This is a genomic window from Pseudomonas tehranensis (assembly GCF_014268615.1).
In the GTDB taxonomy this organism is placed as follows: domain Bacteria; phylum Pseudomonadota; class Gammaproteobacteria; order Pseudomonadales; family Pseudomonadaceae; genus Aquipseudomonas; species Aquipseudomonas tehranensis.
This window is the reverse complement of the sequence record NZ_JABWQV010000001.1, coordinates 1-230,686: the sequence shown is the minus strand read 5'-3', so window position 1 is coordinate 230,686 and position 230,686 is coordinate 1. Positions and strand designations below refer to the sequence as shown.

The 230,686-nt window shown below is 60.3% G+C and carries 205 protein-coding genes and 3 pseudogenes (1 of these 208 cut by a window edge); 81 read left to right on the top strand and 127 right to left on the bottom strand.

The features are described from left to right. Positions 1-1,146, top strand: the 3' portion of a protein-coding gene (locus tag HU811_RS01030) for a S8/S53 family peptidase (RefSeq protein WP_186653336.1). 621 nt of this gene lie to the left of the window's left edge; the window shows 1,146 of its 1,767 coding nt (coding positions 622-1,767); its start codon lies off the left edge, out of view; the stop codon is at positions 1,144-1,146. 119 nt (positions 1,147-1,265) lie between these two features. Next, positions 1,266-2,516: an MFS transporter gene (locus tag HU811_RS01025; protein ID WP_186653334.1), complete on the top strand. Its 1,251-nt coding sequence runs from the start codon at positions 1,266-1,268 to the stop codon at positions 2,514-2,516. A 30-nt stretch (positions 2,517-2,546) separates the two neighbouring features. Here HU811_RS01025 and HU811_RS01020 read toward each other — a convergent pair whose 3' ends face one another. Both HU811_RS01020 and HU811_RS01015 read right to left on the bottom strand, forming a co-directional pair. Beyond that, positions 2,547-2,990, bottom strand: a complete 444-nt coding sequence (locus HU811_RS01020) for an HIT family protein (RefSeq protein ID WP_186653332.1) — start codon at positions 2,988-2,990, stop codon at positions 2,547-2,549. Between the two features lie 151 nt (positions 2,991-3,141). After that, the gene (locus tag HU811_RS01015; protein ID WP_092396741.1) at positions 3,142-3,489 is read right to left on the bottom strand and encodes a carboxymuconolactone decarboxylase family protein; all 348 of its coding nucleotides are present in this window, start codon (positions 3,487-3,489) and stop codon (positions 3,142-3,144) included. Between the two features lie 110 nt (positions 3,490-3,599). Between HU811_RS01015 and HU811_RS01010 the strand changes: the two genes are divergently transcribed. Continuing rightward, on the top strand, positions 3,600-4,505 hold the full coding sequence (locus tag HU811_RS01010; RefSeq protein ID WP_186653331.1) for an AraC family transcriptional regulator: 906 nt from the start codon (positions 3,600-3,602) through the stop codon (positions 4,503-4,505). A gap of 167 nt (positions 4,506-4,672) precedes the next feature. On the opposite strand, the gene HU811_RS01005 is transcribed toward HU811_RS01010, so the two are convergent. The 3 genes from HU811_RS01005 to HU811_RS00995 all read right to left on the bottom strand — a co-directional run bounded on the left by HU811_RS01005 (position 4,673) and on the right by HU811_RS00995 (position 9,124). Next, a complete protein-coding gene (locus HU811_RS01005) occupies positions 4,673-6,724 on the bottom strand; it encodes a 2Fe-2S iron-sulfur cluster-binding protein (RefSeq protein WP_186653330.1) in 2,052 nt (683 codons plus the stop codon). Positions 6,725-6,962: 238 nt separating this feature from the next. After that, on the bottom strand, positions 6,963-7,325 hold the full coding sequence (locus HU811_RS01000) for a response regulator (RefSeq protein WP_186653329.1): 363 nt from the start codon (positions 7,323-7,325) through the stop codon (positions 6,963-6,965). Continuing rightward, positions 7,322-9,124, bottom strand: coding sequence for a sensor histidine kinase (locus HU811_RS00995; protein ID WP_186653328.1), 1,803 nt, complete (start codon positions 9,122-9,124; stop codon positions 7,322-7,324). Before HU811_RS00995 ends, HU811_RS01000 begins: the two co-directional genes overlap by 4 nt. 411 nt (positions 9,125-9,535) lie before the next feature. On the opposite strand from HU811_RS00995, the gene fnr reads away from it, so the two are divergent. The 3 genes from fnr (at position 9,536) to HU811_RS00980 (ending at position 11,404) form a co-directional block, all read left to right on the top strand. Next, positions 9,536-10,279 carry a fumarate/nitrate reduction transcriptional regulator Fnr gene (fnr, locus tag HU811_RS00990; protein WP_186653326.1) on the top strand — a complete coding sequence of 248 codons (744 nt, stop codon included), beginning with the start codon at positions 9,536-9,538 and terminating at the stop codon, positions 10,277-10,279. 235 nt (positions 10,280-10,514) lie between these two features. Continuing rightward, positions 10,515-11,162, top strand: a complete 648-nt coding sequence (locus tag HU811_RS00985) for a BON domain-containing protein (RefSeq protein WP_092396729.1) — start codon at positions 10,515-10,517, stop codon at positions 11,160-11,162. An 80-nt stretch (positions 11,163-11,242) separates the two neighbouring features. Beyond that, positions 11,243-11,404, top strand: coding sequence for a hypothetical protein (locus HU811_RS00980; RefSeq protein ID WP_186653325.1), 162 nt, complete (start codon positions 11,243-11,245; stop codon positions 11,402-11,404). Positions 11,405-11,426: 22 nt separating this feature from the next. On the opposite strand, the gene HU811_RS00975 is transcribed toward HU811_RS00980, so the two are convergent. After that, complete coding sequence (locus HU811_RS00975; RefSeq protein ID WP_186653323.1) at positions 11,427-12,116, bottom strand: phosphoribosyltransferase; 690 nt, start codon at positions 12,114-12,116, stop codon at positions 11,427-11,429. Positions 12,117-12,381: 265 nt separating this feature from the next. Between HU811_RS00975 and arcD the strand changes: the two genes are divergently transcribed. Together arcD and HU811_RS00965 are read left to right on the top strand one after the other, a co-directional pair. Next, positions 12,382-13,875, top strand: a complete 1,494-nt coding sequence (arcD, locus tag HU811_RS00970; RefSeq protein WP_092396725.1) for an arginine-ornithine antiporter — start codon at positions 12,382-12,384, stop codon at positions 13,873-13,875. A gap of 88 nt (positions 13,876-13,963) precedes the next feature. Then, entirely contained in the window at positions 13,964-14,500 is a 537-nt protein-coding gene (locus HU811_RS00965; protein WP_186653374.1) for an Hsp20/alpha crystallin family protein, read from the top strand. A gap of 191 nt (positions 14,501-14,691) precedes the next feature. On the opposite strand, the gene HU811_RS00960 is transcribed toward HU811_RS00965, so the two are convergent. The 4 genes from HU811_RS00960 to HU811_RS00945 form a co-directional block, all read right to left on the bottom strand. Next, entirely contained in the window at positions 14,692-16,047 is a 1,356-nt protein-coding gene (locus HU811_RS00960) for an MBL fold metallo-hydrolase RNA specificity domain-containing protein (protein ID WP_186653320.1), read from the bottom strand. Positions 16,048-16,148: 101 nt separating this feature from the next. Beyond that, a complete protein-coding gene (locus HU811_RS00955) occupies positions 16,149-17,039 on the bottom strand; it encodes a universal stress protein (RefSeq protein WP_186653317.1) in 891 nt (296 codons plus the stop codon). 58 nt (positions 17,040-17,097) lie between these two features. Then, entirely contained in the window at positions 17,098-19,470 is a 2,373-nt protein-coding gene (locus HU811_RS00950; protein WP_186653314.1) for a phosphoketolase family protein, read from the bottom strand. A 132-nt stretch (positions 19,471-19,602) separates the two neighbouring features. After that, positions 19,603-20,496: a universal stress protein gene (locus tag HU811_RS00945; RefSeq protein WP_186653311.1), complete on the bottom strand. Its 894-nt coding sequence runs from the start codon at positions 20,494-20,496 to the stop codon at positions 19,603-19,605. 358 nt (positions 20,497-20,854) lie between these two features. Here HU811_RS00945 and HU811_RS00940 point away from each other — a divergent pair, with 358 nt between their 5' ends. Then, on the top strand, positions 20,855-21,418 hold the full coding sequence (locus HU811_RS00940; protein WP_186653310.1) for a GNAT family N-acetyltransferase: 564 nt from the start codon (positions 20,855-20,857) through the stop codon (positions 21,416-21,418). A 55-nt stretch (positions 21,419-21,473) separates the two neighbouring features. Here HU811_RS00940 and HU811_RS00935 read toward each other — a convergent pair whose 3' ends face one another. Further along, entirely contained in the window at positions 21,474-22,385 is a 912-nt protein-coding gene (locus HU811_RS00935) for a universal stress protein (RefSeq protein WP_186653309.1), read from the bottom strand. Between the two features lie 105 nt (positions 22,386-22,490). Continuing rightward, the gene (locus HU811_RS00930; protein ID WP_186653308.1) at positions 22,491-23,735 is read right to left on the bottom strand and encodes an MgtC/SapB family protein; all 1,245 of its coding nucleotides are present in this window, start codon (positions 23,733-23,735) and stop codon (positions 22,491-22,493) included. A gap of 236 nt (positions 23,736-23,971) precedes the next feature. Here HU811_RS00930 and HU811_RS00925 point away from each other — a divergent pair, with 236 nt between their 5' ends. Genes HU811_RS00925 through HU811_RS00915 form a run of 3 tightly spaced genes read left to right on the top strand, consistent with a single transcriptional unit; the run spans position 23,972 to position 28,154 of the window. Beyond that, positions 23,972-24,895 carry a universal stress protein gene (locus HU811_RS00925; protein WP_186653307.1) on the top strand — a complete coding sequence of 308 codons (924 nt, stop codon included), beginning with the start codon at positions 23,972-23,974 and terminating at the stop codon, positions 24,893-24,895. Between the two features lie 28 nt (positions 24,896-24,923). Further along, entirely contained in the window at positions 24,924-27,698 is a 2,775-nt protein-coding gene (locus HU811_RS00920; protein WP_186653306.1) for a cation-transporting P-type ATPase, read from the top strand. 21 nt (positions 27,699-27,719) lie between these two features. Further along, a complete protein-coding gene (locus HU811_RS00915; protein WP_186653305.1) occupies positions 27,720-28,154 on the top strand; it encodes a universal stress protein in 435 nt (144 codons plus the stop codon). Positions 28,155-28,257: 103 nt separating this feature from the next. Here HU811_RS00915 and HU811_RS00910 read toward each other — a convergent pair whose 3' ends face one another. The 6 genes from HU811_RS00910 to HU811_RS00885 form a co-directional block, all read right to left on the bottom strand. Further along, positions 28,258-28,545, bottom strand: coding sequence for a cyd operon YbgE family protein (locus tag HU811_RS00910; RefSeq protein WP_186653304.1), 288 nt, complete (start codon positions 28,543-28,545; stop codon positions 28,258-28,260). Next, on the bottom strand, positions 28,542-28,664 hold the full coding sequence (cydX, locus tag HU811_RS00905; RefSeq protein ID WP_092454552.1) for a cytochrome bd-I oxidase subunit CydX: 123 nt from the start codon (positions 28,662-28,664) through the stop codon (positions 28,542-28,544). The genes HU811_RS00910 and cydX overlap by 4 nt, the downstream gene beginning before the upstream one ends. A 22-nt stretch (positions 28,665-28,686) precedes the next feature. Next, positions 28,687-29,823, bottom strand: a complete 1,137-nt coding sequence (cydB, locus tag HU811_RS00900) for a cytochrome d ubiquinol oxidase subunit II (protein ID WP_186653301.1) — start codon at positions 29,821-29,823, stop codon at positions 28,687-28,689. After that, complete coding sequence (locus HU811_RS00895) at positions 29,816-31,387, bottom strand: cytochrome ubiquinol oxidase subunit I (protein WP_186653299.1); 1,572 nt, start codon at positions 31,385-31,387, stop codon at positions 29,816-29,818. Before HU811_RS00895 ends, cydB begins: the two co-directional genes overlap by 8 nt. Beyond that, complete coding sequence (gene cydP / locus HU811_RS00890) at positions 31,384-31,584, bottom strand: cytochrome oxidase putative small subunit CydP (protein WP_092454559.1); 201 nt, start codon at positions 31,582-31,584, stop codon at positions 31,384-31,386. Before cydP ends, HU811_RS00895 begins: the two co-directional genes overlap by 4 nt. A gap of 144 nt (positions 31,585-31,728) precedes the next feature. Then, positions 31,729-33,054 (bottom strand): sigma-54 interaction domain-containing protein, encoded by a 1,326-nt coding sequence (locus tag HU811_RS00885; protein WP_092454561.1) that lies wholly within the window; start codon positions 33,052-33,054, stop codon positions 31,729-31,731. A gap of 227 nt (positions 33,055-33,281) precedes the next feature. Between HU811_RS00885 and HU811_RS00880 the strand changes: the two genes are divergently transcribed. The 7 genes from HU811_RS00880 to HU811_RS00850 all read left to right on the top strand — a co-directional run bounded on the left by HU811_RS00880 (position 33,282) and on the right by HU811_RS00850 (position 39,001). Continuing rightward, positions 33,282-34,160: an MBL fold metallo-hydrolase gene (locus tag HU811_RS00880; RefSeq protein ID WP_186653298.1), complete on the top strand. Its 879-nt coding sequence runs from the start codon at positions 33,282-33,284 to the stop codon at positions 34,158-34,160. A gap of 42 nt (positions 34,161-34,202) precedes the next feature. Then, positions 34,203-35,873, top strand: coding sequence for a bifunctional protein tyrosine phosphatase family protein/NAD(P)/FAD-dependent oxidoreductase (locus tag HU811_RS00875; protein ID WP_186653297.1), 1,671 nt, complete (start codon positions 34,203-34,205; stop codon positions 35,871-35,873). Between the two features lie 28 nt (positions 35,874-35,901). After that, positions 35,902-36,705: a sulfite exporter TauE/SafE family protein gene (locus tag HU811_RS00870; protein ID WP_186653296.1), complete on the top strand. Its 804-nt coding sequence runs from the start codon at positions 35,902-35,904 to the stop codon at positions 36,703-36,705. Between the two features lie 43 nt (positions 36,706-36,748). Further along, positions 36,749-37,183, top strand: coding sequence for a YeeE/YedE family protein (locus HU811_RS00865; protein WP_186653295.1), 435 nt, complete (start codon positions 36,749-36,751; stop codon positions 37,181-37,183). Between the two features lie 2 nt (positions 37,184-37,185). Further along, entirely contained in the window at positions 37,186-37,605 is a 420-nt protein-coding gene (locus tag HU811_RS00860; protein ID WP_092396677.1) for a DUF6691 family protein, read from the top strand. A gap of 13 nt (positions 37,606-37,618) precedes the next feature. Next, positions 37,619-37,807: a YgaP family membrane protein gene (locus tag HU811_RS00855; RefSeq protein WP_186653294.1), complete on the top strand. Its 189-nt coding sequence runs from the start codon at positions 37,619-37,621 to the stop codon at positions 37,805-37,807. Positions 37,808-37,891: 84 nt separating this feature from the next. Then, on the top strand, positions 37,892-39,001 hold the full coding sequence (locus tag HU811_RS00850; RefSeq protein ID WP_186653293.1) for an ArsO family NAD(P)H-dependent flavin-containing monooxygenase: 1,110 nt from the start codon (positions 37,892-37,894) through the stop codon (positions 38,999-39,001). Here HU811_RS00850 and HU811_RS00845 read toward each other — a convergent pair. From HU811_RS00845 to HU811_RS00785, 13 genes are all read right to left on the bottom strand, one after another. Further along, a complete protein-coding gene (locus tag HU811_RS00845; protein ID WP_186653291.1) occupies positions 38,998-40,365 on the bottom strand; it encodes a sensor histidine kinase in 1,368 nt (455 codons plus the stop codon). The two genes, HU811_RS00850 and HU811_RS00845, sit on opposite strands and share 4 nt — an antisense overlap. Next, positions 40,362-41,024, bottom strand: a complete 663-nt coding sequence (locus HU811_RS00840) for a response regulator (RefSeq protein WP_047225655.1) — start codon at positions 41,022-41,024, stop codon at positions 40,362-40,364. Before HU811_RS00840 ends, HU811_RS00845 begins: the two co-directional genes overlap by 4 nt. A gap of 10 nt (positions 41,025-41,034) precedes the next feature. Continuing rightward, positions 41,035-41,679: a tetratricopeptide repeat protein gene (locus HU811_RS00835; RefSeq protein ID WP_186653289.1), complete on the bottom strand. Its 645-nt coding sequence runs from the start codon at positions 41,677-41,679 to the stop codon at positions 41,035-41,037. Continuing rightward, positions 41,676-42,485, bottom strand: a complete 810-nt coding sequence (locus HU811_RS00830; protein ID WP_186653287.1) for an SDR family oxidoreductase — start codon at positions 42,483-42,485, stop codon at positions 41,676-41,678. Before HU811_RS00830 ends, HU811_RS00835 begins: the two co-directional genes overlap by 4 nt. Next, entirely contained in the window at positions 42,472-43,146 is a 675-nt protein-coding gene (locus tag HU811_RS00825; RefSeq protein WP_186653284.1) for an iron-containing redox enzyme family protein, read from the bottom strand. Before HU811_RS00825 ends, HU811_RS00830 begins: the two co-directional genes overlap by 14 nt. Next, on the bottom strand, positions 43,143-44,624 hold the full coding sequence (locus tag HU811_RS00820; RefSeq protein ID WP_186653282.1) for an AMP-binding protein: 1,482 nt from the start codon (positions 44,622-44,624) through the stop codon (positions 43,143-43,145). Before HU811_RS00820 ends, HU811_RS00825 begins: the two co-directional genes overlap by 4 nt. Further along, positions 44,614-45,291, bottom strand: a complete 678-nt coding sequence (locus tag HU811_RS00815; protein WP_186653279.1) for a thermostable hemolysin — start codon at positions 45,289-45,291, stop codon at positions 44,614-44,616. Before HU811_RS00815 ends, HU811_RS00820 begins: the two co-directional genes overlap by 11 nt. A 69-nt stretch (positions 45,292-45,360) precedes the next feature. Continuing rightward, entirely contained in the window at positions 45,361-46,590 is a 1,230-nt protein-coding gene (gene arsJ, locus HU811_RS00810; RefSeq protein WP_186653277.1) for an organoarsenical effux MFS transporter ArsJ, read from the bottom strand. Positions 46,591-46,599: 9 nt separating this feature from the next. Next, positions 46,600-47,604: an ArsJ-associated glyceraldehyde-3-phosphate dehydrogenase gene (locus HU811_RS00805; RefSeq protein WP_186653276.1), complete on the bottom strand. Its 1,005-nt coding sequence runs from the start codon at positions 47,602-47,604 to the stop codon at positions 46,600-46,602. 66 nt (positions 47,605-47,670) lie between these two features. Beyond that, the gene (arsH, locus tag HU811_RS00800) at positions 47,671-48,387 is read right to left on the bottom strand and encodes an arsenical resistance protein ArsH (protein WP_186653275.1); all 717 of its coding nucleotides are present in this window, start codon (positions 48,385-48,387) and stop codon (positions 47,671-47,673) included. A 67-nt stretch (positions 48,388-48,454) separates the two neighbouring features. Then, positions 48,455-48,925, bottom strand: coding sequence for an arsenate reductase ArsC (locus tag HU811_RS00795; protein WP_186653270.1), 471 nt, complete (start codon positions 48,923-48,925; stop codon positions 48,455-48,457). Between the two features lie 27 nt (positions 48,926-48,952). After that, positions 48,953-49,324 carry a metalloregulator ArsR/SmtB family transcription factor gene (locus HU811_RS00790; protein ID WP_186653268.1) on the bottom strand — a complete coding sequence of 124 codons (372 nt, stop codon included), beginning with the start codon at positions 49,322-49,324 and terminating at the stop codon, positions 48,953-48,955. Between the two features lie 8 nt (positions 49,325-49,332). Continuing rightward, a complete protein-coding gene (locus HU811_RS00785; RefSeq protein ID WP_186653266.1) occupies positions 49,333-49,746 on the bottom strand; it encodes an arsenate reductase ArsC in 414 nt (137 codons plus the stop codon). A 235-nt stretch (positions 49,747-49,981) separates the two neighbouring features. Between HU811_RS00785 and arsB the strand changes: the two genes are divergently transcribed. Genes arsB through HU811_RS00765 form a run of 4 tightly spaced genes read left to right on the top strand, consistent with a single transcriptional unit; the run spans position 49,982 to position 53,849 of the window. Then, the gene (gene arsB, locus HU811_RS00780; RefSeq protein WP_186653263.1) at positions 49,982-51,097 is read left to right on the top strand and encodes an ACR3 family arsenite efflux transporter; all 1,116 of its coding nucleotides are present in this window, start codon (positions 49,982-49,984) and stop codon (positions 51,095-51,097) included. Positions 51,098-51,151: 54 nt separating this feature from the next. Continuing rightward, on the top strand, positions 51,152-51,499 hold the full coding sequence (locus HU811_RS00775; protein WP_186653260.1) for an ArsR/SmtB family transcription factor: 348 nt from the start codon (positions 51,152-51,154) through the stop codon (positions 51,497-51,499). A 36-nt stretch (positions 51,500-51,535) separates the two neighbouring features. Then, on the top strand, positions 51,536-52,639 hold the full coding sequence (locus tag HU811_RS00770) for an NAD(P)-binding domain-containing protein (RefSeq protein WP_186653257.1): 1,104 nt from the start codon (positions 51,536-51,538) through the stop codon (positions 52,637-52,639). Positions 52,640-52,658: 19 nt separating this feature from the next. Then, complete coding sequence (locus tag HU811_RS00765) at positions 52,659-53,849, top strand: MFS transporter (RefSeq protein WP_367616223.1); 1,191 nt, start codon at positions 52,659-52,661, stop codon at positions 53,847-53,849. Between the two features lie 80 nt (positions 53,850-53,929). On the opposite strand, the gene nhaA is transcribed toward HU811_RS00765, so the two are convergent. Further along, positions 53,930-55,123: a Na+/H+ antiporter NhaA gene (nhaA, locus tag HU811_RS00760; protein WP_092396643.1), complete on the bottom strand. Its 1,194-nt coding sequence runs from the start codon at positions 55,121-55,123 to the stop codon at positions 53,930-53,932. Positions 55,124-55,387: 264 nt separating this feature from the next. Here nhaA and HU811_RS00755 point away from each other — a divergent pair, with 264 nt between their 5' ends. Then, a complete protein-coding gene (locus HU811_RS00755) occupies positions 55,388-57,130 on the top strand; it encodes an amidase (protein WP_186653254.1) in 1,743 nt (580 codons plus the stop codon). Here HU811_RS00755 and HU811_RS00750 read toward each other — a convergent pair. After that, positions 57,127-57,981, bottom strand: coding sequence for a LysR family transcriptional regulator (locus HU811_RS00750; protein ID WP_186653251.1), 855 nt, complete (start codon positions 57,979-57,981; stop codon positions 57,127-57,129). The genes HU811_RS00755 and HU811_RS00750 overlap by 4 nt on opposite strands. 74 nt (positions 57,982-58,055) lie before the next feature. On the opposite strand from HU811_RS00750, the gene HU811_RS00745 reads away from it, so the two are divergent. Next, positions 58,056-58,997 carry a DMT family transporter gene (locus HU811_RS00745; protein WP_186653249.1) on the top strand — a complete coding sequence of 314 codons (942 nt, stop codon included), beginning with the start codon at positions 58,056-58,058 and terminating at the stop codon, positions 58,995-58,997. 67 nt (positions 58,998-59,064) lie between these two features. Here HU811_RS00745 and HU811_RS00740 read toward each other — a convergent pair whose 3' ends face one another. Next, positions 59,065-59,973, bottom strand: a complete 909-nt coding sequence (locus tag HU811_RS00740) for a LysR substrate-binding domain-containing protein (protein WP_186653368.1) — start codon at positions 59,971-59,973, stop codon at positions 59,065-59,067. A 92-nt stretch (positions 59,974-60,065) separates the two neighbouring features. On the opposite strand from HU811_RS00740, the gene HU811_RS00735 reads away from it, so the two are divergent. Beyond that, entirely contained in the window at positions 60,066-61,058 is a 993-nt protein-coding gene (locus tag HU811_RS00735) for a DMT family transporter (RefSeq protein ID WP_186653246.1), read from the top strand. 67 nt (positions 61,059-61,125) lie between these two features. Beyond that, on the top strand, positions 61,126-61,548 hold the full coding sequence (locus HU811_RS00730) for a VOC family protein (protein WP_186653243.1): 423 nt from the start codon (positions 61,126-61,128) through the stop codon (positions 61,546-61,548). A gap of 81 nt (positions 61,549-61,629) precedes the next feature. On the opposite strand, the gene HU811_RS00725 is transcribed toward HU811_RS00730, so the two are convergent. Next, positions 61,630-62,523, bottom strand: a complete 894-nt coding sequence (locus HU811_RS00725) for a LysR family transcriptional regulator (RefSeq protein ID WP_186653240.1) — start codon at positions 62,521-62,523, stop codon at positions 61,630-61,632. A 99-nt stretch (positions 62,524-62,622) separates the two neighbouring features. On the opposite strand from HU811_RS00725, the gene HU811_RS00720 reads away from it, so the two are divergent. After that, the gene (locus tag HU811_RS00720; RefSeq protein WP_186653238.1) at positions 62,623-63,792 is read left to right on the top strand and encodes a mandelate racemase/muconate lactonizing enzyme family protein; all 1,170 of its coding nucleotides are present in this window, start codon (positions 62,623-62,625) and stop codon (positions 63,790-63,792) included. A gap of 101 nt (positions 63,793-63,893) precedes the next feature. Further along, positions 63,894-65,201, top strand: a complete 1,308-nt coding sequence (gene dctA / locus HU811_RS00715; protein WP_186653235.1) for a C4-dicarboxylate transporter DctA — start codon at positions 63,894-63,896, stop codon at positions 65,199-65,201. Between the two features lie 238 nt (positions 65,202-65,439). Here dctA and HU811_RS00710 read toward each other — a convergent pair whose 3' ends face one another. Continuing rightward, positions 65,440-66,414, bottom strand: coding sequence for a LysR family transcriptional regulator (locus HU811_RS00710; protein WP_186653234.1), 975 nt, complete (start codon positions 66,412-66,414; stop codon positions 65,440-65,442). 144 nt (positions 66,415-66,558) lie between these two features. Here HU811_RS00710 and HU811_RS00705 point away from each other — a divergent pair, with 144 nt between their 5' ends. Beyond that, positions 66,559-67,761, top strand: coding sequence for an MFS transporter (locus tag HU811_RS00705; RefSeq protein WP_186653232.1), 1,203 nt, complete (start codon positions 66,559-66,561; stop codon positions 67,759-67,761). 71 nt (positions 67,762-67,832) lie between these two features. On the opposite strand, the gene HU811_RS00700 is transcribed toward HU811_RS00705, so the two are convergent. The 10 genes and pseudogenes from HU811_RS00700 to HU811_RS00660 form a co-directional block, all read right to left on the bottom strand. Next, a complete protein-coding gene (locus tag HU811_RS00700) occupies positions 67,833-68,612 on the bottom strand; it encodes an EAL domain-containing protein (RefSeq protein ID WP_186653231.1) in 780 nt (259 codons plus the stop codon). A gap of 142 nt (positions 68,613-68,754) precedes the next feature. Next, a pseudogene (locus HU811_RS27695) lies at positions 68,755-69,231 on the bottom strand (methyl-accepting chemotaxis protein); the annotation flags it as partial. A 111-nt stretch (positions 69,232-69,342) separates the two neighbouring features. Next, positions 69,343-70,020 (bottom strand): annotated as a pseudogene (locus HU811_RS27690) (PAS domain-containing protein); the annotation flags it as partial. Between the two features lie 283 nt (positions 70,021-70,303). Next, complete coding sequence (locus HU811_RS00690; RefSeq protein WP_186653228.1) at positions 70,304-71,596, bottom strand: PQQ-dependent sugar dehydrogenase; 1,293 nt, start codon at positions 71,594-71,596, stop codon at positions 70,304-70,306. After that, positions 71,593-72,021: a DUF2231 domain-containing protein gene (locus tag HU811_RS00685; RefSeq protein ID WP_186653226.1), complete on the bottom strand. Its 429-nt coding sequence runs from the start codon at positions 72,019-72,021 to the stop codon at positions 71,593-71,595. The genes HU811_RS00690 and HU811_RS00685 overlap by 4 nt, the downstream gene beginning before the upstream one ends. Positions 72,022-72,263: 242 nt before the next feature. Continuing rightward, on the bottom strand, positions 72,264-74,699 hold the full coding sequence (locus HU811_RS00680) for an efflux RND transporter permease subunit (RefSeq protein WP_186653225.1): 2,436 nt from the start codon (positions 74,697-74,699) through the stop codon (positions 72,264-72,266). A 42-nt stretch (positions 74,700-74,741) separates the two neighbouring features. Beyond that, on the bottom strand, positions 74,742-75,836 hold the full coding sequence (locus tag HU811_RS00675) for a WD40/YVTN/BNR-like repeat-containing protein (protein WP_437179478.1): 1,095 nt from the start codon (positions 75,834-75,836) through the stop codon (positions 74,742-74,744). A 71-nt stretch (positions 75,837-75,907) separates the two neighbouring features. After that, a complete protein-coding gene (locus HU811_RS00670; RefSeq protein ID WP_186653221.1) occupies positions 75,908-77,269 on the bottom strand; it encodes a DUF1329 domain-containing protein in 1,362 nt (453 codons plus the stop codon). 18 nt (positions 77,270-77,287) lie between these two features. Beyond that, positions 77,288-78,934, bottom strand: coding sequence for a DUF1302 domain-containing protein (locus HU811_RS00665; RefSeq protein ID WP_186653219.1), 1,647 nt, complete (start codon positions 78,932-78,934; stop codon positions 77,288-77,290). A gap of 94 nt (positions 78,935-79,028) precedes the next feature. Continuing rightward, a complete protein-coding gene (locus tag HU811_RS00660) occupies positions 79,029-79,796 on the bottom strand; it encodes a coniferyl-alcohol dehydrogenase (RefSeq protein ID WP_186653217.1) in 768 nt (255 codons plus the stop codon). 277 nt (positions 79,797-80,073) lie between these two features. Here HU811_RS00660 and HU811_RS00655 point away from each other — a divergent pair, with 277 nt between their 5' ends. After that, on the top strand, positions 80,074-81,903 hold the full coding sequence (locus HU811_RS00655; RefSeq protein WP_186653215.1) for a sigma-54-dependent Fis family transcriptional regulator: 1,830 nt from the start codon (positions 80,074-80,076) through the stop codon (positions 81,901-81,903). A gap of 413 nt (positions 81,904-82,316) precedes the next feature. On the opposite strand, the gene HU811_RS00650 is transcribed toward HU811_RS00655, so the two are convergent. From HU811_RS00650 to HU811_RS00640, 3 genes are read right to left on the bottom strand one after another with little or no spacing between them, the layout of a single operon-like run. Beyond that, the gene (locus tag HU811_RS00650; protein ID WP_186653212.1) at positions 82,317-82,976 is read right to left on the bottom strand and encodes a TetR/AcrR family transcriptional regulator; all 660 of its coding nucleotides are present in this window, start codon (positions 82,974-82,976) and stop codon (positions 82,317-82,319) included. After that, positions 82,976-83,947, bottom strand: coding sequence for an alpha/beta hydrolase (locus tag HU811_RS00645; protein ID WP_186653210.1), 972 nt, complete (start codon positions 83,945-83,947; stop codon positions 82,976-82,978). The genes HU811_RS00650 and HU811_RS00645 overlap by 1 nt, the downstream gene beginning before the upstream one ends. Positions 83,948-83,966: 19 nt before the next feature. Beyond that, positions 83,967-85,409 (bottom strand): coniferyl aldehyde dehydrogenase, encoded by a 1,443-nt coding sequence (locus HU811_RS00640; RefSeq protein WP_186653207.1) that lies wholly within the window; start codon positions 85,407-85,409, stop codon positions 83,967-83,969. Between the two features lie 436 nt (positions 85,410-85,845). On the opposite strand from HU811_RS00640, the gene HU811_RS00635 reads away from it, so the two are divergent. Together HU811_RS00635 and HU811_RS00630 are read left to right on the top strand one after the other, a co-directional pair. Next, positions 85,846-86,856 carry a response regulator gene (locus HU811_RS00635; RefSeq protein WP_186653205.1) on the top strand — a complete coding sequence of 337 codons (1,011 nt, stop codon included), beginning with the start codon at positions 85,846-85,848 and terminating at the stop codon, positions 86,854-86,856. Positions 86,857-86,859: 3 nt separating this feature from the next. After that, complete coding sequence (locus tag HU811_RS00630) at positions 86,860-87,816, top strand: sensor domain-containing diguanylate cyclase (protein WP_092396599.1); 957 nt, start codon at positions 86,860-86,862, stop codon at positions 87,814-87,816. A gap of 22 nt (positions 87,817-87,838) precedes the next feature. Here the strand turns inward: HU811_RS00630 and otnI are convergent, their stop codons facing one another. From otnI to HU811_RS00605, 5 genes are read right to left on the bottom strand one after another with little or no spacing between them, the layout of a single operon-like run. Next, positions 87,839-88,615 (bottom strand): 2-oxo-tetronate isomerase, encoded by a 777-nt coding sequence (gene otnI, locus HU811_RS00625; RefSeq protein WP_186653202.1) that lies wholly within the window; start codon positions 88,613-88,615, stop codon positions 87,839-87,841. Between the two features lie 5 nt (positions 88,616-88,620). Further along, positions 88,621-89,259, bottom strand: a complete 639-nt coding sequence (gene otnC, locus HU811_RS00620) for a 3-oxo-tetronate 4-phosphate decarboxylase (RefSeq protein ID WP_186653199.1) — start codon at positions 89,257-89,259, stop codon at positions 88,621-88,623. Then, complete coding sequence (gene otnK / locus HU811_RS00615; RefSeq protein ID WP_092454638.1) at positions 89,256-90,527, bottom strand: 3-oxo-tetronate kinase; 1,272 nt, start codon at positions 90,525-90,527, stop codon at positions 89,256-89,258. The genes otnC and otnK overlap by 4 nt, the downstream gene beginning before the upstream one ends. A gap of 2 nt (positions 90,528-90,529) precedes the next feature. Beyond that, entirely contained in the window at positions 90,530-91,438 is a 909-nt protein-coding gene (gene ltnD, locus HU811_RS00610) for an L-threonate dehydrogenase (protein WP_186653196.1), read from the bottom strand. A gap of 21 nt (positions 91,439-91,459) precedes the next feature. Continuing rightward, on the bottom strand, positions 91,460-92,176 hold the full coding sequence (locus tag HU811_RS00605) for a FadR/GntR family transcriptional regulator (protein WP_256573635.1): 717 nt from the start codon (positions 92,174-92,176) through the stop codon (positions 91,460-91,462). Between the two features lie 191 nt (positions 92,177-92,367). On the opposite strand from HU811_RS00605, the gene denD reads away from it, so the two are divergent. The 8 genes from denD to leuD all read left to right on the top strand — a co-directional run bounded on the left by denD (position 92,368) and on the right by leuD (position 101,274). Further along, positions 92,368-93,324 (top strand): D-erythronate dehydrogenase, encoded by a 957-nt coding sequence (gene denD, locus HU811_RS00600; protein WP_186653193.1) that lies wholly within the window; start codon positions 92,368-92,370, stop codon positions 93,322-93,324. A gap of 59 nt (positions 93,325-93,383) precedes the next feature. Beyond that, positions 93,384-94,790 (top strand): GntP family permease, encoded by a 1,407-nt coding sequence (locus HU811_RS00595; protein ID WP_186653190.1) that lies wholly within the window; start codon positions 93,384-93,386, stop codon positions 94,788-94,790. A gap of 379 nt (positions 94,791-95,169) precedes the next feature. After that, positions 95,170-95,940 (top strand): substrate-binding periplasmic protein, encoded by a 771-nt coding sequence (locus tag HU811_RS00590; RefSeq protein ID WP_186653188.1) that lies wholly within the window; start codon positions 95,170-95,172, stop codon positions 95,938-95,940. A gap of 1 nt (position 95,941) precedes the next feature. Beyond that, positions 95,942-97,285 (top strand): diguanylate cyclase, encoded by a 1,344-nt coding sequence (locus HU811_RS00585; RefSeq protein WP_186653185.1) that lies wholly within the window; start codon positions 95,942-95,944, stop codon positions 97,283-97,285. 106 nt (positions 97,286-97,391) lie between these two features. Further along, positions 97,392-98,045 carry a substrate-binding periplasmic protein gene (locus HU811_RS00580; protein ID WP_256244224.1) on the top strand — a complete coding sequence of 218 codons (654 nt, stop codon included), beginning with the start codon at positions 97,392-97,394 and terminating at the stop codon, positions 98,043-98,045. 129 nt (positions 98,046-98,174) lie between these two features. Next, positions 98,175-99,014 carry a glutathione-dependent disulfide-bond oxidoreductase gene (gene yghU / locus HU811_RS00575; RefSeq protein WP_186653182.1) on the top strand — a complete coding sequence of 280 codons (840 nt, stop codon included), beginning with the start codon at positions 98,175-98,177 and terminating at the stop codon, positions 99,012-99,014. Between the two features lie 228 nt (positions 99,015-99,242). Continuing rightward, a complete protein-coding gene (gene leuC, locus HU811_RS00570) occupies positions 99,243-100,664 on the top strand; it encodes a 3-isopropylmalate dehydratase large subunit (RefSeq protein ID WP_186653180.1) in 1,422 nt (473 codons plus the stop codon). 1 nt (position 100,665) lies between these two features. Beyond that, positions 100,666-101,274 (top strand): 3-isopropylmalate dehydratase small subunit, encoded by a 609-nt coding sequence (gene leuD, locus HU811_RS00565; protein ID WP_186653177.1) that lies wholly within the window; start codon positions 100,666-100,668, stop codon positions 101,272-101,274. A gap of 58 nt (positions 101,275-101,332) precedes the next feature. Here leuD and HU811_RS00560 read toward each other — a convergent pair whose 3' ends face one another. The 3 genes from HU811_RS00560 to HU811_RS00550 form a co-directional block, all read right to left on the bottom strand. Beyond that, positions 101,333-102,274 carry a LysR substrate-binding domain-containing protein gene (locus HU811_RS00560; protein WP_186653173.1) on the bottom strand — a complete coding sequence of 314 codons (942 nt, stop codon included), beginning with the start codon at positions 102,272-102,274 and terminating at the stop codon, positions 101,333-101,335. Between the two features lie 118 nt (positions 102,275-102,392). Continuing rightward, positions 102,393-103,400 carry a DctP family TRAP transporter solute-binding subunit gene (locus HU811_RS00555; RefSeq protein WP_186653171.1) on the bottom strand — a complete coding sequence of 336 codons (1,008 nt, stop codon included), beginning with the start codon at positions 103,398-103,400 and terminating at the stop codon, positions 102,393-102,395. A gap of 119 nt (positions 103,401-103,519) precedes the next feature. Continuing rightward, positions 103,520-104,440, bottom strand: a complete 921-nt coding sequence (locus HU811_RS00550) for a LysR family transcriptional regulator (protein ID WP_092396569.1) — start codon at positions 104,438-104,440, stop codon at positions 103,520-103,522. A gap of 182 nt (positions 104,441-104,622) precedes the next feature. Between HU811_RS00550 and HU811_RS00545 the strand changes: the two genes are divergently transcribed. From HU811_RS00545 to HU811_RS00530, 4 genes are all read left to right on the top strand, one after another. Next, entirely contained in the window at positions 104,623-105,825 is a 1,203-nt protein-coding gene (locus HU811_RS00545; RefSeq protein ID WP_092396567.1) for a CaiB/BaiF CoA transferase family protein, read from the top strand. A gap of 60 nt (positions 105,826-105,885) precedes the next feature. After that, positions 105,886-106,800 carry a hydroxymethylglutaryl-CoA lyase gene (locus HU811_RS00540; RefSeq protein WP_186653169.1) on the top strand — a complete coding sequence of 305 codons (915 nt, stop codon included), beginning with the start codon at positions 105,886-105,888 and terminating at the stop codon, positions 106,798-106,800. 286 nt (positions 106,801-107,086) lie between these two features. After that, positions 107,087-107,542 (top strand): (2Fe-2S)-binding protein, encoded by a 456-nt coding sequence (locus HU811_RS00535; protein WP_186653168.1) that lies wholly within the window; start codon positions 107,087-107,089, stop codon positions 107,540-107,542. A 42-nt stretch (positions 107,543-107,584) separates the two neighbouring features. Continuing rightward, a complete protein-coding gene (locus HU811_RS00530) occupies positions 107,585-109,720 on the top strand; it encodes a xanthine dehydrogenase family protein molybdopterin-binding subunit (RefSeq protein WP_186653166.1) in 2,136 nt (711 codons plus the stop codon). An 11-nt stretch (positions 109,721-109,731) separates the two neighbouring features. Here the strand turns inward: HU811_RS00530 and HU811_RS00525 are convergent, their stop codons facing one another. Further along, complete coding sequence (locus HU811_RS00525; RefSeq protein ID WP_092396559.1) at positions 109,732-110,640, bottom strand: LysR family transcriptional regulator; 909 nt, start codon at positions 110,638-110,640, stop codon at positions 109,732-109,734. 232 nt (positions 110,641-110,872) lie between these two features. Between HU811_RS00525 and HU811_RS00520 the strand changes: the two genes are divergently transcribed. After that, entirely contained in the window at positions 110,873-111,367 is a 495-nt protein-coding gene (locus HU811_RS00520; protein ID WP_186653164.1) for a DoxX family protein, read from the top strand. 86 nt (positions 111,368-111,453) lie between these two features. On the opposite strand, the gene HU811_RS00515 is transcribed toward HU811_RS00520, so the two are convergent. The 7 genes from HU811_RS00515 to HU811_RS00485 form a co-directional block, all read right to left on the bottom strand. Next, a complete protein-coding gene (locus HU811_RS00515; RefSeq protein ID WP_186653162.1) occupies positions 111,454-112,731 on the bottom strand; it encodes an alpha/beta fold hydrolase in 1,278 nt (425 codons plus the stop codon). Between the two features lie 94 nt (positions 112,732-112,825). After that, positions 112,826-113,830: an alpha/beta hydrolase gene (locus HU811_RS00510; RefSeq protein WP_186653160.1), complete on the bottom strand. Its 1,005-nt coding sequence runs from the start codon at positions 113,828-113,830 to the stop codon at positions 112,826-112,828. A gap of 75 nt (positions 113,831-113,905) precedes the next feature. Then, the gene (locus HU811_RS00505) at positions 113,906-114,232 is read right to left on the bottom strand and encodes a DUF4387 family protein (RefSeq protein WP_186653158.1); all 327 of its coding nucleotides are present in this window, start codon (positions 114,230-114,232) and stop codon (positions 113,906-113,908) included. Position 114,233: 1 nt separating this feature from the next. Next, a complete protein-coding gene (locus HU811_RS00500; protein ID WP_186653155.1) occupies positions 114,234-115,601 on the bottom strand; it encodes an acyclic terpene utilization AtuA family protein in 1,368 nt (455 codons plus the stop codon). After that, positions 115,598-116,626, bottom strand: a complete 1,029-nt coding sequence (locus HU811_RS00495) for a phosphoglycerate dehydrogenase (protein WP_186653153.1) — start codon at positions 116,624-116,626, stop codon at positions 115,598-115,600. Before HU811_RS00495 ends, HU811_RS00500 begins: the two co-directional genes overlap by 4 nt. A 53-nt stretch (positions 116,627-116,679) precedes the next feature. After that, complete coding sequence (locus HU811_RS00490) at positions 116,680-118,077, bottom strand: OprD family outer membrane porin (protein WP_186653150.1); 1,398 nt, start codon at positions 118,075-118,077, stop codon at positions 116,680-116,682. Positions 118,078-118,167: 90 nt separating this feature from the next. After that, on the bottom strand, positions 118,168-119,457 hold the full coding sequence (locus HU811_RS00485; protein ID WP_092396543.1) for a CitMHS family transporter: 1,290 nt from the start codon (positions 119,455-119,457) through the stop codon (positions 118,168-118,170). Positions 119,458-119,793: 336 nt separating this feature from the next. Here HU811_RS00485 and HU811_RS00480 point away from each other — a divergent pair, with 336 nt between their 5' ends. Next, a complete protein-coding gene (locus tag HU811_RS00480; RefSeq protein ID WP_186653147.1) occupies positions 119,794-120,993 on the top strand; it encodes a citrate synthase in 1,200 nt (399 codons plus the stop codon). On the opposite strand, the gene HU811_RS00475 is transcribed toward HU811_RS00480, so the two are convergent. From HU811_RS00475 to HU811_RS00430, 10 genes are all read right to left on the bottom strand, one after another. Then, complete coding sequence (locus HU811_RS00475; protein ID WP_186653144.1) at positions 120,990-122,366, bottom strand: MmgE/PrpD family protein; 1,377 nt, start codon at positions 122,364-122,366, stop codon at positions 120,990-120,992. The genes HU811_RS00480 and HU811_RS00475 overlap by 4 nt on opposite strands. An 83-nt stretch (positions 122,367-122,449) precedes the next feature. After that, positions 122,450-122,758: a DUF4387 domain-containing protein gene (locus HU811_RS00470; protein ID WP_092396539.1), complete on the bottom strand. Its 309-nt coding sequence runs from the start codon at positions 122,756-122,758 to the stop codon at positions 122,450-122,452. Continuing rightward, positions 122,758-124,170, bottom strand: a complete 1,413-nt coding sequence (locus tag HU811_RS00465) for an acyclic terpene utilization AtuA family protein (RefSeq protein WP_186653141.1) — start codon at positions 124,168-124,170, stop codon at positions 122,758-122,760. Before HU811_RS00465 ends, HU811_RS00470 begins: the two co-directional genes overlap by 1 nt. A gap of 310 nt (positions 124,171-124,480) precedes the next feature. Continuing rightward, positions 124,481-125,800, bottom strand: a complete 1,320-nt coding sequence (locus HU811_RS00460; protein ID WP_186653139.1) for an NTP/NDP exchange transporter — start codon at positions 125,798-125,800, stop codon at positions 124,481-124,483. A gap of 70 nt (positions 125,801-125,870) precedes the next feature. Continuing rightward, the gene (locus HU811_RS00455) at positions 125,871-126,926 is read right to left on the bottom strand and encodes an oxidoreductase (protein ID WP_186653137.1); all 1,056 of its coding nucleotides are present in this window, start codon (positions 126,924-126,926) and stop codon (positions 125,871-125,873) included. A 45-nt stretch (positions 126,927-126,971) separates the two neighbouring features. Next, positions 126,972-127,232: a DUF2790 domain-containing protein gene (locus tag HU811_RS00450; protein ID WP_186653136.1), complete on the bottom strand. Its 261-nt coding sequence runs from the start codon at positions 127,230-127,232 to the stop codon at positions 126,972-126,974. Positions 127,233-127,365: 133 nt separating this feature from the next. Then, positions 127,366-128,739, bottom strand: coding sequence for a heavy metal sensor histidine kinase (locus HU811_RS00445; protein ID WP_092396529.1), 1,374 nt, complete (start codon positions 128,737-128,739; stop codon positions 127,366-127,368). Beyond that, complete coding sequence (locus HU811_RS00440) at positions 128,739-129,443, bottom strand: heavy metal response regulator transcription factor (RefSeq protein ID WP_092396527.1); 705 nt, start codon at positions 129,441-129,443, stop codon at positions 128,739-128,741. Before HU811_RS00440 ends, HU811_RS00445 begins: the two co-directional genes overlap by 1 nt. A 175-nt stretch (positions 129,444-129,618) precedes the next feature. After that, positions 129,619-132,714 carry an efflux RND transporter permease subunit gene (locus HU811_RS00435; protein ID WP_186653134.1) on the bottom strand — a complete coding sequence of 1,032 codons (3,096 nt, stop codon included), beginning with the start codon at positions 132,712-132,714 and terminating at the stop codon, positions 129,619-129,621. Further along, the gene (locus HU811_RS00430) at positions 132,711-133,889 is read right to left on the bottom strand and encodes an efflux RND transporter periplasmic adaptor subunit (RefSeq protein ID WP_186653133.1); all 1,179 of its coding nucleotides are present in this window, start codon (positions 133,887-133,889) and stop codon (positions 132,711-132,713) included. Before HU811_RS00430 ends, HU811_RS00435 begins: the two co-directional genes overlap by 4 nt. A 337-nt stretch (positions 133,890-134,226) precedes the next feature. Here HU811_RS00430 and HU811_RS00425 point away from each other — a divergent pair, with 337 nt between their 5' ends. From HU811_RS00425 to HU811_RS00415, 3 genes are read left to right on the top strand one after another with little or no spacing between them, the layout of a single operon-like run. Further along, positions 134,227-134,955: a MipA/OmpV family protein gene (locus HU811_RS00425; RefSeq protein WP_225248353.1), complete on the top strand. Its 729-nt coding sequence runs from the start codon at positions 134,227-134,229 to the stop codon at positions 134,953-134,955. Then, on the top strand, positions 134,955-135,641 hold the full coding sequence (locus tag HU811_RS00420; RefSeq protein WP_186653129.1) for a response regulator transcription factor: 687 nt from the start codon (positions 134,955-134,957) through the stop codon (positions 135,639-135,641). The genes HU811_RS00425 and HU811_RS00420 overlap by 1 nt, the downstream gene beginning before the upstream one ends. Then, positions 135,610-137,004, top strand: coding sequence for a HAMP domain-containing sensor histidine kinase (locus tag HU811_RS00415; RefSeq protein ID WP_186653127.1), 1,395 nt, complete (start codon positions 135,610-135,612; stop codon positions 137,002-137,004). Before HU811_RS00420 ends, HU811_RS00415 begins: the two co-directional genes overlap by 32 nt. Before the next feature lie 140 nt (positions 137,005-137,144). On the opposite strand, the gene HU811_RS00410 is transcribed toward HU811_RS00415, so the two are convergent. Together HU811_RS00410 and HU811_RS00405 are read right to left on the bottom strand one after the other, a co-directional pair. Continuing rightward, on the bottom strand, positions 137,145-138,386 hold the full coding sequence (locus HU811_RS00410) for a thiolase family protein (protein ID WP_186653125.1): 1,242 nt from the start codon (positions 138,384-138,386) through the stop codon (positions 137,145-137,147). A 102-nt stretch (positions 138,387-138,488) separates the two neighbouring features. Then, positions 138,489-139,421: a LysR family transcriptional regulator gene (locus tag HU811_RS00405; RefSeq protein ID WP_186653122.1), complete on the bottom strand. Its 933-nt coding sequence runs from the start codon at positions 139,419-139,421 to the stop codon at positions 138,489-138,491. Positions 139,422-139,543: 122 nt separating this feature from the next. On the opposite strand from HU811_RS00405, the gene ilvD reads away from it, so the two are divergent. The 7 genes from ilvD (at position 139,544) to HU811_RS00370 (ending at position 148,634) form a co-directional block, all read left to right on the top strand. Then, positions 139,544-141,256 (top strand): dihydroxy-acid dehydratase, encoded by a 1,713-nt coding sequence (gene ilvD, locus HU811_RS00400; RefSeq protein ID WP_186653120.1) that lies wholly within the window; start codon positions 139,544-139,546, stop codon positions 141,254-141,256. Further along, positions 141,253-142,536 carry an aconitase X gene (locus tag HU811_RS00395; protein ID WP_092454688.1) on the top strand — a complete coding sequence of 428 codons (1,284 nt, stop codon included), beginning with the start codon at positions 141,253-141,255 and terminating at the stop codon, positions 142,534-142,536. The genes ilvD and HU811_RS00395 overlap by 4 nt, the downstream gene beginning before the upstream one ends. Then, positions 142,533-143,009 (top strand): aconitase X swivel domain-containing protein, encoded by a 477-nt coding sequence (locus HU811_RS00390; RefSeq protein ID WP_092396511.1) that lies wholly within the window; start codon positions 142,533-142,535, stop codon positions 143,007-143,009. Before HU811_RS00395 ends, HU811_RS00390 begins: the two co-directional genes overlap by 4 nt. 92 nt (positions 143,010-143,101) lie before the next feature. Next, positions 143,102-144,379 (top strand): FAD-dependent oxidoreductase, encoded by a 1,278-nt coding sequence (locus HU811_RS00385; protein ID WP_092396509.1) that lies wholly within the window; start codon positions 143,102-143,104, stop codon positions 144,377-144,379. Between the two features lie 82 nt (positions 144,380-144,461). Further along, positions 144,462-145,826: an MFS transporter gene (locus tag HU811_RS00380; protein ID WP_177218153.1), complete on the top strand. Its 1,365-nt coding sequence runs from the start codon at positions 144,462-144,464 to the stop codon at positions 145,824-145,826. A gap of 116 nt (positions 145,827-145,942) precedes the next feature. Beyond that, positions 145,943-147,172 (top strand): OprD family porin, encoded by a 1,230-nt coding sequence (locus tag HU811_RS00375; RefSeq protein WP_186653117.1) that lies wholly within the window; start codon positions 145,943-145,945, stop codon positions 147,170-147,172. A 52-nt stretch (positions 147,173-147,224) separates the two neighbouring features. After that, positions 147,225-148,634 carry an MFS transporter gene (locus tag HU811_RS00370; protein WP_186653115.1) on the top strand — a complete coding sequence of 470 codons (1,410 nt, stop codon included), beginning with the start codon at positions 147,225-147,227 and terminating at the stop codon, positions 148,632-148,634. On the opposite strand, the gene HU811_RS00365 is transcribed toward HU811_RS00370, so the two are convergent. Both HU811_RS00365 and HU811_RS00360 read right to left on the bottom strand, forming a co-directional pair. Then, complete coding sequence (locus HU811_RS00365; protein WP_186653112.1) at positions 148,585-150,330, bottom strand: OPT family oligopeptide transporter; 1,746 nt, start codon at positions 150,328-150,330, stop codon at positions 148,585-148,587. The genes HU811_RS00370 and HU811_RS00365 overlap by 50 nt on opposite strands. Positions 150,331-150,481: 151 nt before the next feature. Continuing rightward, positions 150,482-151,177 (bottom strand): tRNA (adenine(22)-N(1))-methyltransferase, encoded by a 696-nt coding sequence (locus tag HU811_RS00360; RefSeq protein WP_186653109.1) that lies wholly within the window; start codon positions 151,175-151,177, stop codon positions 150,482-150,484. Between the two features lie 365 nt (positions 151,178-151,542). Here HU811_RS00360 and HU811_RS00355 point away from each other — a divergent pair, with 365 nt between their 5' ends. Further along, positions 151,543-151,785 carry a hypothetical protein gene (locus HU811_RS00355; protein ID WP_092396497.1) on the top strand — a complete coding sequence of 81 codons (243 nt, stop codon included), beginning with the start codon at positions 151,543-151,545 and terminating at the stop codon, positions 151,783-151,785. 19 nt (positions 151,786-151,804) lie between these two features. Here the strand turns inward: HU811_RS00355 and HU811_RS00350 are convergent, their stop codons facing one another. Then, positions 151,805-153,175: an aminotransferase-like domain-containing protein gene (locus tag HU811_RS00350; RefSeq protein ID WP_186653107.1), complete on the bottom strand. Its 1,371-nt coding sequence runs from the start codon at positions 153,173-153,175 to the stop codon at positions 151,805-151,807. Between the two features lie 137 nt (positions 153,176-153,312). Here HU811_RS00350 and HU811_RS00345 point away from each other — a divergent pair, with 137 nt between their 5' ends. From HU811_RS00345 to HU811_RS00330, 4 genes are all read left to right on the top strand, one after another. Further along, a complete protein-coding gene (locus HU811_RS00345) occupies positions 153,313-154,611 on the top strand; it encodes a hydroxymethylglutaryl-CoA reductase, degradative (protein ID WP_186653104.1) in 1,299 nt (432 codons plus the stop codon). Between the two features lie 69 nt (positions 154,612-154,680). After that, positions 154,681-155,157, top strand: a complete 477-nt coding sequence (locus HU811_RS00340) for a hypothetical protein (RefSeq protein ID WP_186653101.1) — start codon at positions 154,681-154,683, stop codon at positions 155,155-155,157. Beyond that, positions 155,154-156,542, top strand: a complete 1,389-nt coding sequence (locus HU811_RS00335) for a tripartite tricarboxylate transporter permease (RefSeq protein WP_186653099.1) — start codon at positions 155,154-155,156, stop codon at positions 156,540-156,542. Before HU811_RS00340 ends, HU811_RS00335 begins: the two co-directional genes overlap by 4 nt. Before the next feature lie 51 nt (positions 156,543-156,593). Next, positions 156,594-157,094 carry a lipocalin-like domain-containing protein gene (locus tag HU811_RS00330; protein WP_186653096.1) on the top strand — a complete coding sequence of 167 codons (501 nt, stop codon included), beginning with the start codon at positions 156,594-156,596 and terminating at the stop codon, positions 157,092-157,094. Positions 157,095-157,227: 133 nt separating this feature from the next. Here HU811_RS00330 and HU811_RS00325 read toward each other — a convergent pair whose 3' ends face one another. Further along, positions 157,228-158,538: an OprD family porin gene (locus HU811_RS00325; protein ID WP_186653093.1), complete on the bottom strand. Its 1,311-nt coding sequence runs from the start codon at positions 158,536-158,538 to the stop codon at positions 157,228-157,230. Positions 158,539-158,872: 334 nt separating this feature from the next. On the opposite strand from HU811_RS00325, the gene mhpT reads away from it, so the two are divergent. The 3 genes from mhpT (at position 158,873) to HU811_RS00310 (ending at position 161,669) form a co-directional block, all read left to right on the top strand. Continuing rightward, entirely contained in the window at positions 158,873-160,090 is a 1,218-nt protein-coding gene (mhpT, locus tag HU811_RS00320) for a 3-(3-hydroxy-phenyl)propionate transporter MhpT (protein WP_186653090.1), read from the top strand. Between the two features lie 117 nt (positions 160,091-160,207). Continuing rightward, positions 160,208-161,416 carry a chromate efflux transporter gene (gene chrA / locus HU811_RS00315; protein ID WP_186653087.1) on the top strand — a complete coding sequence of 403 codons (1,209 nt, stop codon included), beginning with the start codon at positions 160,208-160,210 and terminating at the stop codon, positions 161,414-161,416. Between the two features lie 70 nt (positions 161,417-161,486). Then, a complete protein-coding gene (locus HU811_RS00310) occupies positions 161,487-161,669 on the top strand; it encodes a hypothetical protein (protein WP_092454721.1) in 183 nt (60 codons plus the stop codon). Between the two features lie 106 nt (positions 161,670-161,775). Here the strand turns inward: HU811_RS00310 and HU811_RS00305 are convergent, their stop codons facing one another. Both HU811_RS00305 and HU811_RS00300 read right to left on the bottom strand, forming a co-directional pair. Continuing rightward, a complete protein-coding gene (locus HU811_RS00305) occupies positions 161,776-163,485 on the bottom strand; it encodes a sensor domain-containing diguanylate cyclase (protein WP_186653084.1) in 1,710 nt (569 codons plus the stop codon). Positions 163,486-163,629: 144 nt separating this feature from the next. After that, positions 163,630-164,622 carry a threonine dehydratase gene (locus HU811_RS00300; RefSeq protein WP_186653083.1) on the bottom strand — a complete coding sequence of 331 codons (993 nt, stop codon included), beginning with the start codon at positions 164,620-164,622 and terminating at the stop codon, positions 163,630-163,632. Between the two features lie 97 nt (positions 164,623-164,719). Between HU811_RS00300 and HU811_RS00295 the strand changes: the two genes are divergently transcribed. Then, positions 164,720-165,523 (top strand): helix-turn-helix transcriptional regulator, encoded by an 804-nt coding sequence (locus HU811_RS00295; RefSeq protein ID WP_186653366.1) that lies wholly within the window; start codon positions 164,720-164,722, stop codon positions 165,521-165,523. Positions 165,524-165,600: 77 nt separating this feature from the next. Here the strand turns inward: HU811_RS00295 and HU811_RS00290 are convergent, their stop codons facing one another. The 3 genes from HU811_RS00290 to HU811_RS00280 form a co-directional block, all read right to left on the bottom strand. Next, complete coding sequence (locus tag HU811_RS00290) at positions 165,601-166,854, bottom strand: OprD family porin (protein WP_186653082.1); 1,254 nt, start codon at positions 166,852-166,854, stop codon at positions 165,601-165,603. An 89-nt stretch (positions 166,855-166,943) separates the two neighbouring features. Next, positions 166,944-168,248, bottom strand: a complete 1,305-nt coding sequence (locus HU811_RS00285; protein WP_186653081.1) for a CitMHS family transporter — start codon at positions 168,246-168,248, stop codon at positions 166,944-166,946. Positions 168,249-168,304: 56 nt separating this feature from the next. After that, on the bottom strand, positions 168,305-169,387 hold the full coding sequence (locus HU811_RS00280; RefSeq protein ID WP_092454731.1) for a 4-oxalomesaconate tautomerase: 1,083 nt from the start codon (positions 169,385-169,387) through the stop codon (positions 168,305-168,307). A 168-nt stretch (positions 169,388-169,555) separates the two neighbouring features. On the opposite strand from HU811_RS00280, the gene HU811_RS00275 reads away from it, so the two are divergent. Next, positions 169,556-170,446: a LysR family transcriptional regulator gene (locus HU811_RS00275; protein ID WP_092396467.1), complete on the top strand. Its 891-nt coding sequence runs from the start codon at positions 169,556-169,558 to the stop codon at positions 170,444-170,446. Between the two features lie 45 nt (positions 170,447-170,491). Here HU811_RS00275 and HU811_RS00270 read toward each other — a convergent pair whose 3' ends face one another. Beyond that, entirely contained in the window at positions 170,492-171,319 is an 828-nt protein-coding gene (locus HU811_RS00270; RefSeq protein WP_186653080.1) for an SDR family oxidoreductase, read from the bottom strand. Between the two features lie 111 nt (positions 171,320-171,430). On the opposite strand from HU811_RS00270, the gene HU811_RS00265 reads away from it, so the two are divergent. After that, positions 171,431-172,327 carry a LysR family transcriptional regulator gene (locus HU811_RS00265; RefSeq protein ID WP_186653079.1) on the top strand — a complete coding sequence of 299 codons (897 nt, stop codon included), beginning with the start codon at positions 171,431-171,433 and terminating at the stop codon, positions 172,325-172,327. Between the two features lie 110 nt (positions 172,328-172,437). Here the strand turns inward: HU811_RS00265 and HU811_RS00260 are convergent, their stop codons facing one another. Further along, entirely contained in the window at positions 172,438-173,130 is a 693-nt protein-coding gene (locus HU811_RS00260; protein WP_186653078.1) for a type 1 glutamine amidotransferase domain-containing protein, read from the bottom strand. Between the two features lie 304 nt (positions 173,131-173,434). Between HU811_RS00260 and HU811_RS00255 the strand changes: the two genes are divergently transcribed. Next, on the top strand, positions 173,435-174,061 hold the full coding sequence (locus tag HU811_RS00255; protein ID WP_047225545.1) for a LysE family translocator: 627 nt from the start codon (positions 173,435-173,437) through the stop codon (positions 174,059-174,061). Positions 174,062-174,174: 113 nt separating this feature from the next. Here HU811_RS00255 and HU811_RS00250 read toward each other — a convergent pair whose 3' ends face one another. The 16 genes from HU811_RS00250 to HU811_RS00175 form a co-directional block, all read right to left on the bottom strand. Then, on the bottom strand, positions 174,175-177,069 hold the full coding sequence (locus HU811_RS00250; protein WP_186653077.1) for a sensor domain-containing phosphodiesterase: 2,895 nt from the start codon (positions 177,067-177,069) through the stop codon (positions 174,175-174,177). Positions 177,070-177,329: 260 nt separating this feature from the next. Beyond that, positions 177,330-178,940: a gamma-glutamyltransferase family protein gene (locus tag HU811_RS00245; protein ID WP_186653076.1), complete on the bottom strand. Its 1,611-nt coding sequence runs from the start codon at positions 178,938-178,940 to the stop codon at positions 177,330-177,332. A 76-nt stretch (positions 178,941-179,016) separates the two neighbouring features. Further along, positions 179,017-179,796 carry an amino acid ABC transporter ATP-binding protein gene (locus tag HU811_RS00240; protein WP_186653073.1) on the bottom strand — a complete coding sequence of 260 codons (780 nt, stop codon included), beginning with the start codon at positions 179,794-179,796 and terminating at the stop codon, positions 179,017-179,019. Between the two features lie 2 nt (positions 179,797-179,798). Next, on the bottom strand, positions 179,799-180,575 hold the full coding sequence (locus HU811_RS00235; protein ID WP_047225541.1) for an amino acid ABC transporter permease: 777 nt from the start codon (positions 180,573-180,575) through the stop codon (positions 179,799-179,801). A gap of 11 nt (positions 180,576-180,586) precedes the next feature. Further along, the gene (locus HU811_RS00230) at positions 180,587-181,393 is read right to left on the bottom strand and encodes an ABC transporter substrate-binding protein (RefSeq protein WP_092396453.1); all 807 of its coding nucleotides are present in this window, start codon (positions 181,391-181,393) and stop codon (positions 180,587-180,589) included. Between the two features lie 76 nt (positions 181,394-181,469). After that, complete coding sequence (locus HU811_RS00225; RefSeq protein ID WP_186653070.1) at positions 181,470-182,138, bottom strand: GntR family transcriptional regulator; 669 nt, start codon at positions 182,136-182,138, stop codon at positions 181,470-181,472. Between the two features lie 302 nt (positions 182,139-182,440). Next, on the bottom strand, positions 182,441-183,889 hold the full coding sequence (locus tag HU811_RS00220; protein ID WP_186653067.1) for an APC family permease: 1,449 nt from the start codon (positions 183,887-183,889) through the stop codon (positions 182,441-182,443). Between the two features lie 205 nt (positions 183,890-184,094). After that, complete coding sequence (locus HU811_RS00215) at positions 184,095-184,592, bottom strand: flavin reductase (protein WP_123417035.1); 498 nt, start codon at positions 184,590-184,592, stop codon at positions 184,095-184,097. Positions 184,593-184,603: 11 nt separating this feature from the next. Next, a complete protein-coding gene (locus tag HU811_RS00210) occupies positions 184,604-185,563 on the bottom strand; it encodes a PDR/VanB family oxidoreductase (protein ID WP_186653064.1) in 960 nt (319 codons plus the stop codon). A 52-nt stretch (positions 185,564-185,615) separates the two neighbouring features. Beyond that, the gene (locus HU811_RS00205) at positions 185,616-186,356 is read right to left on the bottom strand and encodes an SDR family NAD(P)-dependent oxidoreductase (protein WP_186653061.1); all 741 of its coding nucleotides are present in this window, start codon (positions 186,354-186,356) and stop codon (positions 185,616-185,618) included. A 12-nt stretch (positions 186,357-186,368) separates the two neighbouring features. After that, positions 186,369-186,845, bottom strand: a complete 477-nt coding sequence (locus HU811_RS00200) for an aromatic-ring-hydroxylating dioxygenase subunit beta (protein ID WP_092396441.1) — start codon at positions 186,843-186,845, stop codon at positions 186,369-186,371. Between the two features lie 15 nt (positions 186,846-186,860). After that, entirely contained in the window at positions 186,861-188,135 is a 1,275-nt protein-coding gene (locus HU811_RS00195) for an aromatic ring-hydroxylating oxygenase subunit alpha (protein ID WP_186653058.1), read from the bottom strand. A 116-nt stretch (positions 188,136-188,251) separates the two neighbouring features. Next, positions 188,252-188,614, bottom strand: a complete 363-nt coding sequence (locus HU811_RS00190) for an IacB protein (protein ID WP_092396437.1) — start codon at positions 188,612-188,614, stop codon at positions 188,252-188,254. 16 nt (positions 188,615-188,630) lie between these two features. Next, positions 188,631-189,803 (bottom strand): indole-3-acetate monooxygenase, encoded by a 1,173-nt coding sequence (gene iacA, locus HU811_RS00185; protein ID WP_186653055.1) that lies wholly within the window; start codon positions 189,801-189,803, stop codon positions 188,631-188,633. 603 nt (positions 189,804-190,406) lie between these two features. Beyond that, positions 190,407-190,937, bottom strand: coding sequence for a nuclear transport factor 2 family protein (locus HU811_RS00180; protein WP_092396433.1), 531 nt, complete (start codon positions 190,935-190,937; stop codon positions 190,407-190,409). Further along, complete coding sequence (locus HU811_RS00175; RefSeq protein WP_186653052.1) at positions 190,937-192,070, bottom strand: amidase; 1,134 nt, start codon at positions 192,068-192,070, stop codon at positions 190,937-190,939. The genes HU811_RS00180 and HU811_RS00175 overlap by 1 nt, the downstream gene beginning before the upstream one ends. Positions 192,071-192,272: 202 nt before the next feature. Here HU811_RS00175 and HU811_RS00170 point away from each other — a divergent pair, with 202 nt between their 5' ends. From HU811_RS00170 to HU811_RS00155, 4 genes are all read left to right on the top strand, one after another. Continuing rightward, positions 192,273-192,749: a MarR family winged helix-turn-helix transcriptional regulator gene (locus HU811_RS00170; protein WP_186653049.1), complete on the top strand. Its 477-nt coding sequence runs from the start codon at positions 192,273-192,275 to the stop codon at positions 192,747-192,749. Positions 192,750-192,912: 163 nt separating this feature from the next. Then, positions 192,913-194,397: an aldehyde dehydrogenase family protein gene (locus HU811_RS00165; protein ID WP_186653047.1), complete on the top strand. Its 1,485-nt coding sequence runs from the start codon at positions 192,913-192,915 to the stop codon at positions 194,395-194,397. Between the two features lie 106 nt (positions 194,398-194,503). Further along, positions 194,504-195,409 carry a transcriptional regulator FeaR gene (feaR, locus tag HU811_RS00160; RefSeq protein ID WP_186653045.1) on the top strand — a complete coding sequence of 302 codons (906 nt, stop codon included), beginning with the start codon at positions 194,504-194,506 and terminating at the stop codon, positions 195,407-195,409. A 72-nt stretch (positions 195,410-195,481) separates the two neighbouring features. Then, positions 195,482-196,414, top strand: coding sequence for a helix-turn-helix domain-containing protein (locus HU811_RS00155; protein ID WP_092396423.1), 933 nt, complete (start codon positions 195,482-195,484; stop codon positions 196,412-196,414). A 6-nt stretch (positions 196,415-196,420) separates the two neighbouring features. On the opposite strand, the gene HU811_RS00150 is transcribed toward HU811_RS00155, so the two are convergent. From HU811_RS00150 to HU811_RS00130, 5 genes are read right to left on the bottom strand one after another with little or no spacing between them, the layout of a single operon-like run. Beyond that, positions 196,421-197,641 carry a Bcr/CflA family multidrug efflux MFS transporter gene (locus HU811_RS00150; protein ID WP_186653043.1) on the bottom strand — a complete coding sequence of 407 codons (1,221 nt, stop codon included), beginning with the start codon at positions 197,639-197,641 and terminating at the stop codon, positions 196,421-196,423. Beyond that, positions 197,638-198,486 carry an alpha/beta fold hydrolase gene (locus tag HU811_RS00145; RefSeq protein ID WP_186653041.1) on the bottom strand — a complete coding sequence of 283 codons (849 nt, stop codon included), beginning with the start codon at positions 198,484-198,486 and terminating at the stop codon, positions 197,638-197,640. Before HU811_RS00145 ends, HU811_RS00150 begins: the two co-directional genes overlap by 4 nt. A 37-nt stretch (positions 198,487-198,523) precedes the next feature. Further along, positions 198,524-199,816: an NAD(P)/FAD-dependent oxidoreductase gene (locus tag HU811_RS00140; protein WP_186653039.1), complete on the bottom strand. Its 1,293-nt coding sequence runs from the start codon at positions 199,814-199,816 to the stop codon at positions 198,524-198,526. 57 nt (positions 199,817-199,873) lie between these two features. Beyond that, on the bottom strand, positions 199,874-200,296 hold the full coding sequence (locus tag HU811_RS00135; RefSeq protein ID WP_186653037.1) for a RidA family protein: 423 nt from the start codon (positions 200,294-200,296) through the stop codon (positions 199,874-199,876). Between the two features lie 30 nt (positions 200,297-200,326). After that, positions 200,327-201,466, bottom strand: a complete 1,140-nt coding sequence (locus HU811_RS00130) for an ornithine cyclodeaminase family protein (protein WP_186653035.1) — start codon at positions 201,464-201,466, stop codon at positions 200,327-200,329. A 184-nt stretch (positions 201,467-201,650) separates the two neighbouring features. Here HU811_RS00130 and HU811_RS00125 point away from each other — a divergent pair, with 184 nt between their 5' ends. After that, positions 201,651-202,478, top strand: coding sequence for an AraC family transcriptional regulator (locus tag HU811_RS00125; protein ID WP_092396908.1), 828 nt, complete (start codon positions 201,651-201,653; stop codon positions 202,476-202,478). Positions 202,479-202,556: 78 nt separating this feature from the next. On the opposite strand, the gene HU811_RS00120 is transcribed toward HU811_RS00125, so the two are convergent. The 9 genes from HU811_RS00120 to HU811_RS00080 form a co-directional block, all read right to left on the bottom strand. Further along, complete coding sequence (locus tag HU811_RS00120; protein ID WP_123417053.1) at positions 202,557-203,498, bottom strand: helix-turn-helix domain-containing protein; 942 nt, start codon at positions 203,496-203,498, stop codon at positions 202,557-202,559. A 76-nt stretch (positions 203,499-203,574) separates the two neighbouring features. After that, positions 203,575-204,354, bottom strand: a complete 780-nt coding sequence (locus HU811_RS00115; protein ID WP_186653033.1) for a 2-keto-4-pentenoate hydratase — start codon at positions 204,352-204,354, stop codon at positions 203,575-203,577. Further along, positions 204,351-205,958 carry a bifunctional 3-(3-hydroxy-phenyl)propionate/3-hydroxycinnamic acid hydroxylase gene (locus HU811_RS00110; RefSeq protein WP_092396407.1) on the bottom strand — a complete coding sequence of 536 codons (1,608 nt, stop codon included), beginning with the start codon at positions 205,956-205,958 and terminating at the stop codon, positions 204,351-204,353. Before HU811_RS00110 ends, HU811_RS00115 begins: the two co-directional genes overlap by 4 nt. Positions 205,959-206,045: 87 nt before the next feature. Next, a complete protein-coding gene (locus tag HU811_RS00105) occupies positions 206,046-206,648 on the bottom strand; it encodes an amino acid synthesis family protein (protein WP_092396405.1) in 603 nt (200 codons plus the stop codon). Between the two features lie 16 nt (positions 206,649-206,664). Further along, positions 206,665-207,114, bottom strand: coding sequence for a VOC family protein (locus HU811_RS00100; RefSeq protein WP_092396403.1), 450 nt, complete (start codon positions 207,112-207,114; stop codon positions 206,665-206,667). An 11-nt stretch (positions 207,115-207,125) separates the two neighbouring features. Beyond that, entirely contained in the window at positions 207,126-208,166 is a 1,041-nt protein-coding gene (locus tag HU811_RS00095) for a VPS10 domain-containing protein (protein WP_092396401.1), read from the bottom strand. A gap of 12 nt (positions 208,167-208,178) precedes the next feature. Then, positions 208,179-208,973 carry an SDR family NAD(P)-dependent oxidoreductase gene (locus tag HU811_RS00090; RefSeq protein ID WP_186653024.1) on the bottom strand — a complete coding sequence of 265 codons (795 nt, stop codon included), beginning with the start codon at positions 208,971-208,973 and terminating at the stop codon, positions 208,179-208,181. Positions 208,974-208,999: 26 nt separating this feature from the next. Further along, the gene (locus HU811_RS00085; protein ID WP_092396397.1) at positions 209,000-210,490 is read right to left on the bottom strand and encodes an aldehyde dehydrogenase family protein; all 1,491 of its coding nucleotides are present in this window, start codon (positions 210,488-210,490) and stop codon (positions 209,000-209,002) included. A 10-nt stretch (positions 210,491-210,500) separates the two neighbouring features. Then, the gene (locus tag HU811_RS00080) at positions 210,501-212,042 is read right to left on the bottom strand and encodes an acetolactate synthase large subunit (protein WP_092396395.1); all 1,542 of its coding nucleotides are present in this window, start codon (positions 212,040-212,042) and stop codon (positions 210,501-210,503) included. Between the two features lie 271 nt (positions 212,043-212,313). Here HU811_RS00080 and HU811_RS00075 point away from each other — a divergent pair, with 271 nt between their 5' ends. After that, positions 212,314-213,072, top strand: coding sequence for an IclR family transcriptional regulator (locus tag HU811_RS00075; protein ID WP_092396393.1), 759 nt, complete (start codon positions 212,314-212,316; stop codon positions 213,070-213,072). Positions 213,073-213,102: 30 nt separating this feature from the next. Here HU811_RS00075 and HU811_RS00070 read toward each other — a convergent pair whose 3' ends face one another. From HU811_RS00070 to HU811_RS00060, 3 genes are all read right to left on the bottom strand, one after another. Next, on the bottom strand, positions 213,103-214,425 hold the full coding sequence (locus HU811_RS00070) for an alginate export family protein (protein ID WP_186653021.1): 1,323 nt from the start codon (positions 214,423-214,425) through the stop codon (positions 213,103-213,105). Between the two features lie 95 nt (positions 214,426-214,520). Next, positions 214,521-215,942, bottom strand: a complete 1,422-nt coding sequence (locus HU811_RS00065) for an aldehyde dehydrogenase family protein (RefSeq protein ID WP_186653018.1) — start codon at positions 215,940-215,942, stop codon at positions 214,521-214,523. An 87-nt stretch (positions 215,943-216,029) separates the two neighbouring features. Further along, entirely contained in the window at positions 216,030-217,478 is a 1,449-nt protein-coding gene (locus HU811_RS00060) for an APC family permease (RefSeq protein WP_186653015.1), read from the bottom strand. Between the two features lie 323 nt (positions 217,479-217,801). On the opposite strand from HU811_RS00060, the pseudogene HU811_RS27685 reads away from it, so the two are divergent. Together HU811_RS27685 and HU811_RS27680 are read left to right on the top strand one after the other, a co-directional pair. Then, positions 217,802-219,013: pseudogene (locus tag HU811_RS27685) on the top strand (PDC sensor domain-containing protein); the annotation flags it as partial. A gap of 102 nt (positions 219,014-219,115) precedes the next feature. Then, a complete protein-coding gene (locus HU811_RS27680; protein ID WP_371913920.1) occupies positions 219,116-219,871 on the top strand; it encodes a methyl-accepting chemotaxis protein in 756 nt (251 codons plus the stop codon). Between the two features lie 127 nt (positions 219,872-219,998). Here HU811_RS27680 and catA read toward each other — a convergent pair whose 3' ends face one another. From catA to HU811_RS00040, 3 genes are read right to left on the bottom strand one after another with little or no spacing between them, the layout of a single operon-like run. Continuing rightward, a complete protein-coding gene (gene catA, locus HU811_RS00050) occupies positions 219,999-220,928 on the bottom strand; it encodes a catechol 1,2-dioxygenase (protein ID WP_092396383.1) in 930 nt (309 codons plus the stop codon). 54 nt (positions 220,929-220,982) lie between these two features. Then, positions 220,983-221,273 carry a muconolactone Delta-isomerase gene (gene catC, locus HU811_RS00045; RefSeq protein ID WP_186653009.1) on the bottom strand — a complete coding sequence of 97 codons (291 nt, stop codon included), beginning with the start codon at positions 221,271-221,273 and terminating at the stop codon, positions 220,983-220,985. Positions 221,274-221,283: 10 nt separating this feature from the next. Next, entirely contained in the window at positions 221,284-222,432 is a 1,149-nt protein-coding gene (locus tag HU811_RS00040; RefSeq protein WP_186653007.1) for a muconate cycloisomerase family protein, read from the bottom strand. 125 nt (positions 222,433-222,557) lie between these two features. Here HU811_RS00040 and HU811_RS00035 point away from each other — a divergent pair, with 125 nt between their 5' ends. Then, positions 222,558-223,454, top strand: coding sequence for a LysR family transcriptional regulator (locus tag HU811_RS00035; protein ID WP_186653005.1), 897 nt, complete (start codon positions 222,558-222,560; stop codon positions 223,452-223,454). Here the strand turns inward: HU811_RS00035 and HU811_RS00030 are convergent. Both HU811_RS00030 and HU811_RS00025 read right to left on the bottom strand, forming a co-directional pair. Further along, positions 223,451-224,899 (bottom strand): APC family permease, encoded by a 1,449-nt coding sequence (locus tag HU811_RS00030; protein WP_186653003.1) that lies wholly within the window; start codon positions 224,897-224,899, stop codon positions 223,451-223,453. The genes HU811_RS00035 and HU811_RS00030 overlap by 4 nt on opposite strands. 295 nt (positions 224,900-225,194) lie before the next feature. Then, entirely contained in the window at positions 225,195-226,157 is a 963-nt protein-coding gene (locus HU811_RS00025) for a helix-turn-helix domain-containing protein (RefSeq protein WP_186653001.1), read from the bottom strand. A 214-nt stretch (positions 226,158-226,371) separates the two neighbouring features. Here HU811_RS00025 and HU811_RS00020 point away from each other — a divergent pair, with 214 nt between their 5' ends. From HU811_RS00020 to HU811_RS00010, 3 genes are all read left to right on the top strand, one after another. Then, on the top strand, positions 226,372-227,748 hold the full coding sequence (locus HU811_RS00020) for an aspartate aminotransferase family protein (protein WP_186652999.1): 1,377 nt from the start codon (positions 226,372-226,374) through the stop codon (positions 227,746-227,748). A gap of 40 nt (positions 227,749-227,788) precedes the next feature. Continuing rightward, positions 227,789-229,243, top strand: coding sequence for an aldehyde dehydrogenase family protein (locus HU811_RS00015; protein ID WP_186652997.1), 1,455 nt, complete (start codon positions 227,789-227,791; stop codon positions 229,241-229,243). A gap of 99 nt (positions 229,244-229,342) precedes the next feature. Next, the gene (locus HU811_RS00010) at positions 229,343-229,906 is read left to right on the top strand and encodes a cytochrome b (protein WP_186652995.1); all 564 of its coding nucleotides are present in this window, start codon (positions 229,343-229,345) and stop codon (positions 229,904-229,906) included. 93 nt (positions 229,907-229,999) lie between these two features. Here HU811_RS00010 and HU811_RS00005 read toward each other — a convergent pair. Continuing rightward, positions 230,000-230,686 (bottom strand): alginate export family protein (locus HU811_RS00005; RefSeq protein WP_225248352.1); only part of this gene is annotated, 687 nt, incomplete at its 5' end.

Here is a 230,686-nt window from a genome sequence, read left to right as displayed (position 1 = left end):
GCCGAGCAAGCCGCCCCCCGCCCTGAAGAACCGAAGAAGCCGGCCCTGGACTCCGATGAGTGGGCCGCCAATCGTTTTCTCGACGCGGTGAACTACTACCAGCGGCGCATCCCCGCGCGGCAACCGCCCACCCGCCCACAACCGGTGCGCATCGGCCTGATCGAGCGTAACGTGGATTTCGACACCGCCGATTTCGCCGACTACCTCGGCGCCTGCTCGCCACCGCGCACCTGCGTCTATGCGCGCGACGCGAACACACCAGACAACCACGGCACCACCGTCGCCGGCATTCTCGCCGCGCGCTGGGATGACGGTGGCAACACCGGTTTTCTCCGGGGTCTGGACAAAGCCAGTGGGGGCTTCGAAGTCATTGTCGAGCGCAACTCCGATGCTGGGATCACCGCCAACATCGCCGCCTCGGTCAACCTCGTAGAAGACGGGGTGCGGGTGCTCAACTGGAGCTGGGGCATTCACCGCGTTGGCGCGAAAAACGTCAAAGGCGATGAAGTCGACTCGCTGTTGCGCTCAGGCATCGCCATGAGCGGTTACGAGGAACTGCTGGAGGAGTTTTTCCTGTGGCTGCGCAAGGAGCATCCCGACGTGGTGGTGGTGAACTCCGCCGGCAATGGGTCGTCGTTCTCGGGCACCGATGAATACCGCCTGCCCTCTTCGTTCATCACCGAACAACTGCTGGTGGTCGGCGGGCACCAGCGCAGCGAGCGCGCCGGGGTTGCCGTCGATGACTCGGCCTATGCGGTCAAGCGCAGCTCCTCGAATATCGACATGCGCGTGGACATCACCGCCGCCGCTTGCGCCCACGCCTCGACCACCCGCGCCGACGAAAACGGCGCAGTGCATTGCGGCACGTCCTACGCCACACCCATGGTTGCGGGTCTGCTGGCGGCAATGCTGTCCATCAACCCGCAACTTCAGCCCGAGCAACTGCGCATGCTGCTACGGCGCAGCGCCATGACCATCGGTGAAAATCACGACTTCGAGCGGATGGACGGCGAGGACCTTACCGCCCCCATCCTGCCGTCGGAGCGCAGCTATCAGCTTAACGACAAGGACGTGGGGCGTTCGGCGCGACTGGACATGCAAAAAGCGCTGGATCTGGCGGAGCAGAGTCGTACGCGCGTGCGTTGAACCACGCACTGGGTGCGGGATAAAACCTATTGGGAGCGGCAACATCCATAGTTTGACCTTCCTCGAAGTGAGCAATGCACCGGATACCTATCCTGTGCGCCCACATGGAGGATATGCCGATGAAGCCCAGCCGTTTTTTTGGAAAGACCGTACTGACCTGCACATTCATCCTGGCAATGATCGGTTGGGGGGTCGGTTTCTATGGACCGCCGATCTACATGCAGGCCGTAATGGATCGCACCGGCTGGCCGGTGGCCCAGGTGTCGGCGGCCGTTACCCTGCACTTTCTCAGCGGCACGCTGGTCATCGCCAACCTACCCAGGCTCTACGCGCGCTTCGGTGTACCGGCCATTACCCTGTTGGGCAGCATAGTGCTGGGAGTCGGGGTGAATATCTGGGCTCAGGCGAGCCAGTTATGGGTGCTGTATGCCGGGGCCATCTGCTCGGGCATCGGCTGGGTGACATTAGGCGCCGCCGCCGTGAATACTCTGATCGCCCCGTGGTATGTCAAGGAGCGGCCCAAAGCCTTGGGCAAGGCTTACAACGGCGCCAGCATGGGTGGGGTGATTTTCTCGCCGTTGTGGGTGTTGCTGATCGAGCGTTTTGGCTTCGCCACAGCGGCGCTGGTGATCAGCTCTGTAGCCGTGGTGCTGATGACTAGCTTCGCCTTTCTGGTGTTCAACAAAAGTCCGCAAAGCCTCGGCCAGCATGCCGACAATGCCGACCAGCCAGAACCGGTAGCGACTGGCCCGAGCGCCACCCCCTGGACTGCAGCGCAAACGCTGAAGTCGGCCAATTTCCGTTCCCTGGCAGCGGGCATGGCCCTGGGGTTGTTCGCCCAGATTGGCTTGATCGCCCATCTGTATTCGATTCTGGCGGGACGCATGGGCGCCCAGGACGCTTCATTCGCCATGGGCCTGGCCACCGCCAGCGCCATGGGCGGGCGGTACGTGGCCGCACGCTTGATGACCCAAGGCATCAACCGCCGTCAACTGGCCTGCCTGGGCTACGGGATTCAGATGCTTGGAACACTGATGCTCCTGGGCCTGGATATCCACCCGGCGGTCGCCTGGGGGGCGGTGGTGTTGATCGGTTCGGGCATCGGCAACGCCACTTCATTGCCGCCATTGATCGCCCAGACTGAGTTCAGCCGTGAACAAACCGCCAGGGTGATTGCACTGATGGTCGCAATCAGCCAAGCCACCTATGCCTTCGCCCCGGCGTTCTTCGGCCTGGTCCGTTCAGCCTTTGTCGTACCGAGCCAGGCCATCGCCGCTATCGTGGTTGCCGCCGTCGTGGTGCAAGGCCTCGCGATCCTGGCGTTCTACACGGGCGTGGTCACCCGCCCTTTCAAGAAAACCGTGTACTGACTCTCTACTTACGTCTGGATCGGGCCAGCGCTAGCCCCCTGAACGGATGCGCTCGACCAGACGTGCCTGCAGCAATTTGAGCTCCTCGGGATCGGCCTTGCCCCGCCCATGTATGCCCGCCTCTTCGCCCTCCCAGCGAGGGACTATGTGGACATGAATGTGGTAGACCGTTTGCCCCGCCGGGGCGCCATTGAACTGCGCGATCTGCACGCCATCAGGCGCCAGTTCATCCACGATGACCCGCGTGAGCCGCTGCACGACAGCCATCATCGCGCCCAGGACGGCGGGCTCGACCTCAAGAATATTTCGCGCCTGGGACGCTTTGGGAATCACCAGGACGTGGCCGCGGGACTGGGGGAAAACATCCAGAAAAGCCAATACATCGGCATCTTCGTAAATCTTGTAGGACGGCGCTTCGCCGCGAAGAATCAGCGCGAAAATGTTCTGTGGATCGTAATCACCGTGCAGGCTCATGATCATTCCCTTAAGCGGTTGTTGGAACAGTTGACTGCCAGCAAGCCGGCATCGATCGATCGGAAGGTTTAGCACAATCACCTGGCGATTTTCCATAGAACGGGCAAAAGCCCCGGTACTTTGCAGTGCCGGGGCCTGACGTTGCGTGGCGTCACGCGCGGTTGTTCAACGTGTCATAGGCTTCAAGCGAACGCAGCGAGTAAATGTACGCGGCGCCTGCATTCAGCGAGATCGCGGTTGCCAGGGCGGCGGCCACTTCCTCGCGGCTCGCCCCAGCCTTGATCGCCGCGTCGGTGTGCGCGGCGATACAGCCATCGCAGCGGGTGGTGACCGCGATCGCGATTGAAATCAGCTCGCGGGTCTTGGCATCGAGTACGTCGTTTTCGCTGGCGGCCTCCCCAAGGGCCATGTAGGCCTTGACCATTTTCGGGTTGCTCTTGCCCAGCGCGCCAAAGGCTTTTTGAATGGTGGGCAACAATTCAGACCAGTTGTTGAACATGGCATTAACTCCTGAGTGGGTTGGGTGTACTGTTTCGACGCCCTCAGTTTTTCACTCTGGCGCGGGTCGAGTTTGTTCAATCCGCTCAGTTTTTTTGGCGATGCTCTCAAATGAATGCAATCGATAAACTCATGAGCCTGGCCAACGTGCGCGGTAGCCTGGATCTGCGTTGTCAGTTTCAGGGTGACTGGGCGTTGGATCACGAGCAACAAGCCCTGGGCAACGCGCCCTATCACATCGTGTTGGCGGGAGAGTGCCGGGTGGAGTTTCCCGATGGGCAGCGTTTGCCCATGCGCGCCGGCGACATCCTGCTGTTGCCTCGTGGCGCCCGGCATGTCTTGCATAGCCCAGGAAAAATGGTTGTGCCCTCCTCGCCAGAACTTGTCCTGGGTGGCGCGTTGCCGATCCATCGGATTGGCGGCGCCAGCGCGGAACTGGACATGTTGTGCGGTAGCTTTCACTTCAATCGAGCGTCACTGCTGTTTGCAGCCTTGCCCGAATACCTGGTGATTCCCAGCGGCGCCTTGCCCGCTAACGGGCCGCTACCGACCCTGGTCGAGGTCATTCGAGCAGAGGCGGATGAGGATGAGGTCGGCGCTCGTTTTCTGCTCGATGCGCTTTCCCAGGCATTGTTCACGCTTATTCTGCGTGCGCATCTGGCAAGTCATGGCCAGGACAGCGGCACGCTGGCCCTGTTGGGCGATAAACGTCTGGGGCGAGTCTGGCAGGCAATGCTGGCAGATCCGGCCTACGAGTGGACAATTCAAGGCCTGGCGGACCTCGCGAACATGTCCCGCGCGAACTTCATGCGAACCTTCGTTCGCGTGGCCGGGGTATCGCCTTGGGTGTTGTTGACGCAAATACGCATGGAGTTGGCGTTCAGTCTGCTGAGCCATTCACATTTGGGCTTGAGCGATATTGCCGTGCAGGTCGGTTACCAATCCCAGGCCGCGTTCAGCAAGAAATTCAAGGAGGTTTATGGGCAAGCACCAGGAAAAGTGCGACGTACGATCTAGCCTGTGGCAAGGGCGCTGGGGTGCGCAGCAGCCCTAAGATCTGCCATCGCGCTGTGTCAGGGCGATTGTGTTCAGCTCTTTTGGGGCTGCTGCGCAGCCCAGCGGGAGCAAGCTCCCTCGCCACGGGTTCTGTTTGGCTGGGCGATTGGGGCGAGATGAGCACCTGCTCAAACGTCCAGAACCACGGTCTCACTCCCCTGTGCCGGCACTGCGCAACAGATCAGTACCTCATCTTCGGCAACCGGCTCGGCCGGACTGTTCAGATAATGCACCTGCCCCTGGCTCAACCGGGTTTTACAGGTGCCGCAGGAACCGCCGCGGCAACTGAATTCAGGGCTAAGGCCCCGGGCCTCGGCGAGTTCCAGCAAGGTCCCGCTGCCTGGCTCCCAACGGGCCTCCTTGCCGGAGCTGGCGAACAATACCTTTACCGTCTCGCTCGATGCAGGCACTTGCGGGATCGCCGGCACACTGATTTCGGCGTCACGCACCAGCGTGGACGGGCCGAAAGTCTCGGCGTGAATGCGATCATCAGGAATGCGCAATTTACGCAGCCCGTCATACAGCGACTGGGTGAAGCTGCCCGGCCCGCAGAGGTAGTAGTCGTAGTCATCGAGCGTCAGCAGTTGCTTGAGCAGCTCGACATCAATCCTGCCCGTCGCGTCGTAACCTTGCCCGTCTCCGTCGCTCGGCGGTTGGCTGACCACGCGCAGGACCTTGACCTTGCCCCCGGCGCGGTTCGCCAGCTCATCGATTTCCTCGCGAAAGGCCAGGTCGGCAACCGTGCGCGCGCTTTGCACCATCCAGACCGGCCGCATCCGGCTCATGCGCAGGCCCTGATAAACCACCTCGCGCAACATCGACAACAGCGGCGTCACACCCACGCCCGCCGCCAGCAGCACCAAGGGCCGCCGCTCAGTGGCCTGAACGGTGAAGTGCCCTTGGGGCGCTCGCGCCTCAAGCTGCTGCGCCACCTCGAACCGGTCATGCAGGTGCGAGGAGACCAAACCATCGCGCTTGACGCTGATGCGCAGGAAGTCATCCGACGGCGCACTGGACACGCTGTAGGTGCGAATCAATGGCGCTTTCTGCCCCTCCAGCGAAATCCGCACGGGCAAGTGCTGGCCGGCGTCAAACCGGGGCACGCCCGCGCCGTCGGCCGCTTGCAGGTAGAAGGAGCGAATGTTGTGGCTCTCATCCACTACTCGAACCACGCGCAATGGGCGCCAGTGGGTCCGCAGGGCTTCGGCCTGCAAGCGCTCGGCGGCTTGTTCCCAGCTCCCGGTCATCAATGAGTTGGGTGAGTCGCCCGCGCTCTGGTCCTTCCAGCGCAGCGGAACCGCTGCCGGGCGGTAAACAACGCGCTGCGGCTTGAAGCGCAGCAACCGCTCAGCCCCCTGGAACGCCGCTATTTCGGGATCGTCCAGCAATACTTGGGCTGAACCGGTCATTTGCAGAAGGTCGCCGGTCTTGAAATCAATAAAGGTAAGGCCTGCGCGGGGATTGAGCAGGATGTTGCCCAGGGTGTTGAAGAACAGGTTTCCGGAAAAGTCCGGAATGGTCAGTGTGCCGTCCTCGTCCATGCGCACAAAACCTGGCTTGCCGCCACGGTGGGACGCATCGACCTGCCGCTCGCCGTCGCGCTCCACATAGGTGGCGATGTAAAACGAATCAGCCGCTGTGATCAGCCGACGGGCCAGTGGGTCCGTCGCCACCAAGTGCCGAGCGTCGCCGGCCTGTTCCCGGACAAAGGAATATTGGCGCAGGTTGATATAGCGAGGGCAATTGCCATAGGCCTGACGTACGGATATTTCCAGCCCGTGACCGAGCAGACGGCGGATGTTGCCGTTCATGCGGTTGCGCCGGCGGGTGTGCAACTCGATACCCAGCATACCGATGGCATCCCCCTCGCCCATGCCCTCCTGGGCCGGATCGCTGGGTTGCGGCTCGAGATTGATCTGCAGGGTTTGCGGATCAGGTGAGTTCATGAAACCGGGCTTGCCGGTGCGCAGGGTCGCCCACACGTCACCTTGCCGATCCACGGCGCCCAATACCACGAAAGGCAACTGCGCGTAGAAGTCCCGGTGCTGGTCCGGCATCCAGTCGCGTGCCAACTGCCGCTGGCCGACGCTGGTCATCATGTCGACCGCACCGACCGAGCGCTGCAAGGTCAGTTCGCCTTCATGCCAGGGTGAGGGTTGTGCTTTCGAGGCTTCGTCCATCAGCTACTCCTCGCGCCCGCAGCCTTGCACACTGCGTTCAGACGCTACGGTCAGGGGGACTGCGCTACGCCTCTTGCCGAGGGTGCATTGCAGGTGGGGTTATCTTCTTCCCAAAGAGAGAGGGGAGGAATACGCACGAACTGCAATCCACCGTTTCATAAACTGGAATGAACGCGCCCGAAGACGCCTTCGGAGGGAATCACCAGGACCGGACAGTAAGCCAGTTCATCGCTGAAGGTCAGCGCCCCAGGGCAAGGGCGATCTTCAGTTGCAAATCGTTCTCGGAAAATGGCTTGTGCAACACGGGGCGATGGGCAAACTCGCTAGGCAGCCCGCTGGCACCGTATCCGGTGCTGAATAAAAACGGAATCTGCCGAGCCTGGAGAATCTCGGCAACCGGAAAAACCCGCTCGCCGGCCAGGTTGACATCCAGAATGGCCAAATCAATCGCCGCCTGGTTCGCCACTTCACACGCCGTAGCGAGCCGGGCCACGGATGCCACCACCACGCATTCGAGTTCTTCGAGCATTTGCTCGACCAACATGGCGATGGCGCCTTCGTCCTCGACCACCAGCACTCTGACTCCGGGGAACGCACTCATGGGCTGGACGCGCCGAGCAGAAACGAGAAGCGGCAGACAACCCCGTGCGGGTCGAAGGTAAGGTCAAATGTCCCGCCCAAATCGCGCTCGATGCAGCGTTTCATCAAACGAGAACCCAGCCCTTCCCGCTTGGGCTGGGATACCGGTGGTCCGCCTCGCTCGCACCAGTCCAGCGTCAGCAACATACCCTTGGCGTCTGATTGCACAGACCATTTCACTGAAAGCGTGCCGGTCTCGACTGACATCGCTCCGTATTTAAGTGCATTGATCGCCAGTTCATTGAGGGTCATTGTGAGGTTGAGCGCCACTCGGGTGCTGACGTCCACAGGCTCGCCCTCCACCACGATGCGACCGGGTTCCTGGCCAAATATCGGCATCAGCACTTCTTGAGCAAGGGAACCCAGAGGGGTATGCCCCCAATGGCGCCGGGTCAACAGATCATGGGCCCGGGACAACGCCAGCAATCTGGCTTCGAAACGCCTGTAACCATCTTTCGCATCTTCGGCATTGCGCGCCGTTTGTGCCGCCAGCGATTGCACGGTGGCCAGGGTGTTCTTGACCCGATGATTGAGTTCGTCGATCAGGGTCTTCTGCCGGTTCTCCGCCTGCTTTCGCTCGGTGATGTCCACCAGCATGTTGATGGCGCCCACCAGGTTGCCATCGGCGTCATGCAGCGGTGTGGGGTAAGGCGCAAACGGCACACGAGTGCCATCAGGCCGCTCGGCAATGGCCTCGACACCGCGTATCGGGCGGTTTTCCTTCAAGGCCACCGCCATCGGGCATTGGTCGTGGGGAAGCGCGCTCCCGTCAGTATTGAATATTTTCCAGGTCACGCACCACAGGTCACCCAGTTGAGGCGTTCGCCCGGACAACTCGACAGCGGCCCGATTGAAGAAGGTGATGCGCCCTTGCGCGTCGGTGGTATAAACCGCGGCGGGCAAAGCCTCGAGCAGATTGCGCATGTGCCGTTCACTTTCACGAATCTGGCTTTCCATTCGCTGGGCGAGCGTGACGTCGATGGTGAAACAGCGTGTGTGAAAGAGCTTACCGTCCTCGAAACGCCCATTGGAGGTAATCGCTACATGCCTGATCGTGCCGTCTTTGGCCCTCAACCGCGCCGGGTAGCTGTCCAGGCTTTCGCCGCTGCCCAGTTTGTTGAGGATGTCACCAATAACGGACTCATCGACATGAAACTCCGTAATGTGGCGGCCAATATATTCTTCAGCCGTGTAGCCCAGCATGTTCAGCTCGGCCTTGTTGGCACGCTGGATAATGCCCGCGTTGCTGACAATGTGAAGCCCCACCGCGCTGTTTTCAAAAAAATCCTCGAGGTCGGCGCTCTTGCGTCGAAGCTCTTCGGCCATGGCATGGTGCGCCGAGACATCCTGGAAGCAATTGATCGCCCCTTGAATGGCCCCGCTTCGATCTCTAAGGGGCCGGATGTTCACAAGGGCGACGATCCGCGCTCCGTCTGGACGCTCAATGATCACTTCCTGATTGCGTGTGGGTACGCCGCTGTTGAGAGCCGACGCCATTGGGCAGTCCTCAAAAGCCAGCGGCGTACCGTCGGGCAAGAAAAGCCGGTGCGAGCCACAGAAGCGGTCACCGTTCTCGCCTAGTACCGGCACCCTACCCCACAGCTCGGCGGCCTCACTGTTATACCTGACGAGCCAACCTTCGCGATCGCAGAGATAAACCGCCCCCGGAATGGCGTCGAGCGCGCTCGCTCCCATCGTGGCCAGACTTTCGTACTCGCTCGATGTGCGGGTTTCCACGGGTAGCTCTTGAATGTTCAACATCAGTAAATATCCTCAATCCGCCTGGCTGAAGCGCCCCTTGCTGTCCATCGCCCCCCTTTGTAATACCCGGAGTCGGTGATGCCAGCTCGGATAAATGACTTCAAGTGCGGGTACGGATATTTGTCGTAAAGCTGCGGTATTGGAGTCTAGATCCCCATTCTCTTTGCGAGTTCAGGAAAACTCAGCGGCACGTAACCGGTGGCCGGGAAGGGGCTGAATCAAATCAACCGACGTGCGGTGCAGCCCCATGACTTATTGGCCCAATCGGCTCAAATCAGTCACTTACTCGTGCCCCCAGTCTTTTTGCATTCACTGCGGGAGTCGCCTGACCCGATAAAAGTGGCAATGGCCCCGGAAAAACAGGCACAGCGCAGTTATTCCCCTATGCTTGTTGCAAAAGGAAGCCGTCCAATGTCTTCGCAAGTGTTACACGTGCATGCCCTCAAGACTGCCTGTTCCAATTGCAGCGTGCTTGAACTGTGCCTGCCCATTGGGCTGACAGGCGGTGAAGTCGAGCGCCTCGACACGTTGATCGCCCAGCGGGTGAAGGTCAAAAAGGGCGCGGCGCTGTATCGCACCGGCGATCCGCTGCGTTCGCTGTATGCCGTACGACTGGGCTTTTTCAAGACCAGCATCTTGTCCACGGATGGCCGCGAACAAATCACAGGGTTTCAGATGCAAGGCGAAATGCTCGGTCTGGACGCCATCAGCACCGATCATTACGCCTGCACAGCGATTGCCCTGGAAGACAGCGAAGTCTGTCCGCTCCCCTTCACTCTCCTGGAAAAACTCGCCCGCGACCTCCCCTCCCTACAGCACAACCTCAACAAACTCATGAGCCGGGAAATCGTACGTGACCACAGCATGTTGCTGTTGATGGGCAACATGAATGCCGATGAGCGTCTGGCGGCGTTCCTGCTGAATCTGTCGCAACGACTCAACATGCGCGGTTACTCCTCCAGGGAATTCGTCTTGCGCATGAGTCGCGAGGCCATCGGCTCCTATCTGGGCCTGCGGCTGGAAACCATCTGCCGGGGGATCGCCCACCTGCGAGAGGAGGAACTGGTGGACATGCATGGACGCAACGTCACGATCCTGGACTTGTCCGGTCTCAAGCAAAAAGTCGCCGGCTGTCATCGTCACTCAGAGCAGTAAAAAACCAGTCGATGCGTTCACATCACCGGTTATCTGCTTGCCGCCTGACCGACCACCCTGTTCGCTCGGTAGGTCGTCTTTCTGATCCTCACCAACTTACAGACAGTTGCCCGACCGCACGGGGGCTCATTACGCCCTTGTTGATTTAGCTCAATGCGTCGGCCTCACCCAGGGGTAAAAAAGCAGACCGGGCCCTAACAGCTCGCCCGCTTTGCATCATCTGGAGGACGCCTCGATGAGCGACTTGACCCTGCGCAAAACCATTCTGGAAGAACTGGAATTTCAACCCGACCTCAACGCAGCCCATATTGGCGTGGCCGTGGACAACGGCGTTGTCACCCTCTCCGGCCACGTCAGCAGCTATGCAGAAAAAATCAGCGCTGAACGCGCTGTCAAAAACATCGAAGGCGTGCGCGCGGTGGCTGAAGAAATCCAGGTTCGCTTGAATAAAAACGCCGGCACGGCAGACGACACCATTGCCAATCGCGCCCTGAACATCATCAACTGGAGTTCCGACGTTCCCGAGGGCGACATAAAAGTCGTCGTCCAGAACGGCTGGGTCAGTCTGGAAGGTGAAGTAGATTGGCAATACCAGAAAGAAGCCGTGGAGCGAGCCGTGTTCAAGTTGTCCGGCGTCATGGGCGTCAACAATCGGCTGACGCTGCGCCCTCGAGTGGACGCCGACAATATCCAGCACCGTATCGAAGAGGCCCTTAAGCGCAATGCCGAAGTGGACGCCAAGGCCATTCACGTCAAAGTTGATGGGGATGTGGTGAGGCTCGACGGCAAGGTCCATTTATGGCGCCAGCGTAAAATCGCGGAACGGGCGGCCTGGTCGGTGCCGGGGGTTAGAGAGGTGAACGATCATCTGTTGCTGGTCTGAGTCGCTGGCCCGGGGAGCCAACGCTCACTCCGGCGATGAGTGCGCTGCCTGTCATCTGATGCGGTTATTGAGTTGAGGCCATGAAAAAATCCGTGAGGATGCCACCAATGAACACACCCTCGTCACACACGCTTGATGGACTTTCTGGTTCTCCCCACCCGATTGAAGCGGTAACAGCACTGGCTATGCCAAAAAGCCAGAAACTCGAGCAGGAAGACGAAACCTTTCCATTTGGCGTGTGAGCCCGTTCGCAGTCCGGCCGCCCTACCCCTGGGGGCTGGCGGTCGACTCCCGCTGCCAGGCTCGCTGCAGCAAATCGATGACGATTTCATCCGATGTCTGGGGGAAGTCCTTGTACCAATAGCCTATGGAAACCAGCCAGTCAGGAATCAACGGACAAATCACCTCATCCACTTCGCTGCGTAGCGCCTCCAGCGTTTCAAGCGGCGCAACCGGCACAGCGACCACGATGCGCGAGGGCCCTTGCGTGCGAACCGCGTGGATCGCTGCCATCATCGAGGCCCCTGTGGCCAGACCGTCATCAATCAGGATGACCACCTGGTCCTTGAGTTGTACAGGCTCACGCGTGCCTCGATACGCCTGTTCACGATGCAGCAGCTCCCGGGTCTCCCGGGCGACCACGGCGTCGAAATCGGCCTGACCAATCGGATGGGCACGAAGAGCGTCGTCATTGAGGATCTGTATGCCACCACTGGCAATGGCGCCCATCGCGAACTCGGGGTTGGATGGCACACCCAGTTTGCGAACCAGCATCAGGTCAAGGCGCACGTGCAGAGCGGTGACCACTTCATAAGCCACCGGAACTCCGCCGCGCGGCAAGGCCAGGACGATGACATCGGGTCGATGGGCGTATTTGAACAAAGCGTCCACCAGCCCTTGCCCCGCGGCGCTCCGGTCTTTCCATACTGTTTGCATTGAGGGACTCTGACTCATTGGAAAACCTCCACAGGCTGTTGCGCCCCGTCGTTCAGCGTCAAAACTCAGCGTCCTCTGATAGAGCTGCCGGTGCGTTGATTTATGTCAATTTCCCTGCAAGGCAGCTCAGCCCTTCTCCTATGAAATTCACACACTCACACCCTGCATAACCTCTGATCTAAATCAATGCTCCCTACCCTCTTCACGCAGAGATTAATAACCAGCGTTAGGACCTTCGCCTGGGCGAAGGTTGTCGCCCCCCTCGTCTCGTGGAGACTTCATCATGGCAACGCACCTGCAAGGCACCGAGCCGGTCATCCCGACCGTTAAACCTCATCCTTTGGCCGGCAGTTTGCGAAAGGTCGAACCCAAACGTCTGTCATTGAGCCTGCTGGTTGCGCTAGTGGTCGGTTCGATGATCGGCAGCGGCATTTTCAGCCTGCCCCAGAACATGGCCTCCAGCGCGGGAGCCGGGGCTATCCTGATCGGCTGGCTGATTACCGGCGTAGGCATGCTGTCACTGGCCCTGGTCTATCAGACTCTCTCCAACCGCCAACCGGAACTCGATAATGGCGTGTTCGCCTACGCCCGTGCGCTGGGGGGTGAGTTTCTGGGCTTCAATTCGGCGTGGGGCTACTGGATCAGCGCATGGATTGGCAACGTCAGCTACCTGGTGATTCTGTTCGCGGCGCTCAGTTATTTTTTCCCGCTGTTCGGCGAAGGCAATAACAAAGCCGCGATCGCCGGTGCGTCGGTGGTGCTGTGGTCCTTGCACTGGATGATCCTGCGCGGGATGCGCACCGCCGCCAAAGCCAACGCCCTGACCACCGTGGCCAAGGTTGTGCCGCTGTTGCTGTTCATCGGTCTGGTGATCGCCGGGTTCTCCAAAGACACCTTCATGGTCGACTTTTGGGGCACGCCGGCATTGGGTAGCACCCTGGATCAGGTCAAGAGCACCATGCTGGTGACGGTCTGGGTCTTTATTGGCATTGAAGGTGCCAACGTGTTTTCCGCCCGTGCCGCCGACCGGGCGGATGTGGGCAGGGCCACGGTGATCGGTTTCGTCCTGACATTGCTGCTGCTGATTGCCGTGTCGCTCCTGTCTCTGGGGATCCTCAGACAACCTGAACTGGCTGCCCTGAAGAACCCATCCATGGCGGGTGTTCTGGAGGCGGTGGCCGGTCCTTGGGGTGCGGTGTTGATCAGTATCGGCCTGATTGTGTCGGTCGGTGGTGCGCTGCTGGCCTGGACCCTGCTGGCAGCGGAATCGGTGTTCACGCCGGCCAAGGAAAAGGTCATGCCCCGCGCGCTGGCCTCGGAAAACCAGCACGGCGCGCCGGCCAACGCGCTGTGGATCACCAACGGCTGCATTCAGTTGTTCCTGTTGTTGACGCTGTATTCGAGCGCCAGCTACCTGGCCCTGATCTCGCTCGCTACCTCGATGATCTTGCTGCCGTATCTGTTCAGCGGCCTGTACGCGCTGAAGATGACCTGGCAAGGCCAGACCTACGCCGGGCATCGCGCGTTGCAACTGCGTGACATGGCCATCGCCTTGGTCGCCACCACCTATTGCATTTGGCTGCTCTACGCCGCCGGCCCTCGCTACATGCTGCTCAGCGCCCTGCTTTATGCCCCTGGTTCGCTGATTTACCTCAGCGCCCAACGGGCCAGGACCGGACATGCGCTCAATGGTTTCGGTTGGGGGTTGCTGCTGGTGATCTGGGTGGCGGCGATCTTTGCCGGCTGGATGCTCTGGTCCGGACAACTCTCGTTGTAAGGCTTGCAAGCGTGCATTGACCCGTCCGGAACCAGCGCCTGGCAATGATGCCAGGGCCCGCCCGGACATCACCCAAGAGGAAAACCAAATGTCCAATTCAGTGAAAAAAATGCCGGTCGATACCCAAAACAAAGCTCAACATCCGGTCAAGCATGACCTTTGGCATCCACTGGAAAAACTCCGTCAGCAGGTGGATCACCTGTTCGATGATTTCAACCGGGGCACAGGCCTTTCTCCCTTCAGTCGCGGGCTGTTCGACGTCGAGCCCTTCTGGCGCCGGGAGTTCTCCGCAAGCCTGCCCGCCGTGGACATCAGCGAAAAGGAGAAGAGCTTTGAAATCACCGCCGAATTGCCCGGAATGGATCAGAAGGACATCGAAATCCGGCTAGCCAATGGCAATCTGGTTATCAAAGGGGAGAAAAAGGAAACCAAGGAAGAAAAGAAGAAAGGCTATTATTTGTCCGAACGCCATTACGGCTCCTTCGAGCGGGTGTTCAACCTGCCAAAAGGGGTCGACAGCGACAAGATCGAAGCCCAGTTCAGCAAAGGCGTGCTCACCCTGACACTGCCTAAAAAACCGGAAGCGTTGAAAGCGGAAAAGGTCGTGCCGATCAAGGCTGACTGAATGCAGTACACCTTGCCCCTCGCCGGCCAACGACGAGGGGCTTTTTCTTGCCTGTGCATTTCTGCGTGAATGAATTTTCTCAAATGTGCTGGTGCAGCTAACGGCCTGTTCGCGAGCAGGCTCGCTCCCACAGTTTTAGAGTCGTTTGCACAACTTTCGTGGGAGCAAAGCTTGCTCGCGATAGCGGTCGTTCAGAGTTCCACGCTGTCGCGGTATTCCGGCACCGACACCGACCAGCCCAATTCATCGCGAATACGATGACGCAAGACGTCGGAAGCGTTGGGTTCGCCGTGGACGACATAGGTATGCCGGGGCGGTGTCTTGAAGCCACGCAACCATTGCATGATTTCATCGGCATCGGCATGGGCGGACAACGTTTGCATCGGCACCACTTCAGCGTTGATCGGCACGTCCTTGCCATGGATGCGCACCGACGGCTCGCCCGCCACGATTCTTGCGCCGCGCGTACCGCCGGCCTGGAAACCTGGCATCAGCAGGGTATTGATGGGGTTGGGCGCCAGGCTCTTGAGGTGAAACAACACCCGCCCTCCGGTGGCCATGCCACTGGCGGCGATAATCACTGCCGGGGTGCGTCGCAAGTCCAGGTCCATGGAGTCCTTGGCCGAACGCACCGGATGCGCGATATGGCACATGCCTTCGCATTCTTCCTTGGACAACCGGTGCTCATCGCCAAAGCGCTGATACAAACGGGTGACGTCGATGGCCATGGGGCTGTTGAGGTATATCGGGATATCCGGGATCGCCATACGCTGTTTCAGGCGATACAGGTGGTACATCAACAGTTGTGCCCGACCGACCGTGAATGAGGGCACCAACGTGATGCCGCCACGCAATGCGGTGCGGGTGATGACGTCGGCCAGTTGATCTTCCGGCGAATCGTGTGGATGCCGCCGGTCGCCGTAGGTGGACTCCACCAACAGGTAATCCGCACGTTCGATGGTTTGCGGGGCAAACATCAACGGATCCTCGGGGCGTCCCAGGTCACCGGAACACACCAGCGTTACGCCACCGGCCTGAACCTGCACCGTGGCGGCACCCAGAATGTGCCCGGCGCGACGCAGCAACATATTCAGTCCCCGGCCGATGTCCACCGGATGATCGAACGCCACTGGACGTAGCAGCTTCAGCGCCCGCTCGACATGCTCACGGGTGTACAGCGGCAAGGCCGGATCGTGTTTGGAAAACCCTTTGCGGTTGGCGTATTCGGCCTCCTCTTCCTGCAAGCGGGCGCTGTCGAGCAGGAGAATTTTTGCCAACTCGCAGGTGGCCTGCGTGGCATAGACCGGACCGCGATACCCATTGCGCACCAGCACCGGCAGGTACCCGCTGTGATCCAGATGCGCGTGAGTCAGCACGATCGCGTCCAGGTCACGCATCGGCAGTTCGAACGGGTCCCAGTTGTGCAAGCGCAATTGTTTGTAGCCCTGGAACAGCCCGCAGTCGATCAGAATGCGCTGATCGTCGTGCTCCAGCAGGTACTTGCTGCCGGTGACCGTGCCGGCCGCCCCTAGAAACGTCATGCGCATGAGCGTGCTCCTGAACCATCGATGGGAGTTGCATGGGTCGCACTATTCACACACCCGGCCATTGATTTGCATCAAGGACGCCGCGGTGAACGCCGGTGTCCTCACACCGCCAGCACGCTGCACGACACCTGATACAAAATATGCTCTGTGGTGCTGCCTAACAGCCCGTGCGGGCCACTCTTTTGGGAGCGCCCCATGACGACGACATCCACCTCATGCTCCAGGGCAAACTCACTCAAGGCTGAAACCGGATGGCCCAGCACAAAATGCCTGCGTTCGGCCGGAACGCCGAACAGGTTGGCCAGCTCCAGGAACGTTTTTTCCAAGCTCCTGCGCAGTTCATTACTGAGCTGCTTAAGCGTCAGCCCACCGCCACCGACATCGCCCAGGTACACCGACGAAACCTCATACGCGTGAACCAGATGCAGCTCGGCATCGCACTGCAAAGCCAAGCCGATTGCCTCGCGAATGATCCGGTCGTTGAGCCCACTGTTTTGCGCAAAGTCGCTGGAAGGGTCCACCGCCGCAACCACCTTGCGCGGTAAGGCGTGGCCGGTGGCGCCCACCAGGTACATCGGAACCGGGCACTGGCGCAACAGACGCCAGTCCAGCGGGGTAAGAAAGGCCCGTTTGAGCAGGGGCTCGTGTTGCACCTGCTTGATCAGCAGATCAGGCTGGATTTGCGTAACGTGCTGCAGAATCTGCTCCTCCATGCCGTCACCCCAGGCCACCTGGGTGGTGACCCTCAGGCCTCGACGCCGCATCTTGTCGGCCTCCTCCTCCAACCAGTGACGGTGGTCCTGCAGGTAGTTCTGGCGCGCTTCCTCGCGGGGCTCCTGCTCCAACAGCGAGAGTATGTCCAGTGACGGCACCAACGCCGAAACATGCAAGTGCGCCCCGCTGGCCGCCGCCAGGGCCGCTGCGTGATGCAGGGCAGGAGAATGTCGTTGTGCCGGGTTGAGAATCAGCAGCAAGCGCTGGTACTGGCTCATGATGGATCTCCAAAAAGTAGAACGGCGCGACGTCGACGTCATGACCTGCACAGGACAATCAAGCCGGCGCTGGCGTCCAGTGCCAGTTCAAGACCTCGGGCATGTCCTGCCCATGTTCGATCAGGTAGAGCTGGTGCTTCTCCATGGTGGCCCAGTAGCGGTCGCGGGCGCCTTCCACCAGCGGTTGCAAGCGTGGGACCCGCTGGATGACATCCAGGGCCAGTTGGTAGCGATCCAGGTGATTGATGACCGCCATGTCGAACGGTGTGGTTGTGGCCCCCTCCTCCATGAAACCGCGCACATGGAAATTGTCATGGTTGTGGCGTTTGTAGACCAAGCGATGGATCAATGAAGGATAGCCGTGGAAAGCGAAAATCACCGGTTTGTCCACGGTGAACAGCTCATCGAACATGGCCTCCGGCAACCCGTGGGAATGCTGTTGCGGCGGTTGCAACACCATCAGGTCGACCACATTGACCACTCGCACTCGCAGGTCGGGGACGTATTCGCGCAGCAGGGTCACGGCGGCCAGGGTTTCCAGGGTCGGCACGTCACCGGCACAGGCCATTACCACATCAGGGTCTTCATCGTCCTTGCAGGCGAAGGCCCAGCGGCCAGCGCCGGCCATGCAATGGCGGATGGCCGAGTCGATGTCCAGCCACTGCCACTCCGGCTGTTTGCCGGCCACGATCACATTGATGTAATTGCGACTCTTGAGGCAGTGGTCGGCCACGGATAACAGGCAGTTGGCATCCGGCGGCAGGTAGATACGCACCACGTCCGCGCTTTTGTTCGCCACCAGATCAATGAACCCCGGGTCCTGATGGGAAAAGCCGTTGTGGTCCTGACGCCAGACATGGGACGTGAGCAGGTAGTTCAGCGAGGCGATCGGTGCGCGCCAGGGAATCTGGGCGGCGGTCTTGAGCCACTTGGCGTGTTGGTTGAACATCGAGTCGACGATATGGACGAACGCTTCGTAGCAGGAGAACAACCCATGACGACCGGTCAGCAAATACCCTTCAAGCCAGCCTTCACACACCTGCTCGCTGAGAATTTCCATCACCCGGCCGTCGCAGTCCAGATTCGTATCGCCTGTTTCCTGCGCCGCCATCCAGGTCTTGCCACTGACCTCATACACCGCATCAAGGCGATTGGACGCGGTTTCGTCGGGGCCGAACAGGCGAAAGTTGCCAGCCTTGAGGTTTTGCTTCATCACGTCGCGCACAAAACCACCCAGTACCCGAGTGGACTCTGCCTGCACGCTGCCGGGCGCGGAAAACTGCACGGCATAATCGGTAAACCGCGGCAGCTCAAGTGGCTGCAGGAGCAAGCCGCCATTGGCGTGGGGATTGGCGCCCAGACGCCGATGCCCTGTGGGCGCCAGCGCCGCGATATCCGGCAGCAACGCTCCGTTGGCGTCAAACAGTTCCTGTGGCCGGTAACTCTCAAGCCATTGTTGCAGTTGCGTCAGATGCATGGGCTGTTCGAAGTGACTCAACGGCACCTGATGAGAACGCCAGGTGCCCTCGACCTGCTGACCATCGACGAATCGCGGACCGGTCCAGCCCTTGGGCGTGCGCAGCACCAGCATAGGCCACAGTGGCCGCTCCAGTTCACGTCCCGAGGAGTCCGCACGGGCCGTACGCTGGATTTCGCGGATCTTGAGCAGCATGCCGTCCAGGACCATCGCCAGTTGCTGATGAACGGTGTGGGGGTCGTCGCCTTCGACAAAATATGGGTCGTAGCCATAGCCGTACATGAGGGCTGACAGCTCGTCTTCACTGATACGCGAAAGCAGCGTGGGGTTGGCGATCTTGAAACCGTTAAGGTGCAAGATCGGCAACACGGCGCCGTCACGCCTGGGGTTGAGAAACTTGTTGGAATGCCAGCTCGCCGCCAGCGTACCGGTTTCGGCTTCACCGTCACCGATGACGCAGGTCACGATCAGGTCAGGGTTGTCGAACGCCGCTCCGTAGGCATGGGCCAGGCAATAACCCAGCTCTCCCCCTTCATGGATGGAACCTGGAATCTGCGCCGAGACATGACTGGACAACCCGTAGGGCCAGGAAAACTGCCGGAACAAGCGCAGCATCCCGTTTTCGTTCTGTTCCACCGAGGGATAACACTGGGTAAAGCTGCCCTCCAGATAGCTCTGGGCGACGATGGCCGGTCCGCCGTGCCCAGGGCCGGTGATCAGGATCATGTCCAGGTCGTGGGTCTTGATCAGGTGATTGAGATGCACGTAGACCAGGTTCAACCCCGGTGTCGTGCCCCAGTGACCCAACAGGCGCGGCTTGACGTGGCCCAGTTGCAGCGGCTTGCGCAGCAACGGGTTGTCCTTGAGGTAAATCTGGCCCACGGCCAGGTAATTGGAGGCGCGCCAGTAGGCGTCAATGCCTTCCAGTTGATCGGGGCTAAGAAAATCAGTCATCACATTCTCCTAAAGAGGCTCGCTTACCCGCGACCTGCCTGATCGCTTGAACCACTATCGAACCGCCTGCCATCCTGATTCTGGAGCGCTTGAACAAGCCCGACTTGATTTACATCAGAATCAGCGCCCTCCTCATGCCCTGACCGCCAACAGACTGCCCGACACCGAATACAGTGCCCGCTCCGTCGTGCTGCCGATCAGACGGTCCAGACCCAGACGTTGTTCGGTGCCCATCACCACCACATCAACCTCGAACTCATCGAGGAACTCATGAATCACCGGCACCGGCAGGCCAATGACGAAGTGCCGGCGCTCGGGAGGCACGTTCCAGCGCTCGGCCAAATTGATGAATGCAGCGTGCAGCGACTCTCGCAAGGCCTCGGCAAAGTCTTCATCCCCGGCCCCTGCCAGCAACGAGACCTCGCCGTTGAAGGCCGGTGACAGGTCGCAGGCGTGCAGCAGATGCAGCGGGGCATTGCATTGCAGGGCCATTGCCCCGGCGGCCTGGATAATGCGCTCGTTCAAGGCGTTGGCCTGCGGATTGGCGGGGTCCACCGCCGCCACAACCCGGCGCGGCAAGCTGTGGGTGGCGCGATTGACCAGATGCACCGGCACCGGGCAATCGCGCAGCAGATGGCAGTCCAGAGGTGTCACGAAAACACGCTTGAGCAGCGGTTCGAGGGTCACATCCTTGATCAGCAAGTCGGGCTGAAACTGTTCGACGTAACGCAGGATGTCCAGCAATGGATGAGTGGTCCAGACCACGTGTGTCGTCACGTCCAGCCCTTGCTCTTTGAGCAGCGCCGCTTCCTCCACCATCCAGCGACGATAGCGGTGCATATAGCGCTGAAGCGTCGCTTCATCGTCTTTTTCGCCCCACAAATGGGTGTGCGGCGGTGGTTGAACGAATGCGCACAAATGCAAGACCGCGCCGCTGACCCTGGCCAGGGCACAGGCCCGACGCAGCGCGGCAGACGGATGCAGGTCGGCTTCAACGATCAATAGCAAACGTTGGTACTGCTCCATTACACACCTCCACTGATCTGTTCGCCATCAGGTCCCCAGCGGTCCCTCTCTGGCATGTGCAACAGCCTGCGCTTGTCCCCCCTGGGGCGGCTTGATCTTTATCAACTGCATGCACATACCTGTGGGAGCAAAGCTTGCTCGCGATGCAGGCACCCAGGTCTTCAGGTGGACCGCATGAACGTTCATCGCGGGCAAGCCTTGCTCCCACAGGTTTGACTGCTCCCAGGCATTGATCATCGACGAGTGGATTCGCGAGCACTGATCCAGATCAGAATCGATCTGCCACGCCGGCGTAGAACAGTGATGAATGCGCGGCCTTTGCCGCGCCGAAGGTTCACACCCGATGGAGGAACACATCATGCTCAACGTCAAAGACCACAATGAACGCGCCGCAGCCATGTACGCCAGTATCAGCGGCAAGCACTGGATCCAGGCGCTCAGAGATGGCCGGCACGTGCTGATCAGGCCATTGAAGGAAGAAGATCGCCAGCGCGAATATGACTTCATCAAGCGTCTGTCGCCGGAGTCCCGGCACATGCGTTTTCTGGCGCAAATCAATGAACCCGGTGCGGCGATGCTCGACCAATTGATGGACATCGACTGCAAGACGCGCATGGCCTATATCGCCCTGGCCCACGACAACGGTCAGTTGATCGAAATCGGCGTCAGCCGTTATAGCGCCACCCGTGAAGACGAATGTGAATGCGCCGTGACCGTCGCCGATCAATGGCAGCATTTGGGGCTGGGTACGTTGCTGATGGAGCATTTGATAGAGGCGGCCCGCAAGAATGGCTTCCGCCAGCTGTATTCCATCGACGCCGCCGATAACGCCCCGATGCGGGAGCTGGCCCACAGTCTGGGATTTGAAACCCGCACCGATCCCGACGACGCCCGGCAGGTCATCCACCGGCTCTATCTGTAGCCATGGCTGATTGCGCGGGACCCGTTCCAGGGCCCGCGCAGCGTTGCCTCTGCCTTCACTCCCCCGGCTTGATTGCCCATACGCTGCAAGGTGCCCGTTGCAGCACCTGCTCGGCGGTGCTGCCCAGGTGCTTGTCCAGGCCTCGATGCTGTGTCGTACCCATGACAATGACGTCGCATTGATGATCGGTGGCGAAAGTGCAGATGCTGCTCAGCGGCGCACCTTCGATGAAGTGACGCTGCGGCGGCGGGACACCGTGACGCTCGGCCAGGGATTCAAACACTTCATGCTGCGCCTGCCCCAATGCTTCATAGAGCCCGGTGGCCAGCGGCAGCGCGCCCACGCCCATATCGGCGGCGTACACCGCCGTCCAGTCGAAGGCATGCAGCAACTCAACCTGGGCGTTGCATTGTTCAGCCAGTTTCACGGCGGCATCGACGATCCGATCGTTGAACACCAGGTCCTGCTCCTCGCTGCGCAGCACATCGACGATCGCCAGAACCTGCCGCGGCCGCGGATGACGCGCATCAGTGACCAGGTGCACCGGCACCGGGCAGTCCCGCAGCAGGCGCCAGTCCATGGGCGTGAAGAAAATCCGCTTCATCACCGGTTCAGGCTCGGCGTCCTTGATGATCAGAGCCAATGGCATCTCTTTGACGTACTGCTGCAAGGCCTGATAAGCGTCTTTGCCCCAGACCACCTCGCTCGTCGCCTCCACCCCATGGCGGCGCGCCAGCTCAGCCTGTTGCCATAACCAGTGCCGGTGCGTTTCCAGATACCCGTCGCGGGCCTGCTTGACCTGCTCTGGCGCAAAAAGACCAGCCACCGACAGCACCTCCAGATAGTCGATGGCGACGATGTGCAGGGGTAAATCCAACGCCAAGGCCAGTTCGGTGGCGCGGTCGAACGCAGGCGAACGGGTCATGGCATCGGGTGCCAATAACAACAAACGTTGGGTCTGGGACATGGAACACCTCGGCACGGGGCGGCAGCCCCCTTGGGGATTGAGGGTTCCAGAATGAACGCATGCCGCGGGCGGGACTTGATCTTCATCAAACTGCCACCAATAGGCTCACAGGTTCGGGAGTAGCACACCGGCCCACATCGCCAGCGTCACCAGCACTTGGCCAGGAATGACATACCCGGCGAAACGCCGTCCGCCACTGAGCCAGGCCACTGCGCATTTACTCAGGGAGTTGCTGCTCATCGCCACCAGGGCCGGTACGGCGATGCCCTCCAGGGGCAACAACCCGGCCTTCGCCAAGGAGGCAACGGAAGCAATCGAGGCATGCGCGTCAACCAGCCCGCTGAACATCGCGGTGACGGTTACGCCGGCTTGCCCGAACTCGGCAAGCATCGCCGACGACAGGACCGTGATACCGGCCATCGCCAGGACTACCGTCAAGGCCAGTTTGAGGTTGAAGGCCCCGCCGCGCTTGATGGGTTCATCCGCCCGAGCCCTTGGGCGCGGAAACATCAGCACCCCGGCGTAGATCAATGTTGTCAGCAGGCCGCAGAGCAGCGGGCCCCACATCCAAAGCAGCAGGGCCGGTTCTACGGCACCGAGGATCAGCCCCATTTGCGCCACTGTCGCCAGATTGGATAACACGGCTGCGGCGCTCAGCACCTTGAGATTGACCGGCTCTTTCGCGGCGATGTTACCCATGGTCGCAACGGTCAGCGTGGCCGAGGCGAAGCCCGAGGCAACCGCGCTGAGGGCGTAACCGTAGCGAGTGCCGAGGGTCCGCACCGCAACATGCCCCAGCGCGCCCACAGCCATCAACATGACCGTCAACATACAGATAGTGCGCGGGTTGATCGCATCGTAAGGCCCGAGGAAACGATCCGGCACCAGCGGCAGCACCACCAGCGCGGCGATCAACAGCACTAGCCCGTCACGCATTTCGGCTGCGGTCAATTGATTGCGGGCAAAGTGGTGCAGCGCCTGGCGGCTGGCGAGCAGACCGGCCATCACCACCCCAATCGCGATCGCAAGGGTCGGGGCGGTCATGCAGAGCGCCCCCAACGCGAGCGCCGCGAATAACGCCACTTCGCTGGTGATACCGGGGTCCTGGTCGAGGTTTTTCCAATAGGCCACCGTCACCAGGGCTCCTAGCGCAAGCGCCACGAACCCCAGCAACAAGACGCCGCCAGCCTGCGCCGTGACATACCCCAGCAATGAAGTAATGGCAAAGGTCCGCAGACCGGCAAAATCGCGTCTGACGCCCTCGCCTTTGCGTCGCTCGCGCTCTAACCCGATCAACAGGCCGATTCCAAGCGCGGCGGCGGCATTGGCAAAGCCCAGGGTCTCGGTCATGGCAGCGGTTCTATACTGAGGGTTGCGGTTATACCTGGGTCCAGGGTAGTCCCTGGCCGGATTCATGATCAAACATAGCGCTATTGCCCAGCGTCGTGCGCATTGATACCACGCTTCTGGACTGGGTTTGATGCAAATCAACTTGCCGGCGCCCGATGCGATCATGATCAAGGCCTGATACCACGCCGCGCGAACAGTCGCCCGGTGCCAACACGCCAATGCTCGGGAGGTTTGTCATGTCCACGCAATCACGTTTGATGCTGGTCGTCTCGCCGCTGATGGAACACAGCCCGGCCTTCGACCGGGCCGCGGCGCTGGCCAAGGCCGAAGGCGCCGCGCTGCATATCGTGGCCTTCGACTACCTCGAAGGCCTGGCCACCGCCAACCTGGTCAATGAACAGGCACTGGAGCAGATGCGCCTGGGTTACGTTGAACGCCATCGCCACTGGCTGGAAGAGCAGGCCAGGCCACTGCGCAAGCTCGGCATCGAAGTCACGACCGAAGTGACGTGGGTCGAGCGGCCATTGCAGGAAATCCTGATCCACCTCAAAGAGCAGCCGATGGATGCGCTGATCAAGACGGTGGAGCATGAATCCTGGTTCTCGCGCCTGATGTTCACGCCGCTGGATGTACATCTTCTGCGCGAAAGTGACGTACCGCTGCACTTCGTCAACAAAGTCATTCACGCCCGGCCGCACAAGATTCTCGCTGCCATTGACCCGTTTCATCTCGATGGGCGCTACGAAGGCCTCAACGATCGGATCCTGAGCGAAGCCAACAAACTGGCCTCCTCCTGCGACGCGAGCCTGGAAGTCATCTACGCCTATGACCTATCGTCCATCACCGCCTCGGAATACGGGTTCGGCAGTGGCTCGATGTTCTTCTCCTCGACCCTGGCCCGGCAGCTTTACGAATCCCAGGGCGAAGCCTTCGATGCGCTGGCCGAGCGCAACGGCATCGCGCCGGAACAACGGCGCATGATCATGGGCGACCCGGCCAAGGTGCTGGCCAGCTACGCTGCATCCCATGACATTGATGTCATTGTCATGGGGCGCGTGCGTTACACGGGCCTGGACAAGCTGATCGGCAGCACCGTGGAAGGGCTGATGTACAAGATGCCGTGCAGCCTGTGGGTGATTGCACCGCAGAAGATGGATTGACAGGAACGAGCACAGGGAAGATGGACGGATGAACCGACCGAGCAACGCATCGACCGAGCAAAATCCGACTCCCGTGGATGCCGAGGCTTGGTACACGTTACCTGCGCAGCAGGTGCTCAAGCGGCTTGAGGTCAATGAACACACCGGGCTCAACGACGCCGAAGTTCAAGCCCGGCTCGCGCACACAGGCCTCAATCGCTTGCCGGAATCGGCCCGGCGACCGGCGTGGCTGCGGTTTCTGTTGCAGTTTCACAACATCCTGATTTATGTGCTGCTGGGCTCTGCGGCGATCACCGCGCTGCTGCAACACCTTTGGGATACGGTGGTCATTCTGGCGGTGGTGGTGGCCAACGCCGTGATTGGTTATGTCCAGGAAGGCAAAGCGGAAAAAGCCATGGACGCGATCCGGCAGATGCTGGCACCACATGCAGCCGTGATTCGTGCCGGCCAACGTTTAAGTGTTGCAGGTGAGGAGTTGGTACCGGGCGATATTGTGTTACTGGAGGCCGGTGACAAAGTCCCCGCGGACCTGCGTCTGCTGCACGCCAACAGGCTGCAGATCCAGGAAGCCATCCTCACCGGTGAATCCGCCCCCGTCGAAAAACACATTGAACCTGTGCGCCTTGGAGCGGCCCTGGGTGATCGTGCCTGCATGGCCTTCAGTGGCACCCTGGTGACCTGCGGACAGGCCACCGGGGTCGTTGTGGCCACCGCAACGGCGGCCGAGATCGGGCGCATCAGCAATCTGTTGTCAGAAGTCGAGACACTGACCACTCCGCTGGTCCAGCAAATGAACGTCTTCGCGCGCTGGCTGACGATTCTGATTCTGCTCGTTGCGGGGCTGTTACTGGTTTACGGTCATTTTGTCGGCCATTACGCATTCAACGAGATCTTCATGGTGGTGGTGGGCATGTCGGTCGCCGCCATCCCCGAAGGACTGCCCGCCGTACTCACCATTACCCTGGCGGTTGGCGTTCGCGCGATGGCCCGGCGCAACGCTATCGTGCGTCGCCTGCCCGCCATTGAAACGCTGGGCTCGGTTTCGGTCATCTGCACGGACAAGACCGGCACCCTCACCCGCAACGAAATGATGGTCGCCTCGGTCGTCACCAGTGATCTCACCTTCACCGTCGACGGTGCCGGTTATCAACCGTCGGGCAACATGAACCTGGCCGACCAGTTGATTGACACCTCCAACCACCCCACGTTAGCCGAACTGGGACGCGCCGCCTCGCTTTGCAATGACGCGGTGTTGAGACAGCACGAAGCCACCTGGAAGGTCGAGGGCGACCCCATGGAAGGCGCGCTGCTGGCGTTTTCCGTGAAGGCCGGGATCGATGGTGAAGAAGAGCGACACACCTGGCCCCGCACCGACGCGATTCCGTTTGACGCCAAACACCGCTTCATGGCGACGCTGCACCACAACCATGAGCGACAGGCGTCCATCTATGTAAAAGGTGCACCGGAACAGATCCTGGCCATGTGCGCGCAACAGCGTGGCAGCAGCGGCGCCACAGAGCCGCTCAATGCTGACTATTGGCACCAACAGGCAAACGCCATTGCCAGCAAAGGTCAGCGCGTGCTGGCGTTTGCCAGCCGGCCTGTGCCGTCCGAGCACACCGTGCTGGAGTTTGGCGACGTGCAGGGTTCGCTGACCCTGCTTGGCATGACGGGCATGATTGACCCGCCTCGCCCTGAAACGATCCAGGCGGTCCAGCAATGCCAGGCGGCCGGTATCGCAGTCAAGATGATCACCGGCGATCACTTCGGCACCGCCGCCGCCATCGGCGCGCAAATCGGTCTGCAAAATCCCGACAAGGTGCTGACCGGCGTCGACCTGGACGCGATGAACGACGCCACGCTCAAAGAAGCGCTCAAGGACGTGAACATCTTCGCCCGCACCAGCCCCGAACATAAGCTGCGGCTGGTGATGTTGCTGCAATCGAACGGCATGACCGTGGCCATGACCGGCGATGGCGTCAACGATGCGCCCGCGCTCAAACGCGCCGACGCTGGCATCGCCATGGGTGACAAAGGCAGTGAGGCGGCAAAAGAGGCGGCAGACCTGGTGCTGGCCGATGATAACTTTGCCTCTATCGTGGCTGCGGTGCGTGAAGGCCGGACGGTCTACGACAACATCAAGAAGGTGTTGAGCTGGACGTTGCCCACCAACGCGGGCGAAACCATGACCATTATTGTCGCGCTGCTGTTTGGCTTCACCCTGCCGGTAACACCGATCCAGATCTTGTGGATCAACCTGATTACCGCGATCACGCTGGGGATCGCCCTGGCGTTCGAACCGACCGAAGAAAACACCATGCGCCGGCCGCCGCGCTCAAGGCACGAGCCATTGATAAGCGGCGCCTTGATCTGGCACATGGTGCTGGTTTCGATCCTGTTTCTTTGCGGCGTCTACGGCATTTTTACCTACGCACTGGACCGGGGTTACCCGGTGGAGTTGGCCCGCACGATCGCCGTCAACACGCTGGTGGTGATGGAAATATTCCACCTGTTCTTCATACGCAATCTTTACGGCACCTCACTCACCTGGAAGGCCGTCAGAGGTACAAAAGTCGTGTGGCTGACCGTTGCAGTGGTAACCTTCGCCCAGTTCGCCATCACCTACGCGCCTCCCCTGCAAAGGGTGTTTGCCACGCAAGCGATTCCCTTTATGGATGGGCTATTGATTATCGCTGTGGGCGTCGCGCTCTTTGCAATCATCGAAACGGAAAAACAGATTCGGCTACGGTTGACCGACCCCAGGAGCGCTACGCTCCTAGTGGGACAGCGCCCGAAGTCATGACACTGAAAGAGGATACGCAAAATGCATAAAGTATTGGTCGCAGTCGATGGTTCAGAGCACTCCGAACGTGTAGTGCATTACCTCATTGGGCTGATCCAGAACGGCGGACTATTGGGAGGCAGCGTGGAGGTACATCTGGTGAATGTTCAGTCATTTTTACCCACTCGCATCGCGCAAACCATGAGAAAGGATGAACTTGACGATTACTACGACGGCAAGAGTGCCGAAGATGCGCAAAAGGCAATCGCGCTTCTGAAGCAGCAAGGCATCGCCTTCACCTTCCATACGTTGCACGGCGACGCGGCCACCAGAATCGTGGCGTGCTCCAAATCCCTGGGGTGCGACAGCATCATCCTGGGTTCGCACGGCAGTGGTTTTCTCGAAGGCATCTTCCTGGGCTCTGTCGCGGCCAAAGTCATCCAGCTGTCCAGTATCCCGATTACCTTGGTCAAGTAACCTAGGGTGAGTTGCTTTCGATCATCACGGACAAAAAATGAACGGCGCAGGAAAAAACTACTGTCGCCGTTCTATGTGGCTTTATCGAGCGCGCAACTTGCGCTCACCGCACGAACATCAGCCAGCCCACCAACGCCAGGGTCGCACTGCAGGTCCAGCCTGAAAACAGCCAGCGCCAGACCCTCATCCGCGGGATAAAACCCACACCCCTGACGAAAGCCACACTCATCGCTGCGAATAAAGCGACCGCCAATGCGTGATCAGCGTTTCCCTCCGGAGTTGCCATCAGCGGCGGGTACAACGTGCAGGCAAGCATGATCGCGAGGGCAATCATCAGACTCGCCAGGTGAATACGTGAAGACGGCTGGGCATCCGAGCGTTGCTGAGTCATCGCTGTTGCTCGTCATTGTCACTCAAGGCCCGACTCGCTTCGTTCTCACCCCACAGTGCATTCAATATCGCCAGCAACAGCGCAAAGCCGACGCCCAACATCCAGGCGAAATACCACATATCGTTTACTCCTTTGCCGGCACTAGTAGGCTGAATGTTCGTTGGCTTTGATCTGGGCGACGGTGACTTTGCCGCTCATGACGCGATACGCCCAGGAGGTATACATCACGATCAGGGGCATGAAGATCAGCGTGGCCCAGAACATGATGGCCAGGCTGAGGTGGCTGGAGACGCTGTCCCACACAGTCAGGCTGGCTGCGGGCATCGTTGATGAAGGCATGATGAAGGGGAACATTGAGACGCCCGCCGTGCTGATCACGCCAATCACCGCCAGCGATGAGGCGACAAACGCTGACAGTGTGCGGCGCACCATCAACAACAGGGCGGCACCGGCGGCACCGCCCAATCCAAGGGCGGGCAGCAGCCAAAGCAATGGATAGCGCTCGTAGTTGGTCATCCAGGCGCCAGGTTCACGCACCACGGTCTTGCTGAGAATGTCCGGCAGCGCCGCGGTATCAACGAGCGAGGTAATGCGATAACCGTCAATCCATTGCAGCCAGATACCGGCGACGATGAATGAGCACACCAGCACGATTGCCGCCGCCACTGCACCTTTTACGGCCCGGGATTGGATAGCCCCCTCCGTGCGATGGGCCAGATAAGTGCCGCCCTGCAAGGTGATCATTGCACTGCTCACAACGCCGGACAGCAGCGCGAAAGGATTGAGCAGTTGCCAGAAGCTGCCGGTGTAGGTGGACACCAGATAGTCATTGAAGTGAAACGGCACGCCCAGCAGCAAGTTGCCAAACGCAATCCCGAATACCAGCGGAGGCACCGCCCCGCCGACAAAAAGCCCCCAATCCCAGGTGCTGCGCCAGGTGGCGTTGTGGATCTTGCTACGGTAGTCAAACCCCACCGGGCGGAAGAACAACGCCCAGAGCACCAGGATCATCGCCCAGTAGAATCCACTGAAAGCCGTGGCGTAGACCACAGGCCACGCCGCGAACAAGGCGCCGCCGGCGGTGATGAACCAGACCTGATTGCCATCCCAGTGCGGCCCGACGGTATTGATGACAACACGCCGCTCCAGGTCGTTGCGGCCAACGAATGGCAGCAGCGTACCGACGCCCATGTCATGACCATCCATGATCGCAAAGCCGATCAGCAGGACGCCGACCAACGCCCACCAGATTATTTTCAAGGTGAAGTAATCAAGCATGGTGAAGCTCCTTCAGATGGGCGTCGTGAACATAACGGCCTGTACCGAGGCTGCCAGGCCCCTGGCGGGCGAACTTGACCATCAGGAACATCTCCACCACCAGCAACACGGTGTAGAACACGATGAACCCGGCCAGCGAGCCATACAGGTTATTCACGCTGAGCGTGGACACGCTCATGTGGGTCGGCAGTACGCCGTAGATAGTCCAGGGCTGGCGGCCATATTCAGCAACGAACCAACCCAGTTCACAGGCGATCCACGGCGCCGGCAGCATGTAAAGTGCCCAGCGCAGCAAGCCGCGATGGTGGGTGCGGCCCGACTTCAGCGTGCTCCAGAAGGCCAGTGCAAAGAGCATCAACATCGCAAAACCCAGGCCGACCATGATCCGGAACGCCCAGAACATCGGCGTCACGCGTGGAACGGTATCGTTCACTGCAGTTTCGATCATGGCCGGCGTGGCTTGGTTGACGTCCTCGACATAGCGTTTAAGCAGCAGCCCGAACCCCAAGTCAGCCTTGTATTCTTCGAACGTCTTGAACGCCGCCGGATCGCTACGATTGGCTCGCAGTGCTTCCAGCGCATTGACGGCGGTAATACCGCGGATGATGCGAGCGCGGTTTTTTTCCTTGATTTCGTGAATGCCGGGAATCTGCTTGCTGACCGAACGAGTACCAATCAGGCCCATCACCCATGGCACCTCGATCTCCCAGTTATTTCGCGATTGAGCTTCATCGATGCTCGCGATCAACGTCAGGCCTGCCGGCGCCGGCTTTGTTTCCCACATGGCTTCCATGGCCGCCAGTTTGGTCTGCTGTGCTTCTCCCACCGTGTAACCGGACTCATCGCCCAGGACGATCACGCTGAGTACAGATGCCAGACCGAACGCCGCGGCGACCCGAAAGCTCCGTTTGGCAAACTCGACATCACGACGCTTGAGTAAGTACCAACTGGAGATCGACAGCACAAACATAGAGCCGGTGACATAGCCGGCCGAAACCGTATGGACAAACTTGGCCTGCGCCACCGGATTGAACACCACCGTCCAGAAATCGACCATTTCCATGCGCATGGTGATGTAGCTGAACTCTGAACCCACCGGGTTCTGCATCCAGCCATTGGCGATCAGGATCCATAGCGCCGACAGGTTTGTGCCGATGGCCATCAGCAGCGTGACCAGCAGGTGATGCTGTCTCTTGAGACGGTCCCAACCAAAAAAGAACAGCCCGATCATGGTCGATTCGAGGAAGAACGCCATCAAGCCTTCGATTGCCAACGGGGCACCGAAAATGTCACCGACATAGTGCGAGTAGTAGGCCCAGTTGGTACCGAACTGAAATTCCAGGGTAATCCCCGTGGTCACTCCCAGCGCGAAGTTGATGCCAAACAGCTTGCCCCAGAAACGCGTCATGTCTTTCCAGATGACATTCCCGGTCATCACATAGACGCTTTCCATGATGACCAGCAGCCACACCATGCCAACGGTGAGCGGTACGAAAAGGAAGTGATAAAGCGCCGTGGCGGCGAATTGCAGCCGCGACAAATCCGCCAGTTGTTCTGAAATCACTTGCTTGCCCCTTGAGCCGAGGTGGGTACACCGAAACGGTTGCCGACCGCATTGGAATCAACGCTGACGTGGAAATCCTCAATGAATAACCACCACAGCACTGCCAGCACGAGCAGCTTGATGAGCACTGCTGTGAGCAGATGACGGCGCAGTCGTTTGTCTGAAATAGTCATGTCGGTGCAGTTAGCACGCGCCATGCCAAGGCTCAGGAACAGATTTTTATCGTTTAATAACAGATATTTAGGAAGCAACTCTAGCAAGGAGGGAATGGCGTGGCAGACTCAAACGCTGCCAATCTGCCATGACGGCAGTGATTGGCAGTCCGGTGTCATAGCGGGTGATCAGGCCAGACCCTGCTCTTTCAACCGCCGGTACAAGGTACGCTCGCTGATACCCAAGTGCCTGGCCAGCTCACTGCGGGTGCCTTTGAACGCTGCCAGACTGTGGGCCAACGACTGGCCGTCAGAAACAGCTGGGGCAGCCAGTCGTTGGACCATGGCATCGGCGGGCTGGGGTAAATGCACGGAGTGTATGACCCCGTCATCGGCAAACAGACTGGCTCTTTCCAGCACATTGCGAAGCTCGCGGATATTGCCCGGCCAGCAATAGCGCTGCAGTTGCATCAAGGCCTCGGCGTCGATGGTCAGCCGGCGCTTGCTGGTGCCGGAACGTTGCAATAACGAATTCACCAACAACGCGATGTCCTCCACGCGATGGCGCAGAGGCGGTAAATGAATGGGGAATACGCTGATGCGGTAATACAGGTCTTGCCTGAACTCACCCTTGGCCATCATCTGTTCCAAGGGTTTATGGGTGGCGGCCACCAAGCGGAAATTGGCATGCAGGCTTTCCACGCCGCCCACACGACGATAGGTGCCCGACTCAATCAGCCTGAGCAGTTTCACCTGCATGGCCAGGGGAACATCGCCGATTTCATCGAGAAACAGCGTACCGCCCTGGGCTGTTTCGACCAGGCCCTGCTTGCGCAGCGTGGCACCGGTGAACGCGCCTTTCTCGTGGCCGAACAGTTCGCTCTCAAACAGCGTTTCAGTCAACCCGGAACAGTCCACCACCACAAAGGGGCCGTTGGCCCGCTCACTGGTCTCATGGACCGCGCGCGCAAACAGTTCCTTACCCGTGCCGGACTCGCCCAACAGCAGCACAGGCAACATGGACGGCGCAACCCGTTGCAATTCCGACAGCGCGCGATTGAACGCAGGAGAGCTGCCCACCAGCCCCTCATTGCTGGGCCGCGCCGAGGCGCTGCGTACCAGGGTAAGACGCTCCACATAAGCGGTAATGTCGCCATGGTCATTGAGGATCGGGCGCAGTTCCACGTCGACATGCTCAGGCCCGCGGGGGGTGTGGTGAATGTGCAGGACCCGATCCGGGCCGCGCATTTCCCTGGCCTTCTTCATCGGGCAGTTCTCCCCTGCCTGATCGCAAGGCACATCATAATGATGGGAAACCCGATAGCACTTATGACCGATAAAGGGCTTATCGGCACTGCCGAACTGGCGCCGATAAGCGGTGTTCGCCGCCAGGATGTTGTAGTCCGGGTCCAGCACGATCATCGGATGCGGCTCGTGCTCGAGAAACGAAACCAGTGACTGCACCTGATCCGGTGGAGGGATCAAATTGTTCGGGGTCGGCAGGAGAGTGCTCATTGGGGTTCCTGTGGGTTCATCCGCACGCGAGTGACACTGCCACTATGCCAACAAACACTGCCAATGGCAGTTGTTTATTCATCTGCGTGAAAATGCCGCATCCGACCTACAAAATTAAACACAGTAAATTCAATTAGATAGCTGAAAATCCTGACTCAATCGGCCCATGGCAGACTTATTGCTACTTCAGGTTAAACCTGTCGGCAACAAGACCAAGGAGACCGATCATGTCCGCTACATTGCACGTCGAAGGATTTTTCGATCCCGATACCCATACTGTCAGTTATATCGTGCTCGATCAGGCGACCCGTCACTGCGCACTCGTGGACAGCGTACTGGATTACGATCACAAATCCGGCCATACCACGACGCGGTCTGCCGACACGTTGATCGCCCGGGTGGCCGAGCTGGACGCCAAGGTTCAATGGATTCTTGAAACCCATGTCCACGCCGACCACCTCACGGCAGCGCCGTACCTGAAGGAACAGCTGGGAGGCAAGATCGGCATCGGCAGTCGGATCACCACCGTGCAGCAAACCTTTGGCACGTTGTTCAATACCGGTGACGAGATGGCCCAGGATGGCAGTCAGTTCGATCATCTGTTCGTCAATGAATACCCGTTCTCTATCGGCTCGCTGGAGTGCCGCGCGCTGCATACGCCCGGCCATACACCCGCGTGCATGACGTATGTCGTCAGCGACTCCCGGCAAACGGTGGCATTCGTCGGCGACACCCTGTTCATGCCCGACTACGGTACTGCGCGCTGTGATTTTCCAGGCGGCGATGCCCGCACCTTGTTCCGGTCCATCAACAAGGTATTGAGCCTGCCGGCCGATACGGTGCTGTACATGTGCCACGACTACCAGCCCGACGGCCGCGAGGTGCTGTTCGCCAGTACCGTGGCCGAGCAGCGCGCCGACAACATCCACGTGCGTAATGGCATCAGTGAAGAAGCGTTCGTGGCCATGCGCACCCAGCGTGACAGCACGCTGGAAATGCCCACGCTGATCCTGCCCTCGGTTCAGGTCAACATGCGAGCCGGACACTTCCCTGAGCCGGAATCGAACGGCACACGCTATCTGAAGATCCCGCTCAACATGCTCTGACGTCCCCTCCCCCTATAAGAACATCCCATCACGGAGACCACCATGGACATCCGCCACCTTGCGTCAGGCTTAGCGGTATCAGAGCAGATTTTCCCTCATCAATTGACGGAACTGAAAAACACCGGCTTTCGCGCCATCGTGTGTAATCGCCCGGACGGTGAAAGCAGCGATCAACCCTTGTTTGCCGAAATCAAGCGCGCGGCTGAAGCGCTGGGCATTGAGGCTCACTACCTTCCCGCGGAATCGGGCAAGGTCACCGACGAACAAGCCGTTGCCTTCGGCCAGTTATTTGAATCACTGCCAAAACCGGTGTTGGCGTATTGCCGCTCCGGCATGCGCTCGACCACTCTGTGGGCGTTGTCACAAGCGAGCCTGCTGCCGCTGCCGCAGATCGTCGAAGCGGCCAAGGATGCCGGGTTTGACATGAAAGGCGTTATCCGCCGGATTGCGAACAAAGGGCTGACCCCGGTCGAAGTGGCCGAGGCCGAGCATGCGGTGGTCATTATCGGCGGCGGCGCAGCGGGCATTGCGGCGGCGTCGAGTTTATTGGCCAGGGAACCGGGGCTCGACATCGCCATCATTGACCCGGCAGATGTGCATTATTACCAGCCAGGCTGGACGTTGGTCGGTTGCGGTGTCTTCGACGCCCCCCGGACCGCCCACACGATGGGCTCGACCATTCCGCGCGGCGTGCACTGGATCAAAGCCGCCGTGGCCGCTTTTGAACCCGAGAGAAACGCGGTCATTCTCGATGGCTGCAGGGTCGTCAGGTACGCACAGTTGATTGTGTGCCCCGGCCTCAAACTCAACTGGAATGCCATTGAAGGCCTGCCGCAGACATTGGGTCGCAACGGCGTCACATCAAACTACCTGTATCACCTGGCCCCCTATACCTGGGCGTGCGTGCAGCAACTGCGCGGTGGCCGGGCGATCTTCACGCAACCGCCCATGCCGATCAAATGCGCCGGCGCGCCGCAAAAAGCCATGTATCTCTCGGCCGACCACTGGCGACGTGAAGGGGTACTGGGCAACATCAAGATCGATTTCTGCAGTGCCGGTGCCGTGCTGTTCGGGGTGCCCGACTACGTGCCGGCCCTGATGGAGTACATCCGCGCCTATGGCATCGACCTGAACTTCGGCAGCACGCTGACCCGCGTTGACGGGCCCGCGCAAACCGCCACCTTCAGTAGCGTCAAGCCCGATGGCACGCACCAGCTTGTCACCCGTGACTTCGACCTGCTGCATGTGGTGCCCCCACAGATTGCGCCGGACTTTATCCGCGTCAGCCCCCTCGCCGATGCGGCTGGCTGGATTGATGTCGACCCCAGCACGCTGCGCCATAAAACCTGGGCGAATATTCACGCACTGGGCGACGCCACCAACTCCAGCAACGCCAAGACCGCCGCGGCCGCTCGCAAGCAGGCGCCGGTGGTCGCCCATAACGTGCTGGCAGCCATGGGCAAAGCCAAGGGCAACGCCCATTACGACGGTTACGGCTCCTGCCCGCTGACAGTCGAGCGGGGCAAGATCGTCCTGGCGGAGTTCACCTATGGCGGCACCGTCGCCCCCAGCTTCCCATCCTGGCTGATTGACGGGACCCGGCCGTCGAGACTGGCGTGGCTGCTCAAGGAACGGATTCTCCCTCCGTTGTATTGGAAGGGCATGCTCCGCGGGCGTGAGTGGCTGGCAAAACCGGAGTTGGCAGACCTATGAAACCGGACCTCAAGGCAAGGAGAGAGGGATGATCATCATCTTGCTGCTCGGCCTCACCGTGGGTGTGATTCTGGCGCTGACCGGCGCTGGCGGGGGCATACTGGCGGTTCCCCTGCTGGTCTTCGGCGCGGGCCTGGGCATGGCCGAAGCCGGGCCCATCGGCTTGCTGGCGGTGGGTTTGGCCGCGTCCCTGGGCGCGGTGATGGGCCTTAGAAACGGCACCGTACGCTATAAGGCTGCACTGCTGACCGCAGGCGCGGGGATCATCTGCTCTCCACTGGGAATCTGGCTGGCCCAGCGCACGCCCAACCGACCCTTGACGATCCTGTTTGCCCTTCTATTGCTGTACGTGGCCTTCCGCGCCTTTCAAAAGTCATTGCCCTCGCGCGTCGATGCCAAAGCGACGTCGACGCGCAAACCCCCGCCCTGTGTACTGGACGAAAACCGCGGCAAGCTCCATTGGACCGCACCTTGTGCATGGGCGCTGGCGGTCTCTGGCATGGTCGCCGGCGCGCTGTCCGGCTTGCTGGGTGTGGGCGGCGGTTTTGTCATGGTCCCGGCGCTGCAGCGCTACACCAATCTGACCACCCAGTCGGTGCTCGCCACGTCGCTGACGGTCATTGCCCTGGTTTCAATTTCCGGCGTGGTGGCGAGCTCGGCAGCGGGTCACTTGCAATGGGCGATTGCCGCGCCTTTCACCCTTGGCGCATTGTTGGGAATGACCGGCGGTCGTTTGCTCGCCGCCAGGCTGCCGGAGCCCAGTCTGCAAAAAGGTTTTGCCATTCTGGCTGCGCTGGTGGCCGTGGCATTGGTGGTAAAGGCCTTGGTTTAAGCGCCTGGTGGAGTATCAACGTGGTTTGCATCGGAGAAATCGCATGAACATCGACTGGCTCAACTTCACGCCCTGGTCGTCCCTTGCCGGCGGTGCATTGATTGGTGTGGCTGCCAGCCTTTTCGTGGTCGCCAATGGACGCATTGCCGGCATCAGCGGGTTGCTCGGCAGCCTGCTGCAGCGAGGCAGCGAGGGGGTCAGCGAGAAGGCCCTGTTTCTGCTGGGGCTGCTCGTCGCGCCGCTGGTATGGGGCCTGTTCACCGCGTTGCCGCAGATTGAGTTTCAGAGCGGCTGGAGCGGCCTCACCGTCGCCGGCCTGCTGGTGGGCATCGGCACCCGCTACGGGTCGGGCTGTACCAGCGGCCATGGCGTGTGCGGTATATCGCGCCTTTCCCCGCGCTCGATCGTCGCCACGGCGTGCTTCATGTTCAGCGGTTTCGCCACGGTCTTTGCCCTGCGTCATGTGCTGGAGATCTGAACATGCTCAAACTGACTGCATTCATGGCCGGTCTGGTGTTCGGCCTCGGTCTGCTCCTGGCGGGCATGGCCAACCCCAGCAAAGTCCTGGCGTTCCTGGATGTGAGCGGCACCTGGGACCCCTCCCTGGCGCTGGTGATGCTCGGCGCGATTGCTGTTGCGATCGGCCCGCTGACCTGGGCCCGCCGCCAGACCCGCTCGATACTGGGAAACCCGATGCAATTACCGCTCAAGCGTGAGCTGGACCCGCGACTGATCGGCGGCAGCCTGCTGTTTGGCATCGGTTGGGGAATAGCCGGTATCTGTCCCGGGCCCGCCGTCGCGATCCTGCTCACCGGGCACTGGCAAGTCATCGTATTCGTGTTGGCCATGCTGGCTGGCATGTTGTTGTTCACCGCGCTGGAGAACCGGCGCACTCACTGATCGGGAGATCGTCATGAAAGCCAACATCGGAACCATCGACCGCAGTTTGCGTATTGCCGCGGGACTTATCCTCATTGCGCTGAGCCTGAGCGGTGTGATCGGCTTGTGGGGCTGGATCGGCCTGGTGCCGCTGGCCACGGGGATTTTCCGTTTCTGCCCGGTCTATACCTTACTGGGCATCAAGACCTGCAAACGCTGCTGAGACGGATGCTGCCGCGCCTGCAAATGACGGTACTGGCAGCCCTTACACTGGCTTGTTTTTTCACCGCAATTGGAGAACACCGGCATGACGCATTCGCCTGCCAGTCAATATGACGTGGTCATTGTCGGTGGAGGCCAATCAGCCCTGGCGGTAGCGTACTTCCTGCGGCGCACCCGGCTTTCGTTCGTCATTCTCGATGCAGAGCAAGCGCCGGGAGGTGCCTGGCGCCATGGCTGGAATTCGTTGCGTCTATTCTCCCCCGCTACCTGGAGCTCGATCCCTGGCTGGATGATGCCGCCCACGCAGGATGGCTATCCATCACGCGACCATGTGATCGACTACCTCAAGCAGTACGAACAGCGTTATCAGTTCCCCATCGTGCGTCCCGTGCGCGTGACTTCTGTAGAGCGTACAGAAACCGGGCTGCGGGTTAAGGCGCACGACAGACACTGGGATGCCAAGGTGGTGGTCAGCGCCACCGGCACCTGGAGTACCCCGTTCATTCCCCACTACCCAGGCGCCCGGCTATTCGCCGGTCAACAGTTGCACTCGGCGAACTATCTCGAAGCGCAGCCGTTCACCGGGAAAAAAGTCCTGGTCATAGGCGGCGGCAACTCAGGGGCTCAGATTCTGGCCGAAGTTTCCAGGGTCGCCGACACCACATGGATCACACCCGTTGAACCCCTGTTCCTGCCTGATGAAGTGGATGGGCAGGTGTTGTTCGAGCGCGCCACGCAACGCTGGAAAGCGCAACAGGAAGGTCGCGTCATCGAGCAACCCGTGGGTGGGCTGGGTGACATCGTCATGGTCCCGCCCGTTGTGGAGGCCCGGTCGCGCAACGCACTCAAATCAGTCCGACCTTTCGAACGTTTCACCCGCGACGGCGTAATCTGGGCCGACGGGAGCGAGTCTGCGGTGGACGTGGTGATCTGGTGCACCGGCTTCCGTCCCGCCCTGCAGCATCTGGAGCCACTGGGTGTGCTCAACACGCAAGGACGGGTGGACGTTGACGGGACTCATTCGATTCAAGAACCCAGGCTATGGCTGGTCGGCTATGGTGAATGGACCGGTGCGGCCTCCGCTACGCTGATTGGCGTAACACGCACGGCCCGTAGCACGGTCAGCGAAATCGCAGCATTTCTCGCCGATCCATCCGCTGCCCAAACGCTACCCGCCCGCGAAGAGCAAAGTTAAAGGCGGCCCATCTGCAGCGTGGCGCGCAAACCTCCCTCGGGGCGATTCTCCAACCGGACCTGCCCGCCCAGCCGCTTGGCGATGGTCTGCACGATCGTCAAGCCCAACCCGGCCCCCTGATCGTTCCCGCGGCTGTAGAAGCGCTCGAAAAGTCGGTCCCGTTCGGTCTCGTCGATGCCTGGCCCCTGATCCTCGACCGCCAGCTCGTAATGATCGCCCTGCCGGGCCAGCCGCACCGTGATCAAGCCATTGGCGGGAGAAAAGTTGGCCGCATTGGTCACCAGGTTGTTCAAGGCAATATCGATGGACACCGGATCAATCCTCACCGGGCCGATGTCATCACTGACGTCCAGGACCAGTTCAAGTCCTTTACTCAACAGCCAGGGAGTCATTTGCCCCAGACTTTCACGCACCGTGGCGGGCAGATCGATAACGCCGGGTGCAGGCACGCCAGATTGCGGTTCAAGACGTGCCATGGTGAGTAATTGATTGACCAGGCGCGTAGTGCGATCCACTCCGACGATCAGGTGTTGCAGGGACTCACGACGGCTCTGCTCATTGCCCGCCTCCATCAGGTTCTGCGCATGAACCCTGAGCACCGCCAGGGGGGTGCGCATCTCATGGGCGGCGTCGGCAATAAAACGCCGCTCACGGCCCATCAACTCCTGAATCTGCGCCAGCACCCGATTGAGGGCCGCTTGCATGGGCTCAAGTTCGCTGGGCAGCGGCACCAGTTGCAGAGGCTCCAGTGAGCCCGGATGCCGCGCACGCAACTTGGCCGCCATGTCGACCAGCGGCTTGAGTCCCCAGCCGATGGCCAACCAGATCACAGCGGCAAGCATCAGGCTGCCGATCAGATTGGGCGCCACCGTGTGACGGACAATTCGATCGACCAGATCGGCCCGCACATCATCACGCTCTCCCACCCAGATTTTCAGGCCGTACTGTGTGTCATCCAGTACGAACGCCCGCCATATACGCTCCTTTTGGTCTATCACGTCGCTGAAGCCAGGAGCAATCGGCGGTGAGGTGAACGTCGGTGCACTGGAGGTGTGAACCAGCAACGCTCCTTTTGAATCCCAGACCTGAAAGGCGATCTTGCTTTCATAGGGATGACCATCGACTTTGGGCACCGCCGAGGCCAATGCCGAATTGAATGCCTGATACAACTGCGCATGTTCCTTGCTGGCCATGGGCATGCGCATGACACCCTGCAGCAGCCGGGCATTCTGGGCCAATTGGGCATCGTAGACTTCCGCGATTTCGTGGTTGCTGTCATGCAGATTGAATACGGTGATGATCAGCAGACCAACGAACAAAAGCCCTAGAATCAGCGTAAGGGTACGACGCCGGATCGAAGTCATCGGCGCTCCTCCACCAGATACCCGACGCCCCGAATGGTACGGATCAGGTCGGTGGAAAATTTCTTGCGCAGGTGGTGGATATGCACTTCCAGGGTGTTGCTCTCAGCCTCCTCATTCCAGCCGTAAAGCAATTGCATCAGGTGATCGCGCGTCATGACCCGGCCCGGCGGCGACAGCAACTCATGGAGCAACTGATACTCCTTGGGCGTCAACGCCACCGGGTTGCCCTGATAGCTGACCTGCTGGGTCCCCGGGTTGAGGCTGATGCCGGCATGCTCGATCAGTGCCTGGGCCCGACCGGCGCTGCGGCGCAACAAGGCCCGCAACCGGGCCTTGAGTTCCGCCAGATCAAAGGGCTTGATCAGGTAGTCGTCAGCCCCGGCATCGAGCCCGGCAATGCGATCTTCAGTCGCGTCCCGGGCGGTGAGAATCAGCACCGGCAGGTTGGAACCGCTGTCACGCAAGCGACGCAACACCTGCAGGCCGTCCATCCGTGGCAGGCCCAGGTCAAGCACGGCCAGGTCAAAGGTCTCACTGAGCAGTGCGTGCAAGGCGCTGCTCCCGTCCTTCAACCAGTCAACGGTATAGCCTTCGCGGCTCAGGGCCTGATGGATGCCTTCGCCCAGGGCCACGTCATCCTCGATCAGTAATAAGCGCACGCACACTCCCTCAGCCCAGTTTTTTGTTCACATCCAGCAGCAACGCTTCGATCTCTTTGCGACGTCCCGCGTCGGCGGTTTCCCGGCCGGGCCGTGGCGCTGCCTGCAAAGCCTTTTGCAGAGCAACCCGGGCCTCAGCGTAGCGCTTCTGACGGTAGAGGTGATCGCCCCAGAAGTACAGGCTGTCAATGCCGTTAGGGTTCAGTTGCAGCGCCTGCTGGAGTAATTGCTCGGCCTTGTCCGAGTCGCCAAACCCCAAGGGCCAACCGGGAACCCGGTCATAGAGTGCGCCGAGACTGGTGTAGGCCGACCCTTGCAAGGCTTTGGGATCCAGGGCCAGGGCCTGCTCCAGGTCGGCCTTGGCGTCCTTGACCTTGCCCAGCGCACCGATTCCGCCTGCGGCCCCTGCCCAACTGCTTTTGACAATGCCCGACCAGATCCAGGCCTCGGCCACGGATTGACGTTGTTGCTTGAACGCCGATGCCTGGGCGGCGAGTTGTTCAAAAGCCTCGGCACGCTGCCCTTCAGGCAAGTCATATTGGATATGCGCCCAGCTTTGCTGGATGCCTGTGAGACGTTGCTGGTCGGCGGCGTCCAAAGCCCAGGCGCTTTGAGCCAGGGCGCCGAACAGCAAACAGATCAGGATTTTTTTCATGGTTTGAGGTGCTCGTTCTCGGGTTTATGGCTCAGGCGGCGAACCAGTGGCAGTTGCTTGCGCAGGCCACGGTCCACCAGGTTGGGCAGCAGGCTGTTGAGGCCGACGAAAAAGCGCTCGGGCCAGCCCAGATACAGCTCGCGACGGTCGCCGGTGATGGCCTGGATGACCGCCGACGCCACGGCGTGCGGGTCATCGACGTTGGCTTTGAGCGCCTGATTGAGGGCTTGGGCCGCCGGGCTGTTCATCGACGTGCGCGTAGCCCGGGGCGCCACGTAGAGCACGCCGACACGGGTGTCCGCCAACTCCCGACGCAGGGCTTCGGAGAACCCGCGCAGGGCGAACTTGCTGGCGCAATAACTGGCGTAGCCTGGGTAGCCGATCGAGCCGTAGGTCGACCCGACATTCACCACCATGGCGCTGTCGGCCTGCTTGAGCAGCGGCAGCAACAGTTTGGTCAGGCAGATCGGCGCGCTGATGTTCAGCCCCAGCATGGCGTCGACCTCACTGTCCTCGAGTTGTTCGAGCATGGCGAAGTGGTTGACACCGGCGGCATTGATCAGCAGGTTGAGGCCGCCCAGGGCCTCGGCTGCGGCCAGTACCTTGCGCCGATCACCCGCAACAGTCAGGTCTGCGCCTACCCAGCACATGTGCTGCGGGTAGCGCTCGAGCAAGGGTTCCAGCGCTTCTCGATGCCTGGCCACGGCCAGCACCCGAGCACCACTGGCGCATAGGGCCTGGGCGATGGCCTGGCCAATTCCGCCACTGGCACCGGTCAAGACGATCCGGGCGTCACACAGGCGCATGCTGATGCCCCTCGTCACGGGGCAGGCCCCGGAACATCTCGGTGTAGAGCCTATACACCACTTTGGAGACGTGGATCACCGCCGCCTGGTCGGCAGGATCCTCCAGTTTGTTCATCAGGCTGCGATAGGTCTGCATGTGCTCGATATCCAGCGAGCCATGGGAGCTGAGGTAGCTGAAAGCGGTGGGCGGCAGCTCCAGGTGTTCACGAATGGCGTCGGCGGCGTGGGTCGCCAGAGCGATGCTGGTGCCTTCCAGCACATTGACCATGCCGAACAGCCCCACCGGGTTGCCCCGGGCGATCAAGTCATACAGGTAACTGACCATCAACTCGATAGCCAGCGACGGCTGACCGTCACGCACCGCATCCTTGTCGCCTCCACACGCGGCGATGTCATCCAGCACCCATTGCTCGTGACCGTATTCCTCGTCGATGTACTCGCACACGGCCTTGCGCAGCCATTCCAGGTGCGCAGGCAGACGTGCACCGCACGCCATCATCAACGGTACGGTGTGGCGCACGTGGTAGTAGGCCTGGATCAGAAACGCCCGGTAACTGGCCAAGCTGACCTGGCCATCAAGGGCATCACGGATGATCGGCAGGTTGAACAGCGTCTGGCGTTCCTGATGGGTGGCTTCTTGCAGCGTGTCGAAAAAACTCATGACGGATATTCCTCGGACAGAACGGATTCACTGAACAACCCACGGTAATGCTCGACAATCGCTTCGCGGCGCGGTCGGCCGTTGGCGGTGAGCATGCCGTTGGTTGCGGTAAAGGGTTGCGCCAGTCGCGTCCAGTGGTGGACCCGAGCGTATTCGGGCAGCGCCGCGTTGGCCTTGCTCACAGCCAGCTCCAACGCTTGATCAGAGCAGTCAGCGCGGGCGGGCCACAGCAATGCCTGGTTATGCGGCAAGGCTTCGCCATAGACGAAGGCCTGGGCGATGGTGCCGCCCTGGGTAAGTTCGGCTTCGACCCATTCGGGATTGACGTTGCGACCGAAGCTGGTCACGAATTGATGCTTCTTACGGCCACGCAGGTACAGGAACCCCTCTGCGTCGAACTCCCCCAAGTCGCCGCTGGGCCACCATTCGTCGGTAGGCAGAGGCTCCCCCAGGTATCCGAGCAAGGTCGATCCCTTGATCATGACTTCGCCGTCATCGGCCAGGCGAACCTGCACATGAGGCAACGGCTGACCGACACTGCCGGCGCGGTGGTTCGCTGGCCGGTTGAGGCACACCACCGAAGCGCATTCCGACAGCCCGTAGCCTTCAAATACCGGCAGGCCGGCACGCTGGGCCCGTTGCAAAAGATCGTCGGATACCCGCGCTCCGCCCACGGCGGCAAATCGCAACGCGTGCGGGTAGAACGCTTTCTGCTCGGCGGCCGTGACCAACATCAGCAACAATTGTGGAACCAGAATCAGACTCTGCGCCCGGCGCTCGGTCAGGCACGCCAACAGGCGCGTCGGGTCGGCGCCACTGGCGCCCTGGATGCCCAGGGTCTTCTGGCCAGGCAGGCTGAGCATCGCCCCGGCATACAGCGCCGCATAGCAACCGAGGTTTTCCAGAAGGACCGCCAGGGGCAGCAGCGCCAGGTGATGCCTCGCGTTGACCGGCCGGCTGGCCTGCTCCAGTTCACGGGCGACCCGCAACAGACTGTCGGCGCTCAGGCAGACACCTTTTGGCGTGCCAGTGGTGCCTGAGGTAAAGGTCAGTTTGGCGGTGCCCGCCGGCAAGCGGCTCGGTCCGGCAAAATCTTTCTGCCAGAACTCGCCGCTGTGGCGGTAACCCGCAGCCTGGAGTTCGGCTGCCAACCCGGGCTCGGCAATCACCCGCTGCGCCTGGCTCTGCTCCAGACAGTGCAGGCGTTGAGCCGGAGTGAAAAAGCCTGGCAGGATGACGCAGGCCAGGCCTTCGAACAAAGCGGCCAGGTCCCACAGCATGGCTTCGACTCCGTTATCCAGGGCCAGGGCAACCACCTTGATGTGTTCATCGCGCAGGCGTTGCTGGCGGTACACCACTTCGGAGTAAAGCGTGGCGTAGTCCAGCCGCAAGTTATCTCCCCACAGCGCCACGGCGTAGCCCTTGTGTTGGGCATGCTCACGCAGGGTGAGTTTGAAGCGCTCCACTTCAGGCAACATGGCTCACCTCCCCGCAGGTCTGTGATAAGCCCAGGCGATCGAACAGACCGGCATCGCGCAGATGAACGAAGCCGGCGCGGATGTTGCCGACGTGAACCCATGGCTGACTCTCGTAGTAGCTGCCCCAGAGGTGCCGCTCTTCCCCCAGGCGCTGCGGGTCGGCCGGGCACAGGGTGACGGGCTTGAGGCCAAGGCGATGGAAACTGTTGACCAGGCCGATATTGCCGGTGAAGGCCACCCACTCCAGCCCGCCCATCGCCAACAGATAGGTGATTGCGATGATGCTCAGGCGAGCACTGCCGGTGTCACTGGCGGCCAGATTGCCGACTTCGACAATACCGCCGCGATCCACCGCGCAGTCTGCGTCGGCCTTGATCAACGGCTCGATGGGATCGTCCAGATAACGTTCGAGAAACAGCGGCCCCTGCGCGGCCAGACGCACGCCCGCCACGGCGCAGAGCTTACCGTAGGCATCGTCGAGCCCGAACAGTTCAGGCATGAAGTGACGAATCTCGGCGCCGTGGGCCTGGCGAAAACGCTGGTGGATGAAGGCTTCGCATTCAGCCCGGCGCGGCCCTCCTGGCAGGGCCCGGTGCAAATGGCGAACCGCTTGGCCGGCCTTGCCGAAGGCCAGCGGCAGGTGGATGTTCCAGTCAGAATCGGGCATGGCTCAACGTTCTCCCTTGGGTATTGGGAGAAAGTATCGAAGCCCTTTCTTAACGAAGTCTGAAGGTGGCTAAAGATCGACCGCCGGATTGGCGTGGCGAGGCAACCCTATGGAAATCAAAGCGGCGAGCAGCACGAATGCGCTGGATATCCATAAGCACGCCCCCAGTCCATACGTTTGATAGACCCAGCCGGAGAGCACCGTTCCGAGCAGTCGCCCCATGGCGTTGGACATGTAGTAGAAACCCACGTCCAGCGACACGCCGTCTTCCTTGGCGTAGGACACAATCAAGTAGCTGTGCAGCGACGAGTTCACCGCGAACAGCACCCCAAAGACCATGAGCCCACCCAGCAGCACCGCCTGGGGTGACAACCCGCTATCGAGCCCAAGTGCGATGGCCGCCGGCAGGCCCGCCAGGGCCAGTGCCCACACAAACGCCGCGCGACCATCCGGTACGTGCCCACGTTTCTTGCCGGTGATGCTGGGCGCAAAGGACTGCACGATGCCATAGCCGATCACCCAGGCTGCCAGGAAGCCACCGACCTTCCAGAAGTCCCAACCAAAAACACTGCTCAGGTACACCGGCAAGGCCACCACGAACCAGACATCGCGGGCACCGAACAGGAACATCCGCGCCGCTGACAGGATGTTGATCGCCTTGCTCTTGGACAGAATGTCACGAAACCTGGGCTTGGCTTTCGCTTTGCCCAGGTCCTTTTTCAACAGCATCAGGCTACCGATCCAGATCAGCGCGAGCACGCCGGCCATCGCCAGCAGAGAACCTTTGAAACCGATCAGCGCCAACAGCGCTCCACCGAGGAAAAAGCCAACGCCCTTGAGGGCATTCTTGGAGCCGGTGAGGATCGCCACCCACTTGTACAACTTGCCCTGCTGCCCATCGGGCACCAGCAGCTTGATGGAGCTTTTCGCGCTCATCTTGTTCAGGTCTTTGGCGATCCCGGACAGCGCCTGAGCGCCCATTACCCAGGGAATGCTCAGCCAGGCTAGCGGAACCGTCAGCATCAACAGCGCCACGACTTGCATGCCCAAGCCGATGTTCATGGTTCGGTTCAAACCTAGCCGGGCACCGAGGTAGCCGCCCACCAGATTGGTGATTACGCCAAAAATCTCATAGAACAAAAACAGCGCGGCGATTTGCAGCGGGCTGTAGCCCAACGCATGGAAGTGCAGCACCACCAACATGCGCAAGGCGCCATCGGTGAGGGTGAAGGCCCAGTAATTGCCGGTGACCAGCAGGTACTGCCGCACTGGCGGAGCGAGGGCTGACAACGCTTTCATGATCGCTCCTCAGACTGCCTGACCGACCATCCGGGCCAGTTCCACGGTGCGGTTGGCATAGCCCCACTCGTTGTCGTACCAGGCATAGAGTTTGACCTGGGTGCCGTTGATGACCATGGTCGATAGCGCATCAATGATCGATGAGCGCGGGTCGGTGCGGTAGTCGATGGACACCAGCGGACGCTCTTCAAAACCGAGGATGTCTTTGAGCTCATTCTCGGAAGCGTCCTTGAGGAGCTGATTGACCTCCTCGACAGTGGTGGCCCGCTCGACTTCAAAGACACAGTCCGTCAACGAAGCGTTGGCCAGCGGCACACGCACGGCGTGGCCATTCAGGCGCCCGCGCAATTCCGGGAAGATTTCCGCGATAGCGGTGGCTGAACCGGTACTGGTTGGAATCAGGCTCATGCCCGACGCACGCGCTCGACGCAGATCCTTGTGGGGTTGATCGAGGATGCTCTGGGTGTTGGTCAGGTCATGAATCGTGGTAATCGAACCGTGGCGAATACCCAGCTTCTCGTGGATGACCTTCACCACCGGTGCCAGGCAGTTGGTGGTGCAGGAAGCGGCGGTGACGATCGGATGAACATCGGGTTTGAACAGCTGATGATTGACGCCCATGACGATATTCAATGCGCCCTTTTCCTTCACGGGAGCGCTGACCACCACACGTTTAACGCCTTGGTCGAGATAGCCCTGAAGTACGGCGACCGTTTTCATCTTGCCACTGGCTTCGATCACCAGATCGCAACCCGACCAGTCCGTGTCGGCAATCGCTTTGTTGGCGGTTACCTTGATGCGTTTGCTGTCGATGACGATGCTGTCGCCCTCAGCGTCGGCCTGATAATTCCAGCGGCCATGTACCGAGTCGAAGTTCAGCAGGTGCGCGTGGGTCGCCGCATCACCTGCCGGGTCGTTGATCTGCACGAACTCGAACTCTGGCCAGTGCCAGGCGGCGCGTAATGCCAGGCGACCGATGCGTCCAAAACCGTTGATGCCCACTTTGATAGTCATGTACTTGTGCTCTGTATCGGGTGTCTGGGGAGTTCGACATCAGGTCGAACCAGGCGATGGTTTGACTCAGATGGAGCGCTGATTGACCCGGTTCATCAATTCTTGCGCCGACTCCTTGCGTTCGGAATAGCGGTCGACCAGGTAATCCTGGCGGTCGCGAAGCAGCAGCGTGAACTTCACCAACTCCTCCATCACATCCACGACGCGGTCGTAGAACGGCGAAGGCTTCATCCGGCCATTGTCGTCGAATTCCATATAGGCCTTCGGCACGGAGGATTGGTTAGGGATGGTGAACATGCGCATCCAGCGTCCCAGCACGCGCAGTTGATTGACCACGTTGAACGACTGCGAGCCACCGCACACCTGCATGACGGCGAGGGTTTTGCCCTGGGTCGGACGGACCGCGCCCATGGCCAGCGGCACCCAATCAATCTGCGCCTTGAACACCGCGCTCATTGAACCGTGGCGTTCCGGCGAGCACCAGACCTGCCCTTCCGACCACTGCATCAGTTCGCGAAGTTCCTGGACCCGAGGATGATCGACCGGCGCGTCATCGGGTAGCGGCAAACCCGAGGGATTGAAAATCCGCGCTTCGGCGCCGAAGTGCTCCAGTAACCGAGCGGCCTCCTCCACCATCAGACGACTGAAGGATCGCTCGCGGGTGGACCCGTACAGCAGCAAAATGCGCGGTTTGTGCAGGGAGGCTTTCTCAACACCCAGCTTGTCGGCCGATGGGATATCAGCCAGCTCGGTGTTCAGGTGGGGGATTGGCTCATCAAACATAGTCTTTGTCCTGCGCAACGGCGCTCGTAGGTCATCAAACCCCCGGTGCATGATTATTGCTCCCGGGTTACAGCGTGCCGATCAGGGCCAGCTCTGCCCTGAGCTGTTCAGCACCCAGTTGGGGAAGCGGCAGTGCCAGAAAGGCTTCAATACGGGTTCTGATCTGCTCCAGGGTGGCTTCGAAAGCCGCCTCGATCTCTTCTTGAGTACCGCGGTACTCCGAAGGATCAGCCAGCCCCCAATGGGCTTTTGTCGCCGGACCGAAAAACACCGGACAGGCTTCACCGGCGGCTTTATCACATACCGTGATCACGAAATCAGGCGCCAGTTCTTCATGTACGTCACTGGACTTACTGAACAGGCCATCGGTGCAAATGCCTGCTTGTTTCAACGTTCTGAGGCTCAGCGGATGCACTTCTCCCTTCGGCTGACTTCCGGCGCTGTAGGCTTTCATCCCTTGGGGGGCCAAATGATTGAAAAGCGCTTCACAGAGGATACTGCGACAGCTATTGGCAGTGCAGAGAAACAGGATTTTCATCGGATCGTCTCGTAGTCGAAGGCGGGATCAGGCGATTTTGCTTTCACAACAAGCGATTGCCCGCTCAGGACGGTCACCCATGTCATCCAGTCGCCTGGCATCAGGGCTTAACCAGTGCTTGTTGGTTTCAAGTACCACGGTCAATACCTGAAGCACCCAGTCAGGCAGGTTGGGGTGCAGTCGGTAATAGACCCATTGCCCCTGCCGACGGTCCGACAGCAACCCGCACGTGCGTAACTGCGCCAAGTGCCTGGAGACTTTCGGCTGACTCTCGTTCAACGCGCACGTCAGCTCACAGACGCACAACTCCCCCTCTCGGGTGATGAGCAGCATCATGCGTACACGGTTGTCGTCGGCCAGGCATTTGAAAACAGTGGTTGGGGTCAGATGGTCAGCCATTTCAGTTCTCAGTGTTTGGTTTTCACCAAGACAAACATCTTGATGCGATCATGAATCTCGTGAAGCGTGTGACGGAACGCATCGGGCTTGGTGCTGGTGACCGGATCCTCGAAGCTCCAGGCCATGGCCTCGCCTGCGCCGGGGAGCGACTGGCATTCCGAAGCGGCTTTATCACACAAGGTGATGACGTAATCGAAACGCTCACCCTGGAACTCATCAATCGATTTGCTCCGTAACCCGTCCGTACTGACCCCCAGATGCGTCAGGGCTTCGAAGGTGCGAGGGTCGACCTCAGTGGGTGCAGTACCGGCGCTGAATGCCTCGAAATGCTCCGAATCCGTGTGCCTGAGCAGCGCTTGAGCTAACTGGGAACGAGCAGCGTTGGCGGTGCAGACGAAGAGAACGCTGGCTTTGCCAATCATGATGAAGCCTCATCAAATATTCGGAAAGTTGAATATATGATTATCCGAATATAAGGTAAAGCTTCCACTGCTTATTTTCCTATGAAAAGCGACGTTTACAGCGAGATAGAGATAGAATCCTCTTAGAAGAATTTGCTGAACAAGATCGCCCCAGGTTCAGGAATATATGATTTTTTACATATAGGTTCTCCATCCACAACCTGCGCCCACTGATCCACAGAGAAGAGGTTTGAGCATGAGCAACACCCAGCCAATCGGCTTTTTCGAGCGTTACCTGTCAGTTTGGGTCGCACTGTGTATCGCGGCGGGCATCGGGTTGGGCAGTCTGTTCCCACAGCTGTTCCAGACCATGGCCGGTTATGAATACGGCTCGGTCAATTTCATTGTCGCGGGGCTGATCTGGCTGATGGTCTACCCGATGATGGTGTCGGTAGACTTCTCCAGCCTCAAGCGCATTCACGAACGGCCCAAGGGGCTGGTCATCACCCTCGTGGTCAACTGGTTGATCAAACCGTTCACCATGGCGGGGCTGGGGGTGTTGTTCTTTCATTATTTCTTTATCGACCTGATCGATCCCCGCGATGCCGGCCAGTACATCGCCGGTTTGATCCTGCTCGGTGCCGCGCCCTGTACCGCCATGGTGTTCGTCTGGTCACAGCTGACTCGCGGCGACGCCACCTACACCCTGGCCCAGGTGGCGTTGAATGACGTGATCATGATCTTCGCCTTCGCGCCGCTGGTGGCGCTGTTGCTCGGCGTGACTGACATTGAAGTGCCTTGGGCAACCTTGATCCTCTCGGTCGGGCTCTATGTGTTGATCCCACTGATTGCCGGGGTGCTCACCCGCCTGAAGCTCAGTGCTTCGGCGCAAACCCCCGGCGAGGCCGAGTATGCGGTCAAGCGTTTCAACGCCCGGGTCAAGCCCCTATCGATCCTCGGCCTGCTGGGCACCGTGGTGCTGCTGTTCGGATTTCAGGGACAGATCATTCTGGATAAACCGCTGCTGATTGCCTTGATTGCCGTGCCCTTGCTGCTCCAATCCTATGGCATTTTCGCGATTGCTTACGCGGCGGCGCGCTTATGGAAAGTCCCCTTCAATGTGGCGGCACCCTGCGCCCTGATCGGCACCTCGAATTTTTTCGAGTTGGCGGTGGCGGTGGCGATCGGTTTGTTCGGCCTCAACTCCGGGGCGGCCCTGGTCACCGTCGTCGGGGTGCTGGTGGAAGTACCGGTGATGCTGTCGCTGGTGGCCTTCGCCAACCGGACCCAGGCCTGGTTCCCGAAAGAAAGCGTAGAAATGACGCCAACCGCCTCGCCCACCTCTGTTTCAGAAGAACATCCTCTTGTTTAAGAGGGTGTTGATCGGCGCTTTACATGTGCATACTCATGCACATATAGTCGGCGCATGACTACAACACTCACCCGAGCCCAAGCCATCGAGGCCGCTATCGAATCGCTGGATGGCGCGTTCTTCAAGGCCCTGTGCGAACCACCGCGAGTCGCCGTGCTGAAGCGCGTCATGCAGTTAGGCCGAGCCGATGTCACCGAAATTGCGGCGCAGTTGCCTCAGGAGCGTTCGGTGGTATCCCGCCACCTGCAGGTGCTGCTGGATGCCGGTATCGTTCGCGCCTCGAAGGTCGGCCGACAGGTGTTCTACGAGGTGGATGGCCCAGCCATTATCCAGCGTCTGGAAGACATCCTGCGCCACACCAAGAGCATCACCCCCTTGTGCTGCCCTGGCAGATCGAGCTGATCTTATTTATCCAAAAACGTGTATAGGTGCGCACATATGAACCAAATAAATCAGCCAGTCGATGTTGTTGTGATCGGTGCTGGCCAGGCAGGGCTGGCCAGCGGTTGGCATTTGAAACGCCAAGGCCTCAGTTTCCTCATCCTCGACGAGCAACTGCAACCGGGCGGGAACTGGCGTAACTACTACGACAGCCTTGAACTGTTCTCGCCTGCGGCCTACTCCTCTCTACCGGGAATGCCGTTCCCCGCAGCTCCAGGCCACTACCCTGCTCGCGACGAAGTGGTGCGATACCTCGAGAAATATGCCGAGCTCTTTGAGCTACCGATCCTCCAGGGGGTTCGGGCCACGCGGGTAGATCGGGTGAACGGGGGGTTCCAGATAACTGCCGCCAGCGGACAACACTTTCTGGCCAGAGCGGTGGTCGTCGCATCGGGAGCCTTCAGCCGCCCCTACACACCCGATATTCCCGGGCTCGGAAGCTTCAACGGCACTCAACTCCACAGTGCCGACTATCGAAACAACCAGCCCTTCGGTGGACAACGCATCGTCGTGATTGGCGCCGCGAACTCTGCCGTACAGATCGCTTACGATTTGGCCAAAGTGGCAACGGTGACGCTGGCAACACGCGAGACGATTCGGTTCGTACCCCAACGCATATTGGGGGCAGACTTTCATACCTGGTTGAAATGGACAGGCCTGGAGAAAACCCGCTGGTTGAACGACCAAAGCACACCGGTACTGGACGACGGCACCTACAGCAAGGCACTCAAAGCCGGCGATTTCAATCAAGCGGCCATGTTCACCCAGGTCACCTCAACCGGTATTGTTTGGCCCGATGGCCAGCATGAAGCCGTTGATAGCCTGATGTTTGCCACCGGTTTTCGTCCGAACCTGGCATTTCTCGAAAGCCTGCCAGTGCTGGACGAACGAGGTTGGGTGCGGCAGCGTGACGGACGAGCCACGCATGTCCCCGGCTTGTACTTTGTGGGTTTGCCTAAACAACGCAACTTTGCTTCGGCAACCCTCAGGGGCGTAGGGCCAGATGCCGAACACATACTCCGGCATTTACTGAACCACCTCCGCGCTCCGGAAACGCTTCGCACGCCCACACGCAAAACCGAGCAGCTCACGCCCGAATAACGATAAGAGCCCACAGACAGTGACAACCCGAAAAAGCAGCCAACAGCCTATCAATCGATCCAGGCTTGTGTGGGCATTAGGCATCGCACAGATCCTGGCCTGGAGTACGACCTATTACCTGCCGGCAGTCCTTGCCACGCCGATCTCCAAAGAAACCGGATGGTCCATTACCCGTGTTGTCATCGGACTCTCCTGGGGACTGTTGGTCGCCGGGGCTTGCTCTCCCCTGGTCGGGCGCTTGATAGACCGGCGTGGTGGCCGATCGGTGTTGGCCACCAGTTCGGTGTTATTAGCGCTGGGGATGCTGTTAATGGGGTCGGCCGGTAACCTGATCACTTACTATCTGGCATGGACCCTCATCGGCGCCGGTATGGCCGCCGGGCTTTATGACGCGGTGTTTTCCACGCTCGCACGCTTGCTGGGCAATAACGCGCGTGCCTCAATAACCGGCCTCACTTTACTCGGCGGATTTGCCAGCACCCTGGGTTGGCCACTGATTACCGGCCTGGAAGGTTTGATCGGCTGGAGGTACAGCTGCTTCACGCTAGCCGCAGCGCACCTGATGATAGGACTGCCGATCCATCTTCTGGCGATTCCCAGAAACAAAGACCTACCCGTCGAACCGGCACCTCTTGCAGCCCCCCCTTCCGGCACACACCCCGGTTCATCAGGCAACGGCATCTTCCTGCTGCTGGCAACGCTACTGACGCTTCTATCGCTGGTGGTTTCTTCCATTTCGGTCCACCTGCTTGAGGTGCTGCAACTGCTCGGCATCGCCACGGCAACGGCACTGGCCATCGGCATGATGATCGGGCCCGCCCAAGTCGCGGCACGGCTGGCAGAGTTTTCTATTGGGCGCCGCCTGCACCCGACCTGGTCGGCTCGTATAGCCATCCTGCTTTGCGGGTTGGGAATTGCCCTCCTGCTGCCCGCCATTCCATGGCTGGCTTTCGTGGCCCTGGCGCTTTACGGAGCTGGCAACGGGATTCTGACCATTGCTCGCGGCACGCTGCCCTTGGCGCTCTTTGGGCCGGAGGGTTACGGCAGACGCATGGGGCTATTGGCTCGGCCCATGCTGATCGCCCAAGCCAGTGGCCCGGTAGCCGCCGCTCTTATCCTGGAGAGATTTGGTTCAACGCCCTTGTTGATTGTGATGTGCGTTTTAGTGGCAGGCAGTTTCCTCACAAGCCTTGCGCTGCCTGCCAAATGAAACGCTCTTTACTGCCCCTTGTGCAGGCCTGAAACCAGGCTTTCAAGGCGACACCGGCAAAGGCATCGCCGCACATCACCTCAACTCTTTTTCGAACCCGCCTTCATCAGCACCAAGACTCCGATAATGGCAGACAATGTGGAGCCCAGCAGCACGCCGACTTTAACTTCATCGACCAGATGGGGCGCAGTGGGGAATGCCAGCGCACCGATGAACAGGCTCATGGTGAAGCCGATTCCGCACAAAAGCGCCACGCCATACATCTGAGACCACTTCGCCCCGTGAGGCATCTTGGCTAGACCGAAACGAATGGCCAGCGCCGCCAGACCGAACACCCCGATCTGTTTGCCCACCAACAGCCCCATCGCCACCCCCATCGGTACGGGATCGATCAGATTATTCGGGGAAATACCGGCAAGGGATACGCCGGCATTGGCGAAACCAAAGATGGGCACCACCGCAAAAGCCACCCACGGATGCATCTTTTCTTCGAGGTAGAGAAGCGGCGACCACCCTCCTTCGTTGGAATCACCGAGCGGAATACACAGGGCAAGGATGACACCGGCCAAGGTCGCATGGATGCCGGATTGAAGCATGAAGTACCAGAGCAGTGCGCCGGCGATCAAATAGGGGAACAGCCTCTTCACACCGCAGCGGTTGAGTACCACCAAAAGAGCAGTCACGCCCAGCGAAGCCAGCAACATGTTGACGGACAAATCGCTGGTGTAGAACAGCGCGATGATAAGGACTGCCCCGAGGTCATCCAGAATCGCCAGCGCCGACAAAAAGATCTTCAGGGAAATCGGCACACGCTTGCCGAGCAGCGACAGCACGCCCAGGGCAAATGCGATATCCGTTGCTGTGGGAATCGCCCAGCCACCCAGGGTTTGCGCATTGCCCCAGTTGACCGCGACGTAAATCAGGCCAGGGACCAGCATGCCGCCCAGCGCGGCAAAACCTGGAAGCGCGCGTTGACTCCAGCGCGACAACTGGCCTTCAAGCATTTCGCGCTTGATCTCAAGGCCGACCAATAAAAAGAACAGAGCCATCAGGCCATCATTGATCCAGTGCCCGACCGAAAGCCCGAGGGCTTTGACGTGCAGTGCGGAGAAGTACACCTCTGACCAGGGCGAATTGGCTACGATGAGCGCGGCCAGGGCGGAGGCCATCAGGGCCAGACCGCCAGCTGATTCAGCGGCGAAAAAACGAGAGAGGAAAGCCATGGCGGAAGGTGACTCACTTTTATTATTCAGGCGCAACGGTTCCGGGCTCATAGGCACAGCGACTCCGCGCTGGCGGCCCGACCTGCGCTTGATTAAACCTGCCCTGCCGCGTTTGCGGTGACACCCTTGCACGGCATTCTATACAAAAGGTACTGCTCGATGGGAGGCGGTTTTCCAATTAAGCCCTTTAGCGCTTATCCCGTAGTAAAGTGCATGCCACTGATATGAGAACCCACTTTGAGACACCTGAAGTGCCCAAGGTCCGGTTTGAAAGGCTCCGCGCAGCACGTCCCCGTCAGCAGCAACGGTAACAACATGATCGAAATCACTGAAATCTCCATCGCCCAATTACGCGCAGCACTCGAATCCGGCCAGACGACAGCCGTCGAGCTGGTCCAGGCCTATCTTGCCAGGATCGATGCCTACGACGGCGCCGACACGTCCACCGCCCTGAACGCCGTTGTCGTTCGCAATCCCGATGCCCTGAAGGAAGCACAGGCGTCCGATGATCGTCGGGCCAAGGGTCAGCTCCTGGGTCCGCTTGATGGCATTCCCTATACCGCCAAGGACAGTTATCTGGTGAAGGGGCTCACGGCCGCTTCTGGCAGTCCGGCGTTCGCGAGCCTGGTCGCCTATCGCGATGCGTTCACCATCGAACGGCTTCGCGCCGCCGGGGCGATCTGCCTGGGCAAGACCAATATGCCGCCCATGGCCAACGGCGGCATGCAACGCGGCGTGTATGGCCGTGCGGAAAGCCCCTACAACGGCGAATACCTCACCGCGCCTTTCGCATCCGGCTCTTCAAACGGTGCGGGTACTGCGACGGCGGCCAGTTTCGCCGCATTCGGCCTTGCCGAAGAAACCTGGTCGAGCGGCCGAGGCCCGGCATCGAACAACGGCCTGTGCGCCTATACGCCTTCGCGCGGGGTGATCTCGGTGCGCGGCAACTGGCCATTGACCCCGACAATGGACGTTGTCGTGCCCTATGCCAGGACGATGGCGGACCTGCTGGAAGTGCTGGACGTCGTGGTGGCGCATGACCCTGACACTCGCGGCGATCTGTGGCGCATGCAGCCCTGGGTACCCCTCCCGAGTGTCGACTCGGTGCGCCCCGCCTCGTATTCCGGCCTTGCCGCCGACGCAGCCGCACTCGCGGGTGTCCGTTTCGGCGTTCCGCGTATGTACATCAACGCCGATCCGGATGCGGGCACGGCTCCAGCACCCGGCATTGGCGGGCCGACGGGGCAGCGAATCAACACCCGCGCCTCAGTGATCGCCCTGTGGGAAGAGGCTCGCAAGGCACTTCTGGCCCGTGGTGCGCAGGTGGTCGAGGTCGATTTCCCGCTGGTCTCCAATTGCGAGGGAGATCGTCCGGGCGCGCCGACCGTGTTCACCCGGGGCCTGGTGTCCAAGGAGTTCCTGCACCATGAGTTGTGGGACCTGTCGGCCTGGGCGTTCGATGATTTTCTGCGGGCCAACGGTGATCCAAAACTCAATCGCCTGGCCGATGTTGACGGCGCGCTGATATTCCCCCACGACCCGGGCACCCTGCCCAACCGTGAGGACGATCTTGCCGCCGGCATGGATGAGTACGTCCGAATGGCCGAGCGCGGCATCACACCGTGGGACCAGATTCCCACCCTGGCGGACGGACTGCGGGGACTTGAACAGACCCGCCGCATCGATCTTGAAGACTGGATGGACCGGCTTGGGCTCGATGCGGTGATATTCCCGACAGTCGCCGACGTCGGCCCTGCAGACGCCGATGTCAATCCGGCCTCCGCCGATATCGCCTGGAGCAACGGGGTCTGGGTCGCCAATGGCAACCTGGCCATCCGGCACCTGGGCGTGCCCACCGTCACGGTGCCGATGGGCGTGATGGCGGACATCGGCATGCCCGTCGGGCTGACGTTTGCCGGACGTGCCTATGACGATTCGACGCTGTTGCGCCTGGCTTCGGCGTTTGAGTCGACAGGGTCGAAACGGGTGATCCCGCCCCGGACGCCGCCGTTGTCGGGGGCGACAGCGACAGATAAGCGTGGCGCAGGCCGCCCCTAAAGCCGGAAGTGCTGCTGCATGGCACGCGAGAGCAGGTTCACCGCTTCATCGGCGTGTGATGCCTGCGATCGCATGAATACCACCTCATGCTCTGGAACCACCGGCAGGCTGTCGAGTATCTGCATCTTGTCCGTCACCCGGGCACGGTCTATCAGACTGATCGCCAAGCCGGCCTCCACACACGCTTTGACGGCTTGAGTGGAGGGGCTTTCCAGAACAATGCGCGACTTGCGTGCGCATTGCCTGAGCGCTTCGATCATGGCTTGTCGATAAGGACACTGCGCAGCATGCACGGCCAGTGGCAGCGGCTGCGTCGAGGCAATCACGCTATTGATCGGGCCGACCCAAACAGGCGACGTGGAGGTTAACAGCAGAGACTCTGTGCCCGGCTGCGCCTTCGGCCGGGCAATCACCGCAGCCTGAAGTTTCCCCCGCTGCACCTGGTCACGCAGCGCGTAGCTTGGCGCCGTCCTGAGCTCCAGTACCACGTTCGGCCAGGCGGCCGCGAAGGTCGGGAGAATGTCGCGGATGACATGGTCCGCGTATTCATCCGGCACACCCAAGGTGATGCGCCCCGCCAGGCGGGTCCCCTGCAAGTCGGCCAACACCCGGTCATGGGTGCTCAGCAGCTCCGTGGTAGACGATAGCAAGCGTTTGCCCAGGGCGGTCAGGGACACCGCCTGATTATCACGGTTGAGCAAGCGTCCGCCGGCCACCGCCTCCAGCCGCTGTATATGCACGCTCACCGCCGCCGGGCTTTTGTGCAGTTGCTGCGCCGCCGCGCTGAATTTCCCTATGCGCGCCACCGCGTGAAAAGTCCGTATCAGTTCAATATCAAGTATGGCCGGCATGATTCAACCTTTGTGAACAACTGCTGCACTATATTTTGATTTATTAGATTACCCTGCTTTCGTAGCCTGTGGGCATGAACCCATATCGATCGATCTCATGCCCTTCCCTGTCCAAACCGGTCTGGCACCGGGCGGTCCCCCTGGTCCTGCTTGAAGCGGCACTGCTGCTGACCTGGAGTTCCGGGTTCGTTGGCGCGCGCTTCTCGATTGACTACGCCCCCGCATTGCTGGTGGTGTTCTGGCGCTGCGTCGTGGTCACGCTCATTCTGTTGCCCTTCGTCGCCAAGGCATTGGCACGAACCTCGCCTGCGGTGCTTCTGAAAAACGCCGGCATTGGCCTGCTGGCCATGGCGGGCTATCTGGCGGGCATTACCCAAGGTATTGCCCTGGGCGTACCGACAGGGCTTGCCGCGCTATTCGCCGATTTGCTGCCCATGGGGCTGGCACTGTTGGCCGCTGGCGTACTGGGACAGCGACTGGCCTGGCGAGTCTGGGCAGGCCTGGTCATCGGCCTGGCCGGTGCCGCGCTGGTGACCCACGGCGCGCTCGCCTGGGGCGATGCGCCCTTGTGGGCTTATGCCCTGCCGCTGCTTGGCATGCTCTCGCTGGCCGTCGCGACATTGTGGCAAAAGCATCTCCCGGCGTCGCAGTCGCTGGGCCTGCTACCCAACCTGTGGTTGCAATGCTGCGTTTCAGGGTTCGCCTTCGCCTTGCTCGAAGGTGTACAAGGCAGCCTCGCGCCGATACCCAGCGCGGGTTTCGCCTTGAGCGTGCTGTGGACGGCGGGCTTGTCGACGATCGGCGGATATGGGCTCTACTGGCTGTGCCTGCGCCGGGCGACAGCCACCCGGGTCGCCAGCGTGCTGTACCTCAGCCCACCCGTTACGATGCTGTGGGCCTGGGCCATGTTCAACGAACCCCTTTCCTGGCAAATGGTGTCGGGCATGGCGGTGTCCGGAATCGGTATCTGGCTGGTGGTGCGTACCGAAGCCAGGCAGACCGCAAGGGTGGCGTAGGCACCCTATTCGGGCCCGGAGCGCAAACAGCCGCCAAGTCAGTCGCTACCCGACGCGGTGATAGATGTCAGCCTTCACTCTCCAACGCCCCCTCCAGCCACGCAATCAATGCGCTGACTTCAGCGCGATCTCCTGCGTACGAACTTCTGAAAACGGATATCGCATCGGGCAAGGGAATACTTTGTGCGCAAGGCCTTACCAAGGCCCCACTTTCAATCAACCTCGCGGCGGTCCGGCGCCACCCCAGTGCAATTCCATGGCCCTCGACCGCCGCCTGAAGCATCAAGGGGTAGCTGTCAAACACAGCGCCTTGAGAATTGACATTCGCTGCCTGCCCAAACGCCTGTAGCCAACCCTCCCACTGCAGCCAGTGGGGTGGTGTGGCGCGGTGATGCAAAAGTGTGTGATGCAGAAGGTCCGCGACCGGTAGTGGCTCCTGGACATTGAGGTAACCAGGACTGCACACCGGAAACACTTCATCGGTCGCGGTAAACACCAGAACATGCGCACCACTGGGGCGCCCCGTGCTTTGCAAGGCCACGTCAAAATGCTCATTGAATTCAGTCAGCGGTCGGGTCGACGTGACCACCTGGATTTCGATCTCGGGGTATTGCTGGTGGAATGATGAAAGGCGCGGCATCAGCCAGTAGAACGCCTCGCACAATTGGCACAGCAGAACGACACGGTGCTTGCCGGGCGCCTGGCGAAGGGTCTCGGCGACATCGCTGATACTGCGCAAGGCGCTGCTCACCACACGCCCTAACTCGCGTCCTTCCTGGGTGAGAAACACGGCGCGGTTGCGCCGACTGAAGAGCTTTAGCCCAAGATTCTCTTCAAGTCCCCGTATCTGCCGACTGATCGCCGCTTGGGTAATGTGCAGCTCCTCGGCGGCCTTCGAAAAACTCTCCAGCCGCGCCGCCGCTTCAAAGGGCAACAAACTGGCGAGCGGCGGTAAAGACTTTCCAAGCGTATTCATAATCACCGGTAATGCATCCGTGGCCGAGAACTCGTTTGTAGCATAGCGCTGACGCTGTGCAACATGAGCTGAATATCCCGCGGAGAGGCCTGATGCCCAGGAGTGACTCAAACACCACCACAGGCGTGGCCCTCGCCGTCGTCGCCACGCTGAGTTGGGCCTTGAATTTCATTGCGCCCTACGTCACCGGGGCCTATTCGATCTACGACTTGATGATCGTTCGGTTTCTGATCGCCGGGACGCTGGGTGCAGGGGTCATGGTGTTCTATCGCGCCCGGCTCCGATTCCTGAGCCGCGAACAGCAGCTTCTCGGCGCAAGCCTGGGCGTTATCGGATACCTCGGATACAGCACCTGCATTGCCGCCGGGGTGATTTATGCAGGACCGGTACTGACCCCGGCGCTTATTGGCATGGTGCCGCTTCTACAGGCCGTACTCGGCAACGCCACGAGCAGAACCATCGAATGGCGCAAACTCGCGATACCACTGGCGTTGATGACAGGCGGGCTGTTGCTGTTGAACGTCGGCAGCGTCAATCACCCCCCGACCGGCGAGGGCGCCTGGCTGAAGGGGCTGTTCTTTTCAATCAGCGCTGTTGTCCTGTGGCTCGTATTCGCCGCGTTGAATCAAAGGGGCCTGGAAAAACTCGCGGTCAATGCATCAGGGGCCTGGACCGGCCTGATGATGGCAGGTGCCGGGCTGGGCTCCTTGATCGCCTTACCTGCCGTACTGGCGCTTGATCTACTGAAACTGCCAAGTCTGGGCTTCAGCCTTTCCCTGGCTGGGCATGTGTATGCCTGGGGGCTCTTTATCGCGCTGATGTCGTCTGTCGTCGGCGCCTGGGCGTGGAATGCCGCGTCCCGTCGCCTGCCCATGGTCCTTAGCGGGCAACTGATATCCCTGGAGTCACTCTTCGCGACGGTACTGGGCCTGGTGTTTCATCAGCGACTGCCGACACTTTGGGAAACCTCAGGGCTTGCCGGTGTTCTTGTCGGCGTGGTTGTGGCCGTTCGTATCATCCTGACATCCAGCGAATCGACCGCCCGCGCCCGGCACAATGAGAACATCGCCAAGCGTAGCGGATGATGCATCTTTCACTGACTATCGTTTCTTGCCAGACTCATTGGGTCCACTGACCGCAAGGATAGCCACCATGATTTCTCACGTTTTTTTAGGCATAGCCGACTATGACCGTGCGCTCGTTTTCTACTCAAAGATAATGGCCGGGCTTGGCCTTACACTGAAATTCAGCGACGCCAGCAAGGGCTGGGCCGGCTGGATTTCTGAAGGCTCACCTCGCCCCATCTTCGTGATTGGAAAACCATTTGACGGCAACCCAAGCGCGCCCGGTAACGGTCAGATGGTGGCGCTGCTGGCACCCAGCCGGGAGGTTGTCGCACGCAGCCACGCAACCGCACTGGCCCTGGGGGGAACATGTGAGGGAGCGCCTGGATTGAGGCCCCATTACCATCCCGACTATTACGGCGCCTATTTTCGAGACCTCGATGGCAACAAGCTGTGTGTCTGCTGCCATGATGCTACTGCTCGGAGCGCTGCCGACGGCAGCAAGGGCTGAATCAAAAAAGGGCCATTAGAGGCCCCTTAGTGTTCAATCATTTGCCTCGCCGCGCGTATTCCTATTGAGCAACGCGACGTGTCATACAGAACGCGCCTTATCGTTGCCCACCCTAGCCCAGAATTCTTCTGCGGACGGGCTAATAGGGGCAGTCGGGCGCGTGAGGTGAATTTCTAAAGGAATATCCCAGCTTTCGTCGAGCGCCCGAACAAGACGTCCATCGATCATTTCCTGCTCTGTCAGGCTTTTGGGTAACCAAGCAACCCCCTTGCTCTCCAATGCCATTGACATCAGAACGGCAGCAAGATGACTGCTGAAAAGAGGCTTCAGATGAAGATAATCTTCTTTGCCGTGGAGCCGGTGAGCGACGATTCGGCCAAGTCCAGATTCGTGGGTATAGGCCAAATAAGGCAGTGTTTCAGGGGAGGTTCCGAAATGGGCAGAAGGGCTCGCCAGTGGCACGAGTACATCCTCCCCCACTCTCTTTCCAATGAACTGATCAGGGGCTAGCAAAGGCGGTACATCTGGGTGGCGATGACAAAGCAGAAATTGAACCTGGCCGTGAATCAGCATCTGCTCGCAAACGGCCATGCTGTCTGAATGCAGACGTACCGCATCTATCGGTGCGCCATTTTCAGCACTTCTCAACCATCTTGGGAAGAAGGTGAATGACAAGGAGTGAGTTGCTGCAAATTGCAGTGTTTTTGCAGCCATCCCCGCCACTTCCTGTGCCTCAGACCGCATCCGGTACAAACGTCTGGCAGCCTCTTGAGCACTAGGCAAAATCTGTCTTCCAGCCTCGGTTAAGGTCGCTCCTTGGGGCGTGCGTACAAACAATTCCACACCCATCCAGTTCTCCAAGGAACGGACTCTGCGACTGAAGGCGGGCTGAGTTACGTGGCGCGCTTCAGCCGCCCGAACAAAGCTGCCGTATTCCGCAAGCGCGGAAAAATCCTCAAGCCAAACGAGTTCCAAGGGCAATGCCTCCTGTGCATAGGGCGCGGCATTAATAGCATTGGGCGGGTGACATCGCAAAGCATAACGTGGGGCCACAAACAACAAGAGGAACCCGTCATGCGTATCGTAGACATCCGTGAAAAAACTGTTTCTATTGCCTCCCCAATTGCCAACGCCTACATCGACTTCTCCAAAATGACCTGCTCGGTTGTCGCTGTTATCACGGATGTGATTCGCGATGGTAAACCTGTCATCGGCTACGGTTTCAACTCCAATGGTCGTTATGGCCAAGGCGCTCTGATGCGTGATCGCTTCCTGGCGCGTATTACCGAAGCGGATCCAGACACGCTCGTCGACCATGAAAACAACAACCTGGATCCGTTCGCCATCTGGAAAGCTCTGATGACCAACGAAAAGCCAGGCGGCCACGGCGAGCGCTCGGTCGCGGTTGGCACCATCGACATGGCGGTATGGGATGCCGTCGCCAAGATTGAAGGAAAACCTCTCTATCGCCTGCTGGCTGATCGTTACCGGAATGGCGTAGCCGATGACAAGGTCTGGGTCTATGCAGCAGGTGGCTACTACTACCCTGGCAAAGACCAGACCAAGCTCAAGGCAGAAATGCAGAGCTATCTGGATCGTGGCTACGACGTCGTCAAGATGAAGATCGGTGCAGTACCGCTGGACGAAGATATCCGTCGCATCGAAGCGGTACTCGAAGTGGTTGGGGATGGTCGTCGACTGGCGGTCGATGCCAACGGACGCTTTGATCTTCAGACCGGTATTGCTTACGCGGAAGCCATCAAGAAGTACAACCTGTTTTGGTACGAAGAGATCGGCGATCCGCTCGATTACGCACTCCAGGCTGAGCTTGCCAATCACTATGAACTACCCATGGCGACCGGGGAGAACCTGTTCTCCCACCAGGACGCCCGTAACTTGCTGCGTCACGGCGGCATGCGCCCGGATCGCGACTTCCTGCAGTTCGACTGTGCCCTGTCCTACGGGCTCGTGGAATACATGCGCACCCTGAAAGTGATGGATGAAATGGGCTGGTCTTCTCGCCGCGTAGTTCCGCACGGTGGTCACCAGATGTCCCTGAACATAGCAGCCGGTCTTCACTTGGGTGGCAACGAATCTTACCCAGACGTGTTCCAGCCTTTCGGTGGCTTCGCCGACGGAATCAAGGTGGAAAACGGTTATGTAGGTTTGCCGGATGTTCCAGGCGTTGGCTTCGAAGCCAAATCCGCCTTGTACGCAGTCATGCGTGAGTTAGGCGAAGGCTGATCCCCTCGATCTGCGGTCTCTGTGAAAGAGGCCGCAGACTCAGGCGTCGCCCACTGACGCCAAGCCACATGCCCATCACAAAAATAAAATGAGGTGCTTCCGTGGAAATTTCCAAGTCCCGCTGGTACAGCCAGCTGTATGTGCAAGTGCTGATCGGCATCGCAATCGGTGCGGCAATCGGTTACTTCGTGCCTGATATTGGGGCCAAGCTCCAACCCTTTGCCGATGGTTTCATCAAACTGATCAAAATGTTATTGGCGCCCATTATCTTCGGTACCGTCGTTGTCGGTATCGCGAAGATGGGCAGTATCAAGGAGGTCGGGCGGATTGGCGTAAAGGCGCTGATCTACTTTGAGATTCTATCGACCATTGCCTTGGTCGTCGGCCTGATCGTGGTCAACATCGTCAAGCCTGGCGTGGGTATGAACATCAACGTTAGCGCCCTTGATGGAAGTGCCATTAGTAAATACAGCCAAGCTGCCAGCGAACAGGGCGGCACCATTGATTTCTTCCTCAATATCATCCCCCACACGTTCCTTGGCGCATTCTCCAATGGCGTCATGCTTCAGGTCATCCTGCTTTCAGTCTTGATGGGGGTCGCGCTGGTTCAAATGGGCGAAACCAGCAAGCCGCTGATCAACACCATTGATCTGTTCCTGCAAGGTCTGTTCAAGATCGTCGCAATGGTCATGCGCTTGGCGCCGATTGGTGCCGGCGCCGGCATGGCGTTCACTATCGGCAAGTACGGGATTGGCACATTGCTGTCACTCGGTCAGTTGCTGGTCGCGCTCTACATTACGACGTTGATTTTCATCGTAGTAGTGCTGGGTACGGTGGCCAGATGGTCAGGCATGCCGCTGATGCAGTTTCTCCGTTATTTCAAAGACGAAATTCTCATCACGCTGGGCACCTGCTCAACCGAAGCCGTGCTGCCGCGCATGATGGTGAAGCTTGAAAAGCTTGGCTGCAAAAAATCGGTAGTGGGTATGGTGCTGCCAACGGGGTATACCTTCAACGCAGATGGCACCTGTATCTACCTCACCATGGCCGCAATTTTTATTGCACAGGCGACCAATACGCCACTGACCTTTGTGGATCAAATGATTCTGCTGGGCGTATTCCTGCTGACTTCCAAAGGCTCGGCTGGAGTGGCCGGTGCGGGGTTTGTGACGCTGGCTGCGACGCTCACGACCATCCACTCCATACCTCTGGTAGGCCTCGTTTTGCTCTTGGGCATTGACCGCTTCCTAAACGAAGCTCGGGCCGTGACCAACCTCATCGGTAATGGAATCGGCACCATTGCCATTGCCAAGTGGGACAACTCGTTCGATGTCGATGCGTGCGAACGTGAAATCGCCGCTATGAAACATGAGAAGGCGGCAAGGAAGGCATTGCTCGCTCAGAAATAATCCGCAAAGCAATCCGGTCATTTCGCTCAAAACGACCATGACCGGTAATGCCTTCCAGGTCTCGTTCAACGCGGAACGATCCGAAAGAAGACCTCGAATGAATTTGATGGAGCCGAAAAAATGATCGAGCGATCTGATCATGAATTGCGCACGGCGTTTGATGATTGACTTCAGGGAGCCGAGGCCAAAGTTATGACCTCTCCTTTCTTGATGATCATGACCGACCTGATCCGCAGGACTAGATGTCCACGGCTTTGCGGGCGTTCATGTCGGGCAGATGGTTGTGGCTGGACTTGCCGCCTGCCGCCTGAGACAAATTGGCCGCGAGTACGTCTAACAAGGCACTGACCTTGGGAAGCTGCTCACGGCTTTTCTGCCAGAGCAGGTTGATCAACATTCCGTCGGTTGCCAGATGGGCAAGCACCTCAATCAATGTCCCCTCCTCAAGCTGGCGCTGGATCAACCATGAAGGTAATTGGGCAATACCGCATCCGGCCGATACCGCAGCAACCAGCCCTTCGCCGTCCCCCACGACCAGTGCGGGCGACACCTGTTTTCTTAGCGTCTCGCCGGGACGCTCACCGGCAAAATTCCACGGACTGAGCTTGCCGTCCGGCCAGCCATAAGCGATGCACTGGTGATGTTCCAGATCGCGATCGGTCATGGGGACGCCATGCTTGGCCAAGTACACGGGTGAAGCGCAGAAGACATGCCATTCACGGCCCAGATAACGATGGCCCAGCGTGTCAGGCCAAACCTGTGAACCACCAATAGTGACGACGATATCCACGCCTTCCTGGAGGGGGTCGATGAAACGATCCGTGAACGAGATGTGCGGCACCAACCGCGGATAGTCCTGGATACACCGCAAGATGATGGGCAGCACTTGCGAGCGACCAAAGGCGGCTGGAAGGTCAAGTCGAACCCTGCCCTGTGGCTCGGCGTCTTCAGCACGCAGCGACAGCTCGGCCTCTTCCAGGTCTGCAAGCACCCCCGTGCAGGTGCGATAAAACGCAGTCCCGGCGTCCGTCAGCGATACCCGCCGGGTGGTTCGATCAAACAATCGAGCCCCAAGACGGCTCTCCAGACGGGCGACGCTTTTGCTGATGGCCGAGCCCGTGAGGCTCATCCGCTCTGCGGCGGCCTTGAAACTGCCAGACTCGGCGACGCAGACAAATACATCGATCCCCTTCAATCGCTCGGAGGAAAACATAGGCGCCTTATATTGATGAATTTAATTCAACTGACAATGGAAAAACCATCATAAATCAGAACTGGATTCCTCAGTAAACTTGTCGCGAGCGTATTGCGCCACGCTGCGCCCTCTGGCAATGATCGATTGAACAATGAGGCAAGGATGCTCGCCACCCTTAGAAACTACCCCACCACCGTCAACCTGCTGCTTTGCGCGTCTTCAATACTGACGCTGGCCCGAGCGATCACGCTGCCCTATCTGGTCATCTATCTGTCCGAAAACTTCGCCATGGGAGTGGCAGATATCGGAGTGGTCATCGGCAGCACACTGATCATTGGATCGCTATTGAGCCTCTATGGCGGTTTCCTGGTGGACAGGCTCTCCAGCTACCGACTCATTCTGGGATTCACTGGCTTGTTCAGCCTAGGGTTCCTCGGGGCAGTCGTGACGCGCGAACTCTGGCTTTTTTTCATCTGCCTGGTGCTGATCAATCTGGCCTATGCCGTCATCGATATAGCGGTCAAGGCGGGATTCGGCAGCTTGCTCCCCGCCTCCGAACGCAGCGAGGTGTTCTCGATCAAATACACATTGACCAACATCGGCTATGCCGTCGGACCGTTTCTCGGGGCGGGGATAGCCAAGCTAGGGATCAGCTTGCCATTTCTATTGTCTGCCGGGCTCGGTGCTGGCTTCTTTCTCATTTACTTCGTTTGGGGCGACAGACATTCCGCCCCCGTCGACGCAGGCCAGACGCCTGTGCCTTTTCTGGCGGTGGGCAAGGTTCTGCTCCACGACTACCGGCTGGTGTGTTTCACTCTTGGCGGCCTGCTCAGCGCCGTGGTCTTCGGCCAGTTCACCGCCTATCTCTCGCAGTATCTGGTGGTGACAACCACGCCTGAGAACACCTACCGAATCATCAGCGCTATCGTCACGACAAATGCGCTGATGGTGATCAGCTTGCAATATTCCATCGGCAAGAAAATATCCCATCGACATCTGAATCTTTGGCTGGTGGCCGGACTGGGAATGTTCCTCATGGGCCTGGCCGGTTTCGCCCTGTCCAACACGGTGCTGTTCTGGGTGATATCCATGGCTGTATTCACTGTCGGGGAGATTATCGTCTTCCCGGCGGAATACATGTTCATCGACAACATCGCGCCCAACCATTTACGCGGCATGTACTACGCCGCGCAGAACCTCAGCAATCTGGGAGCCGCGGCCGGACCGCTGCTCTGCGGTGTGGTATTGGCCACGCAACCGCCCCACAGTATTTTCTACATGCTCGGGCTCTTTATTATCGCGGGTGGGGCGTTCTATATATTGGGGGCTTCCCGGCTGCTCAACCAGGCGCAACGAAACTTGTGAAAGGTGTCCGCCATCCGCCACCCAGCGAACAGAAAGCGCTTTTCGGAACAGCCCGTGGACGCCCGAACGCTTCAGTCAAAACTGCCGGGCGGCAGGCGACCGACCTCAGGTCTGGCAAACAGATAGCCCTGCATCAGGTCGATCCCCAGGTCCAGCAGCGCGGCGCTTTCCCCCCGCGTCTCAATACCCTCGGCTATGACGGTAATGTCCAAGCGCTTGGCGACCAGGACGATGCCCTCGACAATCGCTTGTTTGACCGGGTCTTGATCAATCGTGCGGGTCAACGCCATATCAATCTTCAGCACGTGCGGCTGAAACATGGCCAGCAGATTGAGCCCCGAGTAGCCGGAACCAAAATCGTCAATTGCCGTAGTGAAACCCTGGCGTTCGTACTCCACGAAGATTGACTTGAGGTGGTCAGGATCTACCACCTTCTCACCTTCAGTCACTTCGAACATGAGCCTGTCTGGCGGAAAGTTGGTATGGCGCGCGGCTTCCAGGGTGGCCCGTATACAAGTCTCAGGACGGTACACGGCATTGGGCAGGAAATTGATGCTGAGCAAGCAATCGGCAATCTCCAGAATGCCCAGCCTGGCGGCTTCCTCGATCGCCTTCACGCGACACGCCTGGTCGAATCGGTAGCGGTTACCGTCATTGACCAGCCCAAGAATGTAGCCTGCCGATTCACCATTGACACCCCGCACCAGCGCCTCATAAGCGAACGCGGTGCGCGTGCGAACATTGAAGATAGGTTGGAACGCCATTGTGAAGTCGAACCCCAGTGCCTCATGGTTGCGGCAGTCGGCGCAACCAAGTGATCTGAAGGCTGGATCGGAAGAGTCTTGGGTCATGATCAATGTTCCGTTGCTTAACGGGCGTCCCCTGCACTTGCAAAGAACTGTAGTCGACACCGCCTGAATCGGCACAAGCCAAGCTTTCTGAAGGACCTGATCATGTCACAAACGCCCCGTTAGTCGAGGGCGCTCGTGCGCCTCAACCCACCCAGCCAACCGCCGTTTTGGGGATGACCTCGGACTCATCGAGCTTGGAAGCAAACATGCTCACCGCTTCGAGTGCGTCACTGGTTCCGGTTCTGATCTGCAAGATAACCGATCCCGCCTGGTCAGCCAGGGTTACGCCACGCAGGGCGCCCTCCTGGGTCACCGTCATGCTGGCGACGGCGTCACGGGTTTCAGACAGAATCAAGCCAATCATCTCGGCAATCTCGGCCGTCGAACGGCTGGTGCGCCCGGCCAGTTGCCGGACTTCATCAGCGACAACCGCAAACCCTCTCCCTTGATCGCCGGCCCGCGCCGCTTCGATGGCTGCGTTAAGGGCAAGCAGGTTGGTCTGGTCGGCGATGCCGCGAATGGTATTGACGATCGCCGTGATCTCTTCTGAACGAGCGCCCAACTGCCCGACCAAGCGTGCGGAGGCCCCGATGTTGTCAGCGATCTGGCGCATTTCCTTGGCCGTTTGCTGAATCACTTGCGAACCCTGTTCAGCGACTTTTTCGGTCTCGGAAGAGATGTGGTAGGCACGGGAGGCGCCGCGCGAGTCCTCTTCAAATTTCTCGACCCGTTCGCTGATGTCACTGGCGAACTTGATGATCTTGCTCAGCTTACCTTCGGCATCGTAGACCGGGTTGTAGCTAGCCTCCAGCCAAACGACCTTGCCGTGCTTGCCCAGACGCTTGAATTGACCATTGAAAAACTCGCCGCTATTGAGGCGACGCCAGAAATCGCTGTATTCGGAGCTGCTCACCAGCTCCGGCTCGCAAAACAGTCGGTGGTGCTTGCCTTTGAGCTCTGCCAGTGAGTAATTCATGACGCCGAGGAAGTTGTCGTTAGCGGTCAGAATGTTGCCGTTCAGATCGAATTCGATCACCGCCATAGCACGATCAAGGGCTGCCAGCTTGCCTTGGGTTTGCGCCTCATTTGCCACCCGCGCTGTGACGTCGAGTGCATACTTGACCACTTTTACCACACGCCCCTGCTCATCGGTGACAGGGTTGTAGCTGGCCTCCAGCCAGACTTTCCCGCCCCGGCCATTGAGTCGCTGAAAAGTGCCGGACACGAATTGACCGGCCCGCAGCCGCTCCCAGAATTGCCGATACTCGGCGCTGCTAACCAGTTGCGGCGTGCAAAAATCCCGATGAGACAGGCTTGCCAACTGATCCGCCCGGTACCCCATCGTGCTCAAGAAGTTCTCGTTGGCACGCAGAACCTTGCCATCAGGGCTGAACTCGACAACGGCCATCGACCGCTCCAGAGCGCCAATCAATCCTTTGTAGGTTGTCAGTTCAGCTGTCCTGGCCGTCAGTTCACTTTTGAGCATTGAATTAAACATGAGATACCCTCGCAGACCGCGGAAATCAATCGGACCTTATTCATGTATCGGCGAGGCAAGTGAAGGCTGAATGGGCCTTGAATAATTATGTCTTGACGCCAGACCAACGGCACGATAAGCGCTGTTCGTGAACGAAGACGGCAAACGCCATACCGAACTGGCTCGGGGCGCCGGCGCGCCCCGGAGTCAGGACTCATTGATTGCGCGTCACCCTCCACACCGTGTTTGCCAGGTCGTCGGCAATGATCAGGGCGCCGCGCGGATCGACAGTGACCCCGACAGGCCGCCCCCGTGTTTTCCCGTCGGAACCCCGAAAGCCGGTGGCGAAGTCAACCGGCTCACCCGCGGGGCGCCCCTGGCTGAACGGGACGAAGATGACTTTGTAGCCCACCGGATTGTCGCGGTTCCAACTGCCATGCTCGCCGACGAATACGCCCTCGGCGTACTGCTCACCCATCGCCGGCAGGGAGAAATCGACACCCAGCGCGGCCACGTGCGCCCCCAGGCTGTAATCGGGTTTGACCGCGGCAGCCACTTTGTCCGGATTCTGCGGCTGGGCGCGCGAATCAACGTTCTGCCCCCAATAGCTGTAAGGCCAACCGTAAAATGCACCCTCGCGCACCGAGGTGAGGTAATCGGGAACCAAATCGGGACCCAGCTCATCACGCTCGTTCACCACCGCCCACAACTGGCCGGACTCGGGCTGGATCGTCAACGCCGTCGGGTTACGCAGACCAGTTGCGTAAGGCTTGTGAGCCCCCGTCGTGGCGTCGATCTGCCACACCATGGCGCGGTCGGTTTCGACCTCCATGCCACGTTCACTGACGTTGCTGTTGGAACCGATACCGACGTACAGGAAGCGACCGTCGGGACTGACGGTCAGGGCCTTAGTCCAGTGGTGGTTGATCTCGGACGGTAAGTCGGTGACCTTGGTGGGCGGGCCGTCGGCCTTGGTCTGGCCTTCCTGATAATCGAAGCGGACCAACGCATCCTGATTGGCCACGTATAACTTGCCGTCGGCAAAAGCCAGGCCATACGGCGCGTTGAGATTTTCGGCAAATACCGTCTTCAGTTCGTAGGTCCCGTCGCCATCGGCATCACGCAGCAATGTCAGGCGATTGCCGCCTTTGACCTGGGTGTTGCCCTGCGCCTTGATGACACTGGCGATCACGTCCTTGGGCTTGAGTTTCGCCGCATTGCCGCCGCGGCCTTCGGCCACAAGAATGTCGCCATTGGGCAGCACGAGGGTCTGGCGCGGAATCTTCAGATCGGTCGCGATGGCCGTGACGCTGTATCCCTGGGGTACCGTCGGCTTCTGCTCACCCCACGGGACCGGCTCGGCAATTTTCATGCTGGGCAACAGCCCGCGTTGGGGCTCTGGCAGTTTGGGGTCCGGGCCGCGTGCCTGAACGGCATCCCCTTCACTGCCACATCCGCTGAGTAACAACGCCATGCTCAAGGCAGTCAGTGCAATCGAATGTTTCATTGCCCACCTCCCGAGCGCGAGTGGGTAAGTCCTGTCCACGCCGTCACACAGGCCAGCAGGGTCACGATGACAGACAGCACCAACCCCATGGGCATGACGGCCCAGGCGTCCTTGGCATGCTCGAAAGCGTTGACCAGCCCCAACACCCAGGTGACCAGCAGTAGCACCGGGTACATCACGACGCGCCCCGCCTTGCGGTCCGCCCGGAGCAGATTGACGAGGGCGAACAACAGCGCCAATCCAGCCAAAACCAACCCACCGGCAATCAGCCAGGAGGCAAAGTTGCTCCACTGGATCTGATAGGTCTTGTAGTAGGCAATGTCACTCAGCAATGCCCCTAGAAACAGGGGAACGGTGCCGGCCAGCAAGATCGCGTGAAGCGGGCCGGGCGTGCTTCCGTAGAGGGGGTGAGCGGTAACGGTCATGGGGCCTCCTTATGGTTCAACGACCTGGATGGACACTCATGACGGATGAATCGGCCGATCCGGGTCGTATTGACTACGCACAGGGAAAGGGATCGTGAGGCGAAAGCGTTAGTTCCCGATTTTTCTTATCCTTACGCCTGAAGCCAAGCCGTAACGCTGGCGAACTCAGCGGCTTTGTTGAGGGGTTCATGCCAGGCAAGCCGCGCCGGCTTACCTGGCAAGAACCGGTGTTGTTCGCGCCGTCAGCCCTCCCCGACCGGCTGCAACGCGCCGGCCACCTCAGGCTTTTTTACGAACAAGCGTTGCGGCAACAGGAAGTACGCCAATGCCGGCAACAGGATCAGCGCGCCGAGCATGTTCACCAGGAACATGAAGGCCAGCAGGATGCCCATGTCGGCCTGGAACTTGATTGGCGAGAACGCCCAGGTCGCCACGGCGATTGCCAGGGTGATGCCCGTCAGCAAAACCACCTTGCCGGTGAACAGCAGCGCCCGGTAATAGGCCTCGGACAGCGTGGCGCCAGCGCGCATGTGGGTCAGGATCACGCTCAGCACATACAGGGCGTAGTCGACACCAATGCCTACCCCGAGGGCGATCACCGGCAGTGTGGCCACCTTGACGCCCATGCCCAGGCCAACCATCAGCGCCTCGCAAAGAATCGAGGTGAGCATCAGTGGCAGCACCGCGGCGAGTACCGCACGCCAGGAACGGAAGGTCACCCAGCAAAGCAGAATCACGGCGCCGTAGACCCAGAACAGCATCTCGCGCATGGCCTTCTTCACCACAATGTTGGTGGCCGCCTCGATTCCAGCGCTCCCCGCAGCGAGCATGAACTTCACGTCCGGCAGTCGCTGCTGGGCGATAAAGGCTTCGCTGGTCTGCACCACCCGTTCCAGGGTGTCGGCCTTGTGGTCGGCCAGGTAGACGTAGAGCGAGAGCAGTGAACAACCCTGGTTGAACAGCTCACGCGGCGCACGGGTCTGTACTGCGCCGAGAGCCCCATCGTTGGGGATCAGTTCGTACCACTTGAAGTTGCCCTCGTTATACCCGGCGGCAGCGATCTTGCTCAGGGCGGCCATGGAGTTGGTCGACTCCACACCCGGCAACTGCTCCAGTTGCCAGGCCAGGGCGTCCACCGCGGCGAGGGTCGGATAGCGGGTGCATTGGTCTTCCGGGGTTTTGACCATGACCACGAAAATGTCTGAACTGGCCGCGTAGTTCTGCGTCATGAAGGCCGCATCGCGGTTGTAGCGCGAATCGGGACGCAGCTCCGGGGCACCGGGGTCCAGGTCGCCGATTTTCAACTGCAGGCTGACGGCGAAACCGCCGATCGCCAGCGCCAGGCCCACCAGACAGGCGCCGTAAGCCCAGGAGCGGCGGGTGAAGAGGTCGAGGAAACTCCAGAGCGGATGCTTGACGTTCGCTTTCAACTCGGCCGTTTCGGCCCGCAAGCTGCGCTCGGCTGCCTTGGCGCCGACGCCGATGTAACTGAGCAGAATCGGCAGCAGGATCAGGTTGGTGAAGATCAGCACTGCCACGCCGATGCTGGCGGTGATCGCCAGGTCCTGGATCACCTGGATCTTGATCACCATCAGCACGGCAAAACCCACCGCATCGCAGAGCAACGCGGTCATGCCGGCGGCGAACAGACGGCGGAAGGTGTAGCGCGCGGCCACCACCCGGTGAGTGCCACGGCCGATGTCCTGCATGATGCCGTTCATCTTCTGCGCGCCGTGGCTCATGCCAATGGCGAACACCAGGAAAGGCACCAGCGCCGAGTAAGGGTCGAGGTCATAACCCAGGGTCGCCAGCAGACCGATCTGCCAGAGCACCGCCACCAAGGAGCAAAGCACCACCAGCGCGGTACTGCGCACGCAACGGGTGTACCAATAGAGCACCGTCACCGTTACCAGCACGGCGATGACGAAGAACAGCATGACCTGCGCCAATCCGGCAATCAGGTCGCCGATGATCTTGGTGAAGCCGGTGATGTGAATCTGGATGCGCTCGTTCTGGTATTTGTCGCGCAACGCTTCCAACTGCCGGGAGAGCTCGCCTGCGTCCAGTGCCTTGCCGGTCACCGGGTTGATTTCCAGCAGCGGCACGAAGATCACGCTGGACTGGAAGTTGCCTGCCACCAGTTGGCCAATCTCGCCGGAGCGGGCCACGTTGGTGCGCACCTGCTCCAGGCTGGCCGCAGAACCGTCATAGGTGTCCGGGATCACCGTGCCGCCATCCAGCCCCTCCTCTGTCACCGCGGTCCAGCGCGTGGTGGGCGTCCATAGCGATTTCATGTAGGGCTTGTCGACGCCTGGCAGCAAATAGATCTCGTCGTTGAGCCTGGCGAGAACGTCGAGGTAGTCCTTGTCGAATATGCTGCCGTCCTTGATCTGTACGGCGATGCGAATCGAATTGCCCAGACCGCTCAGTTCACTGCGCCGCTCAAGGAAGTTGGCCACGTAGGGGTGAGAGGTTGGAATGGTCTTTTCAAAACTGGCGTTAAGGCCAATCTTGCTGGCCTGGTAACCCAGCACCAGAGTGACCAACAGGCAGAACAGGACCACCCAGGGGCGGTGATTGAAGATCGCCCGCTCGCCCAGATTGCCGGAGCGCGGATCGAAATCCTCCAGCCGGGCAATCACCACTTGCTGTTCGAGGGAGGGATTATTGTCGTTCACATCGGACTCCGAATACGGCCGCGTAGGGCTCTGGCAAGTTGTTCAACGTTGGGCCGAGGAAAGGTTGTGTTTGAGGCGGGTCACGCCACTGAGGCCGACACTGATCAAACTGCCATCGGGGGCCGCGACCAGGCCGGCGATCGAGGCGCCAGCCGGACCTGTCAGATGCCGTAAGCTGCGTCCCCGGTCGGGGCTGAGCAACAAATCACCGGCCTGGCTGGCCAGGATCAACGCGCCATCAGGCAGTTGGGTGCCGCTCGACAGCGCCACCTCCAGACCGGTCTCAACGCGCCGCCATGTGAGTCCCTGGTCGCCCGACCAATAAGCATTGCCGCGCAAACCGAAGGCCACCAACTCGCCGGCAGGACTGCCCTGCAAACCGAAGAAGCTGCCGTCATAGGGTGACTCGAGCGCCTGGAAACTGCCGCCGTTGTCAACCGAGCGCAGCAGCAGACCGCGTTCGCCGACGATGAACAGCGCGCCGCCCGCAGGGCGAATGCCGTACAGGTTGAGGCCCTCGGGGTTATCCACCTGCTGCATCCACGGCTGCCAGCTATCGCCCCCATCCGTGGTATGCAGGATCAGGCCATAGGCACCGACCACGTAACCGTTACGGCGGTCGCTGAAGTACAGGTCGAGAAAGGGTTTGTCCGGGCCATCGGCGACCAGCCACTGGGCATCCTTGAGCCGCTTGGCGTCGTTACCTTGTTGCGCCGAAACCAGCGCCAGATGCGCCGCTGCAACACCATCGAGTTGCTTGACCCAGGTTTGGCCACCGTCGGTGCTGCGCAGAATCACGCCCATATGACCGACAGCCCAGCCCTGCTCGGCATCCACGAACTGCACGGCGGTCAGGCTGACGCTGACCGGCACACGCGCCTGACGCCAGCTCTGGCCGGAGTCGTCAGAGAGCAGGACGATGCCGCGTTCACCGACCGCCACCAGCCGTTCGCCGGCCCGGGTGACCGCCAGCAGCACCGCACGGGGTGCCTTGGCGCTCTGCAAGGCCGCTTGGTTGAGTAGCGCAATCCCCGGGCTGGCCGTTGCCCAACCTGACACTGATAACGCAGCCAGCAGCAAAGCCACCGGTAGCGCCCGCATGAGTGAAAAATTACCGATCATGTCCGCTCCGACCATCGCATAAGAGTTATCCAGACGCTGATCGCACAACGCGCCGATGCCTGGGCCCCGGCGCCTTGCACAATCGCTTAGCGCATGCTGTCGCTGGCCATGGCATCAGGGGTAAAAAACGCGGCCGGCGGACGCGGATAGCTCTGGTACTGCACACCCAAATCGTTGGCCGAGGAGTTCAGGAAGTAGGCCCCGGTTTCCAGGTTGTAACTGCCCCACATCATTTGAGAGGTCAGCGCCGGCATTTCAGGCGCCAGCAGGGTGAGCGTGTAGTTGTGCCGCCCCAACTTGCCTTGGGCGTCATAGCCGTCGAGCAGCAGCACTTGCCAGGAGTCCTCGTCCACGTAGTAGGTACGCTTGGGCACCACGTGACGCTTGCCGTCCTTGAGCGTGGCGCTCACAACCCAGACCCGATGCTTCTCCCAGCGCACCAGATCCGGGTTGAGGAAACCTGGCTTGACCAATTCGTCGCTGCTCACCGCCGCCGCACGGTTGTTGTTGTAAGGCACCAGCAGTTCTTTCTTGCCGATCAGTTTGAGGTCATGACGATCGGTGGGGCCGAAGATCATGAAGGCCTCGTCGAAGAATCCGACGCCCGAGGTGACGAAGTCCGGCGTATCGTATGCGACGTTCGGTGCACGGCGCACCCGACGCTGGCCGACCAGGTACTGCCAGGCGGCGCGTTTGCCGGGGTCCATGTCCCAGTGGGTCATCAGCCCCTCGCCGGCCTTGGAGGACGGCAGTTCCGTAGCCAGTTTGCCGATCAGAAACTTGCCCGCGAAGGTGTCGAGGTTGCCCTCTTTGAAGTAGTAAGGGCTCTGGTACCAGAAACGCGCGCGGGTGGCCTGGATCTTCTTGCCGCCAGCAGTCATCAGCCAAGTGTCGAACGGCGAATAGAAGGTGTCGGCGCCCTGCCAGGACAGGCGGTGGTTCCACAACACCTCGGCACCGTTTTGCGGCAATGGGAAAGGAATCCCGCCATAGGCGCCGCTGACTTTCTCAGTGGGCACATCGAGGGTGGCGCGGGTGGCGTTTGTCAGGGTGTTGTCGTACACCCACTGCGGCGCGGCAGCACTGCGCCGGGTCGGATAGATGTCCAGGCGGTAACCCGGATACTTCTGCAGCAAGGCCTTGGTGCCCTCGGCCAACTGGTCGGCGTACTGTGCCATGTTGGCCGCGCTGACCGAATACAGCGGCTTGTCGGCGGCGAACGGATCGGCACGTTTGTCGCCGTTCTTGTAGCCGGCCGGCGCCGTGGTATAGCCGCCTGTCCACTCAGGAATGCTGCCGTCCTGGTTGCCGGCGCGCTCGGCGCCGAGCGGCGTGAGCTCGGTGCCGAGCCGTGCGGCCTGCTCAGGGGAAACCGCCGCCTGCGCCAGGCCGGCACTCAACAAGGCAATGGCCAGGGCCGAAATACGCAAGGAAAATAGGCTTTGCATAGAAAATGAAACCTCTTATTAGAATGTGGTTTTCACGTACATGGCGACGAAGTCACGGTCGGCCAGGGATTGGCCGTAGCTGAAGTTGCCGTCCTCGCGCAGCCCCGCCGCCTTCTTGCCGAAGAAATTCACGTAATTGATGCCGAAGTCCCAGCGCTGCAGGTAAGTGGCTTTGAGCCCGACACTCCAGTCGCCGGCGTGGGTATTGCCGAACCCGGCCTTGCTGACAGCTGAGGAGCGTCCATCGAGGACGACGCCAAACCCCACCGGCACGCTCAGGTCCAGACCGTCGGCTACCTGGAAGTAAGCCGGCTCGGCCAGCACCCGCAGCGCCGTCGCGTCACGGGTGGTGTTGGAATCCAGTGCCGCGCGGTTGTCGGTGACGCTGAGGGTACGGTTCCAGGCCAGTTCGGCGAGCACCGAGCCGCCATCCCAAAGCGAGTTGGGCGACAGCAGGTAGATGGTCGAGAGGTTGACGTGGGCGGTCTTGCCCTTGGCGTAGAGCGCATCGCCGCTGTTGTCCGCGGCCATTCCCGGTGTCACCACCTGCAGGTTGCTCACCAGCGGAGCATCCCAACGCACCGAGGTCTCGCCGGCGAAATTGAACGGGCCATAGGCCGTGGAGAAGCTGGCGCCCAGGGTTTTGATGTCTTCGGCGTAAACCTGGCGATAGGAACCCAGGATCGGCAGCCCGGTGGCGGCAGCCGCTGCACCATCCAGATAGGCATAGAGCGCGCTCGGCGCCTTGTCGTGATACTTGGCGGCGTAGAAGCCCAGTTCCAGTTCGGTACCTTCGGGCTTGTAGCGCAGTTGCATGCCGCCTTGGCCGGAGTTCCTGGCCTCGATGTCGGAGGCGTGCACGGTGGTGTTGCCAAACACCTGGGTCCAGTCGCCGGAACCTTCGCCGATGCCATCGTTGTCACTCAGGTAGCTGCCCGCCCCCGGTAGGTTGGAACGCTCCCATTCGAACTGATAGTAGGCACCCACAGACACCTGCGGGTTGATCTGCAACTGCCCGGACACTTGATTGACCGGCCGCAGGATTTCCTTGAATTGGGTGCCGGGGACGCTGAGCAGTTTGACGATATCGCTCGGCCCCTGGGCATTGGCGATGCCATTGCCCCCGTAGAACAGGCTTTCGCCGTAGATCAGGCTATGCCGGCCCAGACGCAGGGTGCCCTGGCTCGATTCGCCGACATCGCCTCGCACGAATACGAAGGCATCGAGTAACTCGGCATCACGCCCGTGCAGCTCGCGGGTATCGTCGAGGAAGTGCCGTTGCTCGCTGCTGTCGGTGTTCTTGTTGTAGATATCGTCGTACCAGGCCGCAGCGCTGAGACGCAGGCCATAGTTTTCCCGGCTCAGGTCCATCTCACTGAACAGGTCCAGGCGGTTGGAGACCAGGCCGCTGCTGAAGTTCTTGTCGCCCTGGCTCTGGATCGAGGGGTACAGGCCGCCCGCCGTCGGCGCGTTGACCAGGTTGTCGTCGGCACCCTGCAGGCGCCAGGCCTGGCTGTACTTGAGGGTGTTGTCCCAGCGCAAACGCCATTCACTGTCGCCCAGGTCAATTTGCGCGGCCTGGGGCTGGGAGGCCCAACCGGCCAGGCAAACCGAGAGTGCCAGGGCGGAACGCTTGAAGCCTGGATAGCATCGAGAGTTGTGCATGTTGTTCCTCATTGTTCTTGTTGTTGGAAGCATGTGTTGTGAACGGGCCGGTCGCCCGTAAACGGCCGGCGGTAACTCGCGCAGGGCTCCTCGTTCAGATGTAGGTGGATGCCAGGCCGCCATCGACCGGCAGATTGACGCCGTTGATCCAGCGCGATTCGTCGGCACACAGAAAGGCAATGGCAGCCGCCACTTCATCGGCGTAGGCCGGACGCTTCATACGATGAGCGTCAGCCTCGACGCGCTCTTGACCGAGCATGCTGACGAAATCACCCAGGATGGGCGTGAACACCGGGCCCGGTGCCACGCAATTCATGCGCACCGAGGTGTGCAAGAACCAGGGTTGGGCCTGCTGGTAGTTCCAGACGATCAAGGCCTCTTTGAAATACTGGTAGCAGCTCTCTTGAGGCACCGGATGTTCGGCCAGCCAGGCCTGGCCATGGGCAAAGCTTTCCGTAGCGGCCAGCGCCTTGTGCAGGTCCAGGCGCTGCGGCCATTGCGCGCCAAGAATCGAAGCAACGTTGACGATGCTGCCTCCGGCAGCGATGCGCGGTAGCACCGCCCCACAGAGATGGCGCACCCCCAGGTAATTGACCTGGGCAACCGCTTGCGGATCGGCGGTCCCGGGGACTCCAGCGATGTTGCACAAGCCGTCGAGGGCCTGCGGCAACCGCTGCACAGCCGCATCAATGGCATCCGGGTGGCTGAGATCAGCCTGGATGAAATCGTCCAGGCTCAGGTTGGGCTCGTTGCGATCCATGCCAATGACGGTGGCCCCGTGGGCACGCAGGATCCGGGAGGTTTCGGCGCCGATGCCCGAGGAAACCCCGGTCACGACTATCCTCTTGTTGGTCAACTTCATACGGGCTTCCCGATTCTTGCTTGTACTGCCTGCTCGAAAGCGGCGACAGCCAAGCCATATTGTTATTGCCGAATTAGTTAATCTCGGTAACTAGTTGTAGCAAGCGATATGCCATCTCCGGGCAATCGCAAAGCAACCGCTCAAGCCCGGGGCATCCAGCGCAAACACAGGCAAGCAAGGGTCATGAGTGGAGAACTGGGCGGGTGAAAAAAGTGATGATTTCAGCAATTTCATGCTGCACTATGCGGATTATGATTATTCCGATTAAGGATTGGTGATGGCGGACAAGCTGATTTCCCTGGCCGAACTCTCTCGCGCAACGCCAAGCAAACCCGTGCGCGGTGCCAGCGAGCAGCTGCCACCGGGTGCACCGCCGACCCTGCAGGATCTGACTGAATGCCTGATGTTCAGCCCGGGCGACGGGCGCATCTGGTTGAACGGCGCACGCATGCTGCTGATCCACAACAGCGGCATCGGCGCGCTACGCCGAGAGCTGATTGAAAGCATGGGCCTGGCCCGCGCTCGAGGCATCATGTTGCGCACGGGCTACCATTGCGGCGCCCGGGACGCCGCCCTGATCAAGGAGCGGTTCCCCGAGGCTGACATCCTGGCGCTGTTCGCCGCCGGCCCGATCATTCATGCGATCGAAGGTGCGGTGAAAGTCGAGCCGGTGCATTTCGAATTCGACATGAACCTGGGCACCTATTACGGCGAGTTCCTCTGGCACCATTCCAGCGAAGATGATGAGCACATCGCCCACTTCGGCATCGGCACGGAACCGGCCTGCTGGATGCAGACCGGCTATGCCACCGGGTACACCTCGGCAATGGTCGGCCGGCTGATTCTCTACCGCGAGGTCGAATGCCGTTCCACCGGTTCCAGCATTTGCCGGCTGATTGGAAAACCCGCAGAGGAATGGGACGACGCCGAAGCGGACCTGGCCGACCTGAACGCCGAACCGTTCGTCAGCACCGGCGGGCGCAGCGTGACGGCCCACAGTCGCAATGATAAAGGCGCCCTGCCGACGAGCTTGCTGGTTGATCCGACACCCGCACAAGACAGCGACATGGTGGGGATTTCCTCAGCCTTCAACGCCGCCTGCCACATGTTGCGCCGGGTTGCGCCGACCCAGGCGACGGTGCTGTTCACCGGCGAGTCCGGGGTCGGCAAGGAAATGTTTGCCCGGATGCTGCATCGCATCAGCCCGCGCCACGATGAGCCCTTCGTCGCCATCAACTGCGCTGCGATTCCGGAAAATCTGATGGAATCGGAACTCTTTGGCGTCGAGCGCGGCGCCTACACCGGTGCCACTCAATCGCGCGCCGGGCGCTTCGAACGCGCCGACGGCGGCACCCTGTTCCTTGACGAGATCGCCACCCTCAGCCTGGTGGCCCAGGGCAAGCTGCTGCGCGCCTTGCAGGAAGGCGAGGTCGAGCGGGTCGGTGGCAGCCGCACGTTGAAGGTCGATGTGCGGGTGGTCGCCGCGACCAACGTCGACCTTCGTGCCGCCGCGCAACGTGGCGAATTCCGGGAGGATTTGTTCTTTCGCTTGAATGTGTTTCCGATCCACCTGCCGCCGCTGCGCGAACGCAAGGAAGACATCCCACTGCTGATGACCCACTTCCTGCATCGCTTCACCCAACGCCATGGTCGCCAGATCAGCGGTTTCACGCCGCGCACGGCCGATACGCTGCTGGCCTATGACTTCCCAGGCAATATCCGCGAGTTACAGAACTTGGTGGAGCGCGGCGTGATCAGCGCCCCGGACGGCGGCGCAATCGACTTGGCGCACCTGTTTACCAGCGGCGAACGGCTGGCCCAGCCCATGTTCTCCATCGGCACCCGCGGCCAACTGGCGGCCAGCCCCAACGACCCACCGCCGGCCAGCCCTACCAAGACCGCCGCAGCCAGTACGGGCAGTGGTGCGATTCTGGAGCTGTTTGGCGGCAAGGATCCAAGCCGGCTGTCATTGCAAGAGATCGAGGACACCATCATTGACCACTGCCTGGGCGAAGTGAAAGGCAATGTCTCGGAAGCGGCCCGCCGTCTGGGCCTGACCCGTGCTCAATTGTCCTATCGCCTGTCGCGTCGCTCGACCGGCGAGTAACGGCATCGCCGATCCGGGAAAAAGTGCGGGGGCAACGGTCTTGGACGCTTATGTTGCTTTCGATGTCCCAGCCATCCAAACCTCCTCCGTGGGAGCAAAGCTTGCTCGCGATAGCGGTGGATCCGCTCGCATCAATGTTGAATGTGCCTCAGTCATCGCGAGCAAGCTTTGCTCCCACAGGGTCTTGTGGTGAATGTGAATCTTGTGGCGATCCGGGAAAAGTGGGGGCAACTGTCTTGGATGGCTTATGTTGCTTTCGATTTCCCGGCCATCCAAACCTCCTCCGTGGGAGCAAAGCTTGCTCGCGATAGCGGTGGATCCGCTCGCATCAATGTTGAATGTGCCTCAGTCATCGCGAGCAAGCTTTGCTCCCACAGGGGTCTTGTGGAGCGTGTAGCTGCCCCGGTGAGCGCTCACGGCTTGGGCACACGATGGATAAAGCAGCGGCCGAACAGACCCAAGGTCACCTCGACCCGCTGCTTGATCTGCTCGTCGGACCAGCTCTGTTGCACCCCGAGGGTGAACAGTTTGAGCGGCTGGGAGATCAACAGCGAGTCGATCAGCTCCACCGCTGACTCGACATCTTCGTGTGCCAACAATCCCCTGCTGGCGGCCTTGCCCAACCAGCCGCGCAACAGGCTTAGGCAACGCCCGGCACCCTCCTGATACCAGATCCTGGCAAGGCCCGGCGCCGTCTCGCGTCCCTGGGCAGCCAACAGGTAGAGACCCAGTGCCAATGGCGAGAGGGTCAGACGCGCCCATAAGGTCAAGTACATGCGCAACTCGCTGAGCAGATCCTCGGCGCAGTCGATGCCGCTTTCCAATAGCAGTTCCAGGGTGGACAAGTCCCTGGCCACCAGTTGCGAGAGCAGCGCCTCCTTGCTCGCCACCAACTGGTACAGGGTCTTCTTGGAGATTCCGGCGGCGCGGGCGATGGCATCCATGGTGATGTTGGCGAAATTGCCGCTGCCAAGCGCCTGCGCCGCAGCATCCAACAGCGAGGTCATCTGCTCCTGGCGGCTGCGTATCGGCGGACGACCGCGCCTGACGGGCTGCTCAGTGGTTTCAGTCATTACGGAGCCTGTTGATCGGCATGGTGCACGTGTTCCGGTAGTGGTTTCACAGAGGTGCCCAGCTTAGCGCAGCCCGCCCCCGCAAACGTCTCACGCAGGGAATCCTCGATGAGCTGCCAAGCCTCCTGCGCCGTAGCATCAGGCCCCAGATGGGTGAACATGTGGTCGCAGTCGGTGAACATTTTTTCGTTCACCACGACACCGGCCTGGCGCAATTTCTGCGCGTAGGCCTGACCCTCAGCACGCAGGATATCGTGCTCGGCGGTGATCAAGGTGGTCGGGGGCATGCCCTGCAATTGCTCAACCGTCGCCAGCAATGGCGAGGCCAGAGGGTCCCGGGCCTGGGCCGGATCGCTCAGATAGCAGCTATTGAAAAAGCGCACCAGACCCGCACCGAGTAAGGGTTTGTCGATGGGAGAAAGCTTCAGTCCGGGATCCTGGGCCAAGTCCAGTACCGCATAGTCAATGACCTGATGCACCACCCGCAAGCGCTGATGCCCCCGCGCCAGATTGGCCACGCCGGTGGCCAGGTTGCCGCCCGCGCTGTGCCCACCGACCGCGATGCGTTGTGGGTCGATGCCCAGGGTCGTGGCCTGTTCGGCCAGCCACTCAAGCACCGCGAAGCTCTGTCGCAAACCTGCGGGAAAGGGAAACTCGGGGGCCAGGACATAGTCCAGATTGACCACCAGGCAACCCAGGTTGTGAGCCAAGCGCCGGCAATAACTGTCGTCATGCTCCGGCACCCCGGCCACAAAGCCGCCGCCATGCAGGTTCAGATACACGGGCAGAGGCTCAGTGGACGACGTATGGGGCCAATAGAACAAGGCCCGTGCCGGGCCCCACGCGGTGGGGATGAGCGTCTCGTCGAGCAAGCGCAACGGATACTGCGCCGCGTCGTAGGTGAATTTGGCTTTCATGTGTTTGGCAAAGGCGCGCAGCAGCTTGGCTTTGAAGGTTGACAGCATGTTCATGGTCATACTCCTGAACGACTCAGTGGGCAGTCAGCAATTGATCCAGCAGACCGTGGATCATTGCGCCGTAAGGCGCGCGCATCGCCAGGTTGGACTCACCGACCGGGCTCTGCACCACCACCGCCTTGGCATGGCTGAACGTACGGAAACCGTAGACACCGTGATAGGCCCCCATACCGGAGTGACCGACACCGCCAAATGGCAGCGCCTCGAACACCACATGACTCATGACGTCATTGATTACCACACCACCCGAAGTCGTGCGCTCCAGCACCTGCTGGCGCTCACCGGCGTCCTCGCCGAAGTAATACGCGGCAAGGGGTCGCGGTTGACCGTTGACGTAGTCGATCGCCGTGGCGAAATCGCGATAGGTCTTGATCGGCAACAACGGGCCGAAGATTTCCTCGCGCAGCACCTGCATCTGCTCAGTGGCATCCAGCACCAGCGTCGGAGCGATCTTGCGGGTCTGGCGATCAGCCAGGTCTTCCTGCGCCGGGTTGATCTCGATCAGCCGCGCCCCTTTGGCGCGAGCATCGACCAGATAATCCTGCAGGCGGTCGAAATTGCGTGGGTTGATGATGGAGGTGTAGTCCGGGTTGCTGTGCAAGGAGGGATACATGGCAGCGACGAAGCGCACCGCCTCGGCGACGAAATCCTCCAGGCATTCCTCCGGTAGCAGCACGTAGTCCGGGGCCAGGCAGATTTGCCCGGCGTTGAAAGTCTTCACCGTCATGACCCGCTGCACCACCGTAGCCAAGTCGGCGCTACGGGACACCAGCACGGGTGACTTGCCGCCCAGCTCCAGGGTCACCGGCACCAGATTGTCCGAGGCGGCACGCATGATGTGCCGGGCCACTGCCGTCCCCCCGGTAAAGATCAGGTGGTCGAAGGGTTGGGCACTGAACAGCGCGCCGACTTCGGCATCACCCAGCACCGTGGTCAGTTCATTCTCGTCAAAATATCGGGCGATCAATTGGCCCATCAATACCGAGGTTCGCGGGGTCAGTTCCGAAGGCTTGAGCATGGCCCGGTTACCGGCGGCGAAAATACTCGCCAGCGGCCCGAACGCCAGTACGATGGGAAAATTCCAGGGGCTGATCACGCCCACCACGCCCAACGGCTGGTACTCGACCCGCGCCTCACTGCCGGGGAAGGGTGACGGATGCGATTGCGCTTGCATCCACTCGGCCAGATGCTCACGGCAATGCTTGAGGCTTGCCACGGAACCGCCAATATCGGAAAGCAGCGTCTGTTCGCGGCTGCGATTGCCGAAGTCCGCCGATACCGCCTCAACAATGGCTTCACGGTTATCCAATAGCAATGCAATGGCCCGGTCCAGTCGGTCGCGCCGTAGTTCCAGGCTCGCCGGCCCGTCGGCCAGGTGGGCCTGCTTCATCTGTGCAAGCCTGGCAGTGAGTTGTTCGGTGCCGACGGGCGCCGCGGGGTGACCGGGAATGTTCATGGCGTAGGTTCCTGCTGGTTATTGTTATTGAACAGCACTAAATACCCTATGAGCAGGCGCACAAACCTACTCGCAACATGGAGTATGCCTAAAAATCCAAGAAAGGAAACCGTTAGGTTTCTTAATTTTAAACAATCGTTCATGAAAGACACCCCCTGTAAACAGGCGTCAAAACCGATAATTCAGGGCGAGACAGGAAAAAAATGTGAGTCCCTCGGCTGGAGACTTTCGTAACGTTTTAGCGTTGCTAGCGAACCAAGCCCTCGCAAACTGATTAATTTTTATAATTATTTTACTCATACCCTTCCATGCACCGCAGCGATTGGCCTAACGGATGAAGTGCATTTGACTCTCCTGACTTAATGGTCCAGTTTTTAGCTAACGGGAGGTTTCGCAGGTTTGTGACAGGCATGACCTCCCCCGCTGTTCAACTTGAATGGGCGTCCCAGTGTCAGTGATCCCCCTCGTGGTGTGTGACGACTCCAACATGGCACGCAAACAGGTGCTACGTGCATTGCCGGCGGACTGGCCGGTCTCGGTCACTGAGGCCAGCAATGGGCGCCAGGCCATGGACGCCATACGCCAGGGCCTGGGCCAAGTGGTGCTGCTGGACCTGACCATGCCGGAGATGGATGGTTATCAGGTGTTGAGCGCCTTGCGCGCCGAAGGCTTGAAGGCGCAAGTCATCGTGATCTCCGGTGACGTCCAGGAGCAGGCGGTACGCCGCGTGCTGGAGCTGGGCGCACTGGCATTCCTGAAAAAACCTTTCGATGAAAACGAGCTGCGCCAGACGCTCAGTGAGTTGGGGCTCCTGACAAAACCGGGCCAGACGCCGCCGCAAAATCGTTCGCTGACGAACACGGCCATCAGTTTTCACGATGCCTTCCGCGAGACGGTCAACGTTGCCATCGGCCAGGCCGCCGCCCTGATCGCCAAGGTGCTGGGTGTGTTTGTGCAGTTACCGGTACCGAACGTGAACATCCTTGAGGTGGGTGAGCTGCATATGGCGCTTAACGATGCCGGCAGCTCCCAGCAACTCACGGCCATCTGCCAGGGCTTTATCGGCAGTGGTATTGCCGGCGAAGCCCTGCTGATATTTCACGAATCGGAAATCGCCGACATCGCGCAACTGATGCAGCGCCAAAGCAGCGATTATTCCGACCTGGAAATGCTGCTGGACCTCTCCAGCGTTCTGATCGGCGCTTGCCTGAGCAGTATTGCCGAACAGATCGACGTGGTGTTCTCGCAGGGGCATCCGCAGATTCTCGGCCAGCACGCGGCCATCGAGGAGCTGATTCACGTCAACCGCAAGCACTGGAAAAAGACCCTGGCGGTGGAAATCAGCTACAGCCTGGAAGGGCACGATATTCGTTTCGACCTCTTATTGCTGTTCACGGAAGACTCGATCGAGCGGCTGACCCAAAAACTCACCTACCTGATGACCTGAGCCATGCCTGATTCCATTGATCTGAACGAGTTTCACTGGTTGCTGGCCATTGTTCAGAGCATCGATGTCGGTGTGGTGGTGCTGGACCGCGACTACCGCGTACAGGTCTGGAACACGTTCATGGAGAACCGCTCCGGGGTGCAGCCGAAGGACGCCCACAACCAGCATTTTTTCAGCCTGTTTCCCGAAATCGATCGCCAGTGGTTCAGCCGCAAGGTGGAAAGCGTCGCGGCCCTGGGCACCCCAGCGTTCACTGTCTGGGAGCAGCGTCCCTATCTGGTGCGGTTCAAGAGCTACCAGCCCATCACCGGCCAGGAAGAGTTCATGTACCAGAACACCACGCTGTTACCGTTGCGCTCGCCCGACAGCAAGATCAGTCACATCTGCCTGGTGATCTATGACGTCACCGACGTCGCCACCAACCGGCATCAACTACAGGCCGCCAATGCGCAATTGCAGCAGCTCTCCAGCACCGATCGACTGACCGGGCTGTACAACCGCGGTCATTGGGAGGCGAGCCTGAAAGCTGCCTACGCGCGGCATCAACGCTACGGCAATGCCTTGAGCCTGGTGATGCTCGATATCGACCACTTCAAACGGGTCAACGACACCTATGGCCACCAGGCCGGGGATCAGGTCATCGAGCAGGTCGCCCGGCTTTTGCACGAACATGTACGCGACTCCGACGTGGCCGGGCGTTATGGTGGCGAAGAGTTTGGTGTGGTGCTGTCGGACACCGACAAGGTCGGCGCCCGGATGTTCGCCGAGCGCCTGCGCCATGCAGTCGAGGAGCTGCAAGTGCTGTTCAACGACCAGAGCATCCGATTTACCATCAGCCTGGGAGTGGCGGACCTGAGCCAACCCGCGACCGGCCACGCCGAACTGATCGCCCGGGCCGACCAGGCGTTGTATACGTCCAAGAAAACCGGGCGCAATCGGGTGACGGTGTACACAGGTTGAATGCGGTTTTTTCGGACCCCGCTCAGCGCCAGGGCGCAAACCAGCCCAGGCCATCCTCGGTCAGACCGCGGGGGTTGTACTCGCAGCCGATCCAGCCCTCGTAACCGGCTTCGTCGAGCAGTTTGAACAGGTACGGGTAGTTCACTTCTCCCTGGTCGGGTTCGTGCCGATCCGGCACGCCGGCGATCTGGATATGCCCGACGCCGGCCTGGAAGCGCTGGAAACCGGCAATCAGATCGCCCTCCATGATTTGTGCATGGAACAGGTCCAGTTGCACGCGCAGGTTCGGCTCCCCCAGTTCGGCCAGGATTGCATGGCCCTCGGTCTGGCGATTGATGAAGTAACCCGGAATCGAGCGGGTGTTGATCGGCTCGATCAGCAGTGTCAGTTGGTGCTCGGCCAAACGTCGGGCGGCGTAGCGCAGGTTTTCCAGATAGACCTCGCGCATGCGCGGACGCTGGCTCTCGTCACTCACCAGCCCGGCCATTGCGTGCAGTTTGGGGCAGCCCAGCGCGTGGGCGTATTCGATGGCGCGGTCGACACTTTCGCGAAATTCCGCCTCACGCCCCGGCAACGCCGCGATGCCGCGCTCGCCCGCGGCAAAATCCCCCGGCGGCAAGTTGAACAGCACTTGGCTAAGCCCGTGCTCGGCCAAACGCCCGGCCAGCTCGGCCGGTGCGAACTCATAAGGAAACAGGTATTCCACGCCCTTGAAGCCGGCCTTGGCCGCCCGGCCGAAGCGCTCCAGGAAGGGTGCATCGTTGAACATCATGCTGAGGTTGGCAGCGAAACGTGGCATTGCAGTCACCATTGGGCGCCGAAGGTCTGGCGCAGTTCGTCGATTTGTTCGTCGTCCAGCGCCCGTACCGGCTGCTGACGCAGCAACAGGTAGAGCTTGGCCGTTTCTTCGAGTTCTTCGATGGCGTAGGTGGCCGCCTCCAGGCTCTTGCCCGAAACGACCGGTCCGTGATTGGCCAGCAACACCGAGCTGTGCTGCCCGACCAGTCCGCGAATCGCCTCGCCCAGCCGCGGATCACCGGGCCGGTGGTACGGAATCAGCGGCAAGCGGCCCACGCGCATGACGAAGTAAGGTGTCAGCGGTGGCAGGCACGACGTAGCGTCCAGACAGTCCAGGCAGGACACCGCCGCCGAATGCGTGCAATGCAAATGCACGATGGCCCCCGAATCTTCGCGGCCTTCATAGACGGCACGGTGCAGGAACGCTTCCTTGGAGGCGGGTTTGCCGGCCAGGTGGTTACCTTGCCAATCGAGCTTGGCGATGTCCGCCGGGTCCAGGCGACCGAGACAGGCATTGGTCGGGGTCAGCAGCCAGCCATCGTCCAGCCGCACGCTGATGTTGCCGGAAGAGCCAGGGCTGAGCCCACGCAGGTAGAGTGAGCGGCCGATCTCGACGATCTCTTCGCGCAGTCGACTTTCCTTCATGTCAGCATCTCCCAGGCCTTGATCATGAAATCGGCGCTGCCGAAATTACCGGACTTGAGCGCCAGGGTCAGCGGCCGCCCGGATTGGCCGAGCGTCTGGGTCCAGGGCACGCCGGGGTCGATGCTCGGCCCGATGCGCAAACCTTCGATGCCCAGCGCGCCGACCACTGCGCCGGAGGTTTCACCACCGGCGACCAGCAATTGACCCACGCCCTGCTGTTCGACCAGCGCACGGGCAATCGCCGCCAGGGCCGCTTCAATGCGTTCACCGACCTGCTGCGCGCCGAACTGTTGTTGCACCCGACGAACCTCGTCGGCTGGGCTGCTGGCATAGATCAGCACCGGCCCCTGGTAGCCGGCAGCCCAGGCCAGAGCCTCGGCCACCAGGGCGTCACCGCGGGCCATCAGCTCGGCCGCCTCCAGACGAAAGGCAGGATAGACCGCTGCCGCCTGCTCGATCTGGCCGAGGGTCGCTCGCGAACAGCTACCGCTGAGAATCGCCTGACGCCCCCAACCCGCTTCCAGCCGACTGGCTTCGCCGTTGGCCTGCAACAAGCCTCTGGCCTGCCAATCCTGGGCCATGCCCAACGCCAGCCCCGACCCGGCCGTAACCAGCGGCAGGTCGGCACAGGCGGCGCCAAGCACCTGCAAATCTTCATTATCAATAGCGTCGCTGACGGCGATGCCCACGCCTTCGGCGCGCAACGCGGCGATCCGCTGACGGGTCGCCTCGACGCCGGCGCGCAGGGTCCGGTAGTCGATCAGGCCGACCGGGTGGCGGGTTTGCGGCTGCAACACGCGCAGCAGATTGGCATCGCGCATGGGCGTGAGCGGATGATCCTGCATCCCGCTTTCGTTGAGCAGCACGTCATTGGCGAACAGGTAGCCGTTGAACACGCTACGGCGGTTCTCCGGAAAGGCCGGACAGGCCACAGTGAAGTCGCTGCCCAGGGCTTGAAGCAGCGCATCGCTGACCGGGCCGATGTTGCCCTCGGCGGTGGAGTCGAACGTCGAGCAATACTTGAAGTAGAACTGTCGGCAGCCCTGCTGGCGCAACCACTCCAGCGCCTGCAGCGACTGTGCGACTGCCTCCTCGGGCGCCAGGTTGCGCGACTTGAGCGCCACCACCAGCGCGTCAGCTTCGCCCAGCGCCAAGGGTCCACGTGGAACGCCGATGGTCTGCACAGTGCGGGCGCCGCCGCGCACGAGCATGCTGGCAAGGTCGGTCGCTCCGGTGAAGTCGTCGGCAATGCATCCGATCAGGGGCATGGTCAAATCTCCTCGTTGGCGGCGGCAGGCAGGTTGATACCGGGGAATATTTTCACCACGGCGATATCGTCCTCGCGCCCCAGCCCGGAAGCCGACGCTTGCTTGAACATCTGGTGGGCGCTGGCGGTCAGCGGCAACGGGAAGACTGCCTCCTGGGCGCTGTCGAGCACCAGCCCCAGATCCTTGACGAAAATATCTACCGCCGAGCGCGGTCGATAATCACCCGCCAGCAAATGCGGCACGCGGTTTTCGAACATCCAGGAATTGCCGGCGCTGTGACTGATCACCTCGTAGAGCGCCTCGGGATCGCAGCCCTGGCGAATGCCATAGGCCATGGCTTCGGCCGCCGCGGCAATATGGACCCCGGCGAGCAACTGATTGACCAGCTTGATCTGCGAACCTTGCCCGGCCTCTTCACCCAGCCGATAGACCTTGGCGGCGACCGCAGCGAGTGCAGTTTGCGCCCGTTCGAAGGCCGCTTGCGGCCCCGACGCCATGATGGTCAACTCGCCCGCCTCGGCACGCACCGCACCGCCCGAAATCGGCGCATCGAGCATCAGCACCTGGTGCTCGGCCAAGCGCTCGCTGATGCGCCGCGCAGCCGCCGCCGAGATGGTTGCACAGGCGATGACCACGGAACCCGGACGCAGCCGCGCGGCAATTCCCTGCGCGCCGAACAGCAGTTGCTCGGTCTGCGCGGCGTTGACCACCACGATGAACAGCAGATCGCTGAGCGCCGCGCTGTCACTCAGGCCGCTGACCGGCTGGCCGCCCTCGGCGCTGAAGGCCTGGCGCACGTCCTCGCGGATGTCGTAGCCCCACACGGGCAAACCGGCACGTAAAAGGGAACGCGCCATGCCCAGGCCCATGGAGCCCAGGCCGACCACACCAATATTGGATATTGCTGTCACGGGTGAATCCTCTTGTGGTTGTTATCCGGACGCGTCGGCCTCGCTTCGCGCTTCACGCAGGCGGACTTCGGCGTTACGCAGGTGCGAGGAGGCCGCGGTACGTGCCGCCTCACTGTCACCGGCGGCGATGGCGGCGAGCAGCGCGTGGTGCTCCTGGTCGACCTGACGCATGTACTGGCTGTTACGCGCCTCATTGCAACGGGTCACTCGGATCGCCTGTTGCAACAGTTGGTGCAGAAAATCGATGGTTTCGAGAAAGTGCTGGTTGCCGGTGGCGGCCACCACCGAACGGTGGAAGGCGAGGTCTTCGCGCACGCCGTCTTCACCCCGCTCGACCGCTTCGTCGAGCTCGGCCAAGGCGTTTTGCATCGCCCGCAATTGCGCATTGGTGCGCCGCGCCGCGGCCAGTTCGGCGGCCTTGATCTCCAGCGCGCTGCGCAACTCGAGGATTTCCACCACGGCCTCGAAGTTGCCCTGGGGCGGAGACAGACGCAACGCGACACTGGGATTGGGCACGACAAAGGTGCCGCTGCCCTGGCGCGAAGTGAGCATGCCCTCGCGCTTGAGCATCGAAATAGCCTCGCGCACCACCGTGCGGCTGACACCGTATTGCTCGCACAAGGCCTGCTCGGTGGGCAGGCGGTTACCGGCGGCCAACTGGCCCTCATGGACCGCCGCACTCAGGCGTTTGGCCAGCCGTTCGGCCAGCTTGGGGGTAACGTCGTTCAGACTGTCCACTCAGATTCTCCCGGCAATCGTCGCGCTGCCCTGCCACTCGCTGTGAGCAAGAAGAAAACACGCAACGGTTGCGTCCACGTTAAATTCATCATACAACATGACAACTGCTTGTCACCTGGTTCATCAAATAACAAGAATACGGGGCGTTCGGCACGCTGCCCCGAATATTCTCCTTAAGCGGAGTGCAATACATGAAGATCCTGGTAACTGGCGGCGCTGGCTTTCTCGGCGCCCGCCTGATCGAAGCGCTGCTGGCGCCCACTGCGAGCGACCTGCTGCCCCCCGGCACTACCCTTGTCTCAGTCGACCTGGCGCCCTGCCCCATCGATGACCCGCGTGTGGTGTCGCACACGGGCGACATCTGTGACCCGGCCTTTATCCAATCACTGATCGGTCCAGAGACCTCCCTGGTCTATCACCTGGCCGCGATCGTCAGTGGCCAGGCCGAAGCCGATTTCGACCTGGGCATGCGGGTCAATTTCGAGGCGACCCGCGCCCTGCTCGAAGCCTGCCGCCACCAGGCCCAGGCACCGCGTTTCGTGTTCGCCAGCTCCTTGGCGGTATTCGGCGGGCCGATGCCCGAGCAGGTGCCCGAAGAACTCGCACCGCTGCCGCAATCGTCCTATGGCGCGCAGAAGGCAATGGCCGAACTGTTGATCAATGACTACTCGCGCAAGGGCTTCATCGATGGCCGGGTGTGTCGCCTGCCGACCATTTCCGTTCGCCCCGGCAAACCCAACGCAGCGGCCTCGTCATTTGCCAGCGGCATCTTGCGCGAGCCCCTGGCCGGCGAGGCGAGCAACTGTCCGGTACCGCTGGACACCCGCATGTGGCTGTCTTCGCCGCAGACCGTGGTCGACAACCTGGTCCATGCCGCGCGTCTGGACGGCCAGGCGCTTGGCCTGCGTCGGACCCTCAACCTGCCCGGCATCAGCGTGCGCGTCAGCGAAATGCTCGACAGTCTCGCCCGTGTCGGTGGCGAGGCGGCCCGCGCGCGGGTCAGTTTTGAGCCGGACGAGCGGATCCAGCGCATCGTCTGCAGCTGGCCCGGCGACTTCGACATCCAAAGGCCGCTGCAACTGGGCTTTCGCGGTGACGCCGATTTTGACAGCGTGGTAAGGGCGCACCAGCTCAGCATGAATCACTGACCGAGACGGCCCCTGGCGGTGCCGTCGTTCCATCCAATAACAACAAGAGTGATTACCCAATGGACGCAACTTCTATCGCCGGTCCACAGCTGATGGTGAGCCTGGTCCTGGCCATCGTCATACTCATCGTGCTGGTTCTCAAGACCCGCATCCACGCCCTGCTGGCGCTGATCATCGCCGCCTCGATCGCTGGCCTGGGCGGCGGCATGGCGCCGGACGCGCTGGTCAAATCCATCACCACCGGTTTCGGTGCCACGCTGTCGACCATCGGCCTGGTCATCGGTTTCGGTGTGATGATGGGCCGACTGCTGGAAGTCTCCGGCGCCGCCGAGCGGATGGCCTATACCTTCGTGCGTTGGCTGGGCAACAAACGCGAAGAGTGGGCGATGATGGTGACCGGCTACATCGTCTCGGTGCCGATCTTCTGCGACTCGGCGTTCGTCATCCTCAACCCGTTGGTCCGTGCGCTGGCACGCAACAGCGGCAAATCGATGCTGACCCTGGGTATTGCCCTGGCCAGCGGCCTGATGCTGACCCACCATGCGGTTCCGCCGACGCCAGGGCCGCTGGGGATTGCCGGGATCTTCAATATCGATGTGGGCTTGATGATTTTCTGGGGCGTGGTGTTCACCATTCCCGGCACCTTCGTGCTGGTGGCCTACGCCCGCTTCATGGGCCCACGCATCGAGGCGATGATCGCGCAAAGCGGCCAGAAACCGGTCGAACCCGCCACCGCCTACCGCGAAGTGCTCGAACGCGCCGATGCCCGCGAGGCCGAGCTGCCGCCGCTGTGGCTGTCGATGCTGCCGATCGTGCTGCCCATCCTGCTGATCTTCGCCAACACCCTGGTCGTGGCCCTCGGCAAACTCAACGGTGACAGCACCCTGACCCAGAGCCTGTTCGGCCAGACCATCGCGTTTGTCGGCAACCCGGTCATTGCCGTCGGCCTCGGGGTCGTGGCAGCACTGTATGGCCTGGTGCCGCGGCGCCCGCGTGAGGAAGTCATCGCGCATATGGAGAAAGGCGTGGAAAGCGCCGGCATCATCCTGCTGGTCACTGGCGCCGGTGGTGCATTGGGTGCCGTGTTGCGCGACAGCGGTGCGGGCCAGTACATGGGCGAATGGGTCGCCACCTTGCCGCTGCCGGCGGTGTTGATCCCCTTCGTGATCGCTTCGCTGGTGCGCCTGATCCAGGGCAGCGGCACAGTCGCGATGATCACCGGCGCCTCGATTTCCGCGCCGATCCTGGCCTCGATTCCCGACGTTAACATGGTCTTCGCCGCCCAGGCGGCGGCCATTGGTTCGATGGTCTTTGGCTACTTCAACGACAGCTATTTCTGGGTAGTCAACCGCATGCTCGGGGTCACCAACGCCAAGCACCAGATGCTGACCTGGTCGGTTCCGACCACGATCGGTTGGTTCACCTCCCTGCTCACCCTGTTGCTCTTCAACGCCATTCTCGGATAACCAAGCGCCGGGCACCTGGGCAGGAACTGATGAATCCTGCCCAAGTTTGCCCCCTTAGCGCCTGCTCATTCACCCACAGTCGTTGCGCAGGAACGTGCGCCCTTATTGGTTCAACAGCTTCAGCGTCCCCCCATTCGTCCAGCCAAAACCTCCTGCAACTCATAAACGAACCCGTGTTCATTAAATGTCGCCGAATCGACAGCTGGAAGAAGACAGGCCACACTCAAGTTTTCCACATGGTCTGGGCCGACCGCCCCAGGTTCAATGTCCCCCGGTTTCGACGGATAACACTCAAGCGCGTATAGGCCCAGCCGATAACACATTAAGTCAACGGCCCCCAGGCCGCGCCGGCACTGCTGGTTGCATAGGGTAACTCTCGATGATTTTTCCGTTTAACCGTCTGCTGATGTGCTGCGTCCTGATGTTCCTGGGTGCAAGCGCAACCCTGTCAAACGCCGCTGCAGAGACTGCGCTGCGCATCGTTACGGAAGAACTGCCGCCCTATAACATGACGCAGAACGGGCGAGTGACCGGCATGAGCACCGAGGTGGTCCAGGCAGTGCTCAAGGAGGTCGGCGTAGAGGCGTCCATCCAGCCCATGCCTTGGGCGCGGGCCTACGAACTGGCGCTCAATGAAAGTAACGTATTGATCTATTCAATCGTTCGAACGCCCGCGCGCGAATCACTTTTCCAGTGGGTCGGGGCCATCGCCCCAACCCAGTGGTACATGTACTCGCTGGCTGAGCGCCCGGTAAAACTCAACTCGCTGGACGATGCGCGCGGTCACCAGATTGCCACCGTCAATCAGGACGTGGGTGAGCAGTACCTGGTGTCAAAGGGTTTCCGCATTGGTAAAGACCTTCAGTCGAGCAACAAGTACGAACACAACTACCGCAAGCTCAAGGTCGATCACGTGGAGCTATGGATTTCCAACGAGCTCAACGCGCTGTACCTGACCCGCCAGAATGGTGAAGACCCGGATAAAGTGTTGATCCGCTCACTGCCGCTTCCCGAATTGAGCAGTCAGGATGGCTTGAACATGGCGTTCAGTCGCAAGACGCCGGCCGCGACGGTCGAGAAATTCCGCTCAGGCCTGGAGACCATCCGCCGCAATGGCGTTTACGACGCCATCATGCGCAAGTGGTTATGACATGGCCGACGATTTTCGAACTGTCCCCCTTCACCCGCCAAAGACCAGAACATTCAGCTCATTGGGACGGCGTCTGGTTTTGGCCACGCTGGTGTTCTGCCTGTGCTTTACCTTGGCGATGGTCACGCTGCGTACCTGGCAGGCCTGGGAAAACAATCTGGCGCAGATGAATTCGGAGCTGCTCCTGATCGACCAGGTGTTCCAGAACACCTTGGCCCATGCCATTTGGGAAATGGACCGTGAGTCGTTGGACAAGCAGATCACCAGCGTCGCGAATGCGGCGCCGGTGGGACGCGTGGTACTCAATATCCTGCGACCCGGACAGTCGCCAGAAATCATCGAGTTCAATCGATATGCCAGCAATTCATCCAGCGTGGCGCCGGTGCTGCATCGTCAGCTCGTCGCACAGCCCTACATTGGCGCCAACGAAAAGGTCGGTGAACTGACCATCGAGGGCGATAACAACCTGCTTTGGGAACGTCTCTGGGACGAAGCCCGCAGCATCGTCATCACGCAGGTGATCCAGTCGTTGCTGCTGGCCGGGCTGGTCATGACCATGTTCAACCGTCTGGTGACCGTACACGTTGTCCATATCGCCCGGCATCTGGGAAAGCTCTCACCACAAACACTCAACTTCCACCTCAAGCTGCAGCGTTCGGTCCAGCGCCAGGACGAGTTGAGCCTGCTCGAATTCAAAGTCAATGCACTGCAAGACAACCTCCACGCCCATTTGGAGCGCCAGCACTCGGACGAACTGGCCCTTGCAGCCAGTCGCGACCAGTTGGCCGAACTGGTCGAGGCGCGCACCTCGGAGCTCAAGGCTGCCAACCAGGCCCTCGAAGCGCTGTCGCGTCACGATGCCTTGACCGGCTTGGCCAACCGTCGTTACTTCGATGAACTGAAGGATGTCGAATTCCGCCGTGCGATTCGCCACAACACCCCGCTGGCCGTACTGATGTGCGATGTGGATTTCTTCAAGATCTACAACGACACCTACGGCCATATCAAAGGGGACGAGTGCTTGAAACAGATCGCCGGGACCCTGCGCAGTGTCTTCGGCCGCTCCGGCGAACTGACAGCTCGCCTGGGGGGTGAGGAGTTTGTCGTGGTATTGCCCAATATCAACGCCAGCCAGGCATGCGAGGCCGCCCAGCGGTTTCGTGAAAGCCTGGCTGAACTTGAACTGCCCCATGGCGGCTCAGCGGTTTCCCCTTTTGTCACCCTGAGCATCGGCGTCGCCGAGCTGGACACCAAAACCATGGACCACTTCGATCAACTGCTGCAACGCGCCGACCAGGCGCTGTACCGAGCCAAACGCCAGGGGCGCAATTGCGTCGCTTTATAAAACCATCATGTGCAGCGAGGTTTGTATGCACTATCGTCTGAAGCTCTGCTCGTGCTTGCTCCTGGCCTTGATCAGCGTGAAAAGTCACGCCGAGGCGATCGAAGTCGTGACCGAAGACTCGTTATACGCCTACCTGCGTGAAGGCGCGCTCGTCGGGCCGGGCACTCGAATAGCCGACGAAACCTTAAAAGGCGCAGGGATCAGCGATTATCGTATGTTGCTGTACCCATGGGCACGCGCTTACGAAAAAGCACTGCATGAACCCAATGTAATGATCTTCCCGCTCGATCGCACTCCGGCCCGTGAACAGATGTTCAAGTGGGTGGGTGAAATACATCGGGCGACGACCAAGCTTTACAAGCTGCGTGGACGTGACGGCATCGCCGTTGACAGCCTTGAAGACGCCAAGCAGTACACCATAGGCGTGGTGCGAAATGACGCCAAGCAGGTTTACCTGCAGCAGAAAGGCTTTACCCGGCTGGTGGTATCGGCGGACAACCACGATAACTTTCAAAAGCTGTTGAATCAGCAGATTCAGTTGCTGCCAATGCCCGAGAACACTGCGCGCCTGATGAGCAAAGATGCCCAAGTGGATTTCACCTCCCTGCAAGAGGTCTTTTCCCTGGATGAACAACCCCACCGAGTTCACATGGCGTTTAGTCTGAGCACCCCAGACGAGATCGTCACCCGGGCTCAACAGGCTTTCGCGAAGCTCAAGGCTTCAGGCGAAGTGGATCGGATCATGACCCAAGAGCGTTAGCCGGTGAGGCTAATGCTGTGCTTGCGCGCGGGGTGATTTGCTGACGCTGACATTCCTATGGCAGGCTTGAGCCAGAGTTTTTTTTCGCGGTTCACGCGGTCACTAAACGTCGGCAATGAGGCCCCTCCCATGAGCAAAGCGCCCTATGTACCGCCCAGAGTCTGGAAATACAACGCCCCGTCTGGCGGCCAGTTCGCCAACATCAACCGCCCTATCGCGGGGCCGACCCATGAAAAAGTATTGCCCGTGGGCGAACATCCGTTGCAGCTGTACTCACTGGCCACGCCCAATGGCGTGAAAGTGACCATCCTGCTGGAAGAGCTGTTGGCGCTGGGGCACACCGGCGCCGAATATGACGCCTGGCTGATTCGGATCGGCGAGGGCGACCAGTTCTCCAGTGGTTTTGTCCAGATCAACCCGAACTCAAAGATCCCAGCGTTGCTTGATCGCAGCGTGGAGCCAGCGATCCGGGTTTTCGAGTCCGGTTCGATCCTGCTGTACCTTGCGGAAAAATTCGGCGCCTTCCTGCCCACTGATCCGGCCGGGCGCACCGAAACCCTGAACTGGCTGTTCTGGCAGATGGGCGCAGCCCCCTATCTGGGCGGAGGCTTCGGTCATTTCTATGCTTACGCGCCCGATAAACTTGAATACCCCATCAATCGTTTCACCATGGAAACCAAACGCCAGCTCGATGTCCTGAATCGCCGTCTTGGCGAAAGCCAATACCTGGCCGCAGACAGCTACACCATCGCCGATATCGCGGTCTGGCCTTGGTATGGTCAATTGGTTCGCGACAACGTGTACTCGGCTGCCGAGTTCCTGGCTGCCCACGAATACACCCATGTGCAACGCTGGGCCGAGGAGATCGCCAATCGGCCCGCGGTGATCCGTGGGCAACGAGTGAACCGCACCTGGGGTGATGAAACGAGCCAAGTGCCGGAGCGGCATCGGGCTGAGGATCTGGATTAAAAGGACTGGGCCGGTCTTTCCCCGTCAGCACTGGATAGCAACCGCGGTGGGCCGGGCGCTATCCGATCGCTGAACGCCGCGCAGATTAAACACGAATCGTGAATCCATGATTGGCTTTTCAGCCATTGAACCTGCAATCGCATTCCCTATGCTGGCATGACTGCTCATCGAGCGCGGCGCATCGTGAGGCCCTCCCGACGCGCCTTCCGATCACTCGCGAGAACCGTCATGAAAGGCCCCAGAACGCTCTACCAAAAGCATATAGATGCCCACACCGTCTGTACGCTGGATGACCACGGCCATGTGTTGCTCTACATCGACCGTCAGGTCGCCAATGAATACACCAGCCCCCAGGCCTTCAGCGGCTTGAGAGAAGCGAACCGAACGGTATGGCGCCCCTCATCGACGTTGGGCGTGGTCGATCATGTCAACCCGACCACGCCTGATCGCGTTGCGACCATGCCGGATGCGGGTGGCGCGCTTCAGGTTTCTTACTTCGAGCAGAACTGTCGAGACTTCGCAATCGAGTTGTTCGATGTCCTGGACAAGCGACAAGGCATTGAGCACGTGGTTGCCCCTGAGCAAGGCTTCATTCTTCCCGGGATGGTCGTGGCCGCAGGTGATAGCCACACCACGACCTATGGCGCGCTGGGCGCTTTTGGTTTCGGTATCGGCACCTCGGAGATTGAACACCTGCTCGCCACACAGACGTTGGTCTATAAACGTCTGAAGACCCTGCGCGTGAATGTGCACGGGAAGATGGGCGCAGGCGTCACCTCCAAAGACATCATCATGGCCTTGATCCGCGACATCGGCGCATCCGGTGCGACGGGCTACGCCATCGAGTTCTCCGGCCCCACCATCGAGTCCCTCAGCGTCGAAGCGCGCATGACCATCTGCAACATGGCTGTAGAGGCCGGTGCCCGTGGTGCTTTCATGGCGCCGGACGAAAAAGTGTACGCCTATCTCAAAGACAAGCCGCGGGCCCCCAAAGGGGCGCAATGGGAGCAGGCTGTCGAAAAATGGAAAGCGCTTTATTCCGACCCGGGAGCGCATTTCGACAAGGAAGTCGAACTCGATGCCAGCGCATTGGAGCCGATGGTGACGTGGGGAACCAGCCCGGACCAGGCCGCGCCGATTGGTGAGTGCGTACCGGATCCGCGTTTGGAGAGCGACCTGATCCGCCGCCAGGACCTGCAGCGGGCACTGCGCTACATGGGCCTTGAGCCGGGAACCCGGCTGGCGGGAGTGCCGATCAGTCACGCCTTTATCGGCTCCTGTACCAATGCACGCATCGAGGATCTGCGGGATGTCGCGCGCATCGTTCGGGGCCGCAAAGTAGCGGCGAGCGTGCGCGCGATGATCGTACCGGGCTCCACGCTGGTGCGTGAGCAGGCGCAAGCGGAGGGACTGGCGCAGATCTTCAAGGATGCAGGCTTCGAATGGCGCCAGTCCGGCTGCTCGATGTGCCTGGCGATGAATGATGATGTGCTGTCACCGGGCGATCGCTGTGCCTCCAGTACCAACCGTAATTTCGAGGGCCGTCAGGGCGCCGGAGCAAGAACTCACCTCATGAGCCCGGCGATGGTCGCCGCCGCAGCAATTTGCGGCCACCTCACCGACGTTCGCCAGCTGTCCATGGAGACCTGAAATGCAGCCATTCACCATCGTTCGCGGTACCGCCGCGCCGCTGCCCGCCGCGAATGTAGACACCGACGTGATCATGCCCAAACAGTTTCTCAAGGGCATCGATCGCAATGGGCTGGACCGCGGGGTCTTTTTTGACTTACGTTTCCTGGTCGATGGCGCCCCTAATCCTGCCTTCATTCTCAATCAGGCTCCCTGGGATCACGCCAGTTTCCTGATCACCGGGCCAAATTTCGGCTGTGGTTCCAGCCGCGAGCACGCGGTTTGGGGGCTGAAGCAATTGGGTATACGCGCACTGATCGGCACGAGTTTCGCCGGTATTTTCTACGACAACTGCCAGCGCAATGGTGTTCTTCTCATTCAAGTGAAGGAGTCAGAACAGCAGGAGATCAGCCATCTCGTTGGGTCACCTGAAAACTCGCAGATCACGATCGATTTGCATGCCCAGCAGATTCACCTTCAAACCGGAAAGATGATTGGGTTTGAGATCGATCCATTGCGCAAAAAAGCGCTGCTGGAAGGTCTCGATGCGATTGGCACAACGCTTGAGCATACGTCACGAATTCGCGACTTCGAGACACAGCACCATCGTTCGAACCCCTGGCTTGCCTGAGCCTCAAGCGAACAAGGGCCTGCATCACGCGGGCCTGCGCAGCCGGACCGGGCCGTCGTCAGGGGTGGGACGCCTCAGGTAGCCGCAGCCTTTTCAGAGAGTTCTCCAGAAACTCCACACAAACGCGAAGTTTGGCCGAGTCTGCCAGCCTGGTCGGATACACCGCCCAGACGTTCGCGCTTTGGGTGTAGTCGGGCAGCACGCGGACCAGCTTGCCTTGATCCAGCAGGGGCTGCACATCCCACAACGACCGCAGAAGAATCCCGCGCCCAGCCAATGCCCATTGCAGTACGATCTCTCCGCTGTTCGACGACAGCCTGCCATTGACCCGGACGACCTCATCACGGTGGGCGTGATTCAAGTGCCAAACACCGAACGGGTTGTTCCGCTCCTTCAAGACCAGACAGTCATGATGAGCAAGATCCTTGAGCGTCATCGGGACCCCTCGCCGCTCCAGGTAATCCGGCGTGGCACAGAGCACCCGTTGGTTACTGAGCAGCTTGCGGCTGATGTGATGTCCCGGCAAGTCGTCACCCACCCGGATCTCCAGATCAAAGCCTTCGGCAACGATGTCTACCACGCGGTCGAACACATCCAACCGCACCTCCAGTTCTGGATAGATCGATGACAACTCTGCAATCGCAGGAGCAACATGATTGCGTCCAAAACCGAAGCTGCTGCAAATGTGCAGCAGGCCTCGAGGGGCTTGGCGAATCTCGGTGAGCTCGCCTACGAAATCATCCATGTCGTCGAGAAAGCGCATCGCCCAGCGCCGAGTTTTTTCCCCCGCTTCTGTCAGCGCAATGCGCCGAGTGGTGCGATGCAAAAGTCGCGTGCGCAAGGTTTGTTCAAGCACTCGAATCCGTTTGCTCACAAATGCAGGTGAAAGCCCTAGCTCATCCGCGGCGCCGGCAAAGCTGGATTTGCGAATTACGGTCAGGAAAACCCGAAGGTCCTCCGGCAGAGGAGTTTGAACACGAAACGTGTTTTCTGGGTTCATGACCGCCCTGCTTATTCCGCTTTTTGCGCAGAATAGCACCTATGAATGCTCGCCCGCCCGCTCGGACCTGATCAGTGCGGCGGGCCCAGGTCAATCGCGGGCCGCCACTGAGGCTCTTTCAGTTGGATTGGTTGGCCGCCTGGGCCGCTTCGATCAATTGAGTCCCGATCTGGGCTTCGAAGGCTTTCCAGGCAGGACGCACGGCATCGCGCCAGGCATCACGTTGCTGCGGGGTCAGGCTGATGATCTCGCTCTTGCCCGAATCGATGATGCCTTGCTTGGCCTGCTGATTGAGTGCCTCGGCCTGCTTGTTCACTTCGACGGTGACCTCATCGATGATCTGCTCCAGGTCATCGCGCACATCCACCGGCAAGCCATTCCAGAACTGGGTGTTGGCGATCAGCAAGTAGTTACCGATGGCATGGTTGGACTCGGTCATGTACTTCTGCACTTCATAGTATTTCTGGGAATAGATGTTCGACCAGGGGTTGTCCTGCGCATTCACCACACCCGTTTGCAGGCCCTGGTAGATCTCAGCGAAAGCCATCTTGCGCGGCACGGCGCGCAACGCGCTGTATTGCGCGGCCTGCAGGTCAGACGGCTGCACGCGAAACTTCTGCCCGCGGGCATCACTTGGCTTGACCAGCGGTTTGTTCGCGGTCAACTGGCGCATGCCGTTGAGCCAGTAGGCCAGCCCGGTGATGCCTTTGCCTTCCATTGATCGGAGCAGCGCCTTGCCTTTGTCCGACTGCTGAAAGCGCTGCGCCGCCGCGACGTCATCGAACAGGAACATCAAGTCGAACAACTGCAATTGCTTGGTGTACTGCTCAAGTTTAGAGGGCGCCGGCGCCAACATCTGCACCTCGCCGAGCAACAGGGCTTCCATCTCCTTGCCATCGCCGTACAACGACGAATTGGAGTAGACCTGCACTTGCACTTTACCCGGCAGGCGCTCCTCCACCAACTTCTTGAACATCAGGGCGCCCTGCCCCTTCGGCGTGCTGTCGGCGGTGATGTGGGAGAACTTGATCAGAATCGGTTCGGCGGCCTGGACAGACAACGCACCGACCAGGGCAAAGCTGGCAAGCACCCCGGTCAGGCCACGACGCACGGATGGATACTTCATGGTGAGCTCCTATTGTTTTTGTGTGAGCGTTGGGGACGCATCCCCCTCAGTCCGTTTGGACTCTAACCCCCGTCCCTGCGCGACTGAAATTCATATTTGAACAATGCTGCCTTCGGCTTTCACGAAGGCTCGACCATGGAAGCTTCCCGTTGCTCGCTGCTCATCAGGTGTTCAAGCATCTGGCGTGCCGTCATCGACAACGCTTCCAGGCTGCGCACGGCAATCTTCAACTCGCGACGCGCCCAGGGATCGTCCAGCGCAATGACCTGCACATCGAGCGCCGGCAAATAGGTCCGCACGGCAAGCTCCGGCAGGATGCCGATCCCCATGCCGGTGTGGATCATCCGGCAAATGGCTTCGAAGCTGCGCACCTGGATCCGCAGGCGCAATGGCGTGCCCAAATGACGCGCAGCCTGCTGCAGCAGGCCGTGTAACGAGGCGTCCTGCTGCAACCCGATGAAGTCGTAGCTGACCGCTTCGTGCAGGCTGATGCGGCTGCGCTCGGCCAGCGGATGCGCGCGTGGGGTGACCAGCACCAAACGGTCGTGACGGTAGTTGAATACCTGCAGCTCGTCGGCGGGCACATGGCCGGCGAAAATGCCGATATCGGTAAGCCCTTCGCGCACCGCGCGAATGACTTCGCTGCTGACCCGCTCTTCCAGGTCGATTTTGACCTGCGGGTGCAACCGGGTAAAAGCACTGAGGTCCTCGGGTAAAAACTCGATCACCGCCGAGGTATTGGCGTGAAGGCGCACATGTCCCTTGACCCCTTCGCTGAACTCGCTGAGATCAGCGTTCAACTGCGCCAGGTTGTCCATCATATTGCGGGCGTGATGCAGCAAGGCATGCCCGGCCGGCGTCAGTTCGACACCCTTGGGCTGGCGGTAGAGCAAGGCGATACCCAACTGGTTTTCCAGGTCACTGACCCGTTTGCTCACCGCCGCCAGGGCCAGGTGCTCGCGCTCGGCAGCCTTGGTCAGACTGCGCTCATCGGCGATGGCGACGAACAGCTTGAGGGTGACGAAATCGATACGACGCATAGGCGCGGCCTCCTGTCAGTCGTGTATCACGACGTGCAGCACGATAAAGAACAGGTTCAAGGTTCTCACAGGTGGTACTTCGCAAGATACGAAGCCTGGCTTGGTCATTGATCAATTGTTCAGCTTCAGGGCCTGAGCCATCCTGCCTGACAAAGAACAGCGCACGACCCGAAGGTGCAGACATGACAGAACAACACGTAAGCAGCATGGCGCTGCAAGGCCTGAAGGTCCTGGAGATGGGCCAACTGATCGCCGGCCCGTTCGCCAGCAAGATGCTCGGGGAGTTTGGTGCCCAGGTGATCAAGATCGAGCCGCCGGGTGTTGGCGACCCGCTGCGCAAGTGGCGCAAGCTCAAGGATGGCACCTCGCTCTGGTGGCATGTGCAATCGCGCAACAAGCAGTCGTTGACCCTTAACCTGAAAGCAGCGGAAGGTCAGGAAATTGTCCGCCGGCTGGTGGCCGAAGCCGATGTACTGGTCGAGAACTTTCGCCCCGGCACGCTGGAAAGTTGGGGGCTGGGCTGGGACACGCTGTCGAAGATCAACCCGCGCCTGATCATGCTGCGCATCTCCGGCTACGGGCAGACCGGTCCCTATCGCGACCGCCCCGGCTTCGGTGTCATCGGCGAGGCCATGGGCGGCCTGCGCCACCTCACCGGTCACCCGGGTCAGGCCCCGGTACGGGTCGGCATCAGCCTGGGCGATTCGTTGTCTTCCCTGTATGGGGTCATCGGCGTGCTGCTTGCTTTGCAGGAGCGCCACACCAGCGGCATGGGCCAGTTCATTGACGTGGCGTTGTACGAATCGGTGTTTGCCATGATGGAAAGCCTGGTGCCGGAGTACGACGCCTGTGGTTATATTCGCGAGCCCGCCGGCAGCGCCCTGCCGGGTATCACGCCGTCCAACTCCTATCCCTGCAACGACGGTCAATACGTGCTGATCGCCGGCAACGGCGACAGTATCTACAAACGATTGATGCAACTGATCGGCCGCCCGGATCTGGCCGACGACCCGCGCCTGGCGCATAACGACGGGCGTGGCGAACACGCCGAGCGTATCGATGCGGCCATCGCCGAATGGACCCGGCAACACGATCGAGATCAGGTCCTGGAGGCACTGAATCAGGCGTTGGTGCCGGCCGGATTCCCCTACACCGCCGCCGATATCGTCAAGGACCCGCACTACCTTGCGCGCCAGATGATCGAGACCGTGCAGACCAGCGCCGGCGCGCTGAAAGTGCCGGGCGTACTGCCCAAACTCAGCCGCACCCCGGGGCGTCTCGGCGCCGGCGGCCCACAATTAGGCGAACACACCGACGACCTGCTGGCCGGTCTGGGCCTGAGCGGCGAACAGGTCCGCGGCCTGCGCGAGCGCGGCATCATCTGAACAAGGAGGTGCCTGCAAAAAAGGCTTGCGCCCCCTCACCGTCACCCGGAGAACCGCCCCATGAGCAAACGCCTGTACATCCAGGAAGTCGTCACCCGCGACGGCTTCCAGAGCGAAGCCCAGTTCATCCCCAGCGCAGACAAGATCGCCCTGATCGATCGCCTGGCGCAAACCGGCCTGGCGAAAATCGAGGTCACCTCCTTCACCTCACCCAAGGCGATTCCCAGCCTGCGCGATGCCGAAGAGGTGATGCGCGGCATCCGTCGCGTGCCAGGGGTGGAATACAGCGTGCTGGTGCCCAATGTGAAGGGCTGTGAGCGGGCATTGGCCTGCGAGGTTGACGAGATCAACCTGGTGATGTCGGCCAGCGACAGCCATGGCATGGCCAACCTGCGCATGACGGCCGAACAATCGCTCGAGCAGTTCCGCCAGATCATTGCCGTCAGCCAGGGAAGCGGCGTGTTCATCAACGCCTCGTTGTCGACCGCCTTCGGCTGCCCGTTCGAAGGCCAGGTCGCCGAAGCGCGGGTCCATGGGCTGATCCAGCGCTTGCTGGACATCGGCGTGCAGGGCGTAACCTTGTGTGACACCACAGGCATGGCCGATCCGGCACAGGTCGTGCGCATCTGCCGTGAAGCCCTGGCGCGCTGGCCGCACACCCCGTTCACCCTGCACTTTCACAACACCCGAGGCATGGGGCTGGCCAATGCCCTGGCGGCACTGGACGCCGGCATCGATCGTTTCGATGCCTCGCTCGGTGGGCTGGGCGGCTGCCCCTATGCGCCGGGTGCCAGCGGAAATATTTGCAGCGAGGATCTGGTGCACATGTTCCAGCGCATGGGACTGGACACCGGCGTCGACCTGGACAAGTTACTGTCGGCGGCGGCCACCCTGCCAACGCTGGTCGGCCACCCGGTGCCTGGGGCAATCCTCAAGGCCGGCAAGTCCGACCGACGCTATGCAAAAGCTCAATAGAAGCCAAGCCGGTAGCCTCGGGCCGAGGCTACCGCGCCAATGGTAGAGCGCCTCATGGCGACCTCCAGCATCCGTCAATATTGTTATTGCGTCCTGCACAGACCATTCAAATCTGCTGGCTTTATAGCCAGAGCAGCTGCCTTGTAAGCTCTCTCTCGATCCCCACTAGCGACAAACCCGGTGAGTGATTGCCGATCATCGATCCGGTTTGAGCGCGATGGTGTCTGTCGCCATCGGTGTTTTCAATGTCGCCACGGATCTTCTCTTTGCAGACTGGGAGTCAACGATGAAGCTACAGGTCAATGAACGCGAACTGGAGGTGGATGCGCCCGACGATATGCCGCTGTTGTGGGTCGTTCGAGACCTGATGAACATGACCGGTACCAAGTTCGGCTGCGGGATGGGTTTATGCGGCGCCTGCACCGTGCATATCGACGGCTCGCCCCAGCGCAGTTGCATCACGCCTGTCGGTGCCCTGGCCGGTAAAAAGATCACCACCATCGAAGGCCTGTCAGCCGATATCAGCCATCCGGTTCAGCGTGCCTGGACCGAACTGGATGTCGTCCAGTGCGGCTATTGCCAGTCCGGCCAGATCATGGCCGCCGCGGCATTGCTGACAAGCAACCCTGCCCCCACCGACGCCGACATCGATCAGGCCATGGCCGGGAATATCTGTCGCTGCGGCACATACCAGCGCATTCGTTTGGCCATCCACCGCGCCGCCGAATTGAGCAAGGCCTGACCCCATCCCATCAGCCACCTTTCAGCCAGGGAGTGCTCTGCAATGAATGCCACAATTGTCTCTTCTCGTCGCAGTTTTCTTAAATCTGGCGTCGTGCTCGGCACTGGCCTGATTGTCGGTTTCACGGTGCCCGCAGGCAAACGCCTGATGGCGCAAGACCTGGAGTCCGCCGAATTCGCGCCCAATGCCTTCCTGCGCATAGCTCCGGATGACAGCATCACCATTTTCCTGGCTCATGCCGAGATGGGTCAGGGGGTCTGGACCACCCTGACCCTGCTCATCGCCGAAGAACTGGACGCTGACTGGAGCACACTCAAGGTCGAGCATGCGCCGGCCGCCGCCGTCTATGCCAGTCTCCGGCGGGGGTTTCAGGGCACGGTCGGCTCTTCCAGCATTCGTGATGAGTTCGAGCGTTATCGCCGGGCGGGCGCAATGGCGCGGACGCTGTTGATCCAGGCGGCGGCCATTCGTCTCGGCCAGGCACCCAGCTCATTGCGCACAGAGCATGGCGAGGTCATCGCCGGCAACACCCGTCTGCGCTATGGTGAACTGGCCGAACAGGCCGCCACGCTGCCGTCGCCAGATCCGGCGACGCTGCCCCTGAAAGATCCGGCGGCGTGGACGCTGATCGGCAAGGGCGCCTTACGGCTGGACTCGCCAGAAAAGATCAGCGGGCGCGCGAAGTATGGCATCGACATCCAGTTCGACGGCTTGCTCTGCGCCGTGGTTGCACGGGCGCCGATGCTCGGCGGCAGGGTCCGCACCTTCGATGCGACCCAGGCCAAGGCACTGCCTGGCGTACGCCATGTGGTTCAGATCCCCAGCGGCATTGCGGTCGTCGCCGATCATTACTGGGCGGCCAAGCGCGGGCGCGATGCGCTGCAAGTGCAATGGGAGGCTGCAAGCGGCACCGTCATCCTCGACAGCGATCAGCAACGCCAGGATTTAACCGCCCTGACCCACACACCGGGCCAAGTCGTCACGCAACACGGCGAGGTCGAGTCAGCAAAGAAGACGGCCCAAAAAATAATCGAGATGACATACACCGTGCCCTACCTCGCGCACGCCACAATGGAGCCACTCAACTGCACCGTGAAGCTCAGCGACGACGGCTGTGACATCTGGGTCGGCAGCCAGATGCAAACGTTCAATCAACGAACCGCCGCGAAGATCACCGGCCTTGCCCCTGAGCAAATACGTATTCACACCACCTTCCTGGGCGGCGGCTTTGGCAGGCGGGCGTTGCAGGATTTCATTGCCGAAGCGGTGGAGGTCGCCAAGGCTGTGAACGTGCCGGTGAAAACCCTCTGGAGCCGCGAGGATGACATGCAAGGTGGATACTACCGTTCAGCCTTCGCACAACACCTGCGTGTTGCCCTCGGGCCTGATGGGCGACCGGTGGCCTGGTCGCAAACCTCGGCGGGTCAGTCGATATTTCCGGATGCGCCGGGCATTCATCCGACGTCGGTCGAAGGCATGAGCGACTCGCCCTACATCATGCGCAGCCCGGCGTATCGGGTCGAAGCGCACTCCCCCCGGTCGAACATTCCCGTGTGGTACTGGCGCTCCGTTGGCCATAGCCACAACGCGTTCGTCATGGAGAGCGCGGTGGATGAACTGGCGCACGCCGCCGAGCAGGACCCACTGGCCTATCGACGCCTGCTGCTTGAATCGGACCCACGGCACCTGGGCGTGTTGAACCTTGCCGCCGAACGCTTCGGTTGGGGGCGCACGCCGGCACCGGGGCGCGGCCATGGCCTCGCCGTGCATCAATCATTTGGCAGCTACTGTGCTCAAGCGGTGGAAGTTTCCATCGAAGGTGGGAATATCCGCGTACATCGCGTGGTGTGCGCGATCGACTGCGGCATCCCGGTCAACCCTGACAACATCAAGGCACAGATGGAAAGCGCTATTGTCTTCGGTCTCAGTGCAGCGTTGTTCGGGCAGATGAGCATCAAGGAGGGCCGGGTCCAACAGTCCAACTTTCACGATTACCGGGTACTGCGCATCAACGAAATGCCGCAGATCGAGGCGCATGTACTGCCCAGCACCGAGAGCCCTGGCGGTGTAGGCGAACCGGCAACGCCCCCTATCGCTGCGGCCGTGGCCAACGCGGTTTTCGCGCTGACGGGTCAACGCTTGCGTGACCTGCCGTTGCGTCCATCGAACAGCGCATGAAGCGAAGGCCGTCAGGTCAGCGGTCCAAAACGTTCGACATACAGAGCGCTCACCCACTCGACAAACACCTTGAGTCGCGGGGAGAGCTGGCGGTGATACGGATACAGCACCGAAATCGGCAGTCCTGGACTGGGCCAGTCACTGAGGACCTCGACCAACGCCCCTGACGCCAGGTATTGCTCCACGCGAAAGCGCGGCACCTGGATCAGTCCGCAGCCGTTCAACGCACAGCAGCAGTAAGACTCGGCGTCATTGACTGAAATCCAGCCGCCCGGCTCCAGCTCGACCACTTGGCCGTCAATGACGAAGGTGAAGGGGTAACGTATGTCGTGGTTGCTGGCAAAGAAGCCCACGGCCTGATGTTCAGCAAGCTGCTGTGGAAACATAGGCGTGCCGTGTTCGGCCAGATAGCCGGGGCTGGCACAGACGACTTCAGGCATCAACGCCAGCCGCTTGGCCACCAGCGAAGAATCACGCGGATTACCTGCACGGACCACGCAATCGACACCTTCGCTGACCAGGTCCACCAACCGGTCACCGCAGCTGATGACCAGATTGATTTCGGGATAGCGCCGATGAAAATCCTGGATGTTCGGGAGGATGATCCGGGTCGCATGGCTCCCGTGCAAATCCAGACGCAAGGTGCCACGTGGATTCGCCACGACCGTGCTGAGTGAAGACTCGGCATCCTCCAGATCGGCGAGCACAGCCTTGCAGCGCTCATAGAAGGCCTGGCCGTCGAGTGTCGGCCGAACCTGCCGGGTTGTTCGCTCGAGCAGACGCGCCCCGAGCTGACGCTCCAGTTGCTTGATGGCCAGCGTCGCAGTCGCCCGCGGGATATCCAGACCATTGGCTGCACGAGTAAAGCTGCCTTGCTCGATGATGCGGATGAACAGTTGCAAGGCATCGAATTTGTCCATCGTTGACGCCTTTTATGGGTGAGGGATGAACAGTCTTACCTGCGATACCTGACTAATCCAGCCCTTTGAAGCAATCAGTATTACTTTCACGACGGCGCAAGGGGGTCACCGTGCACCGATTGTTCATGGGAGGTGAATTGTCATTGCAGCCCGGTCGATTTATCCATCGACCGGAAGACACCACAATCTTCTCGTCAGCCTTTTGATAAAACCACCCCAGGACATCATTCAGATGAAACCGACCTCTCATGCTCCCCATGCTGAACAGCCCTCGAAGCTGCTCCTCCCGGCCCTGGGTATTTTTTACCAATCGGGCGAGCCTCTGGCTTATGCAATGCTCAGGTTATGCCTGGGCATCATCATGGTGACCCATGGCTTGCCCAAGCTCTTGGGAACTTCACACGGGTCGATGGCCGATCCCATGGCCGGTTCGATTCACCTGATCGAAAACGTGCTGCATTTGCCATTCCCCCAGCTATTGGGCCTGTTCGTTGCCTGGCTTGAAGGTTTGGGTGGGTTGCTGCTGGCGCTAGGATTAGCAACCCGGCCATTGGCGGTGGCGATGGCCATACAGATGGCGGCGATCGCTTACATCCTTGGCCCGAACTGGCCCTGGATAGACCGAGGCATCGAATACCCGGTATTGATGGGCTTTCTTTTCACGTATATCGCCTTCAAGGGGGGCGGTCGTCATTCACTGGATCGCATTCTGGGTCGTGAACTTTGACGGCTGCGCAGCGCTTATCGACCGGCATCGGCTGACAGTCGATAAAGGATTGCGGTAAGACGATGCGCAAAGGGGCTCACCCTTGTTCAATCATCGTTAAAGGGAGCGCTCGGATCCCTTTCACCCGGTGCGCCAGGTTTCTGGATCGTGGCGCAGTTCGAGTCATAGCGCTGCCCCTCGAGTTGGGAACGTGCAAACGCAAACGCTTCATTCAACGAGCCATGCATCACCCCGTCATGCCCCAGTCCTTCATAGCGCTGCCAGGTGACCTGGTTTCCAGCAGCGCACAGTGCCGCCGCAACCGCATACTGTCGTACCGGAGTGATGGTCTCATCCGCCTGGCCGGTGGCAATCAGCAATGGAAAAGCAATCGTTGCCTGGGGCATATCGGTGGTGGGAGTGCGCAGAGCGCTCAACGATTGCGCACTGATGGTCAGCAGTTGCGAAAATGAACCGATTTTCAGCTCCCGCGACTTGAGGGCAATTTCCCGCGTACAGCTTTGCCGGGCAACGTCGAGAAGCTCAAGCCCTGCCGGTGTCAGCAGGTCATCAATTCGGGACGCGTTTTCGCGTAAGCCGCCCGTCGCCAATGACAGGAACACGGTGTTGGAATGGCGCGCCTCTAGCGCGATGGGCCCGTCGGGGAATGTGCTGTTGGGCGCCGTGATGACCGCGCCGAGGATCTTGAGCTCAGGTGCATAGCTGGCGGCGAGTATTGACGCGCCCAGAGCGGCGCCTCCTCCCTGGGACTGCCCTGCCAGGATCGTGCGGTTGGAAATGACACCAGGCTTGAGGGCCCGGGCAGCACGAACCGCATCCAGGACGGAACTTCCTTCTGCCTGCCAGACCGTATACGGGTGAGGCCCTGGACCTCCCAGGCCTTGATAGTCGGTTGCCACGACGGCAAATCCGCGCTCCAGCCAACGATTGATGTACGCAGCGTCACGTGCTCTGAACCCGGTCCACGAGGGCGCGCATATGTCGGCGATCCCCAGCGTACCGTGCGCCCAGGCCAAGAGTGGCCAACCTTCTGCCGGAGCAGGACCGGTCGGCAGAAACAGCGTGCCGCTGACAGGCACCTGACCTGAGTTCCAACGCTGGTCCGTGGAACTGTAGAGCATGCGGATAGTTTGCGCCGCCGCGGGCACCCTCTCCTGCGGCTTCAGCGTTTCGCTCCTCAGCAAAACACCGGGCGCAGTGGGCATTGGATCCTGCCAGCGATAAAACGGAGAAAGATCCATATCACCGGCGGCACGACCGACCGGGAGTTCACCGGCAGCCATTGCGTTGAACGCAAGGGTTACGATGCCCCCAAGACAAATCCGTGTGAGAAGTGAAGAAGCAAGGGCTCTAAAAATCAGCATTTAGCGTTCGCCTCATGATGAAGAAGGCGCCAGACCAAAACCTGGGGCCACGGGGGTCAATGTTCAGAGTCAGATTGATTGACCGGACAGCGATCTACGCGAGTGCCTTACGCAACGCAATGGCTTGCGCAAAAATCACATCCCGTACGACCGGTGCAACTTCGTTGAATCGCATGAAGCCGTGGGTCATGTTCGCCAGGACTTCCAGGCTCGTAGCCACACCGGCAGCCCGCAATTTATCCGCCAGTTCACAGTTCTCGTCGTACAAAGGATCAAGGCTTCCGACGATCAAGCGCACAGGTGGAAGTCCCGCCAGGTCAGCGGTGATCGGCTGCACGCGCCAGTCATCTTCATCCTCAGCCAGGTAGCTCGCCCAGTAGGCCCTCATCGTTTTGGCAGACAAGTTCTGCCCTCCATACCCACCCAGTCTCTGCCATGAATCGGAAGAAACGCGTCGAGAATAAGAGCCGTAAAACAGCACCAACTGTCGCAGCGCATCCAGTCCGGCGTCGCGCAGGGCAAGGGCGGTACCCAGGGCCAGGTTGGCGCCTGCCGAGTCTCCACCCAGGGCATAACCGCGCACCGGACAATGAGTGATGGCCCCCAGGTTGATGACCCTGCTGACAATCGACACCACCTCGTTAAACGCCACCGGAAAACGGTATTCCGGCGAGAGGGCATAGCCGATGGACAACACCGCCATACCGCTGTCACGCACCCACTGACGTAGAGGAGCGTCCCAATCGGCGAGCGTTCCGTGCCGGAATCCTCCGCCGTGGCAATAGAACATCAGCAAAGGCGTGTCATCGTCCTCCGGCCAATACAGCTTGCACGGAACAACCCGACAATTGACCGAAAACCCCAACATGCGCTCGCAGGACAGAGGCACGCTGGGTCGCGACGCCCATGCGCCAATTCGTTCCAACTGAGCGCGGACCTTGTGGATCTCCCCTTCGACCACGGGGAGCAGACCCAATTGACGTAACGTACCCGCGACGCCAACCAAGTCTGGATGAACCTCATTCGGATCGACGAGCACACCGTCGTTCCCCTCGCCGCCCACTTTCGGGTTTTCGCACTTCCCACCGAGCCTGGACATCGTCCCCCCTGATTATCTGTAGTCTGGCGCCACGTTGAATGACGGCGCCATTTGGCACCGGCCTTGATGACGGGCTCAGTCTGATGATTGTTCGGCTGCGAGGAGTGCGTCCCTCACCATGAAGGCCCATTGCGCGCCATGCATATCACGATCCTGAAGCGCCCCCTGTATCACAGGGCGCGGCAGGCTGATCTTGATGACATTCAAAGCCTCGATTCGAAACACGCTGATCGATTCAACGCTCCGGCGAAAGAGCCGGGCAATGGCCGGCGCTTGCAGTTTCGGCTCGGCAGCCAGCCGGGCAAAAACGTCCGAGTCCTGACAAAACACATCAATGGTCAAAGAAAAGGGCCCGGCGTTCTTGGAGCGGATTTCGTAGCCAAGTGCTTCCATGGTATTCATTTCACGCTGCCTCAATGGTTTTCATGTCAAATCGAAAAGGTGCCAACGGATTCGCCACGACCATCACATGGCTGAGCACGAACTCATAGACCACCCCGCGATCCATCGAGGCCGGAGAGAAAGGGAACGCATGGGTGGGCAGGTCTTTGTCACCTGGCAACGGGAAGTGCAACAGGTAGGGATTGAGCAAAGCGACGATGTCTTTCGTGCGCTCGGCCGTCGCGGAAGTCGCCATGGCCATGACGCCTATTTCCACTGGGGTGGCGGATCGCGATTCAAATTCACCTAATGCCGCGTTCCTGCCAATCGCACGAAACTGCAGGTCGTAGTCGCCCGATCCGATGTTCAGATGTTTTTCTATTCGCTGGCGCATCACTGCATCGAGACAGGCCAGCCATTCATCGAAGCGCTCAAGGTATTCGGTGTCCCGGACAATACTCATGACAACCGATTGAAACCCGCAAGGCGCCGCACCTTCCAGCTTGACGGTGTAATCTTCACTGGGTTTCCAGATCGAGCCTTCTACCCGCACGGTTCGCTCGCCGATCGCGGTGTACACCGCCCCCTCGACATCCAGCACACCACCGGGCTCGACGAGCACGTAGGGATTGCTGTTCTCATAGAGCATGTGAGCCATCACCGATCGTGGCGTCAGCCGGGCACCCTCGCCGATCGCCTCGATGGTGAACCCCGTTTCGTCAATGGTTGCCATGACCACGGCCTGGGCGGGTGTGGTGGTGCAGGACGCGCCGCATTCTAGAATCTTTCCGGCGTGCCAGGCGGCCCCTGGATGCCCCCCTCGCATGATCGGTAGGGAGGCCATGACGGCGGTGTCCGTGGAGCGGCCGGCCAGGATAATATCCGCGCCTTCCTCGAGCGCATGAATGAACGGCTCCACGCCCATGAGTGCGACGATTCGGGAACAGCGATCCACCAGGGCATCATCAATAAAATCAAGCTGCAACGGTTTGATCCGTTTCTCCCATAACGCTGTTTTCACAACGCTTGCTGGCTGCTCGCTGTAGATACCCGCAATACGTACGGTCTGCCCCAGTTCTGCGGCGACCTCCTCACAGAGCCCGCGCATCAAATCGACACCGGCGTCGGAACCACAGGTCCCACAACTGCCGATGATTAGCGGGATCCCCAGTTTCTCCCGGGCCTGCATGAAGACCCGAAGCTCTGCGCGCAATATCGAAGCGGAAGACTTTGTCGTGCCGGTCCCGAGATAGTGAGGGCCCGAGTCGGTGGACCCGGCATCCATTGCAATCACATCGGGGCATTCCAGAAGCGCTTTCTCAAACGCCTCCCTTGGAAATCCAGTGCCGATTGCACCCGTTGGCGTAAGTACCTTGATCTTGGCGTTCATATATTTTCCTTTGGAACGGTCTGTCGACGTCCGTCTGCAATGACACAGTGCTCAGGCGGGCTACGGCCTTCCAGAACCGCCACCACACACTGGGCTGCAATTAGATTGGTGCGATTCAAGCCCTCCACCGTAGAGGCGCCGGCATGGGGGGTCACAACCACGTTGGGCAGTTGGATGAGCTGCTCTGTCACTGCCGACAGCGAAGGATCAGACTCGCTTTCGAACACATCGAGTCCCGCTCCCGCGATTTCTTCCTGTTGCAGGGCTTGCAGCAGATCCGCGTCGCGCACCAGCCCACCTCGGGCGGTATTGATAAGTACCGCAGAAGCTTTCATTGACTGCAAAGCGCGGCTGTCAATCATTCCCCGGGTGTGCGGGTTAAGGGGAGCATGAAGCGTAATAAAATCACTTTCCTGAAACAGGGTTTCCAGGTCTACGAAGCAGCTTTGCCCCCCCTTGGATTTTTCCGAACTGTCTGGACGGGGGGCATAAATCAGGGGTTTGACTTCGAACCCGGCGAGACGCAGCAAGACGCCTTTACCGATTCTGCCCAACCCGACGATGCCGACCGTTTTGCGATACAGGTCACCGCCCAACGGAATGCTCCAATCATTGGCAGCCAGGCCCGCCTGACACTGTTTCAGCTTGCGGCACACCGCGAGCATCAGCGCGATCGTATGGTCAGCAACGCTTGCATCATTTCCACCGACGGCGATCGTGGCGACCTTTCCGGCTGCCTCCACCGCTGCCGTATCGATGCGCTCATAGCCCACGCCACGACGGGAGATCACTTTGAGCCGAGGGAGCGCGCCGAGCAGGCTGGCGGTCACATTTGCGTGCCCTAAAATCCACCCGTCAGCGTCGACCAAGAGGTCGATCAACTGACGCTCATTTAAACTTCCGTCCGCCACGCCCGGCGCAAGTTCTGCGAGGATGACTTCGCAACCGCAATGCGTGAGGAAATCAATGGTCGCCGAATCAAAAAAACGCTGAGTGACCACGACCCGATGACGAAATCTAGGCATCGCACACCTCTCGACAGGGTTTGAATAACCCGTATTCCATGAACACACTCCGCTCAAAACGCATAATCCAGGTACACCCGGGCTTCTGAGCCATTGACCACGTTATTGGGTTGGGCGGAAACAAGCGCAACGAAGTCCTGGTCGATTCGGTAATCGATATAAATCAGTCCCACGGACAGGCCGGCGTATTCTTTTTCATCGAACCGATAATAAACGCGGTATTCGTTTTGCCTTTCCCACACATCCGTTTTCTGGCCACTGAAAGGGTTCACGGCGTCAAAGTTTCCTTGCTTATAGAGCGCCATGACTTTAAACCCATCCAATGATGCCCCGAGGAGTGAAATACCGCTCAGGTCGTACTCGGCGCCTACTTGCCAGGTTCTTTCACCATGATTGTTGAAATCGTTGCCGGAACGGGTCCACGCATCCATTCTTCCATCAACATTATCTGCATGATCAAAGTAGGCATAGCCAAGGTTGCCATTGCTCAGCTCGGCTTTTGTTTCGGAGAAGGAAACACCCAGGCGCAACTTATCAAGCAATAGACCGAGATTGACGTTTAACCACGTAGCCTCTTTATCATAGGCCGCATCACCGACGGACCAATCTTGCTCCCACAATCGTCCGGCTTTCTGGAACCGATAATACTGGGTGTCTAAAATGACCCCTGCCGTTTCACCGATAGGTGCCTGCAGGGTCAAGCCATAACGGGTATTTTCATTGAAGTCCTTTGACACACCACGGGCATAGCTCAACTCAACGGCCTTTAGATCGTAGTTGACCCCATAGGTGTAGACGTTGCTTATTTCCTCACCCGACTGGCTGATCAGCTTTCCGAACGCCTGCCTGTCCCGGGGAGAACTTCGATCGATGTAAGCCGCTTCGAAAGCCATCGTTCCGGGCAACGGCCCGATGCCCATGTCAGTCAAGTTGAAATGGGCACGCGCGCCCTGATAGGAACCTGGCACGAGTCGCGTGTCATTGCTGACCAGGGTGCCGGCGTCAAATCGGCCTCGACCTATTTGCGAATCCGCGTTCCATCCCTCGCCGACGTGGCGCAACTTCAAGTAACTTTGCCCGATTTTTGCAAAGCCACCGTTAGAACCGTCGTCATTATCAAACAGGTCACGGCTGTCCTGCTCGGAATCAATCATGGCCACACCGTACAGGGACGCATCAAAGCCAACGACGCCGCCCCAGTAGTTAGAGTTGTAGTCCAGGATCGCGCCGACCCCTAGCCCACCCAACTCGGAACCGGTCGAAAACCCACCGAAGTTATCCTCAATCAGATCGTTGGATATTCGAGTATTGATATACGCAGATCGGAGATAAGCATTCAACTTGCCTTCATGCTGAAATCTGTCCGGATAGCTAATACTTGCGGAGAAACAACTGCCCGATGCCAACAGCGTAGCAAGATAAGTCGTTGCGACGGCTTTAGTCGATTTCATGATCACCTCAATTATTATTTTTATTTTCTCAATGAGCAGGCGTGAGCTGGCACTGCTTCAAATAAGCAGTGCGGGCGTACAGGTGAATCTTTAAATAATTGCTCTTGTAACGATGGCCGTTGCAATGAGCGTGAGGCTGCTGCCGATTGCCCACAGCAAGCAGTATCTTTGCATCTCCCCCATGTCCCGCTGGATAATCCCACTGATGAGATAAACAGCGGCAACGAGTGGACTTAATGCGTGAACCGGTTGCCCCAGCACCGAGGCGCGTGCGATGTGCATCGGGTCAATGCCATATTCGGCGCCCGCCGCGCCAAGCACTGGCAAGATCCCAAAGAAGAACGCGTCATTGGAAAGCAGGAAATTAAGAGGCAAGGCCACAAGGGCGGTAATAATGCTGAAGTACTGCCCGCTACCGTCAGGAACCATCTGCACGATCCGCGCCGACATCCCATCGACCATTCCCGTGCCGGAAAGAATGCCCGTGAAGACCCCTGAAGCGAATATCAGAGCAATGACCGTTAACACACTCTCAGAATGCGCTGCGATTCTCGCCTTCTGTTCCGCCAAGCGCGGATAGTTGATCAGCAACGCCAGGGAAAAACCAACCATCATCACCAAAGGCAAAGGCGCCAATCCTGTTCCCATGGCGTACATCAGCGCAGCCGTGAGTGCCAGGTTGACCCAAAACAGCTTTGGTTTGTGCGTGGCTGATTCAATAATGGGCAAAGGTGGTTCTTCTGAGGCGGTCCCCTTTGCAACAGGCGTCCACCCCAAGCGACGCCGCTCTTTTCGGCCTATCCACACAGCGACGACGAACGCGTATGCAAGGCCTGCAAACATGGCGGGGACAAGCCCCAGGAAAATTTCACTCACATCCAGATGCAGAGCACTGGCCGCCCGCGCTACCGGCCCACCCCAAGGAATAATGTTAACGACCGTGTTGGTCAGTAGAAGCATCAGTGCAAGGATCAGCGGATTTATCCCAAGGCGAAGGTAGAGCGGCAAAAACGCCGTTGTTACGATCAACACCGTCGTTGCCCCATCCCCATCGAACGAGATGACCGACGACAGCAAAGCGGTGCCAAGCACTACGCGTAGGGGATCATTTCCCACATAACGCAAGATCCGGCGAACCGCGGGCTCGAACAGCCCCGCGTCGAACATGATTGCGAAATACAGGATTGCAAACATCAACATCAGTGCCGTTGGCGCTACTTGCTGGACGCCGTCCATCACCATGCCGCCCAGCTCCGGTCCTGCACCGCTGGCCAGGCCGAAAGCAATCGGGATGAGGATGAGCGCCGTCACAGCAGAAAGTCGCTTGCTGATGATCAACGCCATAAACGTGATGACCATTGCGAAACCTAACCAAGCCATGCCTATCACCTTTTCTTGTTTTTTTTATCAATGTCGTAGCAAATCAATGTGAACGACCGGCCACTCCCGAAGAATCTACATAGGGGAGAAAACACTGTAAATCTTGATTTTTTTCGTCAACATCCAGCAAATGCTGGGGAAAATATGCCGGTGGCACGGCATCGAAGCAACACGAGGCAGATTTTTGATTCCCGCCTCCGTTGGGCCCTCCTGGTAGACCGGCTATTGTTCCCCCCATCGAAAGCACGGCGAAATGGATATCCTGGTAGACATTGACGCAAGGCGGGTATATTTAGTGAATATGTACAAACCGCCATCAACCTGTTCGGATCCGTCATGCCTGATCAAGAAGACCTTTACCTTTCGGCAGAAGAAGCGGCTGGAATGCTGGGGGTCAGCCTGCCAACGCTTTATGCCTACGTCAGCCGCAAGAACATTCGGTCCGTCAAGATCGCCAATACGCCCAAGCGGCGCTATTGGGCCGAAGACATCCAGCGCTTGGTGAAAAGCCCCGCGGGGCACGCGGCAAAGCGCTCGTCTTCATCGGACAGCGCCATTACCTTGATCACCGATGACGGGCTCTTCTACAGGGGGCACGACGTCGTCGAGCTCGCCGACCACGCCACGGTTGAGGAGGTCGCCGGATTGATGTGGCAGGTGCCATCGGCGTTCGGACCGTCGCTACCTCGCGCGCCGAAGGATAGCGCCAAATTGCTGAAGATCTATGAGCATATGTCAGCGCCGGAAAAGGCCATTGCGCTTTTCCCTCTGGTACAAAGGGAGAACCCCAAAGCCTTCGATCTTTCCATCGACAGCTATGCACGCACCGGCGCCGATGTCGTGAGATGGTTCGCCGCGTTGGTCGTGGGCGCAACCCAGCCAAGCACGCAGCCCTTGCACGAATTTATTACCCAGGCCTGCGGAGCCCCGCCGGAGCACGCCGATCTGATCAGGCGCCTTCTGATCCTCAGCGTCGATCATGAACTGGACCACGCCACTCACAGCGTTCGCGTTGCGGCAACGACCGGCGCCACCCCCTATTACGCGGCGATCGCAGGACTCGCGGCCGCCAGGGGGCATAAGATCGCCTATGGCAGAAACGAAGCCGCCAGCAGAATGATCGAGGAAATATGTACAGCCGCAGATCCCACCCAACCGATCTTGCAACGCTACAGCCAGGAGGGGCACATCATAGGGTTTGGCCCTAATGTCCACTCAATCAGTGACCCACGCGCGACCAATCTGATGAAGGCGTTGACCGCCGCCTTCGAGGGCGACAGTGAATTTGCAAAGCTACAGAAAGCTTTTTCCGTCGCCTCGGAACTCGTCGCCTACCCACCGGAGTTCATTCTCCTGGTGAGCTTCATCGGCAGAAAACTTGGGTTGCATCGGCAGGAGATCGCACTGGCCGGTGTCGGAAGATTGATCGGCTGGATAGCCCATGCCAGCGAGCAATACAATCAGCATCATGACGCTCGCCCCCGCGCTCGTTACACGGGGACTCTGCCAAGAGCGACCCATCTCGCCAGTGACTAACCAGAGGCGACCATGGCTGCAAACAGCGCTGTAAATTCGGATTGGTGTTGAAGTTCAGCAACATACCTCAGCACCTTGGCCTGTGCCGACTCATCAAGATGCGGTGAGGCCATCCTTCTGAATTTCCGTTCAAAATCGCTATCGGTCATCGGTGTTTCGACGGACCCCGGACCGCTGATCACCTCGCTCACGACGATTTCACCTGACACCAGCGTGACGCTGACCCGGTTGGCAAGATGACGCGGGAACAACGCGGTGAGCGCGCCGTCCTCCACCACGGTGATCTTACCCATCAGGGCAATCACCGCGGGGTCAGCTATTTTTGCGGACGAATACGAGCCCAGGGTAATGTCACCGTCGAGCAGCGACCGGGCCACGTTGTAGGGCAAACTGTGGTCCGCCGTCTCCCGCGTCTTGGGCAACCATTTTTCAGGAGTGTCAGCCAACACTCGACGGTTGAACTCGGAGGTTTCGATAACGATGCAAGCGATATCGTCGAGATCGTCAATCCGAGCCCGTATATCCAGGGCTGCCCACACGGCGGTGTGCAACTCGCCGTTGGTGGGAAAGGTCTTGGTCAGGGAACGCCGTATAGCGTAATCACCATTTTCGGGCGTACCAAAACGATCCGTATCCAGGTCGAACGGGCCTGAGACCAATTTGAAAAAACCCATGTCACCCTCAAACACTGGCGACGGGCCTGTCATGCCGTGACGCGACAGTTGGGCAGCGAAGATCGCATTACGGGCAGCGTTTGCGGCCGAGCAGCCCTTCCAGTCCGACAGGGATCCACTGCGAACCTGGCGCATGGCCAGATGAGCGCTCAACGCTATATTGATTGCCTGTTCGGTCTGCGCCACATCCAGCTTCATCAAGCTGGAAGCCGCTGCGGCCATCGCCACATTTATATAGTTGACGTGGTCCCAGCCGCGCTTGTTCAGACTGGCCGCGTCCTGCAGTCGCATCTGGATTTCATAGGCCAGCACAACGGCCGAAATGAGTTCTGCCCCAGTGGCCCCCTCAGCCTGTGCAAGCGCGAGGCAGGCTGGAATATTGTCACTCGGATGGCCCGGCTCCAGCCCCATGTAGCCGTCGTTGTAGTCTAGGAAACGCACCATCACGCCATTGGCAAACGCCGCGATCTCTGGCGTCGTTTGGATTGTTGTTCCGAATACGCTGGACGACTTCGCGGGATTGGCAGCGGCATAACACACGGCGGCATTCACAGGCCCCGCTCCGTAAGCGCCCAATATGCATGCCAGGCTGTCAATGAAGCGCTGTCGCACGAGCGCGGTGATTTCTTCAGGCAGACACTGATGCCTGAACTTATGCGCGTACTCTGCAAGTTGCAGCGCAATAGGCGTATCACTCATGGTTGCCTCTGTTCTGTGCAGGGGTTGGGTTTTCGCCGGTGACGGCGACGGCGTCACCTATTGCAAAGTGGCGCGTGAGGAACTCAGTCCAGAACGACGTCGAGTAAACGCACATATTGCTGGCCGGCATGCATGTCACGCTCCACCATCCCGCCTTGCGGTGTAGCGCGCGGGTAGGAAATCTTGACCATTTCCAGGTCAGCCACGGGAATATGTTTTACCCGCGCCGGATCGGTGCCATAAAGCCTTGCGAATTGTGCCGATGAAAGTGCAGCACTTTGCGAGTAACGCTCGAAGTTTTCGCGTCCGTCAAAAAATATATCGAAGGTGATCCAGAACGGTCCGGCTTGTTTGGATCGAACATGCCGACATACATCACGTAACTTAACCATTATCCCAGCCCCTTCTCAGCCAATACCGGCTCGCAAAGATCAACCCATTGAATACGTACCAACTCAAAGGGATCCTCCAACTGCACCACGTGGTTTAATTTGAACTCATAAATCTGGCCGCGGGGTATATCGGCCGGGGTGAAAGCAAAGCCGTAAGAAGGCAATTCCTTGCCCATTACGCTGGGGTAGTGAAAAAAGTAGGGATTGCACGCTTGGGCAATTGTATTGGCCATTTCTTGAGTCGCCGCAGTGGCGACAAATAGCATGCCTATTTCCGGCGGAGGCAAAGTTCCAACGGGGGGTTGTACGCCGGTGACGCCGTTCCAGCCGTACATTCGCAGAGAGATATGAAACTCGCCCAACTCCTGCGGCGGGATGGATTGACGTGTCCGGGTGTACAGGGCTTCTAACAGGCGGTCGTGAAACCCATCAATATCATTGAGTACATCGGGGTCCTGGATACCCACTAACATGATTGTCTGATAGAGACCGGCCGCGGCGCCCTCCAGCTTCATGGTGTAGGGCATCGTCTCCCATTCAGACCCTACAACACGAACGGCTCGCTCGTTCAGCTTCTGGTAGCGCGCTTGTGAGACGTTGAGGATACCGCCGGGTTCCACCAAGCGAAACGGGTCGCTGTTTTCATAAAGCATGTGTGCAGAGACGCTATGGGGCGTGCACTGATTGTCCTTGCTTAATGGCTCAACGTCGAAACCCTGCGCATCAACACTGAGCAATATCCCCGAGCCTAATGTCGGGTTAACGGCGCACTGGACACCACACTCCCCCGTTTTGCCGGCATGCCAGGACGGGCCCCAGGGCGCGCCCTTCCAGATCGGATAACAGGCGATTACAGCAGTATCGGTCGAACGCCCCGCCAAGATGATATCGGCGCCCGCCTCCAGCGCGGCGATGAACGGCTCCACGCCCAGGGCCGCCACAATGTGTTCACAGCTGTCCACCGTAGCGTCATCGAGCTCACCGTGAGGCGGGAGCGGTTTGATCCGCCCCTGTGCGTTCAACTTCTTTACGGTCTCCCTGTCCTGCTCACAATAGATGAGCGCAATCTTTGGCGTTACGCCCAACTCTCCTGCCACCTCCAGGACTATATCGCGCGTCCAGTCCAGGTTGAGATCGCCACCGGCCTGCCCTGCCGTGCCGACAATTATCGGTACCCCGGACCACGCCTGCGCCTTCATTAATATCGTCAAGTCGCGTTTGACCGCTCCTCGGTTATTCTTCGACTTTCCAAGTGCGAGATAAGCGGCGCCGCTGTCGGTAGAACCGGCGTCCGTGGCAATTGCTTGCGCACCGGCCACCAGCCCATAAGTAATTTCTTCTTCACGAACGCCCGCGCCCAATGAACCACAAGGCACTATCACCTTGACGCAACCTTCAAATACCTGCCCCATACAACCCTCTTCCCATTCGCTTAGTCAGGCAATAATAAGGGCTGTAATCGTGTTGACAAGTGGACAGAAATTATCAATATAGGCCGGCCTTCCAATTGTCTATCGGGTGTTCTTTCTGGCGTTCACCACCATTAATTCGGTAACGGAAATATACTTTAGCGCTGAAACTCAACGTCGCTGAAAGTTCGTTTAACCCTGCACACTTCCCAAGATAGAACTTCAATTTTCGAGGCGATCGAGCAACGCGCTGACCGGTATGACTGATGACGAACAAGCACTCTCGCCGCGCGCCCCTCTTGCGCGCCTTGGGTTATGTTTCGACGGCGCTGGCGCCCACGCCCAGCGCCTGCTGTCGATTGTCGGCACGCTGTCCCAGTTGCCAGCCCAGGTAGGCCCACAACAGCGCGCAACCGGCGCCAATCAGCGCCGCCAGGCCGCTGCCCTGCCCCAGCATGTCGAGCAGGCTCTTGGCCCAACCGCTCACGGCATCACCCCCGCGATACACCACGGTGTCGATGAAGTTCTTGGCCTTGTACTTACTCTCGGCGTCCAAGGGTGCGAACAGCATTTCCCGGCCCGGTCGGACGAACGCGTATTCACCGATTCGCCGCACGATCATCAATGCTGCAAGCAGCGCAAAGCCAGGGGCCAGCGCAAGGCCGACGAACCCGATGCACATGAGTAGCGGCACGATCGCCAGCAACGCACGCACCCCCAACTTGGGCGCAATGCGTCCGGTGATGAACAACTGAGAGACCAGGGCGCCTGCCTGCACGATGAAATCAATGGTGCCGAAAACCCGGACTTGCGCCTCGCGACTTGGGAAATGTTCGGCCACAAGGCGCGCCTGCTCGAAGTAGAGAAAGGTGGTGACCGTCGCCAATAGCACGACGAACCCGGCAATCCCCAACAGGTAGGGTGACCTGAGCACCGCCGTCAAACCGCTGAACGGATTGCCCTGCAGTGGCTGCCTGGGGCTTTGCGTCGGTGCCGCACCGGGTCGACCAGCCCCGCCCTTCTCGCGCCATCCCATCAACGCGCGCTTCAATACCAACGTGACACCGAGCAACAGGGCCGCCAGAAACATCAACCCCGATGCGCCGATGGCGTCAATCAGTGCCGCGCTCAGGGCCGGCCCCAGCAGCCCGCCGATGCTCGCGCCGGCCGCGATGAAAGCAAATAAACGCTTGGCCTGCTCACTGTCGAATACATCCGCCATCAGGCTCCAGGCCACGGACACCACGAACAGGTTGTAAACCGATATCCATACGTAAAAAGTACGGGCCAGCCAGACACTGTCCGATTGAAACTCAAACAGTTCGACGAACATCAGCAAGTTGATCCCGAAGAAGCCATACACCCAATCGACGAGGCGCAGGCGCGGGACCCTTGAGCTGACCCAGGCAAACAGTGGAACGGCCGCCAGCATCACCAGGAAAGTCGCCGTGAACAACCATTGCAGATTCTCCACGCCCGCCGCGATGCCCATCGATTCACGTATCGGGCGCAGCATGAAGTAGCCGGTGAAGAGGCAGAGAAACAACAAGAACCCGCACAGCGCCGGGCGCAGCTCATCATCACGGGCGTTAACGGCGTGGCTCAGCCGATGCAGGTAGGAAGGCGTACGCATGGAAACTCCTGGAAGGCGCAACAGGCCAGAGGGGCTGGGCACGGAACGGATTGCCGTGCCCAAGCGTTGATCAGCGGTAGGTAACGCCGGTCAGTTGCTCGGAGATGCTCCAGAGCCGTTCGGCATCTGCCTCATCGGTGGCGGCCGGCGGCATCCTGGCGAAGCCCAGCGGGCCGCGTTTTTCATCGTCACCGGTCGGCCCGTAATAGGCACCACCCACCGCCTCAGGTGCGGTGGCGGCATACAGGGTGGGCAGCGCACCCTGTGCAGCTGAATGGTAGGCGTCGCGATCCTTGGCCCATCGCTGGCCGAACTCGCTGTTCAGACCCGGTCCACGCGCGACCAACTCGGTGACGGCGACGCCAGGGTGCGCAGCAATACTGCGAATGTCCCAATCTTCGGCCTCGCTGCGCTGCTGCAAGGCCAATGTCCAGTGGAGGATGGCCAGTTTGGATTGCGCATAAGCGGCCAGTGGCTGGTACTGCTGCTCGGCTTGCAGGTCGTTGAAGTTCATTGTTCCGCGAGCCGCGGCGATGCTTGACAGGCTCACCACGCGGGCGTCCTGGCTTTGACGTAACAACGGCACCAGCAAGCCGGTCAACGCAAAGTGCCCTAGGTAGTTGGTCGCCAACTGGAGCTCGAAGCCATCCGCGGAGACGCCCCGCTCAGGAGGCGCCATGACGGCGGCATTGTTGATCAACACATCCAGGCGCGGCAGTCTCTGGTTCAGACGCTGGGCCAGGTCGCGTACCGATGAAAGATTGGCCAGATCCACGGCCTCGAACTGCACCTTGGCGTCGGGTACGGACTTTTTGATTTGCGCAATGGCCTGCGCGCCCCGCTCCGGGTTGCGCGCAGCAATGATCACCTCGGCGCCGGCCCGCGCCAACGCCAGTGCGTCCTCGTAGCCCATGCCGCTCGTGCCGCCGGTGATCAGGACAATTCGACCTTTCTGGGAAGGCATGTCGCGGGTCGACCAGTCCGGTTTCGGCTCGGCGCGACTGGACGCATCGATACTGACCGCGCTGAGCAGCACGGCGCCAACGGTGAGTGTTCGAGCCAGCTTCACCAGTCGGCTCAAATGATTCGATAGGCCAGTTTCGGTTGCTGCTGTTCTGATGCTCATGGTTTTAGCCCTTTATTTGGATGAAGAACCAGCACCGCCGGACGGTCACTGAAGCGTGCACACCTCAGACTGCTGGAGAAAGCTGACGCGCTCGGTGACCCCCTGGGTATTCACGTAAGTCATCTTGGCGCGCACGACCTCGCACACCTGCGACTTCGGTTCTTCAATGCGGATGACCCTGGCGATGTCCAGCGGCATGCCATATTCGTAGGCGGGAACATCGTTTTTTTCTTCGGCAAACAGAGGCAAACCGCTCAGAGTGATAAATGCCAGAAGACTGGCAATCGACACGTTTTGAATATTCATAGTGGACTCCACGACTGTCCTTACCGGGATGGTCGTAGCACTCTAAGGAGGGGCGACTGACGTCAAGGTGACTGCTGACTGACAGGAAGATGTCAAACCCCGGCGAGCCACGCCGGGCCTCGCGTGACGATGACTAGCGGGCTGCTTGGCTGATCAGGGAAAATCCAAAGGTATTGAAGCCATCCTTGCTGTGGGCGAACACTCGTCCACCGTGCATGGACGCTATTGCCCGCACAATGGACAGACCCAGGCCATGGTGCGCGTCGCTTCGCGCCCGGGCGACATCGGCGCGATAGAAACGCTCGAACAAGCGCTGCAGGTGCACGTCGTCAATGGGCTCACCCGCATTGGAAACGCTCACCTCAACCTGCATGCCGTGGCTGACCAGATTCACCGTGATGGTGCTCCCCGGCACAGCGTAACGCGCTGCGTTGTGCAGCAGATTGGCCAGGGAGCGATGAAACAGGCGTCGGTCGATGCGCACGCACATGTCGCCTTCGATCGTCACGTTCAAATGTTTGTCGAGCAACACGGGCTCAAGGTATTCCACCGTCTTTGACGCCTCCTCGTAGAGCGAGACATCACTGAGCTCGGTTGCACGCTGCCCACTTTCCGCACCCGCCAGGAACAGCATGTCATTGACGATGGTGCCCATGCGTTCAAGCTCTTCCAGATTCGACTGCAGCAGATCCTGAAGCTCAGCCACATCACGGCCGTGAGCCAACGCGACCTGGGTCTGCCCGATCAGGTTGGTCAGCGGCGTCCTCAGCTCATGGGCGACATTGGCATTGAACCCTTCGAGCTGGCACCACGCGGCCTCCTGGCGAGCCAGGGCCCCGTTAAACGACACCGCCAGTTCCTGTAACTCGTCGGGCAGTGCCTCGGTATCCAGTCGCTGCTTTGAATCACCCGGCGGCAGGCTGTTGGCCTGACGGCTCAGGCGCCTGACCGGCCCCAGGCCGAAACGCGCGATCCAGTAACCCAGCAGCGCGACCAGTACCACGCCCAGCGCCGAAGTCAGGATCAGCGTCTTGGTGAAATGGTCCAGGGTCTTCATGAACGGCGTTGAATCGAGCCCCACGATAAAGCGCAACTCCGGGCGATTACCCATGGCGGGGATGGTCTTGACTTGCAGCACCATGGGACGATCCCGTTCGGGTATCGCCATGCTGAAGAATCCATCCGGGCGCTTCGACCAATCCTGGCCGTCTGGCATCCCCCCGCCATAGCTGTAGGCCGGGTTGTCCACCAGGACCCAATAACGCACCCGCTCATCTGTGGGCGTCAGGCCGTCCAGCTTTTCACGCAAGCCGATCCAGAACGCCGGTGAATCGTATTTTGCGAGCACGGGATCAAGGACGGAATGACGCAGGATCAACTCGTTTTGCATCTGCTCTTCGAGCGATGTCTTCAAGGAACAGCGCAGCAGCGTCGCGCTGATCGCGGTGATCAGCATGACCGAAAGCGCAAACATCAGGGCGAGCCGCTTGGATATCGATCCTTTCATCATGACGTACCATTTTGTCTGCCGTCGGCTTCACGGCTTTCCAGTACATAGCCCATGCCCCGCACGGTATGCAGCAGTTTGCGCGAATAAGGCACATCGACCTTGGCCCGGACACGCTTGATCGCCACTTCGACGACGTTGGCATCACTGTCGAAATTCATGTCCCAGACCTGCTCGGCAATCATCATTTTGGAAAGAATCTCTCCTTGATGGCGCGCCAGCAGGCTCAACAGACAAAACTCCTTGGCCGTCAGATCAAGCCGCAGGCCGGCCCTGGTCACCTTGCGCGCTTGCAGGTCGACCTCCAGGTCGTCGATGCGCAGATGGGTCAGGTCAGCCGAGTCTGCGGTGCGCCGACGGATCAATGCCTGGACGCGGGCGACCAGTTCGGCAAAGGAAAAGGGTTTGCTTAGATAGTCATCAGCGCCCTCGCGCAATCCGCGAACGCGATCATCCACCGTGCCCCTGGCCGACAACATGATGACCGGGGTTTTCTTCTGCAGGCGCAAGCCCTCCAGTACGCCATAACCGTCCTTACCCGGTAACATGACATCAAGGATCACGACGTCATATTCCATTTCCAGCGCGTAATGCAGCCCATCGATACCGTTACTCGCCACATCAACAATGTAGCCGAGCTCACTCAGGCCACGATGCACATAGGAGGAAGTCTTTTCTTCGTCCTCGACGATGAGCAGGCGCATCAGGTAACTCCTCTCGGGAAGCGGGACAACCGGGCAAACAGGAGCCCGGTTTGGGTTATTTTTGCACACGACCTGCAAAGTAGCCTGTAGCTACCCTCCGCCAGTCTAGACAATGAAGGTGTCCGCAAACTGACCGCTTCCTGACATTCTTGTCAGAATCGGCTGACAAGCTTGTTCAAAGGCCTGTAGAGGTGGCCCGCTCGGATCCCTTGCGGGTGTGTAGATGGATCCATTGCTGGACATCATCCAGGCAAGTAAACACCACCGGCACCACCAGCAGGCTCAGCAAAGTCGAGGTCACCAGCCCACCCATCACCACGATGGCCATGGGCGATCGAAAACTCGGATCGGCGCCCCAGCCTAGCGCGATTGGCGTCATGCCCGCCCCCATTGCCACTGTCGTCATGATGATCGGTCGGACCCGCTTGCTACACGCATCGATGATCGCTTCCCAGCGATCCAGGCCATGGTGACGGCGTGCCAGAACGATGTAGTCGATCAGCAGAATCGAGTTCTTCGTCGCAATGCCCATCAACATGATCAGCCCGATCATCGATGGCATTGATAACGCCGACTGGCTGGCGAAAAGCGCCAGGATCGCACCAGGGACGCAAAGTATGAGTGCGACGAGGACAGTCAGCGGTTGCACGAAATCCTTGAGCAACAGCACCAGCACCATGTAGATGCACAACACGCCCGTGAGCATGGCGATACCGAAACCCGAGGCAAGCTCGCCCATTGCTTCGGCATCCCCCCTGGCAGTCTGCACAACACCCGGCGGCAGGTCCCGCAAGCTCGGCAGGGAAAGCACAGCCTGCTCGATGTCACCCAGCGGCTGGCCGCTCGCCTCGATTTCGAAATTGATGTTGCGCATGCGGTCGTAACGCACTATTTGCGCCGAGCCACTGCCGATTTCGAGGGTCGCAACGCTTTCTAACGGTACCGGGCCACGCGCGCCGGGTACCGGCAGACGCTTGAGTATTTCGATGTCCTGACGAGCGGCAGCGGACAGGCGCACGACAATCGGCACTTGCCGCTCGCTGAAATTGAGCTTGGCCAGTTCCTGATCATAATCACCAAGCGTTGCAACGCGCAGCGTGTCAGCGATGTCTGCGGATGTGACGCCAAGGTCGGCCGCGCGCGCAAAGTCGGGCCGCACAACCAATTCAGGACGTAGCAGGCTGGCGGTCGAGGTGACCGCGCCAATCTGCGGGAGGGTTCGCAACTCCCGCTCCACCTGCTGCGCGTGCCGGGCGAGCGCAAGCCCATCCTCACTGGCGAGGACAAGCAGGTAGCTTTCCGCCTCGTCCATGGCGACCTTGACGCGCGCGCCGGGAAGGATGGCAAGTGCCTCACGAAGCTGGATTTCGATCTGCTGCCGGGTCAGCCCTGGTCGCTCATTGCGGTGCGTCAGTTCAAGCGTCAAGACGGCCGTACGCACATTGACGCCAGAACTGTCGGAGTGCTCGGTCGGGCCGGCTCCAGCATTGCCAGCGCCGATGGCGGTATAAACCTTCTTCACATGCCGGTTTTGCTCGGCAATCCCTCGCGCCCTTTCGGCAAGCAAGAGCGTGTCATCGAGCTTGCTACCGGGAGCGAGCGTCAGCGTCACTTGCGTTTGCCAGTCGTCGTCGGGAGGGATGAAGGTGCTCGGCAGCAAGGGTACAAGCAGCAGCGCGCCGACAAAAACCAGCGCCGCGGTGGTGAGCGTCAATGCGCGATGGCCCAGGCACCAGCGTACCCAGCACAGATACACGCTCACCCATCGTGACTGCTGGCGGGGTGGGTGCTTCGGTGTACGAAGCAGGTAGGCTGACATCATCGGCGTCAGCAGGCGAGCCACCACCAGGGAGAAGAACACAGCGGTCGCCGCCGTCCAGCCGAATTGAACGAAGAACTGACCGACCGTGCCGCTCATGAAGGCGGTGGGCAGGAATACGGCAATGAGCGTGAACGTCGTGGCGATCACCGCCAAGCCGATTTCGTCGGCAGCGTCCATGGCCGCCTGATAGGGTTTCTTACCCATCTGCAGATGGCGGCCGATGTTCTCGACTTCGACGATGGCATCGTCCACCAGAACGCCGATCACCAACGACAGGGACAGCAGCGTTACGGTGTTGAGGGTGAACCCCATCCAGTGCATCACGGCAAATGTCGGTATCACCGAGAGTGGCAAGGCGACCGCCGAAACGAACGTCGCCCGCCAGTCCCGCAGAAACAGGAACACCACCAACACCGCAAGCGCTGCGCCCTCGTAGAGCAAATGCAGCGACCCGTCGTAATTCTCGATCACCGGATCGACAAAGTTGAACGCCTGAGCGATGACGATACCGGGATATTGGGTAACGAGCGTATCGAGCGCTGCGCGTATCCCCTTGTCGACCTCCACTTCGCCAGCCCCTCTTGCGCGGGCAATTTCGAAGCCGACCACCGGCTCGCCATTCAGAAGCGCGGCCGAGCGTGGTTCGGCGACGGTATCGGAAACCGTGCCTACCTGGTCGAGCCGGATACGCCGGCCATCGTTCAAAGTGATCTCAAGCGCGGCAACCTCTTGCGCCGACTGCACAGTGGCAAGGGTGCGCACTGTCTGCTCGGCCCCGCCCAGGTCGACCCTGCCGCCCGATGCCTCTTGCTGGACGCGGCGCAGTTGGCGAGAGATGTCCAAGGCCGAGGTGTTTAGCGCCAGCAGGCGAACCGGGTCCAGATCGATGCGTATTTCCCGGGTTACACCACCAACGCGTGTGACGGCACCGACCCCGGGAACCGCCAGCAAGGTTTTGCTGAGGGTGTTGTCAACAAACCACGACAGCGACTCCGTATCCATGTGGCTTGCCGAAACCGTGTAGGTCAGGATCGGAGCACTGGCAAAGTCGACTTTTCTAATCACCGGGTCGCGCAGATCGGCCGGGAGATCGGCCCTTACCCGTGCAACCGCGTCGCGCACGTCGTCGAGCGCTTCCTGCAGCGGCTTCTCCAAACGAAACTCGACCGTGACTTGCGCATTGCCATCCGTCAACGTGCTCTGGATGTGCTTGACGCCCTGCACCGTCGCCAGGGAGTCCTCGATCCTGCGGGCGACATCGTTCTCCAGTTGTACCGGCGAAGCCCCTGGCAGCTCGAGCGAGACGGTGACCATGGGGAAATCGATGTCGGGGAAGTTCTGGACCTTCAACGCCGAAAAACCCATCAGGCCTGCAAACGTCAGCAAGATAAACAACAGGATTGACGGCGTCGGATTGCGGATCGCCCACGACGATGTATTAAGGCTCATGGCGCGCTCCGGCTGACAACCGAGCCGAAACCGGACACTGCTTGCGCAGGGTCCACGGCGGGCGATTCCTGGACGACCCGAACCCGATCGCCGTCGCTGAGAAAGCCAACACCGGCCACGACCACCTGGGCCGTCGCATCGATCCCGCCGCTGATTGCGATGCGCTCCCCGGCGCGCGGCCCCACCGTCACCCGCTTCTGGATAACCCTGGATGCCGGCCCTACTTGCCATACGTAACTGAAACCGTCGCGTTGCAGCACGGCGCTCTGGGGTAACGTCAGCAGGCGCGCCACACCCACTTCGAAGTCGCCCTGAGCAAACATGCCGGCACGCGCCGCGTCGTCCGCAGGCAGGTCGACGAAGACCAACCCGTTGCGGGTTTGCATATCGACCATGGGCGCGACCTTTCGCAGCGTGCCCTCAACCGGCGCGCCGCTGGCGAGGGTCACCCGTGCCAGCTGACCCGGCTTGAGTTTCACCAGCTCAGCTGCCGAGACTTCTGCGCGCCACTCAAGCCGCGCGTTGCGAATCAAACGGAACAGCTCTTCCCCGGCAGGCAGTACGGCGCCAACCGTTGCGCTGCGAGCCGAAATCACGCCGTCGTCGGGCGCCAACACCCGAGTCTGGGCGAGGCGCAGGCGTTGCCCCCTCTCCACTGCCCTGCTCGCGTGGAGTCGCGCCTGAGCCGTACGCTCTGCCGTCACGTACTGCTGAACCTGCTGGGCCGACAGCGCACCGCCGTCTTGCAACTGCCGGGCACGCTGGGCATTAGCGGCGGCTTCAGCGAGTGTCGCCCGTGCTTCGGTGGTGGCGGCGCGACTCTGCGAAAGCTCGGCGGCGACCTTGGCGGATGCGAACACGGCGAGCACCTGGCCACGCCGAACCAGGTCGCCGACATTCACATTGACCTCGGCCAGTCGCAGGCCATCCGCCTCGGTCCCGATACTCGCTTCCTGCCACGCCATGATGTTGCCGTGTGCGCGGACCCGGATCGGTAGCATGGCCGGCTGGAGCGTCGTGACGCTCACCGTGAGCGCCGGCCTGGGCGACGCTTGCACCTTGGCGCTGTCGAGCGTCTCACCCGCAGATCCGATCGCCAGCGCTGTCATCACACCCATGATCGAGCAAAGCGTCGTCACCACAATCAGTAAGGTGTGCCGTGTTTTTCTTTTCATGGAGATCGAATTCCTGCGCAAGGTATCGCGTGATCGCAACGCTCGCGGGGTGCTGGTCGGCGCGTCGGGCGCTGACGCGTCACACTCCCATTTGGCGTGGTTGCCTCGGGTGCCCACTATCGGATAGGGAATCTTTCGCGATGCTTACCAGCCAGAGAATCGGTGTCGGTTGATGGGTAAGTGTCCAGTAAGAAGAACTTTTCGACGATAGGGTCGTTTTCATCCTATTGATCTGGAGAACCCCATGCATTGCACGCCCCTGCCTACCTCTAAAGCTCCAAGTGCAGCCCGGCTGACCGCCACCTCGTCAGCCTTGGTGCTCGGTCTGTGCTCATCCATGGCCACACTCGCCGCTGAGTCGGCAAACGCCGAGCCCTCTTCATCCTGGGGCCTCGGCATGGGGGCGGTCAGCAGCCAGCCGCCGTACAAGGGCGTCGACCGTGAAAGTCAGGTCATACCGTTGATCTACTTTGAAAATGACTACGTGCGCGTATTCGGCCCTACCGCCGAGATCAAGCTGCCGGGTTTCACTATCAACGACTCCCAGCAACTGGATCTGAGCATCGTCGGTGAATACGACTTCAGTGGGTATGACGACGACGATGCCCGTTTCCTGGATGGCATGAGTGACCGTAAAGGTGGCTTCTGGGCGGGCGCCAAGGTGCAATGGCGCAACCCTCTGGCCGATGTCAGCGCCCGGTGGCTGGCGGACGTATCGGGCAACAGCAAGGGCCAGCGCTTTACCCTGGGTCTTGAGAGATCCTGGCAATGGGGTGAGCACCTCACCCTCACGCCGCGAATGGCGGCGATATGGCAGGACCAAAAGTACGTAGATTACTATTTTGGCGTTCGCGAAAGTGAAGCTCGCATTGATCGAGCAGCCTATGATGGAAAATCCGGCCTCAATACCGAACTGGGCGTTCGTGGAAACTATATGTTCGATGACCATCATTCCGTATTCCTTGACGTCAAGGCCACGAGCCTCACCGATGAGATCAAGGACAGCCCGCTGGTAGACCGTTCTACCGAAAACAGCGTGCTCTTCGGCTACCTGTACCGCTTCTGATGAGTCGTATTCTGCTGGTCGAAGACCACGAACGACTGGCGCATCTGGTGTGCAAAGGCCTGGCGAGCGCCGGCATCGCCGTCGATGTGGTCAATCGCATTGATGGTGCGTGGGCGGCTATCGGGCGGGTCCCCTACCAGGCGCTGATCCTTGATCGCGGCTTGCCGGACGGCGACGGGCTCGTCTTGTTGCAGCGCTTGCGCAACGCCGGGCTTGGCGTGCCCTGCCTTGTCCTCACGGCGCGCGACGCACTGCATGACCGTGTCGCAGGCCTGGATGCTGGAGCAGATGACTATCTGCCCAAGCCGTTCGCCATGGATGAGATGGTCGCGCGCGTGCGGGCGTTGCTAAGGCGTCCCGTGGACTGTCGTCCACTCGCGCCGAGTCATGGTGACCTGAGCCTGCAACCCGATACCGGCGTCATGAGCTGTGCAGGCCAAAGCATTCCTCTGGCGCCTGCGGAAATGCAGATCATGCTGTTGCTGTTGCGAAAGCCAGGGGAAATCGTGCGTCGCACCGCGATAGAAGCGGCAGGCTGGGGCTTGAGCGAAGCCGTGACGCCTAACGCACTGGATGTGGCCCTTCACCGGATCCGCCGCAAGCTGCTTGCCATCGGCTCCCGCCAACGAATCATCAACCTCAGAGGTCTCGGTTATGCCCTTCGTCAAGAAGACCTGGCGCAATAGCATCAGCTTCAAGGTGCTGCTCGCCTACGTGGTCGGCGTGGGGTTGAGCATTCTGCTGATTGCATTGGGGGTGCTCGCGCTCATCACGTCAAAGAGCGATATCTTGTTGACCACCGACGTCGCCGAGCGCACCCATGACCTGGCCGGCAAGGTCCAGTTCGATGCCACTGGCCGGCCCCTCGGATTCGACAGCAGTGAGGGTGACCGAGTCTGGACCTTCGATAGTCTGGGGCGGGAAATCGGCTACCGCGTGCTGGATTCAACGGGCAATGTGGCCCTGACCTCCACCGACGCGACGTTTTGGTCTTCAGTGACAACGAATCCCCCATCGCAACAGTCGAGATTCAAGTTCGAGCGGGAAGGCATCGTCATGTACGCCGCCACCGCGGCTGTCGAGCATCAAGGCAAGACCTGGTATTTGCAATTTTCCGCCAGCGAGAGGCTCATGGATTTGCTCCATGGGGGGTTTGCCTGGCCATTCATGGGGGCCGGGATCGCGCTGTTCAGCCTGGTGCTGCTGTTCGTCTTCGGCGCCTGCGCTTATTTCACGTTGGGCTACACCCTCAAACCCTTGCGTGAAGTGTCGGAGTCAGCGGCCGCCATCTCCCCTCGTTCCCTGCACTCACGGTTGCAGGTAAAAACCGTGCCGTCCGAGGTCGAGCCGCTGGTCACCAGCTTCAACCAGGCGCTTGCGCGCCTGGAGCAAGGTTATCGTGTCCAGCAGGAGTTCCTTGCAACCGCAGCGCACGAGCTGAAAACACCGCTGGCGTTGATTCGCTCGCAAATCGAACTGATGCAAGACCATCACGCTCGCACCGCCCTGCTCAATGACGTGGCGCATATGACACGGCAAGTCCAGCAACTGCTGCTCCTGACCGAAGCCAGTGAGGTTCAGAATTACAGTTTTGCCACGGTGGAAATCGCCGGTATAGCCAAGGAAGCCTGCGGCTATCTGCAGCGCATGGCCGAGGCCGTCGACGTACGTCTTGTTCTGGTTGACGAGACGCCTGCCGGCGGCCAATGGCAGGCCGATCGAAGTGCACTCTTCACGTTGCTCAAGAATCTGCTGGAAAATGCCATTCAACACGCCCCCCGAGGTACAGAGGTCAGGATGCACGTCAGTGCGGATGCTCTCAGGGTGCGCGATTGGGGGCCGGGCGTTGATCGCGAGCAATTGCCGCACTTGTTCACGCGCTTCTGGCGCGGGCCGCATCGCCGTGACCATGGCGCAGGACTTGGCCTGACGATCTGCCAGGAAATTGCACGGGCCCATGGTTGGATGCTGTCTGCAAAGCGAGCCGAGCCGGGCCTGCTGTTTGAGTTGTCTTGGCCGGAGCGGTTGGATGCCCCTGCCCGGCTTTGAGTACCCGCGCTCGTGCGAACACCCCGCCCTCGCCCCTCAGATAAACGCCAGGGCAGCCCGTGCATCCACGACATCAGCCAACATCAGTCACCTCGTCAGAGTATAAAACGGCCCGCCCCCCACTCAGGGCGGGCAGCAACTCAGCTGTGATAGGTCGGATTCTCGATCAACAGCGCCATGCCCTGGCCACCGCCGACACATGCTGCGGCTATCCCGTAACGCAGATTGTGCTGACGCAACTGCCTGGCCAGGGTCATGACCAACCGCAAGCCGGTAGCAGCCAGTGGATGCCCGACGGCCAAGGAGCCACCCTGGACGTTGAGCCGGGTCTGATCCAGTTCCAACTCCTGCGCGACCGCCAGTACCTGCGCCGCCTGGGCTTCGTTGATCTCGAAACGACCAATGTCATCAAGACTCAATCCACTGCGTTGCAGCAACAGACGAATCGCGGGTGCCGGGCCGATACCCATGAACTCAGGCGCCACCCCGACCACCGCGCTGGCCAGCAAGCGAGCCAGGGGCCTACGCGTGCAGGCTGAGCCCCGTCCTACCAAGGCCGCCGCTGCGCCATCGACGACCGCGCAGCTGTTACCGGCGGTTTGTACGCCACCCACATGTAACGCCCGCAGGCGCGACAGCGCCGAGAAGTCAGTGGGTCGTGGATGGCTGTCCTGGGTGACGATACTGGTGCGACGCGGCAGCTTGATGCCCCTTGGCTGATAGCCTTCCAGTTCGAACACCTGGTTATCGATGGGTACGATCTCCTCACACCAGGCGCCTTCGCGCTGTGCCTGCAAGGCTCGCTGATGACTGTCGCAAGCATAGCGGTCCACCGCCTCACGACACAGATCATAGCGTCGCGCCAGGTTGTCGGCGGTGGCGATCATATCCAACCCGGGGGCCGGGTCGTACAGGGCTTCCCAGAGAAAATCCTTGAATTGCACCCCGCCACCGAGACGAAAGCCATCCCGGTGTGTGTAGGCGGCAATCGGATTGCGTGACATCGATTCACTGGCCACGCATAAGGCTAATTGAACGCCATCACGCAACTGTTCAGCAGCCTGGCGCAACAGTTCAAAGCCGGTGGCGCAGATGCGCTGCACCCCCAGCGCAGGAACCGTTTGCGCCACGCCGCTGTACAACCCGATGTGCCGCGGCAATAAATAGGCATCAAAGCTGGCTTGGGCCATGGAGCCGGCCAGCACGCTGTCTACGGCCAGAGGATCGATGCCGGCCCGGGCCAGCACCTCCCGACCGACCTTGATCCCAAGATCGATAGGCGAAACCTGAGCCAAGGCTCCTCCAAGATCAACCCAGGGGGTGCGCACCGCATCGAAAATGGCCACATCGACAAAGGCGGAATATTGCCCTGCACTGCTCATGCCCTGAGTTCCATGGTTTTTGCTCTCTCTTTGCGCACTTGAAGGTGAGCAAAAACCTAACCCGTCATTTTAGTTAATTCAAGCAACTATTATTCAAATTAACTAAATGTGCTTCGGGTCGGTGGGTGAGAAGTCGTCGAGCAGTTCGATGAAGGATTGTCGCAACCAGCGGTTGGCCGGGTCATGATGGAAACGCGTATGCCAGTAAAGGTGTATGTCGTATCCGCAAATATCCCATGGCAGCGGCACCAGGCGCACATCGGTGATGTCGGCAAACCTCCGTCCGACTGCCAAGGGTACAGTGGCGATCATGTCAGATTCGGCCACCAGAAATGGCACGCCCATGAACCGTGGCAGGCTGAAACGCACCCGACGGGTGATGCCGTGGCTTGCCAGTTCACGATCCAGTCCGCTCATTCCACGCCCGTCAGGCTGGACCGCGACATGCAATGCGCTCTGGTATTGCTCGGCGCTCATGCTGTCACCGATGGTCGGATGATCGCGACGAACGATGCAGACAAACGAATGGCGATACAACGCACGATGCCGGATCGAGGTATTGAGCAAGCGCGGAAAATAACCGATTGCCGCGTCCACCTCGCCGGCATCCAGCCCCTCCTCCAACTGCTCCGAGGACAACGCCAGGGTCCGAATTTTTAAATGCGGCGCTTTACTGTCGAGCATTCGCATCAATCTGGGCAGAAACACCATCTCACCGATATCCGACATGCACAGCACCAGTTGGCGCTCGGAGTGTTCGGCAACGAACCCGGTGGATGGCAACACCTCGCTGCTGACCATCTCCAGGATCCGTTGCACCGGCTCGGTGATCTGCAGGGCCCTCGCCGTAGGTTGCATGCCACGTGAAGTGCGAATGAACAATGGGTCATCGAACAGCGTGCGTAACTTGGACAACGCGAAGCTCATGGCCGGCTGACTGAGCCCCATGAGATCACCGGCCAGAGTCACGCTTTGCTTTTTGCGCAGCGCATCGAAGACTTTCAGCAGGTTGAGATCGACGTCCTTGATATCCATATTTTGGATTTTATCTATAAGTAAAATAAGGTTTTCGGATTCTAGGTCGAAGCCTAGACTCGGTACAAGATCGTTAAGGTAATTAACCGAATCGACCTCTAATAAAAACAACGGAGCGAATCATGCCCAAGAAGCTACGCAGTAATTTCCCCTACGGATCCTACTTGTGGGCTGTGCGTGCCGCCCAGTGGCGCGCCTTGGGAATTGAGGAGAGCGAGCTGGAAAAACCGAAAATCGCCATCGTGAATTCGTCGTCGAACCTGGCGATCTGCTTCAGTCATCTGGACGGCATCGCTGCCACCCTCAAGCAATCGGTACGCGATGCCGGTGCGCTGCCCTTCGAAATTCGTACAGCCGCGCCCAGTGATTTCATCACCGGTGCCGGTGCGGGAGGAGCCTATATGCTCGCCGCCCGAGACCTCATCACCAATGATATTGAAGTAGCGGTCGAAGGTGCTCAGCTCGACGGCATGATCTGCCTGGCCTCTTGCGACAAAACGGTACCCGGCCAATTGATGGCTGCCGCCCGATTGAACATCCCGACGCTGATCGTAGTGTGCGGGTATCAGCCAAGCGGCGAATATAAAGGCCAGCACGTCGATATCGAAGATGTCTTCATCAGCTCCATGCACGTGGTCACCGGCAAACTGCCGGTCGAGGAACTGGCCGGCATGGCACGCAATGCCATCAAGGGGCCCGGGGTCTGTTCGGGCATGGGCACGGCCAACTCCATGCACCTGGTATGTGAAGCCTTGGGCATGGCCTTGCCCGGCAGTTCCCCCATTGCAGCTAATAGCCCGCAGATGTTCGATTTCGTTCACCAGGCAGGCAAGCGCATCGTGGAAATGATCGAGGAGGATCTGAAGCCTCGCGACATCCTGACTCCTGCTGCGTTTGCCAACGCCGTTGCGACCATTCTCGCCGCGGGAGGCTCGGTCAACACCATCAAACATATGCAGGCGGTGGCGGCTGAAGGTGGCATTGACGTAGACGTGTACCAACTCTTCAGGGAACTGGGGAAAAAGATACCGGTGCTGGTCGGCGTACGACCCGTGGGCGAACACAGCATTGAGCAAATGGAAGCGGCAGGTGGTGGCCGCGGGCTGCTCAAGCGCCTTGAGCCGTTGCTGCACGGTGACGTGCTGACCGTGACCGGCAAAACCCTCACGCAAAACCTGGTGGGGGTAACCGTCAGTGACGACGAGGTGATCCGCCCGTTGCACACCCCCTTTGCCACCCAACCGGCCATCGTGATGCTGCGCGGCAACATTGCGCCGCAGGCTGGCATCGTCAAATACGGCATCGACCCACACAAGCCACGCCGGTTCAAGGGCCCCGCGATCTGCTTCGAGCGCTCCGCCGATGCCATCCAGGCATTGCAGGACGGACGCATTCAGCCCGGTCATGTCGTGGTCATGCGTGGTGCCGGTGTACAGGGCGGTCCGGCCATGGGCGGCGGTGCCTCGAAGGTCGTGTTCGCCATTGACGGGGCCGGGCTGGGTGACCACGTGGCAATGCTGACCGACGGTCACCTTTCGGGGCTGGTGTGCAAAGGTTTGGTCGTGGCTGAGGTGGCTCCCGAAGCAGCCGTCGGTGGCCCCCTCGCACTGGTGGAGGACGGCGATATCATCGATATCGACCTGGATCTCAACACCCTTGACGCCGATATCAGCGAAACCCAAATGCACGCCAGACGCGCCCGCTGGCTGCCTGCACCCTCCCAGTTCGGTGGTGGCTGGCTGGATATATATCGCCACAATGTGTCCTCCATGGAACACGGTGCGGTGTTGATAAAGCCCCTGGACATCACCCCTCCTGGGGAGAAACCGCAATGAAGTTGCGCGACGACGAAAAAGCCATGCTCGCTGGCGATCAAGGTCCGGCGGTGCAAAAAGCCATGGATTTACTGGTGCGCTATGGCGCAGCCCTGGATGCGGAATGTCTGGTGGATACGCGAAATGTGGCCGGTACCATCGGCGCCACCACGCCCTTTCTGCGTCAGTACGCAGATCAAAATGGCGGTATGGATGCAGTGTTCAGCGAGTTCAACCTCGACAGCGCCGAGTGGGTCAAGATTCCTCCGGTCAAGGTCTCGAGCAGCCACCTGCAGCAAGGCATCGACCCCCGGCACGCTGTACGCCAAGGCGTCTCGCAAGACGTGGTCCGCATCTATGAAACAGGACAGGCCTACAGCAGTGGTCTGGGGGTCCAACCCTTGAATACCTGTACGCCCTATCAGGTCGGCAACGTGCCGGTAAAGGGCGAACACTGCGCATGGATGGAATCCTCTGCGGTGATCTATATCAACTCGGTACTCGGCGCCCGCACCAATGCCGAAGGCCGGGAAAGCACGGGCGCGGCGATGCTGACCGGCAAGATCCCCTATTGGGGCCTGCACATCGAGCAGAACCGTCGCGGCACTCACCTGATCCAGCTGGACATAGACGTCAGTACCACGGCTGACTGGGGATTGCTCGGCTACTGGGTCGGTGAACAGGTGCAGGACCGCATCCCGGTCATCCAGGGCTTGAGTCACCAGCCCAACCTGGCTCGCCTCAAGCATTTCGGAGCGGCGGCGGCATCCAGTGGCGGGGTGGAAATGTATCACCTGGTTGGGGTGACACCTGAAGCCCAAACCCGCGAGCAGGCGTTTGGCGCGTCCCCGCCCCTGGCCACAATGCGCTTCGGCGAGGCCGAGCGGCGCTGGGCCTATGAGCAAGTCAATATCACCGCGCGTGATGACGAGATTGACTTCGTGATGCTCGGTTGCCCGCACTACAGCCTCGAACAACTCTGGGAGGTCTGCCAATTGCTGGAAGGCCAACGCCTGAGTCCGAATACCGAGCTCTGGATATTTACGGCGGCGTCGATCAAACAACTGGCCGATGTCGCCGGCTACACCCGCATCATCGAACAGGCCGGTGGGCACCTGATGACCGATACCTGCTCGGCCATTGGCAAGGTGGTTCCCACGGGCACACGGGTGGCGGCAGTCGATTCGGCCAAACAGGCGCACTACCTGCCTGCGATCATGGGTATCCAGACCTGGTTTGGTAGCACCGCCGATTGCGTTCAGGCCGCCATTGAGGGCCGTTGGAAAGGAGTATTGAGATGAGTACAACCTTCACCCTCACCGGCCGCAAGGTCGTAGGCGGCTGCTTCGAAGGCGAAGCACTGGTGACCCGGGACCGCATCTCTGGCTGGGGCGGTATCGACCCGCGCACCGGAACCGTCATCGAGACCCGTCACGAACTCAAGGGCATCAGTTTCGCCGGCAAAGTGCTGGTGTTTCCCGGCGCCAAGGGCTCGTCCGGCTGGTCCTCGCAGTTCCATATCGCCCGTCTCGCCGGCGTAGCCCCGGGCGCCATGCTGTTCAACGAAATGACCGCAAAAATGGGCCTTGGCGCCGTGGTCGTCCATGCGCCGGCCATGACCGACTTCACAGAGGATCCATTGAGCCGTATTCAAACCGGGGATTGGGTCCGAGTCGATGCCGACGCCGGGACCGTTGAAGTGACCCCGCGTCAACGGCAAACCGATCCGTCGCAACACCCGACCGGGTCGCAGCGAACGCGGGCGCCGTCGTAAGCGAAATCTGCCAGCCGCAACAACCGCTCCCGTGACCTTTGGTCATCGGGCTCGGGCTCGGCTGCCCTTATTACATATCCAAAGGTAGTTTTATGGCTCATGTCATTCGCACGGTACGCCGTACCAGCGCCCCCACCCCGCAACGCTTGCAGGCCGACGTCTGCATTGTCGGCGCTGGTATCTCCGGTATTTCCGCCGCTCTGGAGGCCGCTGCGCTCGGCAAACGCGTCGTGCTGTTCGATGCCCTGCCGATGCTCGGCGGCCAGGCGGTCGGTTCGATTATCGGGACCTTCTGCGGGTTGTTTTCCAATGGTCCGAACCGCCGGTTGCTGACCCACGGTATCGCCGCCGACATCCTTCGTGACCTGGGTGCCTCAGGGGACTTGCACCAGGCTATTGGCCCCCTGACGACGGTGGTTTACTACGACGAAGTTGCCTTGGGCCGATGGATTGGCCAGAAAATACTCGACGCCGGGATCACCGTGGTGCTCGGTGCGGTGTTACGCAATGTAGTGCGCGAAGGTCCGCGGATCCGGGAAGTGGAACTGGCCACCCGCTACGGCGATGTGCGTGTCGCGGCCAACGGCTTTATCGACGCCAGCGGAGACGCGGCATTAGTCTGGAATGCCGGGCTTGCCTGTCGCGAGCCGGACACACCCATCTATGGCACCCAGATGTTCGTCCTTGAGCACATCAATGAAGCGTACTTGCCCACCCGCGCGCAATTCACCGAACGGGTCAAACAAAAAGCCAAAAGCTACGGTATCGAACGCGACGACGGACTGTTCTTTCAGTTCCCCGGGCGCGGCACCGCAGCGTTCAACATGACTCACATCGAAACGCCTCTGGATCCGGTGGCCGCTTCCCACGTCGCGATCGCCGGGCGCCAGCAGGTGGACCAGGTGATCAACTTCCTTCAGTCGGAGTACCCCGAGGCTTACAGCAAGGCCAAGGTTCGGGCATACGCGCTGCCCGGTATTCGCCAGACCCGCTGGATTGTCGGACATCATCATTTGACAACCGACGAAGTACGAGCGGCGACGATCTTCCCGGACGCGGTAGCACGTACATCCTGGCCAGTGGAATTACACGGCAATACCAGTGGCTATCAGTGGGAGCCCTTTGGTGACGATCACATTCACAGCGTGCCGTTGCGCAGCATGCTTGCCGAGGGTAGCGATAACCTGGTCGTCGCCGGTCGCTGCATCGATGCCGACGCGGCCGCGCTGTCGAGTGTTCGGGTGATGGGCCCCTGTATCGCAATGGGCGCCGCTGCGGCCCATGCGCTGGACCTCGCAGGCCCCGATGGCAGGTTGAGTGACATACCCGCCCCGGCATTGCGCGAGCGGCTGGCGTTCAATCTGGAATAGTGCTTAAAGCAGTTCGACGCGCCACCCGCCAAACAGGGGGCGCCACTCCAACAACAATAAAAAAATGCAGTGGAGAACGCACATGTCACAGTCCCGCACCCTGGACGTAGCGGCGCTTATCGAAGGTCGCAAACTTTCACGCTTCAACTACGTGGTGATCCTGGTCTCGGTTCTGATCACCTTCCTCGATGGCTTCGATTTACTGGTGTTGTCGCACACGGCTTCCTACATCGCCGATGAAGTGGGTCTGGACAAGATCCAACTGGGCGAGATCTTCTCCATCGGCCTGCTGGGAATGATGCTCGGTGGATTCTTCTTCGGCTACCTGGGTGACCGAATCGGGCGGCGTCCCACCATTCTTTTTTCCACCTGCTCATTTGGGGTGTTGACCTTACTGTTTGCCTTGGCCAACAGCTATGAGTCGCTGATGGTCCTGCGCTTTCTCAACGGCTTCGCCCTAGGCGCGATGCTGCCGTTGTGCTGGGCCTTGAACATTGAATTCGTACCCAAGCGTTATCGCTCGACGGTGGTGACCATCATCATGGTCGGCTTCAGTCTGGGCAGCGCGATGGCTGGCCCGATCACCGTCTGGCTGGCGCCACATGTCGGTTGGCAGGGGGTGTTCGTGTTAGGCGGCGTACTGACCCTGGCCGCCAGCATGCTCCTGTTTTTCACCCTGCCCGAATCGGTCCGGTTCCTGGCCAGCAAGCGTAAAGGCCCGGAAAAAATCCTGGCAACGCTCAAGCGCATGGATGCGAGCCTGGATGTGCGACCTGGCGACCAATTCGTTCTACTGGACGAGCCGGATCTGGGTCGCAAGGAATTTCGGGTCAGCCAGCTGTTTATCGGCCGCCTGAAATGGGTCACCCCAATGATCTGGCTGGGCTACTCCGCCAGTTCCATGGCCATGTACTTTCTCGCCTCGTGGAGCCCACTGGTCTATCAATACGCAGGATTTGACCGCGCGACAGCTTCGTGGGTCAGCTCGATCGCCTCGTTCAGCGGCGCAATGGCGGGCTTGGCGATGATGCGCTTCGTCGATACCCGCGGCCCTTACATGGTGATGATCTATCCGCTGCTGGCTTTGCCTTTCCTGCTGGTATTGGGCATCTCCGGCATGCAGGGCACCGCATTCCTGATGCTGAGCCTGGTCGGGGCCGTGTTCGTCAAAGGCTCCCACTACGGCATCCTCAGTATCGCCGGGGTCTTCTACCCTAGCGCTATTCGTGCCAATGGCGCGGGCTGGGCAACCTCGATCGCCAAGATCGGCTCGATCCTCGGCCCATTGCTGGGCGCTTATGTACTGAACAGCGGAATGCCAGTGGTCAAGAGCTTCCTGGTCCTGGCCATATGTCCGGCCATGCTGGCCGCCTGTGCGTTCGGCATCGGTCACCTGACCCGCCACGACCTTGCAGTGGATCCATTGCCAGCACCATCACAGACGTGACCGCCGGCCTCTGACTCACCACTTTGCCCATGCCTGCTGCTCCGCGTCGTCACCGACGCGGTCAGGCAAAACTCGCCCTGAATAATCGTCTTCCCTCTCCTGAGAGCAATAAAAAAATGAACAGGAATCTACCCTTCTTCACCGCGTTTGCACTCTTCTGTCACGGCACCTACGTCCAGGCAGACTTTTTCAAGGACAGCAGCGCGACCTTGACGACACGCAATTTTTATCTCAATCGCGACTTTCGCCAGAGTGGCGCGCCCCAGGCCAAAGCCGAAGAGTGGACCCAAGGCTTCTTCGCCGAACTTCAGTCTGGCTACACCGAAGGTACCGTTGGATTTGGCCTCGATGCCTTGGGCGAACTGGGGATCAAGCTCGACTCGGGCCGAGGTCGACGGGGCAGCGGACTGTTGCCCTACGGGCCCGACAGCAACCAGCCAGTTGACGAGTACAGCGAACTGGGGCTGACCGCAAAAATGCGCCTGTCCCAGACCCGGCTCAAGGTAGGAGCCCTGATGCCGATTCACCCGCTGGCGTATTACAGCGACACCCGACTACTGCCCTCCACATTCACCGGCGCCTACCTGACGTCGAGCGAAGTCGAGAACTTGACTGTCACCGCAGCGAGGTTGACAGCGGCCAACGGCCGCGACTCTTCGAGTAATGATGACATCAGCTACGCCGGCCAGAGCAGTGATCATCTGGACCTGCTCGGCGGCGACTATACGCTGGGCAAGAACCTGACCCTGCGCTACCACCAGGGTGAGCTGCAGGACATCTACCGCCAGCATTTTTCCGGCGTGATTCACACACTGCCACTGGGAGAAGGCGTCAGCCTGCGCTCCGATTTGCGCTACGTCGACAGCAGCGACACTGGCGCCGCAAAGGCCGGGAAGATCGACAACCGCAACTTCAATGGCATGTTCACCCTGACCGTCGGGGCCCAGCGATTCGCCGCGGCGTTTCAGCACCTGTCGGGAGACAGTGTGTATCCAGTGATCGACACCGGCACTCCGTATGTGGCGAACCTCGTCACCTATAACTCCTTCACTAAAGCCAACGAAAAATCCTGGCAGTTGCGTTACGAATATGACTTTGCCGCGCTCGGCATACCAGGTCTGACGTTCATGACCCGTTATGTGAAAGGCAGCGATATCCGCACCAGCACCGTCAGCGACGGCAGTGAGTGGGAACGTGATACCGACCTGACCTACGTCCTCCAGAGCGGTGCCCTGAAAGGCCTGAACCTGCGCTGGCGCAACGTCACGTACCGGTCTGGGGATGGCCTGACCCAGCAGCTCGATGAAAATCGCCTGATCGTCGGTTACACCTGGAAATTGTGGTGAGCCTGGCACACCGGAACACGCTCACTTGGGTCTTACTGTGTGGAGAGCAATCATGATCCCGTCACGCGCAATTGATGTCGCCGCCTTGATTGAGGCGCGCAAACTGTCGAGTTTCAACTATCTGATCATTTGTGTGTCGGTGCTGATCACCTTCCTCGATGGCTTTGACTTGCTGATGCTCTCCCATACCGCCGCCTACATGGCCGAGGACATTGGCCTGGATAAACTGCAATTGGGCAACATCTTTTCCATAGGTTTGTTCGGCATGATGTTGGGTGGATTCTTTTTCGGTTATCTGGGCGACCGGATCGGCCGTCGCCCGACCATCATCCTGTCCACCAGCGCCTTTGGCCTGATGACCTTGCTGTTCACCCTAGCCGATAGCTACGCCTCGCTGCTGATCTTGCGCTTTCTCAATGGCTTTGCCTTGGGCGCCATGCTGCCACTTTGCTGGGCTTTGAATATCGAGTTTGTGCCCAAGCGCTACCGTGCAAGCGTGATCACCATCATCATGGTTGGCTTCAGCCTGGGCGGCGCGGTTGCCGGCCCCCTGACCGTTTGGATGGCTCCACACTACGGCTGGGCCAGCGTGTTTGCCCTGGGCGGCATCGCGACTTTGCTTTCCAGTGTGTTGTTGTTTTTCACCCTGCCAGAATCGGTGCGATTTCTGGTGAGCAAGCACAAACGGCCCGAAACCGTGGCGCGAATCCTCAAGCGCCTGGATCCTGGCATCGATCTTCGCGCCGGGGACCGCTATTTTCTGGGCGATGAAATCGACCTTGGCCACCGCCCCTTCCGTGTCGGACAGTTGTTCATCGGCAAACTGAAATGGATCACGCCCATGATCTGGATTGGCTTCGGAGCAAGCTCCATGGCCATGTACTTTCTCGCTTCATGGAGCCCACTGGTGTACCAGTATGCAGGCTTCGACCGGGCTACCGCGTCATGGGTAAGCTCCTTCGCCTCGTTCAGCGGAGCCATGGCCGGGCTCGTGTTGATGCGAGTGGTCGACACTCGTGGGCCCTACGCCGTAATGATATACCCCCTGTTGTCGTTACCCTTTTTGCTGGTCCTGGGTATCGGCGAACTGCAAGGCGACGCCTTTATTGCACTGAGCCTGATGGGCGCTATTTTCGTCAAGGGCAGCCACTACGGCATCACCAGTATCGCCGGGATTTTCTACCCCAGTGCCATTCGCGGCAACGGCGCCGGATGGGCCGCGTCCATGGGTAAGATCGGCTCTGTATGTGGGCCGTTACTCGGGGCCTATGTGCTCAACAGCGGCATGCCCGTGGTGAAGAGCTTCGCCGTACTGGCCCTGTGTCCTGCGGTACTTGGCGTGTGCGCCTATGTCGTGGCCCGCATTGATCGGCGCGCAACCGTGAACAAAACGTTAACGTTGGACAATACCCTCATCCCCCATTCCCAACCATCTGCCACAACGACGCCCCCACCCCGGTAATGCTCTCCCCGGCAATCAACCCCGCCGCCGCGGTGATGGCAAAGCGTTCTGTAAGGCTCGGCCAGCGGCAGCTCACCAGCCAGGTGAGTACCGCGCCGAGGGCCATCATCAGTGACACCGAGGCTGGCAAGACGAAGGCCAGGCCCAAAGCCGCCGTGCTTGGCAGGTAACGGGCCCGGTGCGCGGGCAGTACGCTGTCGAGGATCCCTAGCAGCAAGCCGGCCACGGCACCGATGATGACCGCCCAGCGAATGCTCGCTGACAGTGAGTCCAGCCCCAGGGTCAGGGTTTGCGCCACGGCTTTCCAGGTGGCGACCGCCGGGGCCGGCCATTCCTGGGTGAGCAACATCCCTTGCGGGTCCGGGATCAGGGCCAGGTAGGCCAACACCCCGACGATGCTGCCGACGAAAATCCCCAGGGTTTGCGCGATCAACTGCTTGCCCGGCGTGGCGCCAATCGCCCGGCCCACCTTGAAGTCGTTCATCAAATCCGTGCATTGCCCAGCCGAACCGCCGGCGGTGTTGGCGCTCATCAAGTTGATCGGCACCTGCCCGGGGGCGACGATGCCAAAACTCAGTTGGGACAATTGTCCGATGGCGCCGATGGGGGCAATGCCCGTGGCGCCGACCACACGGGCGGCCACGGCCGCCAGGCAGATCGCCAAGGGAATGGTCAACAAGGCCATCCACGGGTTGATGCCAAACAACAGTGCTTGCAGGCTCACCACCAATATAATCGCCAGCAGGAAACCGGCGGCGGGCCCCGCCTTGGGGGCCGCCCAGGTCGCCCCACCACCTGCCCTGGTGGACTTGTGCAAGGCCCACAAGCGAATCGCCAGAGAGGTCAGGGTCGCACAGACCATCAGGCTCACGCCCGGCCACAGCAACCACTCCACCAGCGCCGCGAACTGCGGACCGCTACTGCCCGGCGGCAGTTGCACCAGACCCTGCGCCAGCAGCCACGGCGCCAACCCGCCCCATGCCAGCAAGGCGCCGAGCAGCAGGGTCAGGCCGACGCGAATCCCGATGATCGCGCCAAAACCGACCAACAACAGTGAAGGGTCAGCGGTAAACGTCAGGCGCTCCAGCTGCGGAGTCGGCGACCAGCGCGGGAAGGTCCACAGGAAGGTATCAACCCCTTTGACCCACCCCGACAGCAACGCAGCGCTGAGCAACACCTTCAAGCGCTTCGCCGCTTCGTGGCCGTGGTTGTAGATGTGCAAAAGGGTTTCCAGGGTCGCCATGCCCTCGGGGAATTTCAGCGCCTTGTCGTTGAGCAATGAGGGCCGCAGGTACCAGGCGATCCAGATCCCCAGGAAGCTCACCGAGAACACCCAGGCAATCATTGGGATGGCGTCCAACTGTTGACCGGTCAGCAAGGTATAGGCCGGGATCGGCGCAACCAGCCCACCGGAAATGATTGATGCAGCGGCCGAGGCCACGGTCTGGTTGATGTTGCTTTCGTGCAGCGTCCAGGGCAGTTGAGCGGCCGAACGCTTGGCCAGGCCTTGCCAAATGCCATAGCCGATCAGCAAGGCAATGATCGACATGTTGAACGACCAGCCAATCTTGAGGCCGGCGTACACATTGGAAGGCGTCAACAGGATACCGATTACGATGCCGGTACTGACCGCTCGCAGGCTCAGCTCACGTTCGACAGGGTAATCCAGGGCGATGGTTGGCGAGGTTGGGTGCATGCGAATTCCTTATCGGCAATGAGACAGCGCGATCACTCAACGCGGCGACTTAACAAATGAGCGCTGCATTGGCGGAAGGTTCACATGACTGCGAGAAGCCCCTGCCAGCACGGGACATTCCTGTCCAGGCGTTCGCGGGGTGGTTGAGGGCTCAAGCCAACAGCTCGCTGATCCACTGGGTTTGCCGAGCCATCTCTTGCACCTTATCCTCCGGCACGGCCTGTCGCGCCCGGGTGAAGTGCGTCAAGGTGCGCTGTTTGAGGCGCAGCATACGCTGCCACTTGGCCAGGAACGCCGGGCTGCGGACGCGCATCTGCAATGGCCCGAAGTACAGCTCCTGCGCGGTGTACGTCACGGGCCCGGCGCGCTCGGCGACGATGATTTCGTAGTAGAAGCGGTTTTCCCGCAGCACTTCTTCGAAGCAGATGCGATAACCATTTTCCATCAGCCATTGACGCAGTGGCTGCTCGCCGCCGTTGGGCTGCAGGATCAGCCGTTCCTGGCCGCTCAGGCGCGCCTTGCCGTCGGCGAGAATGTCGCGGATCGTCTCGCCGCCCATGCCGCACAGGCTGACGGCCGTGATCCCGTCTCCGGGCTCGATCGCCGCCAGGCCGTCGGCCAGGCGCACGATGACCTGCTGGGTAAAACCGTTCTCGCGCACCGTGCGTTCAGCCGAACGAAACGGAGTCAACGCCACCTCGCCAGCCACCGCCGCCGCAATCACACCCCGGCGCATCAATGCCACCGGCAGGTAGCCGTGATCCGAGCCGATATCGGCCAGGCGCGCACCGGCCGGTACATGCGCCGCCACACGCTCCAGGCGCTGGGACAATGTCTGTTCGTTCAACTGCTGCTCCTGTTCATCACCCACTTCTGGATCAAGCCTGAGCAGGTGCCCAGCCGAGGGGCAATCACAACACTCATCGCGCAACGGGTCAAACCGGCTCACTAACCAGAGCTGATGGCTGACCTCAGATCCTTTCCCACGTTTTCCATAGGGAATACCCGCTCGACCCGCGAAAAACGCCAACGAATTGGCGCCGATATTTGAAATCTGAAAAAAACTGAACAAACGACGTTTTTCCGACGATTGGCCCATGCGGGCCATTGCTGAGGCTTTGAAAGCAGGCACATCATCCGACTGTCACCGCCAGCATTTCAGGGCCTGACGGCAGAGCAATTAATCGCATCGCTCTAATAGGAGCATTCAGGATGATGACCGTTTATTTTGTGGTTATGGCTATCTGCAGCGGCGTTGAAGGTTGTGTAGAAGAGCGAAAGCCGGGGCCGACTTTTGCCTCCAGGGCGGTGTGCATGGACAACGCCAGGGCGATGGCGCCGCGCAAAGGCGTGAAATTCAAATGTCGCAGTGAACGCCTCTGGGTGCCGGTTGAGGCGCGGGGCGTAGACGGCAACGAAAGCGTTGTTTCAACCGGCGCGCACACCCAGCCTTAGCACGGTGAGCGGTGAGCCATCAGCCACTCAACACCGCCTTAAGCAACGGGTCATTCAGGTACGCGACATTCAATCGCGTCCAGGGATTGATACGCGACTGCTCCGGTGAAAATATGTGACCGGGAGCAATCATGAATCCCTTCGGCAGCAGTTGCCGGGTCAGCTCCTTGGCGTCATCAATGTGGGCAAACCGGGCCCACAAATACAGACTCTGCTCTGGACGAAAGAATACCTCGGCGCCTATCTCATCGAGCATCTGCAAACCTGCCGCAGTGGCGCTCTTGAGCCGCTCCTGCAGGCGGATCTGATGTCGCAGAAAATGCCCCTCCGTCAGGATGACATCAATGGTTCGCTCACACAGCTCCGAAGTGCTGGTGTGCAGGAGCATTTTCAGATCACCCAGTTCGTCGATGACGTCCTTGCTTCCTGCGATAAACCCCACCCTCAATGCCGCAGAAACCGATTTGGAAAAACTGCCCACGTACAGTGAACGGTTCAATTGATCCAGCGCAGACACCTTGATGGCCGACGCCGGTTTGAAATCAGCCAACGCGTCGTCGTCCACCAGGATAAAGTTGTGCTCATGGGCTAACTGGACCAGTCGATGGGCTTTGCCGGGGGAGATATCGGAGCCCGTCGGATTGTGCCCAACCGACTGAATGAAAAATAATCTTGGCTTGTGCAACAGAAGATGCTGCTCCAGCACGTCCAGGTCCGGCCCGTCCGGCAATCGGGGTACGGATAACATCCGCGCCCCTTGCAGTTGCAGCTTGCCAAACAGCGGGTAATAGCCCGGATCCTCGACAAAAACGTAATCCCCCGGGGCAATGAAGCGGCGGATGATCAGATCCAGTGCGTGATTGGCCCCATGGGTCGTTACGATTTGCCGCGCACTGGCGGTAATCGAATAGCTCGCCAGTTTTTGCACCAGGTGTTGGCGCAATGCAGCGTTACCCAGCCGGTTGCCGTAGCGAAAAAGCGTGGTGACACCCATGCGCATGATCTGGCGCGTGAACTTGTCCAAGCGCAGATCCATCAGCCACTCTACGGGCGGAAAACCTTCCCCAAGCGGCGAGTGCCCCGGCTCTCGGACAAACTGCTGACGCATCAGCCAGATGGTGTCCATCGCCCGGGTAAAGGGCAGTGGCTCTTCCGGTTCGCTGCTGCTCGGCGCGCCTCGTGTCACGAAGAAACCCTGCCCGTGACGCGCCTCGACCAGTCCTTGGGAGGCCAGCGATTCATAAGCGTTGATCACCGTATTTTTCGAATGACCAAACAGACGCATGCACTCGCGCAGGGACGGTAAACGGTCACCCACTCGGTAGGTGCCGTTGCCGATCTGCGCAACCAATGATGCCGTCAGCTCTTGGGCAAGCGTCAGTCGCGCCATCGTACGAAGTCCTGGGTGAATGATTCGCAGAGGGTACAGCTTAGGTACTGTCTGTCCAAACTGTACCTTTTTTGCCAGGACACATACGCATAGGGTGGCAGGCATTGAAAAACAATAACTGCAACCGGATGCCTTCCATGAGTATCGACTCCCGCCTCCCGATGTTCCGCAGCCTGTCGCCAGCCGAACGCCTGAACCACTTGCAACAGCTGCTTGAGCTTGCAGAAGATGACGTTGCCCTGCTCCGCGATGCCGGCGCCCTGCCCCTGGAAATAGCCGATGGCATGATCGAGAACGTCATCGGAAAATTTGAATTGCCCTACGCTGTCGCGAGCAACTTCCAGATTAACGGACGCGACGTCATCGTGCCGTTGGTCGTCGAGGAGCCTTCGGTGGTCGCCGCCGCCTCGTTCATGGCCAAACTGGCGCGCGAAGCCGGTGGTTTTCAGACCTCCAGCTCGCTGCCGCTGATGCGCGCGCAAGTGCAGATCGTGGACATCGACGATCCCTTCAATGCCCGTCTGAGTCTGTTGCGCCGCAAGGACGAAATCATCGAACTGGCCAACCGCAAGGATCAACTGCTGAACCAGTTGGGTGGCGGTTGCCGCGACATCGAAGTGCATACCTTCGCCCAGAGCCCTCGTGGCCCCATGCTGGTCGCCCACCTTATCGTGGATGTACGCGACGCGATGGGGGCCAATACCGTAAACACGATGGCTGAAGCCGTGGCCCCGCTGATGGAGCAGATTACCGGCGGCAAGGTCCGCCTGCGCATTCTGTCGAATCTGGCCGACCTGCGGCTTGCCCGAGCCCAGATCCGTATTGCACCGGAACATCTCACCACCAAAGCCTACAAGGGCGAGGACGTCATTGAAGGCATTCTCGATGCTTACAATTTTGCAGTGGTCGATCCCTATCGTGCAGCCACCCACAACAAGGGCATCATGAACGGCATCGACCCATTGATCGTCGCCACCGGCAACGACTGGCGCGCGGTGGAAGCCGGAGCACACGCCTATGCCTGTCGTAACGGACATTACGGGTCACTGACGACCTGGGAAAAAGATGGCAGGGGCCATCTAGTGGGAACGTTGGAGATGCCCATGCCCGTTGGCCTGGTCGGCGGCGCGACCAAGACTCACCCGCTGGCGCAATTGTCGTTACGCATCCTGGGCGTGAAAACCGCTCAGGAACTTGCCGAAATTGCCGTGGCGGTCGGCCTCGCCCAAAACCTAGGGGCGTTGCGTGCGCTGTCTACCGAGGGGATACAACGCGGGCACATGGCTTTGCATGCACGCAACATTGCGCTTTCGGCGGGAGCCAGGGGCGATGAGGTCGATTGGCTGGTCGCGCAGATGGTTCAAGCCCGGGACGTGCGCTCAGACAAAGCCGCTGAACTTCTTGGGCAAAAACGCGCGCAGGCGTCGGACTCATAGCCACGAACTCAAGCACATCTCTTCACGTTCATAACAATAAAACCCTCCAGGGGCAGTGGGAGAATCCTGATGAAATCCGAACTATTTGAAGTATGGGGCGACACGGTTGATGGTCGCCACCTGCTCTACTCCATAGGCATCGGTGCAGCCGTGAGCCTCGGCGCTTTTTTTATCGCCCAGCACCTGCTTGTCGGCTGGGTGGACTCCGCGCAGATGGCCCGCGCCTACGCGATGCTGGTAGGTATTGTGGGCTGCCTGGCAGGTGGCGCCATCAGTGCGCTGCTTTTCAAACCCAAGCGCCATGTCATAGAACATCTGGCGGATCCGGCTTTGCGCGCAAAAATCCTGATTGAGTTGCAGAACGAGTACGGCCCACTGGGCAGTCTGGCTGATCTGCCGCCGGCGACGATCGCGGAACTGCGTGAAATGGACCTGTATGAGCTGTTCGCCGATTACGAGAAAGGCCTTGGTGCGCCCGCGAAAAGCCCCGCTGCAACAGCCACCGTGGGTGTCGGCGCAGTCAGTGGCAATGGAGGTCAATCATGATCGTTCCACTGATGGACCAGATCCTGATGGCACTGGGCATGGGGATTCTGGGGGCGGTGATTTTTGCCGGGATCGGGCTCATCTCCGGGAGCGATGAAACCACCACCCTCGCCCCTTTGACCTTGCTGGTCGTCCTGCTGGGCGTCCCGGCCCCCGGCGTGCTGACGTTCTTTCTGGCCGGCGCCGTCGCCAAACATATGACCCATGCCGTCCCGACAGCGTTGCTGGGTATTCCTGGCGACACCATGGCGACGCCATTGATGCGCGAGGCCAACTTTCTGCGCAACTTGGGCGTGCCCCACATTGCCCTGCGCAAGATGATTTCCGGGGCGGTCATTGCCGCGTTGATCGCCGTGCCAATGGCCGTATTGTTCGCGCTGATGCTGGCGCCGTTCGGGGACATGATCAAGCAGGCTGCGCCTTGGGTGTTCCTGCTCGCGGCGGTGGCGATCGCGTGGTTCTCCAAAGGTCGTCTGGCCGCCGTGCTGACGCTGATTCCGTTCGTCATGATCATCGTTGGCCTGCAAACCATGACCGCACAGTTCGGGGTCAAGCTCAGCGTCAGTTACTTTCTGGGCATCGCCATTGGCCCGTTGATCGCCGCGCTGTTCTCGCTGCTCGCGCCCGCCGAGCGGGAAACCATGCGACGCCAGCAAGTGCGCACGTTTTCCCTGTCGCCCGATGTAAAAAGCTGGGGTGGCTTTTTTCCTAATCCGCTCAAGGTGCTGGACAGTAAGCAGAGCCTGTGGACGGCCATTACTGCGGTGATCTCCAGCGCGACCTTTGTGTTCAGCCCGGTGGCCATGACCGTGATCATGGGCGAGCTCGTCGGTTCGAGGGTCAAGCATGTCTACCATCGCCTGACCACGGTCATCACCGCTCGAAACGGCGTTACGGAATCAACCTACCTGGCCGAAGCCTTGATCCCGCTGATCGCCTTCGGCCTGCCACTGAGCCCTGTCGCAGCGGGCCCGGCAGCGCCACTGTTCAATGCCCCACCGCGCTTTAGCGTCGACGCGACGACAGGCGAGGTAAACAACTTGCATTCGCTGCTCAGCACCTGGGAGTTTTTTGGCTACGGGTTATTGGCGGTGGTCGTCGCCATCCTGATCGCTTACCCCTTCACCATGAATTACGCCCACAGAGCCGCGTCCTATGTGTCGCGCAAGATCAGTCACGAAGCGGTGATCTCGACCTTTGTTGGCCTGATCCTGGTGATCGGCATCTGGGAAGGTGGTCTGCTGGGGTTGCTGGTGATCGTCACCATCGGCCTGCTGGGCGGTTTCCTTTCACGCTTTTTGGGTTTCAACATCGGTGTGCAGTTCATGGGCTATTACACAGCCGTGCTGTCTGTTCCCGCCCTGGTTGCCCTGATGAATGCGTGATGTTTTTAACCCTCTACAACAGTGTTCAGATAACCCACAACGGTGATGCGAATGACCCTGAAAATATCGGTACTGGCAGCGGGTGCGATCATGGCCTTTTCGCTTTGCACCGCTACGTTTTCCGCCACGAAAAGCCCACTGGTCGGGACATGGAAAATGGTCAGCGCAACCATTGAACGCGATGGCATCCGATCGGATGCGTACGGCCCCAATCCACATGGATGGCTGGTGTTCACTGAAGATTTGACGTTTGTCGAGGTGCTCACCGATCCGCGAGTGCCCGCGTTTCGATCCAGCGTTCGGGGCGAAGGAACCGATGAAGAAAACCGAGCAGCGATGGCTGGGAGCATCGGTTTTTTCGGACGATATACCGTCGACCAGAACGGCGAGTTCACCGGCAATACCGTCGAAGGATCGACGTTCCCGAATTGGGTGGGCGCGACACGTACTCAAGATGACCTGCAACTGAAAGTCGACGGCAACCGGATGGTGGAAAATTTCCAGCGTCCCGACGGAACGAAGGTTCATATCATCTTTGAGCGGGTGAAGTAGCTGTGCGTCGCGAGCAGCCCTGACCGGGCCGGCTCAATCCAAGGTGAGGTGAGGTGAGGTGAGGTGAGGTGAGCTGAGCTGAGCACAGCTCAGCCCACGCTTGCGCAACGCGGGTATCCACTCGCCCCACGGCTTACCAGATCGGCACCGTGTAGAGCACCAGGAAGCGGGTCTGGTTTTCATCGCGGAACGCCGCGCCGGCCGGAAAGTCGTTGCGATAGATCGATTTGCGCACCATCAACCCGACATTCTTCAGCGGACCGCCCTGGATCACATAGCCCAGTTCCATCTGGAATTCCCGCTCCTTACGGTCGTCGGCATTGAGTGCCGCCAGTTCGATATTGTCACCGCGCACGTAACGCAGCCGGCTCTTCAAGCCGGGCACCCCGGCGGCGGCGAAGTCATAATCGTAGATCGCCTGCCAGGTCCGTTCCTTGGCGTTGAGAAAGTCCGAGCTCATGGTCAACTCGCTCATGCCCATCAACTCAGTGCCTGACACATAAGGCGTCGCCGTGTCGCCGCTGGCGTGCATGTAACCCAGGCTCAGGCGATGACCGCCAAAGCGATAACCGAACAACGCCGAGAGGTTGCGGTTGTCCACCTTGCCGCCCTTGGCACTGCCCTCTTCGTCGCTGAAAAAACTGCGCAGGTCAGTGCTCAACGTGCCTTCGCCCACTTGCACGTTATGCAGCAAGGCCAGGGTGTTCTGCTGGTACAGGTCGGCTACTTCAGCGTGATAAACCCGCAGGCTGAGGTCTTTGTTTACCTGATAATCGCCACCGACATAGGCCATGTGCGATGAGGTGGCCGCACCGTTGAAACGCCCGTTCGGCGAAGCGATGCTCATTGGCTGGTAGTCGGTGGAGTCACGCTTGTTGATGCGATCGATGTAGCCGGTATTGAGCGTCAGTCCGTCGATGTCCTTGGAACTGAGCGTGGTGCCGCGAAACGTCTGCGGCAGCAACCGCGACGGGCTGGCAAAGGCGAACGGCAGGAAGATCGACACATCGCCGCTCTTCACCGTGGTTTGCGCAAAGCGCATTTTGGCAGTCATGGCCAGGCGCGAATATTCATCCGCCGCGCGCTTGTCGCTGCTGGACACCGGCAGCAATTCAGTGCCGCTGCGGTCCGGTGAGGAATCCAGCTTGACCCCCATCAACCCACGGGCGTCCAGGCCGAAACCGACAGTGCCCGGCGTAAACCCCGACTCCACATTCATGATAAAGCCCTGAGCCCACTCCCGAGCCGCGGTTTTCGCCCCCTCGTCCTTGTAATCCCGATCCAGGTAAAAATTGCGCAAGGTCAAGGTGCCGTGGCTATCGTCGATGAAGCCTTCCGACAGTGCGGGGGTGGTGACCGCATATAAGCCCAACAGGACGAGGCCGCGTGCGCAAAGAGGTGAGACTGAGGTCGTCGCAAGGACGCCCTGGGGTGAGTTCGCCATGTCCGATGTCCACTTATTGTTGTTTTTTTTGAACGTGATCGACAGCCATATAGCCGCGATCTCGGGCCAGAGAGTGGGAAAAGGCGGAGGCGCCGTCAATCCATACTGGCCGATAATCGAACATTAATGTTCATATCTATTTTCAATAAAACCCAAAAAATACATTGCATGCCATTGATTTAAATAAGCTTATAGTGATTATTTTGAACTTCTTCTGTGAGCGTTCATTTTTTAGTTATCTTTGTTAATCTTAATTTCGGCTTGGCATTGCGGGATGCGAGCAAGCCTGCGTGCGCCCGTCAGTACACTCACAAAAATAATAAAGAGGTTTGCCATGGACACCCCATCACGTCGCACGACGCTGACCATTGCCCTGTGTTTTATCGTCGCTTTGATTGAAGGCTTTGACCTGCAAGCTGCCGGCACTGCCGCCGCAGGGCTGCGTCAGACCTTCGCCCTGGACCCGAAAATGATGGGTTGGGTGTTCAGTGCCGGCATTATCGGTTTGCTGCCGGGCGCCTTCTTCGGTGGCTGGATTGCCGATCGCATCGGTCGCAAGAAAATCCTCATCGCAGCGGTGTTGCTGTTTGGCGTGTTTTCGCTCAGCACGGCCTATGTCGGCTCTTTTTCCAGCCTGCTGCTGGTGCGCTTCATGACTGGCCTGGGCCTGGGCGCCGCCCTGCCCAACCTGATCGCCCTGTGTGCCGAAGCCGTGGGCGAGCAACGGCGCGGTACGGCTATCAGCATCATGTATGCCGGCGTGCCATTGGGTGGGGCTCTGGCGGCGGTGGTCGCCATGCTGTTTCCCGAACACTGGCAGACGACCTTCATCATCGGCGGGCTCGCGCCGTTGCTGGTGGTGCCACTGATGATGGTATTGCTGCCCGAATCCAGCGCCTTTCGCCAGCAACAAGACACCGCCAACCCCATGCGCACGTCAACCGGTCAAGCCTTGTTCGGCGAAGGCCGGGCCAGCGTGACCCTGGCGTTGTGGTTGAGCTACTTCTTCACCCTCACCGTGATGTACATGTTGCTCAACTGGCTGCCCTCGCTGTTGCTGGAACAGGGCTTCAGTAAACCCCAGGCAGGCCTGGTGCAGATGCTCTTCAATATCGGCGGTGCCCTCGGTTCCTTGCTTGGCGGACTGTTGCTGGATCGCTGCAACGGCATCAAGGTGGTGCTGTTCGTGTACACCGGATTATTGGGGGCGCTGGGCGGGGTCGGCCTGTCTGTGGGCATCGTCCCCATGGCCATTGCCGGTTTTGCAGCCGGGTTGTTTGTGATGGCTGCGCAACTGGTGCTTTACGCCCTGGCTCCACCCTCCTATCCAACGTCGGTGCGCGCCACCGGCGTTGGCGCAGCGGTAGCGATCGGTCGTTTAGGCTCGGTGGCCGGGCCTTTGGCGGCCGGGCAGATTCTGGCGGCCGGAGCCGGCACCACCGGTGTCTTGCTGGCCACCTCGCCCGGTTTGGTGATTGCGGCATTGACCATCATCAGCGTCATTGTCCGCTCTGCCCCACCGAGCCTATCGATGGATAAGGCCAAAGCCTGATAGCAACGGGGTGCAACACCGATTAGTAAGAGCGTCCAAGTGTTCGCCTTTATATCGTTTTTCGTTAACGTAATTCGATTATTATCGCGCCACACTGCCACAGCCCTAGGTGTGACCATGGCCGATACCGCTGGAACTGACCGCAGCCCTTGGGCGGTCTTTCTGATCTTCTTACGATTGGGCTTGACCTCTTTCGGTGGCCCCATTGCCCACTTGGGCTATTTTCGCGAAGAGTTCGTGACGCGGCGACAGTGGCTAAGCGAACGCAGCTATGCGGATCTGGTTGCTCTGTGCCAGTTCCTGCCAGGGCCCGCCAGCAGCCAGGTCGGGATCGCGCTCGGGCTGTCCCGGTCTGGCTACGCCGGGGCGGCGGCCGCATGGGCAGGCTTCACGCTACCGTCAGCGATTGCCCTGATTCTGTTTGCGCTGGGCATCGCCCATTACGGAGATGCGCTGCCTTCCGGCGTGCTACACGGTCTGAAGGTGGTGGCCGTCGCCGTGGTGGCCCAAGCCGTGTGGGGAATGGCGCGCAATCTTTGCCCGGATGCACCGCGCATCACCCTCATGGCGGCGGCGGCCTGCTTCGTCCTTCTGATGCCGACGGCATGGGGACAGGTAGGGGTCATCGCCATCGCAGCGATCATCGGCCTCGTGCTATTCAAGCCTCAGCACGATTCAACCCATGATCCCCTGCCAATAACGGTCAGGCGTCGAGTTGGCCTACTCTGGTTGACGCTGTTCTTTGCCCTGCTGATGGGATTGCCGCTGCTGTCGGCCATGTTCCCGAATCAGACGCTGTCGATGGTGGACGCTTTCTACCGTGCCGGGGCACTGGTGTTCGGTGGCGGGCATGTCGTGTTGCCGCTGCTGCAAGCCGAGGTGGTGCCTACCGGGTGGGTCAGCAATGACGCCTTTTTGGCCGGCTATGGCGCGACGCAGGCTGTCCCTGGCCCCTTGTTTACCTTTTCGGCGTTTCTTGGTGCCTCGATGAACAATCCCCCCTCCGGCTGGTTGGGCGGCCTGATCTGCCTGCTGGCAATCTTCGCCCCCTCCTTTCTGCTGGTCGTCGGCGCATTACCCTTCTGGGAGCGCCTGCGCCGTAACGTGCGCACCCAAGCCGCACTGTTGGGCGTCAATGCGGCGGTGGTTGGCCTGTTACTGGCTGCCCTCTACAACCCTGTCTGGACCAGCGCAATTCACGCACCCCAGGATTTCGGACTCGCCCTGGTGGCACTGGTCGCCCTGATGTTCTGGAAGTTGCCGCCGTGGCTGGTGGTGATCGGAAGCGGCATCGCGGGTGGATTGTTGAGCGCGGTTCTATCCTGATCGCTGGCAAAAAACTCGAACTCACGCCATACCGCTGCATCCAATGTGTAGGCCAACAGAGGTGAGCGATATGAACAACAATGACGATGACGACCTGGAAAAAACTTCGCACAACCCGTCTACCGATACATCCGGCGTACAGGTTGAAAGCGATGTCGAGGACGGCCCCACTCCAGCTCAAACCGAGGAGGAGGCTGAGGAACTGAGACGAAAAATAGCCGAGATAGAACGCAAGGTGGCGGATGGTCACTAACCCAATGCACCAGCCCATCGAGGTCAGTTTTACGGTTTGCACCATTTCCCTTGAAGGGAGGTGACCAGGGCTGGGTCACCTCCAAAAAGCGATTCGTTGTTGGAACCTAGGCGGTTCCTATTTCAAGTACTGGCCAACATTCAACTCTGTTTTTTCCTGATCGCTTGGCCGCGTAAAGCGCTAAGTCAGCATTTTTCAGAAGAGCGTTTTGATCAGTGCCGCTCGTCTCTGTAGAGGCGACCCCGAAAGAAGCAGTGACAGTAAAAGTCTGGCCATGGTCTTTGAGACTCATCCCTTCAAGAGACGCCCGTATCGCTTCAGCCCGTGACGTAGCGCCCTCAGATGGACAATCTGGAAGAATGACTATCAGCTCTTCTCCGCCAAATCGACAAGCAATATCGGACGATCTCAATGATTGCAAAATCAGCGCGGAGACTGCGCGAAGAACAGCATCGCCTGCAGAATGACCGTAAGCGTCATTCAAATGCTTGAAGTTGTCGAGGTCCAGCATGACTACGCTGAGGCAAGAACCATTGCGCTCGGAACGTGATAATTCGCGCTTAAGCGTCTCATCCATGAAACGCCGGTTATACAGCTCAGTGAGCGGGTCCTTTATAGACTGTGTTTCCAGCACCTGGCGCATTCTGCCATTGGCCAAAGCCAGAGCCGTTTGTTCCGCCACTGCTTCGGCGATCTGCAGCCCCTCCTCGGACAGATCCCTCAGGCCTATTTGACGGATATGTAACAGCCCCAGAATCTCGCCGTAAGCCATCAATGGAAGACAACAATCGGTCACCTGGTCGGAGCCAGACGCCGATGGGTAATGGGGGCAGCAAAGATCGTGGTGATGCTCAGCCAAATGCCATCGTCCCCGCCTGATTGCCCAGCAATCCTTGGGGTTAAGTATCACATCAACGTCACCCTCCGCCGTCCGGCCCCAGGATGCAGCGTGCTGCAGAACATCAGCTGAGTTGCGATAGAGGAAGAACTCCCCTTCGCTGGCAGGTATCAATCGCTGACAGTATGTACTGGCGAGCTGGAGTATCTCCTTTTGAGATAACTCTGTTTGCACCAACCTCGCCATTTCAGCGAGAAGGCCGATCTCCCCGTTGCGACGCTTCAAACGCTCCAGGCTTTGGCTTAGCTGATCGCTGGCCAGGATCGCCGCTGTGGCGGACTCCGATTGTCGACGCACACTACTGCGCATGGATGTGTAGATAAAGCGACCTAACATCAGGGTAACGATAAAACTCACAATGGAAATCGCAACAGCCCAGCGAATATTGCCCAGAAGCTGATGCTCCAGCGCTGCGAGCTCCTCCGTCTCGTCAGCAATAAGTTTCGCGCTTATGGTACGGATAGCGTCCATTAGATCTATACCCCCACCAGCGGCTATTTCCGCCTCTGCCGCTGCATTTCCCTGAAGGCTCGTCAGTTTCACCACCCGATCCAGGTGTTCCATTTTCAGCTCAGCGTGCGCGATGAGGTCTTCGACGCGGGCAACCTCTTCGGTCAGATCCTCTTGATAAAACCGGCGCAAGCTCTTGAGGGCCGCAGGCAGTTGGGATACGGCGATATAGTAAGGCCGCAGGAAGACGTCTTTTCCCGTCAAAGCAAAGCCACGCTCACCGGTCTCAGCATCAACTAATAGACTCTGAACGTTGCGGATACTTTCAATTTGGGACTCGACAACGTTTCGCTCCAGCCGGGTCTCATTAGTCCAGAACAGCGTGAAGGGACCCACGGCCGCTGTGACGGACATGACGAGAGTCGCGGTGGTGGCGGCGAGAAGAAGACTGGTTTTACGGTGAGGCACTGACGATTTCGCTCTTGGATACCCAAACGATGTCGGCTTTATAGGTGAACGAAACCGCACAGCACTAACGAGCGGGCCGCCGCATCCTCTACGAACCTTGGCAGCCACAATACCCGCAACCGGTAGTGGTGGACAACGCTAGTTTCAGGGTGCGCCAACGCCCAGTGATTTGCTTGTTACCCCCCCGATCACGCCCGCATACACCGATCGATCGACATTGCCACCCGACAGAATCACCCCCACTGTTTCCCCCACCCTGGCTTCACGCTCCTGAATAAGCGCCGCCAAGGCCGCGGCGCCGGCCCCTTCGGCGAGGTTATGGGTGTCGGTGTAATAGACGCGCATGGCATGGGCAATTTCCGCCTCACTGACCGCTACGATCCGTGCGGCCCCCGCGGCATAGAGGGCGAACGCCTCGGGAATCGGTTTGCGCACGGCAAGGCCATCAGCAAAGGTATCTGCCGAGGCGGTTTCGCGTATTTCGCCGGCCTCAAACGACAACTTTGCAGCCATGGCTTCAGTGGACACCACGCCCACCACCCGGGTTTTCAGGCCCAGCGCATCGCGAGCGGCGATCACGCCACAAATGCCCGACCCACAGCCAATCGGCACATAGACCGTATCGAGCTGCGGCGCGGCGGTGAACAGTTCCAGTGCGTACGTGGCCACGCCTTTGACCAGTTCCAGGTGAAACGGTGGCACCAGGAACAGCCCATGCACTTGCGCCAAGCGGGCTGCCTCTTCACGGGCTTCATCAAAATCCCGGCCACACTCAATGACCTCACCGCCAAAGCCGCGCATGGCATTGTTCTTTTCCAGCGAGTTGCCCTGGGGCACGACTATCAACGCCTTCAAACCCAGCGCACTCGCCGCCAGCGCCAGGCTTTGGCCATGGTTGCCACGGGTGGCGGAGACGATGCCTTTTACTTCTGGATGTTCGCGCTTGAGCCAATGCATGAAGGTGATGCCGCCGCGTATCTTGAAAGCGCCGGTGGGGGTGTGGTTCTCGTGCTTGACCCACACCGTGCAGCCCAGCCGCTGGGCCAGCAAGGGCCAGGAATACTGGGCAGTGGCGGGCATCACTTGGTAAACATGGCGAGCAGCCTGTTCAATATCGTCACGAGTCAGTCGATGCATGAGGTTGTCTCCCTGAGTGGCTAGCCAGTCTAGACACCACAGCCTTGGGTCGGCTTTCAAAAAACCGACCTGACTTTTGCGCCCTGTCTTGACTACTATGACGCTCATGAGCCATTCAAATAGCCGACCACCCGCGCCCTTGTCTGAACCGGTCCGCCGTGTCGAGACCGGGTCCTGGGTGATCGAATTACTGCCCAGCGCTGCTTACTCGACCCGCTATGTGGCAACCCAGGCGTCGATTGGTTTTGCCTTCGACAGCCAGCGCGGCGTGCACGCCCTCGGCAGCGATCGAGTGCTTCCCTTCGAGGCGATGCCCAACGGCCTGGCATTCGTCCCGGCCGGGTGCGACGTGTTCTCCGAATCACGCAAAGGCGGCGAATACCTGCGGGTGATGCGTACCGACGGCGCCCTTTTGACCGGGGATCGGGCATTCAACAATCGTATCGACCAGCGGGCCATTCATCTGGCTCTGCGAATGCGCGGCGCGCTGTTACGTGCCGGTGTGGAAGACGACTGGGAAACCTGGGCATTGGCGCTGGCGCAACGGGCGACGGGTGACGCGGCGTTGTCGACACCCTGCCAAGGCGCTATCACCCCCCGGCGCATGCGCCAGCTGGATGAGTTTATCGAGGCGAGTCTTGACGAGCCGCTAGGCGTATCGGCGATGGCCGGTTTGCTGGGGTTGTCCGAGGGATATTTCATGCGCGCCTTCAAGCTCGCCACGGGTAAAAGCCCACACAGTTACCTGATCGACCGGCGCCTGGCCAAGGCCCGCGCACTGATGCGTGATTCCACTGCCAAGCTGTCGGAAATCGCCCTCGCCTGCGGGTTCAATTCCCAGGCGCACATGGCAACCACGTTCAAGCAACGGCTTGGGGTGAGTCCGGTGCAGTTGCGCTGAGTTCAAGACTTCTGACGGCGATAAAAAAGTGCCAACCCAGCGGCACCGGCCATTGGTCGGTGCGTCGGCACGAACGATCACCAAAGGGCAATATCGTAGGTCAGGTAAAGCCGGTTACTGTCCCGGCCCCTCGAGAATTCAGAGCGGTAGACGTAATTGCGCAGCTTCACGCCCACCCCTTTGAAAGTGCCCTGCTGCACCACATAAGCCAGCTCAGCATCGCGCTCCCACTCTTTTATTGTGGTGTTGGACTCTCCATCGTCGCCGCTAAGATAACGAGTGGAGAACGTCAGGCCGGGGACGCCCAGGGCGGCGAAGTTGTACCCGTAGTTGAGCATCCATGTCTTCTCGTCTTCCTCTATGAACTTACCTATGCCGGCGTTGCTGAAAGAATAAACGGACGCGCCGCTGATGTAGGGCAGCCCGGCGTCGCCCTTGAGTGTTTGATAGCCGCCGCCTACGGTATGGCCTGCGACAGCGTAAGACAGTTGGCCGCTGAGCATATGGTTGTCGATTTTACCGCCATAGGCAGAACCGCTATCAACACTGCGGAAGTAGCGCAGATCACTGGTCAGCACGCCTGAGCCGAGCGGCAGATCATGCTGGATACCCGCGAAGTTCTGCCGATAGAAGTTCTCCAGTTCGCCATGGAAGTAGCTGAGGCGAATCGTCTTGCCCAACTTGTAATCGGCACCGAGGTAACTGAAGTCCCCTGACTTATCGCCACTGTAGCCGTCTGGCACGATGGGCATACTGTCGCTCGAATCTCGCAACTTGAAACGATCAAGATAGCCGCCCGTCAGGCTAAGGTTGTCAATGTCGGTGCTCGTGAACTGGCCGCCCTGGTAGGTCTGAGGCAGCAATCGGGCATCGTTGTAAATGAGCACCGGCGTTTTAGGAAGCAACGTACCGTATTTGACAGTGGTCTTGGCAAATCGGGCCTTGGCGGTCATGCCGAAGCTCGCAAATTCATCGGCGGCACGGCCATCATCATGCAAAGGCAGCAAGCCGGTGCCGCTACGACCGCGGCCAGAGTCGAGCTTGACCCCCAGCAGGCCCAAAGCATCAATACCCAGGCCGAGGCTGCCAGATGTGAATCCCGACTGATAATCAAGCAAAAAGCCTTGGCCCCATTCGGTTCGCTCGCTCTTGGCGGTGTTGGCCGCTCGCGCACTCATGCCATGTTCATCGCGGAAATTTTCATTGATGTAAACATTGCGCAATTGCAGCTTGAGTTTGCTGTCGTCGATAAAACCTTGCGCATTGGCATTGGCCAGCGGCAACAACGCCAGGAGAGTCAATAAAGCTCCACAGGTATAAACAGAGGTCATTTAAAACTACTCATTGTTGTTATTTGGGATGCAGCTAACCGTCCGCCCCACTGACGTGGGGCGTCAGGTCGTTAAAGAAGTGTGGGTGATCAGGAGAACAGGCTTATTGCCCCCGTCAGCAATGCCAACGCAGTCACGACCAGGGAAGTGAGCACCGCCCATTTGACGGTGGCTTTCTGGAAGTCGCCCAGATCACGGTCCACCATGCCGACCAGCAGCAGGGTCGAGGCCACCAGCGGACTCATCAGGTGTACCGGTTGGCCGAGAATGGAGGCCCGTGCAATCTCGACCGGATCAATGCCATAGGCCGCTGCAGCGTTGGCCAGGATCGGCACGACACCGAAGTAGTAGGCATCGTTGGACAATACGAACGTCAGCGGCATGCTGGTAATCGCAACCACCAGCGGGAACAGATGGCCCCAGGATGGCGGAATCCAGTCGACAAGGGTTTGCGCCAGCGCATCGACCATTTTTGTCCCGGAGAAGATCCCGGCGAAGATCCCCGCGGCGAACACCAGCAGAACCACGGTCATGGCGTTGCCCGAATGAGCGAGGATTCGTTCTTTCTGCACATCCAGTTGCGGATAGTTGATCATCAACGCCAGGACAAAACCGATCAGGAACAAGATCGCCGAGTGCATAAGCCCCATCACCAGCGCAACCATCACTGCGGTCACCAGCAGCAGGTTGACGTAGGCCAGTTTCGGACGCTTGTGCGGCGTGTCTTCAATAATCGCCTTGATGTAGCAATTGCCCCCACCGCTTTGCAGATGGACGTTGCCGATGCGCTTGCGTTCGGCACGCCCCAGCAGGAACGCCGTGAACACCACCCACATCGCACCGCCGATCATGGTCGGCAGCAAAGGTACGAAATACTCACCGGCATCCAGGCCCAGCGCTGCGATCGCACGGGTCGCTGGGCCGCCCCAGGGCGTCATGCCACTCATGATGCTCAACGAGAGCATGGAAATGGTCGCCAGGATCATCGGGTTCATGCCGATACGTTTGTACAGCGGCAACATCGCTGCACAGGTGATCATGTACGTGGTCGTGCCGTCACCGTCCAACGCCACCAACAGTGACAGCAGCGCCGTGCCGATTGCGATTTTCATCGGGTCACCGTTGACCCGCTTGAGGATCTTGCGGATCAGCGGGTCGAACAGACCGGCGTCGATCATCAGGCCGAAAAACAGAATGGCGAACAACAGCAACGCCGCCGACGGCGCGACCATCTTCAGGCCGTCCAGCATCATCTTGCCGGTGGTACCGCCAAAACCGCCGATCACGGCGAAGACGATTGGCACCACCGTCAAGGCGACGATCGGTGACAAGCGTTTGGTCATTATCAGGAAGGTGAAGACCACCACCATGGCCAAGCCAAGTAAAGCGAGCATATGTCAGATCTCTTGTTGTTATTGAGTCGCTGATGCAATGACGAGGTCTGCCTGGGCTATCCTGCCAGGCGCTGGGAAACCGTGGCGTAGACGTAACCTGAGAAAAGCCGGCGGGCGGTGCGCACCACCGAGGCACGAATGGTCTCACCCTTTTCGCCGGTATAGGACAGCACGACATCGATCCCGCCGCTGGGGTGTTCGATGCGAACCTGCTGCAGACGCGGCTCGCTGATGCCGCCGAGCAACTGCGCCACGACGCTGCCTTGCGTCACGCAAGCGGTGGCCAGACCGATGGAGCCAGTGATGGCCAGGGCGCGGTGACAGTTGTGCGGCATGAAGTAGCGCACCTGGACCGTCCCGCCCGACTTGGCAGGCGACACCAGCACCGGCTTGGGGATGACCTTGTCACTGACATCACCCAGGCCCATGGCCAGGCCGGCTTTGAGTCGCAGGGACTCCAGGCGCTGCAGGAACGCCTTATCGGCGTCCAGTTCGGCGGGGCTTTCATCGCCGCGCTTGCCAAGCTGACGGGCCTCGACGATCAGCATCGGCATCGCCATGTCGATACAGGTCACGGGGATGCCATCGATCAGGTCCAGAGATTGCCCCGTCGGGAAGAGCTTGCCGGTCTTGCTACCCGCCGCATCCAGAAAGGTCAGTTGCACCGGAGCGGCCGTGCCAGGCACGCCGTCGATGGCGGTGTCCCCTTCATAGCTGACCTTGCCCCCAGGGGTTTGCACCTCTGAATTTACGAAGGTCCCGGTATTGAGGTTGCGAATACGCACGCGGGTCAGATCGCCGCCAGCCTTGACCAGCCCCTGCTCGATGGCAAACGGACCGACGGCGCACAGCATGTTGCCGCAGTTGGGTGCGGTATCGACCCGGCGCTGGGAAACCATGACCTGGACGAACAGATAGTCGACATCCGCGTCCGGGTGCAACGAGGGGCTGACGATTGCCACTTTGCTGGTCTGCGGGCTGCCGCCACCGATGCCGTCGATTTCCAGCTCATGGCCGGACCCCATCAGGTTGAGCAGCAGCTCATCACGTTCGGCGATGGCACTGGGCAGATCCCAGGCAAGAAAGACGGGTCCTTTGGAAGTACCACCGCGCATCAGCACACAAGGAATTCGCTGCATGAACACTAACTCTTGTTGATCAATCTGGATAATTGATGTTCTGGAAACAAGAGTGGCAAAGTTTTAAAAGTGTTTCCAATGCAAAGATCAGAGCAATTATTGCGTTTCACGAATGAATTAATTTACGATGATTTCCCAGGCATTGCTCTTGCCCCAGTGAGGAAGAACATGGAATACGAGCTTCAGGACATACGATCTTTCGTTAAAATCGCTGAACTAGGCAGTTTCCACGAAGCCGCCGATGCGCTGCATCTCTCTCAACCGGCCCTGAGCCGGCGCATGAAAAAACTGGAGGAAGGCCTGGGGACCGCCTTGCTCGATCGCACCACCCGAAAGGTCAGCCTGACCAGCGTCGGGCGCGATTTCCTGCCCAAGGCGCGGCGCCTGCTGGATGATTTCGACGACTCGATTCTCAACATTCGCGAACTGGCGGAGCGCCAGATCGGTCGGGTGACGTTGGCCTGCATCCCCACTGCGGCCTTCTATTTCCTGCCTTCAGTGATCCGCCTTTATAACGAGCGCTACCCCAAAATCCGCATCCGCCTGCTCGACCTCAGCGCCAACGAAGGGCTCGAGGCGGTACTGCGTGGCGAAGCCGATTTCGGTATCAATATGATGAGTGGCCAGCACCCGGACATCGAGTTCGTGCCATTGGTCAACGAACCTTTCGTTTTAGCCTGTCGACGCGACCATGAACTGGCCGGGCGCAGCTCGGTAAGCTGGTCTGAGCTCAGCGATTATCGACTGATCGGTGTCGGTCGTCTGAGCGGCAATCGAATGCTGCTGGACCACGCCTTGTCGGGCTTGAGCTGGCGTCCGCAGTGGTTCTACGAAGTGCAGCACTTGTCTACATCCTTGGGGTTGGTCGAGGCCGGCCTCGGGGTGTCGGCCATGCCCAGCTTGGCAATGCCGGCCGAGGATCACCCGACATTGGTCAGCGTGCCGTTGATTGATCCGGTGGTAAACCGATCGCTGGGCCTGGTCTATCGAAGGGGCGCATCGCTCTCCCCCGCAGCGGAAAAATTTGTCTCGATATTGCTCGAGCAATGGGAACACTGATTTTTCGGGGTCCATGATCAGGACTGGATGAGAAACGGGCCGATCTCAGTCAACCTCCGTGCTCATTGCAAGCGCTTGATATTGCTCCAGCTCAGCCAGCCGTTGGACCAGGGCATTGCGAACACGCTCGTAAGCCCCGCTGCCTAGCAGTAGACGCCTGGGTGCGGGATCGACATCGACAATCTCGAGCATGATCCTGGCCACTTTCTGCGGGTCTCCGGTAAGCGGGAAAGTACCCTCGGCGATTGCTTTACGCACTTCACCGGCAGGCGTTTGCTCGTACTCAGCCATCGCGGGCGGACGAACCAGCGCGGCGCCGAAATTAGTTCGTGTCGGGCCCGGCTCTACCAGGGTGAACTCGATCCCAAAAGGCGCAACCTCCAGAGCGACCGACTCAACGAATCCCTCAATGGCCCATTTGCTTGCGTGGTAAAGGCTGAAGTTCGGGTAAGCGAGCTGCCCGCCCTCCGAGGACACTTGAAGAATTCGACCGCCCCCCTGTTTGCGCAGAAACGGTAGGCAGGCACGGATGAGTTGAATAGAACCGAGCAGATTCGTTTGCAACTGCTGGTCGATCTGTTCATCGCTGACCTCCTCCGCCGCACCAAACAACGCGTAGCCCGCACTGCTCACCACCACGTCAATACGTCCTAGCTCGGTGAAGGCCTGATGAACCACAGCGCGGATCGCCGCTGTGTCATTTACATCGAGCATCGCTGTCCACAGTTGCTCGCCGTAGCGTGTCTTCAAGTGACTCAAGGCCTGAGGCTTACGCAAAGTGGCCGCCACACGGTCCCCCCGCGCCAGCAATTGTTCGACCACCGCCAGACCGATGCCGGAGGAACTTCCAGTCACTAACCAGGTTTTGCTCATGTGCTTGATCTCCGAATGAAGGGTGAGTTGCCATCGATGTGAGACCAAACTACGTCAGCCGGACTGCTGCTACTATGGGGCAGAATTCGGATGAGCTAATGAAATATAGCCATGAATCAATTGCCCCTTTCGCTTGCCGATTTACGGGCACTGACCCGCATCGTTGCTCATCGCAGCTTTCGTAAAGCGGCCGATGAGTTGGGCCTGTCAGCCTCTACCCTGAGTCATATGATGAAAACGCTGGAGGCCGGTCTTGGGGTGCGTTTGCTGCACCGCACCACGCGCAGCGTTTCACCGACGGCAGCGGGAGAGCGTCTGCTAAGACGACTGGCGCCTGTGTTGCGCGAATTCGAGCTGGCGATTGAGGAAGTCAATGAATACCGGGATCTTCCCAGCGGCACTTTACGGATCAATGCCAGCGAACAGGCCGCGCGCGTTTTGATGAAAGCTGCCCTGCCGATATTCCTGGAACGTTTCCCCCAGATGTCGGTTGACCTCGTGACCGAGGGCCGTCTGATCGATATCGTGGCCGAGGGCTTCGACGCCGGTATCCGTTTAGGTGAAGCGATCCCCCAAGACATGATCGCCGTGCCGATAGGAACCGATACGCGATTTATTACTGTGGCGTCACCCCAGTACCTGAAGACTCATCCTGCCCCTCTTACGCCGGATGATCTGCCAGGACATCAATGCATCTGCATCCGGATGCCCAGTGGTAAACCTTATAGATGGGAATTCTCCAAGAACGGCCAATCCTTGGTCATCGAGCCCAAAGGGCAGCTAACCCTCGATAATGCCGAAATCATGGTCGACGCCGCCATTTCCGGGCTCGGCATTGCTTACATTCCAGAGCATACGGTATCGCAACCTTTGGCAGACGCTCGTCTGGTCGAGGTCCTGGCGGATTGGTGCCCCAGGATTCCTGGGCTTTTTCTGTATTATCCGGGGCACCGCTATATCCCCTCAGGCTTGCAGGCCTTCATCGAGGTCTTGCGCGAGTCTCATTGATTGTCCGCGACTGTGCATTCGAACATAACGGCATGCGCCCTTGCGAGGTGAACGCGCGACGGCCTCAAGGCCGACGCGTCGGTTGCGATCCGGCCCTTGTTTGAGCTGACTCAAGCCTTCTGCTCTTGCTGCAAGCGCTTGAGCAGCGCGTTGGCGGCGGCTTCGGAAGAAGCCGGGTTCTGGCCGGTGATCAGATGGCCATCCTCGACCACGTAACTCGCCCAGTCTGCCGCCTTTGAATACTCGCCACCTCTGGCTTTGAGCATGTCCTCCACCAGAAATGGCACCACCTGGGTCAATCCCACGGCCTCTTCTTCAGAGTTGGTGAACCCGGTCACTTTCTTGCCCTTGACCACTGGATGGCCATCCGGCGCGTTGACGTTCTTGAGCACCCCTGGCGCGTGACAGACGGCCGCGATGGGTTTATTCGCGGCGTAAAAGGCTTCGAGAAGGGTCTTGGAATCAGTGTCCTCGGCCAGATCCCACAGCGGCCCATGGCCTCCGGGGTAGAACACCGCATCGAAGTCGTAGGGGTCAATTTCGCCCAGCGGCACCGTGTCGGCCAACGCTGCCTGGGCCCGGGTATCGGCGCTGAAGCGGCGAGTGGCATCCGTCTGGGCCTGTTCCTCGTCGCTCTTGGGGTCCAGCGGCGGTTGCCCTCCCTTTGGTGAGGCGAGCGTAACCGTCACGTTGGCGTCGACAAACACGTAATAGGGCGCGGCGAATTCTTCCAGCCAAAACCCCGTTTTCTTGCCGGTGTCACCCAACTGATCGTGGGACGTCAGGACCATTAGAATGTTCATGTAAACCTATCCTCCAAGACGGAATGAGCGGCGTATGTTCGCCCTGCATTACGTCAGAGGCCGCGTGGTAGTAGACGTTCAAGTGGGTGAAGCGAATCCTTATGAAACGGTCGTTAATCCCAGCGTTACTCGCCCCAATCAGCCCCGCTGCCGAGGAGTTCGGGGCCCGTTATTGAGTTGCCGAACCGGTTCACCGCTGCTAGAAATGAAAGACCTTGGTCTTGTCTCTGCCAGCGCCACAATCCAGGACAGCCTCGCGGGCATCATCCGTTGACCCCATTCATACCTCACAGGGAGCTTCACCGTGTTTCCGATGGATATCTGGTTCACCTACACCGCAGCCTGCGTGCTGCTGGTCTTGTCACCCGGTCCTGACAATCTGCTGGCCATAGGACGGGGGCTGAGCCAGGGTCGCCTGGCCGCCATCGTGTCCGGCCTGTCGTCTGGGCTGGGCATTTTGTTTCACGTCACCACCGCTTCGCTCGGGCTGACGCTGTTGATCCAGACCTCGACGGTTGCCTTCTGGGTCGTCAAATTGGTAGGGGCGGCCTATCTGGTCTGGCTCGGGATCAAGGTGCTGCGCTCCAGAAGCCTGATAACCTTCGCGCCCGCCGCACGACAGCCACTGCGAAGCATTTTGCTTACCGGCTTTCTTTCGGCGGCGTTAAATCCCAAACCCGGGTTGTTCGTCCTGGCGTTCATCCCTCAATTCATCAACCCCGCGCTCGGCTCGGTCACCGTACAGATGTTGGTCTACGGGTTCTGGTTCGCCCTGCTGACGGCCGTGGGGTTCTCGTTGATGGGGATCTTCGCCACGCGCCTGTCGCAATACATCTGTCAACGCCCACGCCTTACCAACGGACTGAACCTCGGGGCGGGATTGACCTTCATCGTGTCAGGACTGTCCATCGCCGCCCTCAGGCAGAAGTAGCAGCCTCAGGTTTGATCGGCGCAATAAAAATCGAGCCGCGTCCAGTGATCGCGGCTTTTCTTCAAACATTCAGAGGCAATTGAAGGGAGAACGAACGGCAGGTCCCTATGCACCTAGCCACCGACCAACGAAGTCGCCAGCAATGCCTGCAGCCCCATCGGCTTGGCAAAATAATAACCTTGGGCCTGCCCTGCCCCCATCTCCCGCAGCAAGAGCAGCGTCTCTTCATCTTCGACACCTTCGGCCACCACGCTGAGGTCCAGTGATTCGGCCATACGCACGATCGCCCGGACGATCGCCCGGCTACGAGGGCTGCTGGTCAGCTCGAAAATGAACGACTTGTCGATCTTCAAACCGCTGAAACGGTATTGATGCACATAGCTCAGGGAGGAAAATCCTGCGCCAAAGTCATCGAGCACCACCGACATGCCGTTGTCGGCCAATTGCTGCATGGTCAGTCGGGCAATGGCGGGCTCGGCCACCAGCGCACCTTCGGTCAACTCCAGGCAGATCCGCGAGGGCGCGACGTTGTAGCGGGCCAACAGTGCCAGCACATCATCGGCAAAGTCCGGACGCGTCATGCTGTAGCTGGAGCAATTGACATGCACCGGGGGCCAATTGGCGTGTTGCGGTTGTGCGAGGATCGCTACGATGCTGGTGAGCATGTACAGATCCAGTCGACCGATCAGACGCAACCCCTCGACATCGGGCAGAAACTCGCCCGGCGCGATGATCCGGCCGCCCGGTTGATGCCAGCGGATCAGCGCTTCAAGGGCCACCAGCTCACCGCTTTCTACGCTGACAATCGGCTGAAAATATGGCAACAGTTCGTCGGTACGCTTGAGCGCATTGCGCAGGGCCGCTTCGCGCTCGACCTGGTCCGAGACCTCGCGACGCACTTCCTGGTTGAACACTGCGTAACTGTCGCGCCCGGCACTCTTGACCCGGTACATCGCCGCATCGGCATCGCGCAGCAAGTCAGCGGGTTCGTGGTGGAACTGACTGTCGGCGCTGACAATACCGATGCTGCAGGACGAAAAAACTTCGTGGTCATTGATGAAAAACGGCAGGTCGAACACCGACAGAATCCGCTCGGCGATTTCGATCACCGCCGCCAGTGTCGCCTCGGGCGCCAGCACTGCAAACTCATCGCCCCCCAGGCGGGCCAGCATGTCGGTGTCTCGCAGGCAACTGCGCAAGCGGTGGGCGGCCTGCATCAACAGCAAATCGCCAAAATGGTGGCCGAAGCTGTCGTTGACCATCTTGAAACGGTCGAGGTCGATGAACATCACCGACAATTGCCCGCCGTCGCTCTCGAACCGCGCCCAGGCCAGATTGAGGCGCTGCTGCAGGTAGGTGCGATTCGGCAGCCCAGTCAGCGCATCGTGGGCGTTTTCGTGTTGCAGCTTGGCGTTGGCGTGATCGAGCTCACGGGTGCGGTCCTGTACCCTGGCTTCGAGCCTGAGGTTAGCGGCATGGATCGCCTCTGCGGCGGTACGGCGCGACAATGCCGTATCAATGTGCCGTGACACGAACGTCAGCAGTTCTTGGTCGCGCAGGGTGTAGCGCACTTGGGCGGTATAGCTTTGCACCGCCAGCACACCCCGTACCACATCGCCATCGAACAACGGAATGCCCAGCCAGGAATGGAATCGGACCGACTCGTAGGCCACTTCGAGTTCACCTTGCGCAGACAACCGATCCGCGTCAAAAGGGTCAATCAGGCAAGGACGGCGCTGGCGGATAACGTACTCCGTCAGCCCCCGGCACCCACGTCGTGCCGCCGGCAGAGTGGTTCTGCGCTCATCGACATAATACGGAAAGGTCACTTCATCGATCGCGTCGTCGAACAGCGCGATGTAGAAGTTCTGCGCGGACAGCAAATCACCGACAATGCCATGCAAGGTTTGGAACAGCTCCGCCATGTCCCCAGGCTGGCTCGACAGTTCTGCAATCTGGAACAGCGCGCTCTGCAGGTGCTCGGCGCGCTCGCGGTCCGCCACTTCCTGTCTCAACGCGGCGTTGACTGCCGACAGCTCCAGCGTGCGACGCATCACCGTCTCTTCCATGCCCTCACGGTGCAGAATCCGGTCCAGCGCCATGGCCACGTGCCGGGCCACCACCAGAAACAGCGCGCGGTCTTCGGCGCTGTAGGTGCGTGCAACGTCGTAGACCTGCATGGCAAGCATGCCAAACACTTCATCGGAGGCATTTTTCAGCGGAGCCCCCATCCAGAATTCGGGACGATCACCCACGCAATAGAAACGGCCCTCAGCCTGAGCGGCGCAAATACCCGCGGCGTCGATCAGCAACGGCTGACCCGAGGTCAACACCTGGCCGGTCAACGACAGATGCGAAGGATCAAGGTATTCGTAGTGTTGGGCCTCCACGGCATCGACATCGATGATGTCGACGTAATACGGGTAGTCGATCTTTCCGCTGTGGGGGTCATACAGCGCGAGATAAAAGTTCTCGGCATCGATCAGGCTGGCGAGCAACCGGTGAACCCCCACCAGGAACACGGAGCGGTCGCGGGTGGAACTGGCCAGGTAGGTAATTTCATACAGCACACGCTGAGTAATCTGGGCGCGGGCCAGGGTATTGGTCTGTATCTGGATACCCAAACGCAGGGCAAACTCGGCGAAGGCTGGCTCTTGGGCAGCGCTGACTGGCGCCAGTAGCCAACCCAGCACATTTTCGCCCCGACCGGTCGGCCAGCGGCACAATCGTTGGGTCCGGCAAAAGCGCTCGAACTCTTCGTTCGCAACGCTGGCCGGCCACTGCGCTCGAGGGTCGCCCTGCCCCACCCGATGCAGTTGTTCACCGGCGCGATAAACCACCCACTGGGTGGTGTGGGCCCAGGTGCGCGCTGATTCCAGCAATTGTTCGATCGCGTCTTCGTTGCCAACGTATGCCATGCCGGCCGCATCCGGGTTTTCTTGCGGGTGAGTTGCCACACCGCAATGATTCGATTGCTGCGGGGGATCGCTCAATGGGCGAAAACTCATCAGCGCTCCCTGCGCCGCAATGGCGAGATTGAATAACTGATTGCCGGGCAATATGCCAGTGAGCCTTCGGTGTATAGCGTCCGGAGGGTTTTTTCAATCGTTTTATTCACTTGAGTGCTATCACGACGCAATGTGTGTTCATCGGTCGTGGGGTGGTGCCTGCGGCGGCGCTCGTCATCCAGGTTATCCCAGCCATCTGCCACCGAGAATCCCTACGAGCGCGGCCCGCTCATGAGGGGTTCCGTATAGCGCAGTCGTGCCTACCACACCGCAATATGAGAATCCGCCCTCGGCTCGGTGCCGCCACACAGGACACCGCTGACCGGGTCGCGGAGGATGATCTGGCCTCGTCCGTAATCAGTCAGGTCACTGGCGATCTGCACTTCATGACCGCGCCGCGCCAAGGCATTGGCCAAGTCGCCGGAGGCACCCTGCTCGATGCCCACCTTCATCTCACCCAGCCACTGCCAGCGCGGAGCGTCCAGCGCCGCTTGCGGGTTCAGGCCGAAGTCCACCAGGTTCATCACCATCTGCACATGGCCCTGGGGCTGCATGTAGCCGCCCATCACGCCGAAAGGGCCAAGGGCCTGGCCATTCTGGGTGAGGAAGCCGGGGATAATGGTGTGAAATGTCTTCTTGCCCGGGACCAGGCAATTGGCGTGGCTCGGATCCAGGCTGAATTCCTGTCCGCGATTCTGCAAGGCAATCCCGCTGTCAGGCAGCACCACGCCGGAGCCAAATCCGTGGTAGTTGCTCTGGATGAACGAGACCATGTTGCCTTCCCCGTCAGCGGTCGCCAGGTACACCGTGCCGCTGGCGTGAGGGTCGCCGGGTGCGGGAGGTTGAGCCTGTTCTCCGATCTGGGCGCGACGACGCGTGCTGTAGTCATCGCTGAGCAGATCAGCCACCGCCACACGCATATGCGCCGGATCGGTGATGTAGTGCAAGCCATCGCTGTAGGCCAGCTTCATGGCCTCCAACTGGCGATGCCAGGTCTGCTGGCTGTCGCGGTGATCGAAGCTGAAGCCTTCGAGTATCTTCAGCGCCATCAAAGCCACCAGGCCCTGGCCGCTCGGCGGGATTTCCCAGACATCGACACCGCGGTAATTGACGTGGATCGGTGCCACCCATTGGGCGCGATAATCCTGCAGGTCCGTGGCGCGAAGGTAGCCGCCGCTGGCCCGGGAGTGGGCATCCAGGCGTTCGGCCAAGGCGCCGCGATACAGGCTTTCGCAGCGGGTGGCGGCCAGCTCTTCGAGGGTGCGGGCCTGGGCCGGGTTGCGGAAAATCTCCCCGGCCCGTGGCGCGCGACCGTCAATCAGAAAGGTCTGGAACCAGGCATCCAGGACCTGATCACGATGAGGCGTGAATTCGTTCAAAGCGATCTGCCATTGATAGGCAACCACCGGCGACAGCGCAAAACCGTCCCGCGCCAGGCTGATCGCTGGCTGCAGCAACACGGCAAAGGGCAGCTTGCCGAAGCGTTGCGACAACTCGGCCCAGGCCGACGGGCAACCCGGGACGGTCACCGGCGTCCAGCCATAGAGCGGCATCTGTTCATGGCCGGCCGCCTTGACCGCCTCGATGCTCAGGGACGCCGGTGCATGGCCGTTGCCGTTGAGGCCATGTAACTGGCCCTTGCACCAGACCAAGGCAAAAGCATCGCCGCCGATGCCGCACCCCGTGGGCTCCACCACCGTCAGCGCCGCCGCGGTGGCGATGGCGGCATCAATGGCATTGCCGCCCTTTTGCATGATCTCGATGCCCGCTTGGGCAGCCAAAGGCTGGGAAGCGGCGACCATGCCCCGGCGGGCAAAAACGCTCTGGCGTTGTGATGGGTAAGGGTACTCGTGAGCAGAAAATTTCAGCATGGCAAAGACTCTTCAACACAAGGATTCATTGGCGGGGCTCAATTGACGGGGCTCAGGGCGAACACTCTTGGAACGGTCATAACACGCGACTGAGAAAAGCCCGGGTTCGAGGGTGCGTGGGGTGACTGAAGATCTGCTCCGGCGGGCCTTGTTCGATAAGCTCACCTTGGTCCAGCACCACCACACGGTCAGCCACTTCCCGGGCAAAGCCCATTTCATGGGTGACCACCACCATGGTCATGCCCTCCTCTGCCAGCGCTTTCATCACTTGCAGCACCTCGCCAACGGTTTCCGGGTCGAGGGCGCTGGTGGGTTCGTCGAACAGCATGGCCTGGGGTTTCATCGCCAGGGCACGGGCAATCGCCACCCGTTGCTGTTGCCCGCCAGAGAGCATCGACGGGTAGTGGTTGGCCTTGTCCGCCAGGCCGACCCGCTCAAGCAACACGCGGGCCTGGTCCAGCGCTTCGGTGCGAGGTATCCCGAGCACCTGGATCGGCGCCTCGATGATGTTCTCCAGGGCCGTCATGTGGGGGAACAGGTTGAAACGCTGAAACACCATGCCGATGTCCCGGCGTTGGCGGGCGATGTTGCGCTCCGACTCACGCACCAGGCTGCCGTCCGCCCGCTCGCGATAGCCCATGGCCCGGCCATTGACGCGGATGCGCCCGCCCTGAATGTCTTCCAGCAGATTGATGCAGCGGATAAAGGTGGTCTTGCCCGAGCCGGAGGCACCGATCAGCACCACCACTTCGCCGCGCCGTACTTGCAGGGAAATACCTTTGAGGATCTGCAGGTTGCCAAAAGATTTGTGCACATCCAGCGCCTCGATGATCAGCTCTTCACTTTTGTGCGCCATGGTTAACGAGCCCTCAGCAAGTTCAGGGTGCTGCGACCGAACATCCGCGTCGACGCCGGCGGCGGTGACGAGGGCCGGTCCGATTGGCCGAAACGGGCTTCCAGCCAACGTTGGAAAAAGCCCCAGAGAGTGGTCAGCAAGAGGAAATAGATCGCCACCACCAGGTACAACTCGAACACCCGGAACGTCGCCGACGTGACCATCTGAGTACTGAGCAACAGTTCCTGTACGCCGATCACACTGACCAACGTGGTGTTCTTGAGCATCACGTTGAACTCGTTGCCCAGTGGCGGGACGATGACCCGGAACGCCTGGGGCAAGACAATGCGGCGCATCAGTTTGGCGAATGTCATGCCCAGGGAACGCCCGGCTTCGTACTGGCCCTTGTCCACCGCACCGATGCCGGCCCGGATGATCTCGGCCATATAAGCACCTTCGTTGAGCCCCAGAGCAATGATCGCCGCCTGGATATTGCCGGGAATCACCAGGCCGAACAGATCGATGTCTTCGAAGCGGAAAATCCCCCCTGCCGCCAGCGCTGTATAGAGAAAGACAATCTGCACCAGCAACGGCGTGCCGCGCATCAGCCACACATAAAAACGCACCGGCAAATGCAGCAACGGATTGCTCGACAACCGTAGCAACGCTGCGGCCAGTCCCAGGAAGCAACCCAGCAGCATCGCCAACACGCTGATCACGCAGGTCAGCCAGAGCCCGGTGAGGTAAACATCACTGGGCTGCAACAGGTACTGCCAAAACACATCCCAATTGAAGTTCATCGACGCTCACCTCAATCAAGAGTGTCACTGGCGACATGCCATTTGCTCAGTAGCTGGCTGTAGCTGCCATCACTGCGCATGTCGTTGATCACCTGCTGCACGGCGGCGGTCAGTTGCGCATCGTCCTTGCGGATGCCGAGGCCGGTGAGAATCCGGCTGAAGGCCGGCACCCCTTCCTCGAACAGATCGGGCGCCATGGCGGCGTAATAACCGGCGGTTTCCACCGTGGTGCCATAGGCGTCGACCTGGCTGATACGCAGGGCCTGGAAAGCATCGGTGTCGGTGTTGTAGACCACCAGCTTCATCGCCGGCTTGCCGGACTTGGCCAGGGTTTCGTTCTCGGCGTCTAGCAGGGTCTTGATGGTGGAACCGTTGAGCACCGCGACCTTGTGTCCGGAGAGGTCCGGCAGCGTCTTGAGGCCCTTCGGATTGCCCTTGGGCACGACCACCGCCTGGCTGGAATACATGTAGTTGACGATGTCGATCACCTCGCGGCGCTCGGGTTTGTCGAACAACTGGTCGACGATCATGTCGCACTGCTTGGCGAGCAACGCCGGGAGCAGTCCGGAAAAGGGAATCACCCGCCACTCGACTTTCTTGCCGCCCAGGCGCTCGGCGATCTCAAGGCCCAGGTCAACGGTCAAGCCCCTGGGTTTCTGCGCTTCATCGAAGGACACCAGGGGTGGCGAATCCATGCCTGAGCAATAGACGAGTTTTTCGACCTTGAGCAAGCGCTCCGGAACAACGGGCGCGGCAACCGCCCACTGAGCACAGAATCCCAAGGATAGGGCGGCAACCAACAGGCGAGGCTTATGCATGACCAGACACTCCAGTTCAGTTAGTAACGGGCAGTACTCAAAGTCAAAACAACGGCAGGCTCGGGGCCCGCTCTGGTTAATTTTTCGATTGCAGAAACTGGATCAACTCAGGAACAGTGCCTTCGATGTGCGCGCGCACCACGGCCTCGGCCTTATCGGCGTCGCCAGTACGAATCGCGTCGAGGATCACCGCGTGTTCCTGGCGCGCACTCAGGGGTTTTTCCACGTGCTCAAGCCATAGGCGCATGGGCGCCTCGATCAGGGAATAGAGGGCACTGATCTGCTTCAGCAACCGGGGACGACCGCTGAGGCTGCACAGGTATTCATGAAAGGCACGATGCCGGCTGACCCACTCGGCGCTTTCCTCGCGGTAATCGTCCATCTCGTCCAGCAGACGCTCCAAGGCAGCCAATTGGCGCTCGCCTATCCTGGCGACCGCGACACGGATCGCCAGCCCTTCGAGGACGCTGCGCATCTCGAAAACTTCGTGCAGTTCATCGATATCCAGACCACTGACAATGGCCCCGCGATTGGGCCTGAGGGTCACCAGGCCTTGGGCGTCCAAGCGACGAAACGCCTCGCGCACGGGCATCCGGCTCATACCGATCTCGCTGGCGATGTCCTCGGCGATCAGCCGGTCCCCCTTGCGCAATCGTCCGCCACAAATGGCGTTCAGCAGGAAGTTGTAAGCCTCCTCCTCGGCCGTCATCGGCGGGCGTTCAGCAAAAGTCGGAACGAATTGCATGGCGGCACCTTTTGAATTTTTGTATCCAATTATCCATAAATTCAAAAATAGCAGGATGCGTGCCAACAGCATTTGACAAGGCGCAAGTGATTGATTCAGGAGACATCCTCGCCGAACCCGGTTTCGGGACGTCGCTGAAAACGGACGAAAAGCGCACAAAAGTGCTACCAAAAGGCTCACGCCCTGCCCATTCATGTGCATAGCGGTAGCCAGGTAACACCGTAAGGATGTGGGAGACAAAAAAATGCTCCGGATCATTCGACACGGAGCATTTTCTGCGCGTGATGCAGGTTACTGGCGTTTCACACCGCCTGGTGCCCCAATGAGCGGAACCGCAATGGCGCCGTGGTGCGCAAGCGCGCCGCCAATATCACACCAATGAGGGCCGTCAGCGGGATGATCGAGCACAACACGATCGACAGCTCCTTGCTGGCACCGGTGAGTACATCGAAATGCATCAGCGCCATCAGCCAGATGCCGGCCAGCGCCAAGCCGGAAAAGGCTGGCAAGAACAGGCACCGCAACTTGCTGGTAGCCAGATGCGGATTGGCCCGGAAGTAGAAGATGACCGCGAGGGAGGTCATGGCCATCAACAGGATCAGGCACAGCGTTGCCAGGTTGGAAAACCAGGCGAACAGCTGCATCACCGGATCAGCGCCAAGCAGGGCAAAAACCGACACGATCAGCACGGCGATCAGGCTTTGCAGGCCGGAGCCCACGTGCGGGCTTTGATGGAGCAAGTGGGTGGTGCCCAGTTTCCGGGGAATCAGCCCGTCACGGCCAATGGCGAAGAAATACCGCGCGGCGGCATTGTGAAAGGCCAGCAAACCAGCGAACAGGCTCACCATGAATAACAGCCTGATCAGGTTGGTCAGGCCGCTGCCCACGTATTGATCCGAAAGCGCATACAGGAAAGTGGTCGGATCCGACATGGCCTGGAGGCGCGCAACGATCTCATCGCTGCCCGCACCAATGACCATGGCCCACACCGACAGGGTGTAGAAACCACCAATCAACAACACGGAGGCATAGGTGGCAATGGGAATGGTGCGCTTGGCGTCCTTGGCCTCTTCGCCATACAGGGTGGTGGCTTCGAAACCGATGAATGCCGCAAAGCAGAACAACAGCCCGATGGACGGATTGCCCTGGGTCACCTGCGTCGGCGTAAAGGCGCTGAAATCGACACCGTCGGCGCCGCCGTGGCCGATGATGACCACATCGAGAATCAACACCACGGCGTACTCGGCGATCACCACCACCGACAGCACCCGTGCGGACAGATCGATGTTGCGGTAGCCGAGAAAAGCGATCAGCCCCAAGGCCGCGAACGAACAGCTCCACCACGGCACTTGGACACCCAGCGCCGCTTCCAGGTTACCGGCGACCACGGCGCCGAACAGCCCATACATGCCGGCCTGCAGAATGTTGTAGGCCACGATCGCCAACACCCCGGCCGCGCCTCCCGCCAGGCCGCCGAGCCCCTGGGAAATGAAGGCGTAGAAGCCCCCGGCATGAACAACATGACGGGCCATGGTGGTGTAGCCTGCGGCGAAACACAGCAACACCAGCAAAGTGGCCAGCAATAGCGCCGGCATGCCGGCACCGTTGCCCAGCATGATACCGATGGGAAACCCTCCCGCCAGGACACTGAGCGGGCTGGCTGCAGACACAACGAAGAAGATGATCATGGCGGCACCCAGGGTGCCGCGGCGCAGTTCCGTGGCGGAACTGCCGCAGGTTGATACGCTCATTTTATTTACCTTGTTTTATGAGGGCAGTCGTTGCGGGAAAAGCCACCGTGACAGGCAAGGCAGGTGGCGAATTATTATTAGGTTCATCCATTGAACCGGATGTTAGGACGCCGTGCGCCGCGGCGGCTATCCCATATTGGCCTAGTTTGCGGGACCTGCCGCCGGCACGAGCGCCTCGTTCGGCTGGCCCGGCATTGCGCGCGGGTCAACAGGCCTTGGAGGCCTCGCACAGGCGGTGATAAGCCCGGTTGAAATACACCAGGCCTTCATCCGCGCCGCTCTGGCGAATGGTCTGGACTTCGCAATAGAAGATGCTGTGGGACCCGACCTCGTGCACCTGGGCGATACGGCAGTCAAAGTTGGCCAATGCCTCGAGCATGACCGGCGCACCGCTTTGCAGCGTGGTCCAGTCGGTGACCGCGAAGCGCTCATCCATCGTCAGCGCTCGATTGGCGAAGGCGCCGGACAGCTCGTGATGATTGCCGCATAAAATGTTGATGCAGATTGCGCCGTTGCGCTTGAAATGCTCGTTGGAATGCGATGAGCGGTTCATGCACACCAGCAGCGTTGGCGGCGAGTCGGTCACACTGCACACCGCAGAAGCGGTAAAGCCAAAACGACCCGCCTCACCATCGGTGGTAATGACCGACACAGCGCCACCGAGCATGGCCATTGCATTGCGGAAAGTGCTTACGTCTACCATGGTCGTTCCCCTCAGATATCCAGCACGAGTTTCTTGGATTTGGCGCGCGAACAGCACACTAGAATTTGATCGTTGCCGGCTTTTTCATCGTCCGTGAGGTACACATCACGATGATCCGGCTCGCCTTCGAGCACATCGCACAAGCACGTCCCGCAGACGCCTTGCTCGCAGGAAATCTCGATCTTGATGCCCACTTGCGCCAGCGCGGCGAGAATGCTCTGTCCTTCGGCAACCTGTACGGTCTTGCCACTGCGCGCGGCCACCACCTCGAAGCCGGCGCCGGAACCGTCCACCTCCACCTGGAAATACTCCTTGTGGATGTGCGTCTCGGCATACCCTTGTCTACGTGCGCCCTCGATCACCCAGTCCATGAATCCGCCAGGCCCGCAGGTGTACATGTGCACGCCGTCCTCTCCCTTGCCCAACACCTTGGCCAGGTCGAGTGCCTGCCCGGGACCTTCGTTGTCGAAGTGGGTGGACACATTCGCGGCGAACGGCGCACAGGCCAGCTCATCGAGAAACGCACTGCGGCTGCGCTCGCGCCCGCAGTAGTGAAGTTCAAAAGACTTGCCGGCCTGGTGCAGGGCATACGCCATGGCGATCATCGGCGTAACACCGATGCCCCCGCCCAGCAGGATCGAGTGCCGCGCCTGCGTGGCCAGCGGAAACAGGTTGCGTGGCGCGCTGATCTTCAATTCACAGCCTTCGAGCAGCGTGTCGTGCACACTGATCGACCCGCCACGGGAAGCCGGGTCCTTGAGTACACCCAGCCGATAGACGCTTGGATCGGCGGGATTGCCGCACAGCGAATACTGGCGTACCAGTCCCTGGCCCAGGTGAATATCGATGTGCGCCCCAGCGTCGAACACCGGCAGGGCGGCGCCGTCGCGACGACTCAGGTCCAGGACGACGACGCCGTCCCCTTGCAGCTCGCGCTTGCGCACGACTACGTCCAACAGTTCTTCATTCATGACCGTTATTCCAACGAGTTCGAGAAGACCGCCCGTGGCGGCCCGGTATCAGTCAACGCATGAACAGGCCGCCATTCACGTCCCAGGTCGCCCCGGTGGTGAAATAGGCTTCGGGGCGTGCCAACTGCACAATCAAGTCGCCCAGGAAATCCGCATCGCCCAAGCGTTGCACCGGGATATTGGCGAGCAGGCCTGGCAAGCGCTCCGCCGGCACCGCCGAGCGGACCGCCGCCGAATCGATGGGCCCCGGCGCGATGGCATTTACGGTGACGCCCTGCGCCGCGAATTCCTTGGCGAAAATCTTCGTCAGGGTGACGATGGCGCCCTTGCTGGCGGCATAGTGCGCACCGGTGGCGGTCCCGCCGTTCTGCCCCGCCAGGGAGGCCATGTTGATGATGCGACCGTAACCGGCCTCGGCCAGGTGCGCGCCCAGGACCTGGCAACTCAGGAACACGCTGCGCAGGTTCAGGCACACGACGGCGTCGAATTCCTCCGGGCTGATCTGCATCAGCGGCGTGGTCTTGGTGACGGCTGCGTTGTTGACCACGACATGCAAGCCGCCAAAATGCTCCAGTACCTGGACCAGTACGCGCTCGAAATCAGCCTTGTTGCCGACGTCCAATTGCAGCGCCAGGGTGGACTTGCCACCGGGGTCCAACTGCAGGGCACAGGCCTTGGCCGCCTGCAGCTCGATGTCGGTGATGACCACGGCGTAGCCCGCCCGCAGCAAGCTGGCGCAAAAATGTTGCCCCAACCCCTGCCCCGCGCCCGTCACCAATGCGATATGGCTCATGTCAGCCCCCCCTTAGAGGATGTAGCCGATACCGGCAAGGGCATCGTCACTGTTGATCAGACTGACCAGCTTGCGCTGGATCTTGAAGCTGCCATCGGCACGCACCAGCTCGTAGGTCAGGTCGGCGCTGTAGAACTTCAGGCTCTCCTTGCGGAATTCGCGCACGTTCTGCGCGCAACGTACGGTGACGGTCATGCCGTCATCGCGCAGCACCCGGAAGCGCGATTGCGTACGCACGGTACGCGGCTGCGGGCTGGTGGAGATCGACTCCCCGCCAATCAGGCGCTGCACGCGCAACTCGCGCATGTGGTGATCGTCGTAGGCGTAGTTGAGCGTGTTCTCGAAGTCGGTTTCCTTGGGGTTGATCGGGATGATGTAGGTGCCTTTTTCGGTCCACATCTTCAACCAGGTGTCGTATTCGCCGTGGTCCAGCATGTCGCCTTCCTGCCAGATGAAAGCGGTGACTTCTTGCAGCAATTGCAGGTTCATAAGGTTCTCCACAGGTCAGGCCGACATCATCTTTTTCCATTGCTGGTAACCGGCGCGCATGCCGGTTTCGGCACTCACGTCAGACACCCGCCCATCCTGGCTGGGCTGCTCGCCGGGCAGGCCACGGTTGAGCATGATCCACAGGTCTTCACCAGCATTGGCGCCCTTCTGGACGCGTTCCCAGGCTTCGGAGTCATCCGGCGTGCCAAAACCCATCGGCCCCTGGAAATGCTCATGCAGGCGCAAGCGGTAGCGGTTGGCCACGGCCGGTCCGCCGTCCATGGTGATCACCGAATGATGGATCTCGGTCTCGTTGACGGAGATCGGCTGTAACACCCGGAAAAACGCCATCGAGCAGGCGACGTTGGGAAACAGGTTCAGGTTGAAGCCGGTGCCGCCCACCGCACGCACGATCCGGCGCACCTGCTGTTCTTCGATGCCTTCGGCGCGCAGTTCGGCGGCCAGTGCTTCGAACCGCTCGGGGATCGGCCTGTCCAGGTCAGCCTCCAGGTCGATGAGATCGGGGATCATCACCATCACGCTGTGGCCGTTGCCCAGGTCCTCGACATAGCCAGGCCCTTTGACGAAATCGAACAGTTCCATGGTCTGTTCGTCCACCGACGACAGGAAGCTCTTGTGAACCAGTGGGAAGTGATAGGCGTCGGTGGTGTTTTCCAGCTGGATTTTCCAGTTGCCCGGGAAGCGGAAGCGATGTTCGCCCGGCACCTTGATGCCATAACCGGCACCTTGCTTCATGAACAGGTCCATCCATTTCTTCGCCGCGCCGAGGTAGTCCTCCAGCGGTTCGATGTCGTCTTTGAAGGTGGCGAAGATCATGCCCGCATAGCGCTCGGTTCGCAGGCTGACCAAAGGCAGCTCGGCCTTGTCGATGCAATCGGCGTAACTCTCTGGATGCGGGATGCCACGCAGCGAACCGTCCAGGGCGTAGCCCCAGCCGTGGTAAGGACACACGAAGCTGTTGGTCTTGCCCTTCTTGTGCTCGCACACCGTGGCACCGCGGTGACGGCAACGATTGAGCAGCACATGCACGTCCTTCTTGCGGTCGCGGACCACGATGACCGGCTGCTTGCCAATGTAGGTGGTCTTGTAGCTGCCGCTGTCTGGGATCTCACTTTCGTGGGCCACCCAGATCCAGGTGCTATAGAAGATTTTCTCGAGCTCGGCATCGAATAGCTGTGCATCGGTGTACATCGAGGTGTGCACACGATCAGCCTGCACCAGATCGGCAGGATCGATGGCAAGGTTTACGGCTGGAATCAACTGGGTCACGGTATCTCCTCGTCGGCGCAGGTGCCGACAGATCAATAGCGGGTCGCGTGGGCGCGACCCGGGCAGTCAAGGGCGCCTCGCGCCGCTCGCGGTCATTCGAAATACGCTCGCGAGCGTCAGGCGCGCTGGATGATCAGTTCGCGTCCAACCCGGGCTTCGACCTTGGCGTAGCGCCACAACTTGTAGAGGCCCTCGCCCACCGGCGTGCTGCGGAACAGGTTGCACGCCGCGTGCACCGTTTCGATATCCGGTACGTCGGCCAACAGGTAGGTGGTCCAGGGGAAGCCATCGGAAGGCCCGACCATGCTCTGGTCGTCGTCCATGTTGCCCAGCACCTTTACTCCGGCGAGGTCGTGAATGCCGTTCCACATGGCGCTGAACGCTGCCCACACTTGCAGTTGCTCGTCGCGGGGGGCGTCGAAAAAGTTCTGGTTGATACCCATGCAAAACAGCACGCGCAGCATTTTCTTATCACTCATTTTTTGTTCTCGACGGTTAGAGATAGCCAGGCAAAGGCTGTTTGCCGAAGAACATCGCCCCGGCGTTCTGATAGGTGATATCGCCCATGAAAGCGTGCTGGGTCACGACTTGAGCATCGTTGACACAGCGCGCCAGCGGGCTGTCGTTGTACACACCGCTCATGCCCGAAAGCATTTGCGCAGTGCGCGCCACATCAGCGGCAACACGGGTGGCATGGGTCGAAGACAGCCGCAGCAGATTGGTGATGGTCACGGGAACCGCATCGCCGGCCAGGACGAACGCCCAGGCCTGTTCGATGGCTTCGTAGAAGAAGGCGCGGGCCGCCCGCAGGTCGGCTTCGGCCTTGGCGATATCCACTTGGGCCAATGGCCGGTCGGCAATCGCGGGAGCTCCGGTCACCGATACCCGACCGCTGGCCATGTCGGCCAGCGCATCCAGCGCGGCGCGCGCCACGCCCAGGCCGACCACCGATAACACTTGGGTGGCGAATGACAGTGACGGGTAGCGAAAGAACGGTTCGTCCAGGTTCGGCAGGCCACCGCGCACGAAGGTCCATTCCTCGGCAACCAATACGTCCTCGGCCACCAGATCATGGCTGCCCGTGCCCAACAAGCCGACCGTGTCCCAGGTCTGCTCGATACGGATCGCACTGCGCGGCATCACAGCGATACGCGGCAGGCCGAATGTGTCGCCATTTTTTGGCGCGATGCCCACACCGACGATGTCGGCGCCCATCGAACCACTGGAATATTTCCAGCGACCGTTGACCCGGAAGCCACCCGCCACCGCCTCGGCCGGTTGCGGCGGGAAGATGCCACCGGCGAAGACCAGGTCCGGGCCATTGGCGTACACCTTGGCGATGCTTTCGATCGGCAGCGCAGCAAGGTAGACCGGGCTCATGCCGAAACTGGCCACCCAACCGGCGGAACCATCGGCCTGGGCAATGCGTTCGATCATCTGGCAAAAATCAGCGGGCGAACATTCCAAGCCACCGAAGCGTTTAGGCACCAGCGAGCGGTAGACGCCATGGTGTTTAAACGCGTCGATCACGTCCTGGGAAATATACCGTTGACGGTCAAACTCACCGGCGCGGGCACGCTTGCGGACATCGTCAAGCAGCGCATCGAAAGCGGGACCACTGGCAAGCGCGCTCGGGGCATCGACCGCTGAGGCATTTAGCGAATGCATACGTCTACTCCGTCATCAGGAACGGTATTGGGCTTGGCCTGGAATCAGGACCCGGGCTTGGGCGAAAAGGCTGGCAAATCGAATGGGCGCTGCTGGCGAAATCGAAGGCTCTTCATCTTGAAGGATCGCGGCGCAAGCAAAGCGAACGGACTGGATCGGCATGGTGATTACCTTTGTTTTTGTGGGGTGCCGCTGGGATAAATCTGGGCTGAATTACGTGAATTGTCAATTGATTAGTCATGCAATATCGTTCGATTATCGGACATCAAAAAAGCAGCAAATACTTTAAATTAAACACTCAAATAACTGTTTAATAAGTATTTTTTATATAATACGACCAGTCTCAACCACTGGTAGCACAACCAGAAAACACAAAAATTTATTGGTATTTTTTCAGCTAAATACCGACCTGCACCGACGTGAGTAAAACGTTGAAAGCCCGGCCGAAACGCGAACGGCCGAATGCATCGGCCACAGCTGCGGCGCGGGGTTTTCCAGTAGGCAGGCGCCATCGACAGCGCGCCCCGGACCGAACCGTGAAGGTCGGTCGAGGCGCTCAGTGAAGTGTCTGGCGAGGAAAGGATTGACGAATGGATCAGTGCGCTACTGCGCAGTGGATTGGGGCACTGGCAGGTCGGCGTCGCTGTTCCAGGCCTGCACCGGGCGACTGAACAGGTTCTCTGTCTGGAAATGCGCCATCCGCCACTGCCCGTCTTCCTGGGCGAATCGCACGGTCAGGCGCGCCGCATTGAGATGGGACGCACCGCTGTTGAACGTAGACGTCTGCAGCATGACCCAATGCCCCATGGCCGTGTCGTCCTGCACCTCGATCAACTCGCTGGTGAGAAAATGGACATTCAGGGCGAAGTGCGCCGGCGACTTCATGTACCCGGCGAACATTGCGGCAATCGATTCGCGCCCGCGGTAGCCACCCAAGCTCTTGGCGTACTTGGCGCCTTTGCCCTCCCACAGGGCTTCGCGGGTAAACAGAGCGGCCAATTCATCCAGCGGCGTCTGCGCGTCCAAGGCATCGCACAACACCATGTAGCGATTCATGCAGGCGCGTACGCAGGATTCGATCTCGAAGCGCCGCAGGCGTCGCTCCAAGGCTTCAATCGTTTTGGTTTCGCTCATCACCGCGCCACCGTGTCGTGCCTGGAATAAAGCCGTTCAAGCAGGCGACCGGCGATGGCCAGCAGTTGCTCATCGGCGCCTTTTGCCCCCACCAGTTGCAGGCCCACCGGCAAACCCTCGGCGCTGCCCAGCGGAATGCTCAACGCCGGGTGCCCGGAAAGATTGAAGGGCCGTACGAACGCCGTCATGCCCAACACTGCGCGGGTGTCGGTAGCATCGACCAGCGCCAGTGGAAAATCGGGCATAGTCGGCAGTACCAGCACGTCGACCTCACTCAATGCCTGGTCGACTTCAGCCGTGAACTGCGCCCGGACCTGCTCAGCCTGTGCCAGGGCCTGCGCCGTGGTGGTGCCGGCTGCAGTCAACCGCGCGGCGATATCGGCCCCCACCCGGCCCGTCTCCAACAAATGGCCACAGGCGTCGTAGGTTTCCCGATTGATGACCACCATCCCGGCCTCATAGGCGGCTTCAAGGCCGGTCAGCGTCATGGCTTGAGTGGGTAACCGGCTGTCAGCGACAGCGGCGTCGATAACCCGTTGCACCGATGCACTGGCAGGTACCTTCACCACACCCAGGCGTGGCGCGTCAGGCGCCGCCACCGGGACGAAAGTCGGGTCGATGGCTTGCATGGCGCTGACCAACATCGGCAGGCTCGCGGCAAACGGGCCCACACAATCGAGGCTGGTATGGGTTGGCATGACGCCGCGGCGGCTGACACGGCCGAAGGTCGGCTTGAAGCCGAACACCCCGCAGCAGCAGGCAGGAATACGCACTGAGCCCCCCGTGTCGGTGCCCAGGGAAAAATCCGCCAGGCCGGCGGCCACGGCAGCCGCCGAACCACTGGAAGACCCGCCTGGGATCCGGCCGGGATAACGTGGGTTGGGCGCCGTGCCTGTCCAGCGATTGATCCCGGTGGTGCCGAACGCCAGTTCATGCAGGCTGGTCTTGGCCACCAGACAACAGCCCTTGTCCAGCAGTGCCTGCACCACATCGGCGTGGGCGGTGGCGGGTGCTGCGTCAGCCAACGCCTGGCTCGATGCGCGGGTCACCAGGCCCGCCACGTCGATGGTGTCCTTCACCATCACGGTGGGCCCATTGCCCCCCAGGGAAAACTGCTCGATCACTATGGTCATGTCACGTCCACCTCTAGGCCGAATGCATTCATGGGCGCCTGATGCGCTTTTCTTTTTTTCACACTCACCGAAATTTACGTGAATTGTCAATTAATTTTAAGCCGATCCCATCGAGCTTTTTCCGTTCTCCCTGCCTACCGGAAACGTGCCAAAATCACGAGAAAAGTCTATGATTGCCGGCCGCTTCCGACATGAGCCCGTCATGAACCTTCCAAAAAAACACCCAGGCCGCTACGACCCCGGCAGCGAAGACTTCCACAAAGAAGATTTCCCGTTCTATTGGCTGGCAATGGTCCATGGCCGCTACAGCCAATACATGGAAAAAGCCCTGAAAAAAATCGGCCTGGATATCCCGCGCTGGCGGGTGTTGTTCATCCTCAAGGAGAACGGCCAGTCGAGTATTTCGGAGATCTCTACCCACGCCATTGCCAAGCTGTCGACCATCACCAAGACGGTCTATCGCATGAAGGAGGATGGCCTGGTCGATACCGCGCCCTGCGAGGAGGATGGTCGCGTCACGCAGGTACGGATCACCGAGGAAGGCCGCGCGGCCATCGAACGGATCCAGGTCGCGACCCGCGATGTGTTCAAGCGCAGCTTCACCGGCATGACCGAAGCCCAGATCCAGCGCCTGAACCGCATGCTGGAAACCGTGTTCGACAACCTGGGCGAGCCTTAGTCGTTCCGATAGTCGACGGCGACAGGCACTGTCAGGCACATCCAAGTTTCAGGCAGGCAGAAGCAAGCAGTCACGGATGCACACGGTTCTAATGCAAGGGCCTTTCGAGCGCGCCACGACCTGAGTCGGTCGGGTGCGACGAACCCTTCATTGGAGCGCTGCCATGCACATCACCTTACTGCCCTCGGTCGTTGCCTTCCTGGCCCGCGACCACTCCAACTTCATCGATGGTGCTGCACACATCAGCGTCGGCGAGCACCGCATCGCCGTGATCGATCCGGCCACTGGCGAAGCGGTAGCCCAACTGCGAGATGCCCAGGCCCACGACGTCGACCTTGCCGTCGACAGCGCCGTGAGCGCGTTCCAGAACGCTTGGGCCCGCGTCTCGCCGTACCAGCGGGGAATCGCGCTGAATCGCCTGGCAGACCTGATCGAGATCCACGGGGAAGAACTGGCCCAGCTGGAAACCGTGTGCTCCGGCAAGTCGATCAATCTCGCGCGCCATCTGGAAGTGGCCCAGAGCGCGGTGTTCCTGCGTTACTTCGCCGGCTGGGCCACCAAGATCGGCGGTCAGACCATGACGCCGTCGATTCCCTCGATCGAGGGCGAGCAGTACACCGCCTTCACGTTGCGCGAACCGGTGGGCGTCGTGGCCGCCATCGTGCCGTGGAATTTTTCCCTGATGATCGGTGTGTGGAAGTTGGGCGCCGCCCTGGTCACCGGCTGCACCGTGGTCATCAAGCCCAGCGAATATACGCCCCTGTCGCTGCTACGCCTGGCAGAACTGGCCATCGAGGCGGGCATCCCGGCCGGCGCCTTCAACGTTCTCAACGGACGCGGCCAAGTGGGCCAGCAGTTGATCGAGCATCCGTCTGTACGCAAGGTCTCGTTCACCGGTTCGGTGCCGACCGGTATCGCCGTGGGCAAGGCCGCCATGGCCGCCAACCTGACCCGCGCTACCCTGGAGCTGGGGGGCAAGAACGCCGCGGCGTTGCTGGCGGACGCCAATGTCGACGATGCGGTAGCACGCCTGCTGCAGTCGGCCTATGTGCACCAGGGGCAAGTCTGCGCATCGCCCGAACGACTGTATGTGCACCGCTCCATCGTCGAACAGGTGACACAAAAACTGGGCGCGGCCTTGTCACAGATGGTCATCGGTTCACCGTTGGATGAACAGGCCCAGTTCGGTCCGTTGGCCAACAAGGCGCACTACGACAAGATTCTGGGTTTCTTCCAGCGCGCCCAGCAGAACAACCAAGTGATCTACGGCGCCCGCGCTGTCGAGCGTGCCGGTTTTTATGTGGAGCCCACGCTGGTCCTGGCGACCGGCAAGGATGACCCGCTGCTGCACGAAGAGACCTTCGGCCCGGTGGTGTGCGTACTGCCCTTTGACGATGAGCAGGAACTGGTCGCGATGATCAACGACAGTCCGTTCGGGCTGACTGCCAGCATCTGGACCAACGACTTGTCCAAGGCCCTGCGGCTGATACCGCAAATCGAAGCCGGGACGGTCTGGGTCAACATGCACACCTTCCTCGACCCATCGGTGCCATTCGGAGGCACCAAGGCATCGGGAATCGGTCGTGAATTTGGCAGTGCATTCATCGACGACTATACCGAGCTCAAATCGGTGATGATCCGCTACTGACGGGACTCTGGCCTGAAGCGTGCAAGGTTTATTCGACCCTACGATTACTCAGATAATCACGTGAAAAGTGCATGTATTTACGCACTGTAGTGTGTACGGAGGTTGCATGATCGAACAAGCTGATACCCGCCTTCACACCTGGTCGCGCAAAGTCGAGGCGGTTTGCGGTGCGTTCACGGCTCGGTTTGCCCATGACAACGCCCTGTTCATCGGCGACATCGAGTTGCGTAATCTGGCCGGTACGGAGATCGCCCATATCCGCAGCAATGCCCGGTCCATCGTGCGCCATAAAGGCGCGAGCGACCGCGCCGAAGACCGCTTCTGCTTCCTGGTGTTGCAGCGCTCGGGGACCATGCAGGTGCGCCTGGACGATGAGAGGATCGAACTCTCCGAGGGCAACATGGCCTTGCTGGACTCTTCCCTGGACATCGAGATGCTGCCCAAGGGCTTGTTCCGCCACGTGTCCATCCACTTGCCACGGGAGAAGCTCAAGGCCGGCACGCGGTTTGGAAAGGTGTCGACCGATGGCATGAGCGGCCACCTGCTGCGGACATTGCTGCTGCAGGTCAGCTCGGGTGAACTCGATCACTGGGCGGACACCGAGGATGAGGGCGCCCTGGAAGACGCCCTGATTGCCCTGCTACGCCCCGCCCTGGGTCGCCAGCCGAACCTGGGCAGTAGCGATCCGCTGCGCTTGCAGGCAGAGCGCTTGCTGCGGGCACAGCTCGCTTCACCGCACCTCAATCCAGCGCGCCTGGCCGAGCAGATGGGCATTTCCAGTCGCCGACTGTATCGCCTGTTCGAAGGCGAGGCCGAGCCGGTTTGCAAATACATCCAGCGATTGCGCGTGGAAAAGGCCGCCCAGGCCCTGGGCGATCCAAACCGTGCGCACAGTTCGATCACCGACATTGCCTTCGAGTGTGGCTATCAGGATGCCGCGCACTTTTCCCGGGTATTTCGCCAGCAGTACCAACAGTCCCCGCGCAGTTATCGCAGCGCGCAGGGCCGCTGACTGGAGCACGATGGCCTGGGACTTGCTCTGGAATCCGAGCGTGAAAGAAGCCATGGGTGGAGCGCAAAGATCATGCAAACGCGAACCGAACGTTTTGACGACATACACCTGCATGCCTGTGCGATCACCGGTTGGCAGCAAACCTATGACCAACTGAGCAACGGCTGCGCCCACACCCTGCTCAGGTACATCAACGGCGAGCGCTTCCAGATTTTCCACGAAACCCTCGATAAGCGTGTAGTGCAACAAGGCACCGCGCCGGCGGGTCGACTGTGCCTGGCCATGCCGATGTCACTGAATGAACCGCTGTTGTTCCAAGGCAAGCGTCTCAATGCGCAATCCGTGTCGCTTCTTCACGGCGGCCAGGACTTTTCCGTGCAGGCGGCCCAAGGCATGGAGTTGCTGGCGATCACGGTAGCCAGCGACAGGTTCGGTTTTTTCGCCGAGCGCGAGTTTACCGAGAGCGGCCTGCGCAAGCTCGGCCGCATCACCCATCTGGCTTTGCCGCAACCCTCGTTGAACGCCATCCGCCAGCGCCTGTTGGCGCTCGTCGCCGCCGCCCAGGCCAATCCTTGCTTTCCAGAGAACGTGGTCGAGGATGCCACCCTGCAATCGATGCTGGACTTGTTCGAACAAGGCTGCGAACAGGATCGCACACGCTTGGGCAACCACACCGTCAGCGCCTACCTGGTCAGGCAGAGCCAGGAACTGGCCCTCGCCGATCACGAAACGCCGATCACGGTGCTGGATATCTGCGAGCAACTGAGAGTCAGCCGCCGCACGCTACAACGCAGCTTTCTCAGCGTAACCGGCATGCGTCCGGTGGAATACCTGCGGTCAGTCAGGCTCAATGCCGTGCGCCGACGACTGCACGCCACATCTGCCGACGACTTCACCATTGCCCGCGTGGCGAGTGATTTCGGCTTCACCCACCTGGGGCATTTCTGCAGCGCCTACAAGGCGCTGTTCGCCGAGCAGCCGTCAAAAACCCTGCGTTCGCAATAATCCCTATCAAGGCTGGAACGGCACGCACGCGTCATCCCCCGCGACGCCGGGCTCGATGGGCGTACGGGTCGAGAACCCGCACGCGACCAGGCAGCCCAGTCCGCAGATTCCCATGACCAGGCACATCGGCCACGACGTGCCATCGGCCAGGTAGCTGACCCACAGGCTTGCCAGCGCGCCGACGGCAAACTGCACCGACACGCCCAACGCGATACTCGCGCCCGCCTGGTGCGGGAACATCGCCATCAGGCTCGCCGTGCAATTGGCGCCCAGCAACCCCGTGACACCCATGTACATCACCGTGCAGCCGACGATAGGCCACAAGCCGCCCCATTGGGTGAACCCGATCAGCAGCATCGCAGCCCCGGCCGCGCCCGCCAGTACGGCCCCCACCGCCAACATGCGCTGCGGCCCGAACCGGCCGACCCAGCGGGCGTTGATCAGGGTCACCACGATGATGCCGAGAATGTTCAAGGCGAACAGGCCACTGAAGGTCCGTGGCGAGACGCCGAAGAACACCACATACACGAATGGCGAGGCGGTGATGAAGGCAAACATGCCGCCGAATGACAGGGCCATGCAGCCAATCAGCGCCACGGCCCGAGGCTGCCTGGCGATGGCAAGGTAGGCGGCAAAGGCCCCTTTCACCGAGGCGCCATTGGCCCGTGGCGCAAGGCTCTCTTTCAGACCGAATGTCACCATGATCAGGCACAGGCTGGAGAGCATGAACAGCGCGGCGAAGATCGTGCGCCAGCCTTGAATCAATACCAGCCAGGTGCCGATCATGGGCGCGACCAACGTCGCCATCATCGTCAGCAAGTGCATCCAGGACAACACCTTGGCCGCTTGCGTCAGGCCAAACAGATCCCGGGCAATAGCCCGGGCCAGTATCAAGGCCCCTGCTCCGCCGATCGCCTGGAGAAATCGCCAGGCAATCAGATGCTCGACGCTGTCGGCGAACAGGCATCCCAGGGTCGCTACCCCATACACGACGAGACTGCCCAACAACAACGGACGACGGCCATAGCGGTCGGACAGCGGACCATAAAACAGCATGCCCAGGCACAAACCGAGCAGAAAAGCGCTGATGGTGTGTTGCACCTGGGCGGCACTGCCCGACAGGTCGCGAGCGATCTGCGGGAGACTGGGCAAGTAAGTGTCGATTGAAAACGGCACGAATGCCGTAAGCGATGACAACAGTGCAATCAGTCGGGCTCTGGATTTCATCGAGCCGGGATCGCCAGGCTCTTCAGGAAGCCTGCGACCAGTTGGTTGAAAACCTCGCCCTGGTCGTCGTGCACATAATGGCTGGCCCCGGCGACTTCCGCTGTCTGGACATGGCGGTTACTGGCACTCATGGCCTCCAATGTCGCCGGCGGCAGGAAGTCCGAGCGAGCGCCGCGAATGAACAGACTCGGGCAATCCAGGGCGTGGACGGCCGGCCATAGATCGGTCGGTTCAATGCTCAGGCGCGCCTCGGCAATGCCTTGTTGATCGTGGCGCCAGGTGACCACTGGGCCGCTCTGTTTCATCGAATGAGCCAACCTGGAGGCCAGGGCCTCTTCCGATAGGCCGGGACGCGAAGCCCGCCAGAAGGCACGAGCCGCGTCCCAATCATCAAACTGCAGGGGCGTCTGGCTCATTTCCCGGCGAATGCGCGCCGCGCCATCACCCTGACTTGAAGAACCGGGACCAATGTCCTCGATGATCAGCCCTATCAAGCGTCCCGGGTTGAGCCGCGCATATTCCAGGGCGTTGGCGCCTCCAAGCGAGTGCCCCAGCAACACGAAACGTTGCAGGCCTGCATGAGCGACGAGGTCCTCGAGATCCTCCACATACGACCGGGTGTGGTAGCTGCTGGGTTCAGCCCAGTCGCTCAGGCCACGACCACGCTGGTCCAGTGCATAGATGCAGTAGCCATCACCCAGCGATTGGGCCAACGACGTCCAGGTCTGGGCGTAGGCCCGCAGCCCGTGCAGCAATACCAAGGGCACCCCGGTCGGCTCGCCCCAGCGCAGATAATGCAAGCGCAGGCCTGAGCGATTGGATAAGAAACGACTCTGTGTAGGCATGGGTTGGCTCCGCATAATGAAGGTGCTGGACGGTCGATTAGAAACGATCAAAGCGATAAGGGCTTGGATCGATGATAGGGGCATGGCCACTGACAAGATCCGCCGCAAGGTGCCCCGCCGCCGGCGAGGTGCCGAAACCATGCCCGGAAAACCCGGTGGCCACGGTCAAACCGGGAATTTTCGCGACCGCGCCAATCACCGGATTCGAGTCAGGTGTGACGTCGATGGTGCCGGCCCATGCCTGGGCGACGCGGGCATTCTCGAAGACTGGCCACGCGGCCTTGAGGTTACTCATCGCATCGTTATTGAGTCGCTGGTTCGCGGCCGGGTCCTGCACCCGCACACGTTCGAACGGACTGACAGAGTCGGCCTGCCAACGCCGGGCGAGTGCCAGGTCATTGAAAAAAGGCTTGCCCAGGGACACTTCCAGGACACTGCGTTGCGCCCGGAATTGCGGCAGGTACTGTTTGGCGAGCAACAGGTGATCCAGGGTCAGGAAGGCGTCCAACTTACCGCGCTGGGTGATGATGAAACCGCCGTCCTTATGCTTGCGAAAGGAAAAATCAGGCGCGCCCACAGCGATCTCCGTGGGACCTTCCATCGGCAGGGTACGCAGCACCGAGCAGGTCAGTGGCAAGGTTGGCAACGATACGCCGAGGTTGCCCAGGAACCGCCGCGACCACATGCCACCGGCCAGCAGCACGTGTTCGCAGCGGATCTCGCCGTTTTCAGTGACCACGCCACTGACTCTGCCAGCGGACATCTGCAAGGTACGCACCGCGCACTGCTCGATAATGACTACGCCCTTGGCCATGGCGGCCTTGGCAATAGCGCTGCTGGCCAACGTCGGCTCGGCCCGCGCATCGGATGGGGTATGGATGGCACCGGCCCAGTCACCCACGCCACCGGGCACCAGTTTTTCGATCTCACGTTTGCTCAGCAATCGCGAGTCCAGGGACAGATGCTCGACCGACTTGAGCCAGCCGGCATGCATCGCCATCTGCGCCTCGTTGCGGCCCAGGAACATGATGCCCGCCTGACGATAGCCGACATCGGCCCCTACCCGCTCAGGCATCTGTGCCCACAAGCGATCCGCCGCGAGGGCCAGCGGGATGTCATCGTGGTGACGATTGGTCTTGCGCACCCAACCCAGGTTACGGGAGGACTGCTCGCCGGCAATGCGCCCTTTCTCCAGCACGACGACCGAAATGTTGCGCTCAGCCAGCGTCAACGCAGCCGTCAGGCCAATGATCCCACCGCCAATGATGACGACAGAGGTCGTGGAAGGAAAAGCGGTCGACGTGTTCACGGGCTCTATGGTCGGTGCCATGATTAAAACTCGATAAGCGGTTGAGGACGACCGCGCGCGTGCGCGGCCGTGTAACAGTCACTGGGACAGGCGAATGACTTCGACTTGCGCCTTCGAAGCATTGCGATAGGCCGTCACTTCCAGTTCCACCTTGTAGACCGTCGAGCCCAGGGGTGGGCAGGTCACCGTGCTGGCTGGATCGACACCGCGAAACTTCTCGCCGATCAGGTTCATCACGGCCGGCACATCCTTGGGATCCTGAATGAACACCCGCGAGCAGACGACATCAGCCAGGCTTGCATCGACGGCCGCCAGGGCCGTCTCGATGTTGGCGAAGACCTGGTGCGTCTGTTCGAGGATGTCCTCGGGAATCAGTTTGGTCTGCGGGTTGCGGCCCGCGGTGTTGGAAACGTAAATCCAGTTGTCCACGACCACGAGGCGCGAATAACTGGCCTGTTCTTCGAACGGGGAACCGGTCTTGAGCTTGATGATTTTGGTCATGTCGAAAGTCTCTTCAAAGGAATGGAGGCGTTAGCTGAGGACGGGGGTTTCCCACAGATTCAATTTGACGCCGATGCCCTGTTCGATGGCATTGCGGTACACGACCGTGCCCCAGGCGACGTCTTCGACCGGCATGCCGCCCACCGACATGATGATGATCTCTTCATCGTTTCGACGGCCTGGCGCTTGCCCGGCGACGATCTTGCCGATGTCTTCGAGCTCTTCCGGGTGCATCTTGCCTTCGGCAATCATGTCCATGAAGCGCACACCGATCACGGGAACGCAGTGGTGCGCGGGCTTGGGCAGTTCTTCGAACCAGGCTTCGTAGAGGCCGGTGTTGTCCAACACCTTGCGCACGTCGGATCGCTCCATGTCGGCGTCGATGTTGCAGCAGGCAGGCATGGCCATGAAGGCGCCCGGCTTGACCCACTCGCGCTTCACGATTGGGTAGGTTGCGGGGTCGCCCACCTCACCGGAGCTACAATAAGTAACAAGGTCGGAATCACGGACCACTTCTTCGAGGGTATCCACCACCTCGATCGAGGTCACCTGGGGGTAGGTTTCCTTGACCCAGGCAATGAAATTATCGAGGCTCTTCTGGCCGCGACCTTTGATTTTCAATGTGTCGATTTGCGGACAAACGGCGATGAATGCCGCCAGGGTGGTCTTGCCCATGACCCCAGGGCCGAGCAGGCCAACCACCTTCGAATCCTTGCGAGCCAGATGACGCGCGCCCACGCCGGGAATCGCACCGGTGCGGTAAGCGGACAGCAGGTTGGCGGACATGTGCGCCAAGGGCGCCCCGGTGTCGGGGTCGTTCAGGGTGAACATCAGGATCGAGCGCGGCAGGCCTTTTTCGCGGTTGGCGATGTTGGAGCCGTACCACTTCACGCCCGCCGTGCAGAAGCTGCCGCCCAGGTAGGCCGGCATCGCCATCATCCGGCGGTCAGCCGTGGGCTTGGGCATGTTGGGAAACGGTGAGTCCTGCGGAAAGGTCACCATTGCGCCGTGGGAGTCGTTGTTCGGTCCGGCCATGCGATAGTCGCCGATGTACAGCAGGCCGAACATCTCCTCCATGGTGTTGACGCAAGCCAGCATGTCCGTGACACCGGCGCGGATCATGTCCTGCTCGGAGAGGTAGATGAAGTCGATTTTTGTATTATTAGACATAGTTTTTCTCGGGCTGAAGGTGACATCGCTGCGGTAGGCGCAGCTCCACGCTGTCAACGTCGAGTATCACGCTGGGGTTTGCGGCGGTATTGTAAATTTCGGACATGCCGCGATTGGCCAGGCGCACGAGTTGGCGCGATTAATGCGTGAAAATTCCCGTAAGTTGCCCATCGAAGGTCTCACCATGGCCAAACTGTGCGCGCCGACTCCCCGGCACCACACTGCGTACGAACAACCCTGGTTCGTGCTCAACTCTTCGCGGTATTCGGTCATGCCCTCCGAACACCCGGCGATCTCGCATTTCTATGCCTTCGATGTGGCGCTCTCCAGCGACATATTGGCCGTACCGGACGGTTGCGTGGACATTGTCTTTGACTGTGATGCCACGCGCCCGACCGCCAGGATCTGCGGAACGCCCCTGGCGGCCCAGGCCGTCGTGCTGCACCAGGGTCACCATTATTTCGGCGTGCGTTTTTCGCCGGGTATCATTCCCGGTTTCATCAATGTGCTGGCTGAGGAGTTGACCGAGCAGGAACTCGATCTGCTGGAAGTTTCAGGGTTCGCCCAGCGCATCTTCGAGCGCATCGTCCAGACCCCGTTGCTGGCCGAACAGATGCGGCTCTTCAACGATCATCTGGCGCCGCGCCTGATGGGCAAGACGTCACAACTGACGAGCATGGTCATTCAACAGGCGCTGCGGCATCGCGGCGATATCCGCATCCAGCATCTGGAAGACCTGAGTGGCTACACCAGCCGCACACTGCACCGCCAGTTCAGCCAGGACACCGGCCTGTCGCCCAAGACCTTTTGCCGGATCATCCGCTGCCAGGCCGCGCTGGAAACCCTCAACACCCATCAGGACGTATCGTTCTCAGAGCTGGCGCTCGACCTGGGCTTTTCCGACCAGTCGCATTTCCTGCGGGACTTCAAGAAGCTGGTCAGTACCACGCCTTCGGACTACCAGCGCAAGATCGTTCAGAATGCCTACGCCGATCGGATCAGTTTTGCCTGAGCAGCCTGCCGGCAAATCGCACATCAGCCCCCTCCATACGGACATCGAGCCCTGAACGACAGCACGCAGGCATGGGCGTCAGCGCTTCGCCCTGGGTGTATCGGAAGGGGACTCGCCAAATAGCTCGCGATAATGCGCGGCGAAATGGCTCAGGTGAAAAAAGCCCATTGCCACCGCGATCTCGCCGATGTTCATGGCGCAGGCGGGCGTAGCGATCAGGCGCCGACGCACCGCGTTGAGGCGCAGGTTGCGCAAGTACTCCACCGGACGCATGCCGGTCACTGACTGGAAACTGTTCTGCAGGGTCCGTCGGCTGACGCGCAATTGCTCGCACAGGTCGAGGATGCTCAATGGGGTATCGCCACTGGCGACGATCAGTTCCTGGCAGCGCTTGACCAAGTACGCACTGACGGAAAAGTTGCTCCGGCGCGAGCGTGTGTCGTCGGTCGCATGGCTGAACAAATCGAGGAAGGCATTGAGCATGACGTCCTCGAGCATTTTCTCCGAGGCCGGGTTGATGGCGTCCGCATGTTCCAAAAAGTGACGAAACGCCGGGAGGATACGTTGCCGTATACGCAACAGTAACGCCTCATCCACACTCACCTGTGACACCGTCTTCAAGCGCCTGAGTTGCTCGCTCGACAATTCGAACGCCGCCAGCTTGGCGAAGCGTACGGTGTCGACATTGAGCGCCAGGAAGTGCGTGCCTTCCGGTGCATGCAGGACGAACTCTTCGGCGTCACGCAACAGCACGACACTATGAGCCCCCACCTGCTGCCCTTGAACGACGGGCGCACCGCCCAGTGACATGGCCGCGCACAACCGACCTTTGGGCGCAAAGCCGCGCTGCACCACGCGCTTGTCCAGCACTTCCTGGAAGATCTGGAAGCGATCAGCGGACAACTGCCGCAGTTCGCTGGTCAGGCAACCACGTCCCAGTTGGTCATAGACTTGCTGCCAGCCCTGGATGGAGCCGGCATGTTGTTGCGGGTCATTGAAGGTCCGGACTTCAGCGAGCATGTTCGTCGTTCCTCGGTGGCCCCATTGTTTTTATTGGTCTGCAGGGGGCTGGGTCATCCGTGACGACAGAGATCGTTCACGCGGGGGCAGGCTCCGCGACGAAAACCAAAGCCAGTTCCGTGCCAAGCATGTGCAGCCGGTAAGTGGCAGGCTGGACATCCAAGGGTGCCAGCAGCGATCCGGACAGCACGACCTGGCCTGCTTCCACCCACTGCCCGTCGGCCAGCAAGCGCCGGACCAACCAGCACAGGTTGCGCAACGGACTGTCCTCCCGGTCGAGGGTATCGCCGACACCGCAGAGCACCCCGTCACATTCCAGCCGATAGGCGATACAGGCATGGCGCAAGGCATCGAACGCCACGCGTTGCCCGAGGCTGTAAAGCCCCGCCGCGGCGTTGTCGGCGAGAAATGCCCCGGCCCCGAAACGCCATTGCTGCCATCGACAATCGGCGATCTCGAACGCGGGCGCGACCTCGCCGATGGCCGCCAGGATGTCTTCGTCTCGACAGTGGCCGGCAGGCAAGCTGCGGCCAAAGACAAAGGCCAGTTCAATTTCCAGCTTGGGCTGTATCAACCGTGGGAGCGACACCGGATTCCCCGGCTCGACGGACATGGCATCGGTCAGGCTTCCATAGGCCGGTTCGTCAAGACCGAAACGCGCCTGCGCGGCACTACCCGCGAAGGCAATCTTCCATCCGCTCAGTTGCTCCCCCCTCGCCAGACGCTGCTCCAGGGCCTGGCGCTGCAGCGCATAGCCGGTGCACACGTCGATCGCTTCCGGGACGAGCGCCGGCAGCGCCTGGACGCTACGCGCAGCGTCGAAGAGCTGGTCGAGTACCTCCTGGCCGCCCTTCACGACAGTTGCCCCGCCAGCTTGCGCAATACCCCATCGAGCCGTTCCGGTGTGGTAATGGCCGCGACAAACCGATCCGGACGCACCACCACGATGCAGTCACGCACCCGGGAGAACCATTCGCCCAATCGGTTATCGACATCCTCCACGCTGATGGCGTCGACAGCCGTCAACGGCTGGTTGCGTCCAACGCCGCTGCGCGAGCGATTGACCTGGATGAAGCGCGCTTCCCAGCGTGCCCAATAGTCAGCCATCTCTTCGCTCACCTGTTCGCGCGGATTCACCCGATACCCCAATATCGCGTAGGACGATCCCATAACGCTGTCCAGCCGTTGACGCTGCCCCTGGGCATCCTCGACGTAGGGCTGGACGAACAACTGCCCGACCAGGTCGTCCTCGCGCAACTCGGCACGCTCGTGATACACGAGCCCTTTGGTGATGGTCGCCTTGGGCTTGAACTTGAACTCCAACAAATGAGAGCGCAGGTTGTCGACGCTGTTGACGGCCTGGAACAACCAATCGCGCACGCCGGCCATCAAAGGGTTGGTCAGCCCCAGCACCGCGCCCATGTTGTCGGCCAGGGCCACCAGTTCGGTGGCGTGACCGCGCCGCTCCTGGTCGTAGCTTTCAAGAATCGAGGCTGACGCACGGTCCTGAATGATCGCTGCCAGCTTCCAGGCCACGTTGGCCACGTCGCGCAAGCCGGAGTTGAGACCCTGCCCGGCCCAGGGCGGGGAAATATGCGCCGCATCGCCCACCAACACCACGCGCCCTTCGACGAAACGCGCCGCGACCCGGGAATGATGGGTGTAGGCGCGGATACGGATGATGTTCAACTGATCGACCGCATCGCCGATGTGCCCACGGATCAGCTTGCGAATAGTGCCCTCCTCGCACATCTTCGCCTCATCCTCTCCCTCCAGGAGCATGAACTCCCAGCGGCGCTGCTGGTAAGGCAGATAGATACACACGAAAGGCCGTTGCGGATCGGCATGCAGTGCGGTGTAGGGTGCGTCCAGGGTGTCATTGGCCGTATCGACCACCACCCATTTGCGCGGATGGGTCAGCCCCAGCAACTCGATGCCGAGTTTTTTGCGCACGGTCGAGCGCCCGCCATCGGCGCCGATCACATACTCGGCCTGCAACTGGTAGAGGGTGCCCTGGGCATCGCGCACCTGCAACGTCACCCCTTGGGCGTCCTGCTCCAGCTCGAGCATTTCATGGCCTTGACGCAGTTGTACGCTGGGGTGCTGCCCCAGTTGCTCGCGCAACGTGCCTTCGAGCAGTTGCTGCATGAAGATATTGCGCATCGGCCAGCCGTAATGCGCAGTGCTCGGCTTGACCTCGGCGAAGCACACGCCACGCGAGTTGTAGTAGCGCAGCGGCACGTCGCAAATCATGTCCCTGGCCGCCAGCTCGGCGATGCCAATGCCCTGCAACACTCGCAGCGCCTCGTCATCCATGCCCACCGCGCGCGGGTAAGGCAGTATGCAGTCGGCAAGCTCGAGGACCACGCAGTCGATACCGTACATGCCCATATAGTGCGCGGCGGTGATCCCGTTGGGGCCGCCGCCGACGATGACAACCTGGGTCTTCTCCTGCTTCATCACTGTTCACCGCTTTCTTGTTTTGGTTTAAGCGTGGGCTGAGTCAGTCATGCCCTGTGGGCTTTGCCTGCAGCCTAACCCTTGGAGTCAATGCAAGCCATCGACGCCCTTGACGTCCGCCGCCTGCAGGCCACCCAGTCGTGCATGCAGGCGACCACGCGTGGCGAAGGCCCAGATCACCACGACTTCATCGGGTGACGGGCCGTCCCCCAGCGTCAGGGAAATACTGTCGTAGTGAGAACGCACATAGAGCGCATCCTTGTGTGCCAGCGGCACGTCTATGGTCGTGCCAGGACCGCCGCGCTTACCGGTGGAAGGCACCCAGGACTTGCCGCCGCCCAGCGCCACTCGAACCGGATCGGCAGCCGGGTTGGTCAGAAACGCATTGCCGTGCTCGTACTCACCCAGGCTGCCCACCAGGCATGCCTTGCCGTAACTGACAATCTCCCGCGAGCCGGCCAGTGCCTGGATACGCCGACCGAACTCCTCGCCCAGCAGCGGTGATGGCTCGATCAGTTCCGACAGCGTCTCGCTATAGCGGCTTGCATAAGGGTTGGCGATCACGGCCGCGATCGCATATTTGAACAACGGCTCGCCATCGGCCAACTGACCGCTTTCGTTGGCCAGTGTCTCTTCGATGAAGCTGTACCATTTACGGATGTGATAAGTAGCGAAATTCGCGGTTTTCATCAGACTTGCCTCATGTTCAAAGTGGGTCCAGATCGAAATTCCTGCTCGGGGCGCCAGCGGCCCTGAACCGTGCCTTGCCCCGGGCATCGTCATGTTCGGTCTCGAGGAAGAACTCCATGCGATTGCCATCGGGATCGTGGAAATAAACGCCGTTGCCGATTTCGTGGTCGGTGATCTTCACCACCTCCACGCCCTTGCGCAGCAACATGCCGTAGAGCTGGCGCAGGGTGGTCATGTCACCGGCGATCTCCAGCCCGTAATGCTGCAAGCCCAGCCCGCCCTGATGGGCACCCGGCTCTGCACGGATCAATGCGATGTCGTGATGCTTGGCACCAAACGCCATCATGATCCAACTGTCGCCTCGTGCACTTTCATGCATGCCGAGGATGTCGGCGTACCAGCGTGCCGACACTTCGGGGTCACTGACCCATAGCGATAAATGAGTACGAAGGACTTCGACTTTCATCGCGCCATACCTCAGTTCTTCTTGACGATGGATTGGTGTCCGGCCTTGATCTGCGCCACTGCGGGGGTCCAGAGCACATCCGCGATCTCGCTGAACTCGCGCCACTGTTTTTGCCACCCGTCCCCGCCGTTTTCCGAGGTGAACAGATGGCCGTACTTGGTGCCGGCGACGATTTGCCGAGGATTGGCCGGGTTGAAGGCGATGGCCCAGATACAGGAGTTGGGCTGTTGCGCAAGAGGCAACACTTCCCAACTGAGCGCGGCATCATGGGAAACGAGGACCTTGCTGGTGGTACCGGGCGTGCCGTCGGAAATGCTCAAGTACAGGCTGCTTTGCGTATCCAGCGGCGCGTTCATGGCACGCACGTAGTAAAGGCCGAATGCTTCGCGGGCAATGATGCCGGTCCATGTCAGCCCTTCATCCAGGCTGCGGTAGACGGCGTTGACGCAGACCACCACGATGACCTTCTGGCCATGGTTGGGCAGTACCAGGATGTTGTGGATGTCGGAGTTGTAATCCCACAGCAGCCGGTCATCGACCCGTGTCCAACTGTCGCCGCCGTCGCGCGAATGAAACAACCCGCCCTCCTCCAGGCCAAACCATAACTGGTTGCGGTCCGTTGGATCGTAGGCGAAGGCCAATAGACGGGGACGGCTGACGCCGTCACAGAATTCCGGGATTTCCACCGGCGCGCGGTCCCAGTGCTGGCCACCGTCCAGGGTCCGCCACAACACAGCGCGCGAAGGTGCCCCGGTGCCGACAAAAATACGCTGGGCATCCTGCGGGTCGACCGCGACTTTCCAGACGGTCTGGCCATTGAACGGTGAATCGACCCGTTCCCAACGACCGCCAGTGTCGTGGCTGACGCACAAGCCTACGTCGGTACCGGCATAAATCACTTCGGGGGTGCCCGGGTGGACACTCAAGGACCGCGTGATCGCATCGAATTCCAGGTCCTGGCCCAAGCCAAGGCGATGCCAGGTCCGGCCATCGTCGGCGCTGCGGATGACGGCCTGGCCCACCGTGGCGACCAAAAGGGTTCCGTTACTCATCGCTGATGCTCCTCAAATGAAGATGCCACGGGTCAAACCACCGTCGATGCCGATGGACTCACCTGTCACGGCCCCGGCCTTGGGTGACGCCAGGAAGCCGATCAGCCAGCCCATCTCGATGGGTGCCAAGGTGCGGCGGATCGGCGTGGCATCGATGTAGCCTTGCTCGACCTGTTCCGGGGTCTTGCCCTGCTTGATCCCTTCGCGCTCGTACAACTCCTGGATATGGGGGGTGTCCACCACGCCGGGGTGGATCAGGTTGACGGTGATGCCGGCTGGGCCCAACTGGTCGGAAAGGGTCTTGGTCATGTGGGCGATGGCCAGGTTGCGCATCCCCGACAGGACCTTGCTGCCGCGGCCGGTGAGACCTCCGATGTTGATGATGCGACCAAAGCCGCCGGCCTTCATGTGCGGGGTCACGGCCTTGGCGCAACGGAAATAGCCAATGACCTTGGTGTTGAGGTCCGACAGCAGTTCATCGTCGCCGGCATGCTCGATGTCGTTGCGCACGACGCCCGATGGCGCCGCCGCACCGTTGACCAGGATGTCGATGCGACCGAAGTGCTTGTGTGCCGCTTCCACCATGTCCGATACGGCCGACATCTGGTTGGTGTCGCAAAACAAGGGCAGCACTTCGTTGCCGGTCTGGGCCGTGATCTCCTCGGCGGCCTGCTGGAGATACTCCATGCGGCGCGCGCAGATCACCACCTTGCAGCCCTCTTCGGAGAGAAAGCGTGCGACTTCCTTACCGATACCCATGCCGCCGCCGGTGACGATGGCCACACGACCTTTCAATTCCAGATCCATAGCGATTCCTCTTGTAATGATTCGGTTCAGGCGAGATCGACGAAGACACTCTTGGTCTCGGTGTAGGCATCGATCACGTTCTTACCCATTTCCCGGCCCCAGCCGGATTGCTTGTAGCCACCGAACGGCGAAGCCGGATCGACGACATTCCAACAGTTGATCCAGACCGAGCCGGCCTTGAGTTGCGCCGCCACCCGGTGGGCCGAGCTGAGGTCGCGGGTCCACAGGCCCGCCGCCAGGCCATAGGGCGAATCGTTGGCGCGCAGCACCAGGTCGTCGATCTCGGTCCAGCTCATGACGGTCAGCACTGGACCGAAAATTTCTTCGCGGGCGACGCAGGCCCCTTCGAAGCGGTCGAGGAATACGCTGGGCTCAATGAAGTGACCGCGCTCCAGGTGCTCGGGTCGCCCTCCGCCGCAGACCAGTTCGGCGCCCTCTTGCTGCCCGCGTTGCAGGTAGCCTTTGACCGTGCTCAGTTGGCGCGCGGAGACCAGCGGGCCCATGCTGCTGGCCGGATCCAACCCGGGCCCGAGGACATGGGCGGCGGCGTGACGCTGGAGCTCTTCGAGCACCTGGTCGAGTACGCTGGCATGCACGTATAACCTCGACGCGGCGGTGCAGACCTGCCCCTGGTTGTAGAAAATGCCATCGGCGGCCCCTTTGGCAGCCCGCACGATGTCAGCGTCCGGCAAGATGATGTTCGGTGACTTGCCGCCCAATTCCAGCGACACCTTCTTCATGTTGCTGGTGGCGGCCTGGGCGATCAGTCGACCGACCTGAGTCGAGCCGGTAAAGGCGATCTTGTCCACGCCAGGGTGCTTCGCCAGCGGTGCACCGGTCTCGGCACCGAGCCCGGTGATCAGGTTGACCACCCCCGGCTCGAAGCCCGCCGCTTCGATCAACTGCACCAGCCGGATCGCCACCAACGGCGTCTGCTCGGCCGGTTTGAGCACCGCCACACAACCGGTTGCCAGCGCCGGACCGAGCTTCCAGACGCACATGTTGAGCGGAAAATTCCACGGCACGATCAACGCACAGACCCCCACCGGCTCGCGCAGGGTGTAGTTGAGCATCGGCGCCCCGCTGGCGGGCGAAACCGGCAGCGTGCTGCCTTCGATCTTGGTCGGCCAACCGGCGAAGTAGCGCACGATATTTGCGGCGCTGGCCGCTTCACCGCGGGCGGCGGCGATGGGCTTGCCGTTCTCCAGGGTGATCAGTTGAGCCAGTTCCTCGCGGTGTTGGTCCAACAGGTCAGCCAGGCGGAACAGCAACAGGCCTCGCTGGGCCGGTGACTGCCGCGCCCAGGCCCCGCTGAACGCGGCACGGGCGGCAGCGACCGCCGCATCGACGTCACGCTCATCGGCTTGGGCGACTTCTGTCAGCGTTTCTTCGGTGGCTGGATTCTCCACGGCAAACCGGCGACCTCCAGCAGCGTCCTGCCATGAGCCGCCAATGAACAGGCGACCGGGTTGGGACAGGAACGCCTGGACGGCGGGCAATACTTCGAACGGGTTCATATCGACTCCTTCACAGCGCCATTTCGATCAGGCAAGGACCACTGTCGGCACTGGCATTGGTCAGGGCCCGTTGCAGTTCGCCATTGGTGTGCACCGTGCAGGCGGGTACGCCGTAACCTTTGGCCAGGGCCTTCCAGTCGATCCGCGGGCGGTCCAGCACGGTCAGGTTCAGGGCTTGCGGCCCGAGTTCGGTCATGCCGAAACGGCGCAGCTCGTTTTGCAGGATTGCGTAGCGATGGTTGGCGGCGATCAGAATCACCACCGGCAATTGCTCACGCGCAATGCTCCACAGGGTCTGGATGGTGTACTGGGCGCTGCCGTCTGACTGCAGGCAGAACACCCGGTTGCCACGCTCCGCCAGGGCGGCGCCAAAACCCACTGGAATACCCTGGCCAATTGCGCCGCCGGTATTGGTCAGCACGCGGTGCCGCGCGGCATGGGCGGAGGCGGTGAAAAACGGATAGCCGCAAGTCCCGCCTTCCACGGAGACAATGCAGTCGTCCGGCAGCGCGGCGGCCAGCAGTTGGCCGATGGATTGAGGCGTCAGCTCCGCCTGGGCGGGCGGCAACTCGATGCCCTGCGGCGTGGGCCGGTAGGCGGGCGCATCGAGGGCATCGGCCAGCGCCGTCAAAGCACCGGCCACGTCGTCGCCGACTTCGGCCAACAGCAGCAGGCGGTCACGCTCGGCCAGCCGCGAAGGTATGCCTTCATAGCCGAAGTAACTGATGGGTTCCGGGACACCGGCGCAGACGACCTTGTCAAACTGGTCGAGAATCTCGATCGCCACTTCCGGGAAGTACGGCAAGCGATCCAGGTCCGGCAAACCACCGCCGCGGTAGCTCAACCGCGGAAAGGTCTCGGCGAACATCCGCACGCCGGGAAGTTGCGCCAGGCGCCCCGCCGCTTCCAGTCCCGCGACGGACAAGCCCTGGTCGCCGACTATGAAGACCAGGCGCTGGCCGTCACGCAGCGCCTGCGCCAGCGCCTCGACCCGATCACCGGCAAACCGGCGAACCGGCGGCTGCACAGGCGCAAATACTCCCGGGTGCTCCGCCGGGTTGCCTTGCAGGTCCATGGGCAGGATCAAGCTGGCGATCTGGCCTTTGGCTTGCCAGGCTGCACGCATGGCGTCCTGCAGATCGTCGCCGATGCCCGATGCCGTACGCGAGGTACGGACCCAACCGGAAACGGCCCCGGCCAAGGCCTGGATGTCGCTGGCCAGTGGCGGATCGTAGTTGACGTGCCATGACGCGTGGTCGCCGATGACATTGACGATGGGGGTATTGGCGCGGCGCGCGTTGTGCAGGTTGGCAATGCCATTGGCGAACCCAGGCCCGAGGTGGGTCAGGGTCATGGCCGGCTTCTCGGCGATGCGCCCATAACCGTCCGCAGCGCCAGTGCACACCCCTTCGAACAAGGACAGCACCGGCTTGAGGCCCGGGGCACTGGCCATGGCTGCCACCAGAGGGATTTCAGTCGTTCCGGGATTGGCGAAGCAGTACTCGATACCGCTTGCCACCGCCGCCTTCACTATCAGTTGCGCACCATTCATTTCCAGCCCTCTCGGTCGTGCGTTTGCAATGGTTGAGATTTATCACACACAAAAGCCCGCACAACAAGCTATTTTTATACATAAAACTCTTATTATGAGATTTTATGTAGTTTTTGAGGCTAAAAATACCGACAGGCAACTTGTATTTCTCAAGCAGCGGAGTAAGGTGACGGCACGTTTCTCATCCGGCAGGCAGGCTTTCCATCGCCGCTGCGCCTACCTATAGTGCTCACCAAACGGCCACCCGCATGCCTTCCCCTTTAGGAACCCAATGAGCAGCCTGAGTAAAATGCTGAGCGTCCTGGACCTGTTCGGCCCAGAGACGTTGAAGATCGATCCCGACACCACTGCCGAGCGCATGGGACTGTCACGCGCGACCGTATACCGCTATGTCAAGGACCTGTGCGATGCCGGCCTGCTGACGCGAGTGGACGCCGGCAGCTACGGCCTGGGACCGCGCGTCATCGAGCTGGACTGGATGATGCGTCAGTACGATCCCATCCTGCTCGCCGGGCGCGAGCTGATGCACGAGCTGTCCGCGCAAACCGGCCTGGCGGTGTTTGCGAGCGTTTTTTATGACGGGCGCATCATCAACACCTACATCGCTGAACCGACGGATACCTACCAATTCGCGTTCGGACGTGGCCAGCCGCTGCCGTTTTTTCGCGGTGCACAATCGAAGGTACTGATCGCCTTCCAGAAGGGCCGTCGACTGCAGCGCCTGTTCGAAGAGCACATGGCCAATGACCCCGACAGTCCGTATGACTGGGCAGGGTTTGCCAAGGCCACGAAGAAGATCCGCAAGGACGGCTACTGCCTGACCCACGATGAACTCAACCTGGGCCTGACCGGCATCGCGGCGCCCATCATCCAACCGGATATCGATGAGGTGGTGGGCAGCCTGTCCGCCGTGGGCAGCACGCAAAGCTTCAAGCTGCTGCGCCAGGAAACCGTGGTCGAGATGGTCATGGACACCACCCGGCGCATCGCTGAGAACATGCGGACCCAGCCAGGCGCCGATGGGCCATAGGCCTCAGCCCTGGACGCAGTGGCTGAACGGTCAGAACGGAACGGCCACCGTCAGCTGGCTGTACAGGTTGGTGCCGTTTCCGCCGACCTGATTGCCACCCGAGTTTGAGTCCTGCTTGGGTTTGTAGAGGCCGACCAAGGGGCTGATGATCAAGTGCGGGTTGACGGCCCATTCTGCATAAAGATCCAGTTCCTGGGCATCGAGATTCAGCGAGTCGCGCTTACGCAACGTGTCGAAATCGAAGTACAGCGCGCCCACCGTCAGGTTCTCCAAGGGCGTCGCTTTCAGGCCGACGTGATGAATGCTGGTGTTACTGTTGAATGGCCCGGCGTAGTTGCTGGCGACTTCGCCCTGCAACCAGGTGCCATAGCCCGTGCTCACACCAGTGAACAGCGAGTCCCATTTCTGCGAATAGCGGGTGTAGCGATACGTCACCTTCGGCGCCCAGGCGACGTCAGCGAAGGTATACCCCGCCTCCCCGTACCAGGCTTTCTCAGGACCGCTGTCCTTGTCCTGCCAGGCATACTCGAACGCCAGGCTGACGTTCTCGATACCGGCATCGCCTTCACCCCGCACGCTGTAGACATTCATGCCTTTGCGCTGGCGCTGAAAATCACTGGCCCATTGCTCATCGACGTCGATGCCATGCACCCAGGTCAGCCCCAACGTACCGGGTTTGGTGGTGTAGTCCAAGGTGCCGGCGGCCAGTTCGGTCTCAGCCTGGGCGCGGTTGTCGGACTTGAGCCAGAGCAGGCTGCCATGCAGACCATCCTGCCCGCCCAGGCGCAAGTAGGCGGTCTGGTCGAAAGCGTGCCGTGCGGCCAGGTAATAGGCTCCGCCGCGGTTCAGGGCGCCGTCGGCAGGGCCCTTGCCCAGGTTCGGCCCGTCATCGTTGAGCAGGAAGCCACGACCCAGCTTGACCACCTGGCGCCCACCGGAAATATCGACGCCATCCTTGCCCAACGCCGGAAACAAATCACCGGAACGCCAGCCCAGATAGGCATCCTCGATCTTCGTCGTGCGCTCGCTGCCCAGGGTATTGCCCGACGGGTCGCCGTCTCCCCAGGTGGCGGAACTGACCAGGGAGAAGGCGCCGTACGCCGTGCCGTTGCCTGCCAAGGCCTGATCACCGCTCAAGCCGTACTTGATGAAACCTTCCCGCCAGGTCGAGCCACCGGAAGTGCCGTCATAGTTCTTGCGACTGTTGAACAGGCCGAAAACCGCCGTCATGTCTGCGTTGAGATGACGGCTCTCATCGCTGTAGAGCTCATAGGCCTGGGCCTGACTGATGGCGCAAAGCGCCAATGAGCACGCAAGCGTGCCGCCGAGCAATGGACTGAATGGATACCGCATGGGTGATGCTCCTCTGGTGCGCCTTCATAGGCTGTCTTAGGTATTGGCATGACGTCGGCACGGCGGGCCGCACCGACTTCGCAAGGCGAATGGGCTTATTCAGGGTCACGCTTGCGGACAAACAACAGCTGCTGGCCGGTGAATTCCAGCAGGCCTTCAAGGCCGAACTCGACACCAAAACCGGACATCTTGCTGCCGCCAAACGGCGTGTTCGGCTGGATCTGGGCATGGCAGTTGACCCACGCCACCCCGCTTTCGAGACGGCAGGCCAACGCCTGCGCCTGTTCGATGTCCACTCCCCAGACCGAGCCGCCCAAGCCCATGTCGCCCGCATTGGCGCGACGCAGGACATCCTCGACATCCCGGTACGCGATCAGCGGCAACACCGGACCGAACTGCTCCTCGTCGACCAGGCGCTGGCCATCCGTCACATCCGCGACCAGGGTGGGCGGATAGAAGAAGCCCGGGCGATCCAGGCGCGCACCGCCACACAAGACCCGTCCACCCTGGGCCCGCGCATCGGCGACCAGCGCATCGACCAACTGCAGTTGTTCAAGGTTCTGCACCGGACCGAAGGTGACCAAAGGCTCCAGGCCATCGCCGACGACCTGGCGGGCGGCAATCCCGGTCAGGGCATCGGCGAATGCCTGGTATTGGGACTCGTGGATATACAGGCGCTTGAGCGCAGCACAGGTCTGACCCATGTTGAGAAAGGCCGCCTGGAAAATTTCCTCGGCCACCGCCTCCACCGGCGTACCCGGCAGGACGATGGCGGCGTCGTTGCCGCCCAATTCCAGGGTCAGGCGCTTGAGGTTGCTGGCGGCACCGCGCATCACGCTTTGCCCGGTGGCCGTCGAGCCGGTGAAGACAATCTTCTGGATGCCGGTGTGCGTGGTGATCGCACTGCCAAAACCTTGTTCACCGGTCACGCAGTTGATCACGCCATGGGGCACATGACGGGCGATGATCTCCGCCAGGCGCAAGGTGCTCAGGGGAGTCAGGCTCGACGGTTTGCTGATCACACAGTTACCGGCCCGCAGCGCCGGCATGATGTGCCATACAGCGATCATGAACGGCCAGTTCCACGGGGTGATCGAAGCCACCACGCCAAGAGGCTTGCGGTGCAGTTCGATGCGCTGGGTGGGGGTTTCTTCCACCAGTTCCACGGCAATCTGTTGTTGCGCCGCATAACGCGTCCAGGCGGCCGCCCCCATGACTTCGGAAAAGGCCAGCGCCAACGGTTTGCCTTGCTCCTGGACGATCAGCCGGGCCAGGGACTCGGCTTCTTGTTCGATGTCCGCAGCGACTTTCATCAGGCGATCGCAACGGTCAGGATGAGTGCTGTGCCGCCACTTGCCGAATGCCGCCTGCGCGGCATCCACGGCCAGGTCCAGTTGCGCCAGCGACCCGGCTGGACATTGGGCGAATGCGGCTCCCGTGGCGGGGTTGATGACGTCAAACTGTCCGTTTTCACCGGCAACCCGAACGCCGTTGATGAGCATCTTGTATGTGTGCATTTGAAACCTTCCTTTCACGCGCTGACGAGCCGTACCGAACGGCGGCCGGCAGATGTATTCGTAGTGGAGTGGTACTGCGGGGGGGCCCTAGAGCTTGTGGCTGCCCAGGGCCATGAACCGTTGCGGCGAGGTCCTTCGCAGCCGCACGGCCAGAAACAGACCGCCGATCAGTGCGGCGGGTATCACGGCGCAGAGACCATAGGAGATCAATTGGCTGGCACCGGTGAGCACATCGAAATGAACGACGGCCAGGACCAGCACCGTCAGCAGTGCCAGGCAAGAAAAGCCCGGCAGAATTTTCCCGCGCCAGACCCCGACCTTAAGCTGCGGGTGACGCTGGAAATACACGTAGATCGCGACCGAGGTCAGCGCCATCAACAGAATCACGCAGAGGGTAGCCAGGTTGGAGAACCAGGCGAACAACTGCAGGATAGGATCGGCATCCATAGCCGCGAAGATCAGCACCACCACCGCAGCGATCAGGCTTTGCAACGCCGACCCCATGTGCGGACTCTGGTGAATGCGATGGGTGGTGCCCAACTGGCTGGGCAGCAGGCCATCTCGACCAATGGCGAAAAAGTAGCGCGCCGCGGCATTATGGAACGCCAGTAGCCCGGCGTAGATACTGACCATGAACAACACGCGGATAATCTGCGTCAGGTATGGCCCGACAAAATGATCGGACATGCCGTAGATAAAAGTCGTCGGGTCCTCTAAGGCCTGAAGCATCGGGACGATCTTGTCCGCGCCGACCCCCACCACCATGGACCAGACTGACAAAGCGTAGAAACCGCCAATCAGCAACACGGAACTGTAGGTGGCAATCGGGATAGTGCGTTGCGGGTTCTTGGCCTCTTCGCCGTAGATGGTCGTGGCCTCGAAACCGATGAACGCTGCGAAGCAGAACAGCAGCCCGATTGACGGCGTGCCACTGAACACATGGCTGCGATCGAATGCGTCGAGGTTGATGCCACTGTCACCGCCGGTTTTCAGGATGGCAAAATCCAAGGTCAGGATCGCCAAGTACTCGGCAATCACGACAATCGACAGCACCCGGGCGGACAGATCAATCTTGCGATACCCCAGAATCGCGATGCTGGCCATCGCCATCAACGAGTAGGACCACCAGGGCAACACCAGGCCAAACACACTCTCCATGGTGCCGCTGACCACGCCGCCGAACATGCCGTACAGCCCGATCTGGAGGATGTTGTAGGCGAACATCGCCAACACCGCCGCCGCGCCGCCGGCCAAGCCACCCAGCCCGCGAGAGGTGAACGCATAGAAACCACCAGCGTTGGTGAGATGCCGGGACATCGTGGTGTAGCCCACCGAGAACGCCAGCAGTACCAACAAGGCCAGGATCAGCAACGCCGGGGTGCCGGCACCATTACCCAGCATGATGCCAATGGGAAAGCCACCGGCGATGACACTCAACGGGCTCGCTGCCGAAATCACGAAGAAGATGATGAAGCCCACACCCAGGGCGCCACGCTTGAGCTCCGTCGAGCTGTTGACCGGGATAAATACACTCATTTTCTTGACCTTATTGTATGAGGCAGTCGCTATAGGGTTGGTCCGATCAAGGCACGATCGGTACCGGTTAGCGTTTTTGTTTTAGACGCGCGCTGGAATCGATCCTATGCCCCCCGTCGAACCGCTCGCTATCCCAAATCGGTAGCATCATCGGCACCGCCCCAAAACGGGTCGCAACGGCGCTGCCAATCCGCCAGCTCTTGCCGATTTGGGATAGCCCCCTGCACGGCCGCCCCTCATGCTCTGCCCAGCCGCTCCAGACTCGGCGCGCTCATAAGAAAAAAACGAGGGCGTCTTGCCCCTCGCCTCCAAAGCCCTTCCAAATGCAGGAAACGTCAGCCATGCCTTTCGCTCACCTCACGATCCAGTGGCGAATTACGCTACTGAGCGGTCTATGTCTGCTGGCCGTTGTCGGCGCGTTGATCGGCGCCTCGCTCTATCAGAATCAACAAAGCGCCAGACTGCTGAAGGAACAGAGCAGCGAGTTGCTGGGCCAGGCGGCCTCGCAACGCCTGCACGCCCAGGCCGTTGCCCACGGCCAGCATGTCGAACGCTTTTTCAACGAAACGGCACTCTACGGTGAAGGATTCGCGCAACAGGTCCTGCAACTGCGCGAGCAAACCCTCGAGGGACGACTCACGCCGACGCAATTACGCGAGGATCTGATCAGCATCACGCGACAGACCCTGCAAAAACGCTCGAAAGTGCTGGGCCTGTATGTGGTGCTGTTGCCCGATGCGTTGGTCGGTAAAGACGCCGATTTTGTCGGGCAACGCGCCTTGGCAGGCAACGAGAAAGGCCGCTTCGCCCTGTATTGGTCACAGAGCCAACCGGGGCGGCTGGTCCAGGAGGTGCTGACCGAGCCACAAATCACCGCCAACAATGCACCGGTCGGCAGCGAGCCGGAAAACGCCTGGTACGTCTGCCCTCAAGAACAACGTCGCACCTGCGTGATCGAACCCTACGCCAGTGAGGTCGAGGGTCAGAAAGTGCTGATGAGCAGCATCTCCATTCCCCTGCTCGTCAATGGCAAGCCGATCGGTGTAGTCGGCATGGACATCAGCCTCGACACACTGCAAAAACTGGCTGCCGATCTCAGTCAAAACCTGTATCAGGGTGACAGCGAGGTCAGCATCCTCTCGGCTTCCGGCCAAGTGGCTGGACGCAGTGGCACGGTGACCGGCGCCGCCATCGACATCCGTCAGCCCCTGCAAACCACGCCCGACAACCCCACCTGGCAGTTGCAGATAAAGGTTCCGCAAGCCTTGGTACAGGCGCCCGCCCGACAAATGCAGGCCCAACTCGACGACAAGAGCCGCCAGGCCAACTGGCTCAACCTCGGCCTGGGTCTGCTGGCCAGTCTCCTGGGCATGCTGCTGATCTGGCTCGCCGCCTATGGCGTGACACGGCCACTGCTGAAAGTGGCCAGCCTGCTCGACGCCATTGTCGAGGGTGACGGCGACCTGACCCAACGGCTGCCGGCCGGACGAGGCGACGAACTGGGTCGCCTGGCCAGTGGTTTCAATCGCTTTCTGGATAAGCTGCAACCCATTATCCGCAATATTCAGTCGGCCTCCCTGGACACCCGCAACAGCGCCGACACCTCTCTGGGCATCGCCCGCGAAGTCAGCGCGGGCATGCAGCGCCAGTACCGCGAAGTGGAGTTGGCCGCCACTGCCCTGCATGAAATGAGTGCCAGCGCCCAGGAAGTCGCCCGCAACTCGCACCGCGCCGCCGATGCTGCCTCCGCTGCCGAAAACGCCAGCCGCTCAGGCCAGGCCGTGTTCGCTACCGCCGTGCACAACATCGAAAACCTGGACCAACGCCTGGACGCAACCCTGAAGCAAGTGCGTGCCCTGGCCGAAAACAGTGCCCAGATCGGCCAGGTGCTGGACGTCATCTGCGCCATCGCACAACAGACCAATCTCTTGGCCTTGAATGCGGCTATTGAAGCGGCTCGGGCGGGCGAACAGGGCCGGGGTTTTGCCGTGGTGGCTGATGAGGTCAGGCACCTGGCCAGTAACACCCAAAGTTCGGTGGAACAGGTGCGCATGGTCATCGAATCGCTACAGCAACTGAGTCAGGACGTGGTGCACAGCACCCAGCTCAGTCGCGAACAAGCCGGCAGCAGCGTGCTGCAAGTCCAGCAGACGCGCACGGCCCTGGAGAACATCTCCCAGGCCGTGGACGTGATCGAACAGATGAACCAACAGATTGCCAGCGCGGCCCTGGAACAAAGCACCGTAGTGGATGACATCAGCCACCGTGTCAGCGACATTCGCGGCATCAGTGAAACGCTGACCACGCGAATGGGCGACGCCTCGAAGGCCAGCGACTCACTTTATGAAATGGCAGACCATCAGCAGCGCCTGGTAGGGCATTTCCGGGTCTAATGAGCCGGGAGAGCCCTCCTCCCGGCCCCTGTGGCGCTCGGTCCGATGAGCCGGCGCCGCGTACAAATGCAAAAGGCCGCGGGATAACTATTCGCTATCCCACGGCCCTGGCTACAGCGGCAAACCGTCAATCTTCCAAGGCACGAACCCGCTCGCAGCGTTGCTGCTCTTCAAGCTGGGCGGACAGCTGCAGGGTGAAATCGAACTCGATCTCAGCAAAACGACCGTTGACGCCGTGCGCCGCCGCACGTTGTTGATCCTCGCTGAAGGTGATTTTTGCGATCAGTTCATCACGAGTCGCGTAGGCGAAATCGTCGTGCAGGTACTTGTCGCCGTCGAGATTGATCTGGGTCGTCAGGTGGCGATGATCCGGCGCCGAGATGAAAAAGTGCACGTGTGCTGGACGCTGACCGTGACGTCCCAACTGATCCAGCAATTGCTGGGTCGGACCGTCCGGAGGGCAGCCGTAGCCTGACGGTACGATGCTGCGAAAGCGATAGCGTCCCTCGGTATCGGTGACGATGCGCCGACGCAAATTGAACGCCGACTGCTGGGTATCGAAGTAGGAGTAAGTGCCGCCCGTGTTGGCGTGCCAGACGTCGACAACCGCACCAGCCAATGGCTCGCCAGCGGTGTTGAACACCCGGCCCTGCATGAACAGCGGCACGCCCGGATCGCTGCCATCGTCCAGCCGAGCCTCACCTTGGCACAACGGCGCGCCTGCCACGTACAACGGTCCTTCGATCGTCCGCGGCGTGCCGCCAGCCTTGCCGGCCTGCTCGTCTTCGGCATCCATCAGCAGGTCGAGGTAATGTTCCAGACCGATCCCGGCCACCAGCAATCCCGCTTCCTGGCGAGCCCCCAGCACGTTGAGATAATTGACCGCTTTCCAGAACTCTTCCGGCGTCACGGCAAGGTCCTCGATGATGTTCACCGAATCACGCAAGATCCGGTAGAGCAGATCCTTGACCCGTGGGTTACCCCCATCGTTGAGCAGACCGCTGGCCTCTTCGAGAAATTTCTGGACACCGGCAGTGTGGGAAATCTTGACGTTCATTGCGTGGTTTCCTCATCTTTTAATTATTAGCGTAACGAACTGAACCGACTGGGATCAGCGGTCATCCTCATGGATGGAAGACGGATGGCGACACATCGCGGCAACTTCAATCGCCATGTAGGGGTACAGCGGCAACTGCATGAGCAAGTCATGCAGCTCCTGGACACTGTCGACATCGAACACACTGTAATTGGCATAGAGCCCGGCAATGCGCCACAAATGGCGCCATTTGCCTTGTTGCTGCAACCGTTGGGCTAGGGCCTTTTCATCGGCCTTGAGCCTGGCGGCCGTTTCTGGATCCATGTCGAGCGGCAACTGCACAGTCATCTTTACGTGAAACAGCATGGCGTTCTCCTCAGACTTGATGAACGACGGTGGAGGTTTTGTCGCGACGGAAGTACGCCAGGCGCTCTTCGTCCAGCGTCACGCCCAGGCCAGGGGTATTGGGCACATGCAGCTCGAAATCACGGTAAACCAACGGTTCACTGAGAATATCCTCGGTCAGCAACAGTGGCCCGAACAGCTCGGTGTCCCAGGTCAGTTTATTGAGCGTGATGAAGGCGTGGGCAGAAGCGAGTGTCCCCACGCCGCCTTCGAGCATGGTGCCGCCATAGAGGCCGATGCCGGCCGCGTCGGCAATCGCAGCGGTGCGTAGCACTGCACGAGGCCCGCCGTTCTTGGCGATTTTCAAGGCGAATACCGAGGCGCCCCCTTCCCGGGCCAGGTTGAATGCATCCTCGACGCATTCGATCGACTCGTCGGCCATGATCGGTGCGGGGCTCATGGCGTTCAGGCGCGCCATACCGGCGCGGTTATGACGGGAAATCGGCTGCTCGATCAAGTCGATGCCGTTCGAACCGAGAATCCGGCACGCACGTAACGCCACCGCTTCGTCCCAGGCCTGATTGACGTCGACCCTTACACTGGCGCGGTCGCCCAAGGCTTTCTTGATCGCCAGGACATGGGCCAGGTCGCGATTGACCTCACCAGCACCGATTTTCAGTTTGAAGAGGCGATGGCGGCGCAGGTCGAGCATCTGCTGGGCTTCGGCAATGTCTTTTTCGGTGTCACCACTGGCCAGGGTCCACGCCACCGGTAAGGCATCACGCACGCGGCCGCCCAACAGCTCGCTCACCGCCAGGCCAAGACGCTTGCCTTGGGCATCGAGCAATGCGGTTTCGATCCCCGACTTGGCAAAGGTGTTGCCACGAATGCTGCGCTCCAGGCGCAACATGGCAGCGTTCACATTACTGGCATCCTGGCCCACCAGCAGCGGCGCAAAGTGCCGGTCGATATTGGTCTTGATACTTTCCGGGCTCTCGTTGCCGTAGGCAAGGCCACCGATGGTCGTGGACTCGCCAATACCTTCGATGCCGTCGGCGCAGCGCACGCGAATGATCACCAGGGTCTGGTTCTGCATCGTGTGCATCGCCAGTTTGTGCGGGCGGATGGTGGGCAGATCGACGATGATCGTCTCGATCGCCTCAATGGCTGTTGCAAGCATGGCAATACCCGTCAGGTTCTTGGAGTTCTGGAACCGATTCTCGTACGGGTTTTTCTGGGGGGCCAATATAGAATTAGTCTGGCATGATACCTTTAAGGTATACCTCGAACCTCCGGAGATTGCCCATGGAGTTGCGTCACCTGCGTTATTTCCAGGTCTTGGCCCAGACCCTCAACTTCACTCGCGCCGCCGAGCTGTTGCACATCGCCCAACCGCCGCTGAGCCGCCAGATTCAACAATTGGAGGAGGAACTGGGCGTGTCGCTGCTGGAACGCGGGCGGCCGCTGAAGCTGACCGAAGCCGGGCGTTTTTTCCACGAGCACTGCGCAACCCTGCTCGAACAGCTGGGCAAGGTCTGTGACAACACGCGTCGGATTGGGCTGGGCGAGAAGACCTGGCTGGGCATCGGTTTTGCGCCGTCGACCCTGTACGGCGTGCTGCCAGAACTGATCCGTCGATTGCGCAGCGGCGAGACCTTGGCACTGGAGTTGGGCCTCTCGGAGATGACCACCTTGCAGCAGGTGCAGGCACTCAAAGCCGGACGCATCGATATCGGTTTCGGTCGAATACGGATCGATGATCCGGCGATTGTCCAGACGGTGTTGACTGAAGACCGGCTGGTGGCCGCCCTGCCGGCTGGCCATCCCTTGCTCGCCGGGCCCATCAGCCTGCAGCAACTGGCCGTGGAACCTTTCGTGCTGTACCCCGGCAACCCGCGTCCCAGTTATGCCGATCATGTGATCGCCTTGTTCGAATCCCACGGCCTTGGCATTGAGGTGGCGCAGTGGACCAACGAATTGCAAACCGCGATCGGGCTGGTAGGTGCGGGAATAGGCGTGACGCTGGTGCCGGCCTCGGTGCAATTGCTGCACCGCGACGACATTGGCTTCACGCCGTTGCTGGAAGACAACGCGACGTCACCGATTATCCTTAGCCGGCGCGTCGGCGATGTGTCAGCAGGCTTGAGTCACTGCCTGCACATGATTGATGAGCTGCTCGGCCAGGTCGGCGTGGGGCCTTAAAGCTTGTGGCTACCTAACGCCAGGTATCGCTGCGGCGACGTCTTGCGCAGTCGAGCCGCCAGTAGCACGCCACCCAGCAGGGCCGTGGGAATGACGGCGCAGAGGCCATAGGACAAGGCTTGGCTGGCGCCGGTCAGTACATCGAAATGCACCACCGCCAATACCAGGACCACCAATAGGGCAAGGCAAGAGAAGCCGGGGAAAATCCGCCCACGCCAGATTCCCAGCTTCAGCTCGGGGTGACGTCGAAAAAACATGAGTACCGCTGCCGAAGTGATCGCCATCAGTAAAATCACGCAAAGCGTGGCCAAGTTGGAGAGCCAGGCGAACAGCTGCAGGATCGGATCGGCATCCATGGCAGCAAAGATCAACACGACCACGGCAGAAATCAGACTCTGCAACACCGACCCCATATGGGGACTCTGGTGGACGCGATGGGTAGTGCCCAACCGGCGCGGCAGCAAGCCGTCACGCCCGATGGCAAAGAAGTAACGTGCCGCTGCGTTATGAAAGGCCAGCAGGCCGGCGTAGATACTGACCATGAACAGCACGCGGATAATCTGAGTCAGATACGGGCCGACAAAGTGATCGGACATGCCATAGATAAACGTCGTCGGGTCCTGCAACGCTTGCAGCGTGGGCACGATTTTGTCCGCCCCGACGCCCACCACCATCGACCAGACCGATAACGCGTAGAAACCACCGATCAGCAATACCGAGCAGTAGGTAGCGATCGGGATGGTACGTTGCGGGTTCTTGGCTTCTTCGCCGTAAATGGTCGTGGCCTCGAAACCGATAAACGCCGCGAAACAGAACAGCAAGCCGATTGACGGTGTGCCGCTGAACACATGGCTGCGATCGAAGGCGTCAAGGTTGATGCCGCTGTCACCGCCGGTCTTGAGAATGGCGAAATCCAGGGTCAGGATAGCCAGGTACTCGGCGATGACCACCACCGACAGCAACCGGGCCGAGAGATCGATCTTGCGATACCCCAGAATCGCGATGCTGGCCATCGCCATCAACGAGTAGGACCACCAGGGCAACTCCAGGCCAAAGACGCTGGCCATGGTGCCACTGACCACGCCCCCGAACATGCCATAGAGGCCGATCTGAAGGATGTTATAGGCGAACATCGCCAGGACCCCTGCCGCCCCGCCGGCCAGGCCACCCAGGCCGCGAGAGGTGAAGGCGTAGAAGCCACCGGCGTTGGTGACGTGCCGGGACATGGTGGTGTAGCCCACTGAGAACGTCAGCAAGACCGTCAAGGCCAGGATCAGCAACGCCGGAGTACCGGCGCCATTACCCAGCATGATGCCAATGGGAAAGCCACCGGCGATGACACTCAACGGGCTCGCTGCCGAAATCACGAAGAAGATGATGAAGCCGACACCCAGGGCACCACGTTTCAAATCCGTCGAACTGTTAATCGGGATAGATACACTCATTTTTCTTGACCTTATTGTATGAGGCAGTCGCTGTAGGATCGGCGCAGTCAATCTCTCACCGCCACCGAACAGCTCATTGTTCTTGTCGCACGCTGGATTCGATCCTATGCCTGCCCATGAATGCCTCGTTATCCCAAATCGGTAACGTCTCAGGCGCCATCCCAAAACAGGTCAAGGCAGCCTGCAGGCCCTGCTGATTCGGGATACCCGTCAACGCCGTGGGTGGCAGTCGCTCACTGCAAGGCGATACGCGCCGTCAGTGCCGCCGCTGCAGCTAAGTGCGACGGGCAAATATTCAGGCATGGGCGCAACCGGGGATGGCTGCGCGCGCGGTGTGGGATGGCAACTCGGCGAACAGCTCCTGGTACTCTGCGGCAAAATGGCTGAGGTGATAGAAGCCCCATTGGGCGGCGGCATCGCCGATCGAGAGATGCGAGGCGGGGGTGGACATCAAGGTCCGGCGCACACCGTTGAGCCTCACGGAGCGCAAGTAGTTCAGCGGCGTCGTCTCGGCAACCGAGCGGAAGCTGTTCTGCACGGTACGCCGGCTCACGTGGAGTCGCTGGCACAACTCGTCCACGCTGGGTACGTTGAGCACCTGCGCAGTCGTCAGACGATGGCATTTCTCGACGATGAAACTGCGCGTGGAGCTGGCGATGCGCTGGTGCTTGTCGCAGGCCGGGTCGGTCATGAGTTGCAGCAACTCGCCCAGCATGGCCTGCTCCAGCGCCGGATCGCCCGCACTGTCGAGTTCTTCGTGCGCCAGGGCCTGGGAGAACACCGCCAGCAACTGGCGGCGAGCATGGGCGAAGCGCTGGCTGGAAACCCTGATCACCGGTTGACGCAATAACTGGCTGATTTCCTTGGCCGACGGCGTTTGCGCCAACGCCTGCTCGAACCATTCACGTTCGAACGTGATGGACAGCAGCTCCATCCCCATCGGCATATGGAACATGAACTCCTCGCCACCCTGGAGAAAGAACAGGCTGCTGTCGTCCACTTCCCGCCCCTGCATCCGTGTCGAACCCGGGACAGTGATCGGCACTGCGAAGCACATCTTGTCCCGGGGAGCCACACCGTGCTGCACGACACGCTGGTTGATCTGCTCGCGAAAGACGTGGCATCGCGCAGTGGTCAACTGCATGAGCGAACTCTCGGCCAAACCGGCGGTTAACTGGTTGTAGTCCTGGTTCCACTCCTGAATGTTGGCCGCATGGACATGGATGTCTCGGAAATGGCTTACGTTGCTTTTTTTCATAATTCGCGAAAGCCTCGGTCGATATTCTTCTTATTAGATCACCTAAACATACAATATTCGCGCAATAAGAGATTATTGCAAATTTCCTCGACGTAGCGCCCTTCACTGGAACTGGCGTTCGGCGCGGCGCATCCATGTGCCGATTCGGGCTACCGGCCTGGGATGTGCCACGGGGATGATCGGCACACTGAATCCGACATCCTGAGAGGCCGTCATGAGCGAAACCAAATTTGAATCCCTCCACTTCGCGGATGCCCCGCGGATGACCTCCGGCACCGTGCCCGGCCCCAAGACCCGCGAGGCCCTGGCGTTGTCGGAGCGCACCGAGTCGATGGCGCGCGGCGGCGCACGCATGCCCGTGGCCATGGACCGCGCTTTCGGCGCGACCTTCAAGGACCCGGATGGCAACACCTACATCGACTTGTCCGCAGGCGTGGGCGTCAGCAGCGTAGGCCGCTGCCACCCCAAGGTGGTGCAGGCCATCCGCGAACAGTCCGAGGTGTTGATGCATGCCCTGGAAGTCAACAGCACTCGGCGCACCGAACTGGCAGCCAAACTCTCCGAGATCGCACCGGACGGCTTGCGTGGCGACTGCATCACCTTCTTCACGCAAGGCGGCAGCGATGCGCTGGAGGCTGCCATCAAGTTTGCCAAGCGCATCACCGGGCGGCACCAGATCATCGCTTTCCACGGTGGCTACCACGGCGTGTGGAACGCTTCGGGCTCGCTGACCACAGGCACCGCCTACCGCAAGGGTTACGGCGCCCAAATGGGTGGCGTCATTCACGCCCCCTACCCTTATGCCTACCGCTTCCCTTTCGACACCACTCACAAAAGCGCCGAGCAGATCGCCGGCGAGTACGTAGACTATCTGCTGAACACCCCCTACACCGCCGCCGATGACGTGGCCGCCGTGATCGTGGAGCCGGTGCAGGGCGAAGGCGGCTACGTGCCGCCCTCGGCAGAGTTCCTGCAACTGTTGCGCAAGGCCTGCAACCGCAGCGGCACGCTGTTGATCGTCGATGAAGTGCAATCCGGCGCAGGGCGCACCGGCAAGATGTGGGCGGTCGAGCACTCCGGCGTCAAGCCCGACATGCTCACGTTCGGCAAGGGTATCGGCAGCGACCTGCCGATGGCCGGCCTGATCATGCGTTCGGACCTGGCGGCCAAGATTCCAGACGGATCGATGCCCAATACCTTCGCCGCCAACTCGTTGTCCGCGGCAGTGGCGCTGACCAACATCAGCATCCTGCAAGACCCGGAGCTCGATCTGCTCAACCGCGCTCACACCCTGGGACTGGAAGCGCAGGAACGCATCCGAGGATTTAACAGCCCGTTCGTCGGTGAAGTACGCGGCCGCGGCCTGATGATCGGTATCGAGCTGGTGGAAGACCTGGTCACCAAGTCCCCCCTGGAACCTCAGAAGATCGGCCAGCTCATGGGCTACCTGTTGAACCACGGCGTGCTGATGATTCCCTGCGGTCGTTACAGCAACGTGATGCGCGTCATGCCCTCGCTGACCATCTCCCGCTCATTGTTCTTCAAAGCCCTGGACATCTTCCGCGACGCCCTGGCCTCTCTCAAGGCATGAGCTGTGTAACCCGACCTTTTCATATCACGCAGGCCCCCACATGACTCAGCACCTGAATCACTTTATCCAAGGCGCGTCCTTCGAAGCCTCCGACGGTCGTCGCATACCTCTCATCAACCCCGTGACAGAACAGCCGTACGGCAGCTCCGCGCGAGGCACGGCCGCGGACGTGGACCGCGCCGTGAGCGCGGCGCGCACCCAACTCGAGCATGGCGCCTGGAGCCAGCTTGACGGCGCCCAGCGCGCTCGATTGCTGTCGAAACTGGCTGACCTGGTCGAGCGCGACAGCGAATTGCTGGCCGATCTGGACGCTGATGCCATCGGTCGCTCCCCCCTCGAACCACGCCGGATGGACCTGCCCAACGCAATCGCCAACCTGCGCGCCGCCGCCGGCTGGGCCAATCAGCTGGAGGGGCGCACCATTCCCACGGGCGGATATTTCGGCGCCAAGACCCTCTCGTACACGGTCCGTGAGCCAGTGGGCGTGGTCGGCGCCATCGTGCCCTGGAACTCACCGCTGATGATCACAGTGTGGAAGCTCGCCGCGTTGCTGGCGGCGGGCTGCAGCGTGGTCATCAAACCTTCGGAAGAAACCCCGCAGTCGGCCCTGCACCTAGCGGCGCTGGCTCAGGAAGCGGGCTTCCCTGACGGCGTGATCAACGTGGTCACCGGCTACGGCGATGAGGTGGGCCGCGCGTTGTGCGAACACCCGCACGTCGCCAAGATAAGCTTCACCGGCAGCCCCGAGGCCGGCCGCGAGATCCAGCGCACCGCCGGCGTGCTGTTCAAGCGCGTGGCACTGGAGCTGGGCGGCAAGAGCCCACAGATTGTCTTCGACGACGCCTCCTTCGAGGACGCGCTGCGCGGCTGCGCGCTCGGCCTGTTCGTCAACCAGGGCCAGATCTGCGCAGCGGGCTCGCGCATCCTGGTCCACCGCAGCCTCGCCGATCGCTTCGCCGCGGCGCTTGCCGATGCGGCGCGCGAGGTCAAGGTAGGTGATCCCCGGCAGCCCGACATACAGATGGGGCCGGTGGCCAAGAAAGCGCAATTGGATCGCGTCAACCGCTACATCCAGCTGGGCATCGACCAAGGTGCCTCGCTACTGGCCGGCGGTGTATCGACCCCTGAGCGGGGCTGGTTCGTCCAGCCGACGATCTTCGCCAATGCCCGCAATGACATGGCCATCGCCCAGGACGAGATCTTCGGGCCTGTCGGCACAGTGATCACCTTCGACAGCGAAGATGAAGCGGTCGCCCTGGCCAACGATTCCACCTACGGTCTGGCGGCCACGATCTGGACCGCCGATCTGGCGCGAGCACACCGCGTAGCCGCTGCGGTAAAGGCTGGCGCCGTGGGTATCAACTGCTGGAGCCCGCTGGACGCCAACCTGCCCTGGGGTGGCGTCAAGGCCAGCGGCATTGGCCGTGAGGGCGGGTTTGGCGGTGCGTTGGCCTACACCGAGGAGAAGGTCATCACCGTACTGCTGCCGACCTGAAAACAATCACTGCACCGACCACCCTCGAGGCCTTGGGTCGCCGAGGGTGGTATTCAACCGTGCATTTTCGATGTCTTGATGATCAATGAAGAGGCTGCGATGAACGCCATAAAACAAGCGACAGTTGATCGATATCCAGCATCCCTGCGAGTGTTGCACTGGGTACGCGCCGTGCTTATCGCCGGCCTTCTCTGGGCCGGCTGGTATATGACCGGCATGGACGATGAAGTGGCGAGCAAGTACGAGCTCTACTACCCATGGCACAAATCCTTTGGCGTGTTGGCGTTTCTGCTGGTCCTGGTTCAGATCGCCCTGCGCCTGCGCAGCCCCAGGCTTCCGTTGCCGCCGGAAACATTGGCCGCCCATGAGCGGTTTTTATCACGCCTGGTGCAACGTGCCATGTACGTACTGATCGTCGCCGTACCGCTGATGGGGTACTCGATGTCCAGCACCTACACAATGAGCGACGGCGTGTTCTTTTTTGGCGTCAACCTTCCCGAGCTCCTGCCGAAAAATGACGACTGGTTCGTCGTCTTTCAATGGTTGCACAAGGTGCTCGCCTATACCCTGCTCGGGCTGATCGTGTTGCATGTCGCGGGCGCCCTCAAGCACCGGGTTCTGGACCGCGATCCTCGCAACGACGTCCTGCGTCGCATGCTTTGACTTGATCGATGCAGATTGGCGCCACCGCCGGTGGCGCCTCCCCTGGTCAAGCTAACTGAAACAGCCCTTCAACGTCAGGCCGCGAGCGGCGACTCAGAAAGTCACCCATACGATGAACTGCAAGTAAGTGTTCGTTGATGCGCTCCCGCTCTGCAGGCCACCGTTCCCCAGCCACTTCTCGGGTTTGTAGAAGCCAACGAGCGGCGAAAGGGTGATGTTGTCCGTCACCATCCAATCCAGAAAAAAGTCGACCTCGCGTGCACTGAAGTCCTGCACATCCCGACGGGAGAGCTGGTGGTAGTCGAAGGCCATCGCGTTAAGGGTCAACTTGTCGGTGGGTTGAACCGAGAGCAGCACGTCGTGGATCTGCATGTTCGAGGTCACCGACCCTGCGTAATTCGTGGCGACTTCACCCTGGTAGCGTTTGCGAAAACCGCCCTGGAACAGGAAGTCCCAGCCTTCGGAATAGCGTGTATAGCGATAGCTCACCGTCGGTTGCCATTTGACATCGGCGAAGGTGTAGCCCGCGTCGAAGAACATCCCCCGCTGCGACCCCGAGCGTTTCTCCTGGCGTGCCACTTCGAACGCAAAGTCGGCATTCTCGATGCCGGCATTGCCCTGGCCACGGATGCTGTAGATGTCCATGCCCTTGCGCTCACCCCGATCGGCAAAGACGTATCGCTCTTCGACATCCAGGCCACGCACGTACGTCGAACCGATCGAGCCGATGGGCGTCGTGTAGTCGACGGTGGCGGCCGCCACTTCGGTCTTGGATTGCCC

Excerpts from the sequence above, each read along its gene's own strand:
- HU811_RS01025 (WP_186653334.1), top strand. The coding sequence starts at position 1,266 with ATGAAGCCCAGCCGTTTTTTTGGAAAGACCGTACTGACCTGCACATTC.
- HU811_RS01020 (WP_186653332.1), bottom strand. The coding sequence starts at position 2,990 with ATGAGCCTGCACGGTGATTACGATCCACAGAACATTTTCGCGCTGATT.
- HU811_RS01015 (WP_092396741.1), bottom strand. The coding sequence starts at position 3,489 with ATGTTCAACAACTGGTCTGAATTGTTGCCCACCATTCAAAAAGCCTTT.
- HU811_RS01010 (WP_186653331.1), top strand. The coding sequence starts at position 3,600 with ATGAATGCAATCGATAAACTCATGAGCCTGGCCAACGTGCGCGGTAGC.
- HU811_RS01005 (WP_186653330.1), bottom strand. The coding sequence starts at position 6,724 with ATGGACGAAGCCTCGAAAGCACAACCCTCACCCTGGCATGAAGGCGAA.
- HU811_RS01000 (WP_186653329.1), bottom strand. The coding sequence starts at position 7,325 with ATGAGTGCGTTCCCCGGAGTCAGAGTGCTGGTGGTCGAGGACGAAGGC.
- HU811_RS00995 (WP_186653328.1), bottom strand. The coding sequence starts at position 9,124 with ATGTTGAACATTCAAGAGCTACCCGTGGAAACCCGCACATCGAGCGAG.
- fnr (WP_186653326.1), top strand. The coding sequence starts at position 9,536 with ATGTCTTCGCAAGTGTTACACGTGCATGCCCTCAAGACTGCCTGTTCC.
- HU811_RS00985 (WP_092396729.1), top strand. The coding sequence starts at position 10,515 with ATGAGCGACTTGACCCTGCGCAAAACCATTCTGGAAGAACTGGAATTT.
- HU811_RS00980 (WP_186653325.1), top strand. The coding sequence starts at position 11,243 with ATGAAAAAATCCGTGAGGATGCCACCAATGAACACACCCTCGTCACAC.
- HU811_RS00975 (WP_186653323.1), bottom strand. The coding sequence starts at position 12,116 with ATGAGTCAGAGTCCCTCAATGCAAACAGTATGGAAAGACCGGAGCGCC.
- arcD (WP_092396725.1), top strand. The coding sequence starts at position 12,382 with ATGGCAACGCACCTGCAAGGCACCGAGCCGGTCATCCCGACCGTTAAA.
- HU811_RS00965 (WP_186653374.1), top strand. The coding sequence starts at position 13,964 with ATGTCCAATTCAGTGAAAAAAATGCCGGTCGATACCCAAAACAAAGCT.
- HU811_RS00960 (WP_186653320.1), bottom strand. The coding sequence starts at position 16,047 with ATGCGCATGACGTTTCTAGGGGCGGCCGGCACGGTCACCGGCAGCAAG.
- HU811_RS00955 (WP_186653317.1), bottom strand. The coding sequence starts at position 17,039 with ATGAGCCAGTACCAGCGCTTGCTGCTGATTCTCAACCCGGCACAACGA.
- HU811_RS00950 (WP_186653314.1), bottom strand. The coding sequence starts at position 19,470 with ATGACTGATTTTCTTAGCCCCGATCAACTGGAAGGCATTGACGCCTAC.
- HU811_RS00945 (WP_186653311.1), bottom strand. The coding sequence starts at position 20,496 with ATGGAGCAGTACCAACGTTTGCTATTGATCGTTGAAGCCGACCTGCAT.
- HU811_RS00940 (WP_186653310.1), top strand. The coding sequence starts at position 20,855 with ATGCTCAACGTCAAAGACCACAATGAACGCGCCGCAGCCATGTACGCC.
- HU811_RS00935 (WP_186653309.1), bottom strand. The coding sequence starts at position 22,385 with ATGTCCCAGACCCAACGTTTGTTGTTATTGGCACCCGATGCCATGACC.
- HU811_RS00930 (WP_186653308.1), bottom strand. The coding sequence starts at position 23,735 with ATGACCGAGACCCTGGGCTTTGCCAATGCCGCCGCCGCGCTTGGAATC.
- HU811_RS00925 (WP_186653307.1), top strand. The coding sequence starts at position 23,972 with ATGTCCACGCAATCACGTTTGATGCTGGTCGTCTCGCCGCTGATGGAA.
- HU811_RS00920 (WP_186653306.1), top strand. The coding sequence starts at position 24,924 with ATGAACCGACCGAGCAACGCATCGACCGAGCAAAATCCGACTCCCGTG.
- HU811_RS00915 (WP_186653305.1), top strand. The coding sequence starts at position 27,720 with ATGCATAAAGTATTGGTCGCAGTCGATGGTTCAGAGCACTCCGAACGT.
- HU811_RS00910 (WP_186653304.1), bottom strand. The coding sequence starts at position 28,545 with ATGACTCAGCAACGCTCGGATGCCCAGCCGTCTTCACGTATTCACCTG.
- cydX (WP_092454552.1), bottom strand. The coding sequence starts at position 28,664 with ATGTGGTATTTCGCCTGGATGTTGGGCGTCGGCTTTGCGCTGTTGCTG.
- cydB (WP_186653301.1), bottom strand. The coding sequence starts at position 29,823 with ATGCTTGATTACTTCACCTTGAAAATAATCTGGTGGGCGTTGGTCGGC.
- cydP (WP_092454559.1), bottom strand. The coding sequence starts at position 31,584 with ATGGCGCGTGCTAACTGCACCGACATGACTATTTCAGACAAACGACTG.
- HU811_RS00885 (WP_092454561.1), bottom strand. The coding sequence starts at position 33,054 with ATGAGCACTCTCCTGCCGACCCCGAACAATTTGATCCCTCCACCGGAT.
- HU811_RS00880 (WP_186653298.1), top strand. The coding sequence starts at position 33,282 with ATGTCCGCTACATTGCACGTCGAAGGATTTTTCGATCCCGATACCCAT.
- HU811_RS00875 (WP_186653297.1), top strand. The coding sequence starts at position 34,203 with ATGGACATCCGCCACCTTGCGTCAGGCTTAGCGGTATCAGAGCAGATT.
- HU811_RS00870 (WP_186653296.1), top strand. The coding sequence starts at position 35,902 with ATGATCATCATCTTGCTGCTCGGCCTCACCGTGGGTGTGATTCTGGCG.
- HU811_RS00865 (WP_186653295.1), top strand. The coding sequence starts at position 36,749 with ATGAACATCGACTGGCTCAACTTCACGCCCTGGTCGTCCCTTGCCGGC.
- HU811_RS00860 (WP_092396677.1), top strand. The coding sequence starts at position 37,186 with ATGCTCAAACTGACTGCATTCATGGCCGGTCTGGTGTTCGGCCTCGGT.
- HU811_RS00855 (WP_186653294.1), top strand. The coding sequence starts at position 37,619 with ATGAAAGCCAACATCGGAACCATCGACCGCAGTTTGCGTATTGCCGCG.
- HU811_RS00850 (WP_186653293.1), top strand. The coding sequence starts at position 37,892 with ATGACGCATTCGCCTGCCAGTCAATATGACGTGGTCATTGTCGGTGGA.
- HU811_RS00845 (WP_186653291.1), bottom strand. The coding sequence starts at position 40,365 with ATGACTTCGATCCGGCGTCGTACCCTTACGCTGATTCTAGGGCTTTTG.
- HU811_RS00835 (WP_186653289.1), bottom strand. The coding sequence starts at position 41,679 with ATGAAAAAAATCCTGATCTGTTTGCTGTTCGGCGCCCTGGCTCAAAGC.
- HU811_RS00830 (WP_186653287.1), bottom strand. The coding sequence starts at position 42,485 with ATGCGCCTGTGTGACGCCCGGATCGTCTTGACCGGTGCCAGTGGCGGA.
- HU811_RS00825 (WP_186653284.1), bottom strand. The coding sequence starts at position 43,146 with ATGAGTTTTTTCGACACGCTGCAAGAAGCCACCCATCAGGAACGCCAG.
- HU811_RS00820 (WP_186653282.1), bottom strand. The coding sequence starts at position 44,624 with ATGTTGCCTGAAGTGGAGCGCTTCAAACTCACCCTGCGTGAGCATGCC.
- HU811_RS00815 (WP_186653279.1), bottom strand. The coding sequence starts at position 45,291 with ATGCCCGATTCTGACTGGAACATCCACCTGCCGCTGGCCTTCGGCAAG.
- arsJ (WP_186653277.1), bottom strand. The coding sequence starts at position 46,590 with ATGAAAGCGTTGTCAGCCCTCGCTCCGCCAGTGCGGCAGTACCTGCTG.
- HU811_RS00805 (WP_186653276.1), bottom strand. The coding sequence starts at position 47,604 with ATGACTATCAAAGTGGGCATCAACGGTTTTGGACGCATCGGTCGCCTG.
- arsH (WP_186653275.1), bottom strand. The coding sequence starts at position 48,387 with ATGTTTGATGAGCCAATCCCCCACCTGAACACCGAGCTGGCTGATATC.
- HU811_RS00795 (WP_186653270.1), bottom strand. The coding sequence starts at position 48,925 with ATGAAAATCCTGTTTCTCTGCACTGCCAATAGCTGTCGCAGTATCCTC.
- HU811_RS00790 (WP_186653268.1), bottom strand. The coding sequence starts at position 49,324 with ATGGCTGACCATCTGACCCCAACCACTGTTTTCAAATGCCTGGCCGAC.
- HU811_RS00785 (WP_186653266.1), bottom strand. The coding sequence starts at position 49,746 with ATGATTGGCAAAGCCAGCGTTCTCTTCGTCTGCACCGCCAACGCTGCT.
- arsB (WP_186653263.1), top strand. The coding sequence starts at position 49,982 with ATGAGCAACACCCAGCCAATCGGCTTTTTCGAGCGTTACCTGTCAGTT.
- HU811_RS00775 (WP_186653260.1), top strand. The coding sequence starts at position 51,152 with ATGACTACAACACTCACCCGAGCCCAAGCCATCGAGGCCGCTATCGAA.
- HU811_RS00770 (WP_186653257.1), top strand. The coding sequence starts at position 51,536 with ATGAACCAAATAAATCAGCCAGTCGATGTTGTTGTGATCGGTGCTGGC.
- nhaA (WP_092396643.1), bottom strand. The coding sequence starts at position 55,123 with ATGAGCCCGGAACCGTTGCGCCTGAATAATAAAAGTGAGTCACCTTCC.
- HU811_RS00755 (WP_186653254.1), top strand. The coding sequence starts at position 55,388 with ATGATCGAAATCACTGAAATCTCCATCGCCCAATTACGCGCAGCACTC.
- HU811_RS00750 (WP_186653251.1), bottom strand. The coding sequence starts at position 57,981 with ATGCCGGCCATACTTGATATTGAACTGATACGGACTTTTCACGCGGTG.
- HU811_RS00745 (WP_186653249.1), top strand. The coding sequence starts at position 58,056 with ATGAACCCATATCGATCGATCTCATGCCCTTCCCTGTCCAAACCGGTC.
- HU811_RS00740 (WP_186653368.1), bottom strand. The coding sequence starts at position 59,973 with ATGAATACGCTTGGAAAGTCTTTACCGCCGCTCGCCAGTTTGTTGCCC.
- HU811_RS00735 (WP_186653246.1), top strand. The coding sequence starts at position 60,066 with ATGCCCAGGAGTGACTCAAACACCACCACAGGCGTGGCCCTCGCCGTC.
- HU811_RS00730 (WP_186653243.1), top strand. The coding sequence starts at position 61,126 with ATGATTTCTCACGTTTTTTTAGGCATAGCCGACTATGACCGTGCGCTC.
- HU811_RS00720 (WP_186653238.1), top strand. The coding sequence starts at position 62,623 with ATGCGTATCGTAGACATCCGTGAAAAAACTGTTTCTATTGCCTCCCCA.
- HU811_RS00710 (WP_186653234.1), bottom strand. The coding sequence starts at position 66,414 with ATGTTTTCCTCCGAGCGATTGAAGGGGATCGATGTATTTGTCTGCGTC.
- HU811_RS00705 (WP_186653232.1), top strand. The coding sequence starts at position 66,559 with ATGCTCGCCACCCTTAGAAACTACCCCACCACCGTCAACCTGCTGCTT.
- HU811_RS00700 (WP_186653231.1), bottom strand. The coding sequence starts at position 68,612 with ATGACCCAAGACTCTTCCGATCCAGCCTTCAGATCACTTGGTTGCGCC.
- HU811_RS00690 (WP_186653228.1), bottom strand. The coding sequence starts at position 71,596 with ATGAAACATTCGATTGCACTGACTGCCTTGAGCATGGCGTTGTTACTC.
- HU811_RS00685 (WP_186653226.1), bottom strand. The coding sequence starts at position 72,021 with ATGACCGTTACCGCTCACCCCCTCTACGGAAGCACGCCCGGCCCGCTT.
- HU811_RS00675 (WP_437179478.1), bottom strand. The coding sequence starts at position 75,836 with ATGGTCGGAGCGGACATGATCGGTAATTTTTCACTCATGCGGGCGCTA.
- HU811_RS00670 (WP_186653221.1), bottom strand. The coding sequence starts at position 77,269 with ATGCAAAGCCTATTTTCCTTGCGTATTTCGGCCCTGGCCATTGCCTTG.
- HU811_RS00665 (WP_186653219.1), bottom strand. The coding sequence starts at position 78,934 with ATGCACAACTCTCGATGCTATCCAGGCTTCAAGCGTTCCGCCCTGGCA.
- HU811_RS00660 (WP_186653217.1), bottom strand. The coding sequence starts at position 79,796 with ATGAAGTTGACCAACAAGAGGATAGTCGTGACCGGGGTTTCCTCGGGC.
- HU811_RS00655 (WP_186653215.1), top strand. The coding sequence starts at position 80,074 with ATGGCGGACAAGCTGATTTCCCTGGCCGAACTCTCTCGCGCAACGCCA.
- HU811_RS00650 (WP_186653212.1), bottom strand. The coding sequence starts at position 82,976 with ATGACTGAAACCACTGAGCAGCCCGTCAGGCGCGGTCGTCCGCCGATA.
- HU811_RS00645 (WP_186653210.1), bottom strand. The coding sequence starts at position 83,947 with ATGAACATGCTGTCAACCTTCAAAGCCAAGCTGCTGCGCGCCTTTGCC.
- HU811_RS00640 (WP_186653207.1), bottom strand. The coding sequence starts at position 85,409 with ATGAACATTCCCGGTCACCCCGCGGCGCCCGTCGGCACCGAACAACTC.
- HU811_RS00635 (WP_186653205.1), top strand. The coding sequence starts at position 85,846 with ATGGGCGTCCCAGTGTCAGTGATCCCCCTCGTGGTGTGTGACGACTCC.
- HU811_RS00630 (WP_092396599.1), top strand. The coding sequence starts at position 86,860 with ATGCCTGATTCCATTGATCTGAACGAGTTTCACTGGTTGCTGGCCATT.
- otnI (WP_186653202.1), bottom strand. The coding sequence starts at position 88,615 with ATGCCACGTTTCGCTGCCAACCTCAGCATGATGTTCAACGATGCACCC.
- otnC (WP_186653199.1), bottom strand. The coding sequence starts at position 89,259 with ATGAAGGAAAGTCGACTGCGCGAAGAGATCGTCGAGATCGGCCGCTCA.
- otnK (WP_092454638.1), bottom strand. The coding sequence starts at position 90,527 with ATGCCCCTGATCGGATGCATTGCCGACGACTTCACCGGAGCGACCGAC.
- denD (WP_186653193.1), top strand. The coding sequence starts at position 92,368 with ATGAAGATCCTGGTAACTGGCGGCGCTGGCTTTCTCGGCGCCCGCCTG.
- HU811_RS00595 (WP_186653190.1), top strand. The coding sequence starts at position 93,384 with ATGGACGCAACTTCTATCGCCGGTCCACAGCTGATGGTGAGCCTGGTC.
- HU811_RS00590 (WP_186653188.1), top strand. The coding sequence starts at position 95,170 with ATGATTTTTCCGTTTAACCGTCTGCTGATGTGCTGCGTCCTGATGTTC.
- HU811_RS00585 (WP_186653185.1), top strand. The coding sequence starts at position 95,942 with ATGGCCGACGATTTTCGAACTGTCCCCCTTCACCCGCCAAAGACCAGA.
- yghU (WP_186653182.1), top strand. The coding sequence starts at position 98,175 with ATGAGCAAAGCGCCCTATGTACCGCCCAGAGTCTGGAAATACAACGCC.
- leuC (WP_186653180.1), top strand. The coding sequence starts at position 99,243 with ATGAAAGGCCCCAGAACGCTCTACCAAAAGCATATAGATGCCCACACC.
- leuD (WP_186653177.1), top strand. The coding sequence starts at position 100,666 with ATGCAGCCATTCACCATCGTTCGCGGTACCGCCGCGCCGCTGCCCGCC.
- HU811_RS00560 (WP_186653173.1), bottom strand. The coding sequence starts at position 102,274 with ATGAACCCAGAAAACACGTTTCGTGTTCAAACTCCTCTGCCGGAGGAC.
- HU811_RS00555 (WP_186653171.1), bottom strand. The coding sequence starts at position 103,400 with ATGAAGTATCCATCCGTGCGTCGTGGCCTGACCGGGGTGCTTGCCAGC.
- HU811_RS00550 (WP_092396569.1), bottom strand. The coding sequence starts at position 104,440 with ATGCGTCGTATCGATTTCGTCACCCTCAAGCTGTTCGTCGCCATCGCC.
- HU811_RS00545 (WP_092396567.1), top strand. The coding sequence starts at position 104,623 with ATGACAGAACAACACGTAAGCAGCATGGCGCTGCAAGGCCTGAAGGTC.
- HU811_RS00540 (WP_186653169.1), top strand. The coding sequence starts at position 105,886 with ATGAGCAAACGCCTGTACATCCAGGAAGTCGTCACCCGCGACGGCTTC.
- HU811_RS00535 (WP_186653168.1), top strand. The coding sequence starts at position 107,087 with ATGAAGCTACAGGTCAATGAACGCGAACTGGAGGTGGATGCGCCCGAC.
- HU811_RS00530 (WP_186653166.1), top strand. The coding sequence starts at position 107,585 with ATGAATGCCACAATTGTCTCTTCTCGTCGCAGTTTTCTTAAATCTGGC.
- HU811_RS00525 (WP_092396559.1), bottom strand. The coding sequence starts at position 110,640 with ATGGACAAATTCGATGCCTTGCAACTGTTCATCCGCATCATCGAGCAA.
- HU811_RS00520 (WP_186653164.1), top strand. The coding sequence starts at position 110,873 with ATGAAACCGACCTCTCATGCTCCCCATGCTGAACAGCCCTCGAAGCTG.
- HU811_RS00515 (WP_186653162.1), bottom strand. The coding sequence starts at position 112,731 with ATGCTGATTTTTAGAGCCCTTGCTTCTTCACTTCTCACACGGATTTGT.
- HU811_RS00510 (WP_186653160.1), bottom strand. The coding sequence starts at position 113,830 with ATGTCCAGGCTCGGTGGGAAGTGCGAAAACCCGAAAGTGGGCGGCGAG.
- HU811_RS00505 (WP_186653158.1), bottom strand. The coding sequence starts at position 114,232 with ATGAATACCATGGAAGCACTTGGCTACGAAATCCGCTCCAAGAACGCC.
- HU811_RS00500 (WP_186653155.1), bottom strand. The coding sequence starts at position 115,601 with ATGAACGCCAAGATCAAGGTACTTACGCCAACGGGTGCAATCGGCACT.
- HU811_RS00495 (WP_186653153.1), bottom strand. The coding sequence starts at position 116,626 with ATGCCTAGATTTCGTCATCGGGTCGTGGTCACTCAGCGTTTTTTTGAT.
- HU811_RS00490 (WP_186653150.1), bottom strand. The coding sequence starts at position 118,077 with ATGAAATCGACTAAAGCCGTCGCAACGACTTATCTTGCTACGCTGTTG.
- HU811_RS00485 (WP_092396543.1), bottom strand. The coding sequence starts at position 119,457 with ATGGCTTGGTTAGGTTTCGCAATGGTCATCACGTTTATGGCGTTGATC.
- HU811_RS00480 (WP_186653147.1), top strand. The coding sequence starts at position 119,794 with ATGCCTGATCAAGAAGACCTTTACCTTTCGGCAGAAGAAGCGGCTGGA.
- HU811_RS00475 (WP_186653144.1), bottom strand. The coding sequence starts at position 122,366 with ATGAGTGATACGCCTATTGCGCTGCAACTTGCAGAGTACGCGCATAAG.
- HU811_RS00470 (WP_092396539.1), bottom strand. The coding sequence starts at position 122,758 with ATGGTTAAGTTACGTGATGTATGTCGGCATGTTCGATCCAAACAAGCC.
- HU811_RS00465 (WP_186653141.1), bottom strand. The coding sequence starts at position 124,170 with ATGGGGCAGGTATTTGAAGGTTGCGTCAAGGTGATAGTGCCTTGTGGT.
- HU811_RS00460 (WP_186653139.1), bottom strand. The coding sequence starts at position 125,800 with ATGCGTACGCCTTCCTACCTGCATCGGCTGAGCCACGCCGTTAACGCC.
- HU811_RS00455 (WP_186653137.1), bottom strand. The coding sequence starts at position 126,926 with ATGAGCATCAGAACAGCAGCAACCGAAACTGGCCTATCGAATCATTTG.
- HU811_RS00450 (WP_186653136.1), bottom strand. The coding sequence starts at position 127,232 with ATGAATATTCAAAACGTGTCGATTGCCAGTCTTCTGGCATTTATCACT.
- HU811_RS00445 (WP_092396529.1), bottom strand. The coding sequence starts at position 128,739 with ATGAAAGGATCGATATCCAAGCGGCTCGCCCTGATGTTTGCGCTTTCG.
- HU811_RS00440 (WP_092396527.1), bottom strand. The coding sequence starts at position 129,443 with ATGCGCCTGCTCATCGTCGAGGACGAAGAAAAGACTTCCTCCTATGTG.
- HU811_RS00435 (WP_186653134.1), bottom strand. The coding sequence starts at position 132,714 with ATGAGCCTTAATACATCGTCGTGGGCGATCCGCAATCCGACGCCGTCA.
- HU811_RS00430 (WP_186653133.1), bottom strand. The coding sequence starts at position 133,889 with ATGAAAAGAAAAACACGGCACACCTTACTGATTGTGGTGACGACGCTT.
- HU811_RS00425 (WP_225248353.1), top strand. The coding sequence starts at position 134,227 with ATGGCCACACTCGCCGCTGAGTCGGCAAACGCCGAGCCCTCTTCATCC.
- HU811_RS00420 (WP_186653129.1), top strand. The coding sequence starts at position 134,955 with ATGAGTCGTATTCTGCTGGTCGAAGACCACGAACGACTGGCGCATCTG.
- HU811_RS00415 (WP_186653127.1), top strand. The coding sequence starts at position 135,610 with ATGCCCTTCGTCAAGAAGACCTGGCGCAATAGCATCAGCTTCAAGGTG.
- HU811_RS00410 (WP_186653125.1), bottom strand. The coding sequence starts at position 138,386 with ATGAGCAGTGCAGGGCAATATTCCGCCTTTGTCGATGTGGCCATTTTC.
- HU811_RS00405 (WP_186653122.1), bottom strand. The coding sequence starts at position 139,421 with ATGGATATCAAGGACGTCGATCTCAACCTGCTGAAAGTCTTCGATGCG.
- ilvD (WP_186653120.1), top strand. The coding sequence starts at position 139,544 with ATGCCCAAGAAGCTACGCAGTAATTTCCCCTACGGATCCTACTTGTGG.
- HU811_RS00395 (WP_092454688.1), top strand. The coding sequence starts at position 141,253 with ATGAAGTTGCGCGACGACGAAAAAGCCATGCTCGCTGGCGATCAAGGT.
- HU811_RS00390 (WP_092396511.1), top strand. The coding sequence starts at position 142,533 with ATGAGTACAACCTTCACCCTCACCGGCCGCAAGGTCGTAGGCGGCTGC.
- HU811_RS00385 (WP_092396509.1), top strand. The coding sequence starts at position 143,102 with ATGGCTCATGTCATTCGCACGGTACGCCGTACCAGCGCCCCCACCCCG.
- HU811_RS00380 (WP_177218153.1), top strand. The coding sequence starts at position 144,462 with ATGTCACAGTCCCGCACCCTGGACGTAGCGGCGCTTATCGAAGGTCGC.
- HU811_RS00375 (WP_186653117.1), top strand. The coding sequence starts at position 145,943 with ATGAACAGGAATCTACCCTTCTTCACCGCGTTTGCACTCTTCTGTCAC.
- HU811_RS00370 (WP_186653115.1), top strand. The coding sequence starts at position 147,225 with ATGATCCCGTCACGCGCAATTGATGTCGCCGCCTTGATTGAGGCGCGC.
- HU811_RS00365 (WP_186653112.1), bottom strand. The coding sequence starts at position 150,330 with ATGCACCCAACCTCGCCAACCATCGCCCTGGATTACCCTGTCGAACGT.
- HU811_RS00355 (WP_092396497.1), top strand. The coding sequence starts at position 151,543 with ATGATGACCGTTTATTTTGTGGTTATGGCTATCTGCAGCGGCGTTGAA.
- HU811_RS00350 (WP_186653107.1), bottom strand. The coding sequence starts at position 153,175 with ATGGCGCGACTGACGCTTGCCCAAGAGCTGACGGCATCATTGGTTGCG.
- HU811_RS00345 (WP_186653104.1), top strand. The coding sequence starts at position 153,313 with ATGAGTATCGACTCCCGCCTCCCGATGTTCCGCAGCCTGTCGCCAGCC.
- HU811_RS00340 (WP_186653101.1), top strand. The coding sequence starts at position 154,681 with ATGAAATCCGAACTATTTGAAGTATGGGGCGACACGGTTGATGGTCGC.
- HU811_RS00335 (WP_186653099.1), top strand. The coding sequence starts at position 155,154 with ATGATCGTTCCACTGATGGACCAGATCCTGATGGCACTGGGCATGGGG.
- HU811_RS00330 (WP_186653096.1), top strand. The coding sequence starts at position 156,594 with ATGACCCTGAAAATATCGGTACTGGCAGCGGGTGCGATCATGGCCTTT.
- HU811_RS00325 (WP_186653093.1), bottom strand. The coding sequence starts at position 158,538 with ATGGCGAACTCACCCCAGGGCGTCCTTGCGACGACCTCAGTCTCACCT.
- mhpT (WP_186653090.1), top strand. The coding sequence starts at position 158,873 with ATGGACACCCCATCACGTCGCACGACGCTGACCATTGCCCTGTGTTTT.
- chrA (WP_186653087.1), top strand. The coding sequence starts at position 160,208 with ATGGCCGATACCGCTGGAACTGACCGCAGCCCTTGGGCGGTCTTTCTG.
- HU811_RS00310 (WP_092454721.1), top strand. The coding sequence starts at position 161,487 with ATGAACAACAATGACGATGACGACCTGGAAAAAACTTCGCACAACCCG.
- HU811_RS00300 (WP_186653083.1), bottom strand. The coding sequence starts at position 164,622 with ATGCATCGACTGACTCGTGACGATATTGAACAGGCTGCTCGCCATGTT.
- HU811_RS00295 (WP_186653366.1), top strand. The coding sequence starts at position 164,720 with ATGACGCTCATGAGCCATTCAAATAGCCGACCACCCGCGCCCTTGTCT.
- HU811_RS00290 (WP_186653082.1), bottom strand. The coding sequence starts at position 166,854 with ATGACCTCTGTTTATACCTGTGGAGCTTTATTGACTCTCCTGGCGTTG.
- HU811_RS00285 (WP_186653081.1), bottom strand. The coding sequence starts at position 168,248 with ATGCTCGCTTTACTTGGCTTGGCCATGGTGGTGGTCTTCACCTTCCTG.
- HU811_RS00280 (WP_092454731.1), bottom strand. The coding sequence starts at position 169,387 with ATGCAGCGAATTCCTTGTGTGCTGATGCGCGGTGGTACTTCCAAAGGA.
- HU811_RS00275 (WP_092396467.1), top strand. The coding sequence starts at position 169,556 with ATGGAATACGAGCTTCAGGACATACGATCTTTCGTTAAAATCGCTGAA.
- HU811_RS00270 (WP_186653080.1), bottom strand. The coding sequence starts at position 171,319 with ATGAGCAAAACCTGGTTAGTGACTGGAAGTTCCTCCGGCATCGGTCTG.
- HU811_RS00265 (WP_186653079.1), top strand. The coding sequence starts at position 171,431 with ATGAATCAATTGCCCCTTTCGCTTGCCGATTTACGGGCACTGACCCGC.
- HU811_RS00260 (WP_186653078.1), bottom strand. The coding sequence starts at position 173,130 with ATGAACATTCTAATGGTCCTGACGTCCCACGATCAGTTGGGTGACACC.
- HU811_RS00250 (WP_186653077.1), bottom strand. The coding sequence starts at position 177,069 with ATGAGTTTTCGCCCATTGAGCGATCCCCCGCAGCAATCGAATCATTGC.
- HU811_RS00245 (WP_186653076.1), bottom strand. The coding sequence starts at position 178,940 with ATGCTGAAATTTTCTGCTCACGAGTACCCTTACCCATCACAACGCCAG.
- HU811_RS00240 (WP_186653073.1), bottom strand. The coding sequence starts at position 179,796 with ATGGCGCACAAAAGTGAAGAGCTGATCATCGAGGCGCTGGATGTGCAC.
- HU811_RS00235 (WP_047225541.1), bottom strand. The coding sequence starts at position 180,575 with ATGAACTTCAATTGGGATGTGTTTTGGCAGTACCTGTTGCAGCCCAGT.
- HU811_RS00230 (WP_092396453.1), bottom strand. The coding sequence starts at position 181,393 with ATGCATAAGCCTCGCCTGTTGGTTGCCGCCCTATCCTTGGGATTCTGT.
- HU811_RS00225 (WP_186653070.1), bottom strand. The coding sequence starts at position 182,138 with ATGCAATTCGTTCCGACTTTTGCTGAACGCCCGCCGATGACGGCCGAG.
- HU811_RS00220 (WP_186653067.1), bottom strand. The coding sequence starts at position 183,889 with ATGAGCGTATCAACCTGCGGCAGTTCCGCCACGGAACTGCGCCGCGGC.
- HU811_RS00215 (WP_123417035.1), bottom strand. The coding sequence starts at position 184,592 with ATGGTAGACGTAAGCACTTTCCGCAATGCAATGGCCATGCTCGGTGGC.
- HU811_RS00210 (WP_186653064.1), bottom strand. The coding sequence starts at position 185,563 with ATGAATGAAGAACTGTTGGACGTAGTCGTGCGCAAGCGCGAGCTGCAA.
- HU811_RS00205 (WP_186653061.1), bottom strand. The coding sequence starts at position 186,356 with ATGAGCCATATCGCATTGGTGACGGGCGCGGGGCAGGGGTTGGGGCAA.
- HU811_RS00200 (WP_092396441.1), bottom strand. The coding sequence starts at position 186,845 with ATGAACCTGCAATTGCTGCAAGAAGTCACCGCTTTCATCTGGCAGGAA.
- HU811_RS00190 (WP_092396437.1), bottom strand. The coding sequence starts at position 188,614 with ATGAGTGATAAGAAAATGCTGCGCGTGCTGTTTTGCATGGGTATCAAC.
- iacA (WP_186653055.1), bottom strand. The coding sequence starts at position 189,803 with ATGCATTCGCTAAATGCCTCAGCGGTCGATGCCCCGAGCGCGCTTGCC.
- HU811_RS00180 (WP_092396433.1), bottom strand. The coding sequence starts at position 190,937 with ATGAGCGAAACCAAAACGATTGAAGCCTTGGAGCGACGCCTGCGGCGC.
- HU811_RS00175 (WP_186653052.1), bottom strand. The coding sequence starts at position 192,070 with ATGACCATAGTGATCGAGCAGTTTTCCCTGGGGGGCAATGGGCCCACC.
- HU811_RS00170 (WP_186653049.1), top strand. The coding sequence starts at position 192,273 with ATGAACCTTCCAAAAAAACACCCAGGCCGCTACGACCCCGGCAGCGAA.
- HU811_RS00165 (WP_186653047.1), top strand. The coding sequence starts at position 192,913 with ATGCACATCACCTTACTGCCCTCGGTCGTTGCCTTCCTGGCCCGCGAC.
- feaR (WP_186653045.1), top strand. The coding sequence starts at position 194,504 with ATGATCGAACAAGCTGATACCCGCCTTCACACCTGGTCGCGCAAAGTC.
- HU811_RS00155 (WP_092396423.1), top strand. The coding sequence starts at position 195,482 with ATGCAAACGCGAACCGAACGTTTTGACGACATACACCTGCATGCCTGT.
- HU811_RS00150 (WP_186653043.1), bottom strand. The coding sequence starts at position 197,641 with ATGAAATCCAGAGCCCGACTGATTGCACTGTTGTCATCGCTTACGGCA.
- HU811_RS00145 (WP_186653041.1), bottom strand. The coding sequence starts at position 198,486 with ATGCCTACACAGAGTCGTTTCTTATCCAATCGCTCAGGCCTGCGCTTG.
- HU811_RS00140 (WP_186653039.1), bottom strand. The coding sequence starts at position 199,816 with ATGGCACCGACCATAGAGCCCGTGAACACGTCGACCGCTTTTCCTTCC.
- HU811_RS00135 (WP_186653037.1), bottom strand. The coding sequence starts at position 200,296 with ATGACCAAAATCATCAAGCTCAAGACCGGTTCCCCGTTCGAAGAACAG.
- HU811_RS00130 (WP_186653035.1), bottom strand. The coding sequence starts at position 201,466 with ATGTCTAATAATACAAAAATCGACTTCATCTACCTCTCCGAGCAGGAC.
- HU811_RS00125 (WP_092396908.1), top strand. The coding sequence starts at position 201,651 with ATGGCCAAACTGTGCGCGCCGACTCCCCGGCACCACACTGCGTACGAA.
- HU811_RS00120 (WP_123417053.1), bottom strand. The coding sequence starts at position 203,498 with ATGCTCGCTGAAGTCCGGACCTTCAATGACCCGCAACAACATGCCGGC.
- HU811_RS00110 (WP_092396407.1), bottom strand. The coding sequence starts at position 205,958 with ATGAAGCAGGAGAAGACCCAGGTTGTCATCGTCGGCGGCGGCCCCAAC.
- HU811_RS00105 (WP_092396405.1), bottom strand. The coding sequence starts at position 206,648 with ATGAAAACCGCGAATTTCGCTACTTATCACATCCGTAAATGGTACAGC.
- HU811_RS00100 (WP_092396403.1), bottom strand. The coding sequence starts at position 207,114 with ATGAAAGTCGAAGTCCTTCGTACTCATTTATCGCTATGGGTCAGTGAC.
- HU811_RS00095 (WP_092396401.1), bottom strand. The coding sequence starts at position 208,166 with ATGAGTAACGGAACCCTTTTGGTCGCCACGGTGGGCCAGGCCGTCATC.
- HU811_RS00090 (WP_186653024.1), bottom strand. The coding sequence starts at position 208,973 with ATGGATCTGGAATTGAAAGGTCGTGTGGCCATCGTCACCGGCGGCGGC.
- HU811_RS00085 (WP_092396397.1), bottom strand. The coding sequence starts at position 210,490 with ATGAACCCGTTCGAAGTATTGCCCGCCGTCCAGGCGTTCCTGTCCCAA.
- HU811_RS00080 (WP_092396395.1), bottom strand. The coding sequence starts at position 212,042 with ATGAATGGTGCGCAACTGATAGTGAAGGCGGCGGTGGCAAGCGGTATC.
- HU811_RS00075 (WP_092396393.1), top strand. The coding sequence starts at position 212,314 with ATGAGCAGCCTGAGTAAAATGCTGAGCGTCCTGGACCTGTTCGGCCCA.
- HU811_RS00070 (WP_186653021.1), bottom strand. The coding sequence starts at position 214,425 with ATGCGGTATCCATTCAGTCCATTGCTCGGCGGCACGCTTGCGTGCTCA.
- HU811_RS00065 (WP_186653018.1), bottom strand. The coding sequence starts at position 215,942 with ATGCACACATACAAGATGCTCATCAACGGCGTTCGGGTTGCCGGTGAA.
- HU811_RS00060 (WP_186653015.1), bottom strand. The coding sequence starts at position 217,478 with ATGAGTGTATTTATCCCGGTCAACAGCTCGACGGAGCTCAAGCGTGGC.
- HU811_RS27680 (WP_371913920.1), top strand. The coding sequence starts at position 219,116 with ATGCAGCGCCAGTACCGCGAAGTGGAGTTGGCCGCCACTGCCCTGCAT.
- catA (WP_092396383.1), bottom strand. The coding sequence starts at position 220,928 with ATGAACGTCAAGATTTCCCACACTGCCGGTGTCCAGAAATTTCTCGAA.
- catC (WP_186653009.1), bottom strand. The coding sequence starts at position 221,273 with ATGCTGTTTCACGTAAAGATGACTGTGCAGTTGCCGCTCGACATGGAT.
- HU811_RS00040 (WP_186653007.1), bottom strand. The coding sequence starts at position 222,432 with ATGCTTGCAACAGCCATTGAGGCGATCGAGACGATCATCGTCGATCTG.
- HU811_RS00035 (WP_186653005.1), top strand. The coding sequence starts at position 222,558 with ATGGAGTTGCGTCACCTGCGTTATTTCCAGGTCTTGGCCCAGACCCTC.
- HU811_RS00030 (WP_186653003.1), bottom strand. The coding sequence starts at position 224,899 with ATGAGTGTATCTATCCCGATTAACAGTTCGACGGATTTGAAACGTGGT.
- HU811_RS00025 (WP_186653001.1), bottom strand. The coding sequence starts at position 226,157 with ATGAAAAAAAGCAACGTAAGCCATTTCCGAGACATCCATGTCCATGCG.
- HU811_RS00020 (WP_186652999.1), top strand. The coding sequence starts at position 226,372 with ATGAGCGAAACCAAATTTGAATCCCTCCACTTCGCGGATGCCCCGCGG.
- HU811_RS00015 (WP_186652997.1), top strand. The coding sequence starts at position 227,789 with ATGACTCAGCACCTGAATCACTTTATCCAAGGCGCGTCCTTCGAAGCC.
- HU811_RS00010 (WP_186652995.1), top strand. The coding sequence starts at position 229,343 with ATGAACGCCATAAAACAAGCGACAGTTGATCGATATCCAGCATCCCTG.